212 protein-coding genes, 18 tRNA genes and 3 pseudogenes (2 of these 233 only partly in view) are annotated in these 228,525 nt (G+C 69.3%); 133 read left to right on the top strand and 100 right to left on the bottom strand.

All coding sequences use genetic code 11. The features are described from left to right. Together GobsT_RS31930 and GobsT_RS31925 are read right to left on the bottom strand one after the other, a co-directional pair. On the bottom strand, positions 1-26 hold the beginning of the coding sequence (locus GobsT_RS31930) for a hypothetical protein (RefSeq protein ID WP_010036922.1). 1,435 nt of this gene lie to the left of the window's left edge; 26 of the gene's 1,461 nt are visible here — the first part of the coding sequence; the start codon lies at positions 24-26; its stop codon lies off the left edge, out of view. Positions 27-346: 320 nt separating this feature from the next. After that, positions 347-2,335: a redoxin family protein gene (locus GobsT_RS31925; RefSeq protein ID WP_010036924.1), complete on the bottom strand. Its 1,989-nt coding sequence runs from the start codon at positions 2,333-2,335 to the stop codon at positions 347-349. Between the two features lie 713 nt (positions 2,336-3,048). On the opposite strand from GobsT_RS31925, the gene GobsT_RS31920 reads away from it, so the two are divergent. The 6 genes from GobsT_RS31920 to GobsT_RS31895 all read left to right on the top strand — a co-directional run bounded on the left by GobsT_RS31920 (position 3,049) and on the right by GobsT_RS31895 (position 9,309). After that, positions 3,049-4,113, top strand: a complete 1,065-nt coding sequence (locus GobsT_RS31920; RefSeq protein WP_010036927.1) for a vWA domain-containing protein — start codon at positions 3,049-3,051, stop codon at positions 4,111-4,113. A 79-nt stretch (positions 4,114-4,192) separates the two neighbouring features. After that, the gene (locus tag GobsT_RS31915; RefSeq protein ID WP_010036928.1) at positions 4,193-5,296 is read left to right on the top strand and encodes a VWA domain-containing protein; all 1,104 of its coding nucleotides are present in this window, start codon (positions 4,193-4,195) and stop codon (positions 5,294-5,296) included. Positions 5,297-5,361: 65 nt separating this feature from the next. After that, on the top strand, positions 5,362-6,237 hold the full coding sequence (locus GobsT_RS31910) for a hypothetical protein (protein ID WP_010036929.1): 876 nt from the start codon (positions 5,362-5,364) through the stop codon (positions 6,235-6,237). A gap of 32 nt (positions 6,238-6,269) precedes the next feature. Continuing rightward, complete coding sequence (locus GobsT_RS31905) at positions 6,270-7,289, top strand: BatD family protein (RefSeq protein ID WP_010036930.1); 1,020 nt, start codon at positions 6,270-6,272, stop codon at positions 7,287-7,289. Then, positions 7,286-8,092, top strand: a complete 807-nt coding sequence (locus GobsT_RS31900) for an SH3 domain-containing protein (RefSeq protein ID WP_010036932.1) — start codon at positions 7,286-7,288, stop codon at positions 8,090-8,092. The genes GobsT_RS31905 and GobsT_RS31900 overlap by 4 nt, the downstream gene beginning before the upstream one ends. Before the next feature lie 263 nt (positions 8,093-8,355). Continuing rightward, the gene (locus GobsT_RS31895) at positions 8,356-9,309 is read left to right on the top strand and encodes a leucine-rich repeat domain-containing protein (protein WP_232068437.1); all 954 of its coding nucleotides are present in this window, start codon (positions 8,356-8,358) and stop codon (positions 9,307-9,309) included. Between the two features lie 154 nt (positions 9,310-9,463). On the opposite strand, the gene GobsT_RS31890 is transcribed toward GobsT_RS31895, so the two are convergent. From GobsT_RS31890 to GobsT_RS31880, 3 genes are all read right to left on the bottom strand, one after another. After that, positions 9,464-9,718, bottom strand: coding sequence for an anti-sigma factor family protein (locus tag GobsT_RS31890; protein WP_010036934.1), 255 nt, complete (start codon positions 9,716-9,718; stop codon positions 9,464-9,466). Further along, complete coding sequence (locus tag GobsT_RS31885) at positions 9,718-10,278, bottom strand: RNA polymerase sigma factor (protein WP_010036936.1); 561 nt, start codon at positions 10,276-10,278, stop codon at positions 9,718-9,720. The genes GobsT_RS31890 and GobsT_RS31885 overlap by 1 nt, the downstream gene beginning before the upstream one ends. 89 nt (positions 10,279-10,367) lie before the next feature. Then, positions 10,368-10,646, bottom strand: coding sequence for a hypothetical protein (locus GobsT_RS31880; RefSeq protein WP_109570734.1), 279 nt, complete (start codon positions 10,644-10,646; stop codon positions 10,368-10,370). 195 nt (positions 10,647-10,841) lie between these two features. Here GobsT_RS31880 and GobsT_RS31875 point away from each other — a divergent pair, with 195 nt between their 5' ends. Further along, positions 10,842-11,474, top strand: coding sequence for an HAD family hydrolase (locus GobsT_RS31875; protein WP_109570735.1), 633 nt, complete (start codon positions 10,842-10,844; stop codon positions 11,472-11,474). Between the two features lie 93 nt (positions 11,475-11,567). On the opposite strand, the gene GobsT_RS31870 is transcribed toward GobsT_RS31875, so the two are convergent. Continuing rightward, positions 11,568-11,891 carry a hypothetical protein gene (locus tag GobsT_RS31870; protein WP_010053474.1) on the bottom strand — a complete coding sequence of 108 codons (324 nt, stop codon included), beginning with the start codon at positions 11,889-11,891 and terminating at the stop codon, positions 11,568-11,570. 144 nt (positions 11,892-12,035) lie between these two features. Then, positions 12,036-12,632, bottom strand: coding sequence for a sigma-70 family RNA polymerase sigma factor (locus GobsT_RS31865; RefSeq protein WP_010053471.1), 597 nt, complete (start codon positions 12,630-12,632; stop codon positions 12,036-12,038). A 283-nt stretch (positions 12,633-12,915) separates the two neighbouring features. On the opposite strand from GobsT_RS31865, the gene GobsT_RS31860 reads away from it, so the two are divergent. From GobsT_RS31860 to GobsT_RS40120, 3 genes and pseudogenes are all read left to right on the top strand, one after another. Beyond that, positions 12,916-14,625: an SMP-30/gluconolactonase/LRE family protein gene (locus GobsT_RS31860; protein WP_010049492.1), complete on the top strand. Its 1,710-nt coding sequence runs from the start codon at positions 12,916-12,918 to the stop codon at positions 14,623-14,625. A 555-nt stretch (positions 14,626-15,180) separates the two neighbouring features. Next, complete coding sequence (locus GobsT_RS31855) at positions 15,181-16,137, top strand: DUF1559 domain-containing protein (protein ID WP_081471967.1); 957 nt, start codon at positions 15,181-15,183, stop codon at positions 16,135-16,137. Between the two features lie 586 nt (positions 16,138-16,723). Continuing rightward, positions 16,724-16,983, top strand: a pseudogene (locus GobsT_RS40120) (hypothetical protein); the annotation flags it as partial. A gap of 75 nt (positions 16,984-17,058) precedes the next feature. Here GobsT_RS40120 and GobsT_RS41290 read toward each other — a convergent pair. Continuing rightward, positions 17,059-17,556 carry a DUF2752 domain-containing protein gene (locus GobsT_RS41290; RefSeq protein ID WP_081471966.1) on the bottom strand — a complete coding sequence of 166 codons (498 nt, stop codon included), beginning with the start codon at positions 17,554-17,556 and terminating at the stop codon, positions 17,059-17,061. Next, positions 17,543-17,938 (bottom strand): hypothetical protein, encoded by a 396-nt coding sequence (locus GobsT_RS31845; protein ID WP_029601273.1) that lies wholly within the window; start codon positions 17,936-17,938, stop codon positions 17,543-17,545. Before GobsT_RS31845 ends, GobsT_RS41290 begins: the two co-directional genes overlap by 14 nt. A gap of 238 nt (positions 17,939-18,176) precedes the next feature. On the opposite strand from GobsT_RS31845, the gene alaS reads away from it, so the two are divergent. Then, positions 18,177-20,888: an alanine--tRNA ligase gene (gene alaS, locus GobsT_RS31840; RefSeq protein WP_109570736.1), complete on the top strand. Its 2,712-nt coding sequence runs from the start codon at positions 18,177-18,179 to the stop codon at positions 20,886-20,888. A 102-nt stretch (positions 20,889-20,990) separates the two neighbouring features. Here alaS and GobsT_RS31835 read toward each other — a convergent pair whose 3' ends face one another. The 7 genes from GobsT_RS31835 to GobsT_RS31805 form a co-directional block, all read right to left on the bottom strand. Next, positions 20,991-22,076, bottom strand: coding sequence for a peptidase associated/transthyretin-like domain-containing protein (locus GobsT_RS31835; protein WP_010039561.1), 1,086 nt, complete (start codon positions 22,074-22,076; stop codon positions 20,991-20,993). A 197-nt stretch (positions 22,077-22,273) separates the two neighbouring features. Next, positions 22,274-22,663 carry a hypothetical protein gene (locus GobsT_RS31830; protein WP_148087945.1) on the bottom strand — a complete coding sequence of 130 codons (390 nt, stop codon included), beginning with the start codon at positions 22,661-22,663 and terminating at the stop codon, positions 22,274-22,276. A 231-nt stretch (positions 22,664-22,894) separates the two neighbouring features. Further along, positions 22,895-24,361, bottom strand: a complete 1,467-nt coding sequence (locus tag GobsT_RS31825) for a glutamate synthase subunit beta (RefSeq protein WP_010039566.1) — start codon at positions 24,359-24,361, stop codon at positions 22,895-22,897. A 185-nt stretch (positions 24,362-24,546) separates the two neighbouring features. After that, a complete protein-coding gene (gltB, locus tag GobsT_RS31820) occupies positions 24,547-29,130 on the bottom strand; it encodes a glutamate synthase large subunit (protein ID WP_010039568.1) in 4,584 nt (1,527 codons plus the stop codon). 313 nt (positions 29,131-29,443) lie between these two features. Beyond that, the gene (gene ppc / locus GobsT_RS31815) at positions 29,444-32,206 is read right to left on the bottom strand and encodes a phosphoenolpyruvate carboxylase (RefSeq protein WP_010039570.1); all 2,763 of its coding nucleotides are present in this window, start codon (positions 32,204-32,206) and stop codon (positions 29,444-29,446) included. A gap of 98 nt (positions 32,207-32,304) precedes the next feature. Continuing rightward, positions 32,305-33,624 carry an ATP-dependent 6-phosphofructokinase gene (locus GobsT_RS31810; RefSeq protein WP_010039572.1) on the bottom strand — a complete coding sequence of 440 codons (1,320 nt, stop codon included), beginning with the start codon at positions 33,622-33,624 and terminating at the stop codon, positions 32,305-32,307. A 368-nt stretch (positions 33,625-33,992) separates the two neighbouring features. Beyond that, positions 33,993-34,688 (bottom strand): SGNH/GDSL hydrolase family protein, encoded by a 696-nt coding sequence (locus GobsT_RS31805; RefSeq protein WP_010039574.1) that lies wholly within the window; start codon positions 34,686-34,688, stop codon positions 33,993-33,995. Between the two features lie 132 nt (positions 34,689-34,820). Here GobsT_RS31805 and GobsT_RS31800 point away from each other — a divergent pair, with 132 nt between their 5' ends. Next, on the top strand, positions 34,821-35,948 hold the full coding sequence (locus GobsT_RS31800) for a serine/threonine-protein kinase (protein ID WP_010039576.1): 1,128 nt from the start codon (positions 34,821-34,823) through the stop codon (positions 35,946-35,948). Between the two features lie 31 nt (positions 35,949-35,979). Here the strand turns inward: GobsT_RS31800 and GobsT_RS31795 are convergent, their stop codons facing one another. From GobsT_RS31795 to GobsT_RS31780, 4 genes are all read right to left on the bottom strand, one after another. Further along, positions 35,980-36,483, bottom strand: coding sequence for a cupin domain-containing protein (locus GobsT_RS31795; RefSeq protein WP_010039579.1), 504 nt, complete (start codon positions 36,481-36,483; stop codon positions 35,980-35,982). A 288-nt stretch (positions 36,484-36,771) separates the two neighbouring features. Next, positions 36,772-38,277, bottom strand: coding sequence for a hypothetical protein (locus tag GobsT_RS31790; RefSeq protein ID WP_010039581.1), 1,506 nt, complete (start codon positions 38,275-38,277; stop codon positions 36,772-36,774). Between the two features lie 204 nt (positions 38,278-38,481). Further along, positions 38,482-39,339 carry a hypothetical protein gene (locus GobsT_RS40655; protein WP_010039583.1) on the bottom strand — a complete coding sequence of 286 codons (858 nt, stop codon included), beginning with the start codon at positions 39,337-39,339 and terminating at the stop codon, positions 38,482-38,484. A 17-nt stretch (positions 39,340-39,356) separates the two neighbouring features. Continuing rightward, positions 39,357-40,283: a nucleoside hydrolase gene (locus tag GobsT_RS31780; RefSeq protein ID WP_010039586.1), complete on the bottom strand. Its 927-nt coding sequence runs from the start codon at positions 40,281-40,283 to the stop codon at positions 39,357-39,359. Between the two features lie 283 nt (positions 40,284-40,566). On the opposite strand from GobsT_RS31780, the gene GobsT_RS31775 reads away from it, so the two are divergent. Next, complete coding sequence (locus GobsT_RS31775; RefSeq protein ID WP_010039597.1) at positions 40,567-41,442, top strand: DUF72 domain-containing protein; 876 nt, start codon at positions 40,567-40,569, stop codon at positions 41,440-41,442. Between the two features lie 249 nt (positions 41,443-41,691). Here the strand turns inward: GobsT_RS31775 and GobsT_RS31770 are convergent, their stop codons facing one another. After that, positions 41,692-42,276: a hypothetical protein gene (locus GobsT_RS31770; protein WP_010039599.1), complete on the bottom strand. Its 585-nt coding sequence runs from the start codon at positions 42,274-42,276 to the stop codon at positions 41,692-41,694. A 236-nt stretch (positions 42,277-42,512) separates the two neighbouring features. On the opposite strand from GobsT_RS31770, the gene rsmH reads away from it, so the two are divergent. After that, on the top strand, positions 42,513-43,538 hold the full coding sequence (gene rsmH / locus GobsT_RS31765; RefSeq protein ID WP_010039601.1) for a 16S rRNA (cytosine(1402)-N(4))-methyltransferase RsmH: 1,026 nt from the start codon (positions 42,513-42,515) through the stop codon (positions 43,536-43,538). Between the two features lie 132 nt (positions 43,539-43,670). Further along, positions 43,671-45,140: a WD40 repeat domain-containing protein gene (locus tag GobsT_RS31760; RefSeq protein ID WP_010039603.1), complete on the top strand. Its 1,470-nt coding sequence runs from the start codon at positions 43,671-43,673 to the stop codon at positions 45,138-45,140. Positions 45,141-45,228: 88 nt separating this feature from the next. Here the strand turns inward: GobsT_RS31760 and GobsT_RS31755 are convergent, their stop codons facing one another. From GobsT_RS31755 to GobsT_RS31740, 4 genes are all read right to left on the bottom strand, one after another. After that, positions 45,229-46,875: a hypothetical protein gene (locus tag GobsT_RS31755; RefSeq protein WP_010039605.1), complete on the bottom strand. Its 1,647-nt coding sequence runs from the start codon at positions 46,873-46,875 to the stop codon at positions 45,229-45,231. A gap of 66 nt (positions 46,876-46,941) precedes the next feature. After that, entirely contained in the window at positions 46,942-47,298 is a 357-nt protein-coding gene (locus tag GobsT_RS31750) for an amino acid kinase family protein (protein ID WP_148087944.1), read from the bottom strand. Positions 47,299-47,342: 44 nt separating this feature from the next. Beyond that, positions 47,343-47,609, bottom strand: coding sequence for an amino acid kinase family protein (locus GobsT_RS31745; RefSeq protein WP_109570738.1), 267 nt, complete (start codon positions 47,607-47,609; stop codon positions 47,343-47,345). Further along, positions 47,606-48,700, bottom strand: a complete 1,095-nt coding sequence (locus tag GobsT_RS31740; protein WP_029600872.1) for a hydantoinase/oxoprolinase family protein — start codon at positions 48,698-48,700, stop codon at positions 47,606-47,608. Before GobsT_RS31740 ends, GobsT_RS31745 begins: the two co-directional genes overlap by 4 nt. 113 nt (positions 48,701-48,813) lie before the next feature. On the opposite strand from GobsT_RS31740, the gene GobsT_RS31735 reads away from it, so the two are divergent. Both GobsT_RS31735 and GobsT_RS31730 read left to right on the top strand, forming a co-directional pair. Continuing rightward, complete coding sequence (locus GobsT_RS31735; protein ID WP_010039613.1) at positions 48,814-51,654, top strand: hsp70 family protein; 2,841 nt, start codon at positions 48,814-48,816, stop codon at positions 51,652-51,654. 144 nt (positions 51,655-51,798) lie between these two features. Continuing rightward, entirely contained in the window at positions 51,799-53,436 is a 1,638-nt protein-coding gene (locus GobsT_RS31730) for a sensor histidine kinase (protein WP_010050390.1), read from the top strand. Between the two features lie 41 nt (positions 53,437-53,477). Here GobsT_RS31730 and ribD read toward each other — a convergent pair whose 3' ends face one another. Next, positions 53,478-54,566 carry a bifunctional diaminohydroxyphosphoribosylaminopyrimidine deaminase/5-amino-6-(5-phosphoribosylamino)uracil reductase RibD gene (gene ribD / locus GobsT_RS31725; RefSeq protein ID WP_197905158.1) on the bottom strand — a complete coding sequence of 363 codons (1,089 nt, stop codon included), beginning with the start codon at positions 54,564-54,566 and terminating at the stop codon, positions 53,478-53,480. A 148-nt stretch (positions 54,567-54,714) separates the two neighbouring features. On the opposite strand from ribD, the gene GobsT_RS31720 reads away from it, so the two are divergent. From GobsT_RS31720 to GobsT_RS31620, 21 genes are all read left to right on the top strand, one after another. Further along, the gene (locus tag GobsT_RS31720; RefSeq protein ID WP_148087943.1) at positions 54,715-54,897 is read left to right on the top strand and encodes a hypothetical protein; all 183 of its coding nucleotides are present in this window, start codon (positions 54,715-54,717) and stop codon (positions 54,895-54,897) included. Between the two features lie 100 nt (positions 54,898-54,997). Further along, a tRNA-Glu gene (locus tag GobsT_RS31715) sits at positions 54,998-55,070 on the top strand. 113 nt (positions 55,071-55,183) lie between these two features. Next, positions 55,184-55,256, top strand: a tRNA-Asp gene (locus GobsT_RS31710). A 19-nt stretch (positions 55,257-55,275) separates the two neighbouring features. Then, positions 55,276-55,349 (top strand) — tRNA-Lys (locus GobsT_RS31705). 23 nt (positions 55,350-55,372) lie between these two features. Next, a tRNA-Gly gene (locus GobsT_RS31700) sits at positions 55,373-55,443 on the top strand. Between the two features lie 56 nt (positions 55,444-55,499). Then, positions 55,500-55,570 (top strand) — tRNA-Thr (locus tag GobsT_RS31695). Between the two features lie 95 nt (positions 55,571-55,665). Then, positions 55,666-55,739 (top strand) — tRNA-Leu (locus tag GobsT_RS31690). A gap of 20 nt (positions 55,740-55,759) precedes the next feature. After that, positions 55,760-55,844: transfer RNA gene (locus GobsT_RS31685), tRNA-Tyr, on the top strand. A 34-nt stretch (positions 55,845-55,878) separates the two neighbouring features. Beyond that, positions 55,879-55,951: transfer RNA gene (locus tag GobsT_RS31680), tRNA-Asp, on the top strand. A gap of 37 nt (positions 55,952-55,988) precedes the next feature. Beyond that, a tRNA-Glu gene (locus GobsT_RS31675) sits at positions 55,989-56,061 on the top strand. A 53-nt stretch (positions 56,062-56,114) separates the two neighbouring features. Further along, a tRNA-Leu gene (locus GobsT_RS31670) sits at positions 56,115-56,189 on the top strand. Positions 56,190-56,385: 196 nt separating this feature from the next. Then, a tRNA-Leu gene (locus GobsT_RS31665) sits at positions 56,386-56,467 on the top strand. A gap of 59 nt (positions 56,468-56,526) precedes the next feature. Continuing rightward, positions 56,527-56,608 (top strand) — tRNA-Leu (locus GobsT_RS31660). Between the two features lie 189 nt (positions 56,609-56,797). Continuing rightward, positions 56,798-56,869, top strand: a tRNA-Ala gene (locus tag GobsT_RS31655). 129 nt (positions 56,870-56,998) lie between these two features. Beyond that, positions 56,999-57,087, top strand: a tRNA-Ser gene (locus tag GobsT_RS31650). A 93-nt stretch (positions 57,088-57,180) separates the two neighbouring features. Then, a tRNA-Val gene (locus tag GobsT_RS31645) sits at positions 57,181-57,254 on the top strand. Positions 57,255-57,339: 85 nt separating this feature from the next. Continuing rightward, positions 57,340-57,413: transfer RNA gene (locus GobsT_RS31640), tRNA-His, on the top strand. Between the two features lie 321 nt (positions 57,414-57,734). Continuing rightward, complete coding sequence (locus GobsT_RS31635) at positions 57,735-58,118, top strand: ArsR/SmtB family transcription factor (RefSeq protein ID WP_010049434.1); 384 nt, start codon at positions 57,735-57,737, stop codon at positions 58,116-58,118. A gap of 47 nt (positions 58,119-58,165) precedes the next feature. After that, on the top strand, positions 58,166-59,587 hold the full coding sequence (locus tag GobsT_RS31630; protein WP_010049435.1) for an MATE family efflux transporter: 1,422 nt from the start codon (positions 58,166-58,168) through the stop codon (positions 59,585-59,587). 168 nt (positions 59,588-59,755) lie between these two features. Next, on the top strand, positions 59,756-60,610 hold the full coding sequence (locus GobsT_RS31625) for a WD40 repeat domain-containing protein (RefSeq protein ID WP_010049436.1): 855 nt from the start codon (positions 59,756-59,758) through the stop codon (positions 60,608-60,610). 68 nt (positions 60,611-60,678) lie between these two features. Then, on the top strand, positions 60,679-61,596 hold the full coding sequence (locus tag GobsT_RS31620) for a WD40 repeat domain-containing protein (protein WP_010049437.1): 918 nt from the start codon (positions 60,679-60,681) through the stop codon (positions 61,594-61,596). Positions 61,597-61,668: 72 nt separating this feature from the next. Here the strand turns inward: GobsT_RS31620 and GobsT_RS31615 are convergent, their stop codons facing one another. Beyond that, positions 61,669-62,610 (bottom strand): hypothetical protein, encoded by a 942-nt coding sequence (locus GobsT_RS31615; RefSeq protein ID WP_010049438.1) that lies wholly within the window; start codon positions 62,608-62,610, stop codon positions 61,669-61,671. Between the two features lie 206 nt (positions 62,611-62,816). Here GobsT_RS31615 and GobsT_RS31610 point away from each other — a divergent pair, with 206 nt between their 5' ends. After that, on the top strand, positions 62,817-63,161 hold the full coding sequence (locus GobsT_RS31610) for a histidine triad nucleotide-binding protein (protein ID WP_010049440.1): 345 nt from the start codon (positions 62,817-62,819) through the stop codon (positions 63,159-63,161). 2 nt (positions 63,162-63,163) lie between these two features. Then, complete coding sequence (locus GobsT_RS31605; RefSeq protein WP_010049442.1) at positions 63,164-63,871, top strand: YggS family pyridoxal phosphate-dependent enzyme; 708 nt, start codon at positions 63,164-63,166, stop codon at positions 63,869-63,871. A gap of 196 nt (positions 63,872-64,067) precedes the next feature. Here GobsT_RS31605 and GobsT_RS31600 read toward each other — a convergent pair whose 3' ends face one another. Then, the gene (locus tag GobsT_RS31600; RefSeq protein WP_029601128.1) at positions 64,068-67,115 is read right to left on the bottom strand and encodes a PVC-type heme-binding CxxCH protein; all 3,048 of its coding nucleotides are present in this window, start codon (positions 67,113-67,115) and stop codon (positions 64,068-64,070) included. Between the two features lie 139 nt (positions 67,116-67,254). Further along, positions 67,255-67,410 (bottom strand): hypothetical protein, encoded by a 156-nt coding sequence (locus tag GobsT_RS38390; protein ID WP_162097387.1) that lies wholly within the window; start codon positions 67,408-67,410, stop codon positions 67,255-67,257. A gap of 72 nt (positions 67,411-67,482) precedes the next feature. On the opposite strand from GobsT_RS38390, the gene GobsT_RS31595 reads away from it, so the two are divergent. After that, positions 67,483-69,723, top strand: a complete 2,241-nt coding sequence (locus GobsT_RS31595) for a tetratricopeptide repeat protein (RefSeq protein WP_010045341.1) — start codon at positions 67,483-67,485, stop codon at positions 69,721-69,723. A gap of 59 nt (positions 69,724-69,782) precedes the next feature. Beyond that, positions 69,783-69,854: transfer RNA gene (locus tag GobsT_RS31590), tRNA-Ile, on the top strand. Between the two features lie 129 nt (positions 69,855-69,983). On the opposite strand, the gene GobsT_RS31585 is transcribed toward GobsT_RS31590, so the two are convergent. The 3 genes from GobsT_RS31585 to GobsT_RS31575 form a co-directional block, all read right to left on the bottom strand. Beyond that, positions 69,984-71,255, bottom strand: a complete 1,272-nt coding sequence (locus GobsT_RS31585; RefSeq protein WP_010045343.1) for a tyrosine-type recombinase/integrase — start codon at positions 71,253-71,255, stop codon at positions 69,984-69,986. Next, positions 71,255-72,109, bottom strand: coding sequence for a hypothetical protein (locus GobsT_RS31580; RefSeq protein WP_148087942.1), 855 nt, complete (start codon positions 72,107-72,109; stop codon positions 71,255-71,257). The genes GobsT_RS31585 and GobsT_RS31580 overlap by 1 nt, the downstream gene beginning before the upstream one ends. A 362-nt stretch (positions 72,110-72,471) precedes the next feature. After that, positions 72,472-72,774, bottom strand: a complete 303-nt coding sequence (locus GobsT_RS31575) for a hypothetical protein (RefSeq protein WP_109570739.1) — start codon at positions 72,772-72,774, stop codon at positions 72,472-72,474. Positions 72,775-72,905: 131 nt separating this feature from the next. On the opposite strand from GobsT_RS31575, the gene GobsT_RS31570 reads away from it, so the two are divergent. The 23 genes from GobsT_RS31570 (at position 72,906) to GobsT_RS31465 (ending at position 88,223) form a co-directional block, all read left to right on the top strand. Beyond that, entirely contained in the window at positions 72,906-73,163 is a 258-nt protein-coding gene (locus GobsT_RS31570; RefSeq protein ID WP_148087941.1) for a MerR family transcriptional regulator, read from the top strand. A gap of 3 nt (positions 73,164-73,166) precedes the next feature. Beyond that, positions 73,167-73,496 carry a hypothetical protein gene (locus tag GobsT_RS31565; protein WP_010045355.1) on the top strand — a complete coding sequence of 110 codons (330 nt, stop codon included), beginning with the start codon at positions 73,167-73,169 and terminating at the stop codon, positions 73,494-73,496. 215 nt (positions 73,497-73,711) lie between these two features. Continuing rightward, positions 73,712-73,939: a hypothetical protein gene (locus tag GobsT_RS31560; RefSeq protein WP_010045356.1), complete on the top strand. Its 228-nt coding sequence runs from the start codon at positions 73,712-73,714 to the stop codon at positions 73,937-73,939. Continuing rightward, complete coding sequence (locus GobsT_RS31555; RefSeq protein WP_010045358.1) at positions 73,936-74,181, top strand: hypothetical protein; 246 nt, start codon at positions 73,936-73,938, stop codon at positions 74,179-74,181. The genes GobsT_RS31560 and GobsT_RS31555 overlap by 4 nt, the downstream gene beginning before the upstream one ends. A gap of 213 nt (positions 74,182-74,394) precedes the next feature. After that, on the top strand, positions 74,395-74,775 hold the full coding sequence (locus GobsT_RS31550) for a hypothetical protein (protein ID WP_010045360.1): 381 nt from the start codon (positions 74,395-74,397) through the stop codon (positions 74,773-74,775). 35 nt (positions 74,776-74,810) lie between these two features. Further along, on the top strand, positions 74,811-75,101 hold the full coding sequence (locus GobsT_RS31545) for a hypothetical protein (RefSeq protein WP_010045362.1): 291 nt from the start codon (positions 74,811-74,813) through the stop codon (positions 75,099-75,101). A gap of 35 nt (positions 75,102-75,136) precedes the next feature. Continuing rightward, a tRNA-Met gene (locus GobsT_RS31540) sits at positions 75,137-75,208 on the top strand. A 40-nt stretch (positions 75,209-75,248) separates the two neighbouring features. After that, positions 75,249-76,781 carry an AAA family ATPase gene (locus GobsT_RS31535; RefSeq protein WP_010045364.1) on the top strand — a complete coding sequence of 511 codons (1,533 nt, stop codon included), beginning with the start codon at positions 75,249-75,251 and terminating at the stop codon, positions 76,779-76,781. Beyond that, positions 76,778-77,047: a hypothetical protein gene (locus tag GobsT_RS31530; protein ID WP_148087940.1), complete on the top strand. Its 270-nt coding sequence runs from the start codon at positions 76,778-76,780 to the stop codon at positions 77,045-77,047. The genes GobsT_RS31535 and GobsT_RS31530 overlap by 4 nt, the downstream gene beginning before the upstream one ends. Then, positions 77,044-77,745, top strand: coding sequence for a lambda-exonuclease family protein (locus GobsT_RS31525; protein WP_010045370.1), 702 nt, complete (start codon positions 77,044-77,046; stop codon positions 77,743-77,745). The genes GobsT_RS31530 and GobsT_RS31525 overlap by 4 nt, the downstream gene beginning before the upstream one ends. Then, the gene (locus GobsT_RS31520) at positions 77,742-78,128 is read left to right on the top strand and encodes a hypothetical protein (RefSeq protein WP_010045372.1); all 387 of its coding nucleotides are present in this window, start codon (positions 77,742-77,744) and stop codon (positions 78,126-78,128) included. The genes GobsT_RS31525 and GobsT_RS31520 overlap by 4 nt, the downstream gene beginning before the upstream one ends. A gap of 46 nt (positions 78,129-78,174) precedes the next feature. Next, on the top strand, positions 78,175-80,637 hold the full coding sequence (locus GobsT_RS31515) for a DUF3987 domain-containing protein (RefSeq protein ID WP_162542114.1): 2,463 nt from the start codon (positions 78,175-78,177) through the stop codon (positions 80,635-80,637). A 64-nt stretch (positions 80,638-80,701) separates the two neighbouring features. Further along, entirely contained in the window at positions 80,702-81,289 is a 588-nt protein-coding gene (locus tag GobsT_RS31510) for a putative metallopeptidase (RefSeq protein WP_109570741.1), read from the top strand. A gap of 193 nt (positions 81,290-81,482) precedes the next feature. Further along, the gene (locus GobsT_RS31505) at positions 81,483-81,686 is read left to right on the top strand and encodes a hypothetical protein (protein WP_010053301.1); all 204 of its coding nucleotides are present in this window, start codon (positions 81,483-81,485) and stop codon (positions 81,684-81,686) included. Further along, positions 81,683-81,934, top strand: coding sequence for a hypothetical protein (locus GobsT_RS31500; protein WP_010053305.1), 252 nt, complete (start codon positions 81,683-81,685; stop codon positions 81,932-81,934). Before GobsT_RS31505 ends, GobsT_RS31500 begins: the two co-directional genes overlap by 4 nt. 28 nt (positions 81,935-81,962) lie before the next feature. After that, on the top strand, positions 81,963-84,170 hold the full coding sequence (locus GobsT_RS31495) for a ParB/RepB/Spo0J family partition protein (protein WP_109570742.1): 2,208 nt from the start codon (positions 81,963-81,965) through the stop codon (positions 84,168-84,170). Continuing rightward, on the top strand, positions 84,167-84,328 hold the full coding sequence (locus GobsT_RS38385; RefSeq protein WP_010049354.1) for a hypothetical protein: 162 nt from the start codon (positions 84,167-84,169) through the stop codon (positions 84,326-84,328). The genes GobsT_RS31495 and GobsT_RS38385 overlap by 4 nt, the downstream gene beginning before the upstream one ends. Further along, entirely contained in the window at positions 84,325-84,570 is a 246-nt protein-coding gene (locus GobsT_RS31490) for a hypothetical protein (protein WP_010049355.1), read from the top strand. Before GobsT_RS38385 ends, GobsT_RS31490 begins: the two co-directional genes overlap by 4 nt. Next, complete coding sequence (locus tag GobsT_RS31485; protein ID WP_010049357.1) at positions 84,567-85,418, top strand: DNA adenine methylase; 852 nt, start codon at positions 84,567-84,569, stop codon at positions 85,416-85,418. Before GobsT_RS31490 ends, GobsT_RS31485 begins: the two co-directional genes overlap by 4 nt. Beyond that, positions 85,415-86,014 carry a J domain-containing protein gene (locus GobsT_RS40110; protein WP_010049358.1) on the top strand — a complete coding sequence of 200 codons (600 nt, stop codon included), beginning with the start codon at positions 85,415-85,417 and terminating at the stop codon, positions 86,012-86,014. Before GobsT_RS31485 ends, GobsT_RS40110 begins: the two co-directional genes overlap by 4 nt. Continuing rightward, positions 86,011-86,658, top strand: coding sequence for a TIGR02996 domain-containing protein (locus tag GobsT_RS31475; RefSeq protein WP_010049360.1), 648 nt, complete (start codon positions 86,011-86,013; stop codon positions 86,656-86,658). Before GobsT_RS40110 ends, GobsT_RS31475 begins: the two co-directional genes overlap by 4 nt. Before the next feature lie 298 nt (positions 86,659-86,956). Continuing rightward, positions 86,957-87,568, top strand: a complete 612-nt coding sequence (locus GobsT_RS39110; protein ID WP_010049362.1) for a coiled-coil domain-containing protein — start codon at positions 86,957-86,959, stop codon at positions 87,566-87,568. After that, complete coding sequence (locus tag GobsT_RS31465) at positions 87,480-88,223, top strand: terminase large subunit domain-containing protein (protein ID WP_232068502.1); 744 nt, start codon at positions 87,480-87,482, stop codon at positions 88,221-88,223. The genes GobsT_RS39110 and GobsT_RS31465 overlap by 89 nt, the downstream gene beginning before the upstream one ends. A gap of 32 nt (positions 88,224-88,255) precedes the next feature. On the opposite strand, the gene GobsT_RS38380 is transcribed toward GobsT_RS31465, so the two are convergent. The 23 genes from GobsT_RS38380 to GobsT_RS39090 all read right to left on the bottom strand — a co-directional run bounded on the left by GobsT_RS38380 (position 88,256) and on the right by GobsT_RS39090 (position 103,209). Then, on the bottom strand, positions 88,256-88,396 hold the full coding sequence (locus tag GobsT_RS38380; RefSeq protein WP_010049364.1) for a hypothetical protein: 141 nt from the start codon (positions 88,394-88,396) through the stop codon (positions 88,256-88,258). Positions 88,397-88,568: 172 nt separating this feature from the next. Further along, positions 88,569-88,700, bottom strand: a complete 132-nt coding sequence (locus GobsT_RS40650; RefSeq protein WP_010049365.1) for a hypothetical protein — start codon at positions 88,698-88,700, stop codon at positions 88,569-88,571. A gap of 562 nt (positions 88,701-89,262) precedes the next feature. Next, on the bottom strand, positions 89,263-89,634 hold the full coding sequence (locus GobsT_RS31460; protein ID WP_010049366.1) for a DUF4274 domain-containing protein: 372 nt from the start codon (positions 89,632-89,634) through the stop codon (positions 89,263-89,265). Next, positions 89,612-90,199, bottom strand: coding sequence for a hypothetical protein (locus tag GobsT_RS31455; protein WP_109570743.1), 588 nt, complete (start codon positions 90,197-90,199; stop codon positions 89,612-89,614). The genes GobsT_RS31460 and GobsT_RS31455 overlap by 23 nt, the downstream gene beginning before the upstream one ends. A 69-nt stretch (positions 90,200-90,268) precedes the next feature. After that, entirely contained in the window at positions 90,269-90,775 is a 507-nt protein-coding gene (locus GobsT_RS31450; RefSeq protein ID WP_010053216.1) for a hypothetical protein, read from the bottom strand. 70 nt (positions 90,776-90,845) lie between these two features. Continuing rightward, entirely contained in the window at positions 90,846-91,052 is a 207-nt protein-coding gene (locus GobsT_RS39105) for a hypothetical protein (RefSeq protein WP_162542116.1), read from the bottom strand. A 151-nt stretch (positions 91,053-91,203) separates the two neighbouring features. After that, the gene (locus GobsT_RS31445) at positions 91,204-91,506 is read right to left on the bottom strand and encodes a hypothetical protein (RefSeq protein WP_010036162.1); all 303 of its coding nucleotides are present in this window, start codon (positions 91,504-91,506) and stop codon (positions 91,204-91,206) included. Between the two features lie 173 nt (positions 91,507-91,679). Continuing rightward, complete coding sequence (locus GobsT_RS31440) at positions 91,680-91,979, bottom strand: hypothetical protein (RefSeq protein ID WP_010049206.1); 300 nt, start codon at positions 91,977-91,979, stop codon at positions 91,680-91,682. Between the two features lie 74 nt (positions 91,980-92,053). After that, the gene (locus tag GobsT_RS31435; protein WP_010049208.1) at positions 92,054-92,590 is read right to left on the bottom strand and encodes a hypothetical protein; all 537 of its coding nucleotides are present in this window, start codon (positions 92,588-92,590) and stop codon (positions 92,054-92,056) included. A 573-nt stretch (positions 92,591-93,163) separates the two neighbouring features. Further along, a complete protein-coding gene (locus tag GobsT_RS31425; RefSeq protein ID WP_029601261.1) occupies positions 93,164-93,631 on the bottom strand; it encodes a hypothetical protein in 468 nt (155 codons plus the stop codon). 71 nt (positions 93,632-93,702) lie between these two features. Beyond that, positions 93,703-94,344 (bottom strand): hypothetical protein, encoded by a 642-nt coding sequence (locus GobsT_RS31420; protein WP_232068435.1) that lies wholly within the window; start codon positions 94,342-94,344, stop codon positions 93,703-93,705. A gap of 404 nt (positions 94,345-94,748) precedes the next feature. Then, positions 94,749-95,291: a hypothetical protein gene (locus tag GobsT_RS31415; protein WP_010049215.1), complete on the bottom strand. Its 543-nt coding sequence runs from the start codon at positions 95,289-95,291 to the stop codon at positions 94,749-94,751. Positions 95,292-95,409: 118 nt separating this feature from the next. Then, complete coding sequence (locus tag GobsT_RS31410; RefSeq protein WP_010049216.1) at positions 95,410-95,907, bottom strand: Imm1 family immunity protein; 498 nt, start codon at positions 95,905-95,907, stop codon at positions 95,410-95,412. A gap of 294 nt (positions 95,908-96,201) precedes the next feature. Then, on the bottom strand, positions 96,202-96,465 hold the full coding sequence (locus tag GobsT_RS39100) for a hypothetical protein (protein ID WP_162542117.1): 264 nt from the start codon (positions 96,463-96,465) through the stop codon (positions 96,202-96,204). Between the two features lie 304 nt (positions 96,466-96,769). Continuing rightward, positions 96,770-97,222: a hypothetical protein gene (locus tag GobsT_RS31405; RefSeq protein ID WP_010049221.1), complete on the bottom strand. Its 453-nt coding sequence runs from the start codon at positions 97,220-97,222 to the stop codon at positions 96,770-96,772. A gap of 135 nt (positions 97,223-97,357) precedes the next feature. Beyond that, entirely contained in the window at positions 97,358-97,654 is a 297-nt protein-coding gene (locus GobsT_RS39095) for a hypothetical protein (RefSeq protein ID WP_157507174.1), read from the bottom strand. A 21-nt stretch (positions 97,655-97,675) separates the two neighbouring features. Further along, positions 97,676-98,239: a hypothetical protein gene (locus tag GobsT_RS31400; RefSeq protein WP_010049224.1), complete on the bottom strand. Its 564-nt coding sequence runs from the start codon at positions 98,237-98,239 to the stop codon at positions 97,676-97,678. A 69-nt stretch (positions 98,240-98,308) separates the two neighbouring features. Beyond that, on the bottom strand, positions 98,309-98,815 hold the full coding sequence (locus tag GobsT_RS31395; protein WP_010053216.1) for a hypothetical protein: 507 nt from the start codon (positions 98,813-98,815) through the stop codon (positions 98,309-98,311). 70 nt (positions 98,816-98,885) lie between these two features. Beyond that, positions 98,886-99,341, bottom strand: coding sequence for a hypothetical protein (locus GobsT_RS40105; protein ID WP_232068434.1), 456 nt, complete (start codon positions 99,339-99,341; stop codon positions 98,886-98,888). A gap of 819 nt (positions 99,342-100,160) precedes the next feature. Further along, entirely contained in the window at positions 100,161-100,601 is a 441-nt protein-coding gene (locus GobsT_RS38360) for a hypothetical protein (RefSeq protein WP_010036124.1), read from the bottom strand. 622 nt (positions 100,602-101,223) lie between these two features. Beyond that, entirely contained in the window at positions 101,224-101,634 is a 411-nt protein-coding gene (locus GobsT_RS31370) for a hypothetical protein (RefSeq protein ID WP_010038094.1), read from the bottom strand. Positions 101,635-101,773: 139 nt separating this feature from the next. Continuing rightward, positions 101,774-102,280: a hypothetical protein gene (locus GobsT_RS31365; RefSeq protein ID WP_010047112.1), complete on the bottom strand. Its 507-nt coding sequence runs from the start codon at positions 102,278-102,280 to the stop codon at positions 101,774-101,776. Positions 102,281-103,014: 734 nt separating this feature from the next. Continuing rightward, entirely contained in the window at positions 103,015-103,209 is a 195-nt protein-coding gene (locus tag GobsT_RS39090; RefSeq protein WP_197905096.1) for a hypothetical protein, read from the bottom strand. A 546-nt stretch (positions 103,210-103,755) separates the two neighbouring features. Here GobsT_RS39090 and GobsT_RS31350 point away from each other — a divergent pair. After that, on the top strand, positions 103,756-104,160 hold the full coding sequence (locus GobsT_RS31350) for a hypothetical protein (RefSeq protein WP_010047114.1): 405 nt from the start codon (positions 103,756-103,758) through the stop codon (positions 104,158-104,160). A gap of 97 nt (positions 104,161-104,257) precedes the next feature. Beyond that, positions 104,258-104,989: a hypothetical protein gene (locus tag GobsT_RS31345; protein WP_010047117.1), complete on the top strand. Its 732-nt coding sequence runs from the start codon at positions 104,258-104,260 to the stop codon at positions 104,987-104,989. Between the two features lie 116 nt (positions 104,990-105,105). Here the strand turns inward: GobsT_RS31345 and GobsT_RS31340 are convergent, their stop codons facing one another. The 8 genes from GobsT_RS31340 to GobsT_RS31285 all read right to left on the bottom strand — a co-directional run bounded on the left by GobsT_RS31340 (position 105,106) and on the right by GobsT_RS31285 (position 111,255). Further along, on the bottom strand, positions 105,106-105,594 hold the full coding sequence (locus GobsT_RS31340) for a hypothetical protein (protein WP_010047119.1): 489 nt from the start codon (positions 105,592-105,594) through the stop codon (positions 105,106-105,108). Between the two features lie 284 nt (positions 105,595-105,878). Next, positions 105,879-106,352, bottom strand: coding sequence for a hypothetical protein (locus GobsT_RS31330; protein ID WP_157506947.1), 474 nt, complete (start codon positions 106,350-106,352; stop codon positions 105,879-105,881). A 259-nt stretch (positions 106,353-106,611) separates the two neighbouring features. Next, positions 106,612-106,917 (bottom strand): hypothetical protein, encoded by a 306-nt coding sequence (locus GobsT_RS31325; RefSeq protein ID WP_010047123.1) that lies wholly within the window; start codon positions 106,915-106,917, stop codon positions 106,612-106,614. Between the two features lie 169 nt (positions 106,918-107,086). Next, on the bottom strand, positions 107,087-107,572 hold the full coding sequence (locus tag GobsT_RS31320; protein ID WP_010047124.1) for a DUF6985 domain-containing protein: 486 nt from the start codon (positions 107,570-107,572) through the stop codon (positions 107,087-107,089). Between the two features lie 872 nt (positions 107,573-108,444). After that, a complete protein-coding gene (locus tag GobsT_RS38350) occupies positions 108,445-108,582 on the bottom strand; it encodes a hypothetical protein (RefSeq protein WP_162542118.1) in 138 nt (45 codons plus the stop codon). A 526-nt stretch (positions 108,583-109,108) separates the two neighbouring features. Next, complete coding sequence (locus GobsT_RS31305; RefSeq protein ID WP_010047126.1) at positions 109,109-109,579, bottom strand: hypothetical protein; 471 nt, start codon at positions 109,577-109,579, stop codon at positions 109,109-109,111. 115 nt (positions 109,580-109,694) lie between these two features. Beyond that, positions 109,695-110,045: a hypothetical protein gene (locus GobsT_RS31300; protein WP_010047127.1), complete on the bottom strand. Its 351-nt coding sequence runs from the start codon at positions 110,043-110,045 to the stop codon at positions 109,695-109,697. Between the two features lie 877 nt (positions 110,046-110,922). Continuing rightward, complete coding sequence (locus GobsT_RS31285; protein ID WP_010042858.1) at positions 110,923-111,255, bottom strand: cyclic-phosphate processing receiver domain-containing protein; 333 nt, start codon at positions 111,253-111,255, stop codon at positions 110,923-110,925. Positions 111,256-112,117: 862 nt separating this feature from the next. Between GobsT_RS31285 and GobsT_RS31275 the strand changes: the two genes are divergently transcribed. From GobsT_RS31275 to GobsT_RS31265, 3 genes are read left to right on the top strand one after another with little or no spacing between them, the layout of a single operon-like run. Continuing rightward, positions 112,118-112,636 carry a hypothetical protein gene (locus tag GobsT_RS31275; protein WP_010042860.1) on the top strand — a complete coding sequence of 173 codons (519 nt, stop codon included), beginning with the start codon at positions 112,118-112,120 and terminating at the stop codon, positions 112,634-112,636. 48 nt (positions 112,637-112,684) lie between these two features. Beyond that, a complete protein-coding gene (locus GobsT_RS39085) occupies positions 112,685-118,174 on the top strand; it encodes a phage portal protein family protein (protein WP_109570747.1) in 5,490 nt (1,829 codons plus the stop codon). After that, positions 118,167-119,057, top strand: a complete 891-nt coding sequence (locus tag GobsT_RS31265; RefSeq protein WP_010042864.1) for a phage head morphogenesis protein — start codon at positions 118,167-118,169, stop codon at positions 119,055-119,057. Before GobsT_RS39085 ends, GobsT_RS31265 begins: the two co-directional genes overlap by 8 nt. Before the next feature lie 5 nt (positions 119,058-119,062). Here the strand turns inward: GobsT_RS31265 and GobsT_RS31260 are convergent, their stop codons facing one another. Then, positions 119,063-120,238 carry a CHAT domain-containing protein gene (locus GobsT_RS31260; RefSeq protein WP_071529300.1) on the bottom strand — a complete coding sequence of 392 codons (1,176 nt, stop codon included), beginning with the start codon at positions 120,236-120,238 and terminating at the stop codon, positions 119,063-119,065. A gap of 183 nt (positions 120,239-120,421) precedes the next feature. Between GobsT_RS31260 and GobsT_RS31255 the strand changes: the two genes are divergently transcribed. Both GobsT_RS31255 and GobsT_RS31250 read left to right on the top strand, forming a co-directional pair. After that, a complete protein-coding gene (locus GobsT_RS31255) occupies positions 120,422-121,462 on the top strand; it encodes a hypothetical protein (RefSeq protein WP_010042868.1) in 1,041 nt (346 codons plus the stop codon). Beyond that, on the top strand, positions 121,455-122,507 hold the full coding sequence (locus GobsT_RS31250) for a hypothetical protein (protein WP_010042870.1): 1,053 nt from the start codon (positions 121,455-121,457) through the stop codon (positions 122,505-122,507). Before GobsT_RS31255 ends, GobsT_RS31250 begins: the two co-directional genes overlap by 8 nt. A gap of 97 nt (positions 122,508-122,604) precedes the next feature. Here the strand turns inward: GobsT_RS31250 and GobsT_RS31245 are convergent, their stop codons facing one another. Next, positions 122,605-123,039, bottom strand: coding sequence for a TIGR03067 domain-containing protein (locus GobsT_RS31245; protein ID WP_010042873.1), 435 nt, complete (start codon positions 123,037-123,039; stop codon positions 122,605-122,607). Positions 123,040-123,208: 169 nt separating this feature from the next. On the opposite strand from GobsT_RS31245, the gene GobsT_RS31240 reads away from it, so the two are divergent. The 13 genes from GobsT_RS31240 to GobsT_RS31180 all read left to right on the top strand — a co-directional run bounded on the left by GobsT_RS31240 (position 123,209) and on the right by GobsT_RS31180 (position 133,250). Then, entirely contained in the window at positions 123,209-124,936 is a 1,728-nt protein-coding gene (locus GobsT_RS31240; protein WP_010042875.1) for a hypothetical protein, read from the top strand. A gap of 70 nt (positions 124,937-125,006) precedes the next feature. Continuing rightward, entirely contained in the window at positions 125,007-125,759 is a 753-nt protein-coding gene (locus tag GobsT_RS31235) for a hypothetical protein (RefSeq protein WP_010042877.1), read from the top strand. Positions 125,760-125,799: 40 nt separating this feature from the next. Continuing rightward, positions 125,800-126,768, top strand: a complete 969-nt coding sequence (locus GobsT_RS31230; protein ID WP_010042879.1) for a Mu-like prophage major head subunit gpT family protein — start codon at positions 125,800-125,802, stop codon at positions 126,766-126,768. Between the two features lie 29 nt (positions 126,769-126,797). Beyond that, positions 126,798-127,274 carry a hypothetical protein gene (locus GobsT_RS38345; RefSeq protein ID WP_010042881.1) on the top strand — a complete coding sequence of 159 codons (477 nt, stop codon included), beginning with the start codon at positions 126,798-126,800 and terminating at the stop codon, positions 127,272-127,274. Between the two features lie 2 nt (positions 127,275-127,276). Next, on the top strand, positions 127,277-127,885 hold the full coding sequence (locus tag GobsT_RS31220; protein ID WP_010042884.1) for a phage virion morphogenesis family protein: 609 nt from the start codon (positions 127,277-127,279) through the stop codon (positions 127,883-127,885). A gap of 8 nt (positions 127,886-127,893) precedes the next feature. Next, positions 127,894-128,178 carry a spike base protein, RCAP_Rcc01079 family gene (locus GobsT_RS31215; RefSeq protein ID WP_010042887.1) on the top strand — a complete coding sequence of 95 codons (285 nt, stop codon included), beginning with the start codon at positions 127,894-127,896 and terminating at the stop codon, positions 128,176-128,178. Positions 128,179-128,190: 12 nt separating this feature from the next. After that, entirely contained in the window at positions 128,191-128,988 is a 798-nt protein-coding gene (locus GobsT_RS31210; protein WP_109570748.1) for a hypothetical protein, read from the top strand. Between the two features lie 2 nt (positions 128,989-128,990). Continuing rightward, entirely contained in the window at positions 128,991-129,335 is a 345-nt protein-coding gene (locus GobsT_RS31205; protein WP_148087937.1) for a hypothetical protein, read from the top strand. Between the two features lie 37 nt (positions 129,336-129,372). Then, complete coding sequence (locus GobsT_RS31200) at positions 129,373-129,852, top strand: hypothetical protein (RefSeq protein WP_010042894.1); 480 nt, start codon at positions 129,373-129,375, stop codon at positions 129,850-129,852. 99 nt (positions 129,853-129,951) lie between these two features. Next, positions 129,952-130,827 (top strand): phage tail tube protein, encoded by an 876-nt coding sequence (locus GobsT_RS31195; RefSeq protein WP_010042896.1) that lies wholly within the window; start codon positions 129,952-129,954, stop codon positions 130,825-130,827. Between the two features lie 2 nt (positions 130,828-130,829). After that, positions 130,830-131,165, top strand: a complete 336-nt coding sequence (locus GobsT_RS31190; protein WP_010042898.1) for a hypothetical protein — start codon at positions 130,830-130,832, stop codon at positions 131,163-131,165. A 14-nt stretch (positions 131,166-131,179) separates the two neighbouring features. Beyond that, a complete protein-coding gene (locus GobsT_RS31185) occupies positions 131,180-131,572 on the top strand; it encodes a hypothetical protein (protein ID WP_010042900.1) in 393 nt (130 codons plus the stop codon). A 1-nt stretch (position 131,573) separates the two neighbouring features. Then, the gene (locus GobsT_RS31180; RefSeq protein WP_109570749.1) at positions 131,574-133,250 is read left to right on the top strand and encodes a hypothetical protein; all 1,677 of its coding nucleotides are present in this window, start codon (positions 131,574-131,576) and stop codon (positions 133,248-133,250) included. On the opposite strand, the gene GobsT_RS31175 is transcribed toward GobsT_RS31180, so the two are convergent. Continuing rightward, entirely contained in the window at positions 133,247-133,849 is a 603-nt protein-coding gene (locus tag GobsT_RS31175) for a hypothetical protein (protein ID WP_148087936.1), read from the bottom strand. The two genes, GobsT_RS31180 and GobsT_RS31175, sit on opposite strands and share 4 nt — an antisense overlap. Before the next feature lie 200 nt (positions 133,850-134,049). Between GobsT_RS31175 and GobsT_RS31170 the strand changes: the two genes are divergently transcribed. The 5 genes from GobsT_RS31170 to GobsT_RS31150 are packed head-to-tail and all read left to right on the top strand — an operon-like array spanning position 134,050 to position 142,090. Next, a complete protein-coding gene (locus tag GobsT_RS31170) occupies positions 134,050-134,766 on the top strand; it encodes a hypothetical protein (protein ID WP_010038984.1) in 717 nt (238 codons plus the stop codon). A gap of 9 nt (positions 134,767-134,775) precedes the next feature. Beyond that, the gene (locus tag GobsT_RS31165) at positions 134,776-136,083 is read left to right on the top strand and encodes a hypothetical protein (RefSeq protein ID WP_010038987.1); all 1,308 of its coding nucleotides are present in this window, start codon (positions 134,776-134,778) and stop codon (positions 136,081-136,083) included. A 1-nt stretch (position 136,084) separates the two neighbouring features. Further along, complete coding sequence (locus tag GobsT_RS31160; protein WP_010038989.1) at positions 136,085-137,872, top strand: hypothetical protein; 1,788 nt, start codon at positions 136,085-136,087, stop codon at positions 137,870-137,872. Continuing rightward, positions 137,872-139,563, top strand: coding sequence for a hypothetical protein (locus tag GobsT_RS38340; protein ID WP_162542120.1), 1,692 nt, complete (start codon positions 137,872-137,874; stop codon positions 139,561-139,563). Before GobsT_RS31160 ends, GobsT_RS38340 begins: the two co-directional genes overlap by 1 nt. Positions 139,564-139,591: 28 nt before the next feature. Beyond that, positions 139,592-142,090, top strand: a complete 2,499-nt coding sequence (locus GobsT_RS31150) for a glycosyltransferase (protein WP_010038993.1) — start codon at positions 139,592-139,594, stop codon at positions 142,088-142,090. Between the two features lie 88 nt (positions 142,091-142,178). Here GobsT_RS31150 and GobsT_RS31145 read toward each other — a convergent pair whose 3' ends face one another. The 5 genes from GobsT_RS31145 to GobsT_RS31125 form a co-directional block, all read right to left on the bottom strand. Then, positions 142,179-142,511, bottom strand: coding sequence for a hypothetical protein (locus GobsT_RS31145; RefSeq protein ID WP_010038997.1), 333 nt, complete (start codon positions 142,509-142,511; stop codon positions 142,179-142,181). Between the two features lie 124 nt (positions 142,512-142,635). Further along, positions 142,636-143,508, bottom strand: a complete 873-nt coding sequence (locus GobsT_RS31140; RefSeq protein ID WP_010038999.1) for a hypothetical protein — start codon at positions 143,506-143,508, stop codon at positions 142,636-142,638. 122 nt (positions 143,509-143,630) lie between these two features. Further along, entirely contained in the window at positions 143,631-143,867 is a 237-nt protein-coding gene (locus GobsT_RS31135) for a hypothetical protein (RefSeq protein ID WP_010039000.1), read from the bottom strand. Positions 143,868-143,971: 104 nt separating this feature from the next. Then, on the bottom strand, positions 143,972-144,220 hold the full coding sequence (locus GobsT_RS31130; RefSeq protein WP_010033600.1) for a hypothetical protein: 249 nt from the start codon (positions 144,218-144,220) through the stop codon (positions 143,972-143,974). Positions 144,221-144,326: 106 nt separating this feature from the next. After that, positions 144,327-144,533, bottom strand: a complete 207-nt coding sequence (locus tag GobsT_RS31125) for a hypothetical protein (protein ID WP_109570750.1) — start codon at positions 144,531-144,533, stop codon at positions 144,327-144,329. A 199-nt stretch (positions 144,534-144,732) separates the two neighbouring features. Between GobsT_RS31125 and GobsT_RS31120 the strand changes: the two genes are divergently transcribed. The 8 genes from GobsT_RS31120 (at position 144,733) to GobsT_RS31095 (ending at position 148,238) form a co-directional block, all read left to right on the top strand. After that, entirely contained in the window at positions 144,733-145,005 is a 273-nt protein-coding gene (locus GobsT_RS31120; RefSeq protein WP_010039001.1) for a hypothetical protein, read from the top strand. Positions 145,006-145,234: 229 nt separating this feature from the next. Next, on the top strand, positions 145,235-145,735 hold the full coding sequence (locus GobsT_RS31115) for an AP2/ERF family transcription factor (protein WP_010033603.1): 501 nt from the start codon (positions 145,235-145,237) through the stop codon (positions 145,733-145,735). Positions 145,736-145,758: 23 nt separating this feature from the next. Continuing rightward, a complete protein-coding gene (locus GobsT_RS38335; RefSeq protein ID WP_010033604.1) occupies positions 145,759-145,905 on the top strand; it encodes a hypothetical protein in 147 nt (48 codons plus the stop codon). Continuing rightward, positions 145,878-147,044, top strand: a complete 1,167-nt coding sequence (locus GobsT_RS31110) for a S8 family peptidase (protein ID WP_010039009.1) — start codon at positions 145,878-145,880, stop codon at positions 147,042-147,044. Before GobsT_RS38335 ends, GobsT_RS31110 begins: the two co-directional genes overlap by 28 nt. A 14-nt stretch (positions 147,045-147,058) precedes the next feature. Then, positions 147,059-147,328: a hypothetical protein gene (locus GobsT_RS31105; RefSeq protein ID WP_010039011.1), complete on the top strand. Its 270-nt coding sequence runs from the start codon at positions 147,059-147,061 to the stop codon at positions 147,326-147,328. A 6-nt stretch (positions 147,329-147,334) separates the two neighbouring features. After that, complete coding sequence (locus GobsT_RS38330) at positions 147,335-147,481, top strand: hypothetical protein (protein WP_010039012.1); 147 nt, start codon at positions 147,335-147,337, stop codon at positions 147,479-147,481. Beyond that, entirely contained in the window at positions 147,469-147,936 is a 468-nt protein-coding gene (locus tag GobsT_RS31100; RefSeq protein WP_010039013.1) for a hypothetical protein, read from the top strand. Before GobsT_RS38330 ends, GobsT_RS31100 begins: the two co-directional genes overlap by 13 nt. A gap of 65 nt (positions 147,937-148,001) precedes the next feature. Next, positions 148,002-148,238 (top strand): hypothetical protein, encoded by a 237-nt coding sequence (locus GobsT_RS31095; RefSeq protein ID WP_010039016.1) that lies wholly within the window; start codon positions 148,002-148,004, stop codon positions 148,236-148,238. Positions 148,239-148,320: 82 nt separating this feature from the next. On the opposite strand, the gene GobsT_RS31090 is transcribed toward GobsT_RS31095, so the two are convergent. Continuing rightward, positions 148,321-148,728, bottom strand: a complete 408-nt coding sequence (locus tag GobsT_RS31090; RefSeq protein ID WP_148087935.1) for a hypothetical protein — start codon at positions 148,726-148,728, stop codon at positions 148,321-148,323. 143 nt (positions 148,729-148,871) lie between these two features. Between GobsT_RS31090 and GobsT_RS31085 the strand changes: the two genes are divergently transcribed. The 6 genes from GobsT_RS31085 (at position 148,872) to GobsT_RS31060 (ending at position 160,502) form a co-directional block, all read left to right on the top strand. Continuing rightward, positions 148,872-150,095, top strand: coding sequence for a DNA polymerase Y family protein (locus GobsT_RS31085; protein ID WP_010039018.1), 1,224 nt, complete (start codon positions 148,872-148,874; stop codon positions 150,093-150,095). A gap of 12 nt (positions 150,096-150,107) precedes the next feature. Beyond that, the gene (locus GobsT_RS31080; RefSeq protein WP_010039020.1) at positions 150,108-150,575 is read left to right on the top strand and encodes a hypothetical protein; all 468 of its coding nucleotides are present in this window, start codon (positions 150,108-150,110) and stop codon (positions 150,573-150,575) included. 77 nt (positions 150,576-150,652) lie between these two features. Next, the gene (locus tag GobsT_RS31075) at positions 150,653-150,916 is read left to right on the top strand and encodes a hypothetical protein (RefSeq protein WP_010039022.1); all 264 of its coding nucleotides are present in this window, start codon (positions 150,653-150,655) and stop codon (positions 150,914-150,916) included. A gap of 651 nt (positions 150,917-151,567) precedes the next feature. Beyond that, positions 151,568-152,170, top strand: coding sequence for an RNA polymerase sigma factor (locus GobsT_RS31070; protein ID WP_029600852.1), 603 nt, complete (start codon positions 151,568-151,570; stop codon positions 152,168-152,170). A 17-nt stretch (positions 152,171-152,187) separates the two neighbouring features. Next, positions 152,188-155,634 carry a WD40 repeat domain-containing serine/threonine protein kinase gene (locus tag GobsT_RS31065; RefSeq protein WP_010039024.1) on the top strand — a complete coding sequence of 1,149 codons (3,447 nt, stop codon included), beginning with the start codon at positions 152,188-152,190 and terminating at the stop codon, positions 155,632-155,634. A gap of 377 nt (positions 155,635-156,011) precedes the next feature. Continuing rightward, on the top strand, positions 156,012-160,502 hold the full coding sequence (locus GobsT_RS31060) for a DUF4214 domain-containing protein (RefSeq protein WP_010039026.1): 4,491 nt from the start codon (positions 156,012-156,014) through the stop codon (positions 160,500-160,502). Positions 160,503-160,533: 31 nt separating this feature from the next. Here the strand turns inward: GobsT_RS31060 and GobsT_RS31055 are convergent, their stop codons facing one another. The 3 genes from GobsT_RS31055 to GobsT_RS31045 all read right to left on the bottom strand — a co-directional run bounded on the left by GobsT_RS31055 (position 160,534) and on the right by GobsT_RS31045 (position 162,594). After that, positions 160,534-160,713, bottom strand: a complete 180-nt coding sequence (locus GobsT_RS31055) for a hypothetical protein (RefSeq protein WP_010039028.1) — start codon at positions 160,711-160,713, stop codon at positions 160,534-160,536. A 191-nt stretch (positions 160,714-160,904) separates the two neighbouring features. After that, entirely contained in the window at positions 160,905-161,603 is a 699-nt protein-coding gene (locus GobsT_RS31050) for a hypothetical protein (RefSeq protein WP_010039030.1), read from the bottom strand. A gap of 133 nt (positions 161,604-161,736) precedes the next feature. Next, positions 161,737-162,594 (bottom strand): DUF429 domain-containing protein, encoded by an 858-nt coding sequence (locus tag GobsT_RS31045; protein ID WP_010039036.1) that lies wholly within the window; start codon positions 162,592-162,594, stop codon positions 161,737-161,739. Positions 162,595-162,684: 90 nt separating this feature from the next. Between GobsT_RS31045 and GobsT_RS31040 the strand changes: the two genes are divergently transcribed. Continuing rightward, entirely contained in the window at positions 162,685-163,689 is a 1,005-nt protein-coding gene (locus tag GobsT_RS31040; protein ID WP_029600854.1) for a TIGR02996 domain-containing protein, read from the top strand. Between the two features lie 179 nt (positions 163,690-163,868). Next, a complete protein-coding gene (locus GobsT_RS31035) occupies positions 163,869-164,522 on the top strand; it encodes a hypothetical protein (protein WP_010039044.1) in 654 nt (217 codons plus the stop codon). A 6-nt stretch (positions 164,523-164,528) separates the two neighbouring features. On the opposite strand, the gene GobsT_RS31030 is transcribed toward GobsT_RS31035, so the two are convergent. Together GobsT_RS31030 and GobsT_RS31025 are read right to left on the bottom strand one after the other, a co-directional pair. Beyond that, the gene (locus tag GobsT_RS31030) at positions 164,529-164,885 is read right to left on the bottom strand and encodes a hypothetical protein (RefSeq protein WP_010039046.1); all 357 of its coding nucleotides are present in this window, start codon (positions 164,883-164,885) and stop codon (positions 164,529-164,531) included. 6 nt (positions 164,886-164,891) lie between these two features. Further along, positions 164,892-165,299, bottom strand: coding sequence for a hypothetical protein (locus GobsT_RS31025; RefSeq protein ID WP_010039048.1), 408 nt, complete (start codon positions 165,297-165,299; stop codon positions 164,892-164,894). A gap of 134 nt (positions 165,300-165,433) precedes the next feature. Here GobsT_RS31025 and ppdK point away from each other — a divergent pair, with 134 nt between their 5' ends. After that, positions 165,434-168,103 (top strand): pyruvate, phosphate dikinase, encoded by a 2,670-nt coding sequence (gene ppdK, locus GobsT_RS31020; RefSeq protein ID WP_010039053.1) that lies wholly within the window; start codon positions 165,434-165,436, stop codon positions 168,101-168,103. Between the two features lie 203 nt (positions 168,104-168,306). On the opposite strand, the gene GobsT_RS40100 is transcribed toward ppdK, so the two are convergent. Together GobsT_RS40100 and GobsT_RS40095 are read right to left on the bottom strand one after the other, a co-directional pair. Then, complete coding sequence (locus GobsT_RS40100) at positions 168,307-168,717, bottom strand: group II intron maturase-specific domain-containing protein (RefSeq protein WP_232068433.1); 411 nt, start codon at positions 168,715-168,717, stop codon at positions 168,307-168,309. 94 nt (positions 168,718-168,811) lie between these two features. Then, positions 168,812-169,231: pseudogene (locus GobsT_RS40095) on the bottom strand (reverse transcriptase domain-containing protein); the annotation flags it as partial. 99 nt (positions 169,232-169,330) lie between these two features. On the opposite strand from GobsT_RS40095, the gene GobsT_RS40090 reads away from it, so the two are divergent. After that, complete coding sequence (locus GobsT_RS40090) at positions 169,331-170,104, top strand: hypothetical protein (protein WP_232068432.1); 774 nt, start codon at positions 169,331-169,333, stop codon at positions 170,102-170,104. A 191-nt stretch (positions 170,105-170,295) separates the two neighbouring features. Here the strand turns inward: GobsT_RS40090 and GobsT_RS31005 are convergent, their stop codons facing one another. Further along, positions 170,296-170,493 (bottom strand): carbon storage regulator, encoded by a 198-nt coding sequence (locus tag GobsT_RS31005; RefSeq protein WP_010052357.1) that lies wholly within the window; start codon positions 170,491-170,493, stop codon positions 170,296-170,298. 519 nt (positions 170,494-171,012) lie between these two features. On the opposite strand from GobsT_RS31005, the gene GobsT_RS31000 reads away from it, so the two are divergent. The 6 genes and pseudogenes from GobsT_RS31000 to GobsT_RS30980 all read left to right on the top strand — a co-directional run bounded on the left by GobsT_RS31000 (position 171,013) and on the right by GobsT_RS30980 (position 176,351). Next, positions 171,013-171,564: an RNA polymerase sigma factor gene (locus GobsT_RS31000; RefSeq protein ID WP_010050207.1), complete on the top strand. Its 552-nt coding sequence runs from the start codon at positions 171,013-171,015 to the stop codon at positions 171,562-171,564. Beyond that, positions 171,561-172,508, top strand: coding sequence for an anti-sigma factor (locus GobsT_RS30995; protein ID WP_010050208.1), 948 nt, complete (start codon positions 171,561-171,563; stop codon positions 172,506-172,508). The genes GobsT_RS31000 and GobsT_RS30995 overlap by 4 nt, the downstream gene beginning before the upstream one ends. 49 nt (positions 172,509-172,557) lie before the next feature. Further along, complete coding sequence (locus GobsT_RS38325) at positions 172,558-172,728, top strand: hypothetical protein (protein ID WP_010050210.1); 171 nt, start codon at positions 172,558-172,560, stop codon at positions 172,726-172,728. 234 nt (positions 172,729-172,962) lie between these two features. Further along, entirely contained in the window at positions 172,963-173,574 is a 612-nt protein-coding gene (locus GobsT_RS40085; protein ID WP_232068431.1) for a hypothetical protein, read from the top strand. 909 nt (positions 173,575-174,483) lie between these two features. After that, positions 174,484-174,573: pseudogene (locus tag GobsT_RS41285) on the top strand (endonuclease III); the annotation flags it as partial. Between the two features lie 122 nt (positions 174,574-174,695). Further along, positions 174,696-176,351: a M28 family peptidase gene (locus GobsT_RS30980; protein ID WP_010050215.1), complete on the top strand. Its 1,656-nt coding sequence runs from the start codon at positions 174,696-174,698 to the stop codon at positions 176,349-176,351. A gap of 351 nt (positions 176,352-176,702) precedes the next feature. Here GobsT_RS30980 and GobsT_RS30975 read toward each other — a convergent pair whose 3' ends face one another. Then, positions 176,703-178,337, bottom strand: coding sequence for an RNA polymerase sigma factor (locus GobsT_RS30975; protein WP_010052273.1), 1,635 nt, complete (start codon positions 178,335-178,337; stop codon positions 176,703-176,705). A 182-nt stretch (positions 178,338-178,519) separates the two neighbouring features. Here GobsT_RS30975 and GobsT_RS30970 point away from each other — a divergent pair, with 182 nt between their 5' ends. From GobsT_RS30970 to GobsT_RS30930, 9 genes are all read left to right on the top strand, one after another. Beyond that, positions 178,520-179,620 carry a Nif3-like dinuclear metal center hexameric protein gene (locus GobsT_RS30970; RefSeq protein ID WP_010052271.1) on the top strand — a complete coding sequence of 367 codons (1,101 nt, stop codon included), beginning with the start codon at positions 178,520-178,522 and terminating at the stop codon, positions 179,618-179,620. Between the two features lie 207 nt (positions 179,621-179,827). Beyond that, positions 179,828-180,055, top strand: coding sequence for a hypothetical protein (locus GobsT_RS30965; RefSeq protein ID WP_148087934.1), 228 nt, complete (start codon positions 179,828-179,830; stop codon positions 180,053-180,055). 63 nt (positions 180,056-180,118) lie between these two features. Then, positions 180,119-182,419 (top strand): AAA domain-containing protein, encoded by a 2,301-nt coding sequence (locus tag GobsT_RS40080; protein WP_010051440.1) that lies wholly within the window; start codon positions 180,119-180,121, stop codon positions 182,417-182,419. A gap of 663 nt (positions 182,420-183,082) precedes the next feature. Then, a complete protein-coding gene (locus GobsT_RS30950) occupies positions 183,083-183,868 on the top strand; it encodes a GNAT family N-acetyltransferase (RefSeq protein ID WP_010049385.1) in 786 nt (261 codons plus the stop codon). A gap of 12 nt (positions 183,869-183,880) precedes the next feature. Next, complete coding sequence (locus GobsT_RS30945) at positions 183,881-184,705, top strand: TIGR02996 domain-containing protein (RefSeq protein WP_010049386.1); 825 nt, start codon at positions 183,881-183,883, stop codon at positions 184,703-184,705. A 79-nt stretch (positions 184,706-184,784) separates the two neighbouring features. After that, positions 184,785-186,212, top strand: coding sequence for a sigma-54-dependent transcriptional regulator (locus GobsT_RS30940; protein ID WP_010049387.1), 1,428 nt, complete (start codon positions 184,785-184,787; stop codon positions 186,210-186,212). Between the two features lie 198 nt (positions 186,213-186,410). Beyond that, entirely contained in the window at positions 186,411-188,450 is a 2,040-nt protein-coding gene (locus GobsT_RS30935; protein ID WP_010049388.1) for a prolyl oligopeptidase family serine peptidase, read from the top strand. A 156-nt stretch (positions 188,451-188,606) separates the two neighbouring features. Beyond that, complete coding sequence (locus GobsT_RS38320) at positions 188,607-188,747, top strand: hypothetical protein (RefSeq protein ID WP_010049389.1); 141 nt, start codon at positions 188,607-188,609, stop codon at positions 188,745-188,747. 38 nt (positions 188,748-188,785) lie between these two features. Then, positions 188,786-189,700: a D-alanyl-D-alanine carboxypeptidase family protein gene (locus GobsT_RS30930; RefSeq protein ID WP_109570752.1), complete on the top strand. Its 915-nt coding sequence runs from the start codon at positions 188,786-188,788 to the stop codon at positions 189,698-189,700. A gap of 115 nt (positions 189,701-189,815) precedes the next feature. On the opposite strand, the gene GobsT_RS30925 is transcribed toward GobsT_RS30930, so the two are convergent. Then, complete coding sequence (locus GobsT_RS30925) at positions 189,816-191,189, bottom strand: DUF1501 domain-containing protein (RefSeq protein WP_109570753.1); 1,374 nt, start codon at positions 191,187-191,189, stop codon at positions 189,816-189,818. Positions 191,190-191,313: 124 nt separating this feature from the next. Between GobsT_RS30925 and GobsT_RS30920 the strand changes: the two genes are divergently transcribed. Then, positions 191,314-192,420, top strand: a complete 1,107-nt coding sequence (locus GobsT_RS30920; RefSeq protein ID WP_109570754.1) for a hypothetical protein — start codon at positions 191,314-191,316, stop codon at positions 192,418-192,420. A 51-nt stretch (positions 192,421-192,471) separates the two neighbouring features. Here GobsT_RS30920 and GobsT_RS30915 read toward each other — a convergent pair whose 3' ends face one another. From GobsT_RS30915 to GobsT_RS30905, 3 genes are all read right to left on the bottom strand, one after another. Beyond that, complete coding sequence (locus GobsT_RS30915) at positions 192,472-192,759, bottom strand: GlsB/YeaQ/YmgE family stress response membrane protein (protein ID WP_010041971.1); 288 nt, start codon at positions 192,757-192,759, stop codon at positions 192,472-192,474. A gap of 86 nt (positions 192,760-192,845) precedes the next feature. Further along, the gene (locus GobsT_RS30910; protein WP_081471699.1) at positions 192,846-194,630 is read right to left on the bottom strand and encodes an ArnT family glycosyltransferase; all 1,785 of its coding nucleotides are present in this window, start codon (positions 194,628-194,630) and stop codon (positions 192,846-192,848) included. 121 nt (positions 194,631-194,751) lie between these two features. Then, positions 194,752-196,230, bottom strand: coding sequence for a serine/threonine protein kinase (locus GobsT_RS30905; protein ID WP_010041975.1), 1,479 nt, complete (start codon positions 196,228-196,230; stop codon positions 194,752-194,754). A 198-nt stretch (positions 196,231-196,428) separates the two neighbouring features. Between GobsT_RS30905 and GobsT_RS30900 the strand changes: the two genes are divergently transcribed. From GobsT_RS30900 to GobsT_RS30890, 3 genes are read left to right on the top strand one after another with little or no spacing between them, the layout of a single operon-like run. After that, positions 196,429-197,958, top strand: coding sequence for a thioredoxin domain-containing protein (locus GobsT_RS30900; RefSeq protein ID WP_010041977.1), 1,530 nt, complete (start codon positions 196,429-196,431; stop codon positions 197,956-197,958). Between the two features lie 60 nt (positions 197,959-198,018). Then, entirely contained in the window at positions 198,019-198,510 is a 492-nt protein-coding gene (locus tag GobsT_RS30895) for a hypothetical protein (protein WP_010041979.1), read from the top strand. Between the two features lie 60 nt (positions 198,511-198,570). Then, positions 198,571-199,524: a hypothetical protein gene (locus GobsT_RS30890; protein ID WP_010041982.1), complete on the top strand. Its 954-nt coding sequence runs from the start codon at positions 198,571-198,573 to the stop codon at positions 199,522-199,524. A gap of 29 nt (positions 199,525-199,553) precedes the next feature. Here the strand turns inward: GobsT_RS30890 and GobsT_RS30885 are convergent, their stop codons facing one another. The 3 genes from GobsT_RS30885 to GobsT_RS30875 form a co-directional block, all read right to left on the bottom strand. Next, on the bottom strand, positions 199,554-200,549 hold the full coding sequence (locus GobsT_RS30885; RefSeq protein ID WP_010033997.1) for an IS701 family transposase: 996 nt from the start codon (positions 200,547-200,549) through the stop codon (positions 199,554-199,556). A gap of 92 nt (positions 200,550-200,641) precedes the next feature. Further along, positions 200,642-201,973, bottom strand: a complete 1,332-nt coding sequence (locus tag GobsT_RS30880; protein WP_010041983.1) for an IS701 family transposase — start codon at positions 201,971-201,973, stop codon at positions 200,642-200,644. Between the two features lie 200 nt (positions 201,974-202,173). Next, on the bottom strand, positions 202,174-202,743 hold the full coding sequence (locus GobsT_RS30875) for a 3-isopropylmalate dehydratase small subunit (RefSeq protein WP_010041984.1): 570 nt from the start codon (positions 202,741-202,743) through the stop codon (positions 202,174-202,176). Positions 202,744-203,065: 322 nt separating this feature from the next. Between GobsT_RS30875 and GobsT_RS30870 the strand changes: the two genes are divergently transcribed. Beyond that, positions 203,066-205,078 (top strand): sigma 54-interacting transcriptional regulator, encoded by a 2,013-nt coding sequence (locus tag GobsT_RS30870; RefSeq protein ID WP_010041985.1) that lies wholly within the window; start codon positions 203,066-203,068, stop codon positions 205,076-205,078. A 26-nt stretch (positions 205,079-205,104) separates the two neighbouring features. Here the strand turns inward: GobsT_RS30870 and GobsT_RS30865 are convergent, their stop codons facing one another. The 3 genes from GobsT_RS30865 to GobsT_RS30855 form a co-directional block, all read right to left on the bottom strand. Next, a complete protein-coding gene (locus GobsT_RS30865; protein WP_010041986.1) occupies positions 205,105-205,611 on the bottom strand; it encodes an HD domain-containing protein in 507 nt (168 codons plus the stop codon). Positions 205,612-205,980: 369 nt separating this feature from the next. Further along, positions 205,981-206,364 (bottom strand): hypothetical protein, encoded by a 384-nt coding sequence (locus GobsT_RS30860; RefSeq protein WP_148087933.1) that lies wholly within the window; start codon positions 206,362-206,364, stop codon positions 205,981-205,983. A 205-nt stretch (positions 206,365-206,569) separates the two neighbouring features. After that, positions 206,570-207,577, bottom strand: a complete 1,008-nt coding sequence (locus tag GobsT_RS30855) for a glycosyltransferase family 4 protein (RefSeq protein WP_010041989.1) — start codon at positions 207,575-207,577, stop codon at positions 206,570-206,572. Positions 207,578-207,647: 70 nt separating this feature from the next. Between GobsT_RS30855 and GobsT_RS30850 the strand changes: the two genes are divergently transcribed. After that, the gene (locus GobsT_RS30850; RefSeq protein WP_174263819.1) at positions 207,648-207,866 is read left to right on the top strand and encodes a hypothetical protein; all 219 of its coding nucleotides are present in this window, start codon (positions 207,648-207,650) and stop codon (positions 207,864-207,866) included. Between the two features lie 238 nt (positions 207,867-208,104). Continuing rightward, positions 208,105-209,655, top strand: coding sequence for an MASE1 domain-containing protein (locus GobsT_RS30845; protein WP_010041993.1), 1,551 nt, complete (start codon positions 208,105-208,107; stop codon positions 209,653-209,655). Here the strand turns inward: GobsT_RS30845 and GobsT_RS30840 are convergent, their stop codons facing one another. Next, on the bottom strand, positions 209,656-210,384 hold the full coding sequence (locus tag GobsT_RS30840; protein WP_010041995.1) for a hypothetical protein: 729 nt from the start codon (positions 210,382-210,384) through the stop codon (positions 209,656-209,658). A gap of 321 nt (positions 210,385-210,705) precedes the next feature. Here GobsT_RS30840 and GobsT_RS30835 point away from each other — a divergent pair, with 321 nt between their 5' ends. Continuing rightward, positions 210,706-213,069: a sigma-70 family RNA polymerase sigma factor gene (locus GobsT_RS30835; RefSeq protein ID WP_010041997.1), complete on the top strand. Its 2,364-nt coding sequence runs from the start codon at positions 210,706-210,708 to the stop codon at positions 213,067-213,069. A 42-nt stretch (positions 213,070-213,111) separates the two neighbouring features. Here GobsT_RS30835 and GobsT_RS30830 read toward each other — a convergent pair whose 3' ends face one another. The 4 genes from GobsT_RS30830 to GobsT_RS30815 all read right to left on the bottom strand — a co-directional run bounded on the left by GobsT_RS30830 (position 213,112) and on the right by GobsT_RS30815 (position 219,316). Continuing rightward, positions 213,112-214,104: a DUF1559 domain-containing protein gene (locus GobsT_RS30830; RefSeq protein WP_010041998.1), complete on the bottom strand. Its 993-nt coding sequence runs from the start codon at positions 214,102-214,104 to the stop codon at positions 213,112-213,114. Between the two features lie 84 nt (positions 214,105-214,188). After that, complete coding sequence (locus GobsT_RS30825) at positions 214,189-215,067, bottom strand: ABC transporter permease (RefSeq protein WP_010042000.1); 879 nt, start codon at positions 215,065-215,067, stop codon at positions 214,189-214,191. Positions 215,068-215,108: 41 nt separating this feature from the next. Then, entirely contained in the window at positions 215,109-218,693 is a 3,585-nt protein-coding gene (locus GobsT_RS30820) for a serine/threonine-protein kinase (protein ID WP_109570756.1), read from the bottom strand. Next, positions 218,690-219,316 carry an RNA polymerase sigma factor gene (locus GobsT_RS30815; protein WP_010050860.1) on the bottom strand — a complete coding sequence of 209 codons (627 nt, stop codon included), beginning with the start codon at positions 219,314-219,316 and terminating at the stop codon, positions 218,690-218,692. Before GobsT_RS30815 ends, GobsT_RS30820 begins: the two co-directional genes overlap by 4 nt. A gap of 178 nt (positions 219,317-219,494) precedes the next feature. Between GobsT_RS30815 and GobsT_RS30810 the strand changes: the two genes are divergently transcribed. After that, on the top strand, positions 219,495-220,610 hold the full coding sequence (locus GobsT_RS30810; protein ID WP_010050862.1) for a calcium-binding protein: 1,116 nt from the start codon (positions 219,495-219,497) through the stop codon (positions 220,608-220,610). 358 nt (positions 220,611-220,968) lie between these two features. On the opposite strand, the gene GobsT_RS30805 is transcribed toward GobsT_RS30810, so the two are convergent. The 3 genes from GobsT_RS30805 to GobsT_RS30795 form a co-directional block, all read right to left on the bottom strand. Further along, positions 220,969-222,420 carry a hypothetical protein gene (locus GobsT_RS30805; RefSeq protein WP_033200315.1) on the bottom strand — a complete coding sequence of 484 codons (1,452 nt, stop codon included), beginning with the start codon at positions 222,418-222,420 and terminating at the stop codon, positions 220,969-220,971. A gap of 131 nt (positions 222,421-222,551) precedes the next feature. Next, the gene (locus GobsT_RS30800; RefSeq protein ID WP_010044468.1) at positions 222,552-224,492 is read right to left on the bottom strand and encodes a S9 family peptidase; all 1,941 of its coding nucleotides are present in this window, start codon (positions 224,490-224,492) and stop codon (positions 222,552-222,554) included. Between the two features lie 258 nt (positions 224,493-224,750). Next, positions 224,751-225,689, bottom strand: a complete 939-nt coding sequence (locus tag GobsT_RS30795; protein WP_010044469.1) for a DUF4261 domain-containing protein — start codon at positions 225,687-225,689, stop codon at positions 224,751-224,753. A 110-nt stretch (positions 225,690-225,799) separates the two neighbouring features. On the opposite strand from GobsT_RS30795, the gene GobsT_RS30790 reads away from it, so the two are divergent. After that, on the top strand, positions 225,800-227,209 hold the full coding sequence (locus GobsT_RS30790) for a Gfo/Idh/MocA family protein (protein WP_010044470.1): 1,410 nt from the start codon (positions 225,800-225,802) through the stop codon (positions 227,207-227,209). A 471-nt stretch (positions 227,210-227,680) separates the two neighbouring features. Here GobsT_RS30790 and GobsT_RS30785 read toward each other — a convergent pair whose 3' ends face one another. Beyond that, a protein-coding gene (locus tag GobsT_RS30785) for a protein-disulfide reductase DsbD family protein (RefSeq protein WP_010044471.1) crosses the window boundary here: on the bottom strand, positions 227,681-228,525 show its end. Its footprint extends 1,300 nt past the window's final position; only the last 845 of its 2,145 coding nucleotides appear in the window; its start codon lies beyond the right edge, outside the window; the stop codon is at positions 227,681-227,683.

The raw sequence follows: 228,525 nt of genomic DNA, 5'->3' as shown, positions 1-228,525 counted from the left end.
GCCGGCGGCTGGGTCGGTTCGGCCATGACTGTGTGTGGACTCTGGACAGAATGGCGGTTGGAGCCGTTGTAGCGTCCAGAGGTACTACGGTACAGCCACCCCGCCGGTTCGATCGGCTGATGGCAGCAGCGGGGAATCAGGAATCAGGGTGGCACGAGAATTGTGCGGGCCGGCTCCTGATTCTTCATACCGACGGATTGGGGGTTCTGGTCTTCAGTGTGGCCCGCTCGCTCCGCGAGCGGTGCTTCGGGCATCAAATTAGCGACATTCGATGCACTCTGCACACGGTTGCAACCGCTCGCGGAGCGAGCGGACCACGGAACACCAGAACCGGCCTCACTTCCGATCACGGCGCGGTGCGCTGGACGTACCCGATGACGACCGCCTTCACGGCTTCGGGCAGGGCGTTGAACTCCTTTTCGTCGAGCTTGCCGTCGTCGTTGGTGTCGAACCGCTTGAAGCGCTCCTTGAACTGGTCGGGGATCACGATCCCGTCCTTCGGAAACTTGAAGTCGGCCGCGGCGCCGGGGCGCAGGTTGAGTAACCCGCCCGCCGGGGCGCCCGGGGCGACCACGAACTCGACGTACCCCAGGTGCATCTCGTCGGCGGTCTGCGGCCCCCACCGCACGGGCCTGGTGGCGTCCGGGTTGGCGGGGTTCTTGTCGCTGTTGTCGTACCACGCCGTGTACGTCAGCACGCTCCCTTTGGGCACCGGCACCGGCTCGGCGAACCGGTACTGCAACTGCCAGTTGAAGTCGTAGTGCGGCACGTCGAGCAGGGTGGTCGTCTTGCCGCCGGCCCTCAGCTCGTACCGGGCCGCCTTGCCGCGCAGGTGGGCGTGCGGGAACAGCGCCAGGACGTGGGCGTCGAACGGCACGTACGGGATGCTAGCGTTCACGCGGTGGTTCTCGGCCCCGGCCGGGATCGTGAACGCCGGGTTCGCGATGCCCGTCACCCGCACCTCGTACCGCGGGGCCGTGTTCGCGAACACCAGCCCGATGCGGGTGCGGTCGGTGGTGGCCGTGCCGTTCGGGGTGTAGTGCAGCTGGAACACCAGGTTCGCGCCCTTCGGGAGCTTCTTCGCGTACCCCTCCGGGTACACCAGCGCGGTGCTGCCGGGCACATAGGCCGCGAAGAACCCCTGCGCCTCGCCGCCGATCCGCTGGCCCTTCGGCAGCGCGAACACGAGGACGTGGTGGACGACCTCGCGCGCCCCCGGCTGCACCTCCAGGGCCTGCACCCACTTGTCCTCGTCGAACTCCGTTGGAACGCTCACCACCTGGTACGGCATCGTCCCTTCGGCCTTGATCGCGACCGGCTTGGGCAGTTGGAACACCGCGTCCGGTTTGCCGAGCCCCCACCCGCTCTCGTCCTTCCGCGGGAGCGGGGCGTCGGCCGGGTCTCCCTTCTTCAGGTCGCCCGCGAGCCACGCGAGCAGGTCGCGCTTGTCGCCCTCGGTCAGCGTGCGGTCGTTGGCGAACGGCGAGTGCTCGCCCTTTTTTGGCGGGGCCGCGAACCACGGCGGCATCGTCCCCTTGTCCACCACCTTGCGGATCATCCCCTTGTTCGCGACGACCGCGTCGTAGGTGTCGAGCACGAACGGGCCGACGCCGCCCTTGCGGTGGCACTCGGCGCAGTTCGCCTGCACGATGCGCTCGACCCGGGCGTGGTACGTGAGCGCCACCGCGGGCGCCTTGGCGCGGTCGGGGGCCAGCTCGCACCCCGGCGCGGTGGTGGCCTGAACGACGGGCCGCTTGTCGGCGAGGAGGTCGTTCAGCGCGGTGGCGAGGTAGTTCGCGCGGGGCGCGTCGAGGGCGTACCCGAGCCCGTACTGGTCGCTGACCGCGCCGCGGTACTGGACCGTTCGCGCCGCGTCGAGAACGAACACTTCGGTGGTGCTGGTCGCGCCGAGCGCGGCGGTCAGCGTCCCGTCGGTGTCGTGGGCGTAGCGCCCGGCGAAGGTCGTGGCGTCCGGCTTGTCGCCCCTCGTCGGGTTCACGAACAGGAAGCTCACGCCCTTCGGTGCGAACTCCTTTTCGAGCCGCTGAAGGACCGGCGTGTACTTCTTGCACAGGGGGCAAGTGGTGTTGGTGAACGCCACCACGAGCAGCTTGCTTTGCTTGAAGTCCGACAGCTTGCCCGCCTTGCCCGCGAGGTCGGTGAAGGGCACGTCCGGGATCAACCGGCTCACCCCGGCTTCGCCCGGGAGGCGGAGCTTCGGCGCCTCTTTCGGGTCGGCGTCCGCACCCTTTTGGGCACGCGGCGCGGGCAGGGCGTCATCGGCCGCGACCGTGCAGGCGGTGGCGAGCGTGAGGACCAAGGCGGTCAGTCGCATGGGTCGAGTTCCGTGTGACGCAAGGGCGCGGGCCGTGTGCCCGGCGACCGGTTCAGATCAACAACCCGCCCCTCGGTACGGAGTTACCCGGAATCTGAACTTCGGGTTTCGGACTTCACGTCGGCTCCGTACCCGACTCGTTCGCACGTCGGGCATTTCCCATCCAACGTCAGGTGTGCCGGTTGCTTTGGACACAAATATCACGATAGCAATGCTTTGTGTCGAATCACATTGAGCGTTTCCGGGCTGACGCCGTTGTCTCGGAGGCACGTTTTAACGCCTTAAACGTGCGACTCGTGTGGTAGCGACGCACCAGCGAACAGCCAGCCGGAAGGTAGCAGATGTCCAGTCGGCGTCCACCCGCGCGGCGCTGTAAGCCCCGTTACAGTCGTGTGAGTTCGGACCGCGAAAGGAGTCATACCGAATCCGGTCGTTTCAAGTTCGCGCGGCTTTGTACATGAACGCGCAATGTCTGTGCCACAGAAACAGGCACAACCGCCGGACCGTGAATCAGGATTTTGACGCGGAGTTCCCTTTTCCAATAGCAACACACAACGTCCCCGCTTACCAGCACAGTTGCCGCCGTCAAGCCTGCGGCCCTGCAGTATGTGGCGTCGAAATCGAAAGCTTGGTATCGCGCTCCGCGTGCGGCGCACGCCCGATGTTGGCGGGCGCGCCTTGCTTCGCGCGCGGGGTTCGTGCATCTTGAGGGGATGGCCGGCGAGTTGTCGTTCGAGAACCCCGACTTCCTGTGGCTGGCGCCGCTCGCGCTGTTCGTCGCGTGGTGGTGGGGCCGGCGGTCGCGCCCCGCGCTGCGGTTCAGCGACGTGAGCCGGTTCGGCGCGCGCCCCGGGCGGCGCGCCACCGCCGCGCGCCGGGGCGGCCCCGCGCTGCGCGGGCTGGCGTGCCTGCTGCTGGTCGTCGCGTGCGCCGGGCCGCGCCGGCCGGACCTGGTCACGCAGTTGCCCGCGAAAGGGATCGCGCTGGTGGTGGCGCTGGACGTGAGCGGCAGCATGGGGGCCGAGGACGTGGTCTGGACCCCCGGCGCCCCGTCGGTCTCGCGGCTTGAAGCGGCCCGGCGCGCCCTCAAACTGTTCCTCGCCGGCGGCGCGGCTCCGGACGGCACCGCGTTCGACCCGCGCCCCGGCGACGCGGTCGGGCTGGTCGCGTTCGCCGCGGTGCCCGAAACGGTGTGCCCCGCCACGCTCAACCACTCGGTGCTGTTCAAGGTGGCGGACGCGCTCCAGCCGAAGGGCGGCGCGGACGCCGGGACCAACATCGGCGACTCGCTCGCCGAAGCGGTCATCCGCCTCGACGCCGCCGACCAGAAGTCGCGGGTGCTGATCCTCCTGAGCGACGGCGAGCACAACATCCTCAAGGAGGACGTGCGCGACGCGCAGCGCCCGGGCATCGACCGCACGCTGAAGCCCCGGGAGGCGGCGCAGCTCGCCGCGAACCTCGGGGTCCGGGTGTACACCATCGACGCCGGCGGCGACCCGCCCCTCGGCGCCCCGCCCGACGCCGTCGCGCAGCGGTTCGCCGGCCGCAAGGCGCTCAAGGACGTGGCCGAGATGACCGGCGGCAAGTCGTTCCAGGCGACCAGCGGGGCCGAACTGCTGTCCGCGTACCGCGAGATCAGCCTGCTGGAGAAGACCGACGACCGGGCGCCGATCTACCGCCGGTACTTCGACTACTACGCGTGGTGCGCCGGGGCCGCGCTCGTCTTACTGCTGTCGGCGCACGCGCTCGACCGAACCGCCTGGCGCACCATGACGTGAGCGGCGGTTGAAACGCTCGCCACGAAGGCGCACGGGTCCTTCGTTCCCACTGTTTGTGGTCCCAAGCGGTTACCGCTTTATGCTCCTCTTCACGGCGTCTTCCGGCCTGGGCGGGCTGCTGACCGACGGGCGCGAGTTCCTCGCGGCCGTGCGGCTGGGGCGCCCCGCCGCGCTGTGGCTGCTGGCGCTGCTCCCGCTGCTCGCCCTGCTGAACCGCTACGCCGCCCGGCGGCGGCGGGCGGCCCTCGCGGGCGTCGGGCGCCCGGCGGCGCTCACCGGTCAGCTCACGCACCCGCGGCCGCGGCGGCGCTGGGCCGGGCTGACCTACCCGCTCGCGTGGCTGCTCCTGGTGGTCGGCCTCGCGGGGCCGCGGTGGGGCGAGAGCGACGAGCCCGGCGTCGCGGTCGGGCGCGACACGGTGATCGTGATCGACCTGAGCCGCTCGATGCTCGCCGAGGACATGGCCGACCCCGGGGCCAAGTCGCGCTGGGAGGCCGCGCGGTCCGGCGCGCTCGACCTGCTCGCCGCGATGGAGCGGCGCGGGGGGCACCGGGTCGGGGTCGTGCTGTTCGCGGCGCGGCCGAAGCTGGTGTGCCCGCTCACCACCGATTACAAGCACGCGCGGGCGGTTCTGCGGGCCGTGAACGGCAGGTTCCCGCCGCCCGAGTGCCGGCCCGGCCCCGAGGCCGACGCCACCTCCGGAACACGGTTCGGCGCGGCGCTGGTCGCGGCCGTCGCGGCGCACGACCCGCGGTTCGTCGGGGCGCAGGACATCGTCCTCATCTCCGACGGCGACGACCCCGAAGAGTCCGACCGCGAGTGGGTGCGCGGGGCGAACGCGGCCCGCACGGCCAACGTCCCGGTCCACACGGTCGGCGTGGGGAACCCGGGCCAGCCCACCGTGCCCGACCTCGGGCCGGACGCGGTCGAGCCGTTCAGCACCAAGCTCGAAGAGGGCGAGGACAAGCCGCTGAAGCTGATCGCGGGGGAGACGCAGGGGGAGTACGTGGCGGCCCGCACCGGCCCGCCGCGGCTCGGTGAGTTCTTCCTGAACTGCATCGAGGGGCACAAGCTGCGAACGGTGGTCGGCGACGACCAGGTGCCGCAGCCGAAGGAGCGGTACCCGTGGCTCCTGGCCCCGGCGCTGGCCCTGTTTTTTGTCGGCTGGCTCCGCGGGCGCTGACGCGGCGAAATGTGATGGCGGCGGATACAATGTCGAACGTGGCCCGCAACGAACGGGGAACGGCAATGCGTCTCACCCGTAGCCTCTTTTGTCTGTTGTCGGTCGTCGTTTGCCTGCTCGCCGCGGCGGCCCCGCCGCACGAGGACGCGCCCGACGACCTGATCCGACAAGCGAACGCGCTGTTCCGCGAGGGCGATAAGGCCGGCGCCGACCAGTTCTACGCCCGGGCGGAGGAGCGCACCGGCGACCCGGGGCTGGTCGCGTTCAACCGCGGGGTGGTGCTGTTCGACCGGCAGAAGTACCGCGACGCCGAACAGCTCTACGCGTGCGTCCTGGACGACGCCGCGTGCCCGCCGGACCGCGCCGCGCGGGCGTGGTACAACCGCGGCACCTGCCTGCTGCACCGGGGCGGCTCGTGGGAGGTGTTCCGGGCCGCGGTCGCGTGCTTCGAGCACACGCTCGACAGCCCCGCGACCGACGAGCGGCTCCGCGCCGACGCCCGCCACAACATCGAACTGGCGAAGCTGTTGTGCGCGAAGGAGCGGGCGAAAGAGGAGAACAAGAAGAAGTCGCCCAACACGGACGTGCCGCCGGAAGAGACGCACCAGCCGCGCCAGCGCCCGGACCAGCAGCCGGGCGGCGGCGACCCCGACCCCAACGGCGGCGAGCAGCCGACCGACTCGGGCGTGTCGAAAGGCCCCGGGGGGGCTCAGGCGCAGCAGCAACAGGGCACGACCATCAAGCCGACCGAAACCGACCAGACCACCGCCGGCAACAACGCGGCGCTCGAGGTGCTCAAGGACGACGCACAGGTGCAGCAGTTGAGCGAGAGGGACGCGCGGGCGACCCTCGCCGAGATCGAGAAGCGCAACCGCCGGGAGCAGCAGTCGCTGCTCCGCACCCTGTACGGCCCCGAGCGCACCGCCGTTCGGGACTGGTGAAGGCCGCGACGGGCGACGAGCGACGGGGGCACATGCTTTTTCTTGACCGTAACACGTTACGCGGCGCCCTGCTGCTGGCCGCGCTCGGACCGCTGCTCGCCGCTCACCGGCCGTTATGGGCTGGACAGCCGGCCTTTTTCGAGCCGAAAGAGCACTACTACAAGGCGAAGGGGAGCAGCATCAGCGTGCGGTGGGTGGTCGAGCCGCGGGAGGTGCTGGTGGGCCGCGACCTGACCGCCACGCTCGTCGTCACGGGCGCGACGAACCCCACCGAAATCGTGAAGCCCGACCTGCGGAAGCTCCCCGGGTTCGACGTGTTCAAGGTGACGGACGTGCCCGACCCGACCCGCTCCCCGACCGACAAGGAAGTCCGGTTCGTGTACAAGCTGGCCCCGCGCGGCACCGACGTGAAAGAGGTCCCGCCGCTCAAGTTCAGTTACTTCAACCCGGGCGCGCCGCCGGGCAAGCAGCAGTTCCCGTCCACCCGCACCGACCGCGACGAGGACACACCCGCCATAACGGTTCGTGAGGCGCCGAAGGTGGAGCGCCGGGTGGTGCCGCTCGAGGCGCCGGAGCGCCTGTTCCAGCTCGAAACCGGTGCGGACCCGCTCGGCCGCGGGCCGTTCGTGCCCGGCGTGTGGGCGTGGGGCGCGGCTGTTCTGGCGGGGCCGCTCGCGGCCGTCGGGTGGTTCCTCGTGTGGCGCCGGTTCAACCCGACCGCGGCGCGGCTCGCGCGGGCGCGGCGGTCCCGGGCCGCGCGCCGGGCCGTCGAGCAGATCCGAAAGGCGAACCGCGCCCCCGACCCGCCCGCGGCGATCGCGGGCGCGGTGCTGGGCTACCTGCGGGCGCGGTTCCTGCTACCGGAGAGCACGGTCACGCCGTCCGAAACTGTGTCCGCCCTGCGGCAACTCGACGTGCCCGCGGACGTGGCCGAACGGGTCGCCGAGGTGCTCCGCGCGTGCGACCGCGCGCGGTTCGCGCCGACCGGTGCGGAAACGGCCCTCGCGACCGAGGCCGAAGCGCTGCTCACGCGGCTGGAGGCGCTCGCGTGAAGCGGCTAGCCCCTGTCGCACTCTTGGCCGTTCTCCTGACGGTCGCCGCCGCGGGCGCGACCGCGCCCGAGGACACGCTCGCGGCGGCGGAGCGGGCGTTCGCGGAGGGCGTGGAGTCGCGGGCCGACGCCGAGACCGCCCGCCCCGCGTTCGCCCGGGCCGCGGCGGCCTACGACGACCTCTGGGCGCGGGGGCACCGCAACCCGGAACTGGCGCTGAACCGGAGCCGCGCGCACCGGCTCGCCGGGAGCCTGCCCCGGGCCGTCGCCGCCCTTCACGACGGGCTCGCGGTCGCCCGGTTCAGCCGGCCGCTCCAGGTGGAACTCGAAGACGCCCGCGCGGGCGTACTGTACCCGCTCGAAGGCGAGCTGGCGGCGCAGGGGAAGCCCGTGCCGGTCCGCACCGTGAGCACGCGGCTGTCGGCCCTCGACACGTGGCTGTTGAGCGGGCTGATGTGGCTGGTGGCGTGCGGCAGCGCGGCGCGGTTCGTCGCCACCCGTCGCGCGGCGTGGCTCGCGTGGGCGACGGTCGGGCTGTGCGGCCTGGGCGCGCTAGCGGCGCTGTGGGTGCAGGACGCGCGGGCACGCGGAGGGGCCGAGTCGCTCCCGCTCTTGGTGGTGGCGGAAGACGTTCACTTGCGAAAGGGGAACGCGGCCGAGTACCCGCCCCGCATCGAGCCGGCGCTGCCGCGGGGGGCGGAGGTGCGCGAGCTGTCGCGCCGCGGCGGGTGGGTGCAGGTGCAACTGCCCGGGGGCACGGCCGGCTGGCTCCCGGAACCCGCGGTCCTGCCGTGCGGGCGGTGAGGAGAGCATTTCAACTGACGGTTCAGATCACGTCGCGTCGGCGGCCCCCTTCCGGGGAGAGCCGGCGCGCCACCTCAACGCGGCCCGCTCGGGCCGACGCACGCCTGCGCGGTCGTGAGCCATCCCCCTGCTTTTGATGGCACACTCTCAGTGGCGAGGGCCGCGCCCGGAACCGCTCGGGCGCGAGAGCCCGAGTTCGGCGTGCTATGTTCCAGACGCTGGCCCCCAATTGCCCCCCCCGCCTGGAGCAACGGATGTTCAGAATGTTGGCTCTCGCCTCGGCCGTTTCGGTCCTTTTCGCGTGGGCGCCGGCCCGCGCGGACGACGCCGAGGACAAAGCGGCCGCGTTCGCCGAGAAGCTCGGCTGCAGTGTGACGCGCGACACGACCAAACCGGGTCGACCGGTCACAGCAGTGGGCATGGTCGGCAACAAGATGACGGACGCAGGCATGAAAGAGCTGGCAGCGCTCAGGAACCTGACCTCGCTCAAGCTGATCGGCCCGGTGGTAACGGACGCGGGGCTGAAAGCTCTGGCCCCGCTCAAAAAGCTCACCACCCTCCAACTGACCGCTGCCAAAGTGACGGACGCGGGCGTGAAGGAGCTGGCCTCGCTCGCGAGCCTCACCACACTCGACTTGGCGAGCACGAACGTAACGGACGCGGGTGTGAAGGAGTTGGCCCCGCTCACCCGCCTCACCGCACTCGATCTGAGCGGCACGAAAGTGACGGACGCCGGGCTCAAGGAGCTGGCGCCGCTCAAGAACCTTGTCACGCTCTCTCTGGGCAGCACGGCGGTAACGGGTGCGAGCTTGAAGGAGCTGGCCCCGCTCACGAACCTCAAGACGCTCCACCTGTACGACACGAAGATGACGGACGCCGGGCTGAAGGAGCTGGCCCCACTCACGAGCCTCACAACGCTCACGCTGGCCGCCACGAAGGTGACAGATGCGGGCCTGAAGGGGCTGACCCCGCTCAAGAACCTCAGCGACCTCAACCTGGGCGGAACGAAGGTGACGAGCGCGGGCCTCAAGGAACTGGCTGCGCTCAAGAACCTGACCGTGCTCGACCTGGACGTAACGGCCGTCACGGACGCGGGCCTCAAGGAGCTGACCCCGCTCACGAACCTCAAGGTGCTTCGGCTGGTCGGCGCGAAGGTGACGACCAAGGGCGTGAAGGAATTTAAGGACGCCGTCCTGAAGTGCATCGTCTTCAAGTGACGACGCGGGCACGGGCGCCGAAACCGTCGCAACCGGGGGGCGGGCGCGGCGCCACGCCGAGCGGCTCCATCGCCCGTGCGGGTCCAGTAGACAGGGCGGTACGAACGCCCCGCGTATCGCCCGCCAGAACGATCGCTCCGCGTTCGCTACTTCGCTACTTCGCTTCTTCGCTGAGGTGCTCGGCGAGTGCGGCCCGGAGCCGCGCTTCGAGCGCCGGCGGCAGCGGGCCGCACTTCGGCAGCGCCCGCACCACCCGCACCGTGCGCGAGTACGTGGACACGTACACCTCGCACTTCGGGCACCCCTTCACGTGGACGGTCACCGTCTCGTGGCGCTCGTGCGCCACCACCAGGACGCCGTCGGCGCCCACGTAGTCGGCCAGCAGCGCCTTCAACTCGTCACACGTCATCACGCGTTCTCCTCGAAGTGCGGAGCGAGCAGGTCGCGCATCCGCATTCGCGCGCGGTGCAGGCGGCTCTTCACGGCGGCCACGCTCAGGTCCAGCATGCTCGCGATGTCCGCGTTGGGCAGCCCCTCAACGTCGGCCAGCAGGTACACGTCGCGGAACGGCTCCGGCAGTTCGGCGATCGCCCGCTCGATGACCGCCGCCTGCTCGGCCGCGAGCACCGGTTCGTCGGGCGCGACGTTCCACCGCTTCACCTCGCCCTCCGGCGCGGCGGCCTCGAGCACGTCGTCGGCCACTTCGCTGCCCTCGTGCTTCTGCCGGTTCGCCCGCCGGGCGCGGTGGGCCAGGGCGGCGTTGACCGTCACCCGGTGCAGCCACGTGGCGATCTGCGACTCGCCCCGGAACGTGTCCAGTTTGCGCACCACCTGGAGCAGCACGTCCTGGGTCACGTCCTCGGCGTCGGCGTCGTTGCCGAGCATCCGGCGCGCGATGTTGTAGATCCGCGGCGCGTACTCGCGAAAAACGAGTTCGGGGGTCAGCTTCTCGGGCAGCGGTGCAACCATTCGGCGGCTCGGGGGCGAGGGTCCGGTCCCGTTCACTTTAACACAGCGAACGGGGTGTGTCCGTAGCAACCCGTGTGCCCGCGCGCCGCTCAGGCGCTCTGCGCCGCGGGCCGGGCGGCCGGCATTGCGCCGCGGGAGGCGTGCCGCTTTATCAGGGCCGCGGCACTCGCGACCGCCCACCAGCCCAGCGCGGCGGCCGCGCTACCGGCCATGGCGCCGGCGGCCCCGCACGCCTCCAGGTGTGCCGCCCCGGCCGCGGCGCAGAGCCCCACCGCGCCCACCGCCCCGCCGGCCGCGCCGACGATCCCGGCGGGCGTCAGCCCCCGCTCGAACAGCGGTTCCGCACCGCCCGCCCCCCGCTCGTTCATGGCACCCCCTCCACCAACCCGAGCGCCCGACACAGACGGATCGAGATGGCACCAAAGTGACATCTCTAGTTCTACACCCCTTTCTTCACGAAATCTACACGATGCGCAACATCACCCGAAATTCTGACAGCGCGCGGCGCGTTGGCCGACCGCTACGATAAGGGAACGCCGACGCACACCGCACCCGAGGGACTGATGCCATTCCGCGCCGCGCTCTTCGACTTCGACGGCACACTCGCCGACAGCTTCGCCGCGATCACGTCCAGCACCAACCACGTCCGGCGGAGCTACGGGCTGCCGCCGATGACCGAGGCGGAGGTGCGCGGGTACGTCGGGTTCGGCCTTGATAAACTCATGTCGGACCTCGTTCCGGGCGCCCCGGTGGGCGAGGCGGTGGCCCGGTACCGCGAGCACCACGCGGGCGTGATGGTCTCCGAAACCCGGCTCCTGCCGAACGTCGGGGACACGGTCCGGGCGCTCGCCGGGCGCGGGCTGAAACTCGCCGTGTGCAGCAACAAGCGGGTCGAGTTCACGCGCGAACTGGTTCGCGCGCTCGGCCTCGACGAGTATTTCGCCTACGTGCTCGGCCCGGACGACGTCGGGGACCGGGCGAAGCCCGACCCGGCCATGCTGTTAGAGGGGCTGAAGCGGCTCGAGGTTTCACCCGCGGAAGCGGTGTACGTCGGGGACATGGTTGTGGACGTGCGCACGGCCCGGGCCGCCGGGGTCGAAGTGTGGCTCGTTCCGACCGGGACGACGGACCCCGGGGAGGAACCGGACCGCCGGCTCACCTCGTTCGAAGAACTGCTCGCACTGCTCGCCGGGTGAAGCTCGCCGGTCCGTAAAAACGGCGCAGGGGCCGCGGGGGCTGACATCAGCTCCCGCGGCCCCTGCGCCGTTTTGCGCCGTTACGCCCAGTCGTTACCAGCGCCACGGGGACCCGTAGCCGCGGTAGCCGTAGCTCCCGTAGTACGGACGGCCGTAGTAGGAGTTGTACCCGTAGTTCGGGTAGACGGAGCCGCTGCCGAAACTGAAGCCCCCGCGCGGCCCGCCGACGCTCAGCCCGAACCCGCTGCTCGGGTAGCTGTAGCCGCGGTAATAGCTCGGGTACGCGTACCCGCCGCGGTATCCGCTGTAGTGGTTGTGGTGATGGCCGCCGTAATAGGCCGGGGGCCGGGCGTCGGCGGCGCCCGCGGACACCGCCAGCGCACCGGCGGCAACGAACGACAGTATGGCGAACTTCATTGCAGGTCTCCTCGGTGTGGTTTGAGGAGCCGGTCGCGGAGTTGGGCGGCAGCGCGTCGGGCGTCGGCTCCGGTTGTCGAACGCTCTCGGCCGCCGGACTTGCGCCCGGCGGCCGAGAAGAGATACCGATTCGACCGAATTTGCTTACGCGATGCCGAAGTGGTGCTGGAGCTTCTTGATCGCCTTGTACTTCTCGTCGCTGACCCGCTCGACGGTCGTCGCCAGCTCCGTGGCGATCTCCGGAACCGGCCAGCCGTCGGCGGTCAGCTCCAGGATGCGGCGCTGCCGCGGGCTGAGCTGCTCGGCCGCCTTGGCGACGGCGTCGCGGTCGTCGCGGGTGGTGTTGGTGACGGGCCGCCGGTCCGGCAGCTCGTGCGACAGCGCCGCGAACTTGCGGGCGCGCTGGGTGCGCTTCTTCACCGCGTCGATGGCGCGGAGGAACTCCCGGCGCTCGCTCGTCTCGCTGTCCACCAGCACGGCGCCCCACTTGTCCGCTTCGACCCGCTCCAAGAGGCGGACGAAAACGGCCTGGGTGCAGTCCTGCCAGCGGTCGGCGGGCAGGCGGGCGTTCCGCCAGCACGTCTGGCAGTACTTGCTGATGTCGGTGACGGCTTTCGCGCTCGGCTCCGCGCCGCGGGCCACGGAGGCGCCCGCCCGCGCGGGCGAGGTGGCCAGCGCGGTGCCGAGCACCATCGCCACCATCACGCCGCGCGACGGCTTCGAGGGCAGGTAACGGGTCATGCGGTCACGTCCCTAAGACCAAGTTGCGAACTTCGTCCATTATACTGACGCGGCGGGACGCCTTTCTCGCCCGAACCGTACAAAAAACGGGAAGTCAATTAAAGCCCGTTTCGGTAGGGTGGGACAAAGCTTCGCGGTCTCACCGGCCCTCCGCGGTTGGCCCCCGGTCGTGCGCCCGTGTGGTGACCGCAGTGCCCGCGCGGGCGCACGACCGGGGGCCAACCGCATTCCGCCACGCCGAACGGCGCAAAGCCTTGCCCCGCCATCTGATGCGAGCCCATCTATGCGTCGACTGCTGCCCCTGTTGGTTTTCATTCCGGCCGTTTCGCTCGCGCAGGACGCGAAACCGCCCGAGGTGCCGAAGGGCACCTCATTCAGCTTCGCGTTCGCGAAGAGCACGGTTTTCCCCGGCACCACCCGCAACGTAACCGTGTGGGTGCCGGCCCAGTACGACGGCAAAACGCCCGCGTGCGTGTACGTGAACCAGGACGGGCTGCCGGGGTACGTCGGCCCGACGTTCGAGAAGCTCATCGCGGCGAAGGAGATGCCGGTCACGATCGCGATCGGCGTGACCCCGGGCGAGGTCAGGGCGGGCGACCCGAAGGCGGCGCTCACCCGGTACAACCGGAGCTACGAGTACGACGGCCTGGGCGACGCCTACGCCCGGATGCTGCTCGACGAACTGCTCCCGGAGGTGGAAAAGCGGACCACGAAGGACGGGAAGCCGATCGTGCTCTCCAAGCGGGGCACCGACCGGGCGATCGGCGGCGCGTCGAGCGGCGCGATCTGCGCGTTCACGGCGGCGTGGGAGCGCCCGGACGAGTTCTCGCGGGTGTTCAGCACCATTGGCACCTACGTCGGGCTGCGCGGCGGCGATATCTACCCGACGCTGGTCCGCAAGTTCGAGCCGAAGCCGCTGCGGGTGTACCTCCAGGACGGCACCAAGGACCTGAACATCTACGGCGGCGACTGGTGGATGGCGAACCAGACGATGGAGCGGGCGCTGGTGTTCGCGGGCTACGAAGCGAAGCACTCGTGGAACGACGGCGGGCACAACGGCGGGCTGGCCGCGGGCGTGTTCCCCGAGGCGATGCAGTTCCTGTGGAAGGACTGGCCCGAACGGCCGAAGGCCGGCAAGGGCTCGCAGCCGCTGCAAGAGCTTCTGATCCCCGGCGAGGGCTGGAGGCTGGTGGGCGAGGGGTACAAGTTCACCGAGGGGCCGGCGACGAGCCCGACGGGAGAGGTGTTCTTTAACGACGTCGGCTCGTCGAAGACGTACAAGGTCGTGGACGGCAAGCCGGTGGAGTGGCTCGCGGACAGCAAGCGCGGCGACGGCCAGCGGTTCGGCCCGGACGGCCGGCTCTACGCGAACGCCGCGGGCGAGTCCAAGCTCCTGGCGTGGGACGGCGCGGGCAAGCCGAGCGTTTTCGCCGAGGGCTTCAAGGGCAACGACCTCGTGGTGCTGCACAACGGGGCGGTCTACGACACCGACCCGTTCGAGACGCCCAACAACAGCAAGGTGTACTACGTCTCGCCGAAGGGCGAAAAGAAGGTCGTCGATACGGGCCTGAAGTTCGCGAACGGGATCACCGTGTCGCCGGACCAGACGCTCCTGTACGTCGCGGACAGCCGCACGCGCTGGGTGTACAGCTACGTGATCCAGCCGGACGGCACGCTGGCGAACAAGCAGAAGTATTACCACCTCTACGTCCGCGACGCCGACGACGATTCGGGCGCGGACGGGCTGCGGTGCGACCGCGACGGGCGGTTGTGGGTCGCGACGCGGGCCGGGTTGCAGGTGTGCGATCAGGCGGGCCGGGTCAACTGCATCATCCCGACGCCGAACGGGAAGCTGTCGAACCTGACGTTCGGCGGCGCGAACATGGACGTGGTGTACGCGACCTGCGGGGACAAGGTGTACAGCCGCAAGGTGAAGGTGAAGGGCGCGAACGCGTTCGAGCCGCCGTTCAAGCCGGCGCCGCCGCGGCTGTAACCTCGATGCGAGCGGACGATGAACGCCCTCCGCTCGCCTTCCCGAGGGCGAGCCGAACGCGAACGGTTCGGCGCCTCTCGGAAAGAAACGCACCACATCTCCAACAGCCATTCCGAAACCGCGCCGGGTATCAGACGGGTGTGCCGGTCACGGCACCGCGGCCGGTGCCGTGCGCGCCCCCAATCTTCCCACTGTAAACGTCACGCTTGCCGTCGGTATGTTGAGGAGCGTCCGTTCGCATCGACGTTGAGAGTGCGCCGAGCGAATTCTTGACTCGGCTCAATTGCAACTCAATGGGAATCGGTGTACTCCGCCGCTGGAGAACCCTGGGAGAATTTTGACCCCAGATATGACCCGGCGGCCATTAAGTTGATGTCGCCGCGCGGAAGGATGATTCAGCTTTGACAGGAACCGGTATACCTCTCTCGCCATTACGATCACGCCCAAAATGATACGGATGATGTGGGCGCCGCCCCCGGAGTCCAACGTCTCCCCGTTTCAGCCTTCCGGGTTTCACCCGGCGTTTTTTTCGTTGTTTTGAGGTTTATCTACGTGATGCCTACAGTGCTTGTCGCTACTCGCCGGCGGGTGGGTTTTACCCTCATTGAGTTGCTGGTGGTGATCGCGATCATTGCGATCCTGATTGGGCTTTTGCTGCCCGCCGTTCAGAAGGTCCGCGAGGCGGCCTCGCGGATGAAGTGCCAGAACAACCTCAAGCAGATCGGGCTCGCGGCACACAACTACGAGAGCACGTTCGGCCGGCTGCCCCCGGGGGCCGTCGCCCCTGGCCCCGATAACGATGTGGGGATCAGCGCGCTCGCGAGCATTTTGTCGTACCTGGAGCAAGCGAACAGCTACGCGCTCATCACCAACGACGTGCTCACCGGTAAGACCCGTTGGTGGGCGGATTCCACGAACAACGTGGCCGCTCAACAAAAGGTGAAGGTGTACTACTGCCCCTCGGACTCGCTCGACTCTTACAACGGCGCGGTGATCATCCGCATCGGGTACGTCAACAACTCCGACGGCACCGTGGGCACCAACGGCGCGCTGTTCGGCGCCCCGAACACCTGCGGGATGACGAACTACATCGCCAGCGGCGGGCACTCGGGCAAAACGGGCAACGCGACTTATGACCCGTACTGCGGCCCGTACTACCAAGGCTCGACGACCAAGCTGACCGACATCTCGGACGGCACCTCCAACACGATCGGCTTCGGTGAAACCCTCGGCGGGAACGGGGGCATCAGCGGCGCCCGCGACTACAGCTACTCGTACATGAGCCCCGGATTCCTCGGCACCAAGCAGGACCTCATCCGGCCGTCGTGGACCACGTTCGGGAGCAAGCACACCGGGAACGTGCAGTTCGTCTTCTGCGACGGCTCCGTTCGCGGGATCAGGTCGATGGCGTCGGCGACGGACCCCGGCGTCGGCTCGGACCGCTGGTGGACGTTCCAGCGGTTGGGCGGCATGGCCGACGGCGGCGTCGTGAACTCGTCGCTGGTGGAGTGAGGTCATAACCACCCCGGCGGGCGCTTCATTAAGAAAGCGCCCGCCGGGGCGTTTTCGTGCGGCGTGTCTCGTGGCCGAACCGGCCCTCACATGACGCCCATTATCGCAACAGCTTCGCCCGCCCCGCCGCCTGACGATCGAGACTGTCGATCCCATCAGATCATGTGATCGGCTGCAGTCAGTCGCGGCTACACCGTGGAATCATGAGACGCAAAATGTCAATTCGCGTGCGCCATCTGTTAGGGGCCGCAACGATCGCTCTGATCGCACTAAGCGGGTGCGGCAAAGAGTCGCCGGCCACCCCCGCGACGCCTCAAGCCGCACCGACTCCCGCACCGGCCAAAGGCGGATCAACCGGTCCCGGCGGCAAACAGATTATGATCTTAAAGGAATAGCGATTGGTCGATCGCGTGAGGTGATGAACTGAGCAAATCGAAGACAGCTAACCCCTCCGCGCAATTATGTGTAGGGGGGAGACTTAACGCTCAATCCGTAATCATTCACAGGGATAGCCGGTTGTAGTGACCTGGGAGCGCATCGCGGGCAACTCGAAGGCCGGTGTGCCGGGAGTTGCGGCGGTTGGGCGGAGCCGAGTAACCGGGCGTCGCGCCACGCCGTGCGCTGGTGCAAGACCCGTTGTGGCACCCACTCGGAACGCGGTTCCCGGTTAGTAAGCGTGCGCTCACCGCCATCGCCTCGTGCCAACAGCAGACAGCAACGTCCTCACCTTACGGCGCCATTCAAGCGGCCCGCAACGGCACGCCCATGCACCCACTTCTCCCGGCGCCGATCGCCAATCCGTGCACGGATACGAGCAATCGCATTAACCGCGTAACAGCCAGTTAGGTCAGCCGTCGCCATGACGAGGGCAACCCGCGGTGCCTTCGGAGACCGTCGCCGATGTGTGGCGGCTCCGATGTGTTACGGCCGCGGAAGCTCTTCCGTGGCACCGAGTTGGTGCGGCGCGAGGCGACTAAACGGTTCGGCCGGAACGTTACGCAGGACACCAAACAAGAGAATTGCGGTGAGGGCAAACCACATCGTGACACGCTGGATGCGGCGGGCACCGAACTGAAGAACGGGTAGCAGCGGGAATATTAGAAACACGATTGCGTTGTAAGCAATCGCTTGCCCGATGTGACCGTTAAGCAGGGCGTGAGCGGCCCGCGTCGTGCCGCACCCGGGGCAGTGCAAACCGGTGGCGGAATGAAGGGTACACTTGGGGTACCACGCGTTGCCAGTGGGGGGCACCGTGGAGAGCACGTAGCCGACGGCACCGAGAAGGATCAGAACCAGAACCCCGAGCGCCAGACGGACCGATCGGGTCAAACGGACCCCGGAGGCCGTAAGCCCCCGGGGTCCCGCGCCAACAGTTATGCCCGAAGCGGTTCGCTCGGACGAAGGCTCACTTGAGGGCATTGTTCGTCACGCCACTGACATACAGGATGACGTTGAGGATGATCCCAGCCACGCCCGCCACGAGCACGATAATCGAGTTCCGCTTGGAGTCCGGGTTCTTGCAGGTCACCAGACCGATGATGCCCAAGATCACGCCCAAGGGCCAGCAGCAGCAAAAGCTGAAGAGCGCGAACAGAACGACGGAGACCGTCCCGTTCATCAATCCGTCGATGCCCGTCAACTTCTTGGGGCGGTTCGGCCGGTAGTCGTCGTCATCGTCCTCATCGTCGTCGCGCGAGCGGCCGCGCCCCCGTGGCGGTTCGTCGTCGTCGTCGCGCGAGCGGCCACGCCCCCGTGGCGGCTCACGCTCGTCGTCCTCGTCGTCGTAACGGTCGCGGGCCATTCGACCTTCTCCGATTCAAGATTTGGAAATAGCGAAGTGCTAGGGGTCTAGCTGTGCACAGGTTAGCCAACTCCGGGCGGGGTAGCAAATCCGTTTCCGGCGGATCGTCCGAGATTCCGCGCCCCGGTGCCGTTCGCACCAACCACTTGAACTTTCCGGCAGAGTCCGTGTCTTTCTCCGTACTGCACCCCCCGGCGCCGCGCCGCCGACCGGGTGCGCCATCACACGCGAGAACCGCATGCTTTCTTCCAGCGAAATTCGTCAGCAGTTCGTCGACTTCTTCTGCAAGAAGCACGGGCACACGAACATCGCGTCGTCGCCGGTGGTGCCGCTCAACGACCCGACGCTGCTGTTCGCCAACGCGGGCATGAACCAGTTCAAGCCGTACTTCCTCGGCACCGAGAAGCCGCCGGTGGTGCGGGTCGCGAACACCCAGAAGTGCATCCGCGCGGGCGGCAAGCACAACGACCTCGACGACGTGGGCCGGGACACGTACCACCACACGTTCTTCGAGATGCTCGGGAACTGGAGCTTCGGGGACTACTTCAAGAAGGACGCGATCGCGTGGGCGTGGGAGCTGCTCACCGAGGTGTGGAAGCTCGACCCGACGCGCCTGCACGTCACCGTCTTCGAAGGCGACCCGGCGAACGGCATCCCGCGCGACGACGAGGCGGCGGGGTTCTGGAAGGCGGTCGGCGTGCCCGAGGAGCGCATCCACCTCGGCAACAAGAAGGACAACTTCTGGGAGATGGGGAACACCGGGCCGTGCGGGCCGTGTACCGAGATCCACATTGACCGCACGCCCGACAAGAGCGGCGGCCCGCTGGTGAACGGCGGCACGGACAAGGTCATCGAGATCTGGAACCTGGTGTTCATCCAGTTCAACCGGAACGAGGACCAGAGCCTCACGCCGCTGCCCGCCCAGCACGTCGACACGGGCATGGGGTTCGAGCGCATCTGCTCGGTGGTGCAGGGGAAGAGCAGCAACTACGACACGGACGTGTTCACCCCGCTGTTCGAGGCGATCCAGAAGGTCACGCTGTGCGACCGGCCCTACGGCGGCGACCTGAACGACCTGAAGGACACGGCGTACCGGGTGATCGCGGACCACATCCGCACGCTCACGTTCGCGCTCACCGACGGCGCGACCATCGGGAACGTGGGGCGCGACTACGTGCTCAAGCGCATCCTGCGGCGCGCGGAGCGGTACGGGTACCAGGTGCTCGGCACGAACGAGCCGTTCCTCTACCGGCTCGTTGACACGGTGGTGGAGCACTTCGGCGCGGCGTTCCCGGAGCTGAAGAAGAACCCGCACAAGGTCAAGGACCAGATCCGCGACGAAGAGGCGGCGTTCCTGCGCACCCTGCGGCGCGGGATCACGCTGTTCAACCGCATCGCCGCGCAGATGAAGGACGAGGGGCGCACGCAGGTGAGCGGCAAGGAGGCGTTCAAGCTCCACGACACCTACGGCGTCATCATCGACATCACGCTCCAGATGGCCCAGGAGCAGGGCCTGACGGTCGATGTGCCGGGCTTTGAAGAGGAGATGAAAATCGCCCAGGACGGCGCGAGGGCCGGCGGGAAGAAGTTCGCCGTCACGGCCGTGAAGGGCGACCTGCCCCCGACCGACGACGCCCCCAAGTACGACGCCGCGGTCGTCGACGCGACCGTGCTCGGCTGGGTCGTTGACAACGAGGTGGTCCGGACCGGCGCGCTGAAGGCCGGCGATTCGGCGGCGCTGCTGCTGGACCGCACGAACTTCTACGCCGAGCAGGGCGGGCAGGTGGGCGACACCGGCACCATCGACCGGCCCGGCACCGCCGGCGCCGAGTTCGAGGTGGAAGACACGCAGCGGCTCGGCGAAACGGTGCTGCACGTCGGCGCGCTGCTCGCGGGCGAGTTGAAGGTCGGCGACCGGGTCACCCTTCAGCAAACCACGACGCGCCGCATTGACGTGATGCGGAACCACACCGCCACGCACCTGCTGAACCTCGCGCTGCGCGAGGTGCTGGGGCACCACGTCGAGCAGAAGGGCTCGCTCGTGGACGAGGAGAAGACCCGGTTCGACTTCTCGCACGACAAGCCGGTGACGGCCGAGGAGCTGCGCGAGATCGAGCGCCGGGTGAACCGGCAGGTCGTGCTGGATCAGGTGGTCACGGCGCAAACGATGCCGCTGGCGCAGGCCAAAGGGCTGCCGGGCGTGCGCGCGGTGTTCGGCGAGAAGTACCCGGACCCTGTGCGCGTCGTCATGATCGGCGCCGAGGCGCCCGAGAAGGTGACCCAGGACATGTCGGTGGAGTTCTGCGGCGGGACGCATTTGCCGCGCACCGGCACCATCGGGTACTTCAAGATCGTCTCCCAGGAAGGCGTGGCGAAGGGCATCCGGCGCATCACCGCCGTCACCGGGAAGCCGGCTTACGAGGACGTGCAGACGCGCAGCGCGATCGTGGACGAACTCGCGGGCACGTTCCAGTGCCGCCCGGACGAACTGCCCACGCGCGTCGGGGCGCTCCAGGAGCAACTGAAGGCGGCCCAGGCGCAGCTCAAGAAAGCAGTCGCCGCGGCCCTCACGGGGGTGGTCGACGAGTTGATCGCGTCGGCGCCGGACGTGGGCGGGTCGAAGGTGGTCGTGGCGAAGCTGCCCGACGGTGCGAGCAACGAAACGGTCCGCACGCAGATCGACCGCGTGAAGCAGAAGTGCGGATCGGCGTTCGTGGTGTTCGGGTGGTCGGAAGGCCCGGAGAGCGCGTTCCTGATCGCCGCGCTCACGCCGGACCTCGTGAAGAAGGGGCTGAAGGCCGGGGACGTGGTGAAGCAGGTCGCCCCGGTGATCGGCGGCGGCGGCGGCGGGAAGCCGGAGCAGGCGCAGGCCGGCGGGAAGGAGCCCGCGAAGCTGCCCGAAGCGCTCCAAAAGGCCGATCGCCTCGGGCGCGACCTGCTCGCGAAGTGATGCCGCTTCGCCCGCCCGAATTCTGGTATCTGATTGAGCTTAACGCGCTCGGCACAGACGCATCCCGTCTGTGCCGAACTCTCAACACCAGGCCGGTGGCTCTCACTTCTTGCTCTCGGGGATCTCGACGTACACCTCGACGGCTTCCCAACTCCCGCGCCCCGGTGTCACCATTCCGGCCTTCGCGCCGCCCGGGTGCAGGGACAGAACGGCGCCCTCCGTCGTCTCCTTCGGAACGATCCCGAACGCCAGCCCGCTCGGCTTGTTCAGGCGCATCTTCAGCGGCTGACCGTCGGCCCGCTTCGCGGTGAGCCGGTACTGACCGACCGGGATGTTGTTGATGGCGAAACCCGTGCTGAACACGGCCTTCCGGACCACGAACGTCTTCCCGACGCTGCCGTCCAGCAGGCGCCCTTCGGGGGTCAGGGTGACCTCGATTTCCGTTCCCGTTGTGAGGTTGTTCGGCAGCCCCAGCGCCTCGCCGGGTTCGTTGAGGTGGTGCCCGATGTATAGCGAGCCGCCGTAGAAGTTGCTCCGCAGCCGCGGGTTCTCGCTCAGCCCGTCTTTGTCCGCCGCGCCGTAAGTCCAGAGCACGAAGTTCTCGACCGACCCGTCGGCCGAGGCGAACGAGGTGAGTTTCCCGTCAGCCGGATGAAGAGACAACGCGGCCCGGCCGTCGGCGTAGTCCACCGTGTACCCCGCGGCGTAGAAGTGGGCGGCCCCGAGCGGCACCTGGACCTCGTAGTAGCCCTTCTCGTCCGACTCCGCGTGAGCGCCCGAATACCGGCCGCCGACGACGGTCGACCGGACGCCGATGTAAGCCCCCTGGAGCGGCTTCCCAGCGGCGTCCTTGACGTACCCGCGGAGGTGCCCGGGCTTCTTGTCCAGTGCCGGGAACGTCGGGACCGGCGGCGCCTCTTTCGGGATCAGGTTGACGTAGTTCGGCTCCTTGCCGACCGCCACTTTGACAACCGGCGGCGGGCCGGACGGTTTGGGAGCAGCGACTTCCGGCGCCCCTGTCGTTTCGGGCGCGCGGTCCGGCTTGGCGACCGGTGGGGCCTCCGTCGGCGCGTTCGTTGATGAACTCGCGGCCGGCGCTGTCGCCGCTCCCCCTTGCGGACCGCACCCGCAACACGCGATCCCAATCAGACCCGCCAGCACCACCGGGCTCCCGTTCCGCAAGACCATATCCGTCCTCCGCCACTTCCGTTCTGCCGCTCGTCTCTGCGGGACCGGCTACGGAAGGGAACAACACAGGGCTCCTACCTGTTCGTCGGAGAGCGGTAGAACTCTTACCCCAGCGGCCGTTTTTCGGTGCCGAGAAGCCCGGGAATCATGATTCTGTACTCCCGCAATTTCGTCAGCGATCTGCAGCCCTGACCGACTCAACTCAAACGCTCTTTCAGTTCTGGTGAATCACTCCCTCCCTCGATCAGACGCCGGAGGTAGTCCATCGCCGGGGGCACCTGATCGCCATCCCAGTCGCCGTACTCCCCCTGCCCACCGGCGCCCCACACGATGATGTATTCCAGGTCGGGATCGATTTGAACCCCAGCCCCTCCTCGGTGCAGGTCGAATACGGCGTACACATGCTCAGGTTGCAAGGACCACCGCAGAAAGCGGACGCCGGCCGCAACCGCCGCGAACTCGCTGAATGCGGCGCGGAAGAACCTTTGCCCGAACGCCGGGGTCCGAGTGAGAGCGTCGTTCTGTGGCTCGACGACCCAGGTGCCCGCCACGCACCTACTGCGGGGATCGTGTTCGGGAATGTCCAACGGGCTTCTCGCTTTCACAACCGCGCAATGGACCGGAACCGGGCCGCCCGGGTGATGACAGATTTTCGGCCCTAACGCCACGCATGTTATTGTATTAGACCAATCGAAAATCAGTCTGCCGGGCGATCGCGGCGATCCCAGAAGTGAGTTCGCAGGCGCCAAACGCATCGCACCCGGGCCTTGAAGATCAAGACCCGGGTGCGAAGGTACTCGGTTACGGCCACGGCCGGCTCAGCGGATGAGGCTCAGCGGCAGGTCACGGCCGCGGAGCCGGCTCGGCTGGCCGGTCAGGAACTCGTCCACGTGCCGGGCGGCCTCGCGGCCCTCGGCGATCGCCCACACCACCAGCGACTGCCCGCGGCGGCAGTCGCCCGCCGTGAACACCCCGCGGACCGATGTCGCGTACTTCGCGTCGCTGCGGATCGCGCCGCCCTCCGTCATCGCCAGCCCCAGCCGCTCCGGCAGGCTCCGCTCTGGCCCCGCGAAGCCGATCGCCAGCAGTACGAGGTCGCACGGGAACACCAGCTCCGAGCCGTGCAGCTCCTCGAACTGGCGCTCGCCGTCTTTGTCGAAGTAGTGGTGGACGCGGACCGCGTGCAGCTCCGTGACGCGCCCCTGGTCGTCGCCGGCGAACCGCTGGGTCTTGATCTGCCAGTCGCGCTTGCCGCCCTCCTCGTGCGCGGGGGTGATGCGCAGGATCTTGGGCCACAGCGGCCACGGCGTGTCCGGGTTCACGTTCTCCGGCGGGCACGGGTTGTAGTCCAGTTGCAGCACCGACTTGGCGCCCTGCCGGTGGCAGGTGCCCAGGCAGTCCGCCGCGGTGTCGCCGCCGCCGATGATGATGATGTTCTTGCCGGCGGCGCTGATGCTGTCGGCCGGGAGCTGGTCGCCCAGCCCGCGGCGGTTCTGGGCCGTCAGGAACGTCATCGCCTGCACGACGCCCTGGAGGTTGCGGCCCGGGATGTCGAGTTCGCGCGGCCGCGTGGCGCCCACGGTCAGCACCAGCGCGTCGTGCTTCGCCCGCAGCTCCTGCGGGTCCACGTTCTTGCCGATGTCGGCGTTCGTGACGAACTCGACGCCCTCCTCGCGCATCTGGTGGATGCGCCGGGCGACGTAGTCCTTCGACATCTTGAAGTCGGGGATGCCGTAGATCAGCAGCCCGCCCAGCCGGTCGTCGCGCTCGTACACCGTGACCGCGTGCCCGGCCCGGCGCAACTGCTGCGCGGCCGCCAGGCCCGCCGGCCCGCTCCCGACGACGCCCACGGACTTGCCCGTCGAGTGGCCCGGCGGCTCGGGGACGATCCAGCCCTGCTCCCAGCCGTGGTCGACGATCGCCTGCTCGATCGTCTTGATCGTGACGGCCGCGCCGTTGAGCGCCAGCACGCACGACGCCTCGCACGGGGCCGGGCACGTCTTGCCGGTGAACTCCGGGAAGTTGTTCGTGTCGTGCAGCGCGGTCAGCGCCTCCTGCCACCGGTTCCGGTGGACCAGGTCGTTCCAGTCCGGGATGCGGTTGCCCAGCGGGCACCCGGTGTGACAGAACGGGATGCCGCAGTCCATGCACCGCGTCGCCTGCGCGCGCGTGCTCGCGACCGGCATCGGCTGGTACAGCTCGTCGTAGTCGCGGACGCGCAGGTGGATCGGCCGGGGGGTCGGCTTCTGCAACTCGACGTTCAAGAACCCACGCGGGTCTGCCATTGTGCTCACGATCGGCGCTCGACGCCGCCGCTCCTCCGTTGAGGCGCCGGGGTTTTCGCCCCGGGCTATTTCCCGCGACCCCGTCGGGGTCGAAAACCTGTTCCCCCGACCCCAACGGGGTCGCGGACAATAGCCCGGGGCGAACGCCCCGGGCACGGGGTTGTTGAAGTCGCTCGCGCCGACCGTCAGCCGTTGACCAGCTCCCACTGGCGCTGCACGGCTTTGTTCTGCTCGAGCACGCGGCGGTAGTCCTTCGGGTACACCTTCACGAACTTGGGCAGCGCCGAACCGAAGTCGTTCACGATCTCATTGCCGACCGCGGAGCCGGTGTACAGCACGTGCCGGTTGATGAGGTTGCTGAGCGTCCCGACGTCCTTGTACTCCTCGACCGGCAGCAGGTCGACCATTTCGAGGTTGCAGTTGTCGCGGAACGTCCCGTGCGGGTCGTACACGTAGGCGAACCCGCCGCTCATGCCGGCCGCGAAGTTGCGCCCGGTCGGGCCGAGCACCACCACCACGCCGCCGGTCATGTACTCGCACCCGTGGTCGCCGATGCCCTCGACCACGGCCTTCGCGCCGCTGTTGCGGACCGCGAACCGCTCGCCCGCCCGGCCCCGGAAGTACGCCTCGCCGCCGGTCGCGCCGTACAGGGCCACGTTCCCGATCACCACGTTCTCTTCGGGCACGTACCCGGCCTCGGGCTGCGGCGCCACGATCAGCTTGCCGCCCGACAGCCCCTTGCCCACGTAGTCGTTGGCCTCGCCGCGCAGGCGGAGCGTGATGCCCCGGGTGAGGAACGCGCCGAAGCTCTGGCCGGCGGTGCCGGTGAACCGCAGGTCGATGGTGTCCTCGCGGAGCCCCGCCTCGCCGTACCGGGCGGTCACGAAGTAGCTGAGCAGCGTGCCCGTGGTGCGGTTCCGGTTCGTGATCGGCATCGCGAGCTGGAGCCGCCGCGGGTGCTCGACCGCCTCCTTCGCGGCCCGCACCACCTCCCAGTCGAGCTGCTCGGCGAGGATGTCGGGCTGGCGCTCGACGTTGCGCACCACCGACCCGAACGGCACGTTGGGCCGGGCCAGGAGGGCGGACAGGTCGAGGTGCTTCGCCTTCCAGTGCCACGACAGGTCGATCGGGGCGAGCAGGTCCGGCCGCCCGACGATCTCGTCGAGCGTGCGGAACCCCATCTCGCTCAGCAGCTCGCGCACCTCTTCGGCCACGAAGAACAGGTAGTTGACCACGTGCTCCGGGGTGCCGGTGAACTGCGCCCGCAGCACCGGGTCCTGGGTCGCGATCCCGACCGGGCACGTGTTCAGGTGGCACTTCCGCATCATCACGCAGCCCATCGCGATGAGCGGCGCGGTCGCGAACCCGTACTCCTCGGCCCCCAGGCACGCGGCGATCACCACGTCGCGGCCGGTCTTCATCTGGCCGTCCGTCTGGAGCCGCACCCGCCCGCGGAGCCCGTTGCGGACGAGCACCTGCTGCGCCTCCGCCAGCCCCAGCTCCCACGGCACGCCCGCGTGCCGGATGCTCGACAGCGGGCTCGCGCCCGTGCCGCCGGAGTCGCCGCTCACGAGGATGCGGTCGGCGTACCCCTTCGCCACGCCCGCCGCCACCGTGCCCACCCCCGCGGCCGCGACCAGCTTCACCGAGATCTCGGCGTGCGGGTTCGCGTTCTTCAGGTCGAAGATGAGCTGGGCCAGGTCCTCGATGCTGTAGATGTCGTGGTGCGGCGGGGGGCTGATGAGGCCCACGCCCGGGGTGCTGTACCGGGTCTTGGCGATCGCGCTGTCGACCTTGTGGCCCGGGAGCTGGCCGCCCTCGCCGGGCTTGGCCCCCTGCGCCATCTTGATCTGGATCTCGACCGCGTTGGCGAGGTAGTTGGCGGTCACGCCGAACCGCCCGCTGGCGACCTGCTTCACCGCGCTGCCGCGGCGGTCGCCGTTGGTGTCCGGCTTGAAGCGGGCGGGGTCCTCGCCGCCCTCGCCGGTGTTCGAGCGGCCGCCGACGCGGTTGAGCGCGATCGCCAGCGTCTCGTGCGCCTCTTTGCTGATGCTCCCGAAGCTCATCGCCCCGGTGAAGAACCGCTTCACGATCTCCTTGGCCGGCTCCACCAGCTCCAGCGGGATCGGCTTGTGCGTCTTCTTGACGCCGAGCAGCCCGCGGAGCGTGCACAGCCGCCGGCTCTCGTCGTTGGCCGCCTGCGCGAACTCCCGGTACGCCTCGCGGCTCTCCTTGCGGACCGCGTGCTGGAGCGTCTGCACCGTCTCGGGGTTCCACATGCGGTGCTCGCCGCGGCGGCGCCACATGATCTCCCCGCCCACGTCCAGTTCGGGGGGGGAGACCTCGTGCCCCTTCCCCGCCTCGGCCGGCTGGGCGTCCGGGAACCCGACCGCGTGCCGCGTCAGCGACTCGCGGGCGATCTCGTTGAGGCCGATGCCGGCGATCCGGCTCGGGGTGTCGGCGAAGTGCCGCTCGATCAGGTCGCGGTTCAGCCCGATCGCCTCGAAGATCTGCGCGCCGCGGTAGCTCAGCAGCGTGCTGATGCCCATCTTGCTGAACACCTTCAGCAGGCCGGCGTTGATGGCCTTGGCGTAGTTCTTGAACGCCTTCGTGAGCTCGAGCGGCCCGCCGTGCGCGTCGACCAGCATCCCCTCGGCCGCCAGGTCGCGGTACGTTTCGAGCGCCAGGTACGGGTTCACCGCGGCGGCGCCGTACCCGATCAGGAGCGCGAGGTGGTGCACCTCGCGGGCCTCGCCCGTCTCGGCCACGAGCCCGCACTTCACGCGGAGGCCGGCGCGGATCAGGTGGTGGTTCACCGCGGCCGTCGCGAGCAGCGACGGGACCGGCACCTTGTGCGCGTCCACCCCGCGGTCGGAGAGGATCAGGATCGTGGCGCCCGCCCGCACCGCGGCCTCGGCCTCGGCGCAGAGCGCGTCGACGGCGCGGGCCAGCCCGGGCTCGCCCGCGGCCCGGTCGAACAGGGTCGTGAGGGTGCGGACCGTCAGCCCCGGCCGGTCGAGGGCGCGGACCTTCGCCAGCTCCTCGTCGTTGAGGGTCGGCCCCTTCAGCCGCAGCAGCCGCGCGTGCTCGGGCGTCTCGGCGAGGATGTTCTGCTCGCACCCGATCAGCGACTCGGTGTTCATCACCACCTTTTCGCGGATCGGGTCGATCGGCGGGTTGGTGACCTGGGCGAAGTGCTGCTTGAAGTAGTTGAACAGGAGCTGCGCGCGGTCGCTGAGCACCGCGAGCGGCGTGTCGGTGCCCATGCTGGACACCGGCTCCTGGCCGTCCTGCGCCATCGGCAGCAGCACCCGGGCCACGTCCTCCTGGGTGTACCCGAAGGCGTGCTGGCGGTTCCGCACGGTGGCGAGGTCGGGCTCGACCGGGGCCGCAGCCGGCAGGTCGTCGAGCTGCACCTGGTTGGCGGCGACCCACTCGGCGTAGGGCCTCTCGCGGGCCACCTCGAGCTTGATCTCGTCGTCCAGGATGACCGACCCGCAGGAGGTGTCCACGATGAACATCTTCCCGGGCTGCATCCGGCCCGCGGTCCTCACCGCGCCCGTCGGGGTCGGCAGCGCGCCGATCTCGCTGGCCACGATCACGCGCTCGTCGGTGATGACGTACCGGCCCGGGCGCAGCCCGTTGCGGTCGAGCATCGCCCCGATGACGGTGCCGTCGGTGAACGACAGGCTCGCCGGGCCGTCCCACGGCTCGGTGAGGCACCGGTGGTAGCGGAAGAACCCGCGCACGGCCGGGTCGAGCTGCTTCTGCTCCTCGTACGCCTCCGGCACGAGCATCATCATCACGTGCGGCAGGCTGCGGCCGCTGTGCAGGAGCAGCTCGACGGCGCGGTCGAGCACGGCGGAGTCGCTGAGCCCGTCGAGGTCGAGCGGGAGCACCTTCCGGAGGTCGTCGCCGAGCGCGCCGCCCTCCATCAGCGCCTGCCGCGCCTTGAGCCAGTGGACGTTCCCGTTCAGCGTGTTGATCTCGCCGTTGTGCGCGAGCACGTTGAACGGGTGCGCGAGCGCCCACTGCGGCGACGTGTTCGTGCTGTACCGGCTGTGGACCAGCGCGAGGGCCGACTCCGCCCCGGGGTCGGCCAGGTCCGGGAAGTACGCCTCGAGCTGGTCCGGCTTGAGCATCCCCTTGTAGACGATCGTGCGGGCGCTGCAGCTCGTGATCGCGAACCCGGCGCCGGCGGGGTGCGTGGCGGCCCAGTGCTCGGCGCGGCGGCGGATCACGTAGAGCTTCCGCTCGAAGGCGTCCGCGGGCGTGCCGGCGCCGCGGCCCACGAGCAACTGCTCCATCACCGGTTCCGTGGTACGCGCCAGCCAGCCGATGGCCGCCGACACCACCGGCACCGGGCGCCAGCCCAGGACCGTCTGCCCCTCTTCCGCCGCGACCTTTTCGAGCGCGCGGCGGCACGCGGCGGCGCTCGCCGCGTCGGTGGGGAGGAAGCAGAACGCCACGCCGTAGCTACCGACCGGGGGCAGCGCGACGTTCAGTTTGGCCGCCGCGGCCCGGAAGAACGGGTCCGGCAGTTGGAGCAGGATGCCGGCGCCGTCGCCGGTGTCCTGGTCGCACCCGCACGCGCCGCGGTGCTGGAGGTTGCGGAGCAACTGGAGCGCGTCGCTCACGGTGGCGTGCGTTTTGCGCCCGCGCAGGTCGGCGACGAACCCGACGCCGCACGCGTCACGCTCGAACGACGGGTGGTACAGCCCCTCGGGGACGAGGGGCGAGGGGACGAACGCTAAAGTCTCTGGCTGCATATGCGTTTAGTACGGGGTTGAGCCGCTTCCGGCCAACTCGGGAGAGGCAATGTGGCAGAAACCGCGTGAATGTAGTGCCAATTAAATCGCTCGAAGTCAAATATCTCGATAGCGAGACATCTTGGCAAGGCGCGTTCTTGCTGGAGCGAGGGGCGCCGGCCCGCTTGTGCCCCGCAGCCGGTGCCGCCCGATCGAACCCTAATGCCGCCTCGCACCTCGGCAGAAGCGGGCGACCACGCCCCCGCGGTCAACCGCGGAGCCCGTCTGCCGCGCAACAAGCGGGCGAGACGCCCGCGGCCCCAGGGGAAGGCGCTCACCCCGTGTTCTTCAGCCCGGACGCGACCCCGTTGATGCTCTCCAGCACCGCCGTCACCAGCTCCTCGCGCGGGCCGCTCTGGTTCCGCAGCCGGTCGAGCAGCACCAACTGGATGAAGCTCAGCGGGTCCACGTACGGGTTCCGCCGCTCGATCGACGTCCCCAGCACGGGGGACCGTTCGAGCAGCGCCGACTGGCCCGTGATCCGGCACACCGCGTCCACCGCCGCCCGGTACTCCCCCTCGATCCGCCCGTAGATGCGGGCCGCCAGGGCCTGGTCCGTCACGAGGTCGGCGTACAACCGGGCGATGACCATGTCGGCCTTGGCGAGGATCATCTGCGAGTTGTCGATCAGGGTGCGCCAGAACGGCCAGCGGGCGTACATGTCAGAGAGCATCGCGAGGCCGTCCGGGTTCGCGCGCAGGAACTCCGCGACCGCGCTCCCGAGCCCGAACCACCCGGGCAGCGTGTGCCGGCTCTGCATCCAACTGAACACCCACGGGATCGCCCGCAGCTCTTCAATGCTCCGCGCGCCGCTCCGCCGGGCCGGGCGCGACCCGATCTTCAGCTCCGCGATCTCGCCGATGCAGGTCGCCTGCTCGAAGTACGTGAGGAACCCCGGGTCCTCGTACACCAGCCCCCGGTAGTGCTTCCGGGCCGAGTCCGCCAGCGCGTCGAGGGCCGCGAGCCACTTCGGGTCGGCCCCCTCCGCCGCGTCCGGGAAGCTGGTCCGCAGGACCGCGTCCAGCACCTGCTCCAGGTGCCGCTCGGCGACGGCCGGGTGCCCGTACCGGTCGGCGATCATCTCGCCCTGTTCGGTGATCCGGATGCGGCCGTCCACGGTGCCCTTGGGCTGGGCCAGGATCGCGTAGTTCGCCGGCCCGCCGCCGCGCCCGACCGCGCCCCCGCGGCCGTGGAAGAACTGGATCGTGACGCCCGCCCCGCGGCCCAGCTCGGTCAGCTCGGCCTGGGCGCGGTACAGCGCCCACGCGGACTGCAGGAACCCGCTCTCCTTGTTGCTGTCCGAGTACCCGATCATCACCTCCTGCCGGTTCCCGCGCAGCTCGACCTGCCGCCGGTACACGGGCAGCTCGAGCAGCCGGGTGACGATCCGGCGGGCCGAGCGGAGCGGCTCCAGGGCCTCGAACAGCGGCACCACGTCGATGCGGCTCACGCCCTCCGCGGGCCGGAACAGCCGCGCCTCGCGCGCGAAGAGGAGCACCTCGAGCAGGTGGACCGGCTCGGTCGTCGAGCTGATGATGTACGTCCCGAGCGCCTCCGGGCACCGCTGCTCCAGGACCGCCGCCATCGTGCGGAACGTGCGGACCACCTCCGTCGTGTCCGGGGTGAACGGCAGGTGCGCGGGGACCAGCGGGCGCGAGGACTCCAGCTCCTTCGCGAGCACCGCGAACCGCTCGTCCGCCGACAGGGCCGCGTAGTTCGGGCACACCCCGGCCGCGGCCAGCACCTCCGCGGTCGCGGCCTCGTGCCTGGCGCTGTGCTGACGGATGTCGAGCGTCAGGAGGTGCAGCCCGAACACCTCCACGAGCCGAATGAAGTCCCGCACGGCCCCGTCGGCGCTCGCGGTCGCACCCGCCCGGCGCAGGTCGTCGGCGATCAGGGTGAGGTCGGCGAGCAACTCGCCGCGGCCGACGTACACCCCGGCGGGCGGGGCCTGCGCGTCCGCGCCCCAGTCGTCCGCGTGCGTGCGCACGAACGCGAGGGTGCGCCGCAGCTTCTCGGCGATCATCAGGCACTTCGCGCGGTACGGCTCGCCCGGCTTCCCCTGCGCCACCCCGGGCAGGAGCTTCGCGTCCGCCGCGAGCGACGCCGCGAGCGACGGGCCGGCCGCGACGAACGGTGCCGAGTGGCTCAGCTTCCCGCCCAGCGCCTCGATCCGCTGGAGGTAGTGGGCGAGGACCGTTTCCTGCTGGAGCCGGACGGCCTCGGCGGTGACGGCGTGGGTGACGTTGGGGTGGCCGTCGCGGTCGCCGCCGATCCACGACCCGAACTGCAAGAACGCCGGCACGCGGCGCCCGTGGTTCGGGTACACCTTCTCGAGCGCCGATTCGAGCTTGCGGTACACCTTCGGGACGACGTCCAGCAGCCGCGCCTCGACCACCCCGAGCACCTGGCGCACCTCGTCGAGCACGGAGGGGCGGGCCGACCGCACCGCGTCCGTCAGCCACAGCGCCTCGACCTCCTCCGCGATCGCGTCGGTCAGCGCGTCGCGCTCGGACGGCGTCGGCTGGCCGTACTCGAGCTTGTCGAGCAGTTGGGCCACCGCGGCGAGCTTCTCCAGCACCGAGCGGCGGCGGGCCTCGCTCGGGTGCGCGGTGAACACGGGCACGACCAGCGCCCGGGCGAGGTGGTCCGCCACCTCCTCAACCGGCACGCCGCGCCGGGCGATGCTCTGGAGGGCGGACTCGGCGTTCTCGGCGCGGGCCGGGTCCGGCCGGGCGGCCCGGTGCCGCAGCGCCCGCACGCGCGCCTGCTGCTCGGCCAGGTTGATGAGGTCGAAAAACACGCTGAACGCCCGGATCAGCCCGCGGAGCGCGGGCACGTCGAGCGTGCCGAGGCGGTCGCGGAGCCGCCGCGCGGCGTCCGGCGAGGGGCTGGCGCGCAGCTCCTTGGCCGCCGCCCGCACCTCCTCCTCGAGGTCGAACGCGGCGTCCCCTCCCAGGCGCCGGATCGCTTGGCCGAGCAGGTTGCCGAGGAGCCGGATGTCGGCGCCGAGCGCCTTCTGTGCCGCCACTTGCATGAACGCCCCAAGGGTCAAGGCAAACGTGAAAAGGAAAAAGGCAAAAGCGGAAGGCAAACAAGAAGAACGCGCTCGGCTTTTCCGTTTTGCCGTTCAGCTCATCCGAACACGGGCGGCTGGCCGGTGGACTCCAGCACGCTCAGCCACAGGTCGCCGTTGGGGTCCACGGTGTGACGGGCGCGGACCGCCAGCGGGATCGGCAGCAGCACGAACCGCCCGTGCCAGCGGCTCACCACCACCTCGGTGCGCCCGGCCATCGCGGCGTGGACCGCGTTGTGCGCCAGCCGCAGGCAGTACACCGCGTCGAACGGGTTCGCCTTCACGCTCCGCACGAAGTAGCTCGGGTCGAAGTACTTCAGGTTCAGCTCGAGGTTCGCGGCGGCGAAGTCCTCGGTGATTCTCTGCTTGAGGAACACGCCGATGTCGTTGAACCGCGGGTTCCCGGACGCGTCCCGCTCGTCGCTCCCGGGCGTCAGGTCCTGCCCCGCCCCTTCCGCGACCACGATCACCGCGTGCCCGGACCGCTGGACCCGCTTCCGCAGCACCGACAGGAACCCGCGCTCGCCGTCGAGCGCGAACGGGACCTCGGGGATGAGCACGAAGTTGGCGTCGTTGCGCGCGAGCGACGAGTAGCACGCGATGAACCCGGAGTGCCGGCCCATCAGCTTCACCAGGCCGATGCCGTTGGGCGACGCCTTCGCCTCGGCGTGGGCCGTCTGGATCACCTCCGCGCCGGTCGAGAACGCGGTCTGGAACCCGAAGCTCTGGTCGATGAACATGATGTCGTTGTCGATCGTCTTCGGGATGCCGACGACCGCGATCTTGGTCCCGCGCGCCTCCACCTCGCGCGCGATGGCCTGCGCCCCGCGGAGCGTCCCGTCGCCGCCGATCACGAACAGGACGTTGATCCCCATCCGCTCCAGGCAGTCGACGATCTCGGCCGGGTCCTGCTCGCCGCGCGAGGTGCCCAGGATGGTGCCGCCCTGCTCGTTGATCTGGCTGACGAACTGGGGGGTGAGTTCGAGGACGGGCCGCTTGTACTTCGGGATGAACCCCTGGTACCCGTTGCAGAACCCGTGGATGCGCTGCACCCCGTACAGGAAGTGCAGTTCCATCACCAGCGCGCGGATGACGTCGTTGAAGCCGGGGCACAGCCCGCCGCAGGTGACGACGCCGGCGCGCGTCTTGGACGGGTCGAAGAAGATCTTGCGCCGCGGCCCGGCCGGCTCGAACCCCGGGATCTGGTCGACGGGCACGCCGCGCCCGGCGAGCGCCGACGCGGTGTCGTCGAAGAGCACGCGGTCGGCTTCGTCGACGTTGTAATAACTTCTCTTGCGCTGCTCCAACAGCGGGAGCATGGGCGAATCGATCCGGCACGGCCCGAGCGACTTGACGACGAGGTCTTCGCGGCTGACCAAAAGACGCCCCCGTGTGTTTACCTGTTCGGCGTCTGTGCGCTGGAAGAGTTTTCAACGCACCCGCACCGCGGGTTTTAAACGGTTGAGTCAGAAAAAGCGTTCGAATCGCGTTGCCACGCTGCAACTCTGAAGCCAAATCGCGATTGCCTTGCGAACAGGCAGTTGGAATCGAAATCGGTCGTGCCGATCGGCGATTTCGCGACCTTGCGGCACAGCCTGTTCAATAACACCTGGTCGAACAGGCTGTGCCTCAGATGCGCTCACTCCAGGTTCGCGCTCGGGCGAACCACCGAATCCGCACTTTGCCCTCGAATCCAGCAGCAACGCTCTTGTTTCGCGCAAGGGCCGAATCGCTTCTGGTTGTGGGCTCACTTGTCAATCGTCGCGCGGATGGTGTCGGCGACGAGCTTGTTCCCCGCGTCGTTCAGGTGAACGGTGTCGGTGGTCAGGACGCCCCTGTCCTTATCGGCGGAGTTGTTCTTGGCGATGTGGTCCACGAACGCCTTGCGCAGGTCGCACAGTTGCGACCCGGTTTCCTTCGCCACCTTGCGGCTCACGTCGGCGTACTCGTCGAGCTGGGCGTCGAGCTTGTTCGCGCCCGCCTTTTTCTCGCCGATGACCGTGGGCGTGCAAAGGACCACCCGCGCCCCGCCGTCCTTGATCTTACCAATGATCTCCTTCAGCCCCGCCTCGAACTTGTCCTTCGGGGTGCCCCTTGCGGGGTCCTTCTCGCCGTGCCACACGTCGTTGATCCCGATGTAGATCACCACCAGTGTCGGCTTCTTCGCGAGCACGTCCCTTTCGAGCCGCCGCTGGAGGTCGGGCACCTTGTTCCCGCTGATGCCGGCCCCGATCACCTCGATCCCCAGGTCCTTGTGCGCTTCGTGGAGCGCCCCCTTGATGACCGTGACGTACCCCTTGGGGCCGACCCCGGCCTGTGTGATCGAATCGCCGAGGAACACGATCTTCTCGCCCTTTTTGAGCGGGGGCGGGGCGTCCGCGGCGGCGGCAAACGGGGCAGCGCAGAACAGGCCGGCGAGCACGACCGGATGAGCAAATCGCATCGCGTGCGTCCTTTCTGGAAGGGAGAGCGGGAGGGTGATTCTATGAGCCGGCCCGCGCGGAGACACGCGCGCAAGCCGCGATACAATGGCCGTTCCGCCATGACGGCCATCGCCTCGACTCTCCGGAGCGACATGGAGTCCACGCGCTTACATGACAGCTTACCTCACCCCAGCACGCTCCCGCTCGCCGGGGGCGGCGGCACGACGGACGAGTTGACCGCCCACTACCGCGCGATCCTCTCCGGAACCGACCCGGGCTGGGCCGCCGGGTGCCGCGACCTGAACCTCGTCGGCCGCGGCGGGCAGGGCGTGGTGTTCTTCGCGCGCCGCGAGGGCTCCGACGGGTTCGCCCTGCCCGTCGCGCTGAAGGTGTTCTCGCCGGAACAGTTCCGCACCGCGGAGGCGTACACCGAGGACATGGCCCGGATCGCGGCGGTGGCCGCGCGGGTCGCCGCGGTGCAGCACGAGAACCTGGTCGCGGTGCACCACTTCAGCGAGCACCGCGGCGTCCGCGTCATGCGGATGGAGTGGGTGGACGGCATCGACCTGCGCCTGGTGCTCACGCCGGCCACCCTGGAGCGGACCCGCGCGCGGCTCGGCCCGGAGCACCTGCGGTTCGTCGAGGACGTGGTGCTGACGGACGGCCCCGCCCAACCGCGGATCAAGCCGGGGGTGGCGACCCACATCCTCCGCGACTGCCTCGCGGCGCTGGCCGCGCTCCACCGCGAGGGGATCACGCACGGCGACCTCAAGCCGGCCAACGTGATGCTCAAGCGGACCGGCTCCGCGAAGGTGGTGGACGTCGGGTCCGCGGCGGACCTGCGGTCGGCGGAGGGGCGCCGCGCGTGGTCCCCGCTGTACGCCGCCCCGGAGGTGCTCGACGGCGCGCCGGTCACCCCGCAGTCCGACCTCGCGAGCCTGGGGTACGTGCTCATCGAGATGATGGCCGGGCGGTCCCCGTTCGAGGGCTTCGTCGGGGTGTCGGGGCTGATCGAGTCGAAGCGCACGCTCGAGCACCGACTGGCGGACGTGCTGCCGCACGAGGTCGTCGGGAGCGACCTGCTCGTCAGCCTGTGCCGGCGCCTGGTCGCCGCCGACCCCGAGAAACGGTTCCCGGACGCGGAGGCCGCCGACCTGGGGCGCCGCGGCGCGGCCGCGTTCCACCGGCAGCTCGTGAAAGGGGACCTCGCGAGCGAGTACGGCAACGACCTGCGCGTGTGGCTCGACGCGCTGGCGGGTGACGGCAGCTCACACGGGTAGAAGGCAACGACCGCCTCGCGCCCGATCGCGTTCAGCCGCGCGGGGTCAGTTCGGCGATCGGCCCGGCGAACGCGGGCCACTTGGCGGTCAGCTCGGCGCGGGTCGCGCCCGTGTAATCGGCGTAATCGAACCCCGGCGCGACGGTGCAGCCGAGCAGCGCGAAGCCGCTGTCGCCGGCGAGGCGGGTGCCCTGCCACACCCCGCCGGGTACCACGAGCTGCGGCACCTCGCCGGCCGCAACGTTCGACCCGAGCACGACCTCGCGGCCGGTGCCGTCGGGCCACAATTGCAGCATCCGCACCGGCGCGCCGAGGTAAAAGTGGAACACCTCGTCGCCCGGAAGGACGTGCAGCTCGGACACGTGACCCGGCTTGAGCAGGTAGTAAATTGCGGTCGATACGCTGCGGTCTGCCTTGTGCGACGGCAGCGCCGCGGCGGGGAGGGTCGCGGCGGAGCGGTACGTCTCGCGGAAGAACCCGCCCTCGACCGGGTGCGGCTGCAACTGCAGCAGGCGGATCACGTCGTCTGCGGTCATCGGTCGTGTCCTCTAAAAGAGGAAGAGTGGTGGGCCGAAGGCGGAAGAGGATTGGCCGCAAAGAAGCACAAAAGGCACAAAAGAAAACCGAGGAATCAGAAGAGGATTGGCCGCAAAAAAGCACAAAGGGCACAAAAGAAAACCGAAGAGAAAGAGAAGTGTCTTGAACTCACTATTTTTTATTCGTCTGTGGTTTCCTTTTGTGCCCTTTGTGCTTTTTTGCGGCCAATCCTCTTCTGATTCCTGTGCTTTTTGCGGCCAATCTTCTTCTGCTTTTGTGTCCCGTCCTCACGGGGTCAGGCTGGCGCGTTTCCAGGCGACTTCCAGCGCCTGCGGACCGTCGATGTTGTACTGACGCCGCAGCGCCTGCGGGGTGCCGTACCGCTGCGCGTCGTTGAGGAAGATCTTGAAGTGGCGCTCGCCCTTCAGCTTGATGAGGTAGTCCGTGACGCTCACGCTCTGGCAGTAGAACCCGGTGATCTTGTCGGCCGGGAAGTCCTTCAACTCGAACAGCGCCGCCAGGGTGCGGAGTTCGCCGTCCCGGGCGCAGCGGTCGAGCGTGCGCGTGTACCGGTCGATTTCCGCAGGTGCGCCGGCGAGGATTGCCATGCCCTCCAGCGCCCACTTCGGCGGCGGGCGGTCGGCGAACAGGTCCGCCAGAACCACGTGCGTCAGCTCGCGCGGGAGGGCGTTGGTCGCCAGCACGGGGTCGTCGGCGCGGAGATCGATGCGGCGCGCGGTGGGGCGGCCGTTCGTGAGGCTCACGCTCGCGTGCCCGGTGAGCGCGGCGGGTTTACCGGTGGCTGCCGCGTAAGCGTCGGCGGTGGCGTGGATCACGACATCGCACTTCGGGTTCCAGCTCCCGCCCGGCGGGCCGCTCCAGCGCTCGAAGGTCGCTTTCCGGTTCGCCTCCGCGGCCTTCGCCACGGCCTCCCCCAGCGCGCGGTCGCCGCCGTGGTGGACCCGGAAGCTGGCCGTTTCGAGCACGTCGGCCGATGCCGCAACGAGGACGACCGCGGCGGCGCTGCCGGCCTTCGCCTGCGCCGCCTTCAGCACCTGCTGGGCCACCTTGTAAAGCTCGGCGCCCGGCGGGATCAGTTGAATCGCTTCGGACACCTCTTGCACGGCAGCCGCCGCGGTGGCAGGGGGGCAGTCGGGCGCGTTCACGCGGTCCGCCGCGAGCTTCACCCGACAGTACGCCCATGCGAGTTTCTGCTCGGCCGAGAGCCGGGCCGCGCCGAGCGCGGCGAACAGGCGGTCGGCGTCGGCGTAGTTCCGGCTCTTGAACGCGTCGGCCGCGGCCGCGCCGGCGCCGGCCGTCGGGGCGGGCGGGCTCCCGGCTGGAGGCACCGGCGCGGCCGGTTCTTCTGTTACGGACGGGGGAACCAGCGACGGCCCGAGGTTCGGTGCCGGAACCGCCGCGATCGGGGCCACACCGACGGATGCGGGGGCCGGCCTAAGTTTGCCATTGAGTATCGCCAGCCGGCGCTGGAGTTGTTCCGTCCGCTTTTGGTCGGGAACGGGGTTCTTTTCCGACTGGGCCAGTTCGGCCTGATACGCTTCCCGAAGGAGCGAAAGGAACGCGGTGCTGCCGTCGGCGTTGGAGATTTCCTTTTCGAGTTCCACGACCGCTTCGGTGGGCCGGTGCGCGCCCAGGTGCTCGCGGGCGTTCACCATCGCGGCCTGAACCGCGAGTTGCTTTTCGGTCGGGTGCGGCGGGAGATCGGCAGCCGGTGCGCAGGGCGCAAGAACGAGAACGCCCGCGAGGGCGGTAACGAGCACGCAACGGAGCATGAGCTGGCGTCCTTGCCAGGAAGCGGCGGGCGGGGCGATCTGCACCCGCCGCGGGGGTGGCACTCTATACGCAGCCCGGCGAAACGGGACAAGCCGAGGTTGAAGTCGTCGAAGCGGCGGAGAACGGCCAAAAAGAGGGCGACAACTGCTCAACTCTTCCTGAGTCTTCTCTGCGTCCTCTCGTGCTCTCTGCGGTGAAACCTCTTATTTCTTGACCGGCGCGGCGAGGAGCTTGTCGAGCGGCACCTTGACCTCCTTCGAGGCGGCCGCTTTCATGATCGCCGCGTTTGCCTTTTCGAGGAGTTGCTGTTCGAGATCGGGCTTGATCGCCTTCACGAGGTCGATCACGAACTCGCCGGCCTTCTGGGCGTCGGCGCCGTCGAGGCCGGCGGTGTGGTCGATCACCACCTTGTCGTAGAACAGGTTCGCCTCCGTCGCCTTGATCGTGATCGTCACCTCGGGTAGGAACGACCCGGGCACCGCCTTCGTTTTCGTGAGGACCTCGGCCTTCATCTTCAGCCCGGCTTTACAGTGCCCGCGGGTCTCGCCGGAGTACAGTTGCAGCCCCCGCTTCCAGAACTGGTGCTCGACGCGGAAGTCGATGTCCATCACGGTGTCGAGGCCGAGGCGGGCGGCGTCCGGGCTGAGCTTCACGAGTTCCGGGATCGAGACCCCGAGCGTCTCGTTCGGGTTCCGCGCGGTGACCGTGATCCGGCGCCACAGCCCGTCGTTGATCTGCACCCGGGGGGCCTCGGGACCGAACTTCTTGGCGTTGCGCAACATGACGCGGCCCTCGACGAACTCCTTCTGCTTGCCCCACCCCTTGTCCGACTTCACCAGCGGGGTCGGCAGGTGCGCGAGCGCCAGCGTGCGCAGCGTTTTTTCGAGCGACTCGAGTTCCGCCCGGGTGGGCTGCGGAACGTCTTTCGGCGCCTTGAGTTTGATCGGCAGTGGTGCCGCGGGCGCTGGGGCCGGCAGCGGGAGCGGCGTCGGCTCGGGCGGCTGAGCGGTCGCCACCGCGACCAGCAGCGTGCCGAGAAGGGCGGTCAGGGTGAATCGCATCAGTGGAATCCTCCCGCTCAGTGCGCGGCCTTCAGTATGCGCTCGATGTACGCTCTCACGTCGGCAACCGCAACACCGGTCGCGACGCGGGCGTTCGGCGGGCCGGTCGGGTTCGCCCGGGTGTCGATCACGGTCATGCCGCGGGTCAACTCGCCCTTCGTTTCGACATCTACGAAGTGCGGCTCGCTGCTGACGCACCCGGCAACAGCCACCGCCACCACCCCGAGCACGTCCTTCAGGTGGAACCCCTCGATCCCGTACAGGTTGGAACTGGCGCGGATGCCGAACGGTACAATTTGGCGCAAAAACTGGCACGCCCGCGAGTCCGGGTTCGGGAGGTCGAGTAAGTCACGCGGGGAGAAGATCAGCTTGCGCGTGGCGTCGAGCGGAATCAGCAGCGGGTTCAGTTCGCCGGCGAACACCCGTTTGGCGGCGTCGGGGTCGAGGTGGATGTGGAACTCGGCCGCGGGGCCGGCGTTCCCGGGCTCGCGCCAGCAGCCCCCGATGATGACCGTCTGGTCGAGCACCGCGGGCAGCACCGGATCGCGGTCGAGGGCCGTTGCGAGCGTGGTGAGCGGCCCGAGGTTGATGACGGTGATCTGCCGCGGGTGCTCGTGGGCGAGTTCGCAAAGCACCTTGTCCGCGGGGTGCAGCGTGTGCCGCGTGGCGGACGGGAACGTGACCCCGCCGAACCCGCCCGGGCCGTGGAGCGCGGTGCCGTCGGCGTCGTACCGGACGGGCAGCGCCGACCCGAGCTTCGGCCACTTCGGGGGATCGAAGACATCAATGAGGGTGTGGACGTTGGCGGTGGCCTGTTCCGCGGACACGTTCCCGGCGGTGGGGAGGAGCCCCACCACTTCAAGGCTCGGGTCGTTGAGTGCGAGCGCAACGGCGAACGTGGTGTCGATGCCGGGGTCTGCGACGATGACGACCTTGCGTGGCATGTCGTGCGGTCCCGAGGTGATTTGGAGAGGGCGAGCCGCGGGCGAATCCGCCCCGAATTGTACCCACGGGCGCGCCGGAGGGGAATCGGGTACCGCGAAGTGGAACCGATTGGCCGGTGCCGGGAGCGTGGGGACCAAAACCGACCGGCACCGTTTCACCAGATGAAGGAACGACTCGTCCGCACGTGGAGCTTGGAACGGCCGAATTCCCCTTCCGACCGAGTTGAGCGCGGCAGAACGCCGCCGGGTAGAATGCGGTGTAACGCCCGTTACGAGCGCTCACATGAACGTCCGGATCGGCACCGCGGGGTACGCGTACCCCGCGTGGGTCGGTGGGTTTTACCCGCCCGGCACCGCCCAGCACGACATGCTCCCCTTCTACGCCACGCGGTTCGCGTGCGTCGAAATCAACTCGTCCTTCTACCGCCCGCCGACGCGCGAACAGGTCGCCAAAATGGCCCGCCGCTCGCCGCCCGGGTTCGGCTTCACGCTCAAGGTGCCCAAGACCGTCAGCCACGAGCGCTCCGACGACGACGTGCCGGCGTTCAAGACCGCGGCGGACCACCTCGCGGGCGCCGGGAAGTTGCTCGGGCTGATTTTTCAACTCCCCGAGAGCTTCCGCAACACCGCCGACAACCGGAACTGGCTCGCGCGGACCGGGGGGCAACTGCGCCCGCACCGCGTGGCCGTGGAGTTCCGGCACCGGTCGTGGGCCGCGCCCAACCTGTCCGAGTGGATGGAGCACATCGGCATGGATCTGGTGAGCGTGGGCGTGCCGGACGTGCCGACGCTGTTCCCGCGCGGGCTACGGGTCGCGAACCGGCGCGTGTACGCACGGCTCCATTCGCAGACCGCCGAGAACTGGTACCAGGACGGGAAGTTGCGGTACGCTTACGACTACACCGAGGGGCAACTGCGCGAGTGGGCCGACGGGCTGAGGCGGATGGCGGAGGCGGACCGCGCCGACGAGGCACTGGTTTTCTTCAACAACTGCGTGGGAACGCGGCCCCCGAGTCTGGAACCCACGGCAGACGAGTACCAGCGGGCCGGAATGCCGGACGCCATCGCGAACGCCAAACGCCTGGATAAGGTTCTCCGTGACACGCCGGGCATTTCGGTGATCGCCCCCGCGCCGACGCCCAGCCTCTTCGACGAGTGAGCGGCCGGTTGCGCCCTTCCACGGAGCACTTGTTATTACGGCGGCGCGAAAGATAAACAGAGCTGAATCACTGGGAATCACAGGTAATGAGTGCCGGACTGCTGGCATTAATGCGTATCTTGCGCGCCGCCGTAATATGGAACATGCGGACACGTCCGCTCGGCCGTGATGCCCTTCTGGTAACGGCGAATTGGTGAGCGGCACAAACAACGCGTGCCGCCGGTTCTACTGCTGCGGTGCCGTCCGAGCCTATTTTCGGAGAGCGTGCGGTGCGAGTTCTGGGAACATCTGGGTCGGTGCGGGGCGGCCAAACCCCTTCTTCCACTCCGCTGGGCACACCCCGCCGTCGGTGACCCGTGGCGCGTACCGCACCACGTTGGGACGGATGTTTCCGATTCGAAGCACCAACTCGCCCGGTTCGAGAGCGGATTGCCAGCCGTATTCGTTCAGCAGTTCCTCTAATGCCTTGTCCGTTGGCACGGCCGCAAACTCACGAACGACGCCCGGCGCCCACGCCGGTGGTTGCCCGTTCGGCAACCGCGACAGCACCCCGACCGCGCACACGCGACCGGCCGCAGTGGGCGCGGCGTACCGCTTGACTACCAGGCACCGCTCTTCCGTCGTGAACACGCCTCCGAACGCGACGACTTCCCAGGCGAGAACCGAAACCGGGCCGCGGTCGGCCGCGTTCGGTAGTGCCGTGTTGAGGTCCGCCATGCGCCAGGCCGCCGGCGCGTCTTTTTCGCGTGCCGTGGGGGGATCACCAGCCGCGACTGCGGACAGCAGCCCGGAGACGACGAGGGTTAACAGATAACGGGGCGAAACGGACCGCATGCAAGCACCTCCTGCGCGCTCTGGTGGCCGAACTCGTGTGTTGCGTGACACCTCGTGTAATCGCGAGGAACCTCGCGGCGTGAGCTGTGTCAACCGCCAGATCAGGAAAGCTAACAAGTTTTCGCACCGGACACAAGAACACATGGCGGACCGTAAGCCGCGTGAAAGGGGCAAAGAGGGCTGTAGGGGCGCGGCCGCATTCCAGTAACGGGGACCGGTCCCGTACAATACCCGGCATGTCAGACGAGCAACCTGAGCCGCCGAAGAAAAAGAAAAAACGTCCGTTCTGGCGGAAGCGCGTCCGGCGCTCCACCGCCGAGGGGGCGCACATCCCGGTCCTGCTCGCCGAAGTGCTGGCCGCGCTCGACCCGCGCCCGGGGCAGACGGTCGTCGACTGCACGCTCGGGTTCGCGGGGCACTCGCTCGAACTGCTCCGCCGGGTCGCGCCCGACGGCCTGCTGATCGCCACCGACCTCGACGTGGGGAACATCGAACCCGCGCGACCCAAACTCGAAGAGGCCGGCGGGCTGTTTGGCCTCCACCACACGAACTTCGCGGGGCTCCCCACGGTGCTCGCGATCGAAGGGGTGACCGCGGTGGACGCGGTGCTCGCGGACCTCGGCATGTCGAGCATGCAGGTGGACGACCGCGACCGCGGGTTCTCCTTCATGCGGGACGGGCCGCTCGATATGCGCATGGACCGCACCCGCGGGCGCACCGCGGCGCAGCTCCTCGCCACGCTTTCGCGCGACGAACTCGCGGCCTGCTTCTCCGAACTCGGCGACGAGCCCCAGGCCGGGGCCATTGCCGATGCGGTCGTGCGCGAGCGGCAAACGGCGCCCGTCGAGCGCACGAAGCAGTTGCGCGCCCTTATTGAAGCGGCCGCCCCGGTGCGGATCGACCGCGCCCCCGGGGCGCCGCCCGAGCGCAAGCAGTTGCTCGCACCGGTGACGCGGGTGTTCCAGGCGCTCCGCATCCTCACCAACCGCGAGCTGGCCAGCCTCCAGCAGCTCCTGCGCGTGCTGCCAACGGTTCTGAAACCCGGCGGGGTGGCCGCGATCATTTCGTTCCACAGCGGCGAGGACCGGCTCGTGAAGGCCGCGTTCCGCGACGGGCTGCGCGCCGGCGTTTACAGCTCCGTCAGCCCCGACGCGATCCGGTCCACCTTCGAGGAGCGTCGCGCGAACCCGCGGGCGCGGTCCGCGAAGCTCCGCGTCGCCCGCCGCGCGGAAGCCCCTCCCGATGCCGAACCGGCGGGCTGACACACTTTTTGCACTTTCGCTGTCCGTGGTCCGGGGCGCGGAGCGTTTGTTTCGCGCAAGGGCACAACTGGCGCCGCGGTATCCGCCCGTTCGGGTATCATGGCGCCGGGCGCGACAGCGGGAGGACACGCCGTGTCGATCTTTGATAAGCGCTTGATCGACCCCGACGAGGGGGCGCTGGCGGGCGCGCTCGGCCGGGCGATGCGGGCCGCGAACCGCGACAACCGGTATCAGGATAACCGGATGTCGCGGGACGCGGCGTTCTGGGGACGGTTTTCGCAGGACGTACTCCGGAGCGGCGGCGCGGCCGGGCGGCGGCGGTCGTGCAAGGGCGGGCGGGCGGTGCCGGAGGTGATCGCCGGCTGGTGGACCGACCCGGCCGGGCGCAAGCACGTGCGCGTAATCGGCCGAACGCGGTCGCGGTACTCGCGCGCCCGGAGCGAGACACAGCTCCGCGTCCTCCCGCCGTGGTGGCACGTGTACCCCGAGGCGGTGCTCGGCGTGCGGGGCGCGCGCGGCGACGGCGAGCGGTACGTCGCGGCGTGCCGGTGCGGGGCGATCGGCACGCCGGAGTCGCTCGGGTGGATGGGGGACACCTGCGGCCCGTGCTTCGACCAGCTCTCGGACGGCGGGCGGCCGGCCGGCGGGTTCGGCCAGTTCGCCGGGTGGAGCGTGAACCTGACGCGGTTCGGGTTCACGACCGACGGGCGCGGGCTGCTCGGTCAGGGGCTGTCCGGCGCGTTCCGCACCGTGTCCCGCGCCGACGGGAGCGAGGTGACCGGGCGCAAGCGGCTGAGCAACCACATCTCGGCCATCGCGGCGGGGGCGGGCGGCGCCGTGGTCGCGCTGCACGACGGCGGCATCTACCGGTGGGACGACGGGACGGCGGACCTGGAGCACGTGCTGCGGTCGCGCCAGGTGTGGGGCCGGGTCGCGCTGGCCTCGAACGCGACCCGGTTGACACTGGTCGCCTACCAACAGGCGCTGACCGTCGACCTCACCGCCGACCGGCCGCAGTACGAGCGGAGCCCGGCGGTCGAGGGCGTCAGCTCGCTGAGGTACACGCCGGACGGAAAGCGGCTCATCGGCCTCACGTTCACCGGCGAGCTGCGGGAACTGGACGTGGCCCGCGGCAAAGCGATCCCGATCCGGGCGGGGGCGTTCGGCGACCAACCGGGCGGGTACGCGCCGTCCACCGAGTTCGCCCTGACGGCCGACGGCTCGGCCGCGCTGGTGCGGCGCCAGTCGTACAACCCGCACCGCGTGCTGGTGCGGCACGTGCCGCTCGCCGGCGGTCCGGTGGTGGAACTGAAGGTGCCGGACTGGCACCAGCCGACGGCGCTGGCGTACAGCCCCGACGGGGCGCACGCCGTGACCGCGGAGACCGAGAGCGGGTGGGTGGGGTTCTGGGACGTGTCGAGCGGGAAGTCGCTCGGGTTCGTGCGCGCGGTGCTCGAGGACCACGCGTGGCGCGGGGGGCAGGCGGAGTTCGCCCCGGACGGCTCGGCGGTCGCGGTGTCGTACAGCACCGGGCACCCGGGCCACGGCTCGACGGTTGCGGTTTGGCCGTGGCCGGACGTGCTCCGCGCCGCCGGGGCGTGAGCCGCTCTCGTTTTTCGCGCGGCCCCGCGAGCGGACACCGGCACGAGGGCCTTCGCGGCTGAACCCGTGGAGGGTGCGACGCCCGCCGTTAGTCCATCCGCACCTTCGCGCCGAAGTCCTTCTTGTGGTCGCTGACGAAGTAGGTCGCGCAGGCGGCGTCGATGAGGTCCGGGCTGAAGTTGACCCGCTCCATGTTGTACTTCGCGATGCTCATCATCTGGTCCAGGATGTCGCGCGGCTGGCACATCCGGAACGGCCGGCTCGTCGGCTTGTACCACTTCTGAACCAGGTAATCGACGCCGCGCGGGTCGAACTCCACGCGCCGCCCCTTGCACACCAGCTCCCAGATGCGTCGGTACTGCGCCTCGTCCGGGTCGCGGATCTCGATCTTGAACTTGATGCGCCGCAGGAACGCCTCGTCGGCGAGCTGGTGCGGATCCAGGTTCGTGCTGAAGATCAGGAGCTGGTCGAACGGCACCTCGATCTTGGTCCCGTTGACCGTGTTGAGGTAGTCGTACTTCTTCTCCAGCGGCACGATCCAGCGGTTCAGCAGGTCCATCGCCCGCACCTGCTGGCGCCCGAAGTCGTCGATCATGAAGATGCCGCCGTTGGCCTTCATCTGGAGCGGCGCCTCGTAGTACTTGCCCACCTCGTTGTACTTCAGGTCCAGCATCGGCATCGTGAGCTCGCCGCCCACCACGATCGTCGGCCGCTTCACCCGGATGAACCGCTGGTCGAACAGGGTGCCCCGCTTCAGGATGGTTTCGGTCACGTCCTGCTGGTCGGCGTCCTGGACGGGGGTGTGCTGGATCGGGTCGAACAGCTTGATGACCTGGCCGTTCGCCTCCACCGCGTGGGGGATGTAGATCGCGTCGCCCATGAGCCGGGTGATGCGCTCGGCCACGCTGGTCTTCCCGTTGCCGGGGTACCCGAAGAAGAAGATGCTCTGCGCCGAGTTGATCGCGGGGCCGATCTCGTTGAACGCCTCGTCGGTGATGATGAGGTCCTCGAACGCCCGGCGGATGCTGCGGCGCGTCACGACGAGCCGCTTGATGGTCTGGGCCATCACGGACTCGACGTAGTCGGCGAACGGCACCGGGGCGGGGCCGGTGTAGGTGGTCTTGTCGAGGGCGTCGCGGAGCGCGTCCTCGCCCTTGGGCGGCTTGATCGCGTACACGAAGCTGGCGTCGCCGCTGTTGCCGCGCTGGGCCACGATGTCGATCAGCGACTGCTTGCGCATCGCCTGGAACACCGGGTTGATGATGGCAAACGGGACGGCCATCGCGGTGGCCAGCTCGCCCCCGGTGACGTGCCCGCGCGTGTAAATGGTGCGCAGCGCCATCTCGAACAGGTACGGCAGTTCGAGCCCCAGGTCTTCCCACTTGGCCGGGACGCGCGGGGCGTACGCGTTATCGGTCGCCGGGAGCGCCTCCTCGTCGGTGGGCGGCGCGTCCCCGAGCAGCGTCACGTCCTCCGTGAGGGTGCCGGTGCGCTCGGCGTCGGCGAGCAGGGCCTCGTAGTGCAGCTTGTGGAGCTTCAGGTGCGCGACGGCCTCCTGGTCGCCCTTCTCCTCGGCCGCGGCGAGGCAGTCGAGCACCGCGGGCGCCACCGCGTACTTGACCCCGTCGATGTACATGTGGTGCAGGTACTCCCCCGGCCGGACGTAGCAGTCCGGGGTGTGTCCCGGGGTGGAGATCATCTGCTGGTAGAACTCGTTGGCGATGATGAACCGCATGGCGCTCGGAGTTCCTGCGTGGGCGAGTGAGTGTCGTTCGCGCCAAGCATAGAACACGCCACCAGTTCAGGCGTGGGCGTCGAGCTTTGCACGGAAGTTAACGGCTCCCACCGGGCAGCGCAAAAGCGCCGCGACGCGGGGAAAGTGCGCGTCCACCCAGCCGTTCGCGGCAGCGTCTTCCCAGGAACTTCCGGTCGGGACATCGACCGACTTGAGCAGCACCAGCCGCTCGGCGCCGAACACCAGCGCGGCCCGAGCGGCAATCGAGTCGGTGGTGACGTCCCAGGTGTGCGGCAGCGCGCCGGGGCGGGACTCGTCCTCGCGGGCAAAGGTGTAGCAGTCGAGGACGCGGGGACCTACCCCCCCCGGCCCCCCCTCCCTGAAGGGAAGGGGGGAGAAAAGCACCTCGGAACCGGATCGCATATCCGACGCGCAGGACGCGATTCGTGAATTCTCCCCCCTTCCCTTCAGGGGGGGGGGGCGGGGGGGGTAGGTCTGCCTACGATCCGCTCCAGGAACGCCGCGGTCACACTCAGCGCCCGCAGCGCGACCCAGTGCGCGGCCTCTTCTCCCAGCGCGTGCGTGCGGTCGAGGGCGCGCACCGCGTCCGCGACTTCACCGCCCCCGGGTACGAATAGCACTTCCGCTGGTTGGAGCGATTCCACGAACGCGCAGAGCGCCGGCCCGAGCGCGGGGTGATCGTAGAGGCTCCCGCCGACCTTCACGACGATCATGCCGGACGCTCCGCGGCCAGCACCGCGACCGCATACGCCGGTGCGCAAGCGGACACCTCGGGACCGAGTTGGTCGTTCAGCGAAATGTCCGCGGACGTCGCCGCCCGTGCGAGGAACTCGCCGGAGCCCGAGACGATTTCGCAAATCTTTGGGCCTTCGGTGAGCAGGTCGTCGCCGCCGTTCTCGAGGAGATCATAAGAGGGCTCTCCCGTCTTTTCGAAACGCTTGAGTATGAGGCGGCGTAAGAACGACGTGCTGCCGTCCGCTTGCATATATTTCAGCCGATCCCGAACAACGCCGACGGCATGGCGGATCTTTGCGAGTTGTTCGTCACGCACCCCTTCGGCCAGCGTGCGGGTGTGGTCCTCTGGCACTTCGGTCGCGTCCGCACAGTACATTCGGGCGAGCCGGGCGTGGGCGTGCTTTCGGGTTGCCGGGCGCCCATCGGCGGTGTCGCAGTCATTCGGGTTCTCGGGAATCAGGTTGAGGGTCAGGTACACGTCGAGCGTGGTGGCGAACAATTCGGCAGCGGTCAGCCACGGTTTGATCGCGCACACCGGTGTGCGCCGGGTGCCGGTGTAAATCAGTTCGTGGTTAAACAGCCGGTCGTAATCGGTCAGCCCGCGCGGCACCGGTTTGCCGTCGAGGATCGGAATAATGTCGGTGGTGGTGGAACCGACATCGACGAGAATCGCGCGCCCCTCGGGTACGTACTGGCCCGCCAAGGTCGCCAGCGCGTGCCAGTTCGCCGCGGCCACCTTCATGTGGTGTGCTTTCGCCTCCTCGCTGTTAAGAAACGCCCCGTCGGTGCTCCAGACGCGGATCGGCCGGGCCGCGCTCGCGAACCGGACGGCTTTAATGATCGCGTGGACGCCGTCCCGCTTCGTCTCGAAGCAGTCGCACAACTCGCCGGTCATCGTGACGGCGAGTTCGTCGGCGTCGGGAAATTTGGCGACCAGGTCCGCGAGAGCGGCCGGCAACTTGTCCGGTTGCTTCCACAGCGGGAACGGCACCGAAACCGCGCGCTTGTCGTGCGTCGCCGCCTTCAGGTTTGCGCCGCCGATGTCCAGCCCTAAGATTGTTGTTGCCATGCGGTCACGATACCGCCGAAGGCCGTCCAGTCGCAAGTTGTGCGTCCCCACGGACCCGACTTCCGCCCCGCCTTCGACCTTACGACTTGCGACTTTACGACTTGCGACTGACTATGGGACGCTACCTCGTCGGAATCGATCTCGGCACCACGAACATCGCGGTGGCCTACGTGGACACCGCGAGCCGGGCCGCCGGCGGGCCGCGGCTCAACACGTTCCACGTGCCGCAGGTGGTCGCGGCCGGTCAGGTGCAGAGCCGCGAACTGCTGCCGTCGTTCCTGTACATCCCGGGGCCGCACGACCTCGCCCCCGGTGCGATCGACCTCCCCTGGAAGAAGGGGCCGCCCGATACGGCGGGCCTGTTCGCCCGCAACCACGGGGCGAAGGTCCCCGGAAGGCAGATCTCCAGCGCGAAGTCGTGGCTGTGTCACCCGGGGGTCGATCGTACCGCGCCGCTGCTGCCGTGGGCGGGGCCGCCGGACGTGCCCCGGCTCTCCCCGCTGGAAGTGAGCGCGAAGTACCTCAAGCACATCGTCGAGGCGTGGAACGCGGCCCCCAACCGCAAGCCCGAAGACAAGCTCGAAGAGCAAACGGTCGTGGTGACCGTGCCCGCGTCGTTCGACGACGTGGCCCGGAACCTCACCGCGGAGGCGGCCAAACAGGCCGGGTTGAAGCACGTCACGCTGCTGGAGGAGCCGCAAGCGGCGTTCTACGCGTGGCTCGGCACCCACTCGCCCCAGGAAGCCGGGATGCTGAAGCCCGGGATGCGGTGTCTTGTCGTGGACGTGGGCGGCGGTACGTCGGACTTCAGTCTGATCCGCGCCGGCGAGGAGCAGGGGGAACTCACGTTCATCCGCGACGCGGTGGGCGATCACCTGCTGCTCGGCGGCGACAACATGGACCTCGCGCTGGCGAAGGCGGTGGAGGCGAAGCTCCCCGGCGGGCGCCTCGACGCCGCACAGTTCGGGGCGCTCGTTCAGGCGTGCCGGACTGCGAAGGAAGCGCTGCTCGCCGATCCCCCGCCCCCCAGCTACCCGGTCACGGTCGTAGGTAAGGGGCGCAGCGTCGTCGGCGGAACGGTGTCGATCAACATCACCGCCCAGGACGTGGCCGCCGCCCTGTTCGACGGGTTCTTCCCGAACGCGCCGTTCGACGCCGACCCCGCGAAGGGGCCGCGCACCGGCTTGCAGGAGATGGGGCTCCCCTATGTGAGCGATCCGGCCGTTTCGCGTCACCTGGCGGCGTTCCTGCGCCAGCAGTTGCAGGACGGGGCCGGCGCGCGTGTGGACGCGATCCTGTTCAACGGGGGCGTGTTCCAGCCCGAGGTGCTGCGCCAGCGGGTGGTCGAGGTGATGCGCCCGTGGTTCGAGCGGACTGAGAACAAAACAGGAGGTGGTTCCCTCACTAAATGGGACCCGCTCGTGCTCACCAGCCCGTCGCTGGACCTGGCGGTGGCGTGGGGCGCGGCGTACTTCGCGTGGCTCAAGCACTCGGGCGGGCGCCGCATCGGGGGCGGCATCCCGCGGTCGTACTACGTCGCGGTGGAGGCGGACGGCGGAGCCGCGCCGGGCGTCCCGGTGTTGTGTGTGGTGCCGCGGCGCATGCAGGAAGGCGAGGAGGTGAAGATGCCCGAGCCGGTGCTGGAACTGGCGCTCGGCGAGCCGGTGCTGTTCCCCCTCTTCACCTCCACCGTGCGCGGCGACGACAAGCCGGGGCAGGTGCTGCGCCTCGCCGAAGAGTCGCTGATGCGGCTCCCCCCGCTGCACACCATCCTGCGCGGCGGGAAGCGGGCGGGCGCCAAGCGGGTGCCGGTCACGCTCGCGGCCAAGTGTACCGAAATCGGGACGCTGGAGCTGTACTGCGAAACGAAGGAAGGGAACCGGTGGCGGCTGGAGTTCAACGTCCGCGACGTGCTCCGCGAGCCCACCAAGGAGGACACCGAAGCCGACGCCGCCGGTGCGGTGATCGACGTGTTCCCCGAAGAGAAGGTGCAGGCCGCCGGCGGGCTGGTTTCCGCCACGTTCGGCGACCCAGCGCCGGCCGACGCGCCGTCCACGTCCGATCTGCCCAAGCTGATTGAGGCGGCCCTCGAATCGCCGCGCGGCGACTGGCCCACCGGGCTGTGCCGGCGGCTGTGGGAGTTCCTCGAACCGGCTGCCGGGGGCCGGTCGAAGTCCCCGGGGCACCTGTCGCGGTGGTACAACCTCACCGGGTTCGCACTACGCCCCGGGTTCGGCGACCCGGTGGACCGCTACCGCGTTGAGGCGCTCTGGAAGCTCATCACCGCCGCGGCAAGCGGCCAGGCCGCCGGGGGCGCGAAGAAGGCCACCGTGCCCGAGGGCGGGGCCGATTACTGGATCATGTGGCGGCGGGTGAGCGGCGGGCTGAACGCCGCGCTCCAGCAGGCCCTGTTCTCGCGGCTCAAACCGACCCTGTTGCCCGTAAAGGGTAAGGCCTTCTCGCGCCCGCCGGCTAACGAGTACGCCGAAATGTGGCGCGCCGCCGCCAGCCTCGAACGGCTCGACGCCAAGACCCGCGAGACGCTCGGCGCCGCGGTGCTGCGCGACTGCAAGAAGGCGCCCGTGCCGACGTACGCGTTCTGGGCGCTGACCCGCCTGGGCGCGCGGGTCCAGTTCTACGGCCCGTTGAATTCGGTGGTCCACCCTGAGATAGTTGAGCAGTGGATCGACGAACTGCTGCCGTTCGCGCCGGGCAACGAGAGCGAGAAAAACGCCTGGCTGTTCTGCCTGTCCCAGCTCGCCCGGCGGAGCGGGCTGCGCGCCGTCGACGTAAGCGAATCGACGCGCCAGCGCGTGCTGGAGGCGCTGCGGGCGCACCCGTGCCCGGCGGCGTGGCCGCGGATGGTGGACGAGGTCGTCGCGGCCGAGGGCGAGGAGGCGTCGCGGCTGTTCGGCGAGAGCCTCCCGATCGGGCTGCGGCTGTCGCGAGGGTGATGCGGAGGTGCCACCCGCCCGCTGAGGCCGGCGGTTCGAGAAATTACCGTCGAACCGCCGGCGTCAGCGGGCGGGTGGCGGGCGCAAGCTGCTCGACTTGGACCGCTGCTGTATGCGGTCGCGTCCCGATCTGCGGAACATCCCATGCTCACGCTGACCATCAAGAACAACCTGGAGACGCAGCAGCTCACGCACCAGAGCGGGCCGCTGGAGCTGGGGCGCGGGCCGATGCGGTCCGGCGTCAGCCGGGTGGTGGTGCGCGACGCGTTCGTGTCCCGGGACCACATCCGACTGGAGGAGCAGCCCGGGCGCAAGGTGAAGGTGGCGAACCTCAGCACCAAGGCGCCGGTCACGGTAGACAACCACGCGGTGCTGAACCCGGGGGCCGACTGCGACTACCTGCTGCCGGTGCGGCTGGCGATCGGCGAGACGGTCATCGACGTGGACTCGGGCGACTCGGAGCCGGTGTCGGTGAACGTGCTGAAGACCATCGCGGCGCCGGTGCGGGCCGTCGGCGCCGCCGGGTCCGGCACCCAGCCGGCGCTGATCGACCGCAGCGAGGGTGCCAAGCCCGAGGAGATCGTCGGGTGGCTCGAAACGGTGGTGAACGTCCAGAAGGCGGGCGAGCCCGACGCCTTCTACAAGCAGGCCGCGGCGGCGCTGGTCGAGCACATCGGGCTGGACACCGGCATCGTCCTGACCCGCGACGGGGACGCGTGGCGGGTGGTGGCGCAGGTGGTGCGCGACGAGAAGCAGCCCGGGCGGGCGTTCAGTCACGCGCTGGTGAACCAGGCGCTGACCGAGAAGCGCACGTTCTACGTGGGCGCGGCGGCGGCCGGCGGGGGCGAGAGCCTGGTCGGGGTGCAGGGCGTGGTGGTGTCCCCGTTCTTCGACGCCAAGGACCGCGTGGTCGGGGTGGTGTACGGGAGCCGGATGCAGCGCGCCCGGGGCCGCGAGATCGGGCCGCTGGAGGCCCAGGTGGTGCAACTGCTCGCGACCGCGGTCGGGGCCGGCCTGCAGCGCCTGGAGAAGGACGACGAGACCAACCGGCTGCGGGTGGCCAAGGAGGCCGCCGAGGAGGCCGACCGCACCAAGAGCGGGTTCCTGGCGACGGTGAGCCACGAGCTGCGCACCCCGCTCACCACGATCATCGGCTACTCGGAAATGCTGCTCGAACAGGCCGCGGTGGACAACCTGCCGCAGTACACGGCCGACCTCCAGCAGGTCCACAGCGCGGGGCAGCACCTGCTGGCGCTCATCAACGACATCCTGGACTTCTCGAAGATCGAGGCGGGCAAGCTCGAGATCGCCAACGACCCGTACGCGCCCGCGAGCCTGATCCACGACCTGATGGTGTCGGTGGAGCCGCTGGCGAAGAAAAACAACAACCGGATCGAGCTGGACTGCCCGCCGGACCTGGGCCGCGCGATGGGCGACCCGACGCGCATCCGCCAGTGCGTGCTGAACCTGGTGGGCAACGCGTGCAAGTTCACGCGGGACGGGCTGGTGAAGGTGACCGCCCGGCGGGCGCCGGTGTCCGGGGTGGACTCGGTCCAGGTGGCGGTGTCCGACACCGGTATCGGGATGACGCCGGAGCAGGTGGGGCGGCTGTTCCAGGCGTTCACCCAGGTCGATTCGACGGCCGGGCGCAAGTTCGGCGGGACCGGGCTGGGGCTGGCGATTAGTCAGCGGCTGTGCGCCGCGATGGGCGGGCAGATCACCGTCCGCAGCGAGCCGGGAAAGGGCAGCACGTTCACCATGACCATCAAGGCCGTGCAGTGAGTGGGGCGGCAGCAGCGCCGCCCGGGCGCAACGTCCGCACGTTACACAACGACCCGACCCGGCGCGAACCCGTGGACGTACACGTCCGCGCCGGACGGCTCGAACGTCACCCCTTCGAGCGTCAGCGCCTCCGCCATCCGCGCGGCGCCCGTACCGCCGACGGGCGTCAGCGCCGCACTTCCGCCGACCACCTTTGGCGCGATAAACACGTGAAACTCGTCGATCGCGTCCGCATCACGAGCCGCCCCCAATAGCCCCGCGCCGCCCTCCAGCAGCACGTTTGTGAAGCGCCGCCGGCCCAGATCCGCGAGAACGGCGTCGAGGGTCAGCTCACCGAAGCCGACGACCTCCGCGCCGTCGGCGGCCCACCCGCCGAGCTTTCCGGGGTTGGCGGTGTACACGAGGACGGGCGCCTCGCGCGCGGTGGCGCGTAACTGACACGCCGCCGGTAGCTCTCCGGACGCGGTCAGCACCACCCGCGCGGGCACGCGCACGCCCGCGGGCCGGGCCGTTAGGAGCGGGTCGTCCGCGACGACCGTTCCGCGCCCCACGAGGATCGCGTCGAGCCGCCCGCGCAACTCGTGGACGCGCCGGCGCGACTCGGCACCGCTGATCCATTTGGAGTCGCCGGTCCGGGCCGCGAGCTTGCCGTCGAGCGTCATGGCCCATTTTGCGTGGACCCACGGGCGCCCGGTGCTCAGCAACTTCAGGTACGGCGCGTTGAGCGCCCGCGCGTCCGCTTCGCACAACCCGACTTGAACGTCCACCCCGGCGGCGCGGAGGAGCGCCAACCCGCCCCCGGCGACGCGCGGGAAGGGGTCGGCCATCGCCGCGACCACGCGCGCCACACCGGCCCGCAGCACCGCATCGGTACAGGGCGGCGTTTTCCCGTGGTGGCAGCACGGCTCAAGGGTGACGAGGAGTGTTCCGCCGCGGGCACGTGCCCCAGCGGCCTGAAGGGCGAACACCTCCGCGTGCGGGCCGCCGAACTTCTGGTGCCAGCCCTCGCCGACCGGCTTCCCGGTCGGGTCGAGCACCACCGCCCCGACCATCGGGTTCGGCTCGACGGCCCCGCGGCCCCGGGCGGCCAGCGCCAGGGCGTGCCGCATCCAGCGTTCCAACTCGCTCACCGTTCGGTTCCCAACACGGGGACAAAATAAAATCGGTTTCGTGCGAACCCGCTTATAGGTTCCGCGTCTATCTAGCGTACACCGCGAGTGAGGGGCAACAATCCCCGCGGTCAACAACAACGGATCACAGCTTACACACGATACAACCATGACCCTCTGGCACGCGAGCACCGAACTTCAAGCGACGAGTGATGCCGTCGCCGCGAAGGCGACGTATCTCGCGGCCGGTTGGGAAGCGGGTTATGCGTTAGGTCTGGGTCTTGATACGGCCGCGCGTCTTGAAGTCGAAGTCGAAGCGGCTCTGAGCGGTCTGAGCGATACGAGCGGATGAACCCCTGGCGAGCCATGTGAGTGGCGACCGCGCCGGCCGGGGGTACAAGCGACCCCCGGCCGGTTTCGTTTTGTGGCCGGGGGGCGGACGACACGGGAACGCCCCGTTCGACTTCCGGTGAGGTCGGCGGTCTTTCAAGCCGCTTAGGTCGGGTTCGACTCCCGCACGGGGTACTGGGAATTACAGGTGGTGAACGCGTCTGGGAACGCACTCGGTCTCCAAAACCGACGGCTCCGTCCTGTGGGGTTCGATTCCTCCGCCACCTGCTGGTCGAAGTGACGTGTACGGTCCAGAAGCTCCGTTGGTAGAGCAGCCGCCTGTCGAGCGGAAGGGTGCGGGTTCGACTCCCGTGTGGACCGCTGCCCGCGAGGGCGAGCCGGAAGTGTGTCCGACGTTGGCTAGGGGCCTGCCTCTTAAGCAGGTGTACGTGGGTTCGATTCCCACCGCTTCCACTGGTTTGTGATGTGATTGATACGCGCCCATGATGTAGCGGTAGCCTATCGCCTTGCCATGGCGGATGTGCGGGTTCGACTCCCGCTGGGCGCTCTCCCGAATTCGGAACGAGGGGTTCGGAACATGAAGTTGAAGACGTGATATGTACGGCCCTTGTGATGTAGTGGCAGCTTGCCGTTTTGGTATGACGGACGCGCGGGTTCGATTCCCGCCGAGGGCTTGGCTGAGCGGGTGTATCAGCGGAGTGAGTTGATCGGTGTTGTGTTCGAGTTCTTGATTCCGAACTCCGTGTTCCGAATGTCGCAATGATCGTGTGGCACGGTACGCCAACCGGGAGTGCGGCCAAGCTCAAACCTTGGTGCGTGTGGGTTCGAATCCCTCCCGTGCTACTCCGACGACCGACGGTTACGCCTCCGGACGCGCGGTGGGCCGCCAGGCTGCCTGTAAAGCAGCCGTCCTCACGGACAATGTGGGTTCGATTCCCACCCGGGGCACTTGTTAGGAGTTGGGTACAGACCGGGAACTAACGGCTCGTTCGTCTAACGGTTCAAGATGTCAGGTTGTCAACCTGGAGACACGGGTTCAACTCCCGTACGAGTCGCCTGATGAGACGGTTGTGATGTGAGCGTGTGATATACGGCCCGTTCGTCTAGCGGTTCAGGACGACAGGTTCTCAACCTGTAAACGGGGGTTCGATTCCCCCACGGGTCACTGCCGGCGCGAGAGCGGCCGGCGCGGCGGTCGAGCCGCCGCAGGTTTGATGAGGTGATGTAGACCAACTGGCAGGAGTCGCCACGCTCAGAACGTGGACAGTGTGGGTTCGAATCCCACCGTCACCACTGGACCGAAACGATTGCGGGCGGGCCGGAGCTCGGCCGGGTCTCATAAGCCTGGCTGCTCAGTTCGACTCTGAGGCCCGCAACTGGACGAGCTGATGTTTCGCGGGCGGGCAGGCGCTCGGCTGGGTTTCATATGCCCGGTTGCTGGGTTAGAGTCCCAGGCTCCGCGACTCCGCGCCGCAGCGGCGCGAACGTTGGCCCGGTGGTGGAACTGGTAGTCACCCCGGTCTCAGAAGCCGGTGCCGTAAGGCGTGAGGGTTCGACTCCCTCCTGGGCCACTGTTGGTGGCGGTGCGTCGTGAACGGACGGTTCGTTCACGACACCGCTCGCGACGAATGACCTCGTGCTGTAACTGGTAGCCAGAGTCGGTTGAGAGCCGGCTGCCGCGAGGCGTGTGGGTTCGACTCCCACCGAGGTCACTCAGCGGGTTCCAGGTTTCAAGTTGGGGCGCGAATCGGCGCCGCTCTCAACTCGGAACCCGAACTCGAAGCTCGTCAAACGGGATCGCTCGCGGGCGAGGGCTGTGCCTTGCAAGCACGGCCACGGGGTTCGACTCCCCGCGGTTCCACTGGAGTTCGGGGCGCACCGGGCCGGACTCCTGTTGCTGTGGGCTCGTGGTCTAGGCGGGATGACGCCGGTATGGCATGCCGGCAGCCCGGGTTCGACTCCCGGCGGGTCCACTCGATCGGTGCGCGTGCGGCGGGCGCGGGGTGCGGGCTTACCAAAGGTCCGGCCGACTGGGGTTAGTTCCGCACCCCGCACTCGCCGCACGCGCGCCGATCACCGCCCGCTCACTTGAGCGGGCCGACGGACGGGAGCCGGATACGGCTTGGCCGGGCCGCTCTGCTAAAGCGGTTGCCCTTAAACGGGTATGTGGGTTCGAATCCCACCCCCTCCGCCTGAAGGTCGCGCGGAACGTATCGCGCGGGGTTCGGAACGTAAGATGCGAACGCTCCGAACCCTGCACGCTACGTTCCGCGCTCGAACGGTCGATCCCGTGGCCCAGTGGTTCAAGGCGCCTCCCTGACACGGAGGAGGTCGGTGGTTCGATTCCACCCGGGATCACTCAACTGACAATCGCGAATCGGAACGCCGCGCGCGCGGCTTTGAACCGGAGCGGTCGGTCGGAGGATTCTTCAGTTCTTGCGATGCGGCATGTGGTGTAGCGGTAGCACGTGGCCCTGTGACGGCCCAGGTGAGGGGTTCGACTCCCCCCGCGCCGCCTGTGAGCACGAATGAAGCAGTGATGGGCAAATTTTGCCCACCACAGAGCGAATGTTTACCTCCAAGATCATTCGCCAGTGTGGCACGACACAGAAAGGCACCGCGTTCGTACCTCGGGACATGCGGGTGCGACTCCTGCCGGCCCTCATTCTTGTACCACATTACCGATCCGTCCGAACGACGCAAATGCACCGCCCCCAAGCGGCTCAATTCATTCCTATTTCCGTTTGGACGGTGGCATGACGCCATTTCGATCTATACTATTTCAACTCCACAAATTGCCCGCCCTCGCCGCAGGTTGCGGTGTCCACTGGTGCCGAAATGACCGAGTTTGCCGAAGCTCGCAAGGTGGCCGCGCTGCTCGCCGCCGTGGCCGAGCCGACCCGTCTGCGTGTCCTGTGGCAGTTGGCCAAAGGCCCCGAACACGTCGGGAACCTTGCAGAACTAGTGAAGATTAAGATGGTCAACATGTCGCACCATCTCGGGGTGATGCGGCAGGCGGGCGTGCTGGAAGACGAGAAGGACGGGCGCCGGGTGATTTACCGGCTGCGGCCGGACATCTTCACCCCGGGAACCACGCCCGACGTGCTCGGGGTGCTGATGCTCGGGAGCTTCCGGGTGGTGCTTCGGGCCAAGCCCGAGGCGCCGCCGGTGTCGCCGACCGCTGCCGTCGCCAAGACCCGCCGGAAGACCGCCAAGAAGTAAGGGTTGGGGCGACCGGCGGTCGGCGCCGCGGTCACTAAGATGTGGGCATGGACACATCGGCTCCGCAGGACGCGCTATCTCGCCCGCTCGGGCGGCAGGTGCTCGTCCTCGCTCTGCCCGCGCTTGCACAGCAATACCTGCACCTCGTCGTGCAGCTCTCCGACCAGTTTCTCGCGGGACGATTTCAGGTATCCGATCCGGCGGCCCGGGTCGGGTACCTGTCTGCGTTGAACACGGCCGGATACCTGTACTGGTTCGTGTCGAGCTACACGGTTCTGGTCAGCGTCGGGAGCACCGCCCTTGTGGCCCGTTTCGTTGGGGCGCGGGACTTCGCACTCGCCAACCGGGCCGCCGGCCAGTCCATCGTTTTGGCCGTTGTGTTCGGCGTTGTGGGCGCGGTCGCGGCACTGGTGGGGCTGCCGGACCTGATCCGCGCCCTGAAGCTCGAGGGCGACGCGGCGCGGGTGTGCGTCGAGTTCCTGACGCCCCTGGCGGCCCTTCTCGCGTTCCAAATCACCGAGTCCGCGTGCGCCGCGTGCCTCGCGGGCGCCGGGGACACGCGCACCGGGCTGAAGGTGCTCGGGCTCGTGGCCGTGCTGAACGTGCCGTTGGCGTGGGGGCTGTGCTTCGGGTTCGGGCCGTTCCGGGGCTTCGGGTTCATCGGGATCGCACTGGGCACGGGGCTCAGTCACGTAATCGGGTGCATCACACTACTCGTCATTCTCTCGCGCGGCCGGTCGGGGCTGAAGCTGCACCTCGCCAACTTGGTTCCCGATACCGGCCTGATCCGGCGTTTGCTGTGGGTCAGCGTTCCGGCCGCGATCGACAGCCTGTCGGCCGCGTTCTGCCAGTTGTGGTTCCTCAGCATCGTGAACCGGCTCGGCGACACCGCAGCGTCCGCGCACGGGATCGCGCTGCGCTGGGAAGCCCTCGGGTTCCTCTCCGGGGCGGCGTTCGGCACCGCTGCGATGACACTGGTGGGGCAGAACCTGGGCGCCCGCACCCCGGACCGCGCCGCCCGGAGCGTGTGGGTGGCGTTCGCGATCGGCGGGGGGCTCATGTGCTGCATGGGCGTGCTGTTCGTGCTCCTGGCGGAACCGATGTTCAAGGTGTTCTGTCCGGGCGCCGACCTGCAACCCATCGTCGACACCGGCGCACCGGCGCTGCGGCTGATCGCGTGCGCGATGCCGGCTCTGGCGAGTCAGATCATTTTTACCGCCGCGCTGCGCGGGGCCGGCGACGCGCGCGTGCCGGTGCTGTTCAGTTGGCTCGGGTTCTTGGGCGTGCGGATTCCGCTGGCGTACCTGATGACCGCCCCGCAGGTGGATCTCGGCCCGCTCGGGACGGTCCGAGGTGCGGACATGGGCCTGCTGGGCGCGTGGGTCGCGATGTGCGCCGACCTGTGGCTGCGGGGGACCTTTTTCGCACTGCGGTTCGCAAGCGGAAAGTGGAAGAAGATCGAGGTGTGAGCGGCCCGGCGTGGTGCGATCGTTCTGATCGCACGGCTTCGGCTTCGTGTGGTGTTTCCGTTCGCGGTCGCGTTCCGAGGCGCCCGCGCGGCGCGGAGAAAACGCGCCAGCGACCGTGCGGCCCCGTTACCCTGAACAACCTCGCTCTTTCGCGCCCCGCGTGCTGCGATGCTCCAGCTCCCGCCGTCCGGTCAGCCTCACTACACGGTCGCGTTTTCGCCGGACGGTCGCTGGCTGGCGGCGGGTGGCCTCGGCTCTGCGGTTGACTTCTGGGACCTGCACGCGCCGTCGCTCCCATCGCGGCGGGTCGGTCCGTTTTCGGCGACGGTGATCCGGGTGCAGTTCACCCCGGCCGGTCGGCTCGTGCTGGCGACCACCGAACGAGCATTCGTTTTCGAGTTCGCGAGCGCGGGCGCCCCCCTGTCCCTCCAAGGCGACCTCCCGCGATCGAGCCGTGCGGTCTGTTCGCCCGACGGCAGTAGTCTGGCAACGGTCGGGGCGGTGGTGACCACTTGGGGCCTGCGCGGCGCGGTTCCGGTCGTGCGGCGGCGGCACAACATTTTCACAGCGAGTGACGCAGCATTTACGGGCGATTCGCGGCTTCTGGTGGCGAGCGAGGAGGGCATTACGGTGCTACCGGAATCGGGCGGCACGGGGCACCAGATTCCGGTCTCTGGGTGCCCGCACCGAATCGCGTGCTCGGCCGACGGCGACCTCGCGGCCGTTCTCGCGCTCGGCAACCTCTCGGTGTGGCACCTCCCAACTCGCGCCGCCGTGGTCGATCGGTACGCGCGCACGCACGGCGGGTGGCTGTCGGTGGCGTTCGCACCGCACGGCCGGCGCGTGGTGACCGGCGGGATCGATGGCACGGTGGCCGTGTGGGACGCGGCCGGCTCCGGTCCGCCGCTGCGCACGTTTCAGTGGGACCTCGGCCCGGTGTACGCTGTGGCGTTTGATCAGAACGGGCAGTGCGCCGCGGCGGCCGGTCGTGCCGGCGCGCTCGTTTGGGACGTGGACGACTGACCCCGATTCGCGCCGCCCCTCTGGCGCGGGGGCGCGGCGCGAGTTAAGGTTCCCGGTGGGGGAAGGGTATGCTCGTCCTGAAAACGGCTTCTGCGGAGGTGCTCGACCTGGCGTTCAGCCCGGACAGTCGCGCCGTCGCCGCCGCCGTGGACGGGGCGCACGTGTTCCTCTGGAACCTCGACTCACCCAACATTGCCCCGGTGCGTCTGGACCTGGGGGGGAAGTACCGGGCCGGGGGCCTACGGTTCTCCGCCACCGGGCGCCGGTTGGAGTGGCAACTCGCTACCGGGTACCGAGTCTACGACCGTGACGAGCGCGACGCGACCAACGAGTACCCATCGTTCCTGACCACGGCCACGGTCTGGAAGGTCGGCCCCGCCGGCGACCGGATCGTTTCGAGCCACGGGATGCCGGACCACTTTCTCGCCGGGTGGCAGTTCAAAGACGGCGACTGGGTTCGCCAGTGGGTGCTGTCCACGCGCGAGTTGTCCGTCGAGAGCGTGACCATCTCGCCGTCGGGAGACCGGTTCGCGATGCTGACCCGTCCGGCGGCCCCGGGGCGCTGGTGGGACCAGCCGATGCGCCTGGAGGTGCGCGACCTGTCCTCGTCGGCGGGCCTGAGCGACGGCACGTACCCGTACAGCTACGCGGGGAAGCTGTGGTTCCGCCCGACCGGTGCGGCGGTGGTCGGCATTCACGGAATGACGCTGCTCTCCTGGTCACTGCCCGCCGGCGGTGCCCCGCGGCTGACGCGCAACGACAACCGCAAGCACTTCACCGCCCTCGCGTACCACCCGAACGGGCGGCGCCTGTTCGTCACGAGCAACGACGAAACGGTTAACGAGTTCGATGCCGACACCCTTGACCGCACCAATCGGTACACCTGGCAACTCGACCGACTGAGTGCGATCGCGGTCAGCCCGGACGGCAGTCTCGCTGCGGCCGGTTCTGCCACCGGCGACGTGGTGGTGTGGGACCTGGAGTAGTGCGGAACGCGGAATTGAAAGTCGCAAGCCCCAGAATGGGGCGGTCATACGCGTTCAATTCCGCGTGCCGAATTACTTCTTCCGCCACACCTGATCGGCGGTGAGGCCGAGGCGGGCCATCGTGGGCTGAATCGCGGCGTAGAACCGCTTGGCGTCCACGGGGTAGCCGGCGGTCGGGGCGAGGCCCGGCACGCGCGCCGCCCAGAAGCGGTTGAACTGCCGCATACACATCTCCCGCAGGTACTTACACAGCATTGATGCGAGCGCGACCGCCACGCTGTCGCCGTCGGCACGCGGGCGGAAGACGACCGTTACGGGGCGTGACAAGTTCTCGACCCGGTAGCGGCTCTCCGCTGCGCCCTCGCGCTCCGTGACGACCCATCCGGTCGGGAGTGACGCCTGCACGATGGCCGAATAGAAGTTCCGCCCGCCCTGCTTGTCGCACAGGATGAGGAGCGGTTCGCCGTCGTCCGGGAGGGCGGCCGTCACCGACTCGATCAGGTCGATCAGCCCGCAACTCAGCACCGTGGCCTTCGAGCCGGACCCGTCCACGATCTGATTGAACCGGGGCGTCGGTACGATGCGGTAGTCCCCAGTCCAGCTTTCGTTCAGCGCCGCGCGCAGCGGTTCGGACGCGGCCCATTCGGTTTCCGCGTCGATGTGGAACGGCAGGAGGTCGTCGCCGTCGAACCAGAACTCCGCGCGCAGGTGCTCGCCCCAGAGCGGCAATTCGTCCCCGTGCCAGAGGTAGTCGTGAACGCGGGCCGGTTCGGCGCCCGAAATGGCCCACACACCGCGCTCGAGCGCTTCGAGCCCGCCGCGGGTGTACACCTTCTTGGAATCGTCGATCAGAACCCGCCCGTCGGGCTTTTCGTGCGCCCGCCGCACCACCGACTTGAGGGTGTCCCAGCCGGCCGGGTCGCTCTCGGGCAGGCGCAGCGCGATGGCGGCCTGCACCAGCGGACCGAGGTTCGGCCCGTATCCGGCCTCATCGATTCCGACCACCCAGGGCATCAGAAGAACCTTTCCACCCCTCCGAACGGTGAGGGGCTCCAAAACCATCGATCTGTTCCGCAACCAGTGGCAGAGGTGCCCTCGCGTCCCGATTCCCTCATCAAGGGCTGTGGGCTCGGTCCCCTCCCTCTTTTTAGGAGAGGGGGTTGGGGGGAGGGGTTCTTCGCGCGTATGGTAACCGCATCCGCACCCGCAGGGGACCTCGAATGCTCGCCGACAACCTCTTCCTCAAGATCATCGACAAACGCATCCCCGCGAAAATCGCCCACGAGGACGATTTGTGCCTCGCGTTTCACGACATCATGCCACAGGCGCCGGTTCACGTTCTGATCATCCCCAAGAAGGTGATCCGCACGCACGCGGACATCGCGCCCGAAGACCAGGCCCTCATCGGGCACCTGCATTTGGTCGCGGCCAAACTGGCGAATGAACTCGGGCTGGTGCAGGGGTATCGGCTCGTGATCAACTGCGACGAACACGGCGGGCAAACGGTGCCGCACCTGCACATGCACCTGCTCGGCGGGCGCGACATGACCTGGCCCCCGGGTTGAACATGAACACATCCGACCTGCAAACGGTACTGTCCGAGCGGTTCGCGGCGGTCAAGGGGCGCATCGCCGAGGCGTGCCGGCGCGCCGGGCGCACGCCCGACGGCGTTACACTTGTAGCGGTCACCAAGACGGTGTCACCGGCGGTGGCCGCGCTGGTGCCGCCGTTAGGGGTACGCGCCCTCGGCGAGAGCCGCCCGCAAGAGCTGTGGCGCAAAGCGGAGGCGGTCGCCGGCGCGGACTGGCACCTGATCGGGCACCTGCAGCGGAACAAGATCGACCGCACGGTTCCGCTGGTGTCGTTGGTTCACTCGGTCGACAGCGCGCGCGTGCTGGATGCACTGAACGCGTTCGGCCAGAAGCGCGGGGCGCCGGTCGCGGTGCTGCTCGAAGTGAATTGCAGCGGCGAAGAGAGCAAAGGGGGCTTCTCCCCGGCCGAGGTGCCCGCGCTCGGCGACACGCTCGCGGGCCTCGGCGGCGTGGACGTGCGCGGGCTAATGACCATGGCCGCCTACTCGGACGACCCCGCATCGGCGCGGCCGACGTTCGCACGGCTGCGGGAGCTGCGCGACCAGCTCCGCGCCCGCACCGGGCTGGCGCTGAACGAGCTGTCGATGGGGATGAGCAACGATTTCGAGATCGGCGTGGAGGAGGGCGCGACACTAGTTCGCGTCGGCACCACACTGTTCGAAGGTCTGGGCGAAGATAGATAGTAACCGCAAGAAATATGACAGCAGAGGATTGGCCGCAAAAAAGCACAAAGGGCACAAAAGGAAGCCGAAGACGAAAACAGCAGAAGTGTGTTGAACTCACTCATCTGCTTTGGTCTCTGGTTCCCTTTTGTGCCCTTTGTGCTTTTTTGCGGCCAATCCTCTGCTGCTTTTTGTGGCCAGCCCTCGATCTGCCTGCTTACTTCTCCTTCTTTGGCGGCTCCTTCGCCTTCTGTTCCAACAAGTACGCGAGCAGGTTATAGAACTCGCTCTCCGGGATCACGTCGGCGAAGTTGGCCGGCATCGCGGAGAGCTGCGTCTCGCGGTTCTCCGCGATGTCTTTCAGCGGGATGCGCTTTTCCTTGCCCTCCGGGTCCGCGACGACCAGCACCTCGCCGTCCGCGCGGAGCACCAGGGCCGTGATGGTGCGGTCGTCGGTCGTGGTGATTGACCGCGCCCGGAACGCCTGGTCCACGTTGCGGTTCGGGTCGAGCACGTCTTCGAGCAGGCGCTCGGCCCCGCGGACGCCGATGCCGTCCAGTTGCGGCGCGATCTTCCCTCCGGCGTCGCCGATCTTGTGGCACGCGGCACAGTGCTTGGTGAACAGCTTCGCGCCGTCCTTCGGGTCCCCCTTTGATCGCGCGAATCCGGTCGCACGGTCCTTCAACACGGCCGCGATCCGCTGGTCCGCGGGCGGGATGTTCTTGGTGAGGTCGGCGACCTGTTTGTCCCACCCGGGCAGATTCGACGACTTGAGCCGCTCCAGAATCGCCTTCTCCTGAAGGAGCCGCTGCGGGGCCTTGCCGTCCTTGACGGTCGCGAAGAGCACGCCCGTGCCCTCCTTCGTCCCGGCGAGGCTCAGGCCGATCTGCACCGCGACGCGGTACGGCACGTCCTTGAGTGCGTCACGGGCCACAGACTGCGCGTCCTTCGAGTTCGACGCCGCCAGCGCGAGCAGGCACCCGACCCGGACCGGTTCTGGCGTGGTGCCGTCGGCCAGTTGTTTGCGGATCGCTTCGACCGCGTCCGCCGGAACGTATTTCAGCAGCGTCTCGGCCGCTCCGACGCGCACCTCGTCAGGCGCTTTCGTGGAGAGCATGGTTGTGAGGGCGGCGACGGCGTCCGGCGTGAGCTTGAGCGTACCGGTGCCGACGGCGGGCAGTGCGTTTAGCACCCGCAGCCCCCACGCAACGCTCTTGGTGTCCGCGAGTGCTTTCTGTGCGTTCCGGAACAGATCGATGGTGGCCGCAGCGTTGAGCTTGGCGCCGCGAGCCTGCACCCCGCGGAACCCGGCCAGTATCGCGTCCGCGTTCGCTTGTTCTGCGAGCGCCGCGAAGAGTACCGTTTCGAACGCCTCCCCGCCGTGCCGGGTGATGTGCTCGGCCGCGGCCGGTAACCGCTCCGCCGGGAGCTTTTTCTCACACAGTTGCACGGTCAGGTACTTCGCGGCCTCGAACTGAGGGATCGCGAGGGCGACGTCGGCGTAGGTCGCGTCGTACCCGTCCGGCCACGCCTTCGGGTTGTCGCGCAGACAGTTCCGGAGTGCGATCCGCGCCGCCTGGCGCAGGAGCGTGTCGTCCGCGGGGCACTTCGCGAGCACCTCGACCAGCGGCTTGATGTGCTCGGCCTTCGCCCCCCAACCCATCCACTCCGCGGCGGCCCGGAGTGTGTGCGCGTCGGCCCTTTCCAACCGGGGCTGCTGACGCCGTGATTGCTCGCCGTTAGGGTGCTCACGGCCCCACTCGTCGTGCGCCCGCCGCGCCCGCAGGGCGTGCGAGGCCAGGAGCGACGAGTCGCGCCTGGGTTCTGCCTTTTCTGCCGCCTGCCCGTGCCGCCACGCGCGCGCCGCGTCCACCCATAGCCGGTGAACCTGATACACGTCCGAGCCGTCTGCGACGGACTTTGCGTTCACGTCGCGGGCGATGAGCTGGTTCGTTGCCGCCAGCCGCACCGCGAGGTTCGGGTGCCCGAGCAGCTTGTCGATCGCTTCGGGCTTCTCCGTCGTGAGGTCCGTGTACGCGAACTTCGGCGCCGGCGCTTTGCCGTCGGTACCTTTCCACACGATGCGCCAGATGCGCCCGCGGTCCTTGTCGCGCCGGGGGTCCTTCAGGTCCACCTCGTAGTGCCCGATGATCTTGTTGTAAAAGTCCGCGACGTACAGCGCGCCGTCCGGCCCGAGCTTGATGTCCACGGGGCGGAACCACCGGTCCGTGCTCGTCAGGAAGTCGGGCCGCTCTTGCGCCACCGGGGTCGAGCCCTTCCACACGATCTTGTCGGCGCTGATGCAGTTGCTCACCACGTCGCCGAGCAGCATCACGTCCTTGTATTCCTTCGGGAAGTGGTCAGCGTCGTACCACACGAGCCCGCACAGGCCGGTGCTCTTGTGCGGGTGCGCGGTGACGTGCGGGGTGAAGCCCAGCCCGTCGTGCGGCTTGCCGAAGCTCTCGTAGTACGCCCCGGGGACGAGTTGCGTGATGGGCTTCGAGTGGCAGTCCGCGGTGTAGAGGTTGAACCACGGGTCGACCGCCATCCCGAACGGGTTCACCTGCCCGCGGGTCCAGGTTTCGAGCCGCGAGCCGTCCGGGCGGAACCGGAACGTGTTTCCGGACTGCATCTGGATCTCGTGCCCGTCCTTGCCCCTCACCTTGCTGTCGTTGTTGAACCCGTGGCACGCGTACACCCAGCCGTCCGGCATGAGGGTGTACGAGTTGTACATGCCGTGCGTGTCGCGGAACCCGAACCCGCTGAACAGCACCTCGGACTTGTCGGCTTTGCCGTCGCCGTCGGTGTCGGTGTACTTGCGGATCTCGCCGACGCTCGACACGAGGCAACTGTTGCAGTCCGGCAGCGGCAGAATGCCGATCGGAATGTTCAGGTCACTGGCGAAGGTTTGCACCTTGCGGGCCTTGCCGGTTTCCGGGTCGAAGTCGGACAGGATGAACAGCTTGTCGGTGGCTTTCGCGTTCGCGGGCGGGAACGGGTAATGGTAGGACGATGTCACCCACATCCGGCCCTTGGCGTCGAAGGCCAGTTGCATGGGCTTCTGGATGTCGGGCTCGCTCGCGACGAGCTGGACGTCGAACCCCGGCGGCACGGTGAACTGCTTCCGCTCGTCGGCCGGCGAGAGCGGGTCGGTCGGAGCCATCAGGTGGGGCGGCAGGTTCGGCGGCTTAGGCTGCGCGACCGAGCGAGCGGGACAGGTGAGTCCCCCGAGTGCGACGAGCGCTAAGGAGAGGGCGGTCCGCATGCGCGGGCCTCCGGCGGGATGGAAGGCGGGCAAAAAAGCGAGTGCTGATTAAACCATGCCGAAGTGCGAGGGGCAACGCAGAAGCGCCGTAACCTCTCCCGCCGGTCACCGCACGTGGCGCAAACCGGTTGTGGCCGCATCACTTCGGCGCCGGGGGCGTGGACGCCCGGAACTGCTCGGCTGGCTGGCGTCCGAACGCGCGAGCTGCGAGGAGGCGCCGGCCCGCTACGCCCGCGCCGCCACCGCCGCACAGCACGCCGCACTCGTTCGGGGGCACGGGGCGAGTTGGGTTCACGTTGGCACACTCGGTCGGTGTCGGTATGATCCGGGGGATTGTACCGCCCCTCGTTCCCGGCAGGAATTCGTGATGGTCGCGGGCCTTCTGATCGGTGCGGTGCTGTGCCCGTCGGCCGACCCGGCGCCGGGCGCGATGGCCGAGGGCCGCCGCGACGCCCTCGCGCGCTACGGGGCCGCCGTGTGGAACTTGCGGCGCGAGCGGCTGCTCACCGCCGCCCGGCAGCTCGAGTCGGCGGCCAAGCAGGACCCCGGAGCGACCGCACCGCTCCGCGAGTTGGCCCGCCTCTACGCGCAGCTCGGGCGCGACCCCGACGCCATTCGGGCCGCCCGCACGGTCGTCGCCAGCGACCCGGCCGATGCCGACACCGCGGCGCTGCTCGCGCGACTGCTGTTCGACGCGGGCGAGCCGGCCGACGCGCTCGCCGCCGCGAAACTCGCGCTGGCCAGCTCGGCCCTGCCCGAGCGCCCGGATCGGGCCGTCCGCGTGTACAAAGAGATGGCCGCGCTGGGGGAGCGGGCGAAGCAATTCGACCTCGCCGAGCGCGCCCTCCGGGCGGCGCTGGCGCTCGTCGCTGACGGGCGCGCCGAGGTGGTCCGCGGCGGCGCCTTCACCCCGCGGGACGCCGACACCGAAGCGGCCGAGTGCTTCGAGCGGCTCGGGCACCTGTGCGTGAAGGCGGGGAAATTCGACCCCGCCGCCCGCGCGTTCGAGTCCGCCGCCGCGCTGTACGCCGACCCGCGCCGCGCCGGCGACGCGTTCGGCGCCGCCCGGCTCGGCTGGAACCTGTCGGGGGCGCTCCAGAAGGCCGGCCGGCCCGAGCCGGCGCTCAAGCACCTCGAAGAGTTCCTCAAGCTCAAACCGCAGGTGCCCGGACCGTACCAGCGGGCCGCGGAGTTGTTCCGCGCGGCGAACCGGCCCGACGACATCATACCAGCACTGCGCCAGCACCTCGCGCGGGACAAGGAGAACCGGGCGCTGGCGGCCGTGCTGGCCGCGGAACTGGCCGCCGACTTCCCCACCCGGCGCGAGGGGGACGAGCTGTTCCAGTCCCTCACGACGTACAGCGCCCGGCTCAACCCCGAGGTCGACCCCAAGGTCGTCGCGGTGCAGGTGAAGTCGCACCTCGACACCGGGCGGGCGCGCGACATCATCGCGGACCTGGACCGCACGTTCGTGCTGCTCGAGGACAAGGACCGGAAGAAGGAAAAGGGGCCGGCCCCGACCGACGCCGAGAAGCGGTTCGCCGCCGACAAGGCGCGGGCGGTGGCGGACGCTCTGAAGGAACAGCCGGAAGGGGTGAAGGCGCTGGTCACGGCGGCGGCGGACGACTTCAAGGCCGGCACCAAGCGGGCGTACGGCACGCACCATTTCATCGGAACGCTGGCGGCCCGGCACAACCATCTCGACCTCGCAGAGCTCCAGTTCGGTCAGGCCGCCCGCGAGGCCCCGAAGGAGGCCCAGCTCGACGCGCTGTCGGGGCTGATCGACGTGCTGTGGCGCCGCCGCCGGCCGGACAAGGTGGAGCGCGTGTGCCGCGGCGCGATGGACGCGCAGGTGCTGGAAGTGTTCTTCAACTTCCACCTGGCACTGGCGCTGGCCGAACAGGGGAAGGAAGAGGAAGCGGTCAAGGTGGCGGACCGGTGCATCCTGCAAGCGGGCGACACGGACCGGCTCACGGTGCGGCTCCGCAAGCACCGGGTGCTGGGCGCGCTGGGCCGGTGGGACGAGGCGATTAAGTACGGGGCGGCGCTGCTGGACGAGTTCGACGCCCCGGCGGACCGGCAGCGCATCCGGTACGCGCAGTCCGGGGCTTATTGGGCGGCCAAGAAGCCGCGCGAGGCGGAGGCGGTGCTGCGGGCGCTGCTGGACGACGACGCGGACGACGCGAGCGCGTGCAACGACCTGGGGTATCACCTGGCGGACCAGGGCCGCAACCTGGACGAGGCGGAGCGGCTGGTGCGGCGCGCGCTGATGCTGGACCGGATCGAACGGCGCCGGGCGGGTAGCGCCGAGCCCGAGAGCGCGGCGTACCGGGACAGCCTGGGATGGGTACTGTTCCGCCGGGGGAAGCTCGCGGAGGCGCGGGCAGAGCTGGAGGGGGCACTGGCGCTGTCGGAGGGCGCGACAGACCCGGTGGCATGGGACCACCTGGGCGACGTGCTGTTTCGCTCTGGGGACAAGGCGGGCGCGCGGGAGAAGTGGACCCGGGCACGGGAGCTGTACGAGGCGGACCTGCGGCTGTCGTCGCGGGGCCGGCGGGACGGGCGACTGGACGAGGTGAAGCGCAAACTGGCGCGCGTTCCGGAGTGAGCGGGTTCGGTGAGAACTGCCGTTCCCGCGCGGCCGCGAGTCATTAGAATGCTGTGACCGGGTCTGAAGCTCAACGGTCGAGCAGGGTGCTCATAACACCTTGGAAGTGGGTTCGACTCCCACCGGACCCACTCTTGAAAACCAAGCGATTCGCACCGAAATCAAGCGGATTACCATAGTTCCGCACCTTCAGCTTGCATGTCCGATTGTTCACTGAGACGCACCGGGAATCACGAACGGACGGCAAGCTTGCCGGCAAGCTACGAGCCCGCCGGCTTGCCCCGGCGCAGCTTCGCCACGTCCGCGGCCAGCTCGTCCGATTCCGGGCGGTGGTAGTGCTTCGCGGTGAGGTCCGGCGTCGAGTGCCGCATCAGCTTTTGCGCGCGGGGCAGACTGACGCCAGCGCGGTCCAGATCCGTCGCGAACTGGCCCCGGAGCGAGTGGAAGTCGTACACCCGGCCGTCCGGGGCGGTCGGCGGAATGCCCGCGGCCACCAGGTCGGCGCGGATGAGCCGCGCGCCGAGCAGCCACCACGCCTGGGACTCCGCGCCGCGGTTCGGCCAGACGGTCCCCTTTCCCACCGCGGCCAGGATCGGGCGGAGCGCCTCGACGACGTCCGGGCCGAGCGGCAGCACGTCGGTGGCTCGCTTCTTCGTCTTCGCGGGCCGATGAACGGTAACCGTGGCGCCGACCAAATCGAAGTGCTCGGGCTTGAGGCGGGCCAGCTCCGAGGCGCGGAGCCCCGTCGAGCAGGCCGTGAGGTAGAGCGCGTGCCGCTCCGGTCCGGTGAGCCCGTACACCTCCGCCGTGCTCGCCCGGGCGGCCGCGAGGAGCTTGTCCAGGTCGTCGGGCAAGAGCGATCGGCGGACGTGGACACGGTCGTCCGGCCCGGGGCCGCTCTTTTCGAGTCCGGACAGGTGGTCCACCGGCTCGCACTTCTCGACGACGCAGCACCAGCGCGTGAAGGACTTGGCCGCGCCGATGTAGTTCGCGGCGGTGCCGACCGAGATGCCGTCGCCCGATCGGCCGCCGCTCTCCCGCTGCGCCTCGATCCACTCCAGGACCGCCGACGGCGTCAGGTCGGCCGGCTTGGCCGCGCTCACCCCGTCGCACACGGCCTGGGCGTGCCGCCGCTGCCGGCGGGCGCCCTCGTCCGACGCGCCCCCGTGCTTCACGTGGCGGTGCCAGCGGTCCAGGAGTTCGGTGAGCGAGAGTCGGGGCCGGACGGCTTCCGGGGGCAACAGGCCCGCGTCGACGCGGGCGCTGGTGCGGACGAGCTGGGCGAGGAGCGCTTCTGAAGCCGCCTTGTCGGCGTATCCCGGAACGGTCACCTCTTTGCCCTTGGTGTGGTCGAAGTAGGTGACGTACCAGTTGGCCGATTCGAGGCGGCACCGGCCGCCCGGCAGCACGACGCCCACCTGCCACTGCTTCGACTTGCCGCGCCAGCGCACGCACGGCACGCCCTTGACCGTGACCCGCTCGGCCCCGGCGGGGATGGGCTTCGTGTACTGCTTCCTGTGAACGCGCCCCATCAGTTGCTCGCGGCGAGTGTGGCCGGCTCTTCGCGGTCGCTCATGCGGCCCGCGAGTTGCCAGTCGCCCAGCACGCGGACGCGGATCTGTTTGGTGCCCTCCGGCCCCTTGATTTTGACGACCGCCACCTTGTGCCGCCCCGAGTCGTCGACGGTGACCAGTTCGCACCGCACCGCGAGGGGCGCCGCGGGCCGTCCGGTGCGGCCCGAGTACCGCACCCGCTCTTGCTTCCCTTCGGCCAGGTGACTCGTGCCGGTGTCGTCGGTGATCACCAGCCCGCCCGTCTCGAAGTCGTCCTTCTCGCCCGGCACCCAGATCAGCTTACCGAACATGTCCTGCGCTCCCGTTCGCGGCGGCACGACATCCGCACCGCCGACGTGGGAAGCATGGGTGATGGTGGCCGCCTGTTCAAGTGGGCTATGTGTTCCGTTTTCGTTCGGAACACCCTCGTCGTCGGTAATGGTGCCCTGTTTCGGCTCGGGCCGGGGACCCATGACCCAACCGCCGTCCCCGTGCTGGTGAATGATGCCAAGCTCCTGAAGATCGCTTAGCGCGTGCTGAATACTGCTCCGGGGGGCGTCTTTCCGCTGCGTCTTGTCCGGCTCTGCGCGAGCGTACTCGGCGAGCAGCCAGGTCCGAATGGGCTTCGGCATGATCGGGTCCGGCCGGCGGTTCGGGTCGTTCCAGATCGCCACGAACGCGCGGTACACGTCCTGCACTTTATCCGATGTTCGCCGGACTTTTCGCGGCAAGCTCGGGTCGGCCCCAATGTCGTCGTTACGCCCCTTGAAAGTGATGGAGAACGGGCCGCACGTGTAGGTCTCGTCGATCTCGTCGCAACCTGACAGAGCCATTGATCGCGCAAGGTGGGGAACGAACCAGGTGCACAGGTCAAGCGGCTTGGCGTTCGGTCCGAACATCGGGCGTGTCCTTTGAGCGGGGTGTTCCGAAAGCATTTGGAACACATACGGCGGTTGGCAGAGCGCGAATCGTTGGTTAGAGTTCAGTTCGCGTGTGAACGGGTGTCGAGTCGGCCAAAGGAGTGGGACCGTGGCTGTTTCGGACAACAACGGGGACATCACAGAAGAACAGTTCCGGGCATTCGTAACCCGGTACGCGAGGCAGGTCTCACCGGATTGCCGGTTCATCCTCTTTGAGGCGTGGAGCGGCGAGTTGGGCGAGGAAGAGTCGTGCGACTACCGCACGGCGATCAAGATCAAGAGCCCTCCTCCTCTTCCATCTGAAGCTCCGCCTCAGCCCGGTTCATCCAGCCCTCAAGGTGAGTGACCACAAACCAGCCGAGCGCTCGCTTCTTCCTCCCCTGCCGACGACGGCGCTTATTGATCTTGTGAGCAATTTCGGTGAGCCGCTCCATAAACTCGAGCGGCACCTTCAGGTGCGCGGTGTACTTCGGGTCTTCGGCATCGCCACCGTCAGCTAAGGGGCTGTTCTCGTCTTCCGGTTTCGGTGGCTGAAGCGATTTCGCCACAGGCGGCTCCCTGAGCAACAGTTCAGGCACGACACGTCCCCGTTAACAAATCTAATTGGTCACTCATCCACACTTCAACTTTCTTCGCCCAGAATGGCTTGACATTACCGGGGTGAAAAGTTAACTTTTCTACTAGTGGCAAAGGAGAAGGGGTAACAAGCATGCCAACTAATGTGGCTTCCTGGCTCCCGGCGCCCGAGGCGGCGAGGCTGTTTGACATCAACTACAAGCAGCTTTGTGCCCTCGTTCACGAAGGGGTTTTCACCCGCGGCAAGTTCGGCGCGGCCAAGAAGCGGCCCCCGATCTACCTGCGAGTTGCCGAACTCGAAGCGTGGAAGCGAGGCGGCGTTCCCGCAGTCGCGCCGATCAAGGCCGCCTACGAGGCGGAGCAAATCGCACACAGCGGCGGGGGAGCGTGACCCATGTCCTCGCCCGATTTCAATGCCGTCATTGAGCGACTGGACCGGATCGAGGCCGCACTCACGCGGCTCTCGCCCGCTCCCCGCGCTACCGCCGCGCCGACCGCCAAACGCCTGACCTCGGGCCAAGCGTGCGAGACCCTGGGCGTCTGCCGCAACACGCTCCGGAAGTACGCGGCGATGGGCCTGTGTTCGGTGATCCGGCCGAGCGGCCAGCGGGGGCCGAACAAGCGGATCTACTTCCTGCCGGACGAGATCGCGGCGCTGGCCCTGGGTGAGGATGTCGCCCGCGAACACATGGCCCGGAAGAAACGCAAACCACGAAACCCCTGAGAGCACCCGTCCGGGGTCGAGTCCGCCGCGTTGGGCGACCGGCCGTGACTCCCCCGGCGGGCCAGACACACCGGGCCGGGGTGCGCGAACGGACGCGCCCCGAGCTGGGAGCGAGGTGCCAACTGCGGGTGCTCCACGGCGTCGGTCGCCGCACCCTCCACCCGCAGGCGGCGGCCCCGGCCCGGTTCGTTCACGAACCACTAAGGAGAGCGGCGATGGCACTCGGGCGAGTGAGAGCGGACCGCGGCGCCCCTGGGCGCCCCAGTCGCACCCCGGGCGCGGTCGTCCGGCTGACGCGGATGGAGACCGGGCAGGGGATCGGGTGGCTGACGCTCGACGAGGCCCGGCTGCTCCTGGGCGAACTCCAGGTGGCGGTGCGCGGGATCGAGACGGAGCAGACGGCGCAGCGCGAGGCCGAGCGGGTCCAGGAGGCGCGGTCGTGAACACGCTGCTGGTGGCCGTGCTGGTGCTGGCGATCGCCGGCGGCGCGCTGATCGACGTGCGGCTCGCGCTGTGGGTCTGGGCCGCGTGGTCCGACCACCGCGCCGAGCGCCGGGCGAGCGACCTGGTGCCGCACCTGGAGCGGGCGCACCGGCAGCTCCGCGACCAGAACGCGCGGCTGAAGGAACTGGAGACCCAGGCCGCCCAGGTGCAGCAGCACCTGTGGGGAACGAACCAGAACTGAGACACGCGCCCGCCGGGCGCTGGAGCTCCCGCCACGGACGGCGGGCGTCGGGAGGGTGATGCCGCCACCTGATTCGCGGCACCTCGAAGCGCCGGGTCGGCGCTGCCTGCTCGTGGTTGGTGCGCCCCGCCCGCACGGAGCGTTGCGGGGCGCAGAACGGGAGCTTTCTTCAACCTTCGCGGCACGGACCGGCCGCTCACCGGAGCACGCCTCGTGCAACTGTACACCGACTCGTCCGACACGCACCCCCTGGCCGAGGGCGACCTCGTGGACGTGGGGCGCGCGATCCTCTCGCAGTGCACCCCGGAGCAGCGGGCGGAGATCCTCGCGCCCGCCGGCCCGCCGCCCCACCGCCCGGCCGACGAGCGCCGCCGGTACCGGGCCGAGGAGCTGCAGGCGGCCCGCGAGGGGCGGGGCCTGTCGCGGCTGCGGGTGTGGGAGCCGGACGACGAGGCCCGGTACGACGGCCCGTACGTGCCGCTCCTGCGCGGCGGCGGCTACGTGTTCGATCCGACCGAAGGGGACTTGGTCTCCGAGACCGAACCCCTCCCGTTCGTCCCGGCCCCGGACGACGCGCAGCTCGCGTCCGCCTGACCCCGTTCCCCTTCAACCGCCAGACGGAGAGCCTCATGGTGATGCCGAACGCCGACGCACCCCAACCGGAGAGCAGCCCGCACCCTCAGAACCGCTCGACCGCCGAGCCGGCGTTCCTGGCGCTGGTCGCCACCAGCGCGAACGTGATGCACGCCCGGACGGCCGCGCTCGAGGCGTGCCGGTGCCCGCAGTGCCTGCTGCTGGCGAAGCAGGCCCGGGTGAGCGCGTTCCTGCTGAGCGAGACGCTCCGGGCCGCGGTCACCGGCGACACCACCGGCCTCGACCTGGTGCTCGCCAAGGTGAAGCAGATCGAAGCGCGGACGTGACCGGTTCGGCCGGGCGGGGCGTATCCGCTCGGTTCCGCGGGGTGGAGCAGTGGCAGCTCGGCGGGCTCATAACCCGCAGGTCGCAGGTTCGATCCCTGCCCCCGCGACTGTGTGTGTCCGTTCGTGTCCACGTCCCGAGGCCCTGTCATGGGTATCCTCTCGTCCGTCACCACGACCGCGCCGAACCTGCCGCCCCGGTTCGTCATGTACGCCCCCGAGAAGGCGGGCAAAACCAGCTTCGGCGCGCAGTGGGAGAACCCGCTGTTCCTGATGACCGCCGGTGAGACCGGGCTGCTCACCCTCATCGAATCGGGCCAGGTGGGGCCGACCGCGCACCTCCCGTCGTCCGAGGAGAACCCGACCGGGTTCCTGAAGTGGGACGACCTGACCGACGCCGTGCGGGCCGTCATCAACGAGCCGCACGACTACCGCACGCTGCTGGTCGACACGGGTAACGGGGCCGAGAACCTGCTCGCCCAGCACGTGTGCGACACGGACACCGAGTTCCTCGGCAACTGGGGCGAGTTCAACTCGTTCGGCCGCGGGGAGCGGCGGTGCGCCCCGGTCTGGGCCGGCTTCCTGAACCTGCTCGACCAGGTGCGGGTGCGGCGCCGGATGGCGGTGGTGCTGCTGTACCACTCGAAGGCCAAGCAGTTCAACAACCCGACCGGCAAGGACTACGAGCAGTGGAAGCCGGAGGGGTACGAGCGGCTCTGGGGGCTGACCCACAAGTGGGCCGACGTGATCGGGTTCTACGGGCTGCGGGTGCAGGTGAACAAGGACGATAAGGCGTACAAGGAGGAGCGGTACCTGCGGGTCCAGCCGTCCGCGGCGATCGTGGCCGGGAACCGGTACGGGCTGCCCGACGAGGTCACCAGCGCGCCGAACGCGGTGGCGCTGTACCGGGCGTTCGACGCCGAGTACCGCAAGGCCAAGGCCCGGGGCGTGACCGCCCGGAAGTGGTCGAAGGAGGAGTTCTCGGCGCTGCTGACCCGCAAGGGCAAGACGTGGCGCAACGCGCTGAGCTGGATCGACAAGTCGTTCGGCACCACCCACCTCGAGGCGAAGCCGGACTTCGCCAGCGTGTCCGCGGAGCACGTCGCGCTGTACGCCGCGTGGCTCGGGAACCAGCCCGACGCCCCGCCCCCGCCGCCGCCGGCGAGCCCGCCCCCGCCGCCCCCTCCCGGGCCGGTGCCGGCGCCCGCACCCCTGCCGGCCGCGACCGACGACGTGGAGGGTGAGGATCGCTCGGACCCTACCACGGGGGCGACGAGGACGCCTACTACGACGGCGGCCACCCCGAACGCCCCGCTGAACTCGACGACGGCAGTGGCCAAACCCACGACCCTAACGACTGACCCTGCCCCGAAACCCGCCCCGGCGTTCGGCCGCCGGTTCACCGCGCCGCCCGCTCCGGGGGCCGATGTCGCGGAGCTGCTCGCGCTCATGCACCAGCTCGACCTGTCGTGGCCGGAGGTCCGCGACCGGGCCGAGGGCAAGGGGGAGGAGATCGCGGCGGCGTGCGGGATCTACGGCACCCCCGGCCTGGTGCTGCCCGAGCTGGCGCTGTCGCTCCGCAATCGGCTCCGCACCGAGCTCGAGGTGCGGGTCGCGGAGAAGAAGTCTCGGGCGGCGAAGCGGGCGGCGAACAAGGCCGCCAGAGAGGCGGTGGCGTCGTGAGCTGTCCGACCTGCGCGCACACGATGCAGACCGTGGTCGAGGCGGTGTTCTGGTGCCCGCGCTGCGGCTCCCTGCGGCTCGGGCCGGTGGGCGCGGCGGGCACCGTCGACCTGGGAGCCCCCGCGCTCGTCACCCGCTGCCGGTCGCTCGTGGCCCGGGTGTGCGAGGACGTGGGCCGGTTCTCCGGGGCCGCCCAGTTGGTCGACACGCTGCACCGGTGCGGCGTCATCGAGTCGATCAACGCGCCCGAGGAGCGCCCGCAATGAAGCGGCTCAACCTCAGCCAGGGCTCCGCCGAGTGGCTCGCGTGGCGCCGGGAGGGGCTGGGCGGCAGCGACATCGCCGCGATCCTGGGCATCTCGCCGTACGAGGACGCGACCCGCGAGGCGGTGTTCAACGCGAAGGTCCACGGGATCGAGCGGCCGCAGAACGGGGCCATGTACCGGGGCACGGTGCTCGAGCCGCACGCCCGGGCCGCGTACATGGACCGCTGCCGGTGCAACGCCCCGCCGGTGTGCGTCGAGCGCCCCGACCTGCCGTGGGCGCGGGTCAGCCTCGACGGGCTGTGCGGGAACGGGGCCCGGATCCCGAGCCAGCTGGAGGAGTGGATCCTCGAGCTGAAGTGCCCGGGCTGGGAGACGCACGACCTGGCGCTGAACGGGATCGTCCCGGAGCACTTCGAGGTGCAGTGCCAGTGGCAGATGTTCGTGTGCGGCCTCGCCCGGTGCGACTTCGCGAGCTTCAACCCCGGGAAGCGGTTCACTCCGGGCAACGCTCTCCGGTGGAATAAGTGGTCGAACAAACCGGTGAATGATCGCCCCCCGCGCCCGGCGGAGTGGCTGGCGGTGGTGCCGGTCCCGCCCGACCCGGACCGCCAGCAGTGGATCCTGGAAGCGGCGGCGAAGTTCTGGTTCGAGGTGGTCGCGGCGCGCGCCGCATTCGATCGGGAGGCACGACGCGCATGAGCAACGAAACCACCACCACCACCGCGCCGGAGCAGTGGGCGGTCGTCGAGCTGAAGGGGCACGTGCGGCTCGCGGGCCGCCTGTCCGAGGTGGAGATGTTCGGCACCAAGATGGGCCGGCTCGACATCCCGGCGGCGGACGGGTTCACGACCAAGCTGTTCCACGGGTCGAGCGTGTACGCGATCTCGTTCGTGGACGAGGCCGCGGCCCGGGCCGTGGCGGCCGCCAACGAGCACGAGCCGGTGCGCCCGTGGGAGCTGCCGAAACAGCTGCCCGCGGCGAGCGCCAACGTGGTCGGCGCGAGCGGCGGGTCGATGCACCACCTCGACCTGGACGACGACGAGGGCGACGACGACCTGGGCGCCGACCGCCCGCTCTTCTGACCGCGTCCCGCGTTTTGCCCACCCGACTTCCGTGCCGAGGCCCGCCGTGTCGCACGCCGAGAACCCGCTCCTCGCCGCCGCCCTCGACTACGCCGGCCGCGGCTGGCGGGTGGTGCCGCTGCACGGCTGCGTCGCCGACGAGCGCCGCACCGACGGGCAGGTCGGGTGCTCGTGCGGGAACCCGGAGTGCGGCAGCCAGGGGAAGCACCCGCGGCTGAAGGCGTGGCAGAAGGAGGCGTCCGTGGACCCCGCCCAGGTGGGCACGTGGTGGGCGGCGTGGCCCGAGGCGAACGTCGGGGTGGCGCTCGGCCCGGAGTCCGGGGTCGTCGCCATCGACGTGGACACGAAGGCCGGCGAGCAGCTGGTCAAGGAGCTCGCCGGCGACGCGGTCGAGCGGACCGCGCTGTTCCGGACGGGCAAGGGGCACCGGCTCCTGTACGCGGTCCCGGCGGACCTGCCGGCGCCGCCCGCGACCCGGGCGGTGAAGCTCGGCGGGTCCGAGGCGGTGCGGTTCCAGTCCACCGGCAGCCAGTGCGTGATGCCGCCCAGCTTGCACCCGAGCGGGAACTTCTACGAGTGGGTCGAGGGGCGGGACCCGGCCGCGTGCCCCGTCGCCCCGATGCCCGACTGGCTGGTCGCCGAGATGTGCCGGCCGAACAGCCCGGAGTGGACCGACCAGGGCGCCCGCGAGGCGTTCCTCGAAGGGAAGGACTTCAACCGGGACGCGGACTGGTACCGCGACATCCTCGAGCCGGCCGGGTTCACGCCGGCCGGGCAGGCGAACGGGGTGATGCGGTTCACCCGCCCGGGCAAGCGGTCCGGGATCTCGGTGACCGTCGGGCACTACCGCGCCCGCGACGGCTCGCCCGCGCTGTACGTGTTCTCGGGCTCGATCCCGGGGCTCGACGCGGGGCGGTGCTACGACAAGTTCGGGGCGTACACGAAGCTGCACCACGGCGGCGACTTCACGAAGGCCAGCGCCGCGATCGCGCAGCAGGGGTTCGGGCGGCCGAAGCGCGAGGCCCCGGCAGCCCCGACCGGGACCGTCAAGCCGGCGGCCCCGGCGGAGTGGGAGCACTTCGTCCCGCTGGAGTCGCCGATCGACGAGGCCCCGGCGTTCCCGCTGCACGCGTTCCCGCCGGCGGTGGCCGAGCACGTGCGCGCGGTGGCCGAGTCCGTCTACTGCCCGATCGACTACCCGGCGCTCGCCACCCTGGCGGCCGCGTCGGCCGCGATCGGGGCCTCGTACGTCGCGAAGGTGAAGGCCGATTTCTTCCAGGGGGCGGGCCTGTTCTGCGCGCTGGTGGGGGACCCGAGCGCGAAGAAGAGCCCGCCCATCAAGCACGTGATCCGCCCGATGCAGAAGGAGCAGGCGGACCGGGTGGAGAAGATCCGGGACGAGTACGGGGACGAGCTGCCCGAGATGTACAAGGAGGGCGAGGGGGAGCTGTTCGTCTCGGACGTGACCGTCGAGAAGCTCGGCGAGATGCTCCAGCGCCAGCCCCGCGGGCTGCTCCTGTACAAGCCCGAACTCGTGGGCTGGCTCCTCGCCCAGAACCAGTACAAGGCGAAGGGGGTCGGGTCGGACCGGTCGTTCTTCCTGGAGGTGTACGACTCGGAGCCGATCACGGTGCACCGCAAGGGCGGGGCCGCGATCCACGTGTCCCGCCCGTCGCTCACGATGGTCGGGGCCACCCAGCCGGACGTGGTGCGCGAGTTCTTCGACCGCCGGGACGGGCTGGCCGAGCGCATCCTGTGGGCGTACCCGGCCGCGCTGCCGCCCCGGGGCGAGCGGTTCTACGAGGTGCCGTTCGCCCTGTCGAGTCAGTGGGGGCAGGTGCTGAAGAACCTGTGGTGCATGACGATGGAGCCGGCCGGCCTCGGCAAGAAGCGGCCCCGGGCGCACGTGCTGCCGCTGTCCGACGCGGGCCGCGAGGCGTGGCGGGCGTACACCGACCGGCTGGCCGCCACCATGTCGGACCCGGACTTCCCGCCGTGGATGCGGTCCGCGTACGGCAAGTTCGAGGGCTCGGCGGCCCGGCTCGCGCTGGTGCTCCAGCTGCTCGCCCTCGCCGGCTCGGACGACAGCGACCCGCCGGCGTGCATCGAGGCGCAGTGGGTGACGGCCGCGGCCGAGATGGTGTTCTACTTCGGGGCGCACGCCCGCCGGGTGCACCGCTCGTGCGGGAGTGACCCGCGGCTCGACGGGGCCAAGCGGATCCTGCTCTGGCTCCGCGACCGCCGGCAGCCCACGTTCAAGCGGGCCGAGCTGTTCGACAGCCTGCGGCGCAACCCGATGTTCCGCAAGCCCGAGGACCTGAACGCCCCGCTCCAGCTGCTGGACGCGCACAACGCGATCCGGGTGGTGCCGCCCCCGGCCGAGCGGACCGCGGGCCGGCCCCCGACGCCGGTGTACGAGGTCAGCCCGCAGGTGTTCACCTCGCCCGACGTTTCTCGGATTGTTCGGATTGATCGGGCCGGTCCGGAGCTGGAGAACGAGGCCGAATGAGTTCCGGACCCCGCCGAACTATCCGAACAATCCGAGAAACGCCCGCCCCCACGGACCCGGACCCATGCCGACGACCTACACGATCGCCGACGACGAGGTGTGCGCGCTGCTGGCCGAGGTGATGGGCTCGTGGCACCCGGACCTGCGGGACGCGGGGGTGAAGGTGGCGTGCCTGTTCGCGGCCAACGACAAGGGGCCGGCGCTCAAGCACGGCGGGTACCCGGTGCTCGCGTGCATCAAGATCGTGTCCCTCAAGGACCGGGTGACCAAGGCCCACGACGCCGAGCTCCTGATCGACGCGGGCGCCTGGAACGACCTCCGGTACGGGCAGCGGGTGGCGACGCTGGACCACGAGCTGAGCCACATCCGGCTGAAGAACTTCTGGCGGCGCCCGGTGCTGGACCGGGACAACCAGCCGACCGGGCAGACCGAGGTGGGGTGGGAGTCGGACGACCTCGGGCGGCCGGCGCTGAAGTCGGTGCCCGGGGACTGGTCGGCGGGGGACGGGTTCGCGGCGGTGGTGGCCCGGCACGGGCGGGACGCGATCGAGTTCCGCAACCTGGCGACCTGCACCCGCGAGGCCGAGGCGGCGCTCGCGGCGGGTCAGGCCGCGCTGCTCGAACGGGCCACGCGGCCCGGAGGGTCCCTCTGATGGTCGCCCCGCGCAACACCCCGATCGACGGCACCCCGTGCCCGCAGTGCAAGCGCACCCGCGACGAGCACGGCTCGTGCTGGAAGTGCTTCACCCGGCCGTGCGTGCTGTGCGGGCTGGACACCGGGAGCTGCCTGATCTCCTCGTGCATCGCGTGCCAGCGGTTCCTGCCGGACGCCCCGGAGCCCGCGCCGTGTCCGACTCCGACTCCCTGTTCGGGCTCTGGGTCCTGTGGTACCGGGCCGGCCCCCACGAGCGGTGGCGGGTCCACGGCACCGGCTGGTCCCGACCCGCTGCCCTGGTGCTGATGGACCGCGGCGGGGACTGGTTCCTGCTCGAGGAGGGCCGGGACCCGAACCGCCGCCGGCGACGCAAACGGAAGAAAGGGCCGCGATGACGACGTTCAAGGTGCACGAGCAGCACGAGGACCGCGACGACGCGATGGTGCTGGAGGCGGAAACGCCCCGGCACGCCGCCGACGAGTACGCCCGCCGGTTCATCCAGCGCGAGCTCGAGCGGTGGGGGCCGCAAGTCATCTGCCCCGACTACGTGATCCTGGTGCGCCGGCCCGGGGGCCGGCCGGCGCGCTTCGTCGCGTACCCCACGCCGGGCGGCGACGTGGCGGTCCGCACCATCCCCGATTGAACCTCCGAACGGAACGCAGGAGCCGGTCATGGCCAAGAAGACGAACCCCGTTCCCGCGCCGGCCCCCGAGGTGCGGGCGCCCGCACCCGAGCGCGCCCCGGTCGGGCCGCCGGCGACGTCCGGGCCGGAGATCGTCGAGGACGTGCCGCTCGCGGCCGTCGCGCCGTGCCCGTTCAACGTGCGGCGGCACTTCGACCCGGCGGACCTCGCGTCCCTGGCGGACTCGATCCGGGCGCTCGGGCTGAAGGAGCCGCTGCTGGTGCGGCCCGTGGGCCGGGCCGGCGGGCCGGCCCCGGAGTGGAACGGGTACTCCTGGATCTACCTCGGCGAGCCCGCCTACGAGCTGGCCGACGGCGAGCGGCGGTTCCGGGCGCTGGCGCTCATTCATCAGGCGGGCGGGGATATCGGGAAGGCCCCCCGGCCGAACGAGGTCCCGGTGATCGTGCGACCCATGACCGACGAGGCCGTGCGGGCGGTGATGCTGGTGTCCCGCGAGCAGTCGCGGGACCTGCGGACGAGCGAGCTGGTCGCCGGGTACACGGCCCTGGCGGAGGGGCGCACGGTCGAGCAGCTGGCGGAGTTCCTCGGCCGCAAGAACGAGATCGCCCACGTGCGGGGCGTGCTGAAGCTCGCCCGGCTGCCGGGGTGGGCGCTGGCCGCCATCGATGCCGGGAAGCTGAAGCCGGCGTCCGCGGTGCTCGTGGCCGGGCTGCACAGCGAGCCGAGCCGCAAGCGGGCCGCCGCGTGTGCCATCCTGGGCTTCCACCACGCCGACGAGGAAGTGGACGCATTCATCGCCGACCACTTCGACCGCGGCGAGGATCCGACCGAGTTGGAGGACTGGGATTACGACGGGCCGCTGACCTACCGGGAGCTCAAGGACCTGCTCGCGTCCGAGTTCCAGCGGGAGCTGAAGTCGGCCCCGTTCCCGCGCCAGGCCCTCGACCTGCTGGAGGGCGTCGGCAGCTGCGACGCGTGCCCGAAGCGGGCGGGCAACGACCCGGACGCGGTGGAAGCCAAGGTGCGGGCCGACATGTGCCTGGACCCGGAGTGCTACCGGGCCAAGGAAGAGGTGTGGAACACGCGGGTGGTCGAGGCGGCGAAGGCGAGCGGCAAGACGATCCTCTCGAAGAAGGACGCCGAGAAGCTGTTCAACCGGTACGGCGACGACTCCCTCGCCTACCGGTCCGGGTACGTCGACCTGGCCGCGACCTGCTACCAGGACAAGGAGAAGCGCACGTACGGGGCGCTCCTCAAGGGGCACGTGGCCGACGACCAGGTGGCGATCGCGGTCGGGCCGAAGACCGGGAAGCCGTTCGAGCTGGTCAAGGAGGACCTCGCCGACACGGTGCTGAAGGCGAAATACAAGATCGGGGTGCGGTCCAGCTTATCCGGGTCCAACGACAAGTGGCTGAAGGAGCAGCGGGAGCGGAAGAAGAAGGCCGAACTCGGCCGGGCCGCGGCCGCGGTCGCGAACGGGCTCGTCGCGGCCCGGGTCAAGGAAAAGCTCCCGCCGGGCTTCCCGGTGTTCCAGGGCGGGGTCCCGCTCCTCCAGCACGTGGCCGCGACGGTCGCGAGCTTCGGCGGGTCCGACGTGTGCCGGGCGGTGGCCAAGCGCCGGGGCCTCCCGCTCAAAGACCCGCACGCGCACCGCGAGGCGGTCTCCGCACTCGCGTTCACGCTCGCCGAGCCCCGGGACCTGATCGCCCTGATCGCCGAACTGGCCGCCACTTACCGCACCTTGAGCTGGGCGAGCGAGTACGCCCGGGACAACGTCAGCAAAGAGGAGCGGGCGTTCTTCGCCGCGTTCGGGATCGACCGCAAGACGCTCACCCAGGACGCCGCGGCCGAGAAGAAGGCCGCGAAGGCCTCCAAGAAGAAGGACAAGAAGAAGTCGGCCGGGGGCGGGGTGCCGGCGCCCGCACCGGTCGCACTCGTCACCTGGGACGGCGTCCCGAACTTCCCGGAGCAGGCCGCCGCCCACCTCGCGACCAAGGGCGTGAACACCGTCGCGGACCTCGACGCGGTCGTGGAGCGGCTGAAGCGCGGGGACGGGGGCGCGGCCCGGCCGAACGGGGCCGCCAACCGGTACACCGCGCTCAAGGAGCTCGGGGTGCCGCCCGACGTGGTCTACCAGGCCGGCGACGCGCTGGTGGACTGGGAGAGCGCGAGGAGCGCTCCCGCGGCCGCCGCGGCCCCGAAGCCGAAGGGCAAGCGGAAGGCGGGTGCCGCATGACCCTGATCCTGCGCATCGTCGAGCCGGCCACGCCGGTCGACCTCGGGGCGGCGGGCGTGTGCCGGGTGGGGCTGGCCGAGCTGGTGGGCGCCTGGGGCCGCGGGCCGGTCCGGCACGTGGTGTACCTGGGCGACTGGAACGTGGGGGCCGCGGCATGAGCCTGAACGACCTGATCGCGGCGCTGGGCCTGGTCCTGCCGACGATCAATTGCAACCAGCCCCGGGCCGCGGTGCTGCGGGACGTCCGGGCCGGGCTCGACGCCGCGCTCCCCAACTGGCGCGCGGTCGCGGCCGCCGACGGCCGGATGCAGCACTTCCGGGCCACGGTGCAAGCCCCACACGGCGGCCCGGTGCACGTCGGCCTGATCCTGTGGTCGCGGACGGAAACGGGGGACGCATGAGCAAGGTCACCGCACTCGCACCATGGTTCGGCAGCAACCGCACTCTCGCCGAAAACGTGGGGGCGGCCCTGGCCGGGTGCCGCTGGGTCGGCGTGCCGTTCGCCGGCGGAATGAGCGAATTACTGCACATCCAGGCGTCGTCGGTCGTGGTGGGCGACCTGCACACGCACGTCCTGAACCTGGCCCTGACGGCCGGGAACCCGCGCACCAACCCGCAGCTCCGGGAGCGGCTGGACGCGCTCCCGTACCACCCGGACGTGCTCGCCGCCGCCCAGGCCCGGTGCCGCGATCGTGAGGACGCCCAGGACGGCGCCTGGTTCGGGGACGAGCTCCGCACCGGGATCCCGGACCTGGACTGGGCCGTCGACTACTTTGTCTGCGCCTGGATGGCCCGCAACGGGTGCGCGGGCACGAAGGGGGAGTTCGACGTCGGCCAATCGGTCCGGTGGGACGCCGGCGGCGGGGACTCGGTCGTCCGGTTCCGCAACGCGACCGCCGGCCTCGAATCATGGCTCGGCGTCATGCGGTGTTGCTGCTTCGTGCGGCTGGACGTGTTCAAGTTCCTGCTCGAGGTGAAGGACGCGGCCGGGCACGCGCTGTACCTGGACCCGCCGTTCCCGGACGCCGGCGACGGCTACAAGTTTAGTTTCACCGAGCAGGATCAGCGGCGGCTGGCGAAGAAGCTCGCCGGCTTCAAGACGTGTCGAATCGTGGTGCGGTACTATGACCACCCGCTGATCCGCGAGCTGTACCCGGAACCGCTGTGGACCTGGCACCGGTTCCGCGGCCGCAAGCAGACCAACGCGGCGGCGAATGAGGAAGTGCTCCTGGTGAGGAACGCGGCATGAGCGACCCGACCCGTTACCCGCTGTGCTGGCCCGCCGGGCGGCCGCGCACCTCGTTCCCGCAGCCGTCGCGGTTCAAGGTGGAGAGCTTCGCCCGGGTCCGGGATGAGCTCCTGGGCGAGCTCAAACTGCTCGGCGCCAAGGACGTGATCCTGTCCGCGAACCTGCGGCTCCGTCAGGACGGGCTCCCGCTCGCGAACCAGGCCCAACCGGCCGACGCCGGCGTCGCGGTCTACTTCCGGTACCACGGGCAGCCGGTGGCGTTCGCGTGCGACCGGTGGCGCAAGGTCGAGGACAACCTGCAAGCGATCCGGCACACGATCGAGGCCCTCCGCGGCATCGCCCGCTGGGGCACCGGGGACATGGTCCAGGCCGCGTTCACCGGGTTCGCAGCCCTGTCGCCCGCGAAGACCGAACGACGCTGGTGGGACGTGTTCGAGGTTTCGTTCCACACCCGCACCGAGGTCGTCACCTCGGACTACCGCAAGCTGGTGCTGAAATACCACCCGGACCGCAACCCCGGCGATGCCGAAGCCGCCGCGAAGTACGCGGAGATCGACCGCGCGTACGAGGAATTCAAGCGGGAGCGTGGGCTGTGAGCGAACGAGCCGGGTTCCTCAACGCGATCCGCTCGGCCCCGGCTGACGACACGGCCCGGCTCGTGTACGCCGACTGGCTCGACGAACTTCAGGACCCGACCGACTTCGACCGGGCAACATCCGCATTCATTCGGATGAGCTGCGTGCGGCCGGGTGCGAAGGTGATGCCCCGCAAGGTGTACCCGTGGCTGCTCTCGAAGGGCGAGGACGGGCACGTGGTCGAGAACTGGAAGCGGCTCGTGCCCACGCTGATGAGCGTCGACGCCGCGCAAGGCCTCCCCGGGACCGAAGCGATCGGCACCCGGAACGGGCGGGTCGTCCGGTGCGCGGTGCGGCTGCCGTCGACGGCTCCCCTCCCGCGCCGCGCGGCGAACCAGCGCTCTTACGCGGTCGTGCTCGAGTTCAGTCGGGGGTTCGTGTCGAACCTCGTGGTGAGTTCGATTCACGCGGCCCGCCTGGCGTACCCGCTGGTGGTCGCGGATCAGCCGCTCATCGAGTTCCACCTCGCGGGCCTCTACCCCGGCTTGCAATTAGGGCACGACGTGATCGGGCGCGAGCTGCTCGCCCTCGTGGAGCGCCACCAGGGCGCGGACGCCGGCGCCCGTTTCGCGAAGCGGCAGTGGGTCGATTGGCACCTGCCCTAATCTGACCGCACCACATCTCGTTCACCCGCAGAGCCGGGCACCCACGCGGTGCGCCGGCTCGCGTTCGTTTCGGCCTCCCCGCACCTCTCGTTTCGCACACGATGCGTGCGCCCAGAGGCCCTATAAGGGGTCTTAAGAGAGTAATTCTTTACCCCCTCAAAATATCCCTTATAGGGGCCTCCCCGCCCCCGGCTCGCACTTCGCGCGCGAATCGAAACCCCGCCCTCCCGCCGCTTTCATCCGGGCAACCCGGGGCGGCATCATCAGTAGCGGAAACAAGAGGATTCTGGAGCCTCCGGTGGCGGGCACGGGCGAGGACAAACTGAGCGCCCGGCAGGAGCTCGCCATCGTGGCCCTGCTCGGGTCGTCCACGGTCAAAGGGGCCGCCGAGCAGGCCAAGGTGTCCGAGGCCAGCCTGTTCAAGTGGCTCAAGGACCCGGCGTTCAAACAGAGATTATCGTATGTTCGCAAGATAGTTACGGATCAGGCGTTCACCGCGGTGGGCACGGACCTGCAGGAGATCGGGCGGAACGCGGTGGCGACGATCAAGCGGAACCTGGGGCCGCCCGCGCCGCCGGCGGTGCAGGTGCGGGCCGCGACGGTGGCCCTGGACAAGCTCGCCAACTGGCAGATGGTGGCGGACCTGCAGGAGCAGATCGAGGGCCTCAAGGCGCAACTGGCGGGGCAGGCGCATGGCGAGCATCGCGAGCCTCCGGGCGCAGGTGGCGAAGCTGCGGGCGCAAGCAACGGCGCGGATGCGGTGCGGGTCGCGGGAGACGCTGGAGCGGCTGCGGGCGGACCCGACGCTCCCGTTCACGGCGATGGGGTGGCGGCCGGACCCGTGGCAGGCCCGGTTCCTGACGAGCCCGGGGAAGCGGGAGTCGCTCCTCTGTTCCCGCCAGGCGGGTAAGAGCACCGCGACCGCGGCCCGCGTCGTGCGCGAGGCCCTGCTGTGGCCCAAGGCCGACTGCCTGGTGTTCTGCCCCACGATGCGGCAGTCGATGGAAATGCTCCGCAAGGTGCGCGACTTCTACCGCGCGCTGGGGAGCCCGGTGGCCGAGCTCGCGGACACGAAGACGAGCCTCGAGCTGGCGAACGGGTCGCGGGTCATCAGCCTGCCCGACTCGCAGGAAGGCGTGGTCGGGTTCAGCGCCCCGCGGCTGGTCGTGATCGACGAGGGGAGCCGGGTTTCGGACGAGCTGTACAAGAGCGTCCGCCCGATGCTCGCGGTGTCGAAGGGCCAGCTGCTCACGTTGAGCACGCCGTTCGGCAACCAGGGCTGGTTCTTCGACATCTGGGACGACAGCGCCGAGGGCCTCAAGCGGCGTGCCAAGCTGCACGAGCCGTGGCAGCGGACCGCGGTGCCGGCGAGCCAGATCCCGCGCATCACGCCCGAGTTCCTGGAGGACGAGCGGGCCGAGCTGGGCGAGCGGTGGTTCCAGCAGGAGTACTTCCTGCGGTTCCTCGACTCGATCGACGCGGTGTTCAGTCAGGCGGTGATCCACGGGGCCCGGTCCGAAGGGATCGAGCCCCTGTTCGACCTTGGGGGCGTGAGCGCAGCCTGAAGCCGCCAGCACGTGCTGGCGGACCGCAGCGGCTAGCTGCATAACTTCACGACCTCGAAGGCGAACCAGCCCCAGCGGAGCAGCAGTTCGCCCCACCGGTGCGCCACCTCGGCGCGTTCCTTCCACCCGGCCCAAGTACCCTTGGGCTTGCGGTCACTCGATTTCGGTTCCATAGTTAGTGTGCTCCGGGGCTTGCGCGGAGGGAGTTTCCAAGGCCACCGCCGCGCGGGTTAGGGACCACGCCGGGGAGTTCTTCCCCGGCGTGCTTCGTGTACGGCACGCTTCCAAATGCGCGACGCGAATCACTCGTGTCGCAGATCCGTTCCGGCACATCTGTCTGCGGAATCAGCTCCAGAACCGAGCGACCTCGAGCAGGAACCAACTCCAGCGAAGGAGCAGGTTACCCCAGCGGTACGCCAGTTCGATCCGCTCCTTCCTCTCCGCCCTGGTCAGGGCGCCATTCACTTTGATGACCATCGGTCAACACCTCCGGAGGTGCCGCGGCGGGAGTTTACAAGGCCACCGCCACGGCAGTTAGGGAACCAAGCCAGGGGACGCCCCCGACTTCAACAGGTGTGTACACCGCGTTCCAAACGCGCGCCGTCCGGAGTGGCGAAAAGGACTAATAATCGTGCGTCACACGAAAACCGTGTGACGCACACGTGGGAAGTGTGAGCTGACATGTTGCGCTGGAATTTGCTTAATTTCCTGGTCGTTCAGTAATGTGAAACGCATCCGGGGTTGGGCGATCGTGGTGCCAAAACACCGAGAATGTGAAAAACAGAATTGAGATTAAAGTGTTAACCGCGCGGTTAACGCGCGTTAACCGCGCGGTTAACGCGCGACGAACGGTTGCGCCTCATCAGTGAACCTAAGTGCTCGCCGGTTGCGCCGTCATTCCGAGAACCGGAAACGGTGGCCTGAGGAACCGGAACGAAGAAACGCAAGGCGGTGCCGATTTCAGAGATCAGGCAGCGATGGACAGCCGAACGAACAGCTCACCTGCACCGCCACCATCGGATGAGCGGCGCGTCCCGAATCAGCCGGCGGTGTCAGGTGCAGCGCCGGGTTCGGCCTCTGGGCCACACGCCAAGAGCAATACTTCCGGCACTCCCGCCTTACGGAACTGGTGGAGTTGCACGCGGGTCATCTCGGCGGCCGGGTCGTAGCGGGACGCGCCCCGCAGATAGAACCCGACCAGCAGACGCTCGCGGACCACCGCCTGGAGCCGGACGGCGTGGGCGTTGCCGGGAGCCGCGTCGCCCTCCAGCCACGGCCCGCCGAGCCGCCAGTAGATCAGCAGGGCGGTAGCGAATTCGGTCCGCGGCCACTCGGCGATGGCCCACACCGGGGCGAGACCGTCGTCCCAGTTGTACGTGGCCACCCACTCATGCAGTCGGGCCGCGTCCATCCGCGTCTACCTCCGGTAGCCGAACAATTAGCTCACCTGCACCGCCATGACCGGATGAGCGGTGCGTCACAATACAGCGGGCGGTGTCAGGTGCAGCGCCGGGTTCGGCGTGCCTCTGCTCCGGAGGCAGCCCGCCCTGATGCCGGATGAACGCCAGTCCCGTGGGATCGTAGTACCCCGGCGCGTGGACGCTCACGCTGTCGAACGTGAAGCCCTGGTCGCCGTCCTCGTCCGACACGCAACTCCGCCACAGGCCCATGCGCAGATCGGGGAAGTAGTACGAGTGCCGCCCTGGCCGGTACACTTCTGGCGCCAACCCGAGCCGCTCGGCGATCTCGGCGATGACCTCGTCGGCCCCGGCCTCGAACAGGTCGATGCCCTCGAACGATCCCCAGTGCTTGGGCGATTCGACGAACGCCACCACCGGTGGATCACCGCGGAAATCCACCCGGATGTCGCGATCCTGGTCGAGCAGGGGTTGTACTTCCGCGCGGGTCATGCCCAGCCGCACCATGCCGGCGAGCGACCGGATGCCGATGTGCGGGACCACCTCATCCGCTGCCATCAGCGCCCTCTGTTGCCGAACAAAGAGCTCACCTGCACCGCCATCATCGAATGAGCGATGCGTCACAAGTCAGCCGGCGGTGTCAGGTGCAGCGCCGGGTTCGGCCCGCGGCCGCCACTGCTTGAGCTGTCGCTCATGCTCCTCAGCCTTAACTCGGCAGAGGGTAAACGCCTCGTCCAGCGACTCCACGCACAGACCCGCATACTCGTCCCGCAACAGTGACCGGAGTGCATCACGACAACCGTCCCCAACCACGATGGCGAGCGGCCACTGGAGCTTGGTCACCCCATCGCGCCCGATCTGAGTGACCCACGCCATGTTGTCTCCCCAGCGGTACACGAGCTCACGGAAGTCGAGGACGGTACACCGTGACCACCACGCCTCCCGGGCGGCTGCGGACGCGGCGAGGATGTACTTGGCGTCCGGCGTGCCCTCGGACCCATCGCGATAGGAGCCGAAGTAGCGAACGACGAGGAACTCGGGAGGTTGGAACTGCGGGCCATCGACGACCGCCACTTCGTGCCGCAAAGCGGAGAGGTCCGAATAGGTCACCGTTCTCAGCCGGACGTTCCCCATCCGCGCCCTCTTCCTGCCGAACGAACAGCTCACCTGCACCGCGAGGTCCCGGGCCGCGATGCGTTCCGAATCAGCGGGCGGTGTCAGGTGCAGCGCCGGGTTCGGCCTCGGGCCACTTCGCGCCGATGAACGCTTGACCGCCCAACTCGACCCGTGTAACCGACAGCGGGTAACGCTGCCCACAAGGCATGCAAAGCGACACCAGCACCTCCGCTCGAGTGATCTCGACGTCGCCGTTTGCACACACCTGCTCTTCGTGCCGTTCGATGGTCACCACCGAATCGCACCTGCGGATTGCTGCGCCGCACAGCGAGCAGTGATCGTAAAGAGGCAGGCTCGCTTCGCTGCTACCCATCCGCTGCGCCCTCTGGTTGCCGAACAAATAGCTCACCTGCACCGCCATCATCGGATGAGCGGCGGGGTCCGAATCACATGGCGGTGTCAGGTGCAGCGCCGGGTTCGGCTTCTTGCGGCGCCTCTGCCAGACCGCGCATCTGGTATCGACGAGGCCCCTCGACGGTGACCGCGGCCCCGCCTTCGCAGATGACATGCGTGCCGTAGGCCGACTCGACAACCGTCAGCGACGGCACCGCGTCCAACCCGACAGCGGTAACGACGCACTCCTCGCCGGGTCGAAGGGCGACGCTGAAGTCGCTTGGGACGACCTCCACTAACCGGTCGGCCCCGCTGTCAGCGTCGTTGCACACACACAGGCGAACGACGAGGCTCATCCGATGCGTCCCTCTGGTGCCGAACATAAAGCTCACCTGCACCGCTATCATCGGATGAGCGGTGCGTCACAAACCTGATGGCGGTGTCAGGTGCAGCGCCGGGTTCGGCTGCCTTGCTCTGGGACCACGACCGCCGCGACCGGCCGGCGGAGCCGCAGCAGGAGCACAGGCACTCAGTTCATCCGGCAAGTGACGCAGGCCACGACACCGCCGTCCGGCAGTCGGATGTGGCCCTCGGCCCCCGGCCGGATCAGGATGTACCCCGAGCTGCCCATGTTGCGATCCCACTCGGCGGCCGGGCTGTCGTACTCCCACAGCTCATCGCCCGGGCGCATCTCGGCCACCAGCTCCCGCCACTGCGCGCTGAGGCCCCCGAACGGCACGGGTGCGGGGCGGCCTGACACCCGGCGGGCCGTATGCGCCGCCTCGGCCTCAGCCACCGTCACGCGCCGGACCAGCCAAGAGGCGTCCACTCGCGAGGCCCTCTGGTTGCCGAACAATGAAGCTCACCTGCACCGCCATCACACGATGAGCGGTGCGTCACAACTCAGCGGGCGGTGTCAGGTGCAGCGCCGGGTTCGGCCTCTTGGGGTACGAGTTGCGCCTCGTACTGCCGGCGGTCGAAGGTGAACGGACCCAAACCGTAGTGCCAGTGCGGGCGGTGGAACTGCCCGAACTCGGACCACTCGACCACCTCCGCGCGTACCGTGACCCGCACCTGCACGAACCAGCACTGCACGATCCCGCAGGTGCAACCCAGGACCGTTGCCTTGGACCGACGCGGGTCGCCCAGTTCCAGCGCGAACCCCGGGTCGCGGGGACGGCCGAGCAACTCCAGACTCGGCAGGAGCAGCCAAGACGCGGGCAGGTAGTGGTAGTCGCCCGGCTCGAACCGGAACTCGTCCGGGTTCTCGAACTCGGGCAGCCGCTCCAAGTACTCGGCCCGTGCCCACGGCTCCTCGGCTGTCCGAACCAACTCAAGCAGCGATTGCCCGTTGATCGCCAGGTGCGCTTGCCGGTAGCTTCGGCGCTCGGGCGGGCATTCGGCGAGCGGCGGGTAGAGCGCGACCTCGAACCTATCCACGGAGCGCCCTTCTGGTGCCGAACGAACAGCTCACCTGCACCGCCATCATACGATGAGCAGTGGGTCACAATGCCGATGGCGGTGTCAGGTGCAGCGCCGGGTTCGGCTCGCTGACCACCGCGGTTCCGGGCCTCACGCCGAGCACTGCGGCGCCGCGGAGCCCGCCCACCGACGCGGCCGAGCGGAGCCACCACCGACCCGACGCGCCGTGTCGCGGCACACCGGAGCCCACGCCCAACCGCACCTCGCGGCGATGAGCCGCGCCCACCACCCACGGGCGCCACGCGGAGCACCACCGACACGAAACGCCGTGTCCCACGACACCGCCGGCCACGCTCACCGCAAGCTCGCGGCGATGAGCCGCGCCCGCGACCACCGGCATAATGCGGAGCCCGACACGCGGAGTTCACCCATGCGGACCACACGCCCAGCACCGCCGCCCGCGCGATCATGCACGCGATGGTGGCCGAACAATGAGCTCACCGGCCGCGGCGTGTGAGCATGAACACTGGAATCAGCTTCGGTCGCCGCGGTCCGGTGCAGCGCGGGGTTCGGCTCCGTTGCTCTGGCCGATTACCAGATATGGTGTGCCCCCTCCGAGCGGCTCACGAACCGGATGCCGTAGACCGAGCGTTCCGGGTCATCGAGCGGGACCGCGCTAGACGCCGGGCTGTTGTCAGCGGTCATACACACCACGTCGTAGGACGGAGACACCTGCCACCGAAGAATCGTCACGCGAAAGGAAGGGGACGCACGGAGGTCACGGACCCGGTGTTCGTCGAGTCCGAGCGCCTCGAACACTTCCCGGCGTGGACGGGTGGCGCCCGCGGGCACCACCCCCAGCGGTGGTATGTCGAGTGGAGACCACGTTGCCACCGTTGCGGCCGCGATGTCGTACGGGGCCAGTCGTCGGACGCGGTCATCCGTATGGAGCCCTTCCGGGTCGGCCTCGGGCGTACGATCGGCGCGGGTCAGGTACATGAGAGTGCCGACCGAGCACAAGCCAGCGAACGCGAGCAACCTCACACGCCAGCGATTCATCCGTACGCCTCTGGTGGCCGAACAAAGAGCTCACCTGCACCGCCATCATCGAATGAGCGATGCGTCACAAGTCAGCCGGCGGTGTCAGGTGCAGCGCCGGGTTCGGCCCGCGGCCGCCACTGCTTGAGCTGTCGCTCATGCTCCTCAGCCTTAACTCGGCAGAGGGTAAACGCCTCGTCCAGCGACTCCACGCACAGACCCGCATACTCGTCCCGCAACAGTGACCGGAGTGCATCACGACAACCGTCCCCAACCACGATGGCGAGCGGCCACTGGAGCTTGGTCACCCCATCGCGCCCGATCTGAGTGACCCACGCCATGTTGTCTCCCCAGCGGTACACGAGCTCACGGAAGTCGAGGACGGTACACCGTGACCACCACGCCTCCCGGGCGGCTGCGGACGCGGCGAGGATGTACTTGGCGTCCGGCGTGCCCTCGGACCCATCGCGATAGGAGCCGAAGTAGCGAACGACGAGGAACTCGGGAGGTTGGAACTGCGGGCCATCGACGACCGCCACTTCGTGCCGCAAAGCGGAGAGGTCCGAATAGGTCACCGTTCTCAGCCGGACGTTCCCCATCCGCGCCCTCTTCCTGCCGAACAACAAGCTCACCTGCACCGCCATCACCGGATGAGCGGAGCGTCGCAGTAGAGCGGGCGGTGTCAGGTGCAGCGCCGGGTTCGGCTCGCTCCCCTCCGCGGTTCCGGGCAACACGCCGAGCGCCGCGCATCTGCGGAGCCCGTGCCACCGGTGCGACCGGGCGGAGCACCACCGACTCCGCGCGCCGTGTCCCGGCACACCGAGGGCCACCCACCACCGCCACACGCGGCGATGAGCCGCGCCCGCAACCGATCGGTCTCAGCGGAGCACCACCGACCCGCACCACCGTGCACCCATCCGCACCCGGCCACGACCACCGCAAGCTCGCGGCGGCGAGCCGCGCCCGCCACCGCCGGCACCACGCGGAGCACCACACGCGCGGTTCACCCACGCGGGCCATACGCCCACCGCCGCCGCACGCGCGATCGAGCGGCTCGGGGTGGCCGAACATAAAGCTCACCGGCCCGGCCGCGACACCAGTAGCGCACACGGCCGACCGGGGAGCGCCGGGAAACGAACTACGTGGCCGGGTCCGGTGCAGCGCTGGGTTCGGCCAGGCTTCGCGCCCCGCGGTCGGCGAAGTACGGGCCAAAGCCCTCCCAGAACACCGCGACCTTCGATGACGAGTCGCTGCACAGGACCGAGGTATCGAACGGCACCCAACTGCGGCGGAAGCAATCTAGCCACACGGACCAGGGGGCCACGTACACCTGCGTCGGCTGGAAGACCAGGAACACCGGCGCGGAGGACGCCCACCCCAACCGGCTGCACAGCCCCGCGTCGAGTAACTCCCCGTGCTTGAAGTCAGAGCCCCGACTGCGGGGGCCTCGCTTGAACAGCTCCCCCATCCACCCGCGTGCGAGCCGGGGATGGAACGGCCGCCCAACCCCGGCGAACAGCGCCGACCATAGGATTCCTGCGGCTTCACCCGCAAGCGGGCGGATCAACTGCGTGAAGTATGCCCACTTCACGGCGGGGACGCGGTGCGTGAACTGCACGTCCGCAAAGCGATCGGTAAGCCATTCGCGCGTCGGGTACTCGGTGGCTTGCGGTTCCGCCATTCCGTGCGCCCTTCTGTTGCCGAATATTGAAGCTCACCTGCACCGCCCCCTCCCAAGGAGCAACGCAACACAGACTACATGGCGGTGTCAGGTGCAGCGCCGGGTTCGGCGTCTGCGCTTAGGGGATGCCGTGCCGCCGCTCGGCGTCCCGGATGAACCGCCCATCGACCCACCGGATGCGCGGGGATCGCTCGCCGGAGCGGACGAACTCGCGGACCACCTCAACGGCGTCCTCGACCGGCACGAACAGGCCGGCGAAGATGGGCCGCTGGCCCTCATGCGAGTCGCCGACGCCCACCCACTCCCGCAGGTCGGGGTCCGAGCACGAGTAGTGCGACTCGTGCTCGCGGTAGTACGGCGAGTCCACCCAGCTCACCGGGTAGTGCAGCCAGAAGTGGAACCCGTACCGGTCCTTCTTGGTGAGCACCAACTCCGCGGTACACCCCACGTCCGAATCCCGCCCTTCGGCATAGTAGTACAGGGACTTGAACCCGGGGCCGTCCTCGGCATCATTCCAGTAGTCCTCGCCTCGCTCACGCATCAGCCGGACGATCGCGTCCGCGCCCGGGGGAATCGGACCATCTACTTCCGCATGGTCGAAGTACACCTCGGGCATGCCGCTACCACCTCCGATACCTTCCGCGGCCGAACATACAGCTCACCTGCACCGCCATCATCGGATGAGCGATGCCGTCCAAACTACATGGCGGTGTCAGGTGCAGCGCCGGGTTCGGCTCGCTGCCGTCCGCGGTTCGCTTCTGCGCCGTTGCGCACGCGGCTCTGCGGAGCCCGCGCCGGCGCCGCGCATCGGCCGTGCCCGAGCCCGCGACACGCGCGGTGCCGTGCGGCCCACCGCGGCATCACAACCGGGGCCGCGGCGACACCCGCCACCTCGTGCGACACAACCGTCTTACGCACCGCGGACCACACGCCCACCGCCGCCGCACGCGCGTTCATGCTCGCGATGGTAGCCGAACGTAAAGCTCACCTGCACCGCCATCGCCGGATAAGCGGTGCGTCCCGGATCAGCGGGCGGTGTCAGGTGCAGCGCCGGGTTCGGCTCAATGCCCTCGGCGGTTCCGGGCGCGCTCAGTGCCGCGCATCTGCGGATGCCCGCGGCACCGGTGCGGCCGAGCGGAGCACCACCGACCCGCACCACCGTATCCCGACCCATCGGAGGCCGCCCACCACCGCACCTCGCGGCGATGAGCCGCGCCCGCCACCCACCGGCACCACGCGGAGCACCACCGACACGCCCGATCGTGTCCCCACCCGCACCCCGGCCACGCCCAACCGCACCTCGCGGCGCTGAGCCGCGCCCGTCACACTCGGGCACCACGCGGAGCACCACAGCACCGCCGGACGCGCCGCGGACCACACGCTCACCACCACCGCCGCCGCCCGCGCTCATGCACGCGATGGTGGCCGAACAAATAGCTCACCTGCACCGCCCCTCCCAAGGAGCGATGCGTTCCAAGTCAGCGGGCGGTGTCAGGTGCAGCGCCGGGTTCGGCCTGCTTGGCAACCACAGCGAGCAATGCGCCGACCGACGACCGCGCCGCAATTCTGCTCTCCAATACCGCATATGTCATGCAGACCACCTCGATCGTCCGCTGTGGGAACGCGCAGAGCAGGTGGTAAAGATCGTACCCGTTCTGCCGCGGGGAATCGAGGAGTCGGAAGAACCTAGGCCCAATCAGCCCCAGCGTGCGGTACGGATGCTTGTCAGCTGCTGGGCTTGTGAGCGACACTACGTCCGAGTCCTCGCAGCAGAACAGTAGGACCGCGAAGTGCTCCTCCGACTCGCGAAGGGCGTACGCCAGGTAATGGCACCAGACCGGACCGCTGCCCTCTTCGTAAAGAAACGCTGGGTTGGCCCGATGTGGGTGCATCGGGGGCGGGTCGGTCCACTCGACTAACCGCTCCGCCATCCCTGCGCCCTCTGCGGCCGAACGTAAAGCTCACCTGCACCGCCATCGCCGGATAAGCGGTGCGTCCCGGATCAGCGGGCGGTGTCAGGTGCAGCGCCGGGTTCGGCTCAATGCCCTCGGCGGTTCCGGGCGCGCTCAGTGCCGCGCATCTGCGGATGCCCGCGGCACCGGTGCGGCCGAGCGGAGCACCACCGACCCGCACCACCGTATCCCGACCCATCGGAGGCCGCCCACCACCGCACCTCGCGGCGATGAGCCGCGCCCGCCACCCACCGGCACCACGCGGAGCACCACCGACACGCCCGATCGTGTCCCCACCCGCACCCCGGCCACGCCCAACCGCACCTCGCGGCGCTGAGCCGCGCCCGTCACACTCGGGCACCACGCGGAGCACCACAGCACCGCCGGACGCGCCGCGGACCACACGCTCACCACCACCGCCGCCGCCCGCGCTCATGCACGCGATGGTGGCCGAACAATTAGCTCACCTGCACCGCCATGACCGGATGAGCGGTGCGTCACAATACAGCGGGCGGTGTCAGGTGCAGCGCCGGGTTCGGCGTGCCTCTGCTCCGGAGGCAGCCCGCCCTGATGCCGGATGAACGCCAGTCCCGTGGGATCGTAGTACCCCGGCGCGTGGACGCTCACGCTGTCGAACGTGAAGCCCTGGTCGCCGTCCTCGTCCGACACGCAACTCCGCCACAGGCCCATGCGCAGATCGGGGAAGTAGTACGAGTGCCGCCCTGGCCGGTACACTTCTGGCGCCAACCCGAGCCGCTCGGCGATCTCGGCGATGACCTCGTCGGCCCCGGCCTCGAACAGGTCGATGCCCTCGAACGATCCCCAGTGCTTGGGCGATTCGACGAACGCCACCACCGGTGGATCACCGCGGAAATCCACCCGGATGTCGCGATCCTGGTCGAGCAGGGGTTGTACTTCCGCGCGGGTCATGCCCAGCCGCACCATGCCGGCGAGCGACCGGATGCCGATGTGCGGGACCACCTCATCCGCTGCCATCAGCGCCCTCTGTTGCCGAACAAAGAGCTCACCTGCACCGCCATCATCGAATGAGCGATGCGTCACAAGTCAGCCGGCGGTGTCAGGTGCAGCGCCGGGTTCGGCCCGCGGCCGCCATTGCTTGAGCTGTCGCTCATGCTCCTCAGCCTTAACTCGGCAGAGGGTAAACGCCTCGTCCAGCGACTCCACGCACAGACCCGCATACTCGTCCCGCAACAGTGACCGGAGTGCATCACGACAACCGTCCCCAACCACGATGGCGAGCGGCCACTGGAGCTTGGTCACCCCATCGCGCCCGATCTGAGTGACCCACGCCATGTTGTCTCCCCAGCGGTACACGAGCTCACGGAAGTCGAGGACGGTACACCGTGACCACCACGCCTCCCGGGCGGCTGCGGACGCGGCGAGGATGTACTTGGCGTCCGGCGTGCCCTCGGACCCATCGCGATAGGAGCCGAAGTAGCGAACGACGAGGAACTCGGGAGGTTGGAACTGCGGGCCATCGACGACCGCCACTTCGTGCCGCAAAGCGGAGAGGTCCGAATAGGTCACCGTTCTCAGCCGGACGTTCCCCATCCGCGCCCTCTTCCTGCCGAACGAACAGCTCACCTGCACCGCGAGGTCCCGGGCCGCGATGCGTTCCGAATCAGCGGGCGGTGTCAGGTGCAGCGCCGGGTTCGGCCTCGGGCCACTTCGCGCCGATGAACGCTTGACCGCCCAACTCGACCCGTGTAACCGACAGCGGGTAACGCTGCCCACAAGGCATGCAAAGCGACACCAGCACCTCCGCTCGAGTGATCTCGACGTCGCCGTTTGCACACACCTGCTCTTCGTGCCGTTCGATGGTCACCACCGAATCGCACCTGCGGATTGCTGCGCCGCACAGCGAGCAGTGATCGTAAAGAGGCAGGCTCGCTTCGCTGCTACCCATCCGCTGCGCCCTCTGGTTGCCGAACATAAAGCTCACCTGCACCGCCATCACCGGATGAGCGGTGCGTCCCAGAACAGATGGCGGTGTCAGGTGCAGCGCCGGGTTCGGCTTCTGCGCTGGGATGTGCGGTTCCGCGGAGCCCGCGCCCGCGTCGCGGTTCCGCGGAGCCACCACCGACCCGCACCACCGTGCCGCGGCACACCGGGGGCCACCCACCACCGCACCTCGCGGCGGTGAGCCGCGCCAGACACCCACGGGCCACACGCGGAGCACCACCGACCCGCACCACCGTGTCCCACGGCACCACCAGCCACGCCCACCCGCACCTCGCGGCGGCGAGCCGCGCCCGTCCCGATCGGCACCACGCGGAGCACGGCACGCGGGGTTCACCCATGCGGACCACACGCCCACCACCGCCGCCCGCGCGATCGAGCGCCCTCGGGTGGCCGAACGAACAGCTCACCTGCACCGCCATCATACCGTCAGCGATGCGTCCCAGACTAGCGGGCGGTGTCAGGTGCAGCGCCGGGTTCGGCTCGCTTACCACCGCGGTTCGGGGCGACACGCCGAGCGCCGCGCCTCCGCGGAGCCCGTGCCACCGATGCGGGCGGGCGGAGCACCACCGACCCCGCGCGCCGTGTCGCGGCACGCCGGAGACCACCCACCACCGCAACTCGCGGCGGTGAGCCGCGCCCGCCACCCACGGGCCACACGCGGAGCACCACCGAGCCGACCCGTCGTGTCCCCACCCGCATCCGGCCACGCCCAACCGCACCTCGCGGCGACGAGCCGCGCCCGCCCCGATTGGCACCACGCGAAGCCCGACACGCGGGGTTCACCCACGCGGACCACACGCTCACCGCCGCCGCACGCGCGATCAAGCGACCTCTGGGTGCCGAACAAATAGCTCACCGGCCGCGCACGCCGCGACACGGTCTACCGAGTGCGTAGTTTACAGCGGTCCGGTGCAGCGCCGGGTTCGGCGGGCCTTTACTCGGCAGGCGGCTCCCGCCCGGCCGCGACCTCGTCGATAGTGGCGTTGACCCGCCACGCTGCGTCCAAGTCGCAAGCTCGGAGCTGCGGCGGCACATGCCCCCGGCCGCGGATCCGGGCGACGAGCGCGTCGGGCAACCGCAGCCCGTGCCGCTCGACGTAGTGCGCCAGCGTGTGCGGCCAGAGCCACTCCCCATCCCACCGCCAGGTCGCATTGTCGGTCAGCGACTCGCCGCACAGCGAACATGGGCAGTAGCTCGGCTGCGTGGACCAGCACACCGGCGTCTGCCGCAGGTACTCCAGCAGTTCCGCTCGGTCCGCCACCTGCCAGGACGCATCGAGGAGACGACCGAGGGACGGGAACACATCGTCCTGCGTGGACTCCCAGCAGAAGAAGCCGAACCATCGGTGGGGCCAGTCCCGCCACAGGTCTGCCACCGCCTAAGCCCTCTCTTGCCGAACATAAAGCTCACCTGCACCGCCATCACACGATGAGCGATGCGCCCCGGATCAGCGGGCGGTGTCAGGTGCAGCGCCGGGTTCGGCTCGCTCACGTCCGCGCCGCGCATCCGCGGGAGCCCGCCCACCGGTGCGTGCGAGCGGAGCCACCACCGACCCCACGCGCCGTGTCGCGGCACGCCGGAGGCCACCCACCACCGACACCCGCGGCGATGAGCCGCGCCGACCACCGGCGGGCGCCCCGTGGAGCACCACCGACACGCACCACCGTGTCCCCACGCATCACCGGCCACGCCCAACCGCACCTCGCGGCGGCGAGCCGCGCCACACACCCACGGGCACCACGCGGAGCACCACACGCGGGCGTCACCTTCGCGGACCACACGCACACCGCCGCACGCGCCCTCATGCACGCGATGGTTGCCGAACATACAGCTCACCTGCACCGCCATCACCGGATGAGCGGTGCGTTCCGAATCAGATGGCGGTGTCAGGTGCAGCGCCGGGTTCGGCTCGCCTTGCTCGGGACTGAATCGGCCGCGCCCCGTCAGCAGAGCCGCCAAATGAGGCAAGCGACACCGCCGGTCAACGTTACGCCGGGTTAGGACTCTGCTTGGCTCCACTCAGCCAGCGCCGCCCCGGCACGCCGCAACTCCGCCCGCACGACGCTCAGCGTGGCGTCCGTTTGCCAGCAGCAGGCGTCGTCGGAGGTCGAGCCCATGTACACGCCGAGCAGCACCCGGCCGTCGTCCCCGGCCTCGGCCCGTAGGGTAAAGTCCTCCCCGCTCGCCGTCCACTGCCGCTCGCGGCCGGCGGCGACACCCGCCGCCGATATGAGGAAGTCGCCGAGCTGTCCCATCCCAGGGAAGGCGGGCTCGGCGTCGGGATCAACGGACACGGCGGCCTCGAACGCCGTTCCGCGGAGCCACGCCACCAGTACGCCCGGCAGGTCTGGGTCGGGCGACAGCGACAGCGACATACCCGCCGCCTCAGCGATAGTGACGACCGCCACGAGCACCTCCGGGTGCCTTTGGTGCCGAACAATAAGCTCACCTGACCGGCTGGCGACACCCGTCACCGACAGAGACGTGCAGGAAGCACTACAAAACAAAGCGCGCGGCCGGGTCAGGTGCAGCGCCTGGTTCGGCCTGTCAGCGCCGCGGTTGCTTGGTCCTGTCCCGAGCGCCGTCGCGCTGACGCTTATACACCACCACCTGCCGCCCTTCCCCGGGGCTCAAGTCACCCGCCTTGCCTTTATCACCGACAGAGTAGCAAAGCGTAAGCACGTCTCCTTCGACCTTGAATGCGTACTGCACCTTCTGCTTCGTGTCGGATGTCTCCAAGTCCCACGGGTTGCGGTCTTCGACCGTCAGCCGCAGGAATCCGTCCTCGACCTTAAACGTACCGGACGCGACGTTCCGCTTTCCCTCAAGTCGGATGAATTTATCCCCATCGAGCAGGGCCAGCGACCGCCCGGCGAGCGGATACGCTTCCGCACCTTGCGGGGTCATCAGGAGGTCCGGCACCCAGATTCCCTCCAGCCGCTTCAGGGTGAGCTGCCGATCGATCTTCTCAATCGCTTCGGCTGTCTGGGCGTTCGCCTCAGAACTGATGAGCAGGAGCAGCGCCAAGACGGCCAAGATGGATCGTGCGTTCACGGTTTCGGCCTCCGAAGATACAGGAGAACAACGGGTGACATGGGAAGAACACTGGATGCGACTCGGCGTTTGTGGCCGAACAATGAGCTCACCTGCACCGCCATCATACAGTGAGCATCGCAACGGTGGCCGATGGCGGTGTCAGGTGCAGCGCCGGGTTCGGCTCGATGCCCTCGGCGGTTCCGGGCGCGCTCAGTGCCGCGCATCTGCGGATGCCCGGGCCACCGGTGCGACCGGGCGGAGCGCTACCGACCCGATGCGCCGTGTCGCGGCCCATCGGAGGCCGGCACCAACCGCACCTCGCGGCGATGAGCCGCGCCGGCCACCCACGGGCACCACGCGGAACACCACCGATCCGACCCGCCGTGTCCCCACCCACACCGGGCCACGCCCACCGCACCTCGCGGCGGCGAGCCGCGCCAGACCCGACCGGCACCACGCGGAGCCCGACCCGCGGGGTTCACCCACGCGGGCCACACGCACACCGCCGCACGGGCGCTCCAGCACGCTCGGGTGGCCGAACAGAAAGCTCACCTGCACCGCCAGGATGGAGTGAGCGACACAACGGCGGCTGATGGCGGTGTCAGGTGCAGCGCCGGGTTCGGCTCGCTCGCCTCCGCGGTTCCGGGCGACACGCCGAGCTTGGCGCATCCGCGGAACCCGCGGCACCGGTGCGGCCGAGCGGAGCCCCACCGACTCGAATCGCCGTGTCGCGGCCCACCGGTGGCCACCCATCACCGCACCTCGCGGCGACGAGCCGCGCCCGCCCTGACGCGCGCCACGCGGAGCACCACCGACCCGAACCGCCGTGTCCCCACCCGCACCCCGGCCACGCCCAACCACACCTCGCGGCGACGAGCCGCGCCCGCCCCGACCGGCACCACGCGGAGCCACCACCGACGCGTGGGCGTCACCTTCGCGGACCACACGCCCACCACCGCACGCGCGATCCAGAACGCGAAGGTGGCCGAACCAGTGTTTAGTGTGCGAGGCTTCGCACAATAACACGGGACTATTTCACCCGGTGCACCGCGCGCCGGGGACCGAACTCCTGACCGGGCTTGTCGTTACCGTGTGAAGGGCATCTTCACAATATGCGCAATAACACGGTAACGGCCCGTGCGAAACTTCGACTCGCCCTTCACGGCTCGCACAATAACACGGTAACGGCTCGCGCGAACGGGAAGAGCACTTCGATACTTCGCCCGGTAACAATTGCCCCGCTTGTGCGAGCCGACGCGTTCTTCCGCGCCGTCCGAGCCGACACGCTCAGAAGTGTACCCACGTCGTCGCCTGCGCTCAAGACCCTCATTTCTTTTCGGTCGAGTGCCCGCGCGCCCGTTCGTCCGTCTCGTTCCGCCGGCATCTCAGCCGTCGCGCCGCTCGCAATTTCATCCGGGCAACCCCTTCTCGCACACTGGGCTCGTCAGGTGCGGGCGCCCGCACCTCCGCTCCGTCCGCCGAGGGCCTCGACCGTGCCGAACCTGAAAGCGATCCTCCTGGCCGTGCTGAAACGTGCCGCGTGCCTGTTCGTGCGCTCGCGCCTCGACGGCGCGGTGCCGTCCCCGAGCACCTTCACGCCCCCGCCCGTCATCACGCCGACCGTGGGCCGGGTGGTGTGGTTCTTCCCGGCGGGCCGGTTGCCGAGCGATCAGCCGCTGCCGGCGCTCGTCGCCCACGTGTGGAGCGACACGGTGGTGAACCTCGCGGTCTTCGACGCGAGCGGCAACCCGGTCCCGAACCCGCCCACGTCGGTGCCGCTGCTCTCCGCGGGCAGCGTGCCTCCGGGCGGCGGGGCGTACTGCACCTGGATGCCGTACCAGCAGGGCCAGGCCGCCAAGACCGAGGCACTCGCGAAGCAGCTGGCGGCGCGGTCGTGAACCCGAATCCGCCCACGTCCGACCCGGACCGGCGGGCGGACCCGTGGGGCCGCGACGACGGCCGGCACGATTACGACGTGATCCCGAGGGGCGGGCTGTGGGAGTGAACCCCGAGAAGCTGTTCAGCGGCCTCGACCTGGGCAAGGCCGCGGACTTCAGCGTCCTGGCCACGGTCGGGCGCCGCAAGCTCGACAAGCCCGTCGCGAAGCGGCGGTTCTCGTACTCCGTCCGGTGGCTGCAGAGCTGGGACCTGGGCACGCGGTACACCGCGACCCGGCCCGGCGAGCGGTCCGTGATCGGCGACGTGAAGGCGCTGTACGAGCAGCCGGCGCTGACGTGGACGACGCTCGCGGCGGACTACACCGGCGTCGGCATGGCGGTGATCGAGCAGGTCATGGCGGCCCGGGTGAAGGCCCGGTTGCACCCCGTGTGCATCACCGCCGGGCACTCGATCAGCACTCCCGACGAGACCAAGGACCGCTCCTGGCACGTTCCCAAGAAGGAGCTGGTCTCCACGCTGGTCGTGCTGCTGGAGAACGAGCTGCTCAAGTGGCAGGCCCCAAACACCCGGGGGGCGCTGCCCCTGATCGGGCGGTTCGAGAAGGAGCTGCAAGCGTTCCGCGAGCACGTCACCAAGTCGAAGAACGTGACCTTCGGGGCCGAGCAGAGCCAGCACGACGACATCGTGATGGCCGTTGCGCTGTGCTGCTGGCTGGCGGAGCACAGCGGGGGCGGGGACGCGGCCGGAATCGGCGTGCCCGACGAGCGAGACGCGAGCGCGATCGGCGGGGCGCCCGCCGGTGTGTTCGCCAGCGGGAACGGGTTGTGAGGGCAAGGGGAGAAGGTTCAGACGGCGGTGCCAGGTGCAGCGCCGGGTTCTGCCCTCGGGCTGTGCGTGTGCAACCCGTAATATCGACACACTCCTAGCTCAGCGTCTAAGCGCTACTAACGCCTCGGCACATCAACGAATACCAGCGTGCGTCCTCCGTAGGGCAACTCGACACGCAACCGCTTGCTCGATGGCGGAATATCATCAAGGGGAATAAAGAGGTCTCCACTTTTGTTGGGATCGATCCGGTTGCCGGAGAACGTCCCGTACCACTGGCGATTGAGCGGCGGTCGCAGCGGATGGTCACGAGCGCCGGCTGCGTAAAAGACGTTTCGGTATTCGTCGGTAATCCGAGCCGGTTCAGGATGCTCATCCCACGACGGCAAGTAATGGACCTTGCCCGCGTGTCTGTTCGCGACCTTGATCGCCAGCACGAGCCCGGAATCTGTCTTCGCGATCTCCTTCACGCTGATCACAAGCCCCTCGTCCTCGAACGACTCGCCGGCTTTAATTTCGCGCGCGGAGTCTTTCTGCTCGTGATTCTTGCCCTTGTTGCAACCTGCGGCGAGTAATCCAACCGCTATAATGTACAAAAGGCGATTCATGCGCTACGCCCCTTGGGGTATCTGGTAGCCGAACGAACATACAGCTCACCTGCCCGGCCGGGATTGCTACCAAGGCTAACCAAAACGTGGGGAGCAGCGGTAAACAGACTACATGGCGGTGTCAGGTGCAGCGCCGGGTTCGGCTTCCGCGCCCACCGTGGCGCATCCGCGGAGCCCGCGCCACCATCGCGCATCCGCAGAGCCACCGCGACACGTCGGTATGAGTGCGGCCCCCGTATCTTACCGCACGGCCGCGGGGCGATCAGACACCTCACCGGTTGGCCTTACGGCGCTCCCGTTGTCTTAAAGGTCTGGACCGTCAACCCATTGACACGCCATTTTCCGTCGGTCTGTTTGTTCAGTGTGGTGCTGAACTGTGCGATTGCCTTCCGTGAGCCTCTCTGACCGATCAGAATTTTACCGGTAACCCGTGCTTCGTCCCCCGCAGGCGACAGTTGACTGCGGCGGGCGACGGGATATGCTCCCGCGTCCGCAAGTCCGGCCTTCCAGGTTGCTGGCCAAATAACCTGCTTAAGCCCAGAGAATTCGTCCTCGGGGTAAAACAACTTCGATGATTGCTTGAGTCGCTGGCGAAACTCGCCGGTTGCCGACGCAAGTGCCTCCTTGAAGTTCTCGGCAAGTGCGGCATCAAGGAAGTGAGTTGCCACCTCTCGTACCCACAGCTCTTCGAGTTCCCGGTTCTCGCGAACGTTCGGAACCGCCACCAGTACGACGACCGCACAAGCTACGACATACACCCTGGCGCCCTCCGTGGCCGAACAAATAGCTCACCTGCACCGCCCGCCCCGATGAGCGGTGCGTCCCAAACCCGATGGCGGTGTCAGGTGCAGCGCCGGGTTCGGCGTGCCTTGACAAACCGGACGGGCTGAACTGCCCGAGACAGGCCCAATTACCACCGCGCACACCGCGACGCGGGCTACGAACCACGCACTTCTGCAGCGGTCCAGTGCCGTGATGATCTACCTACGATCCGCGGATTCGCGGCGCGTATGCTCATCACTTCTGCCACGGCTTCGGCGCGCGGCCGTCGGCCTCGCCGGATGGCAACCGGCTCCCGCCTGCCGATGTATCCGGAACGCGATCACCGTTGGCGTCATCAGGCTTGCTCAACCGCTCTCCCTGAAGCCAAGCCAGCCCCCACCCGGACAGGGACAGGCTCACAAAGCACAGGAAGATGAAGATGCTCCAGGGCATCGGGTCATCGGGGTCTGGGGCGACGAACTTCGTATTGATCGTGTAGGCAATCAGGGCGATGCCTGCGAACAGCGGCACGATTCCGAACGATCGCTGGTAGATGCTCATTCAAACCTCAAGGAACCGTGCCACGCCGCAGGCGACAACTCCTCGCGCGGCGCGCCGGGTGCCCTTCTGTGGCCGAACGACTAAGCTCAGCAGCCCCGCCTCAGGGAGCCGAGCGTTAGAAACAACCTATGAGGCGGGGTCTGCTGCAGCGCCTGGTTCGGCCTCGGCGCTACAAGTCCCAGCCACCGAACTCAACGGGGCGGAAGTCGTGGTACAAGACCCCGAGACCGTGCTCCCGATCCCACTCGCAGTTGAAGCTCAGCTCGAACTCGACCGCCGACTGGGTGCGGGCGAACCACTTGATGTACACCTCCGGCCCGTCGATGAGCGGCCACACCTGGGACGGCTCGGTCAGTTTCGGCGGGCCGGACCCGGGGATCGGCCCGTCCGGCCCGTAGGCACAGTAGGTGCCGTCCACGTCCTCTTGGTAGTAGTCGAACAGCGCCCGCTCGAACCCCGGCCGGATGTCCTCGGTGTGGCCGAGGAGCGCGCGGACGGTCTCGACCTGCCGAGCCTCCATCACCCCGTCGTGGCAGGTGAGGTGGATGTCCAACTCGGCACCCCAGCACGGCACGAACGCAGTGCCGGACCACCCCAGGTCGTCCTGCGAGAGGTTGGGGAGCAGCTTCCGGGCCTCGTCCACCACCGCACCCATCCGCGATGCCCTCTGCGGCCGAACAGAAAGCTCACCTGCACCGCCATCACACGATGAGCGGTGCGTCCCAGATCAGCGGGCGGTGTCAGGTGCAGCGCCGGGTTCGGCTCGATGCCCTCGGCGGTTCCGGGCGATACGCCGAGCGCCGCGCATCCGCGGAGGCCGCGCCACCAGTGCGGGCGGGCGGAGCACCACCGACTCCGCACGCCGTGTCGCCACACATCGGGGGCCGCCCACCACCGCACCTCGCGGCGATGAGCCGCGCCGACCACCCACGGGCACTACGCGGAGCACCACCGACCCCCAATCACCGTGTCCGCACCCGCGCCCGGCCACGACCAACCGCACCTCGCGGCGATGAGCCGCGACACACACCCACGGGCGCCACGCGGAGCGCCACACGCGGGGTTCACCCGCGCGGATCACACGCCCAGCACCACACGCGCCCTCACGCGCGCGATGGTTGCCGAACATAAAGCTCACCTGCACCGCCATCACACGATGAGCGATGCGTCCCGGATCAGATGGCGGTGTCAGGTGCAGCGCCGGGTTCGGCTTCTGCGCGGGCCGTTGCGGTTCCGCGGAGCCCGCGCTCGTACCGCGCATCCGCGGAGCCACCACCGCCCCTGCGCGCCGTGCCGCGGCACACCGGTGGCCGCCCACCACCGCCACCCGCGGCGATGAGCCGCGCCCACCACCGGCGGGCACCACGCGGAGCACCACCGACCCGCACCACCGTGTCGCCGCACATCACGGACCATGCCCAACCGCACCTCGCGGCGGCGAGCCGCGCCAGACCCGATCGGCACCACGCGGAGCACGACGCGCGAGGTACACCCACGCGGACCACACGCACACCACCGCACGCGCGATCAAGCGCCCTTCTGGGTGCCGAACAAATAGCTCACCTGCACCGCCACCACCGGATGAGCAGTGCGTCCCGAATCAGCCGGCGGTGTCAGGTGCAGCGCCGGGTTCGGCTCGCGGACCACCGCGGTTCCGGGTCGCACGCCGAGCACCGCGGCTCCGCGGAGCACGTGCCACCGATGCGGGCGGGCGGAGCACCACCGACCCCGCGCGCCGTGTCCCGGCCCACCGGTGGCCACCCACCACCGCACCTCGCGGCGACGAGCCGCGCCAGCCCCGATCGGCACCACGCGGAGCGCCACCGACTCGCACCACCGTGTCCCGACGCACTGCCCGCCACGCCCAACCGCACCTCGCGGCGATGAGCCGCGCCGGCCCCGAACGGCACCACGCGGAGCACCACCGCCCCGAACTACCGTGTCCCACGATACCGCCGGCCACGCCCACCGCAAGCTCGCGGCGGCGAGCCGCGCCAGACCCGATCGGCACCACGCGGAGCCCGACGCGCGAGGTTCACCCACGCGGACCACACCGTCAGCGCCGCCGCACGCGCGCTCCTGCACGCGATGGTTGCCGAACATAAAGCTCACCTGCACCGCCATCATCGGATGAGCGGAGCGTCGCAGTCTAGCGGGCGGTGTCAGGTGCAGCGCCGGGTTCGGCGTGCCTTTACTCGTGGTACGGCGACCGGAACGGCTCGGGGAACAGGCCGAGTTGCCGGGCGTCCGCAACCGCGCCCGGGCACGCCACCGGCACCCCGACGTACATGTAGTAGTCGTACCCGACGTGGACGAATGCCCCCGCGCCCTCCAGCCGGCACCAGAACTCCGCCCGCAGCAACCGCCGGACGACACCGCCCGCCTCGGCCAGCCCGAGCGACGACCCGTCCGCGAACGGCAGCGGCACGCGGGCGTGGTTCTCCAGCCCGGCCACGGACAGCGCCTCGACGCCTGCCTCCCGTAAGAACGCGATGGCGGCAGCGACGTAGGCATCCTCGACCCGCCGATACTCGGCTTCGGTGAGGACCACCCCGCCGAACGCTTGGCCGATGTCGCTGACGGCGATCCACTCGTCCCGCGTGTACGCCCCGCGGCTATCGCGGTGGGCCGGGTCGTACTTCGTCACCCGGAACTCGAACACTGCGAGCGCCTCTCTTGCCGAACAACAAGCTCACCGGCCGCGGTGTGAGCGACACGGTCGTGAAATCACCGCTTATACAGCGGTCCGGTGCAGCGCCGGGTTCGGCTGTGATGTCTCAGCCGTCCGTGACGCCCGGCAACAGTTCAAAGCCGTTCCGCCACCGGCCGTCGGGGAAAACCTCGATCACGATCCGCATCCCAGGGAACGGAGCTCCGCCGCGCTCATAGCACCGCACGAGGTCGCAAGTGGCCGCGTGGAGATCCTTACCTGGCGTGTCCGACCACTCGTCCGGAAAATCGGGGCAGATGATCGTGTAGACCAACTCCCGCCCGGCCTCACCGTCACGGCTCCGGATCTCGCAGCGAATGAGTTTGAAGTGCTCCGGCGTGTATTTTACCAACTCGTGGGCAACTCGCGTCAGCGCCGCTGTCCAGCGAGGGTCGGCCAGCGAATCCAGTGGGTTCATGCGACTCCCCCCATCCGCGTGCCTCCGGGCCGAACATACAGCTCACCTGCACCGCCCGTCCCGATGAGCGATGCCTCCCGAATCAGCCGGCGGTGTCAGGTGCAGCGCCGGGTTCGGCTTCTGCGCCCACCGTCGCGGTTCCGCGGAGCCCGCGCCCGCGCCGCGCATCCGCGGAGCCACCACCGACCCGCACCACCGTGCCGCGGCACACCGGTGGCCGCCCACCACCGACACCCGCGGCGGTGAGCCGCGCCCGCCAACCACGGGCACCACGCGGAGCACCACCGATCCGATGCACCGCCGACCACGCCCAACCGGACCTCGCGGCGATGAGCCGCGCCACACACCGGCGGGCACCACGCGGAGCCCGACACCGGAGTTCACCCACGCGGACCACACGCCCACCACCGCCGCACGCGCGATCCAGCGCCCTCGGGTTGCCGAATGTGGAGCTCACCTGCTCGCGCGCCCTGGAGGGGGCGATCCCCGAGTTCTGCATGCGCGAGTCTGGTGCAGCGGAGGGTTCGGCCCCGCGCCCCACCACGCCGAACATGGGCTGCCCGTGAAGGTGAGCTCCACATTCGGCCCCGCTCATGCAGCCCGGCAGATGAGCTACACCGATCCGCTCGCGCCTCGGGGGTGGGCGCGGGTCGGGCCAGCCACTTGGGATGGGGGGCTGGCTACCCTATCGACATCGCGCCCACCCCCGTGGGTCTCGGCGCGGGGCCGAACGATCAAGCTCACCTGCACCGCCCCCTCCCAGGGAGCGGTGCGTCGGAAACCACCTGGCGGTGTCAGGTGCAGCGCCGGGTTCGGCTGCCTTGCGCCGGGACCACGGATGCCGCGACACATCGGCGGAGCTGCCGCACGACACGAACTACACCGCCGGGTCCGGTGCCCCGCCCGGTTCGGCGTGCCTTTGCTCGGCAAGGCGCTCGATGCTGCGGACGCCGAGAAGCATCTTTTGCCGGGCCGAGGCGTTGGCCGTGTGGACGGTGATGGTCGGCGGAACGAACCCGCGGACGGCCACCGCCTCCTCGAGCCACAGGATGACCGCGTACCCGGTGCCCCGAGCGTCGTCCCCGAGGTCGTGGTCGAGGCTCAGCTCCGTGACCCGGCCGGTCTCCAGCAGCCGGATGGCCTCGTCCGGCCAGCGGACGGTCACCCAGCCGGGCGGGGTGGGACGCTCGTCGTCCAGATACACCTTCACGACGCGCAAGCCCTCTGGTGCCGAACATAAAGCTCACCTGCACCGCCATCATACAGTCAGCAATGCGTCACAAACTAGCGGGCGGTGTCAGGTGCAGCGCCGGGTTCGGCTTCTGCGCGGGCAGTTGCGATTCCGCGGAGCCCGCGCTCGTACCGCGCATCCGCGGAGCCACCACCGCCGACCCGCGCTACCGTGTCCCGGCCCACCGGAGGCCGGCACCAACCGCACCTCGCGGCGACGAGCCGCGCCCGCAACCACCGGCACCACGCGGAGCCCGACATACGGGCTTTACCACCGCGGACCACACGCCCACGCGCCGCACGCGCGCTCCTGCACGCGATGGTTGCCGAACCAGTGTTTAGTGTGCGAGGCTTCGCGCAATAACACGGGATGATTTCACCCAGCGCACCGCGCGCCGGGGACCGAACTCCTGACCGGCCTTATCGTTACCGTGTGAAGGGCGTCTTCACAATATGCGCAATAACACGGTAATGGGCCGTGCGAAACTTCGACTCGCCCCTTCACGGCTCGCACAATAACACGGTAACGGCCCGTGCGAACGGGAAGAGCACTTCGATGCTGCGCCCGGTAACAATTGCCCCACTCGTGCGAGCCGACGCGTTCTTCCGCGCCGCCCGAGCCGGCACGCCCAGAAGTGTACCGGCGTCGTCGCCTGCGCTCAAGACCCTCATTTCTTTTCGGTCGAGTGCCCGCGCGCCCGTTCGTCCGTATTGTTCCGCTGGCACCTCACCCGTCGAACCGCGCGCAATTTCATCCGGGCAACCCGCTCCCGCACACTGAAGGCACTTCCTTCCAGCGTTTCCGGGCGCGGCGCCCGCGCGCACCTCATTCGGAGCGGGTCATGGCGGTGTCGATCAGGCGGGAGAAGGGCGGGCTGGTGCACTACGCGGTGAGCCTGGACGCGAAGCTGTCGAGCGACGGCAGCGGGGTCCAGGTCGTCACCGGCACCGGGCAGGTGACCGAGTGGAGCCCGGACGCGGGCAAGGCCGGGCGGTTCCCGGACGCGCTCGGGCAGCACGCCGCCCGGCACGACAACGGCCGGGCCAACGCGGGCACCGTCACGTTCACGGACGAGCGCGGCCGGGTGCTGGCCGCGGTGGACGGCGCGGCCGCCCCGGAGCCGGACGAGACCGAGCTGCAGGAGCTCCGCGCCGAGCGGGACGAGTTCCGACGGCAGGCGCGCGTGCTGAGCGAGGAGGTCGAGCGGCTCCGCGCCGAGGCGGCACAGCAGAAGACGTATGCCGACACGGCCGCCCAGGTGGACGAGGGGCGGCGCAAGGAGATCGCGGACCTGACCAGGAAGGTGGCCGAACTGGAGAAGCAACTGGCGGCCAAGCCCGCCGAGAAGCCGGGCAAGTAGCCGCACCCGGCCGAGCCGCACCCCTCTCATCCGCCGCGAGGCCCTCCCGTGCCGTCCGTCCTGTCCCGCCTCGCGAGCCTGTTCCCCGCGTACCGCCGCACCTACGCCCCGGCCGTGGCCACGCCCGAGGAGCGGGCCGCCCGCATCATCTCCGCGGCCAAGGCCCAGATCGAGCAGTCCCGCCGGCGGCCGCGCCCGTCGTCGGACGAGAAGGTGCCGGTCAACTACAGCGGCGGGATCGCCGGCAAGGTGTGGTTCCACCCGTACCTGGACTCGGGCACCCGGGACACGCCCGAGATCCGCGCCGCCATGCGGCTCATGCGCCGCAGCCCGTGGGTCGCGACGGCCTGGGAGCCGGCGATCCTGACGGTCGCGGCCGAGGACTGGCAGGTGCAGGCGTCGGAGCCGGGGAACCCGGAGAGCGAGGAGCAGGCGGACGCGTTCAAGGCGATGATCGAGGACTACCTGGCGGGCGGCATCATCTCGGTCGTGCGGGCCGTCTGCGCCCCGCTCGGGAGCGAGGGGCACTCGCTCGCCGAGCCCGTCTGGAACCCCGGCCGGCAGGGGAAGCTCGCGAAGCACATCGTCTGCACCAAGCTGTCGGCCAAGGACACCGACGACACGTGCGGCGACGTGCGGCTGGGCGGGGACCCCTTCGGCAACGTCAAGTGGGTGCAGGCCCGGCGCGCGCCGGAGCAGCCCGCGTACCCCATTGAGGACTTCGTGTTCAGCCGGTACATGACGGTGTTCGACGAGCCGCTCGGGCTCGCCGCGTACCGCCCGGCGTACGGCGCGTGGTGGATGCTGGACACGGTGGACAAGCTCCGCGTGATCCACCACGAGAAGCGCATGGCCGGCATGCTCATGGGCACGTACCAGAGCGACGACGACAAGCCGGCCCTGGAGGACGCGCTGCGGAAGGCCAAGAGCGCCACCTGGATCGCCGTGCCCGAGGGGGTGCGGATCGAGGCGATCAACCTGTCGGCCGCCTCGGAGCCGGACTACAAGAGCTTCGCCGAGAGCAAGCGGGACGAGGTGGTCAGCGGGATCACGTTCGCCACGCTCCAGAGCCTGGTGAGCGCCGCCCCCGAGCTGCGCGGGGACTCGAAGGTCCAGAAGTCGATCGCCGACCTGGTGCCGTGGCTCCTGATGGCGCTGGTGACGGACGCGGTCAACAAGCAGCTGGCCCCCAAGTTCGTCGACTTCAACTACCCGTACCCGGCCGGCGGGGCGTACCCCAAGCTCACGTTCGGGGCCGCCAGCAACCAGGAGCTGCTCGAGCTGCTCCAGGTGGTGCAGGGGGCGCAGGCGATCGGGTTCACCGGCCCGAACGCGCTGTCCAAGAAGCACTACGCGAAGGCGTTCAGCCTCCAGCTCGCGGACCCGAACGACCCCGACGACGCCCTCCAGCTGCCCGGCCCAAGCGCCGACCCGATGGGCGGCATGGGCATGGGCGGCATGGGGATGGGTGGCGAATTCCCGCCCGATCCATCAATGGGCGACCCCGCGCTGCTCCCGCCCGGCGACCCGTCCGCCGGCGGTGGCGCGGCGGTGCCGTTCGCGGAACAGCGGGTGCACGTGTTCGGGTGGGACGACTGGAAGCAGACCAACACGCCCGCCGGCCCGCGCATGGTGAGCGCCAGCGGGAAGCGGTCGCTCACACTCGAGTCGTTCCAGCGGCTCAGCTCCCGGACCCGCGCGGGCGGCGCCCTGCCCAAGGCCCGCGCCGCCGGCCCGGCGGCCCCGGTGCGGGCGCCCGCACCGCCCCCGGCGCCCGCCGCGCCGAAGCCCCCGGCCGCGCCGAAACCGCCGAACCCCCCGACCGCACCGGCCGCGCCCGCTGCTCCCGCCCCTGCTGCCCCCGCGCCGAAGACCGCGCGGGGCACGCTCGCCGCCCGGCGGGCCGCGGCCGCGGCGGGGCGGGGCGCGAAGGCCGCCGCCCGGCGGGCCGGGGACGCGGCCGCGCTCGGGCTGGCCGGCGGCTCGTCCACGGTCCAGGGCGCGGGGTGGGCCGCCGAGAAGCTGGGGCAGGCGATCCGCCGGGTGCCGCTGCTCGACTCCGTCGGCGCGCCCCTCGAGCGGTTCGGCAAGGCCCTCAAGGACGAGGCCCGCTCGATCGCCATCCAGGCCATGATCCGCGGGCAGAAGGGCGCGGCCACCCGGAAGGCGGTCAAGCGGGTGCTCAAGGCCGCGGCCCCGGACTTCTACCGCAACTACAAGATCCACGGGCTGGGCAAGGCGCTGGTGATGGAGGCCGGCACCCTGGCCCTGTCGTTCACCCTCGGCACCGCGGCCGTCGGCGGGGCGCTGGCCCTGGCCGGGCTGGCCGGGGCGCCGGGCGTCGCGGGGCTGGCCATCGGCACCGCCGCGGGCAAGGGCCTGACCGCGACCGCGCTGCTCGGGGCCGGGGCGAAAACGTACCTGTCCGGGGCCGTGTCCGGGCTCATCCGCAAGGCCGTCCAGGCGCCGTTCTACGGCCGCTGGAACAACCTCCGCGGGACGCGCGGGGCCGGCACCGCGGTGCGCAAAGCGGACGCGGCGATGGAGGCCCGCCGCGCCCAGGAGCTCGGCACCAACAGCGGCGGGCTCCTGAGCCGTGCGAAGCGCGCGCTCCTGCTCAAGACCCGCGGGCCGAAGGCGGTGGCCCGCGCGGAGGCCCGGGCCAAGTTGAAGGCCGCCCGGGCGGGGATGGTGGCGGGGCCGAGCGCGGCCGTGGGCGCCGCCCGCAACGCGAACAACCGGGCCGGCGGGCGGGACTTCTACCGCGGCCCGGGGCAGGCGTCGCAGCGGAAGTTCTTCGCCGAGGCCGCGGGCGACGACCCGCTCGGGTTCGTGGTCGCGTTCCGCGAGCAGGCGGAGCGCGCCCTCGGGCACCCGATCGACCTGACCGACGAGCAGCTCGCGGCGCTGCTGGCGGACCTGCTCGAGTACCTGGACGAGGCGACCGCCGCGGCGCTCGACGAGGACGCGCCCGCGCAGGCCGAATCGTTCGCCGACCGGGCGGAAGGCCTCGGGCTGGCGTGGGACGTGTTCGGGTGGCAGCCGGCGCGGACCCGGTCCGGGGGCGTGAAGGCCGTCGGTACCGCGGAGCATCAGGGGCAGGTTCTTTATGGGGACAGGGCCCGGGCCGCGCTCGAGCGCCAGGCCGGCGTGGGCCGCCGGGCCACGGCCCCGCGGACCCTGACGTTCGAGACCGTCGGCCCGCGCGGCGGGGTGAAGCGCACGGTCGAGCGGGGCGTGAGCCCGGAGCGGGCGCGCGAGGTGGTCGCGCAGCAGGCCCGCCGGGACGCCCAGGACGGCCCGCCCGACCCCCGCACGCCGCGGCTCGTGAAGATCAACCGGACCCGGATCCGCAAGGCCGTCACCGCGCAGGCCGCCGAACTCGCCCCGGCCGCCGCCCGGGCGGGGAGCGACCCCGCCGCGGCCGCGAAGGTGGCCGACGCCGGGAAGCAGGCGGTGACGCACGCCGCGGCCGAGTTGAAGAAGCTCGGGCCGCTCCCGGAGGTGGTGCGGCCGGTCATCCGCTCCACGTGGCTCGACGCCGCCCGGGGCATGCCCAAGGGCCAGCGCAAAGAAGTGGGCAACCTCCTGGAGGACACGCTCGGCCGGGACGTGGACGCGGCCGGCGACCTCGCGCTCAAGCTCGGCGGGTATTTGGCCAAGCTGCCCGCCGGCGGGGCGAAGCTGGTGGTCGGGGCGCTGGGGCGGTTCGCCGGCGGGCTGGTGCGGGCGGCGGTCAAGGCCCCCCGGACCGTCCGGCGGCTGGCCGGCGAGGTGGTGGGCGACGTCGTTCGCGCCGGCGCCCACGACCGGCAGACCGCCTCGAACCTGATCTCCGGGGCCGCCGGGGCGGTGACCGCGGCGGGCCGGGCCGCGCTGGCCGTGCCCCGCACCCTGGCCGGGCACGCGGCCGACGCCGCCGTGTCCACCGCCGTCGGCACGGGCCAGGGGCTGCTGGCGCTCGCCCGCGAAACCCTGCGCCTCACCCCGAAGGCGGTCCGGGCCGGCTGGGGCGCGGCCAAATGGCTGGCGAACTCGCGCCTCGGGCGGGCGGCCCGGCCGTTCCTGTGGTGGGGCGCGGCGCTGGTGGGCGGGGCCGCCGTGATGGCCGCGCCGGTGCTGGCCGCCGGGGCCGGGCTGATCCCGCCGCTGGCCGGGTTCCTCGCCGCCCCCGCGGCGGTCGCGGGCACCGTGTACCTGGGCCGCAAGATCGGGCGCAAGGCCGCCGACGCCGGGATGCGGGCCACCGGGAACGACGAGGTGGTGCCCCACTCCGAGCGGGTGCACGCGTTCGCGTGGCACGAGTGGACCCGGCAGGGCGACCGGATGGTGTCGCCGAGCGGGAAGCGGTCCCTGACCCTGGACGCGTTCCAGAAGCTCAGCGCGCGCCGCGGCGGCACCCCGGCTCCGGGGGCCGTCGCGGCGGGGGCACCGGGCCGGTCGCCGTTCGCGCCGCCGGCGAGCCCGCAGCCCGGGCGGGTGTACCAGGTCGCGCCCGGCCGGGTGGCGGTGGACCCGGGCCGGTTCCAGTTCAAGCTGAACACCAACGCCCGGGGCGTCGGCGCCGAGCTCGCGCACGTGACCACGTTCGACCCGGAGCTGGCGGGCGTGCTGGCGGTCTGGAAGGACCCGGCCGACGGGAAGACGTACGTGGTGAACGGGCACCACCGGCTCGACCTCGCGAACCGCACCGGCGCCCGCGACGTGAGCGTCCGGTACGTGACCGCCCGGACCGCCGCGGAGGCCCGGGCCAAGGGGGCGCTGATCAACATCGCCGAGGGCCGGGGCACCGCGGTGGACGCGGCCAAGTTCCTGCGCGACACGGGGCGCTCGGCCGCGGACCTCGCGGCCGCCGGGATCTCGCTCAAGGGGCAGGTGGCGCGCGACGCCGCCGACCTGGTGAAGCTCGCCCCGGATCTGTTCCGCCAGGTGGCCCACGGGTCCCTCGACCCGGACCGGGCGGCCGCGGTGGCCCGGCACCTGGACGACCACCTGGACCAGCAGCGGCTCCTGTCGGCGCTGGTCAAGCAGGAGGAGCGGACCGGGCGGGCGGCCGGCCCGCGGGTGGTCGAGGCGATGGCCCAGGAGATGCGCGACGCCCCGAAGGTGAGCCGCACGCAGGAGTCGCTGTTCGGCCCGATCGAGCAGGACGAGAGCGTCTACTTCCACCGGGCCGAGCTCAAGGCGTACGTGCGGGCCGAGCTGGCGAAGGAGGCCAAGGACTTCCGCCTCGGGGCCAGCGTGCGCCGCGCCCAGGCCCTCGAGTCGGTGGCCGGCAACCGGCTCGCCACCGAGCAGAACCGCACGATCGCCGACAAGGCGGACGCGGCCCTCGACGACTTCGACCGCGGCGCCCGGCTCAAGGGGCCGCTCTCCGACCTCCTGAACGAGTACGCGGTGCACTATGCCGACGCCACCAACGCCGGGCGCTCCCAGCTCCGGGCCAAGACCCTCGCCGCAGTGCGAAACGTGCTATCCGGCAACGACCCCGGAGCAGCTCCGGTCGTGGCGAAGCGAGGTCCGGGGCTTTTTGACTGAGCCCGCGCCGCTCGCGCGGTTCGCGGAGGGGGACGCGTTCGCCCCGGCCGGACCGGACGGCGCCCGCGCCGCGCAGCTCCTGGCCCGCGCCCGGGCCGACGGGGCCGAGGTGTTCGCCACGGCCAGCGAGTCGGCGGTGCGGCGGCTGCTCACCTCCGGGGACCCGCTCGGGGCGCCGGTGCTGTTCGACGACGCCGAGCTGGGGCAGATCGCCGAGGCCCTGGCGCGGTGCGTGGCCAGCGCCGACCTGATGGGCCGCGCGCGGATCCGCCGGCGGGCCGAGATGGCCGAGCGGGTGGCGTTCGCGGACGCCGGCACCGACGACCCGTTCCACGACTTCACCGACGCGGTCCCGGTGCTGGAGCCCACGACCGCGCTCGAGTACTTCCGCCGCCTCGTGCCGACGCTGGGCGGGGGGACGGCGCGGTACGGCGCCAAGCTCGACCGGCACGCGTTCACGCTCGCGGTGGCCAGCGATCAGACGGTGCTGGAGAAGGTCAAGGCGGCGATCCTGAAGCAGCTGCAAACGGGCGCCAGCGCGGTGCCGGACGTCGAGCAGGTCCTCGACGACGCCGGCGTGTCGGTGGCGAACCCGCAGTACGCGGACATGGTGGTGCGGACCAACGTGCTCGACGCGTACAACCAGGGCGCCCAGGACGAGATCGCGGACCCGGACATGCGGGAGCGGTTCCCGGCCTGGGAGTACTTGGGGGTCCTCGACGACCGGACCGGCGACGACCACCGCCCCAAGATCGGCAAGTACTTCCCGTCGAGTGTCCCGTTCGCCGAGGTGCGCGGCTCGCGGGTGTGGAACTGCCGGTGCAGCTTCGCCCCGGTTAGCAAGCACCTGATGGGCGTGGTCCGCGTGGAAAGGAGCTGGTAAGCGACTTATCCAAATTTAAGTACCAGCCTCACAAGCTCTTCGCTCATGCGGTAAATAGGTACATTTTTCGGGGTCACGTCGGTCAGGTAGCCTTGGTTTTCCAAGATGTCAATCTGGCCGCGGAGGTTGGAATGATCCTCTTCGTAGTAGACAAATCGAGGCTTATCTGAGCCGCCGAGGGCGTGGCGGCGGCTCATGACGAAAAACTCTCGCACGAACTTGCCTTCTTTGCTCTCCAGGTCTTTCTTCATCTCTGCAAAAAGCGCGGGCATCTGCTCTTTGATTTTGAGGAAGCTTGGGCTTTGGGCACCTGCGCGTTTACGAATCGCCTCGAAGCCCTCTGCCGTAACATGCAAAAGCTCGCGATCGGATCGTTCAAGCCAGCGGCATTGCAAGAGGAGACGGATCGAGTCGCGGATCAGCGCGGCTTGTTGGGTGTCGAAACCGCTATCAAACGGCGTCCCAGCTGCCATGGCCACAACGCCACCATCGTACTCGCTCAATTGGACTGGGCCATTGCCGTCTATCGCATGCTGAAGAATCTCCCAGGCCAAAGGCGGTAGCAGCGGATTAACCGGAACTCGGTTGACGAAAGCAATCGTGTGAGGAGTTGCGTCAGGGCGGCATAGGAGAACAGGCGTATCCTCCTCGGGAATTCCTTCTAGCATCAGTTCCGTTTTGCCCTGCTCGAAAGCTTGCCCGACGGAAAGGCCAAATGCCAGAGAGCCATAAAAGCGTGAAGCGAATGCTATCGCTGCATTGTCCCCAATTTCGGCGTTCATTCCAATGGTGCATTCGACTTCTCGACTTAGGGCGTGTGCTTGCGCGTCGGAGTGGCAGGCGTTGAGGACGACCAGTTGTACACTGCTACCCGCGCTTCTGAAAAGACTCACAAGTGCTGCGGCAGTTACAGGCTTAGTCGTCCCATCATCGCTCTTGAGGGCAAGTTCAGCAGTACGGCTACCGTGCCCGCTGAAATGGACTATGTGAGGGCGTACTTCGTTAAAAGCCTGAATCAAGTCGCTGGGCCGCACCCCCCAGCGTGAGACAAGGTCGAAGTTACTGCTGAAGTCAGCAGATCGGATTTTGCCCTGAATTGCTCTAATTTCTTCGTCCAGCTGCAACTGTGTCAGGTCCGACGGATTTGCTGCTAGGAAGAGTATTTTGACTTTTTCTGACATAGCCTCTGCTTTGCAGTGGTGGTTCGCGCGGTGGTGCGGTCGCGCAATGGGTTAGGCACCGTGAGTACACGCGGCAGTCAAAAGCAAAGGATTAGACCAGCGCAGTATAAGGTGCGCCAAGGTGCGATGTCTGCCGCAAACTAGCTCGGTATCCGGGCAACCCGGCCCGTTAACTTGGGTGCCATGAGCCGCACCGCATACCCGCTGCTCCGCGCCGCGCACCTGCTCGTCCACTGCTTCGCGGTGGAGTGGCAGCAGATCGACGGCGGCAAGTGGCGCTCGGCCGGCGGCCGGGTGCTGTCGAACGACGCCTACCAGCGGCACCAACAGCGGGTCGGCAACCGCGCCGCGAAGGGGGCCGCGAAAAAGGCCCCGGCGCCACAGGGCGCGGCGCCGAAGCCTTCCGCCTCCGAGCCCGCGCCCGCCGGCTGGCCCACGGGAACGGCCGCCTGGGCGGCGCCGGCCGCGGGCGGCGCGGCCGCCGGCCCCCGGGCCATCGCCGCCCCCGCGAAGAGGAAGAAGAAAACGCGGTCCGGGGACCCGTCCGCCGCGGCGAACCGGGCCGCGTACGACCGGGTCCGGGCGGGCGGCCAGAGGCTCGGGCCGTACGCCGCGGACGTCGACTACACCCGCCCCATCAGGCCGCCCGTGAAGGCCCCGCCGTTGCCCGGCAGCCAGAAGCTGCCGGACCCGACGCCCGCGGAGAGCGCGTACATCACCGCCCAGCACGGCCGGGACCGGCAGCGGTTCGGCGCGAAGGTGGCCGACTTCCTGAAGAAGGCCACGGCCGGGGCGGTCGGGATCCTCGCCGGGCTGAACGGGATGGCGTGGGGCGCGATCGCCGGCACCGCCCTGGGCGGCCCGCTCGGGCTCGCGCTCGGCACCGCCCTCGGGGGCGGGCTCGGCGGGAAGCTCGGGGCCTGGGGCGGCAAGAAGATCCTCAAGGCGGCCAAGCGACCCACCAAACGGGGGAAACCGGCCGGGTTCGCCGAAGCCCCGCCGGCGGACCTCGACCCGGTGCCGCTCATCAAGGCCCGGATCCGCGCCCTGCTCGCGCGCCAGGGCAAGCCGTCGGACATCCCGATCGACGACGAGACCATCCTGGCCGCCCTCGCACTGGCCGCCCAGGACGACGACACGCGGGAGCGGGCCGCGGCCCTCGCCCGGATGGCCGAACCGGTCCGGGACCTGGTGGGCGCTTCGCGGAGGGTGTGCCGTGCCTGACCTGACCGACCTGCTCGCGCTCCGGGCCTGCGCCGCGGGCGTGTGGGACGCGTTCGCCGGGTTCGACGACTGGCAGCAGAAGGGCGACCGCATGGTCTCGCCCAGTGGGAAGCGCACGCTCACGCTGGCGGTGTTCCAGAAGCTGAAGGGCCGCAAGAAAGGCGAGAAGCGGCCCGCGGCGACGGGGCCGAAGGCGCCCGCGGCCGGGAAGGGCGGTCCCAAACCTGGCGAGCAGGAGCGCATCCTGACGATGAAGGCCAAGGTCGCGCGCGACTCGCACGACGCCGCGGTCCGGGCGAAGCTCCCGGCCGCCGAGCTCGAGCCGCTCCGCAAGCGCGCCGAGGCCGCCGAGGCGGAACTGAAGGCCGGGCCGAAGCCGTCGCCCACGCTCCCGGTCGCGAGCCTGCCCGCGGTCCCGAAGGAGGTACCGGCGCCCGCACCCCCGCCCAAACCGAAACCCGCCCCGCCGGCGAAACCGAAGTCGCCGACGGCGGCGCCGGAGTTCGACCCGAAGAAGAAGGTCGCGGACCCGCACGCGGTGGTGCGCCAACCGCCTCGCACCGGACCGGCGCCCAAGGGGCCGGCCGCCAACCGCGCCGGCGCCGCGGCCGCGAAGGTGAAAGCGGCCGCGACCGCGACGGGGGCGCCCGCGGTCCCGCCCCGGGCCGACGGCAGCCCGAATCTGCCCGCGCTGAAGAAGAGCGTGGACGCCGGGATCACCACCGGCCGCGCGCTGGGGTGGAACTACGAGACCACCGCGGCCCGGGCGGCCCTGAAAGCCGCGGAAAAGCAGATCGACGATTACGCGCGGAAGTTCCCGCGGAAGCTGGCCCCGCTGGCGCGCGAGGTGACGGGCGAGGCCCCGGACTCGACCCAGGACGCGGTGAAGAAGCTCAAGGCCTGGGTGGGCGAGACGCTCGACCTGCTCGACCCGGGCGCGCGGCAGAAGGGCCGCACGGCCCACATGAGCGAACGGGCCGTGGTCGCGGAACTGCGCGGGCGCTTGGCAGGCGTGCGGGCGCTGTGCCGGGCGCTGGCGGGCTGATCTCACGGTCGGCGCCGCGGTTAGTCGCATCGCGACGACAGCTGTCGAGGTGCGGTCGCCCTTGAGGTCGAGACCGCCGTTTGACTCGGTACGACCCTCACTTGGGTTTGACCCGCTCGTAAGTGTACATCACCTCGCCCTCGGCTTCCGTTTTGAACTCCGTCGGTCGGTCCCCGCCGGCACGGAACACGGCCTTCATCTGATCGCCGTTCAACTCATAAATGCCCTTATCGGTGCGGCCCCGGGCGTTCGTCACGTCGATCCATTTCGGCTTCTTCGTTGGGTCGAGCGCGATCGTTGTCTTCAGCGGCGGCAGCCCCGAGTTGGGGTCCGAAATGGAGGACTTCCCGTCCGCGGTGTACACGACAACCGACTTCGATTTGACCGCCTTTCCGCCGCTCTCGGCTTTGACGACCTTCCACTCACCTTCCAGCAATTTGAGTTCGTCCTTCACGGCCTTCGGCTGCTCTTCGCCCAAGGAAACGCAGGTGGTGAAGAGCGCCGCGAGCACGCAGAAACAAAGCCGGTTCATCAGAGCCCTCACGTGGTGGGTGGTGCTTCGGGTCCGAGGACGCAATGGCGATTTAGTTAGAGCAAACGAAGGAGTGATGAGAGCCGACGCGTTGCCGCACCGATTGGTGCGGCCCAACTCTTTTTTGGTCTTCTTTCATCCGGGCAACCCTCCCGCGCACAGTGGGGGCATGCCCGGCGCCGCCACCCAGCCCCGCACCGCGACCCAGCCCCGCTACTACATGCTCCGCGACGTGAACCTGTTCGCGTCGGGGGTGTACCGCGGCCGGCGCTGGTTCCCGCACTGGGTGCGGAACATGGCCGAGGCCGGGCGCAAGCTCGGCCCGGGCGGCGCGAAGCTGCACACCCCGCCGGCGGCCCCCGGGCACGAGGACGACGAGGGGTGGCGCGAGTTCGTGCCGACCGACGAGCCCGCGGCCGGGTGGGTCGACCCGAACAGCCTGCGGGCCGTCCCCGACCCGCAGCACGCGGGGCACGTGATCCTCAAGGGGAACGTGGTCAACGTGCCCGAGGCGATGGCCCGGAAGATCGAGAGCGGCGAGTACCGGTACGGCTCGGCCGAGATCTACGACTCGTTCCTCGACGACTTCGGGAACACGCACGGCAAGGTGCTGCGCAAGTTCAGCTACCTCGGCGGCGAGGTGCCCCAGGTGAAGCGCCTGGGGCCGCTGCCGAAGCCCGAGCCGATGCCCGCGCCGCTGCGGTTCGGCGAGCGCGCCGGGGTGCGGATCCGGGAGCACACCGTCCGGGGCCGCCGCGGCGCCCTGATCACCTTCGCGGAGACGAGCAGAATGGACCGCCAGTCGATGATCGCCGCGATCCAGGCGGCCATGCCCGGGATCAGCCAGTCCACCCTCGACGCGATGACCGACGAGGCCCTCGCGGACCTGGTCAAGAACCTCCCCACCGGGGCCGCGACGCCGACCCCGGCGCCGAACCCCGCCCCCGCGCCGGCCACCGGAATGTTCGCCGAGCCGTCGCGCGAGGAGATGATCGCCGCCCTGGTGGACGAGGGGGAGGACGCGGCCGAGCTCGAGGGGATGAGCGACGAGGAGCTCGGCGCCCTGTACGAGGAAGTGATCGGCGAGGGGACCGAGACCGAGGGCACCGAGGGCGAGGGCGAGGAACCGGTCGAGACGATGGCGGACCCGGCGGCCGTGACCCGCGAGGAGATGATCGCGGACCTGGTGGCGCAGGGCCAGGACGCGGCCGCGCTCGACGCCATGCCCGACGACCAGCTCCGCGCCCTGTACGCCCAGCTCACCGCCGACCCGGCCGCACCGCCCGCGGCCCCCGCGCCGGCCCCGGCGGCCGTCCCGATGAGCGAGCCGCGGCGCAAACCCAGGCCCAAACCCGCCACCCGCAGGGGCGTCACCGTGAACAGCGAACTCGCGATCAAGGCGAAGCGGCTGAACGCCGCGTTGGACAACGAGCTGAGCCGGCTCCGCGTCAGCAACGAGCGGCGGAAGCGCGACGACGCGACGAAGTTCTGCGACCAGCTCGTCTCCGAGGGCCGGGCCACCCCGGCCCAGGTGACGGCCGCGTACCTGCCGCTCCTGCTCGGGCTCGACGACACCCGGGCCGTCCACCGGTTCACCGAGAACGGCCGGACCCGCAACCTCACCGCCTACGAGGCCCGCAAGGCCCAGCTCGCGCAGATGCCGGTGACGGTCCGGTTCGGCGAGCGGTTCGCCGCCGGCCCGGCCGAGGCCAAGGACCGGGCGGCCGCAGAGGTGCGCAAGGTCGAGCGGTTCGCCGAGGCGCAGGGCGAGGCCCTGCGCAAGCACGGCACCGACCCGAAGAAGCTGGTGGCGACCGCCAAGAGCATGGCCGAGCGGGACCCGGCGTTCACCGCCGCCAAGCTGATCGGCGCCGACGCCGCCGCGATGGTCCACTGACCCCGCCGGGTGCGGGCGCCCGCACCCGCACCGACCCGACCCCGACCCCGCCGACCCCGAGGGACGACCGATGCCCAACACGATCAAGCGCGGCAACGTGGGGACCACCCCGTTCGGCGACTACATCACCAAGCGCGGGGCGGTCAGCACCGCCCAGGTGTTCTTCCCGAACGCGATGATCGGGCTCACCGCCGCCGGCTGGGCGGACAAGATGGACGACGCCGCCGTCAAGACGTTCGACGGGGTGCTCGCGTCGGCCAGTACCGAGGTGCTCGCCGGCGGGGCCAACGGGGACGTGCTGCTCGACGTGAACCAGCCCCGGTTCATCACCGTGGCGATCGCCGCGGCCGCCCCGGGCGACGTGGGCCGCCGGGTGTACGCGGTGGACGACCAGACGGTCGCGTTCGCCCCCGGCGCGTTCGGCAACTTCGTCGGCCGCGTCGCGGCGGTGCTCAGCGCCACCGCGGTGGTGGTCGAGGCCCACTACTTCCAGGCCGGCGGGGGCGGCAACAGCGCCCTCCTGGTGCTCGCGGGCGACGGCGCGGTGCCGGTCAAGGCCGGGACCGTGCTCCTCACCAAGGGCACCGCCGCCGCCCTCACGCTCGCGGCCCCGGCCGCCGGCGCCGACGACGGCAAGGTGCTCGAGCTGGTGTCCACCACCGCCGCCGCCCACGTCGTCACCTGCGCCGGCGTCGGGTTCAACGCCAAGGGCGCGACCGGGACCGCCACGTTCGGCGCCGCCCGCGGCAACAGCTTCCGCGTCGTCGCGTACCAGGGGAACTGGTACGCGGACGGCGGTCCGAACGGCGTCACCATCGCCTGAGGACCGACGACCCCCCGACCCCCTTCGAGGCCCGCGACCCGTGCCGAACATCAACGACAAGGTGACGATCTTCACCGCCAGCATGCGGTCGGAGTTCCTGCAGGCGTACGAGGCCCTGCGCGCGGGCATCAAGATCACCCCGTGGACGTCGTTCGTCCAGCGGGTGGCCTCGACCGCCCGCATCGAGCAGTACCCGTGGATGAGCCCGCCCCCGCGGCTCAAGCGGTGGCTCGGGAGGCGCAACTACACCCGCCCCGACTGGAGCAAGTACAAGGTCGAGAACCTCGAGTACAGCGCGGAGGAGGCGGTCCTGCTGCGCGACATCGAGGACGACCAGACCGGCGGGTACGGCACCCGCATGCAGATGATGGCGGCCGACGTGGCCGACTTCCCGGGCCGCGAGAGCCTCAAGCTGCTGCGGGACAACGGGCCGTGCTTCGACGGGTCCAACTTCTTCGCTACCAGCCACAACATCGGGTCCGGGAACAACGCCCTGACCAAGGACTGCGCGGCCAACGACGGGTCCACGAACACCGTGGTGGCGCTGCTCAAGACGCCCGGCCTGAAGCCGATCATCTGGCAGGACCGCAAGGACAAGGGGCTCGAGGACAACGGCAACTCGCCGCAGTCCAAGGAGGAGAAGCAGGTCAAGTTCTGGTACGACTTCGAGGGCGCCGCGGCGTTCGGGTTCTGGTGGAGCGCGGTCAAGATGACCGTCACCGACCTGCCCACGGTGAACGAGGTGGAGGAGATCATCAAGGCGGTCGAGCTCGCGTTCCGCGGGTTCAAGCTGGACAAGGCGGACCCGGCCGACGACGAGTGGTGGCCGAACGAGCAGCTCACGTTCAGCGCGGACACCATCACGTACATCGTGAACCCGTCGCTGGAGAACCTGTTCCGCGCGGTGTTCACCTCGGAGACGATCCAGGCCGGCACCGCGGGCGGCACCAAGACCAACGTCTACCGCGGGCACGGGGACCTGCTGGTCAGCAACTACCTCGGCGCCTGAGCCGCCCGACCCGTTCCCGAGGAGCCGCCGTGCCCACCTTCGTCAGCGACGAGCAGCTCCGCGCCCAGGTCACCGCGGCCAACGCCATGCGGGACGCGGCGCTCCCGGACCACTGGGACGCGCTGCTGCCGCGGGCCAACCAGAACGGGTACAACGACGTCCGCCGGATCATGCTCGGCCGCGGCATGTCCGCCGCCGAGTTCGCGCAGTTCGGGGCCGACGCGACCACCGACGGGTTCGACTGGAACCTGCGGTTCGCGATCGCCCACGCCTTCCTCGCGGCTTGCCGCTCGGACCCGGAGGCGGTCGCCGTGTTCCGCCAGGAGCTCGCGGACCTCGCCGCCGAACTCAAGGACGCCGACGTGCTCCTGGGTGACGACGTGTGGGCGCCCGCACCCGGGTCCGCGCGGATCTCGTGCGGCGACTCCGACACGTCGGGCGACCGGTTCCGGCTGGACGACCCGGAGGAGGGGCGGTTCTCCTTCGGGGACGGCACGAGGCTGTAGCGATGGCCGGGCTGGTGCTGAGCTTCGCGGACCTGGCCCGGGCGGCGCGGCAGCCCGCCGCGGGGCCGCTCGCGCTCCCGGCGGCGGCACCGCTCGACGCGCCGACCGGCCGCGAGCTGGTGCAGATCCTGGTGAGCGACGTGAAGCGGCGGTTCAGCACCGGCACGGCCCCCGACGGCACGCCCTGGCGGCCGCTCCGGTACGGGCGGGCGTTCCGGGGCGGCGGCACCGCCCAGCCGCTCCGCGACACCGGGGCGCTGATGGCCAGCTTCACCGGGCGGTTCACCGGCGACGAGGTCGTCGTGGGCACCAACCACCCCGGGGCCGCGCTGCACAACTTCGGCGGGACCGTGGTGCCGCGGCGGGGCAAGTTCCTGGCGATCGCCCTGACCGCGGCGGCGAAGCGCGCGGGCTCCCCGCGGAACCTGCGCGGCACGGCCCGCGAGCCGCTGTTCGCCCGCCGGGTGAACGGCCGGCTGGTCGGGCACTTCCTGCTCGTGCGGAAGGCCGTGGTGCCGCGGCGCGAGTTCCTGGGCGTGAGCGAGCCGGGGGCGACCGCGGCGGCCGCGGCCCTGGCCGAGAGCGCCGCCCGCAGGTGGCTGCAAACGTGAGGTAGCACATGCCCGCCGACCGGCACAAGGACACCGGGCTCGACGCCCCGGGGGACATCGGCATCGCGGTGGTCCCGAGCGACACCACGGACCTGCCCAACGGCCCGTGCCGCGCTTTCGACGTGGGCACCGCGGGCGACGTGCGGGTGATCTTCGCGTCCGACGCGAGCAACGGCGGCACCGGCACGCCCGTGACGCTCAAGAACCGGGCGGCCGGGATGCCGTACCCGTACCGGGTGCGGCGCGTCCTGGCGACCGGCACCACGGGCGGCGACATCACCGCGATCTACTGAGCGGGGGCGGCGGTGAATCTGAGCCTGGGGTTATCGCTGACATCGACCCGACGGCGCAGCGGGCTGGTCAACCCGCTCGCGTTCCTGGGCGCGGCCTGCTACGCGCTGTTGGTCGCGTGGATGCGCGCCAACGGGCTGCTGTGGCAGGACCTGGCCCGCACGATCCCGGCCGTCTCGCACCTGGACCCGGTGCGGGTGGCGGTGTGGCCCTTCGGCCCGCTCGGTGAGGTGGTGTTTACGGCCCCTTCTGACGCCGCGCGCCCGCTGCTGTACTTCGAGGGCGGGTTGTTGTGGTCGCTGAGCTTCGACGGGGTGGACGATTGCCTTGTCGCCAACGCGAATCTTCCCACCCCATCCGGTCAGGCGGTTACCGTTGGGGCGCGTAGCAATCGATCAATCAAATCAGGCGGTACATCGATACTCTACGGCTCAAATGCGGTCGGAGGTGATTTGCGCGGGCACCACGTCCGTAGCCCACCGGGCTCGACCGGTAGCGGGTCGCACATTTACGGCGCGGGTGGATCGCAGTTAGCTACAGCCTATCTCACCGGAGACACAACGGGCGCCAATACGATCGTAGTGGAATACGACAACGCGTTGTCGCAGACTAGAATTTCATTCAACGGCGGGACGCCTGTTGTTGGTAACTGGGTCGGCGCTCCCTTCCCGACTTCCAATCAATTGAATATTGGTGCGGAAGCGGGTTTAAATAATTACCTGGGTAGGACTTCCGGGTTCTCTCTTCTGTCCGGTTCGCTCCTGAGTGCCGGAACCAAATCGGCCCTCGAAGCCTATCTCGGAGGGCTGTAGCGGTGCCAGCCGTTTACGTTATCGCAATCGTCCCCGCTGGCACCCGCGACCTCGCGGAAGCAGCCGTATCGCCCTACCTGACCTCGCCACCGGCCGCAGGTGCCTATTCGTTCGCGGCCCCCCTCGTGCCATTCCCCGGCCCGGCAAGCGCGGCCCCCACCGCCTACGGCTGCTGCGCCCCGTGCGGCCCGGAGACTGTGGCGGCGCTCGGCGGGCTCACGGCCGCGATCCCGGGCAGCGCGGCGCATACGGTCGATCCCGCCGTATACGACCGCGAGGTTCATGTGATCGCGTGGCTCGCGGCCCGTGGGTATCAGCCGCAGGTTCTGGAGCCGGTGCCGGTGTGACGGCCGCTCTCATCGCCTCGCCCCACCGGAAGGACCGATGCCCATCACCGATTACCACGTGCTGATCCGCGACGCCGTCAGAGCGGCGCTCCAGGCCGCCACCGACGCGCTCGCCACCGAACTCGCCGCGCCGCCGCTCCCGTGGCACGCGGTGGACGAGCTCGACGACGCCGCGCGACTGACGCGCCCGTGCGGGGTGGTGTGCTGCGTCGGCCCGGAGCAGGAGCGGCCGGAGTTCGGCACCAACCGCCAGGACGGCCGCGGCTACCCGGTCGCAGTGATGCTGCTGGGCTCGGGCAAGAGCCACGGGGAGAAGCGGACCGGGCCGACGGACCTCACGGGGTTCAGGAGATTGGTGACGACGTCGCTCAACCGCCAGCGGCTCGCCGGCGTCGCCCAGGTCGCGGTGTGCGAGGTGGGCGACAGCGGGCCGATCGTGGACGAGAAGGCGCCGCTGTTCCAGGTACTCGCCACGGCGCTGGTGGTGAACTGCGTGGGCCGGTTCCCGCGCGCGTGAGGTGCGGGCGCCCGCACCGGCCACTTTCATCCGGGCAACCCGCCCCCGCACACTAAGGCCTCACCGGGCCGCGTGTTCCGCTGGGGGTGAGGTGCTGTCATGGCGGAGCAGATCGGGACGTTCGACCGCATGTGGCTGTCGGCCGACGACGCCACGTACACCGCTATCGAGTTTCTCGAAGGCACGACCCTCGGGCTGAACCAAACCCTCACCGACACCAACGGCATCCGCGGCACGCGCCAGCACAGCGCGGGCCGCGTGCGCGAGACCCAGCGGCAGGTGTCCGGCACGATCCAAATGGCGCCCGTCGCCTCGGAGCTGGACCTGCTGCTGCCGTGGATCCTCGGCGGCAACGAGAACGCGGACGCCTTCCCGCTCGCGGAGGCCGTGCCGGCGCGGTTCGTCAAGACCTACCGGGACGGCACCAAGCACCTGTACAACGGGCTCAAGGTCAACCGCGCGGTGTTCAGCGCCGCGGAGGGCGGGCCGCTCGGGCTGGCGCTCGACGTGGTCGGCATCGACGAGGCGGTCGACACCGACCCCACCGAGGCCGACGCGATCGACGACGACGCCGGCCCGTACGTCATGTCCGACTGCGTGCTGACGGTGGGCGGCCAGGCGCACCAGTTCCGCTCCATCTCGATCGAGATCAACAACGCGCTGCAGGTGCGGTTCAACAACTCGGTCACGCCGAGCTCGATCAGCGCCACCGACCTGATGGTCGGGGTGAACCTGAGCCTGCCCTACGGGGACACCGCCGCCCTGTACGGCAGCGCCATTAGCGGCGTGGCGGTGGTGGCGATGTTCACGAACGGGAACCGCAGCATCGCCTTCAACCTCGCCGGCGTCTCGGCCCCGAAGCAGCCGCTGCCGCTCGGGCAGCGGGGGCCGCGCGACCTCACCTGGGCGGGCACGGCCCGCCGCACCACCGGCGGGGCGCCGCCGATCGCCGTCACCAACGACTCCACGGGCTGACCATGCACGACACCGACCCGCTGCTCATTACGGACGGCTACACCGCCGTCCGCACCGTCCCCGCCGTCCCGGGCCTGCACCCGGAACTCACCATCAGCTACCGGCCGGCGCTCGCGAAGGAGCGCCACGTCTTCCGCCAGAAGATGGCCTCCCCGGACGCGGCGGTCCACGAGGCGGCCGAGGCGGACCTGATCCGGCGGCAGCTCGTCTCGATCAACGGGCGCGAGTACCGCGACCCGGACAAGGTCGCCCGGCTGGTGCCCGCGGTGCGGGCGTGGGCGGCGAACCTGATCCTCGGGTACGAGCCGGCGGACGAGGCCAAAGACGCAAAAAACTGATCTTCGCGCTGCGAGTGCTCCTCCTTCACCCGGAGATCGCGGCGCGTTCGTGTGACGACTGCGCGCGGCACCTGTACCACGACCGCGGCCCGGGCCAGTTCGGGCACCGTGTCGAACGGGGCGGCCGGCCCGTGGCGCGGCCGCGGGGCGTCAAGCCCCCGTGCCAGTGGTGCCCGAAGGTGGCGCCCGGCGACGAGCCGGTGCCTGCGAGCGCCCAGGACCTGAGCGAGAAGAACCGCGCCGCGTACCTGCACTTCCTGGAGTGCGACGCGGTCGGGGCGTTCCCGCCGGACCCGATCGTGCGCCGCAACGCCGCCATCATCCGCGGCGCGCGAGCGGCCGCCGAGCGGGCCGAGCGGGCGCGGCACGGGCTCCTGACCCTCGGCTCACTTCTGAAGGGGCTGTGACGTGCTCCCCACCCTGAAGCAGCTCGAACTGCGGCTCCTGCTCACGGCGGACCCGACCGTCGCGCACCGCGCGATGGAGCTCCTCGCCGCCGACGCCAAGAAGGTGGACGAGGCCGCCAAGCAGGCGAAGCGGGCAATGAGCGACATCGGGCCGCGCCAGCCCGGCATCCTCGCGCAGGTCGGCAGCGGCGCCGCGGCCGTCGGCCAGGGCGCGCGTGCCCTCGGGGCCGGGGTGATGGGCGTCGCGGGCGCTGCGGCCGGCTGGCTCGCGACGGGGGCGGCCGTGGCGGCCACCGTCGCCAACATGACCCACGCGTTCGGGCAGCTCGACAACGAGTTGCTCACGAGCCGGGAGCGGGTACTGGGATTCGCGAAGGCGATCCCGGTGGTGGGGGAGGCGCTGGCGGCGTTCCTCTCCAACGCCAAGAACGCGGTCGACCGCCTGGTGGACCCGGACACCGCCCGCCGGCTCGACCGCGACGCAATCGCGCTGCCGGTCGAGCTCGCGCAGCGCGAGGTCGACTTCGGGTACCGGCGCCGCTTCCAGGGCCTGTACGGCGAAAGCCGGGACGCCCGGAACCGTCTCGATGCTATCCGGAAATACCCGCACCTCGACTTTCGCGACCGGATCGCGATGCGGCATCCCGATTCCTTGACGGCCGCCGCGGCGAGCATCGCCATCGGCGGGGTGCAGGAGAACCAGGACCCGCGGATGCGGGCCGCGGACGAGGCGGTCCAGATGGCCCGGCGTGGCGTTGCAGAGGCCTCGGCCGGGGCCACATCGGCATACAGCGACGTCGGATTTGCGCGCCGTGAGGTGGATTCGACGTGGAGGCGGTGGAACTCCGCCCGCGAGCGCACGCTCGCCGAGGAGAAGGAGGCGAAGGACCTGCGGGCGGACGTATACGTGTCCCGGATGCCGTGGTTGCTGAGGACCCCCGCGACCCCGATCTTCGAGCGGATCGCGGGCTACGTGGGGCCCCGCGTGGCCCGGTTCTCGGACACCGGGCCACGCGGGGCCACGGGTACGGACTCCAGCTACCTCGACGCGATGAACCAGGAGCAGCGCGCCGAGCGGCAGGCCCGGCAGGCGCTGCAGATCCTGGAGGAGAAGATCACTGCCAGCAAGGAGAAGCAGCTCACCCTGCTCCAGAAGGAGGCGGAGCTGCGGAAGGCCGTTACAAACTCGATGAAGACGCAGCTCGCCATCTTGGACGAGGAGTACGCCAAGGCCAAGGGCGGCGCCCAGGCGTACGGCGCGCTGAGCAAGTCCGAGCAGTTCGACTTCCTCGACGCGGCGAAGCGGTTCCAGTCCGGCGGGCGCGAGAACGTCACCGCCGACGAGCTGTCGCGGCTCTCGGCGAACCCGATCACGTCCGGGTTGGTGCAGGACAAGCTGACGCGTGACGTGAAGGACGACCCTCAGCTGAAGGAACTCTTCCAGCTCGCGGGCCTGCGCGACCTGGACACGCTGAGCGGCCTCCAGCAGGAGCTCAAGGCCAAGGTGGACGTCCGGGTGCAGATCGACGAGCAGCAGTTCGCGGCGGTCATGGCGGAGAAGCTCAAGCAGATGAACCTGAAGGAGCTGATCGGTGAGGCGCTGATCAAGCAGCTCCAAATCGACCTCCGCCGCCCGCAACTCGACTCCGAGCGCGGGCGTATTGAGCGGGCAAACTAAGGTTCCGTACGGGCTTGTTGTGGCACAAAAAGCATCGCCTCTTGGCCTGCAAAACGCAGAAGCCGGTCCTTCGCGCCGGGGGAGAGTTCCTCGACGCGCCTCGGATGGGTCACAAAAAAATCGACTGCCTCAACATGGAGCAGCGAATCGGCCGCGCCCCAGTCAATCATGAACTGGATAAGCTGGAACTTATTTGGCCGCTCTGGCGCATTTCGGTCACATACGGCGCGGACAACACGCACAAAATCCTGGCTATTCGCGGCACGCGACATCACACGCGCCGTGTGCCAGCGCGCCAGACGATTCGCGGCAAACCAGTGAACATCGTCATCACTCCCATCTTTTTTATTAGCCTCGACAGCTGCCATCTTGGCATGCGCGAGTTCACGATCCTTAAGGTCGAGCAACCGTAATAGCTCAGCCTCTTTATCACCGTCTGCTGTGGCAGCGATTATTTCTCGCTTCGCAGCGCTAAAGGCGGACTCAAAATCATCAACCACAGCCGCCGGAGTGGCTGGTGCTGACGAAGCCTCATCAGTCGCTGGGCGGCCACAACAAGTTAGCAATGGGACGGAGACTACAAACACGAGCCAGCGCATGCGACACCCTAGTGCGGGCGCACGCACCGGCGGCGGCGGCCCGCGCGCCGTCCCGCCCCTCACTCACACACCGGGGTATTGGACCCGATCGGCGGGATCGCGCCAATAGCTTCCCGGGACCGGACTTAGCGCGCCGCCCCCTTTCATCCGGGCAACCCCCTCCCGCACACTGAACCCGGGGCCAACCGGGGGTTCGCGCCGTGATCGTCCGCTACGGGAGCTACCAGCACGACGACGGCGAGTGCGCGGTCGCGGTCGACCAGCAGGCGCTGGAGAACGACGCCGGCCAGTACTACGCCCGCCGGGTCACCTGGACCATCTCCGGGCAGCTCCAGGCGGACACCGCCGCCGCGCTCGCGGTGAAGATGGTGCAGCTCGAGCGCGCGTACGCGGTCTGGTACCGCGACCTGGTGCTGGCGGACGGGCCGACGGTGGTGTGGCAGCTCCCGAACGCGGGCAGTACGACCGGGGTGAAGATCGTCAAGCCGCCGAGCTACCCGAGCGGCGCGGGCGCCCAGCTCACCACGTTCGTCGATTACTCCATCGTCGCCACCGCCGACTACCCGGCCGGCGGCGGCGAGAACCTGCTCCGGTCGTTCACGGAAACGCTCGCGTTCAGCGGCGGCGGCCCGCGGCGCACGGTGGTCGAGTGCGCGAACGCGCCCCCGCAGGAGCAGGTGCTGGCGCTGTACACGGCGTTCCGCGCCACCCAGATCGGGCAGGCGGTGGGGCTGACCGGGTACCCGACGCCCCCGGCCCCGCTGTGGCCCGGCAAGCTCGAGGTGGACGGCGAGCCGACGCTCGGCTCGCCCCGGCTCCGCAACGGGGTGTACGTCGACTGGCCCGTGAGCTGGGCGTACCGGTTCGTGTCCGCGACCCCGCTGGCGGGCGTCCCGAACCGCTGGCCCGCGGGGTGAGGAGCAGCAATGGCCGCGCGCAACTGGGCCGGGGCGGCGCCCCGGGTGGCGAAGGTGGTGACGTTCGCGTTCGGCGGCACGTGGGAGGCCGACGACCTCGTGCGCGCGAGCTTCGCGAACGGCAAGCGCGCCGATTTCGCCGTCGGCTCCGTCACCACCGCCACCGCGGTGGCCAACGTCGCCACCGCCTGGAACAACCTCGACAGCGGGAACTACCCCGAGTTCGCCGAAATTACGGCCAGCGCGAACGGCACCACGCTCACCCTGACCCACGACACCGCCGGCAAGGACTTCGAGGTCACGCTCGCCCCGCTCGAGGCCGGCGGCACCGCGGCCGACGCCCAGACGATCCAGGGCGGCACCGCGGCCACCACCGGCGCCGTCGCGACCGCCGCGAGCGGCCCCAATTTCTGGAGCGTCGCGGCCAACTGGGAGGAGAACGCGGTCCCGGCGACCGGCGACGACGTGACCATCGCCAAGGGGCCGTCGATCCTGTACGGCCTCGACCAGGGCGCGGTCACGCTCGCGTCCCTCAAGATCCTGCCGGGCTACCCGAGCTCGTCCTCCATCGGGCTTCCGGACCACACGAACGCGAGCAGCCCGGAGACCGGCTACCCCGAGTACCGGGCGCGGCGGCTGCGGATCGGCGCGACCGTTGCGGACGTCGAGAGCGCGAGCCGCCGGGTCCGCCTCGACCTGTCACCGGCATCGACCACGGTCACGGTGCGCGACACCGGGCAGCCGGAGCAGGCGAGCGGGGACGCCCTCGACCTGAAGCTCGCGGCCACGGCCGCGGTGTACGTGTTCAAGGGGTACGTCGGGGTGAACCGGCTGCCCGGCGACGCCGGCACCGTCGCGGACCTGAACGTGAGCTACCGCACCAGCGTGTCCTCGGACGCCGTCGTCCGGTGCGGCCCGAACCTGACCCTCACCAACCTCGACCAGTCCGGCGGCACCGTCGAGGTCCTCAACGGCGCCGCCACGGTCGTGAAGACCGACGGCACGCTCACGCTACAAGGGCCGGTGAGCGGGTCCCTGAAGAACCGCGGCGGGGTGCTGTACCTCGACGGGACCGGCACCGTCGCGCTGCTGGAGAACGGCGGCGAGGCGTACCGGCGCGGGCTCGCCGCCCTGACCATCACGACCCTGCGGCTGTTCGCCGGGAGCCGCGGCGGCGCGGGGGACGCGCCGGTGGCGTACACGAACCCCGTCGAGTGGTACGAGTGCCGGCCGCCCGCGGGGCCGGACGACCGCGGCGCCGACGTGGCGTGGTGGGGGTTCGGGCGGCACAAGAAGTACACGGCGGCGGGGATGTGACATGGGCGTGCGGCTGGGGCAGGCGTGGTGGCCGGGCGCCGTCGGGTGCGTGTCGTGCACGTACACCGTGAGCCACGACGTCGGCCCCGGGATCGCCGCCCTGGAGATCCCCGAGCAGGACCTGCGCACCGTCCGCAGCTTCGGCACCCTGGTCATCACGGACGGCGTCGGCACCGTGAAGCTGGACCGGTGCCGGGTCACCGACGTCAGCTTCGGCGCCTCGCCCGCCGGCGGCCGCACCGTCGTCCTCCACATCGCCGACCGCCGCTGGATGTGGCGGTACGGCGCGATCTCGGGGAACTGGAACCAGCTCGCGAGCAAGGAGGACCTCACGAACCTGCCGCCGGGCGAGTACATCGCCGCCGGCGGGCCGTACGCCCCGGGCACGTACCGGCCCGCGCACCTGCTGATGGCCGACTGCCTCGCGGCCATGAACGAGCTCACCGCGCCGCTCATCGACCCGCCGCCGGCGGTGCCGGTGCCGGTCGAGTGGGACGACGAGGTGCCGGCGTCCGCGCTGGCCGCGCTGGCCGCCGAGGTCGGGTACCGGGTCGTGTACCAGCCGGTCGCCAACCGCGTGCTGCTGGCCCCCGCCGGCGCCGGGAAGCCGCTGCCCGACAACCTCCCCTTCGTCAGCAACAGCACGACGCTGGACCTGCCCGAGCGGCCCAACACGATCGTCCTCGCCGGCGGCCCCACCGTCTACCACGACTGGCTCGCGCTCGAGCCGGTGGGGCTGGAGAAGTCGGGCGAGGTCCGGCACATCGACGACCTGAGCTACCGCCCGCCGCGGGGGTGGAGCCAGTGCAACGCCCAGACCATGTTCGAGGCGTCGGCCACGAACCAGCTGACCGCCGAGGAGGCCCGCGAGTTGGCCCGGCGGCACGTGTGGCGGACGTTCCGGGTGAAGATGGCCGACGTCGTCAACTCGGCGGTCGACGGCCCCAACGTGGGCGGGTACGGGCGGGTCCGCGACCGCGACCAGCTCGTCCTCGGGCCGGTCATCTACTACCGGCAGAAGGACCTGCTGGGGCAGCCGATGACCGAGCCCGCGGAGGCGTGCGGGAAGGTGTACATCGCCCCGGCGGACGGGGTGACACGGAGCGAGTTGCCGCGGGCCTTTGACCACACCGACCGCTCCCAGGTGCTGCCGTGGCGCCCCACCATCGACGGCGCCCGCGGGCTGGTGACGTTCGGCCGCCAGATGTACGAATACGCGGGGGGCCGGAAGCTCGCGCCGGACCTGTTCCTGTTCACCGGGTTCACGATCCGCTCGGTCGTCGGGCGCGTCCCGGAGCGGTGGATGTACGGCGGCACGCTCGCCGGCCTGGTCGAACTCGGGTGCCCGCCGGAGGTGCTGCGGCATCCCGAGCTGGTGCGCATCGTCCGCACCAACCGGCAGATCAAGGACATGTCCCCGAAGGGCACCGGGGACAACCTGGACGATCTGATCCCGGCCGCCACCTACTACCTGAACGCGGCGAACGCGCGGTACGCGCCGGCCGGCGCCGCGGACCGCACGTACGCCGGGATCGTGCCCCTCGACCCGGACGGGGCGATCCAGCAGGTCACGTGGTCGGTGGGCGGTGGGCAGCCGGCCACTACGCGCGTGAGCCGCAACAGCGAGCACGCCCAGTACCTCCCCGCGTTCCCGGAGCGGCGCCGGCAGGAGGACCTGCGGCGGTTCCTGGGCAAGTCCCTGTACGACCGCCGCGCCCGGCAGGCCCCGCCCCCGGCCCGGCGGCTCCGGGACCCCGGCCCGCTCCCGCCCCCGTTCGGACTCGCGTGATGTTCCACCCGCTCCCGTTCGACGGCCCGGACCGCGGGCTGAACTGGCTCGCGGTGGCCCTCGCCGCCGGCGCGGACGCGCCCGCGCACGCGCTGGTGCGGCCCGTCGGGGGCGGCAAGACCGGGCCGTACGCGGTCGCGCAGCCGGACGCCGACGGCGGGTACGTGTGGGTGCTGTCGGGCGAGGCGACGCCCGCCGGGGCGGTCGGCGCGGCCGCGCCCGACGGCCCGGTGTGGGCGCTGTACGACGCCGCCGACGGCACCCCCGCGGCGGGCGAGACCTGGGGTGCGGGCGCCGGCACCTGGAAGCTGCGGAAGGGGCAGCCGGGGTGGCGCGTGGTCGGCGAGGCCGACGCGGACCTCGGGATCGTGCCCGTGGTGCGGGCGGTCGGCGAGACCACGACCACAACGACCGCCGCGCCCACCACGACCGCCGGCCCGTGCGCCGGCGCGTGCCAGTGGACCTACTCCGCCGCCGCAAAGGCCTGGACCCGCACCGCCTCCACCTGCGCCGCCGGCTGCGCCTGCCTGGCCCCGACGTGGTGCCCCGCCGCCGACGCCTGCGCCACCACCGCGTGCGGCCGCCTCGCCGAAGACGCCAAGGCGCCGAACTGCACCGGCGCGACCACGACGGGCGGCCCGTGCCCGGCCCCGGCGGACTGCGCCGACGGGTGCGACTGGTTCTGTCACCCGGTCCGCGGGTGGGTGCAGACGCGCAACGGGTGCGCCGGCTACTGCGGCTGTCAGCCGCCGGCCGGGGCGTGCTCGTCCTGTGCGCCGGCACACACCCCGTGCGTGGTGCCGCCGTCGTTCTGCAACGGTGGGTGCCGCTGGGTGTGGGTGTCGGGGGTGGCGGGCGAGAGCGACCGCTGGGAGAAGATCGGCGACACTTGCGCCGGCTCGCGCGTGCCCAACTGCTCCTGCGACGCGCCGGCCGCCCCCGGGAACTCTTGTGGTCACGAGGCCGCCACCCGCTGCTACGTCCACGGCGCCGCCGACCCGTGCGCGGCGGTGACCACCGCGTCCCCGGCCGGGTGCGGCGACTGCATCTGGGGCTCGGACAGCGGCACCGCTTGGGACAAGGTGGTGCGGCCGTGCGAGAACGCGGGCGGGTGCTCGTGCCAGGTGCCGCCCGGCGCCCCGTCCGGCACCTGCGCCCAGGCGGCCGGGGCGTGCGTGCCGCTGCCCGTCACCACCACGGCCGCGCCGACCACCACCGCCGGGCCGCCCACCACGACGACCACCACCACCACCGCGCAACCGTTCTCCTGCTGGCAGTGCCGGTATCAGGGATTCGTTCGGTTCGTCTGCACGAACGAACCGGGCCACCCGTGCGAGAATTACGAGACCCCGACCCTGCGGTCGCAGTTCCCGTCCGAGGTCGCGTGCACCAACGGTTGCGGCCCCGGCGGCGGCACGACCGCGGCGCCGACCACGACCACCAGCACCACCACACCCGCGCCGACCACCACCAGCGGCGGCCCGGCGGTGGACTACTACTGCTGCCAGTGCCCCGGGGGCGTGGCGCGGTGCTCCTTCGATCCGATTAACCAGTGCGCGGGCTGCACGGTCACGGGGCCGATGTCCCTGGCGTCGTGCAACGGCACCTGCGCGGGCGCGGGCACGACCACCACACCGCCGCCACCGCCGCCGCCCGTAACCACCGGGCTCAGCACCAGCAGCCCGTTTTGACCGGCCCCAGCTTCACGAGACGAGCGACATGAGCAGCCCGCTGACGATCGGCATGGCGACCCGGGGCGAGCCGGACCACGTGTGGTTCGTGCTCTCGGCTTTGCACGCGAACCACCCGAAGGTCGAGTACCTGGTGGTGGACAACACCCCAGCGCGGGACCCGCGGGTGGAGGCGATCACCCGGGCCGTGGGCGGCCGGTACCTGCACCGCCCGGACCTCACCGGTACGTCCAAGCCCCGGGACGCCGTGTTCCGGTTCGCTCGCACCCCGTGGGCCCTGTGCATCGACAGCCACGTGATTCTGGAAACGGGCGCGGTGCAGGCGGCCCTCGACTTCGCCTCACGTTATCCGGACTCGCGGGACATCGTGTCCGGGCCGCTGGTGTACGACGACGGCCGGGGGCTGAGCACACACTGGAAGCCGAACCCGGGCGGCGGGCTGTGGGGCACCTGGGACACGGACCCGCGCGGCGCGGCCCCCGCCGGCGAGCCGTTCGAGATCCCCATGATGGGCCTCGGGCTGTGGCTCATGCGCACCGCGGCGTGGCCCGGGTTCCACCCGCTGTTCAACGGGTTCGGGGGCGAGGAGGGGTACGTTCACGAGGTGGTGCGGCGCCGCGGGGGCCGGGCGCTGTGCGTGCCCGGGCTGCGGTGGCGGCACAAGTTCCGGGACGTGTCCGGCTGGCACAACAACCCGCCGCCCCCGTACCCGCTCCGCACCGAGGACCACGTGTGGAACCTGCTGGTCGGTCACCGCGAACTCGGCATTGAGGCGGACCAGCAGATCCGCGAGCACTTCGGGAAGAACCTGGGGGCGGACACCTGGGACAGACTCGTCAAGACCGCGGCGCACGTTCAGCCCCTTGACGGCCCCCGTCCGGGTCCAACGCGGCAGCGGATACTGGCCCTGTGGTACAGCGATAACAGCGCCCCGGACCCCCTCCTCATGCGCTCGCTTCAGTCCGTGATTGACGCCCGGGAGCAGACCATCCGGCACGACGTGACCGTCAGCGCGTGCGCCTGGGAGATCGGCGGGAACCTGGGCATTCTCCCGAGCGTGAACACCCCCGGGATCATGCTCCGGAGCTTCATCGGGGCGCGGAAGCGGGGCTATAACACGATCCTGGCCCAGATCCGGCAGGCGGTGGCCCATGCCACCGCTTCGGGCGAGGAGTACGACGCGGTCGCGTTCTGCGAGCACGACGTGCTGTACCCCCCGGGGTACTTCGACCGGCTCGGGGACGCCCTCGCCGCGCACCCGTCGGCCCCGGTGGTGTCGCACCGCGATTACATCGGCCTCAGCGGCACCGGCTGGCAGCGGGTGCGTGAGCGACACGAGCCCCTGCACCAGCTCTGCCTCCGCTGGGACACGATCCAGAGCAACCTCGCGCGAGCCGAACGTGAGGCGGCGAGCGGCGCGGCGGTGGTGCTTGAGCCGGACCATGAGGCCGATCGGTCCGCCTGGGCGCGGCTGGAGCCCGCCGACCCCGCGGGCATGAGTGGCACTCCGAGTGTTCACGTCAATCACAATGCCGGCCGGTTCACGGCGCACGGGGACGTGTGCTACGAGCCGCGCGGCGCGTCCCTGTGGCACCCGCACTGGGGCGAGGCGCGGCACTGGTGGCCCGGCCCGATGGTCACCGTGTCGAACGTGGACGTGACGCAGTTCAAACCGCAGAAGCCGGCCGGGTGCTCGGCGTGCGAGGCGAACGCGCACCCGACGCCCGCCGCGTGGGCCGAGGCGTCGGCCGCGAAGCCGTCCGACTTCCACGAGCACGTCGGCACGCTGCGCGCGCTGGCGGCCGGCTGCACGAGCGCCGCGGAACTCTCGCTGTGGATGAAGCCGGCGGACGCGGCGATCGTTGCCGGCCTCCCGGCCGACGGCACGTTCGTGAGCGTGTGCCCACGCGCGAAGCCGCAGTGGGAGCGCATGAAGGGCTGGCTGGGGGCGCGGTTCGAGGGCCGCACGGCCGACCCGGCGACCGCGGACCTGCCCCCGGTGGACCTGCTGTTCATCGACACCGAGCACACCGCCGACGCGCTCATGCCCCTGCTGGAGCGGCACCACGAGCGGGTGGCGAAGTACATCGCGGTCCACTGCACCGAGACGTTTGGGGAGAGCGGCGACCGGCCCGACGCCCCGGGCGTGCTGCACGCGCTGCGGGCGTTCTGTCACCGCCACCCGGGCTGGGTGGTGACGCGCCGCGACCGGAACAACCACGGGCTGATGGTTCTGTCGCGGTGCCCGGAGGACGTGAAACAGAAGCCGGCGCTGTGGCGCCAGGCGATGAACTACACGGCGGCGATGGCGCGGCACGTGGCGGGCGGGCGCCGAACGGTGCCGCTGGACGTACTGGAGGCGCGGCAGGCGGAGTGCGCCCTGTGCGAGGAGCGGGCGCTGGACGCGTGCGCCGCGTGCGGGTGCCCGCTGGAGGCGAAGCTCCCGCTCGCAACCGAGTCGTGCGGGCTGGTCAAGAAGGGGCAGGAGCCGAAGTGGGGGACGTGGTCCGCGGGCGCGGCCGCGTAAACGCAAAAAGCCCCCGACGGGATCTCTCCCGCCGGGGGCTCAGCGTATGGAATCGCCCCGGGCTCCCGGGGCGGTCAAGCGGAACTCGTTACCGGGCGGCGAGCCGCCGCACCCGCGGCGCCGCGCCCCGCTCGCGCAGGGCGTGGGACGGGTGCGTGACCCGCGCCGGCCGGTCCTCCGGCGCGAGCCGCCGGTCCTCGCGGGCGGCGTCGAGCGCGGCCCTCCGGGGCACGTCGCCCAGGAGCCCGCGGTCCCCGGCCAGCGCCGCGCACAGCAGGCGCACCGCGAACGCCGCGTGGAGCCCCACGAACACCAGGTGCACGCCCGCCGGCCCGGCCCGCCCGGTGAGCCCGGCGTGGGCCGAGCTGCACGTGCCGCCGGCGAACACCAACCCCAACAGCAGCTGAAGCGCCTTCCTCACGAACGGCCCTCCGTTGACAGGAACCCGGCTCTGCGTTGCACGGGCTGGCCACCGTTCCCCGGCCCGCGCCGGGGAGCCGCATTACGGCCCCGCGGCCCCGGGAAACCGGGGCCGCGGCGGGCGCTCAGTCGCGCCCGCAGTAGCCGTGGAGCTTGCACCCCGCGGCCCGCAAGATGGCGCTGGCCTCGAGGCGGGTCTTGGCCGTCCGGACCCGGGCCCACACCTTGGCCGCACGGCGGTACGCCTCGCTGCCGCTCTGCCGGCTCGGGGTGATCTCCATCCACTCGTTCACGTCGTCGAGATCGCGGATCGTCACGCCCGTCTCGTCCGCGCCGGCGGACCACGCGCCGGGGACCCCCGCCGTCAGCGGCACCGCCGGGGCGTCGACGCCCCGGATCTGTTCGTCGCGGACCACGATCCCGTACACCCGCGCCGCCTCCGGGTCGCCCGCGGTGTACGCCGCGAGCCGGGCGAGCAGCTCGGCCCGGAGCGCCTCGAAGTCGGTGTGCAGGCTGATCCCGTCGAGCCAGTGGCAGACGCCCTGGCAGAACCCGCCGCACCGGTCCTCGGGCGTGCCCGGGCGCGCGGCCCCGGCGCCCCAGCCGTTGAACCGGAGCACGCGGCAGGTCTTGCCGCGCTTCCCGGCGTGGGCCATGTCCGTGACCGTCGCGGTCCCGCTGCCCGGCCACGTCCGCGTGTGGACGCGGGGCGGGGTCACGTGCTGTCGCAGCAAGCTGGCGGCCCGTTCGCCGCACGTGTCCGGTTGCGGGTTGTCGTCCAGGTAGTCGGCGAGCACCTCCTCGCCCCGCTGCTCCGCAATCACCGCCCGCGCCAGCGCGACCGCCTCCGGGTCGTCGCTGACCCAGCTCGGGCCGCGGCCGCCCGCGAGCGGGTACACGCTCGCCGCGAGGCCGCCGTCCCGCCACGGGCCGACGCGGACGTGCACGCCGTTCACGTCCGCCGTCTGCTCCCGGGGCGTTGCTTCCGTTGTCACCATCTGAAAACCTCCGTTCGTTCACCCCCCTCTGCATTCGCTCCGGGCTTGGGACCGGCGCCGCGGCGCGTGCCGCGGCGGCTGCATTACGGCCCGCGGCCCCCGGGTTCGGGGGCCGCGTCGGGCTAGTTGCGCGTCGTGTCGAGCGTGGATTGCCAGTCGTCCCACGGGTCGAGCGGCCGCGTCGCGTAGTTCCACCGCAGCGCGGTCCGCTGCAGCGCCTCCACGTCTGCCACCGTCTCGCACCCCCGGAGCCGCTCGGAGAGGGCCTCGTGGTCCTCCTCCTCGCACAGGAGCCCGCGGTCCAGGTTCCCCTGGACCCGCCGCACCAGCGCGCAAAACGCCTCGTCGTCGGCTTGCATGAGCAGCCTCCCTTGACTCCCCGTTGCTGGACTTGTCACCAGCGCCCCACCGTGGGGCGGTCGGGTTAAGGGCCGCGGCCCCGGTTTCTCGGGGCCGCGATCGGTCACGTCGTCCGGGCTGGCCCGTCGAGGAACCGGTCCCACAGCGGCTTCAGGGCCGCCGCCACCACCCCGACCAGGCACCGCCCGTAAGCGAACCCGAGGGCCAGGTGGAGCAGCAGGTGCCCGACCCGCGCGCCGACCGGGGCCGCCTCGACCGCGGCCGCCGGGGCCACCGCCTTGAGCGAGGTGATCAGGAACCACACCAGGGCCGCCCCCAGCGCCCACCCCGCCACGTTCTTCACCGCTTGCATTCCGAACCCCTCCCGCGCTCTGCATTCACCCGGGCTTGCGACCGGCCGCGGTTCCAGCCGCGGGCTGCATTAAGAGGGCGGGGGCCTCGGAGGCCCCCGCCGCGGGTCACCAGTTCCGGCCCTTGTTGCCCCAGGCCCGGTAGCCCTCGGCCAGGATCAGGCAGATGAGCTTGCGCTCGTTCTCCGTCTCCCCCCGGATCGTCGGCACGTAGCCGCCGTCCATCGCCGCCTTCAGCTCGTCCCAGGTGTCGAACGCGGTCACCGCGTTCACCAGCCGGTCCTTGATCTCGCCCGGCAGTTCGGCCTTGCACATCGCCAGACCCTCCCCGGGAACGCACGCGGGCGGCCCGAATGGCCGCCCGTCGCACGCCCCAACGGGACGCATGCTAGCGAATCACTAGTGACTGGCGAAGGGAAATCGCTGGGGAATTTCTAGGCCGACACTAGTGACGCCCGGGCGGGGGCCGCGTAGAGTGGGCGGGGCACTGCGGTGGCGCGGACGAGGTGCGGACATGGCGAAGCGGACGCGGCCCCGGCAGAACGTGGCCGGGGCCAAGCAGTTCAACTACGAGATCGACGGGGCGCTCGCGGACCGGTTCCGGCAGTTCTGCCGGGACCGCGGGGAGACGATCGTGGGCCACCTGGAGATGGCGCTGCGGCGGCACATGGACAACCCGCCCCCGGTGCCGGTGCTGCCCCCGCTCCCGCCGGTGCCGGCGCCCGCACCTGCCGCGAGCGGTGCGAAGACGCGCGGGCGGCCGCCCAAGCCGAAGGGCGGCTCATGAGGTCGGAGGCGCACGCTGGGTTCGAGGAATTCAGAGCTGGTGAGGTGACCGACTTCCCATCTGCGGGCGCGCGGCCGCGCCCCACTTCCATCCGGGCAACCCGCCCGGGCACCATGACCCCGTAAACGCGACGGGCGGCGGGAGCCGCTAACTCCCACCGCCCCTGGTGTCGCGCCCCGTGACGAGCCGACCGGCCGTTGTCATTCTCCCACGCACACGGGGAAGGTCAATGGCCGTCGGAGCCGCACCGTCCGCACCACCGCCCGGCCCGCCCGCACAGGACGACCGGGTGATCCGCACCTGGCGTGCCGACCCCGACCGGTACGTGCGCCGGGTCAAGGGCGGGCGGTACCAGGCCCGGCCGTACGACCCGGAGACGCGCACCCGCGTGAACCTGGGGACGTTCGGGACCCCGGGGCAGGCCCGGGGCGCGGTCCAGAAGTACTGGTGGGGCGAGCTGGCGGCGAAGCCCAAGTTCGTGCGCGCGAGCCGCAACCAGTACAGCTTCGGCCGCGGGGACCCGGTCCGGTACTTCGTGCTGATCCCGACCGCCGCGCCCGGCGCGGGCGGGGACCGGAAGCGGAGCTACCAGCGGGTGGGCGACTGGTTCGCCACCGAGGCCCAGGCGGTGGCCGCCCGGGACGCGTTCCTGGAGGCCACGTACGGGCGGCTGGTGGCCAAGGCCATGCTGTCCCGCGCGGACACCTCCCGGCGCGCCGGGAAGTACTAGCACCCGTTCCCCCGGAGGCCGTCATGCTCGCGCTCGTCCTGTTCGCCGCCCTGTCCGCCGTCCCCGAGCTCCCGCACACCGCCCCGGCGACGCCGCCGGCGGACGTGTCGCGGGACCCGATCCCGACCCGCCCGGAGCACCCATGCGACACTACGCCGCCGCGGTCCTGACCGCGGCCCTGTTCTGCGCCGCCGGCCTCGCGTTCCCGCGGGCCGAGCGGCCGCTGCCCGCGCCCCCGCCGGCCGCCGCGGCCGAGCCGGACCGCGAGTACAAGCTGCCGCCCAACGAGCTCGCGCCGAGCGCGGTGCAGGCGCTGGCCGACGCCGGCGACGTGGCCGACTGGGGGCACGCCGCGATCGGGGTGCCCGACGCGTGGAAGGTGACCAAGGGGAAGGGCGCGAGGGTGGCCGTGCTCGACACCGGGTGCGACTCCGGGCACCGCGACCTGAAGGCCCAGATCGTCGCCGCCCGGGACTTCACGGGGAGCCGCTCCGGCAGCTCCGACGTGAACGGGCACGGGTCGCACTGCGCCGGCATCGTGCTGGCCGCCGAGAACGCGGTCGGCATGGTGGGCGTCGCGCCCGAGGCCCAGCTGCTCGTCGGCAAGGTGCTCGGCGACTCCGGCTCGGGGCTCTCCTCGGGCATCGCGGCCGGGATCGACTGGGCGGTGGAGCAGGGCGCCGACGTGATCTCCATGAGCCTCGGCAGCCCGTCCGAGGACGCGCGCATCCGGGCCGCGATCGCCGCGGCCCGCGCTAAGGGCGTGCTGGTGATCGCCGCGGCCGGTAACGAGGGGCCGCGCGAGGGGACCGTCGGGTACCCGGGCGGCTCCCCGGGCGTGATCTGCGTCGCCGCGATCGACTCGGCCCTCGCCACCGCGTCGTTCAGCTCCCGGGGCCGCCAGGTGGTCATCGCCGCCCCGGGCGTCAACATCCGCTCGTGCTACCCGGGCGACCGGTTCGCGACGATGAGCGGCACCTCGATGGCCACGCCGTACGTCGCCGGGTGTGCGGCGCTGTACGTCGCGCGGTGCAAGGCGCTCGGGGTGAAGCCCACCCCGGACGACTTCGCCAAGCGGATCGGCGAGACGGCGAAGGACCTGCCGCCGTCCGGGCGCGACACCGCGACCGGGTTCGGGCTGATCCAGCCGGCCAAACTGCTGCCCGCGGGCGACGCCCCGGTGCCCGACCCGAAGGACCCGGTGGTGCCGGTGCCGATCGGGGACAAGGTGGAGCTGGTCCTGCCCGGGCTCACGCTTGACGGCCGGCCGGTGAAGCGGATCGTCCTCGAACTGGCCCCGCGGCCGTGAGCGGAGGGGCGCCGATGTCGGGCCACACGGTCGCCGAGATCCGGGCGATGTCGCAGCGGCTGCGGGACCTGGCGACCCGCGCCGCCTACCACCGGTGCCGGGCCGCCGCGCACACCGCGAACGCGGCGCTGGCGGACCGCGAGGCGGACCTGGTGCAGGAGCAGCTCACCCAGGCGGTGCGCGACAGCCAGCACGAGGTCGAAGTGGTGCTGGTCGGCGAGACGGGCGCGGCGCCGCCGCTGGACCCGAGTTCCACGCCGCCCGTTCCCACCAAGAAGGAGTGAACCGCCGTGGTCACGCTCCTGCTCACCGTCGCCGTGCTGATCCCCGCGGCGTGGCACCTGTGCGCCGCCTCGGCGCTGTTCACCGCCCGCCACACCGGCGTGGCGGGTGTTTTCTGTCCCGTTCTGCAAGGGAGCTTGAGATGCGCAACCTGATTCGCTTCGCCGCGGTCGCCGTGGTCGCGGGGCTGTTCGCCGGCGACGTGCTCGCCGGCCCGATCCTCGACCGCCTGCGCGAGCGCCGCGCGGCCCGCCAGGGCGTGTGCGGCGCGTGCCCGTCCGCCGAGCCGGCGCGGCTGTCCGCGGCGGTCCCGCCGTGCGGCGCCTGCCCCGACGGCTCGTGCCCCGACGGCTCGTGTCCCGGTGGGGTGTGTCCGGTGCCGCCGGCGCCGGGCCTGGACGTGAGCGCGTCCCCGCACCCCACGGCCGCGCTCCCCGCCGGGGCGCTGGTGTCCGTGTCGGGGCGGGTGCTGTTGCCCAACGGCGACGGCACCTACCGGCACGCCGACCCCGGGGCGCCGACCGTCTTGCCCGGCTACTCGCTCGCCCCGGGCTGCCCGAACGGGCGGTGCCCGCTCCCGCAGCAGCGGCTCGTGATCCCGGTCAAGTAGCGTTCGCCCCGGAGGTGCGGGCGCCCGCACCCCGTCCCCCTTCGCCCGCTCTTGAGGAGCCCGACATGATCCAGGTCCACTTCCACGTTCACGCCCCCGCGCCGCTCCCGCCCGACGCGTTCCAGCCCGCCGCAGCCCCGATGCCCGGCGACGCGCCGGTCGGCGCCGAGGCGATCGGCGACGGCACCCTGCTGCGGCTGATCGGCGAGTACGGCCCGAAGCTGCTCGCCCTGCTGATCCAGCTCGGCCTCATCAAGCTGCCGACGACGACCCCGGCCGGGGGCGTCGGCGCGACCCCGTGACCGCACGGCGCCCGAGTAGCGATTTGTGAGCAAGAGGTGTGCGCATCCGGGTTGCCACCCGGTGCGCAACTTGCGCTCGCGGTCAGTCGAACAGGCTCGGCGTTTGATCGCGTCGCCACCCGCCGAGCCGATAGCCCTTCTTGTCTTGTGGGTTTACCAGATCCCCGCTCTTCGTTAGCTCTGCGAGAGCCTTTGCAACGGTTCCCGGCCCGTGCTGACGGCCCGCTTCTTTGAGCAGGCGGTTGATATCCTTCCGGGTCTTCGGCCCCGGGGTCGCCCGCATCACGTCCATAATGTCCGCGCGGCACATGTCTCGCGCCTCTGCGGGCCGCCGCTTTTCAATGTCGGCCGTCGGCATCATCGACCGGGCGTCCCACATTTGCACGAGGACCGCGGCCCGTCCTCTCGCGTCGACGACCCGGAAAGTCGGGACCGCGTCCATCGACGCACACACGTCAAGTAGCTCACGGACCAGCCGGGCTGCCCGCACTCGTGGTGACTCGTCCGCCACAGCCACACCCGGAACGCACCGGAACACGTACCCCAATTGACCAATAGTGTACGCGTGGCCATATTCAAGCACAGGCACTGGGCGCGACAACCCGGCCCGCCGCATTAACCCAAAGAATCGCTATGCCCGGATTTATCGCTCATCTCGACGCGGACTGTTTCTACGTTTCGGCCGAGCGGGTGCGGCATCCGGAACTGGAAGGCAAGCCCGTCGGAGTGCTGGGCAATAACGGCGCGTGTGTGATCGCGAAGAGCTACGAGATGAAGCGCGACGGGGTGAAGACGGGCACGCCGATCTGGGAAGCCAAGAAGCTCTGCTCCGACGGCGTGTACATGAAGCGGGACTTCTACTGGTACGAGGTGCTCTCCCGCAAGATGCTCGGCATCGTGGGATCGTTCGCCCCGAGCGTCGAGTACTACTCGATCGACGAGTTCTTTTTTGAGTGCCGCGAACTCTCGCACCGCACGAGCCTGGCGGAGACGGCGACGAAGATCCGCGACCACATCCTGGCGGTGGCGGGACTGCCCGTGACGATCGGGGTGGCGCGCACGCGGACGCTGGCCAAGCTGTTCAGCGACACCGGCAAGCCGTTCGGCGCGGTGGCCGTCTTGAACCGGGAGCACGAGCGGGAGCTGCTCTCGCGAATGCCGGTGACCGAGATCTCGGGCATCGCGGGGCGCCGCGCCGTGCGACTCGCGCCCTACGGCATCCGCACCTGCCTGGACCTGGCGGACGCGGACGGCCGGCTCGTGAACAAGCTGCTCACGAAAACGGGCTACGAGATCTGGCTCGAACTGAACGGCACCCAGGTGCTCCCGATCCGCCCCGAGCGGGCACCGCACCAAGTCCTCACCCGCGGCGGGAGCCTGATGGGCGACGTGAGCGACCCCGCGCAGCTGTGGGCCTGGACGGTGCGCAACCTGGAGCGGCTGATCGAGGAGCTCCGATACCACAACGTGCGCACCGACGCGCTGGCGATCTCCTTGGCGTGGAAGGGCGGCGGCGAGACGGGCGGGGGGTGCCGGTTGCCCACGGCGTCGGACCGGTTCGACGAGCTCCTCGACGCCGCCCGCACCGCGCTGCGCCGGGCCTACGTGCCACACGCGACGGCCACGCACATGCACGTGATCGCGCCGGAACTGCGTCGCGGGAGGGGCATCCAGCTGACGCTGTTCGACGAACCGAAGCCGAAACTCGACGCGGTAGCCTCTGCGAAGGAGGCCATCAACGCGCGGTACGGGCGGTTCAAAGTGCGGAGCGGGGCGACCCTGTTCCTACCGAAGGTGTATCGCGACCCGGCCACCGATTTCGACATCTGTGACGTGCGGGGCAAGGTCTGCTTTTGAGAGGGCGCTGTCGTGTGTGTCGCCATCGCGCTCGCGCTCAGCGAGCTGCCGACCACGCTCGTTGAAGGGCACGGGCTTACGGACCGCGTCCACAAGAGGGGCGGTGAGCCCGAGGTGCGGTTCTATTATCGGGCGACACCGACCTTGCTGCCGGTGTGGTGGAACGGGCGGCTCCAGGTCGTGCGCTGGGGAAACAAGGACCGACGCGAGCGCATGCTGCCCCCGACCGGGTGGACCTGGAAAGAAACGGTGGAAGAAGGGAAATGGGCCGCGCTCGAACCCGAGCCGGTGCTGGTACCGACCTCGTTCGGGATGATGAACGGCGTCTGGTACAAGGTCAAGGTAGGGCTCCGGGGGCTGCTCGTGCGCGACCAGGCCGGGGCGCCGGTGGTGTACCTGATCACCGAGCCGGCCACGCGCTACTACGGGGTGATGTGCAGCGCGGAGTGGATGCCGGTTCTGGAGGGGCAGGTGATCTGACACGCCCAACCCGCAACGGTGATTCGCGCGTCACATACTGGCGCGTTACCTTCTCCCCCTTCACCAGGAGCAACACTGTGGAATCGATCGCCCGCGTCGTCGCCGAATTTACTCTGTGGACCGAGGGGCACCCGCATCTGCTCGATCTGACGACGCGCGAAGTGCTCGTGCGGCTGCGGGGGTGGCTCGACGAGCGGTATCCCGGATGGCGCGAAGCCGCGCTTGCGGCGATGGGCGACGAGCGGCACGGGGTAGAGGTCGAGGTGCTGTTCGCGGAGCGGACGATGAAAGGGGCGATACTTCAACGGGCCAGCGTGACCGGAAGTAGTCCGGCAAGCTAGGCGGCAAGCGAGATGGCATAAAATCGCCGATCGCCTATAAATACAGTACAATCGGCGATTGGTGTATTGTCCTCATAACACCTTGGAAGTGGGTTCGACTCCCACCGGACCCACTGGCCGTAAGTCCTTTAGCTGCTGCATTTTCCGCTTGCTCCGGAGGATTCCGGACGCGGCTCCTCTTCGCGTTCTGTGTAATCATTCCACAGAACATGAAGAGGAACCGCACCAGTGTCCCCACGTTGCAATCTCACCCCGTCGTATTTGCTTCACAAGCAATCTGGCCCCGGTCGCCTCGTGTGGACCGATCACACCGGTACCCGGCAGCTTATGAAGTGCCCGTGTGATAATATGTGTGCAATAATGTTATCATGATCGCGACTGGGGCGTTCGACGAGGCGTTCGATCCGGTTACGGCGCGGTCCCTGGTGCGTCTGGAGACGCGGACAGGTGTTGCACATGCCCTGCCCGTTCTCACAGTGCGGCTTCCGGAATGCGAGGGCGTCCAAACGCCCGCCGAAGTGTCGGGAAATTGAGCAGCCGAGGTGGAAATCCTACAGCGCAATTGGCCGGTCCGGAGTTTTCCAATTTGCGGGCGCGGGCTCGCCCTCGGAAAATCAGCGCAAGGTTTTCGCGACCCGGGGGCTATTGAGGATGGACCAGCAGTTCGCTAGCGGCACCGATTTGAGTCTGCTGCGGCGGTTGCAACAGGCCCCTACTGACCAGGTGGCGTGGGGGAACTTCGTTCAGCGGTACGGGCGGCGGATCTACGTGTGGTGCCGGCAGTGGCAGCTCCAAGAAGCGGACGCCGAAGACGTGACCCAGAGCGTCCTGCTGATCCTCGCGAGCAAGCTGCGCGAGTTCGAGTACGACCCCGCCGGCAGCTTTCGGGCGTGGCTCAAGACCGTCGCGCATCACGCCTGGGCCAAGTACGTCACGAGCCAGCAGCGGCCGGGCGGCGGCACCGGGGACAGCGACACGCTGGGGGTGCTCCACTCCGTGGAGGCACGCGACGATTTAGCGGCCAAGCTGGAAGAGGAATTCGACTACGAGTTGTTGGAATTGGCGATGCTGCGGGTGGCCCAGCGCGTTGAGACGCGGACGTGGCGGGCGTTCCAGCTGCTCGCTCTTCAGGACGTTTCTGGGGCCGAGGTGGCGGCCACTCTCGGAATGCCCGTCGGCATGGTCTACGTGGCCAAGAGCCGTGTGCAAAAGATGCTCCACGAAGAGATTCGTCAACTCGAGGGGCGCGACTGACGCCGCGCGGCCGAACGATGCGCACGTGCCCCCCCGTCGACGAGCTCCGGCAGTTCCTGGACGAGCGCCTCGGCGAGCGCACGGCGGCCGTCGCCGACCACGTCGAGTCGTGTCCGGCGTGCCAGAAGGCCCTCGGCGAACTGGTCGGCACCGGGCCGGACGTGGGCCGCCTGTTCCGTGCCCCGTGCCACACCAGCGGGGACGAGCCGCGGCCGGGGTTCCTCCGCCGGCTCAGCGACATGTTGGCCCCGGGCAGCACGCTGACGCGGGTCGCGCTCCGGGGGCCACTGTGGCCCTTGGGCGGGCACGACCCGCCCCCGGCCGTGCCCGGGTACGAGATCCTGGAGCGGATCGGCCGCGGCGGGGTCGGGGTCGTGTTCAAGGCCCTGGACCCGCGGCTCAAGCGCACGGTCGCGCTCAAGCTGCTCCTCACCGGCGCAGACGCTTCCCCCGACGAGCGCGCCCGCTTCCGCACCGAGGCCGAGGCCGTGGCGGCCCTGCAGCACCCCAACATCGTCCAGGTTTATGAGATCGGCGAGCGGGACGGCTGCCAGTTCCTCGCCCTCGAATACGTCGAAGGGGGCAGTCTTGAGGAGCGGCTCGGCGGCGCCCCCCAACCGCCCGTCGTGGCGGCGGCACTGGTCGAGAGCCTGGCCCGGGCCGTCCACCACGCCCACCAGCACGGGATCGTTCACCGCGACCTCAAACCGGCGAACATCCTCCTCCACGCGGACGGGGGGCCAGCAGCCCCACTCGCCGAGGTGACGCCCAAGATCACCGATTTCGGCCTTGCCAAGCGGCTCGGCGAGGCGAGCCGCACCCAGACCGGTGCGGCCCTTGGAACGCCCAGTTATATGGCCCCCGAGCAGGCCCGGGGAAAGAGCCAGGAGGTCGGGGCCGCCGCGGACGTGTACGCGCTGGGCGCGATCCTGTACCAGTTGCTGACCGGGCGCCCGCCGTTCCGCGGCGTCGCGTCCGTGGAAACCGTCATGCAGGTGCTGCACGAGGAGCCGGTGCCGCCCCGCCGGCTGCAGCCTCAGATGCCCCGGGATCTGGAGACCGTCTGCCTGAAGTGTTTGGAGAAGGAGCCGCGCAAGCGGTACGTCAGCGCGCTCGAACTGGCCGAGGACTTGGAGCTGTTTCGGGCCAACCGGGCGATCAAGGCGCGGCGCGTCGGGCCGCTCGAGCGCTGCGGGCGGTGGTGCCGCCGGAACCCCGCGCCGGCGGGGCTGCTGACCGCCCTGTTCCTCGTGTTCACGACCGGCACGGTCGGGGTCACCTGGAGCTACATTGGGGCGGAGGCCGCGCGGGAGCGCGAGGCGCGGGCCCACCGACTCGAGGCCGAACAGCGGGAGCGGGCGGAACTGCACCTGTACTCCAGCCGCATCGCCCTCGCCGAGCGCGAATGGGAGGCGAACAACGTCGCGCGGGCCGAGCACCTGCTCGACCAGTGCGCGCCCCGGCCCGACCAGCCGGACCGCCGCGGCTGGGAGTGGTACTACCTCAAGCGCCTGTGCCACTCCGAGGTGGTGACCCTTCGGGCGCACCGTCAACCCGTGTGCGGGTTGGCGTTCAGTCGCGACGGCCGGTTCCTCGCCTCTTCGGCCGGCGAGCGCGGCTACCTCGGCAGAAAGCCGGACCGGAATCCGGGCGAGTTGGCCGTTTGGGACGGCAACACCTTCCGGAAAATCGTCGACATCGCCGGGCACGACGGGCGCGCCGACGGGGTCACATTCGACCCCACCGGCACACGCCTCGTCACCCTCAGTCCGGACGGCAAGGTCCGATCGTGGGACGTCCCGTCGGGGCGCCTGCACAGGTCCGCTGAGTACCGGAACTCCCCCTATTGGATTGGCACGGTGGCGGCGCTCTCGCCGAACGGGCGAGTAGCCGCCGTGCCGAATCTAACCAAAATTGATCTGCTGGACGTGGAGACGTTCGCCCCGGTGGGCGCCCTGGCGACCCCGTTCGACTCGGCAGCCGGCGCGTGCGACTGGAGCCCCGACGGCTCCCTCCTCGCCGCCGCGGGCGAGACCAAACCGAAGGGTAAGCCCCTCGGCGAGTCGCACATCGGGGTGTGGGAGGTCGGCACCGGGGTTCGGCGCTACCTGATCCCCTCAGACACCAAGATCGCGGCGTTCTCACCCGACGGCCGGTTCCTCGCGACCGCTCTCGGCGGCACCGTCCGGGTCGTCGACGCGCCGACCGGGCGGGAGGTGTGCGTCATGCGGGGCCACGCGGGACTGGTGTACGGCCTCTGCTGGGCGCCGGACGGCCGGTTCGTGGCCAGTTGCAGCGCCGACCGAACGGCACGCGTGTGGAGCGTCCCGGACGGGGGCGAGCACCGCATCTTCCGCGGCCACGCCGGTCTGGTCGCACGGGTTGCGTACCACCCCAGCGGGCGGAGGCTGGTCACCGCCGACGAGGACGGGCTGATCAAGGTGTGGGACGTGTCTCGCGACCAGCGGGCGCTCGAACTGCCGCCCGCCGAGCCGGACGTCTGGCACGACGACCGATCGGTCGCTTTTTCCACTGACGGAAACCAGGTGGCGGTCGCGAGCACGTTCGGGTTCGTGGGCTACGATCTGGCGGCCGCCCGGCCCATCTTCCGCCACCAGCTACAGGCATACGAGCGACCCGAATGGCCGCTCGGCTACATCGCGCTGAGCTCCGACGGGCGCCTGGATGCGAGACCGGACCGGAAGAAGCCAACAAACGTGCGGGTGACGGACGTGCGAACCGGCACAGCGGTCTGCGTTCTGCCGGGACGGGCCGATGTGCGGTGCGTGGCGTTCAGCCCGGACGGTCGCCGGCTCGCCGTCGCGCACGGGGAACTCGACGCCGCCGAAACGCGCGTCGTGGCCGTGTGGCGCCTCCCCGAGCCGGGCGGCGAGCCCGAGCGGGCCGAACTGCTTTGCGAGCGCCCGGTTCAGGCGCTGGCGTTCAGCGCCGACGGCTCTACGCTGGTCGCGGGCGAGCGCGGGACGCACACGGCGGGCGACCCGCGGGGTAAGTGGGCGGACGGTCACGTGAGTGTGTGGGACGTCGGCACCGGCCGCCAGTTGCGCCGGTGGGCCGCCCACCCCGGCCCGGTCCAGAGCGTGGCGACCGACCCGAAGGGGCGGTGGGTGGCAACGGCAGGGCGGGGGGCGGATGAAGCGGTCCGCGTCTGGGACGCTCACACGGGGGCGCTGCTCCGGGACCTGCGCGGCCCGACGCGACTCACCCACGTGACGTTCAGCCCGGACGGCACGCGCCTCGCCGCAGTGGGGTGCGAGGGCCGCGTGCAGCTGTGGGATCCGGCCTCGGGCTTGGAGGTACTGACCCTTTACGGCAACCCGCTGAACGAAGGGCGGAACTACGAAACCCGTGTGGCGTTCAGCCCGGACGGCACCCGCCTGGCCGTCAACTCTTGGACCGGGGCGGTCCGCGTCTGGGACGCGCGCCCGGTTGCCGGCAACTGATCGCGGGGCCGACCCGCGCCGGGCTCTTCAGCCGGGTCGCATCCGCCGCCCCGAACGGCTCCCACTCGTCGTATGTGGACAAGCGCGCACGGCACATCTGGGGAGCGGCGCCCGCACACCTTCTGGAGCCGCCGACACCGGCCCCGCGGCCGCGGGGCTCGGCTCGGGAGCGGCATTTTTCACAACCGGGTGCAAGGTTCCAACGCGCTCCCGTCTATTGCCCTCGTCCCGTGTGTCATGCACCGCACATCGGTGCGAGTCGTGGCGGGTCTGCCGCGACACTCCAACTCACCCCACGCGCCCCGTTCGTAGTCCGTTGCCGTGCGGCGGGCGCGGGGCGGCGTGCCCGGACCGACACCCCTGCAGGAGCACCGACCATGCCCCGCGCCCTCTCGTTCCGCCTCGGGCACATCGAACGCCTTGAGGACCGGCTCACCCCCGCCACCCTCGCAGAACTCACGGCCGTGGCGCCCGACGCCCGGGGCTTCGTGAGCGGGGTTTACGAGCTCTTGCTGGACCGCCCGGCCGACGCGGGCGGCCGGGCCAACTGGGAAGCGCGCCTCGCGTCCGGCTCGTCCCGGAACGACGTGTCCGCCTCGATCCTGAGTTCCGACGAGTACGTCACCCGCAACCCCGACTGGGTCGGCAGCCTGTACGCGGACGTGTTCGATCGCGCGGGCGAGGTCGCCGGCCTGGGCGGGCACGCCGCGGCCCTCGCTGCCGGGGCGTCCCGCGCGACGGTCGCCGGCTCGTTCCTCGGCAGCGAGGAGTTTCAGTTGCACGTGTTTGTGGCCGCGCCCCGGACGGCCGACGCCCCGGCGCTGCCGGCCTTGCTCGGGTCCGACGCCGACGCCCCGTCCTTCATCGCGGGCCTGTACGCCGGGCTGCTGAACCGTGACGTCGACGCCGGCGGCCTGAGCAACTGGCAGGCCCGGCTGGCGGCCGGTACGACCCGGGCCGAGGTGGCGGCCGCGCTGCTCGCCTCCCCCGAATACGTCGGCCGCAGCGGCGACTGGGTCGGCGCCTTGTACGCCGACACCCTGGGGCGCCCCGCCGACGCGACCGGGCTGGCCAATTACCACGCCGCGCTGGCCGGCGGCACGCCCCGCACACAAGTGGCACTGGCGATCCTGGGGAGCGGCGAATTCCAGGGGCTGACCACGCGGGCCGCGGACGCGCAACTCGGCGGCCGAACCGACCCCGGCGCCCCGCTCGTTGTCGGCGCCGTCTCGACGGGCAACCGCTCGGTGCTGGTGTCCTTCAGCGAGGCCATGGGCGGCAGCGCGCTGGACCCGCGGCACTACTCGATCTCCCTCGACACGGGCGGGCCTGAGGCCGCCCGCTTGAGGGTGCTGTCGGCGGCCTTCGCGGGCGACCGGACCGCGGTCGAGCTGACCACCGACCCGCAGAGCGAGGTCGGGTACTCGGTTTCGGTCGTGAACGTAAAGGACACGTCCGGCACCCCGCTCTCGTTCGCGGTGCTGGCCGGCAACGTCCGGGTCGATCCCACCCGGGCGACGTTCCGCGGCACCCCGCCCTCGGGCCCCGACCTTTCGGACACCGACGGGGACGGCCTGACCGACCAGGAGGAGGTGCGCGGCTACACGATCGCCTACCGGTTGGCCAACGGTGCGGCCGTGACGCGGGCCGTCACCAGCGACCCGCTGCGGGCGGACACTGACGGCGACGGGCTGACCGACGGCGTCGACAAGGTGCTCGGGCTGGACCCGCGGGACGCGGACACCGACGACGACCTGCTGGGCGACTACCAGGAGTACAACGAAATTTTCAGCGACCCCGCCAAGCAAGACACCGACGGCGACGGGCTGGACGACGGGCTGGAGTACAACTTCTTCCGCACCTCGCCCGTGCTGGCGGATACCGACGGCGACCAGCTCCCCGACGGCGACGAGGTGCTGCTCGCCAACCGCAACGCCCGGGTCGCCGACCTCCCCGCCCCCGCGATCGAAATCGGCGGCGTGAACCTTCAGCTCGATGTCCGGTTTGTGGACACCAGCACCTCGCAGCGGCGCGAGTTAGAAAACCGTACCGTCAGCTCGACCCTCACCCAGAGCGAGCGGAAGGAGTTCAGCAACGCCCACGAGACGACCCTTGAGGCCGCGCAGAAACTGACGGTCTCCGTAGGTTTAGAAACCTCATTCGAATCGAATCCCTTTTCGATTGCGAAAGGGAAGTGGACCACCTCGACGAAATCCGAAACCAGTACTTCGGGGAGTTGGACCTCATCGTGGTCCGAGGTCACGGCCAAAGAGACTCAGCGGCAGTACGAAGAATCACTCGGCACCGAGGCCGAGACGACCAACGGCTCGACCGTCGAGCGTCAGGTCCAGGGGGCACGCCTCCAGACCACTGTGTACTTGAAGAACACTGGAACACTGGCGTACCGGGTCCAGAACCTCCAGGTGACCGCGTTCATACAGGACCCGGCCGACCCGACCCGCCTCACGCCCTTGGCCACCCTGCTGCCGGACGCCGAGCCCGCCGACGGGTACACCCTCGGCCCGCTCGTGGCCCAGCGCGGGCCGCTGGTGTTCTCCAGCGACGCGGTGTTCCCGAACCTCGTCGAGAGCCTGATGGCCAACCCGCGCGGGCTGGTCTTCCGCCTGTCGAACTACGACATCGTGGACGAGTTCGGCCGCAACTTCGCCTTCACCTCGCGGGACGTGATCGACCGCACGGGGTCGGTGGTCATCGACTTCGGCGGCTACGACAGCGACGGCGACGGTCAGGGCGACCTGACCGAGTACCACCGCGTCTCCACCAGCGCCGGCCGGGTGATCGACACCAACGGCGACGGCGCCGTGGACGGGTCCGACCACCGGGTGACGTTCGACGCCAACGGCAAGCAGGTGGGCATCACCCTGCGCGAGGCGCTGGCGGCGATCGGCCTGGCGCGGTACGACGAGGCCGCGACCCCCACCGGCTCGCTGACCGAGGTCGAGCGCGACAACAGCTACTCCACCATCATTGACGAGGACGGGCGCGAGCGGATCTTCCGCGTCCGGGGGACGGCGGAGGAGGCGGGGCTGCAAAAGTACTGGCAGATCATCACGCCGACCGGGATCGACCGGACCGTCGGCCTGGACGACTTCGTGCTGCGGACCGACTCCGACGCCCGCCTCGCCTTCGTGCAGGACCTCGACGGCGACCGGCTGCCCGCGTCGCTGGAGTACATCTTCGGCACCTCCGACAGCCCGGAGGACCTGAACGGCGACGGGGTCCCCGACGGCCGCGACACCGACGGGGACGGCCTCGACGACCGGTTCGAGACCCTGATCGGCTGGACCGTCGAGATCGACGGCCGCGGCTCGTACCGGGTTCTCTCGTCGGGCACGCTGGCCGACTCCGACGGAGACGGGCTGGGCGACGCCGACGAGGCGCCCGGCACCCTGACCGATTCCGACGGTGACGGGCTCATCGATTCGGCCCGCCGCGCCGGCCCGGCGGATTACGTCACCGACCCCTTCCACCCCGACACCGACCGCGACGGGATACCCGACTCCGATGAGGTGACCGGCTACAACGTGACGTTACGCAGCGGGCAGGTGATTCACGTCGTCACCGGTCCGTCCGACCCCGACACCGACGGCGACACCGCGCCCGACGGGGTCGAGAAGCGCCTGGGCGGCGACCCCACCAACCCGGCCGACCGGAACCTGTTCGCCGACGACGACCGGGACGGGCTGGTCAATGTTCTGGAAACCGCCGGGTGGGACATCACCGTCTACAACACCAGCACGACGGGGCTCCAGCAGGGGGCCTTCACCATCGTTCACGTGACCTCCGACCCCGGCAAGGCAGACACGGACGGCGACGGGATCCCTGACGGTGAGGAGTACGGGGCGCCCGACCCGGCGGCCCAGAACCGGCGGGTCGGCACCAACCCGAGGAGGGCCGACACCGACGGCGACGGGCTGACCGATTTCCAGGAGCTGCGCGGCATCCAGATCCGGAGCTTGGGGGTCATCACGCTCAACCCGTACGACGCCGACACCGACAACGACAAGCTGAGCGACGCCAAGGAGGCGGCGCTCGTGGACGTGGAGGCGGACCGGTGGGTCGTGAACGTGGCCGGGAAGCCGGCGTATCAGGTGTGGAGCGACCCGCGCTTCGCCGACGCCGACTTCGACGGCCTGATCGACGGCGACGAGTTCGCCAGGCGGTCGGACCCGGGCAAGAGCGACACCGACGGCGACGGCCGCGACGACGCCCGGGAGTTCGCCGTGGGCACCGACCCGCTGAGGAAGGATGTGCGGGTTACGGTCGCGTTTACGGAGCTGTTCATCGAGCACGACGCCGATGTCAACGGCGCCCCCCAAGCGAACGAGTACCAGTACGACAGTCCGGGGGAATTTCAGTTCGGGCTGGGCGTCCGCCGGCCGGACGCCGACGGCCTCCTCGGTCTGGGGGATTTCGATCCGGTCGTTGATCACCTGCTGCTGAACCAGTACCGCCCGGATGATGACGGCTTATTTGACGGGGGCTACGACATTTCCGGCGGCACGCGGCTGCTGCTCGAATCTTACATCCCGCGGGGCCTACTGGCTGTTTCGTTCGGGTTGAGCGAGGAGCAGCGGTTCACGATCGAGGCCGTGGTGCGCGAGGTCGACGCGTTCGTCACCGATGGGGTGACGACATTCCGCAACCAGTTCGTGAACCTCGGCGGCGTGGGCGGGTTAAAAATTAGTGTCGACGGTGCCGAGCAGAAAGGCATCTTCGAAGGTTCGAAATTGACACAGGGTGTCACCGCTCTAAGGCTGTCGTGGAAGGACGGTGACACGATCGGGAACCGCAACGACGACAATGAAATCCAGGGCGAGATTTTGGGGTTCCTGATCGTGGACTGACCAGCGCGCCAGCCGTCAGCAGGTCGAGTGATCAGTAGCGGTGGTGGTGGTGCTTCGCCGTGAGGTCCGGCGTCGAGTGTCGCATCAGCTTCTGGGCGCGGGCCGAGCGGACGCCCATGCGGTCCGAATCCGTTCGCTTCGCGTGCCGTTCGTAATGGAAGTCGTACACCTGCCCTTCGGCGTCCGTGGTCTCGTTGCGGGGCGAACGCATGGCCGCCGTTGCGATCGGTCCTACGCATGCTTCGGGGTACGGCGCCACACGGAGCAGTGTGCATCCGCTGTAACGCAAAGGGCTTCGAGTCAAAAGTCGTCAGGCCAGAAATTCGTAACGTCACAAGATATTGTTGCCGTTGGATTCGTGGCCTTGCGACTTTCGACGATCGGACTTTTGACCTGAAGCCCTTACCATTTCTGCCAGGTCGGCGCCGGGGCCGACGTGTTGAGTTGCTTGCGCAGCAACTCGCCGCGGTCGGACTGCTTCACCAGCGGCTGCACTTTTTCCAGATCCGCGGGGTCGAAGCCGGCGCCTTTCATCAGCTCGCGGGCGCTCTTCGTGGTCTCCTCGGGATCGACTCCCGGGGCGGTTCGCGGGTACCGCTTTTCGTGGTACGCGAGGTTCGCCTGCTGGCTCGCGTCGTAGGGCGTGCCCCCGGGAACTATCGACCCCGCGCCGTGGCCGGTGTCCCGCAGCGGTGCCACCTCACGGGCCACGCTCCTCGCGTTCCGCGCTTCCGCCACCATCTGGCCGAGTTCCGAGCACAGCACCGCCGCGAGTTCCTCGTCGGTCTTGCACTTGTTCACCAGTCCCTCGCTGATGAACAGCTCGTTCGGGCCGCGGTGGAACAGCGTGGGCTCCTTCACGCCGATCGTGAAGATCATGGGCTCGATGCCGGTGAACGTGTTCTGCACGACGATGCGCCGGCTCAGTACCTCGACCCGGCTGGCGGTTTGGAGCGACGCGGCCGGCACGTCCTTCGGGTTGAAGTTCGAATTGCCGTCGTCCGGCCCGAACAGGCGGCGCGCGGACCACGACCCGTCGGACAGGCACCCGGTCGAGGCCAGCAGCGCGAGGCCCGCGACCAGTGCGGCGATGCGGTTCATGCCGGTGCTCCGTGTACACAGGGAGCCCGCCGATAGCCGGTACGCCGGGGCGTGTCGAGAGCGCCTTTCCGGCGCGCCGCGCGGCGCTGCGCCGAGCCGCGGCTTCGCGAGCCGGACCGCTCCGGCACGTGCGTCAGACGTACATCCAGCCCTCGCGGGTGAGTCGCGGGTGTACCGCGAGGGCCTTGTGGTCCGCCTCGCGAACACCCCGAAGCGCCCCGACCGCCGCGATCACCGCGTCCAGCGCGTCCCCGCCCGGGTTCCGCATGATGACCCGTCGGAAGTGGTCACCGATCCGCACCCGCCGGGCCAACCCTTCCAGAATCGCGTGCCGGGTGGCGACGCACCGGCGCGGCAGCGGCCCGCCTTTCGGGTGCTTGTAGTTCTGGTGCGGCAGCCCGTCCCTCTTCAGCACCGACGACGGGCAGCACTCCACCACGACCCGCTTCGCCTTCGGCACCTTGCGGTACTGGAACGGCAGCACCGCCGTTCCCGGCGTCGCGGCGAGCGGCCGGACCACGTCGCGCATGCCGAAGAAGGTCTGGTAGATCATCCGGTAGTGGAATGCGTCGAATGGGGCCTTCGCGGCCACGTCCGACTGGCGGCGGCAGTGCAAGGCGGTGCGGTGCAGCGCCGCGGACATGGCCTGCGTGCGCCGGATGCACTCCAACCCACAATCGTAGGCGTCCTCGTATTCCGCCAAGAACGCGAAGTGGTCCGCCCACGGCGCGTTTTCGGGGAACAGTTCGACCGGCAGCCCGAACGGGCAGTCGAAGCCCCACAGAGCGCCTTCGCTCGCGTTCACGATTTCGACCAGCGCCGCGAGGCACACGCCGCGCTCGGCGGTGCCGCACAGCCGGTCGAGCCGGTCCAGCGACACGAGCCGGGGTGCCACGGTCCGCGGCACCGTGAGGCGCGCGACCCAGATGCACCGCCCGGCCCGCTTCGCGCCGGAGAAGTCCACCCCGCACGCCGATTCGAAATCGGGCACCCTCAACTGGCTTCCTCCGTTGCATCCCGAGCGGGCGTGTGATTAAGTGTCGCACACGAGACCGTGTTCGGCGAGGCACGTTACGGACTCATGCCACAGCCCCCATTCGATGTCGTGTGGACGGCGGAATACGTTCGCGCGCTGGCACCCCGCGCCGCGCCGTCGGCCCGCAAGGTGCTGGCGCAGGGCGGGCTCCAGGCGGTCGAGCCGACCGCCGACGGGCGCGGGTGGTGGGGGGAATGTCGCGCCCCGGTCGGCGGTTACCAGGTGACGGTCCGGCGCGGCTGGGACCGGCTCAACTGTCGGTGCGACTGCCCGAGCCCCACGGCCCCCTGCGCGCACGCACTCGCGCTGCTCCTGCACCTCGTCGAGCACCCGGAGCTGCGCGCGACGGCCGGCGCGCCCGAGCCGCCCCCGGGCGACTTCGAGGCGCTTCTGCGGGCCGTGTTCGCCAGCCCCGACGACGACACCCCGCGGCTCGTGTTCGCGGATTACCTTGATGAGAACGGTCAGCCGGACCGGGCGACGCTGATCCGGCTCCAGTGCGAGCAGGCGCGGCTCCGGGCCAACAGCAACCGCTACAAGGAACTCGCCCGGCTCATCGGCCGTCTCGCGCCCGACATTCGGAAGCGGACGGGCGTGTTCCCTTACGCGGAACGCTACACCGGGATGCGGTACGCGTTCCGCCGCGGGTTCCTGCACCTGATCGGGCGCTTCAAACCGTTCGACCTGGACACGGCGCCGGCCCGGTTCGTCAACCTCTTTCGCGACGGCTGGGTGGAGTCCGTTCGTACCACCGTTGCCGACGGCAGCGGCCTCGCGGCGGGTTGGGGGGCGCTACTGGCGCGCGTGGCGGAACTGGACACGTCCGCGCGCCCGCACGGGAACGCCATGCCCGCGCTGATCGCGGCGACCGCCGCGGCGCGGGCGAGCGGCCGGCTGGTGCGGTTCACGGTCCACAAGCAGGACCAGGGCCTGTTCAACTGGCTGGCGCTGCTCCGGGACTACGAGCGGAAGCCGGACCCGCCCGCCGGGCTACGGGCCGACCGCGGCGAAGACGGAGCGGGCACGCCGCCGCCCGAAGCAGATCGGTAAAATCCTTGCCCCGGACGGGGCGCATCTCACGGCCCGGGGGCGCGCCACTCACCCGGCGGCGCCGGCTCGCTACGCAAGCACCGCACGCCGGCAGCGACGGTTGCGGTGGCCGGTCCGCTTGGGTAGGGTAACCGCGAACCGTCTTCGTGTTTTGCTGTTCAACGTTCGGAGCGCCCGAGATGGATCTGCTGACCGCGGTGTACGAGTTCGTCAAGCAGTACGGCGCCACGCTGGCGCTGGTGGCGACGTGGGCGGGCGTCGGGCTCGCGTGGTGGCGCCGCCGGTCGCAGTTCCGCCGCAAGGAGTTTCTGACCCAGGTGAACTTCTCCCTGAACCTGTTCGGCGGCACGCTGATGATGCGCACGCTGGTGGAGCGGATGGCCGCGGACGTGTGGCCCAACGCGCACGGGCTGGGCCTCCTGGACCGCGCGGCCCGGCGCACCACCGACCCGGACCCGTTCATCCGGCTGACCGACAAGGAGGACCGCGATTACGCGTACCGGGCGATCAAGAACGCGCTGTCGCAGTTGTGCCCGGCCACGTTCGTGGCCGCCGCGCTGGGGGCGGAGGTGCGCACCGGGACGTTCCTGTTCGCGCTCACGTGCGAGCGGTATGAGGAGGGAATGCGGACGATCAAGCTGCGGGTGATCCTGATCGAGCAGAACACGCTCCGCGAGTGGTGCGCCCCGGGCGGCAAAGGGGACCAACTGCCGATGCCCGAGTTCTACCGCACCCGGTTCAAGACGCTCCAGGCGATGTACAAGATGGACGCGGCGGCGCAGGCCGGCGGGCCGGACGAGTTGGGCCGGGTGGAGTTGGGTGTTCAGGCGTGACGCGGGCTACTTCTTGAGCTGAAGTGCGGCGGTGACGAGTAGGCTGATGAGCCCGAACCCGAACCTGAGGGCCGCGAGCCACAACTGCCAGCCGCGGTCCGCGTTCTTTTCCAAAGTCCGGGCGCGCTCTTCCCAGCTTTCCTTCTGACCACGGGCGCGCTCCTCAAGGGCCGCGTTCTTGACTGCTAATTCGACCACCTTGTTGCGCAACTCGTCTTCAACCTTCGCCCGGTCGCTCACCTGACCTTCGATCGTCTTCAGCGCGAGGTCCGTGACCTTCTGGTAGGTGTCGAGGGCCGCTTCCAGATCGCGAACGCGAGCGGTCAGGTCGTCGATCCGTTGGGTGGGCGACTTCCCGGGCATGACTGACTATTCTTCTCCGACCGTTGCGAGTGCGGTCAGGTCGCGGCGGATGCGGGCCAATTCTTCCTTGAGAACACCGGACAGGGCACGGCTGAAGTGCCACAGCGGTTGTCGAAGCGCGCGACGCATGGAATCGTCGTCCTTCAACTCGCCGGCATCGAACGAACAGGCAACCACGCCGATATCCTTGTTCCCAGACACGTTCGGGGTCGTGAGGTCGAACCCCGGTCGCAGGTCACCGCCGCTTTCGGGCACGAACCACCACCTCAGTTCGATCTCGAACTTTTCGGCGACCTCGCGGAGTTCCGATTCGAGGAATTCGGTTGCACGGCGCACCTTCTCACGGAGGTCCGCCGAGATTGGTAACTCCACGCCCGTGGTCTCGTCGCGCGTCTGAATCGTTGTGCGGAGCATGCGCCCTCCTCCTCGCGATGAGTCTCAGGCATTCTAACACCCCGTCCGCTTGGCCGCGCCCCGGATGTGTCCGTAAACCTAATGGCGAACCACGCTGCCGTAGGCGCGGCCGACTCCTCATCCCACGGAAGATCATGAGCGCGAAGTACGTTTACTCGTTCGGCGGCAAAACGGCCGACGGCGACGGCAAGATGAAGGAACTGCTCGGCGGCAAGGGCGCGAACCTGGCCGAGATGTGCAAGATCGGCATCCCGGTGCCCCCCGGGTTCACCATCACCACCGAGGTCTGCGCCGCGTACTACGAGCAGGGGAAGAAGATCCCCGACGCCGCCGTCCCGCAGATCGACGAGGCGCTCAAGAAGGTCGAGGCGGAGTTCGGCAAGAAGTTCGGCGACCCGGCCGACCCGCTGCTCGTCAGCGTCCGCTCCGGCGCGGCGCTCTCGATGCCCGGGATGATGAACACCATCCTCAACCTCGGCCTCACCGACGCCAGCGTCGAGGGGCTCGCCAAGAAGACCGGCAACGACCGGTTCGCCTACGACAGCTACCGCCGGCTCATCGACATGTTCGGCTCCACCGCGATGGGGCTCGAGCACGAGCACTTCGAGCACGAGCTGCACTCCATGAAGGAGGCCAAGGGCGTCAAGCTCGACACCGAGCTGTCGGCCGACGACCTCAAGGAGCTGGTGAAGCGGTACAAGGCCGTCTACAAGAAGGACGTGGGCGAGGACTTCCCGCAGGACCCGAAGAAGCAGTTGATGCTCGCCATCAACGCGGTGTTCAACTCGTGGAACGGGCACAAGGCCATCGAGTACCGCCGCATCGAGCGCATCACCGGGCTGAAGGGCACCGCCGTCAACGTGCAGGCGATGGTGTTCGGCAACATGGGTGAGGGCTCGGGCACCGGGGTCGCGTTCACCCGCGACCCGAACACCGGCGAGGACGTGTTCTACGGCGACTACCTCATCAACGCCCAGGGCGAGGACGTGGTGGCCGGCATCCGCACCCCCGAGCCGATCTCGAAGCTCGGCGAGGACATGCCGAAGGTGTACGAGCAGCTCGTCGGCATCCGCGCGGCGCTCGAGAAGCACTACAAGGAGATGCAGGACATCGAGTTCACGGTGCAGGACGGCGTCCTGTACATGCTCCAGACGCGGACCGGCAAGCGGACCGGCACCGCGGCCGTCCGCATCGCCGTGGAGATGGTGAAGGAGGGGCTCATCGACGAGACCACCGCCGTCAAGCGCGTGGCCCCGGACTCGCTGAACCACCTGCTCCAGCCGCAGCTCGACCCGAAGGCCAAGAACAAGCCGGTCGCCCAGGGCATCGCCGCCAGCCCCGGCGCCGCCAGCGGCATGGTGCTGCTGTCCGCCGAGGCGGTCGTGGCCCACGCCGAGAAGCACCCGAACGACCCGATCCTCCTGGTCCGCAAGGAGACCTCGCCCGAGGACGTGGCGGGCATGCACCTCGCGAAGGGCATCCTGACCAGCACCGGCGGCAAGGCCAGCCACGCGGCGGTCGTCGCCCGCGGGTGGGGCAAGCCGTGCGTGGTGGGCTGCGAGGCCGTGAAGATCGACGAGGCCGCCCAGACGGTCACCATCGCGGGCACCGTGGTGAAGGCCGGCGAGTTCGTCACCATCAACGGCACCACCGGCGACGTGATGATCGGCAAGGTGCCGACCGTGCCGCCGTCGATGACCGGCGACTTCGCCACCCTGATGGCGATGGCCGACAAGGTGCGGAAGCTCAAGATCCGCACCAACGCCGACTCCCCCGCGGACGCCGCCAAGGCCCGCGAGTTCGGCGCCGAGGGCATCGGCCTCTGCCGCACCGAGCACATGTTCTTCGGCAAGGACCGCATCGCCGCGGTGCGCGAGATGATCCTCGCCCCGGACGTGGAGGGCCGCACCAAGGCGCTCGCCAAGATCGAGCCGTTCCAGAAGGCCGACTTCGTCGGGCTGTTCGAGGTGATGGACGGGCTGCCGGTCACCATCCGGCTGCTCGACCCGCCGCTGCACGAGTTCCTCCCGCAGAAGGACAACGTGGCCGGCGCCGAAGAGGTGGCCCGGCAGACCGGCACGACCGTCGAGAAGATCTTCGAGCGGGTGGACGAGCTGCACGAGATGAACCCGATGATGGGGTTCCGCGGGTGCCGGCTGCCGCTCGTGTTCCCCGAGATCGGGGACATGCAGGTGCGGGCCATCATCGAGGCCGCCATCGAGGTGAAGAAGAAGGGCAAGAGCGTGCTGCCCGAGATCATGATCCCGCTCGTGGGCGTGGTCGAGGAGCTGGCGATCCTCAAGAAGCGCGCGATCGCGGTGGCCGAGGAGTGCATGAAGGCCGCCGGGGTGAAGGTGGAGTACCAGGTCGGCACCATGATCGAGCTGCCGCGGGCGTGCATCGCGGCGGACAAGATCGCCGAGGAGGCCGAGTTCTTCTCCTTCGGGACCAACGACCTGACCCAGATGACGTTCGGCTTCAGCCGCGACGACATCAAGGGGTTCATGCCGACCTACCTGCGGGACAAGGTCCTGCCGATCGACCCGTTCCAGACGATCGACTTCAACGGCGTCGGCGAGCTGATGAAGATCGGCATCCAGAAGGGCCGGACGAGCCGGACCGAGAAGCACGGCCAGCACCTGAAGGTCGGGATCTGCGGCGAGCACGGCGGCGACCCGGACAGCGTGGTGTTCTGCCACGCGATCGGGATGGACTACGTGAGCTGCTCGCCGTTCCGGGTGCCGATCGCCCGCCTCGCGGCGGCGCAGGCCGCCCTCGGTGAGGCCGGCAAGCGCGACAAGTAACTCGCGCGACCCGAGCGTGAGTCCGGGTGTGGGGATGTAAATCGGGTAGGAGGGGGGATTGCTCCCCCCGTCCTCCCACACCACCGGACATACTTCGCGTATCCGGCGGTTTCTACTTCTGGTTTAGCTTCTCGAACCTCTGTCGCAGGCACACCAGCCCGAGTTTCTCGAACCACTCCTCGGTCATGGCGCGGTGGGCGGCCTCACTGCCCGCCGGACGCCACCAACCTTTGCCCTATGAACTCGTCTGACGCGTCCCGTTCGGGAACACGGGCCCGACGAAGGAAATCGGCGATCGCACCCGACCGCTTACACTCCTTCAACCGCACGCAGCGCAGCTTCCGCCGAATCCAGCCATCCACATCCGGTAACAGGCTCCGCATCGCCGCATGGCGGAAGTACGTCACCCACCCGGTGAGGAAGCTGTTCAACTCGCCGACCACCCGGAGTAAGCCGATTCCGCGGTTCCTTCGGGTGATCTGCCGAATACGATCTTTGGCCCGCTCCAGACTCTTGGGCGCCATCCCCAACCGCCCGTCCCCCAGGAGTCGATCGCCCAGGAACGTGCGCTCCTGGACCGGCGCCACCGCGCTCTTCTCCCGGTTGACACGCAATCGCAGCTTGCCTTTTGACACGCAATCGCAGCTTGCCTTCCAGGAATCGGATCAGCGACGCCATCACCCGTTCGCCCGCCCCGGGCGACTGCACATCCACGTTGCAGTCGTCCGCGTACCGACAGAACCGATGACCGCGTCGTTCTAATTCCCGGTCCCAATCATCCAACAACAGGTTCGCCAGCAACGGCGAAAGTGGTCCGCCTTGCGGAGTCCCCTCATGTCGCGCGATACAGACACCGTCTTGCATCAGCCCCGCTTCGAGGAAGCGGCGCACGACCCGCAACAGGTGCTTGTCGGCCACACGTCGGGCCCGCCGCGCCATCAGGATGTCGTGGTTCACCCGGTCGGAGAACCGTTCCAGGTTCACCACGATGGTTCGTCCCTCCTCCACGTACCGCTTCGCCGCGGCCAAGGCGTCGTGCGCCCCGCGCTTCGGACGGAAGCCGTAGCTGGAGTTCGAGAAGGTCGGGTCCAATAACGGTGTGAGCACTTGCAGGATCGCTTGCTGCACGAGTCGATCCACGACCGTCGGTATCCCCAACTGTCGCTGGGCGCCTCCGGACTTGGGGAGAGGGGGCGAACACCCTCACGCTATCGTGAATGAGGACTAATGGCCGAAACAGAGCCGGGCTCAGTGGGGGAAGTGGACCCGCAAGCCCTCCTTTGCCAGATATTCGGGGTGGAATACGTACCTCCATCGCCACCACCGAAGAGCATTGAGGTGGAAGTAGATTGGCTATCTGCCACAGAGCTCGATGCTCTGCTCATATTCCTTCAGCCCCGTGTCACTCGTCGCAAACCTCTCCTATTCGGCGTTGCGGGTTGCCGTCGCATTTGGCACCTGATCAGCGACATAAGGTTACAGCAACTCGTCGAGGTGGCTGAACGGTTCGCTGATGGAGAAGCCTCGAAGAGAGACTTGCGGCGTGTGGCGAAGGCTGTCAGCGGTCCACGCGATGGCGAGTGGAACGGAGCGTGTTATTCGGCTGTGACTGCTCTGGCGGATTTTGCCTACCCAATGGGGCCGGCGAACATCGTCACGAAGTACGCACCCCTTGCCCTGTGCAAGCAAGATGAGTCTGTTCGCTCGGATGAGAGCAGAGCCATCATAAAGGGTGAAAAGGCCGCTCTTGCCGTGCTGGTCCGTGATATCTTCGGTAACCCCTTTCGCCCCGTGATCGTCAACCCGTCGTGGCTCACATCGAATGTCGTCGCGCTCGCCACCGGCATCTACGCCGACCGTGCTTTTGATCGCATGCCGATCCTGGCCGACGCCCTTCAAGACGCCGGGTGCGATAACGCCGACATCCTGACTCACTGCCGCAGCGAGGCGCCGCATGTTCGTGGGTGCTGGGTGATCGATTTGCTGCTGGGAAGGGAGTAGCTTCGATGACCGCCTGAAGCAAAGAAGCCGTTCGGCTGAAGAAGTTACCCGCTCAAAACGACAACCCCACCGACAGGCCGATGGCCCGGCGGTGGGGTGTCTACCCGAATAAGGACAATCCATGCCCGCGCGGTGTACCGTCCTGGTACGCGTCCGAGTGGGCAGAACAGTAAGCGAGTACGGAGCGCGTGTCAACCGCAGGCGAGTTCCACGAGGGACTCGACTTCTTCGGCGGCGATGCGGGCCGCGACCTCGGCCCGATCGATTTTGATGTTGGAGGGGGCCTTGATCCCGAGTTTCACGCGGCCGTCGCCACAGGCCGTCACCGTGATGCGGATGTTGCCGTCGATGATGATTTCTTGGCCGGTCTTACGGGTGAGCACGAGCATGGTGGCCTCGTCCTTGAGGGAGTGGCAAGTTGTTGTGAGCAGAAGCAACCTGCGGACCAAAATCGCTAAAGTTCCGCGAACACAAAACCGACAAGTCCGGGTTGCTTGCGGTTCACTGTAGAACACGATCTCTTCCCTGCGGGACTCTCCCTTTTTTCCCCTCAAGTTCCGATGTCAGTTGTCCGACATGGCATTCGGCTTCCCACGGGTTGATAAGTTGGGTACCTTGTGCCCGGTTCCGGCGACCTCACGGCTGGCGGCCCCTCCGCGCGCTGTCGAAACCACAGCCGCCACTCACAGCCCTTCGGATGATGCGGGGAACGCATCGATCGGGTGCGCCTATTCGCCCATCTCTGACACACTGTCACCGCTCACGCCCGTCGCGCCTGTGCCAGGCTCGCACAGGCTTTTGCGAGAGGAATCGGCGTGCCCCTTCCGCAGGGGCACCAGCGGCGTGCCGCACGTCGGACGGTGAAAAAGTTTGGACGATCGGCCGGCTCGACGCACGAGTGAGGTGAGATGAATGACGCCACCCCGACCGACGGCGAACTGGTGCGTCGAACCGCAGCGGGCGATTGCGACGCCTTCGCCCGGTTGTACGACCGGTACGCGCGGCTGGTCCGGACGGTCGCGGGTGACGCCGGTCCGAGCCTCGCCGAGGACATCACTCACGACGTGTTCCTCCGGGCGTACCGGTCCATCGCGACGCTCCGGGATGCCGAGCGGTTCGCCCCGTGGCTCGTCGGGATCGCCCGCCGCGTGGTTCAGGAAACCCGGCGGCGGAACCGCACGCGGGAACCGCTCCCGGATGACCTCGCCGACGGGCGGGCGGCCGAGCACGACATCGACGGCGCGGACGAGGCGGCCTACATGCTCGCGCTGGTGGCCCGGTTGCCCGAGGAGGAGCGGCGGGCGATCCAGTTCTTCTTCCTGAACGGCCGCGACGGGAACGAAACGGCCCGCCTTCTGGGCCGGTCCCGGTCGGGCACATACGCCCTAATCACGCGTGCTGTCGGAACACTCGCCCGGTGGATGGGGGCCGATCGACCGGCCGGGGAGGTGCCGCAATGAAGTGCCCAACCGACGACGCCCTCGTCGAACTCGCCCTGACCGGCGATGCCTCCGCGGTTCAGCAGCACGTGGCCGGGTGCCCGGCGTGCGCGGCCCGGTTCTCCGACATCAATGGCGTCATGCACGGGATGGAAGCGGCCCACGCCGCGGCCGATCGCGGCCACGCGGCCGGGCGTGCGCGGCTGCTCGCGGCCCTGGCCGCGGAGCCCGCACCGACACGTAACACACTCCTTTGGAGGGTTCTCATGGATCGACGCACCTGGATCACGTCCGGGGCCATTTCGGCCGCGGTGATTGTCGTCGTCGTTCTCGGCTGGGGCGGGACCCCGGCCGTCGCTTTGGCCGATGGCCTCAAGCCGTTCAAGGAGGCGAAGTCCTTCTCGTGCGATTACGTCCTGCTCCATGACGGGAAGCCGGCCGCCGTCGCAAAGACGATGACCGTCAAGCTGACGTGGGCCGCGCCCGGATCGTTGCGCAACGAGATCTTTGCCGGCGGCAAGTCGCAGGCCGTTGCCATTCTCCCGCACGGGAAAGAAGGGGTCGCCATCGACCACCGTGATAAGACGTGCGACTCGTTGGGCGGAAAGCCCGGTGCGCAGGAGGCCACGCTACTCAAACTCGTTCACGGGCTGGCGACGTACTCGGGTGGGGACAAGAAGGCGGCCGGGACGGATGAAATCGACGGTGTGAAAGCCGCGCGGTTCGAGCTGGAAATTCCGAACGCCGGGGCGAAGGACGCGCCCTGGCGGTACCGGATCTGGGTCCACCCGGAGACGAAACGGCCGGTGCGGCTCGAGTTCGCGCTCCAAGCTGGGAAGGACCCGACGGCAAAGGGCGTCGCGGGGGTTCGGCTCGAGAAGTTCGAGTGGGACGTGAAGACGGACGGGCTGTTCGATACGAAGCCGCCGGCCGGGTACAAATCCGCCGTGGAGGAGAAGAAATAAGATCGATGAACGTATACCTTACAGTAGGACCCATTACTGAGAGGTCGCTATGGCCGGATTTAACGCAACGGTGCTTGCCTTGATTGCTGGGATCGTCATCGGCACGGTGCTGCGACCGGGGCTGTTGGAGGTCGCAATCGTCGGGGCTCTGGTTTACGCGGTCGCACGGGTCGGCCGACCGAAGCGGCGCCAGACCGGCGCAGAGCGGCACCTCGCGTAAGAAACGGTGGCGGAACGGATTGCTGGTCGCGGCTTCGTGTGGGCGAATACAGATTTTGACAGGATCGACAGGATTCACCGGATGAAGACCGATTGGTTGAAATCCTGTTGATCCTGTCGATCCTGTCAAAATTGTCTTGTCTCAGCCATCGCGTGTTGGTGCGACCCTCTCTCGCCTGCTTGTCTTAGTTCTGGCTCTCGGTCATGCTGACAAGGACCGACCGGAGCCAACGCCGTGACCGAGCAAGAATGGCTGAACTGTACGAACCCGAAGCCCATGCTGGAGTACCTGCGGGATAAGACAAGCGACCGGAAGTTAAGGCTATTCGCCGTCTTCTGCGAGCGGGAGTATCTACGGTTTCGTCCGGACATGAGCGAGGGGATCGGCTCTCAGTACGCTGCCACGACCGAGCGGTACGTTGACGGGGAGGCCACGTTCGAGGAATGGGAGGGGGTCCGCCAGTTCGTTCACGGGGCGTTCCACCATACCGACCCGTACTACCACGCTAGGTACGGCGTCGATAGCGCCGTCTGCTGCTGCTACACCGACGACAGCGTGAGGGAAGTCCAAATAGCAGCCGAGCACGCCGTCCTCGCGGCCGTCGTGCGGGACATCTTCGGCAATCCCTTCCGCCCCGTGGCCGCCGATCCGGCTTGGCTCACCTCCAATATCACTGCCCTCGTCACCGGCATCTACGCCGACCGCGCCTTCGACCGCATGCCCATCTTGGCCGACGCCCTCCAAGACGCGGGGTGCGACAACGCCGACATCCTGACCCACTGCCGCAGCGAGGCACAGCATGTGCGTGGGTGCTGGGTGGTCGATCTGCTGCTGGGGAAGGAGTAGCTCCGATGGCCGCCCCCGAAGCGTGCCGAAGCGAACAAGAAGCCCTTCGACATTGAGGAAGCGGTGCCACTTCTCCGGGAGGCCGTCGCACCGTACCCGAAGGCGGCTCTTTTCGAGCTTGCCGCGGCGGGGCACGATTCCGTTTTCGAGATCCTGATTGCGTGCATCGTGAGCATCCGCACGCAGGGGGCAACAGTTACGACACACCCTCAAGCTGCACCGAACTAACCACCCTGAATAATGTTAAAATTTAAAGATTGTGACGATTAAAAGGCTTGCGTCAGGAAAACGATAGAGAAGCGGGAGCACTTTTTCGAAGCCACTCAAGACGATTTGCCGATGACCATGTTGACGAGATGAGCTAACTGAGGTAGAGGCATGTGTACTATTTCGGACAACCCCCCAGAGGTAGCAGTGCTGGGCTGGGCGGCTAAGTACTTGAGGGAGGAAGAGCGTGCCGGGAGGAGCTACGAAGCTCGCCCCGGCACGCAAACGCAATGGATGATGTACGTCAACGGGGAACCGGTCGGGGATGAACGCAGGGATCGCCTGATGCACTTTCTGACACGGCTCGACCTACCTTCTACGCTCAGGGCACTAGGTCAGGAAACGACGAAAGCAGAACCTCAGTACTGGGTTAATGACTTGGACGAAGCCGTCATGTATCGACTGCTGCAAGAGCGGGGAGAGAGACCGGCGACGTAGCGAGGTAATCCGCCCCGGACTAACCACCCGGGGCTTTTCGTTCGTGCCGTCACTAAATACGGGCATGCTCAACGACACGCTGTACTCCCGTCTCTCGAACGACGCCACTCTTACCGCACTGGTCGGCAGCAATATTTACCCCGCAGCCACGTTTTCCAACGACGTAGCCACCCTGCCTTTTCTGATTTTCGACTCGGCGGCTGTAAGCACATCTGCACCGGCGATCGGCCCAAGTGCTCGACGTGCCCGCTGCTGTCCATGTGTCAGCAGGTGGGCGTCACGAGGCACGGGTGAGCCGTGAAAGCTCTCCCCAGTTTTTAAGCACTTCCTAATTGTTTCCGCGCGCGGGCTCTCACACAATACGTTCACTCTCTCATCACGCTCGCTCTCGCACCGTCCCGCTCGGAGTCCGTCTCATGCCCCGCGTTCTGAAGCCCGCCGCGCTCGGCGTGCTGTGCGCCCTTTTAATGCCCCCCACCCCGGCGACGCCGGCCGACACCGCGCCCAAGGCGCGCGCCAGCTCGGACGACCTGGACCGGCTGGTCATCGAAGAGGTGAAGGCCCGCACCGAGATCATGAAGAACCTGCGGTACCTGTCCGACGAGATCGGCGGGCGCCTCACCGGGTCCCCGAGCCTCGAAAAGGCGAACAAGTGGACCGCCGAGAAGATGAAGGAGTACGGCCTGGAGAACGTGCGCCTCGAGCCGTGGGAGATCCCCTACGGGTGGCAGCGCGGCAAGGCCGAGATGAAGATCGTCGAGCCCGACACCGGGCGCAGCCTGCTGGTCGCGTCCGCCGGCTGGTCGCCCGGCACCAAGGGCAAGGTGACCGGCGACGTGGTGATCCTCAACGTCCGCACCAAGAAGGACCTTGAGGCGTACAAGGGCAAGCTCAAGAACGCCGTGATCCTGCGCCAGCCCCCGAGCCGCGTGGCCCCGATCTCGGACCTCACCTACCTCGGCACCCGGCCCGAAAAGAAGGACGAGCCGAAGAAGGACGAGCCGAAGAAGGACGCCCCGCCGAAAGAGGAGTCCAAGAAGGCCGACCCCAAAAAGGACGACGCGGGCGACTCCGGCGTCTCGTTCAAGCTCCAACCGCCGGCCAAGGACGGGAAGAAGGAGCAGCCGAAAGAGCAGCCGAAGAAGGACGGCGGCGGGTTCGGCGGCGGGTTCCAGCAGTTCCAGAACGAGCTGAACGAGTTCCTCAAGGCCGAGGGCGCGGCGTGCCTCGTGTCCGACTCCGGCAAGCCGCACGGGCTGCTCGTCACGACCGGGGGCTGGGGCCGCGGCGACCGGGCCGCCGCCGAGGGCGGCATCGCCCGCGTGTACATGGCCCACGAGCACTACGACCTGCTGTGGCGGCTCGCGTCCCGCGAGAAGGCGACCACCCGCGTGGAGGTGGAGATCGAGAACAAGTTCATCCCCGGCCCGGTGGTCGTGTACAACACGATCGGCGAGGTGCGCGGGAGCGAGAAGCCGGACGAGATCGTGGTGGTCGGCGCGCACCTGGACTCGTGGGACCTGGGCAGCGGCACCACGGACAACGGCACCGGGAGCTGCGTGGTGCTGGAAACGGCCCGCACCGTCGCGAAGCTGGCGCGGGCCGGGAGCCCGCCGAAGCGCACCATCCGGTTCTGCCTGTTCAGCGGCGAAGAGCAGGGGCTGTACGGCTCGAAGAAGTACGTGGAGAAGTACAAGGACGACCTGCCCAAGCACTCGCTGGCGATCGTCCACGACACCGGCACCGGGAAGGTGACCGGGTTCGGGCTCCAGGGCCGCACCTACATGAAGGACATGCTGGACAAGGAACTGGCCGTGCTCAAGGGGCTGGACGGCTGGAAGGGGCTGACCACCGGCGGGATCGGCGGCGGCACCGACCACTGGCCGTTCCACCAGGCGGGCGTCCCCGGCTTCGCCTGCAACCAGGACGTGGACGAGTACCGGCTCACCCACCACACCCAGAGCGACACCTTCGATAAGGCGAAGGAGCCGAACCTGATCCAGGGGGCGCAGGTGATGGCGGTGACGGCGCTGCGGGTGGCGAACCTGCCGGAACTGCTGCCGCGGAAGTGACCGCACATCCGGTTGAAGAGTACATGTATTCTGTAGCCGGCCTCTGTAAGGCCGGTGGTATACGAATGATGTCGCTCCGGCCTCACAGAGGCCGGCTACAGAACACGGACCAACCGCGTTCGGACGTGACGTAACGGCCGCGGTCGGCGGGGCGAGAGGCACAGACCTCCCGCCCCGCCGACCGCGGCCATTTGGTTTGTCGGAGGCCAGGGCTTTCGGACCAGGGGCTTTCGCCCCTGGCTACGGACCCGGCGCCCCTTCAGGGCTGAAATGCAGAGGTTGTCTTTGAGCCCTGAAGGGGCGCCGGGTCCGTAGCCAGGGGCGAAAGCCCCTGGAAAGAGGGCGGGTGCCTTACTGCGAATCCGGGATCGGTGCAAGGGGCGGCACGTCCTGTCCTCGGGTGACCGGCGGAGCAGCAAACGGGTCGCTGCCTGTGGACGGTGGGGGCGGGAGCGCGGGTTGTGCCTTGGGAGGCATCGTGGCACGCGGGGCCGCCGGCGTGGCCGGGCGGGTGTTTGGCGCCGGCGCGGCTGGAACCGTGTTCCCGAAGGGGGAGCTGGGGACCGCCAGTGTCGGGGGGGTGGGGAGCATCTGACCGCCGTAGGTCGGGAAGTAAGACGTGGCCCCGCCGGCCGAGTGTTGTGCGTAACCGGTCGGCAGCACGATCACCAGCGTGTCCGGCTTGAACATCGTCAGCTCGCGCGGGTTCGGCAGCGAGCCGTTCGAGGAGATGAGAGCAACGACATCGGTCTTCAGCATCTCCTTCCACGCCTTCGGGGAGAGCCGGTTCCCCTTGATATCGAACACCGCAATGTCCGCTGGGTCGTAAGCGGTCGCCTGGACTGAGGATGTCATTTGGTAGCCCAGAATGGTCTGATCGCCGACCACCTGTTTCACCAGTTCCGCGCCGCCGACGCGGTTGCGCCTGACCAGCTTCCCGTCCTCAATGCGCACGACCGCCTGCGAAGGGAACGTCCCGTAGGGCACGTCGTCGTCTTCGATGCCCTTCGCCACGATCTTCTTCGCCTCCGGGAGCTTTTTCGTCGGTTGGGCAACGAACGGGGCGTCTTCAGCCACGAGCGGCTGCTCGGGCGCGGCCGGTGCGGTCTTCACGGCCGGCGCGCCGAGCTGCTGGGCCAGCGCGCCCCCCACCCCGATCAGCCCGCAGGCGAACAACCCGGCGGCGAACGTCTGCTTCAAGCGTGTCACGAGCATGGCCTTCAAGGCTCCTTCGGTGAGGGACGAAACTTCCGGCGGCGCGCCGGGCGGGACCGTGCCCCGCGCCAGCGCGAACCGCGCGGCCAACTGAACCGTTGTGTGCGTCAGGTTGTGGGGGACGACCGTGGCCGCCGCGTCGCGGGTCAGGACCGCGCCCGCTGCGGCGACCGACGCCGTGACCCCGCGCCGGGTCAGCCGCCCGGCGAGGAGCTTCCGCGCGTGGGCCAGCCGGCTCGACAGCGTGCCCTCGGGGACGCCGAGCGCCCGCGCCGCGGCCGACCGCGGCAGCCCTTCGAGGTCGCAGAGGACGACCGCGGCCCGGTACTTGTCCGGGAGCCGGGCCAACTCCTCGTCGATCACCCGGCGCAGCTCGGCGTTGTCGTCGGGCGGCTCCGGGCAGGCCGGTTCGGCGGCGGTGGGCACGACACGGTCCTCGGCACGGCGCCGGGCGGCGCGGGCGTCCAGGGCGGTGCGGAACGCGACGCCGTACAGCCAGTTCGCGAGCAACTCCGGGCGGCTCAGGTGTCCTGCGCGCTTCGCCAGAACGAGGAAGGCCGCCTGGAACGCGTCCTCGGCGTCGTGGGCGCGCCCGGTGACGCGGCGGCACACCGCGAGCACCATCGCCCCGTGCCGCCGCACGAGTTCCGCGAACGCGTCCTCGTCGCGTGCGTTCACGAACCGCGCGAGCAGGTCGCGGTCTGGCACGTCCGGCGTGCCGAGAACGACCCGGAGCAACTGCCGGGTGAGTGGTCGGGCTTCGGTGGGCATCGGTGTTCCCGCTGAACGCGTCACAACTGGTACTGGGGTGAAACCGCCCCGCGCGTCGGAGAAATTGAAAATTTATTCACGGCGGGGCGCGACGGGTGAGGAGAGGAGCACGAGCGGCGTTACTCCCTATTCTTCTCTCTGCGCCCTCAATCGCACTGTTTGCGGTGAACACGAGGTTACCTATGCCCACCGTCGCCGAGTTCGCCGCGTACCTGGAGCGGTTCGCCCCCTGTGCGACCGCCGCGGATTGGGACAACGTCGGGCTGCTGCTCGGCGACCCGAAGGGAGAGGTGGGCCGGGTGCTCACGTGCCTGACTCTCACGCCCGACGTTGCCGCCGAGGCCGTGCGCGAGGGCGTACATCTGATCGTCTCGCACCACCCCGTGCTGTTCCGCGGCGCGAAGAAGCTGACCGCGAACACCCCCGACGGCGAGGCCCTCTTGCCGCTTCTGCGTGCAAACATCGCAGTCTACTCGCCGCACACGGCGTTCGACAACTGTTCCGGCGGGATCAACGACGGGCTGTGTCAGAAACTCGGCGTGACGAACGCGGTTCCGCTGCGGCCGCGCGAAGCGAAGCGGCAGTGCAAACTCGTCGTGTTCGTACCCGACGCCGACCTTGCGAAGGTGTCCGACGCGCTGTTCGGGGCTGGGGCGGGGGTGATCGGGCAGTACCGCGAGTGCAGCTTCCGGCTCTCCGGCACCGGCACGTTCTTCGGCACCGACGCCACCAACCCGGCGGTCGGCCAAAAGGGCCGGCGCGAAGAGGTGCCCGAATGGCGGTTGGAGGTCGTGGTCCCCGAACCGCTCGTCTCGGGGGCGATCGCCGCGATGCGGAAGGCGCACAGCTACGAGGAGCCCGCATTCGACGTGTACCCGCTCAAACCGACCGCCAGTGGCGGCGAGGGGCGGATCGGCGAACTGGAGAATCCGACCACCCTGGGCGAACTGGCCCGGCGCGCGAAGGAGATGCTTCGCGCGAACGCCGTTCAGGTCGTGGGTGATATGGAGCGCCCTGTGCGCACGGTGGCCCTGGCGTGCGGTGCCGCGGGCGAGTTCCTGTCCGATGCCATCAGACGAAAGGCGGACGTGTTCCTCACCGGCGAAGTGCGGTTCCACGACGCGGTCGCGGCCGGTGGCGCGAACGTCGGCTTGATTCTCCCCGGGCACTACGCCACAGAGCGCCCGGCGGTTGAGGATCTGGCCGCGAAGCTGGGGGGCGATTTTCCGGGTGTTACGGTGTGGCCGAGCCGGGCCGAACGCGACCCACTCGCGGCGCTCTGATGCACGTGCCCGGCGGTAGTGCCGCGTTCTTGACGAGCCGCGACCGCCAGGGAGCGGGGTACGTGGCACCGCTCCCTGGCGGTCGCGGCTCGTCAACAAACGTGATACCCATTGCGGGTTCATGTATGAGCATTTAGACCGTTGACTCACGCCCGCCCCAACGCTATGAGCCCCCCAAGTGACGCAGGAAGCGTTGGGGGGAGCGGAATGAGTGGGCGACGCATGCTGATCGCGGTGGCGCTGGCGTGCGGGCTGTGCGTGTGGGGGTACGCGCGGTCCGGGGACCAGCCGGTAACGGCGCACGGGTTCGAACCGATTTCTTCGGAAGAAGCCGAATACGACGAGGAGACCCGCGACGACGCGGCCAACCGGTACCGCACGAACCAGCCTCGGCACTGGCGGTACATGGCGGTCGGGAACAGCTACTCGCACTGAACCCGCCGCCCGCGGCTGGTATCATGGACGCGAACACCAACCTTCGCGCCCGTGACCCAGCACATGGCCCTGATCCACATCGACCCGGTTCCGCCGCGGTGCCCGCCCGGGGTCGTTCTCGCGTTCGTCTGCGGCGGTGGGAAGATCGACTCGAAGCACGTCGGGAAGATCGCGTTCGTGGGCCGGGGGGCCACGGTCGAGGTGCCCGACGGCAAAGCCGCCGCGATCGTGAACGCGCTGGACGGCGCGACACTTCAAGCCAAGCCGGTGCGGGTGCGGTTCGCGGGCAAAGCGGACTTCACCGACGCGAACCACCTTTCCAACCTGTCGCACCTGCTGGACCTGGAAGCCAAGGCCGAACAGGAAGAGGCCCGACGCCGCGCGCAGGCCGAAGAGGGCTCGCCCGTCGGCGACGGCTCGACGCTGACAAAACTCGTCCTGCGCGACTCGGAATTCGGGCTCGGCGGCCGGTTGCTGCTCACCTTCGGCCGCAAAACGCTCAACGAACCGCTCCCGCCGTCCCGCCTCGGCCCCGGGGCGCCGGTGCTCCTCAGCCAGACGAACGTGAACCGCCGGGTGCCGTCGTACCGCGGCGTGATCTACGACCGCGACACGGCCACGATCGGCGTGGCGATCGACCCGCCGGACGACGACCTGCCGGACGAGGCGGTCTGGCGGCTCGACCTGTCGCCCGACGAGGTGTCACGTTTACGCCAGCAGGACGCGCTGCGCCGCGCCGCGAGCGCCACCGGCGACCGGCTCGCCCAACTGCGCGAGGTGCTGCTGGGGGAACGACCTACCCCCCCGGCCCCCCTCCCTAAAGGGAAGGGGGAGGAAGGCGGCCCCCTCCCTGAAGGGAGTGAAGACAACCCACCCCCCAGCCCCCTCCCTGAAGGGATGGGGAGTGAAGACGAACCGCCAACCACGTCCGATACGCCATCCGTTTCTGGAGCGAGTTCTCCCCCCTCCCTTCAGGGAGGGGCTGGGGGTAGGTCGCCTTCCACCCTCAACGAGCCGCAGCGCGACGCGGTCGCGTTCGCACTGGCGGCGCCGGACTTCGCCATCATCCACGGGCCGCCCGGCACCGGAAAAACCACGACCGTTGTCGAGTTCATCCGCAAACTGGTCGCCCGCGGCGATAAGGTTCTGGCGTGCGCGCCCAGCAACCACGCGGTCGATAACCTCCTCGAAAAGTTGCTCGGTGTGGGCGAACTCCCGGTGCGGCTCGGCCACCCGGCGCGGGTGATGCCGGAGCTTCGCGCCCGGGCCATCGACATTCTCGCCGAGAAGCACCCGGACGCACGCCAGGCGCGCAAGGTGGCCCGCGAGGCGTTCGCGCTGTTCCGGCAGGCGGACAAGTGGACCCGCGAAAAGCCGCAACCCGGCGAAAAGGCCGCGCTCCGGAAAGAAGCCCGCGAGATGCTCACCGAGGTGCGGCGGCTCGAAGCCAGCGCCACGGAGCGCGTGCTCGACGAGGCGAGGGTCGTGTGCGCCACGCTCACCGGGCTCGACAGCCAGTTGCTCGGTCAGCGCCGGTTCGACGTGGTGGTGATCGACGAGGCGTGTCAATCAACCGAACCTGCGGCGTGGGTCCCGCTGTTGCGCGCGAACAAGGTCGTACTCGCCGGGGACCACTGCCAGCTCCCGCCGACCGTCCTTTCGCCCGAGGCCGCGGAGCGCGGGCTCTCGGTCAGCCTGATGGAGCGGCTGGTGCGACAGTTCGGGCCGGGCGCGTCGCGGCTGCTCACGGTCCAGCACCGGATGCACGCGGCCGTGATGGGGTTCTCCAATGGCGAGTTCTATGACAGCCAACTGGTTGCGCACGAGAGCGTCGCCGCGCACCTGCTCTGCCATCTGCCGGGTGTCGCGCGTGACCCGCTCACCGAAACGCCGGTGCAGTTCATCGACACGGCCGGCGCGAGTTACGACGAGGAACTGGAAGAAGACACCGGGAGCCGCTTCAACGCGCAAGAGGCCACACTTGCGGTGAAGAAGGTCCGTGCGTTACTCGCGCTGGGGATAGCGCCTTCGCAGATCGGACTGATTACGCCGTACCGGGCGCAAGTGCGGCTGCTGCGCGAGAAGCTCGCCGACGTTCCGGGGCTGGAGATCGACAGCGTGGACGGCTTCCAGGGGCGCGAGAAAGAGGCGATCGTTGTTTCGCTGGTGCGCTCCAACAACGAGGGCGAGATCGGGTTCCTGTCCGACACCCGGCGCACGAACGTGGCGTTCACCCGCGCCCGGCGCAAGCTGCTGGTGATCGGCGACAGCGCGACACTGGCGAGCGACCCGTTTTATCAGCGGATGCTCACGTACTTCGAGCAGATCGGCGCGTTGAACAGCGTCTGGGAGGAAACCGAGTGATACCGGCTCCGACGCACGAGCCATCTGCAACTATCGAGGCGAGGGTGTTCGGTGCGCGGTGCGTTGACCCACCCCCCGGCCCCCTCCCTGAAGGGAGGGGGAGAGGATGCCGCGCCCCCCGTATTCGATTCGCGAGCCGCGGCCAGCGTGTCTTCTCCCCTCTCCCCTCAGGGAGAGGGCCGGGGGGGGCTCGGGGAGCATGGGGTGTAACGGGTGTTACAGCGCCGCTAACGGGGCGCCGACGGGACAGTAGCGGGACTGGAGCTACCCCGCCCGCTACCCACTCGCTACCTGTTCGCTACCCACTCGCGGGCGGGTTGATGCCGACGAATCGCCCGCACAATCCGCACATGCGGACCGCGCGGCCGGGCCAAAGAAGCCGCGGAAGTACCTGGGTTTTCGATCGTAGGGTTGAGTTTCTGATTCAGGGTCCGACTGGTGTGTCTGTTTTTCGTGGCACAGACATTCCTGTCTGTGCGGCCTTCTCGCGCTGTACAGACAGGAATGTCTGTGCCACAAAGGCAAAAACCAAAACGGACACCAACAGCCGGTTCGTGTATGAGAGGGTTACGCGCAGCCTGGGGCGTGAAGCCTTGGCGCCCTGGCGACAAGTGAGGGGTCGAGATCCCAAGCAACAACTCGCGGGAAGCGACAGGAGCCGGAATGACGCCCGACCTCAAAGAGACCGCGCACGCCGCGCTGTGCCTGACCGAAGCGCCGTACCTGAAGCATTACAAGCGTGGGCGGTTTCGTGTGTGGGAAGGCGTCGCGTTCGTCGCGAGCGAACTCCCGGGGCCGGGCTTCAACTTCGCCGCGGTGCTGCGCCCTTCCGCGCCGTCCCTGAACGAACTGCTCCCGGTGGCGCGGGATTTCTTCGCCGACAGCGCTGCCGGATGGGGCGTGCTGGTGGAAGGCAACGCGGGGCACCCGATGGAGGCCGAACTCCGCGCCCGCGGGTGGGCGGTCGATGAAGACGAACCGGCCTACGTGCTGCCGGCGCTCGATTCGATCGGCACTCACCCCGTACCACCGGACCTGACGATTCGCAGAGCGGAAGGGCAGGTGGGCGCGGACGTGTACAAGGCCCTCACCGCGGCGGCGTTCCAGGCTCCCCCGGAGTTCGCCGACCTGATGGTGCCGTCCGTGAACTTCATGTTCGATCCCGACATCGCGATCTTCATCGGTTCTGCGGGTGGTATCGACGTGGCCGCTGCCGCGTACTCTCGGGCCGGTTCGACGGCGGTGCTCTGGGGCGTCGCGACACTCGAACCCTATCGCGGTCGCGGTTACGGTGCGGCGGTGTCGCGGGCGGCGCTCGCACACGCCGCCTCGCAGGGATGCGATAACGCGGCCCTGCGATCCGGCCCGAAGAGCCGGCAGCTGTACGAGCGCATCGGCTTCAAGTACGTGTGCCAGCACCGCACCTACGCGGCCCCGGCAGGCGTGTAACGGGAGTTCGCCATGCATCCCGATGCCGACGCGCTCCTGGACGCGATCTTTGACGCCCCGGACGACGACACGCCGCGCCTCGTTTACGCCGACTGGCTCCAGGAGCACGGCCAGGAGGCGTATGCGCAGTTCATTCGGTTGCAGTGCGCCGCGGCCCGTCACCCGCTTTGGAGCGACGAGGCGAACCGGTTGTGGGAGGAGATCGGCCGGGTGTGGACGCGCTTGGACGAAGAATGGTGGCCAGCGACCCGGGACGATTGGGACCTGCGCAATGGCGCCCGACTCGATGCGACGCATTTTCACCGTGGGTTCCTCGGGAATCGCCTGGGCCTTACCTGCGATCAACTCGCACGCTACGGCATTTCTTGTTGGCCGTGGCTGCCGCTACCCGAAACAACGCTCTCGTCCGATCCAGAAGATGAGTACGACGATGACGAAAACGATAGTGAGGAGCCGCTGCATTCTGATCATGACGAAGGCGAAGAACCGGACATCCTCCGGTTGTTCCGCTTGCGTCGTCTGAGGGTGGTAGGGGGAGACCGGCCCCGCAGGCTCGGCTGTTGGCAGCTCATCGCTTCGCCGCGGCTGACGAACCTCGAAGTGCTCGATCTCAGCGCCCTTGGCCTGTCGAGTCGGTACGCCGAACAGTTGCTTGCCCCTGATCGCTTCCCCCGCCTCCGAGAGGTTCGGCTGAACGTGTTCGATTCGAACGGACCGCGCATCGGCTCCGCCGGGTGCTTGACGGCAGACATCGACACGTCCGCCATCTATCTCGCTCGATTGCGGCGCCGGTTCGATGCGCGATTCGAAAAGGTTGTTTGGTGCACGGACCCATAAATCGCGGTTGTCGTGGGCCGTGTCATCCGTCGTGTATGATGGAACCATTCACGGCGCGACACGGGCACTCGCGGGACACATGTCACACTCCATTCTCATCATCGACGACGAAGAGCCGATCGCGTGGGCGCTGCGGCGGGCGTTCGAGCGCGACAAGCACCGGGTGGCGGTTGCGGCGACCGCCGAGGACGGTCTCGTCAAGGCCCGGCTGCACCCGCCGGACGTGGTGTTCCTGGATGTCAAACTGCCCGGAATGGACGGACTCACTGCGCTCGGCGAACTCAAGAAGACGGCGCCCAACGCCGCGGTCGTCGTGATCACCGCGCACGGGAACCTGAACACCGCCGTTAAGGCGGTTGAGGGGGGCGCGTTCGACTACCTGGCGAAGCCGTTCGAACTGGCGCAAGCGGTGGACGCGACGAAACGCGCGCTCAGCAACCGGAGCGAGGACACCGGCGCGCGCGAATCGCTGGCCGAAGAGGACCACAGCCCCGATGCGATCATCGGGCGCAGCCCGTCGATGCAGACGGTGTTCAAGCGGATCGCGAAGGTGGCGCCGTCGAACGCGTGCGTGCTCATCACCGGCGAGAGCGGCACCGGTAAGGAACTGGTCGCGCGCGCGATCCACGCGAACAGCCCGCGGCGGCACAAGCCGCTCGTCCCCGCCCACGTCGCGGCGTTCAACCCGAACCTTGTGGAGAGCGAGCTGTTCGGGCACGTTAAGGGGGCGTTCACCGGCGCCGAGCGCGCCCGCGACGGGCTCCTCAAGCTCGCCGACGGCGGTACGGTGTTCCTCGACGAACTGGCGGACATCCCGCTCCCGGTGCAGGCGAAGTTGCTCCGGGTGCTGGAGCGCCAGGAGGTGCAGGCGGTCGGCGGGAGCGACTCCCAGACCGTGGACGTGCGGATCGTGTCCGCGACCCACGCCGACCTCTCGTCCGCGGTGCGCGAAGGGAAGTTCCGGCACGACCTGTTCTTCCGCCTGAACGTGTACCCGATCCACCTGCCGCCGCTCCGCGACCGTGTGGACGACATCCCGTTCCTCGCCGAACACTTCTTGCGGAAGTTCGGGGTGCTGAACCCGGCCGGCGCGGTCCCCGCCGAAACGATCGCGTTCCTGAAGTCGCGCCCGTGGCCCGGGAACGTGCGCGAGCTGCGCAACGCGCTCGAGCACGCCGCGATTGAGTCCCGGGGCGGTCCGCTCCGGCCCGAACACTTCCCCGAGCCGAGTACGGCGGCGGGGCCGGTCTCGCTCACCGAGCGGCTCCGCTCGCTCGCCACCGAGTGGGTCCGGGAGCAGGTCCAGCAACTCGAAGGCGAAGAGCCCGCGGACCTGCACCTCAAGCTGATCGAGGCGATCGAGCCCGCGGTACTCGACGAGACGCTGCGCCAGGTGGACGGCAACCGACTGGTGGCGGCGCGGTGGCTGGGACTGGCGCGCGCGACCGTGCGGAAGCTGATTCGGAAGTACCACCCCGAGACCGTCGACCCGGACGGTGACGAATAGCCGGCGAAGAGGATGGCCGCAAAGAAGCACAAAAGAGAGGCAGGGCGGAGGAGTGGTTGGGCTTATTCCTGTGCTTTCGTTCTCTGCTTCCTTTTGTGCTTTTTGTGCTTTTTGTGCTTTTTTGCGGCCATCCTCTTTGTCTTGATTCCCTCCCCGCGCACGGTTCCAATTCATCCCCACAATCCGCGAGGAGAGCCAATGCGTCGCGTGCTCGCTTTATGTTTGTTCGTTGTGGCGGTCGGCAACCTATCGGCCGCGCCCGAGCGCACCCACGACATCACCCCCGCCGATTACGCCGGCGTGAACACCATCACCGAAATCGCGCTCTCGCCCGACGGCAAGCAGGTCGCGTACACGCTGGCGACGTGGGACAAAAAGGGCGACCGCCGGTCCACCGAGTTGTGGGTCGTTGACACCGACGGCAAGGGAAAGCCGAAGCAACTCACCACCGACCGCGCCAACGACCGGCACCCGAAGTGGTCCGCCGACGGGAAGGCCGTCTACGCCCTCGCGAACCGCAAGGGCAAGGCTCAGGTGTGGAAGGTTCCGCTCGACGGCGCGCCCGAAGCGGTCACCAGCGCGAAGGGTGGCGTGATCGGCTACGACTACGCCCCGAAGGCCGATGCAGTTTTCTACACGGTCGATGACACGGTCACGGACAAGGGCGATTTCCTCGAGCTGCGCGAGAAGTTCGCCAAGATCGAGTACGGGCACAACAAACGCACCGTGAGTAAGTTGCTCCGCATCGATCCGAAAGAGGAACCGCGCGAGGTCCTCGCGAACGGCCGGTACATTCGCGAGTTCGCCGTCACCACGGACGGCAAGCGGGTTGCGATGGTTAGCGCGCTCGACGACACCGTCATCCGCTCGGAAGGCGAATCGCGGGTGGACGTGTGGGAGGACGGAAAGGTGACCACCCCACCGACGGACGTGTATCGGGCCAAGGCCGCGAGCCCCTATGCATGGCTCGAAGGGCTGGCGTGGAATCCCGCGGGCACCCGGTTCGCGTTCTGCGCGATCCACGACGCGTACCCGGCCGAGATCATCATTGGTGAGTGGGGCGAGGGAAAGTGGACGACCGGTCGGATGAATCGCACGAAGCTGGTCGGTCCGGAGCGGTCGGAAGGGTGGGTTCACGTCCACGGATACGGAAGCCCGCTCCAGTGGACCGGTAACGACGCGCTTTCGTACCTGCAGGAGCGGGCAGGGCAGGTCAACGTGCGCACTTACGTGTTGAAAGACGGGGCGACGCACGTTCCGCCACCGGATTACCAAGAGTCGACGGTCGAGTACGCGGTGCATTTCGCCACCGCGCCGCTCCGGGCCGTCATCGCCGGTAGCCAGAACGGGCTCCCGGTGCTCAAGGTGCAGGCCAAAGCGACCGGCGAACTCGAAACGCTCGTGGACCCGAACCCGCACACCGCGAACTGGAAGTTCCCGAGCGTCAAACACATCGCGTGGAAGGCGCCCGACGGTACCGAAGTCGGCGGGCCGCTGGAACTGCCCTACGGCTGGAAGAAGGGCGACAAGCCTTTGCCGCTCGTCGTTGCGATCCACGGCGGGCCGACGACCTCCAGCCCGAACGACCTGCGGTTCGACCCGCACAACGGCCGGCTCTACTTCGCCGCCGCGGGGTACGCCGTGCTGTGCCCGAACTACCGCGGGTCTACCGGGTACGGCGACAAGTTCGTCACCGACCTGATCGGCAACGAGAACGACGTGGACGTGAAGGACATCATCGCCGGCATTGAGCACCTCATCAAAGAGGGGGTCGCGGACCCCGAGCGGGTCGCGGTGATGGGCTGGAGCAACGGCGGGTACCTCACGAACTGCCTCATCACCCTGAAAGACCCGCCGGTGAAGATCAAGGCCGCGTCGAGCGGCGCGGGCATCCTCGACACCGTGGCCGAGTGGGGGTTCAACGACGAGCCGGCGTACCCGGTGGTGTTCAAGAAGGGGACGCCGTGGGAGCAACCCGGGATCTACAAGAAGACCTCGCCGATCTACGGCCTGGGGAACGTCACCACGCCGACGCTGATCCACGTCGGCGGGAACGACGATCGGTGCCCGCCGGGTCACAGCCGGATGCTGTATCGAGCGCTGAAGGAGTACAAGAACGTGCCGACGCAACTGTGCGTGTACCCGAACCAGCCGCACGGGCTGGGCGCACTTTCGTTCCGCACCGCGAAGATGGAATGGGATCTGGCCTGGTTCGATAAGTACCTGAATAAGAAATAGCCCAAGCAGGCAGAGTGTGTATTTGACAGGATTAACAGGACTGAAGCAAAAGAGTTGGCGTATTGTCTTTCAAATCCTGTGTATCCTGTTGATCCTGCCAAAAATGTCTGCGCGGTTTGAGGGGCTGTCGCGAGCGTCGGTGCCGGCGTAACCCTCGTGGACGTAACGTTCGGGAACGGCGTGTTCGTTGGTGCCGCGTGGAAGGGCCGGCTGTTCGCTTCAATCGACGGCGTTAACTGGAAAGAGACACGTAAGGCCGAACGGCTTGCGGTCGTGTTCGGTACCGTCGGCGGGTGAGCCTTCGCCGCCCCGCCGCTCGCGCGTAGAACATCGCTATGAACACACTCATTCGTTCGATCGCGCTTGCGGCTCTGGCCGCGACGGCCGGGCTCACACACGCGCAGCCGCCCGAAGAGAAGCCCCTGCCGCCCAAGGTGCCTGCCGAGAAGGTGGGCGGGCCGCCGGTGGTCAGTGCCAAAGGGTGGGCGGTGGCCGACGGCAAAACCGGAAAGGTGCTGTGGGGCGGGAACGAGAAGGACCCGCTCCCGATTGCCAGCACCACCAAAATCATGACCGCTTACATCGTGCTGAAGCTCGCGGCCGAGGACGCGAAGGTGCTCGACGAAGTCCTCACGTTCTCCGAGGCCGCGGACAAGGTCGTGGGCAGTTCGTCCGACCTGAAGGCCGGCGACAAGGTCGCCGTTCGCGAGCTGCTTTACGGGCTGCTGCTGCCCTCAGGTAACGACGCGGCGCACGCGTTCGCCGAGCACTTCGGCCCGCGGTTCAAGTCGGTGGGCAAGGAACAAGACCCGGTCGCGAGCTTCGTCGCGCAGATGAACGCCACCGCGAAAGCGCTCAAGATGGGCGAGACGAACTACCTGGACCCGCACGGGCTGACCCGCAACGTCGCCAGCCCGCGCGACTTGGTCACGCTCGCGTTCCACGCGATGAAAGACCCGGCGTTCGCGAAGTACGTCCAGACGCGGCGCCATAAGTGTACGGTCACGGACAAGGACGGCAACGCGCGCGAGGTGACCTGGAACAACACGAACAAGCTGCTCGACATTGAGGGCTACGAAGGCATCAAGACCGGCACCACGACCGCGGCCGGTGCGTGCCTGGTGTCCTGCGGCACCCTCAACGGGGACCGGCTGATCGTGGTGGCACTGGGCAGCACGTCGAGCGACAACCGGTACACGGACTCGCGAAACCTATACCGCTGGGCCTGGGCCGAACGCGCGAAGAAGTAAAGGCGGGTTTCACCGCAGAGGGCACGAGAGGGCGCAGAGAAAGAACATTACTCCTATCTCTTGGCTTTCTCTGCGCCCTCTCGTGCCCTCTGCGGTGAAACCCGCCTTTTGGCTTTTACGCCAGTTCGCGGATCGCCTGTGCGTCGGCGTCGATCGGGAAGTGCGGGCGGCCGTTCGCGTCGTACTCGCGGACCGCGTTCGGGTCCAAGCCGAGGTTCTTGTACAGCGTCGCGAAGATCTCCTGGTGCGTCACCGGCCGCGACGACGCCCGCTCCGCAAGGCGGTTGGACGAGCCGATCACCTGCCCCGTCTTCATCCCGCCGCCGGCGAGCAGTGCGCAGCTCAGTTGCGGCCAGTGGTCGCGGCTCGCCATGTTGTTGATCTTCGGCGTGCGCCCGAACTCGCCCCACACGATCACCGACACGTCCTTGTCCAACCCGCGGTCGTGCAGGTCCTCGACCAGCGCCGTGATGGCGGTGTCGAGCAGCGGGAAGTCCTTGCGGGCCTGCACGAAGTTCTTCCCGTCCGGCCCGTGCCAGTCCCACCGCGTGAAGTTCATCGTCACCACCCGCGCCCCGGCCTCCACGAGCCGCCGGGCGACGCAGAAGTTCCGCACCATCCGCGGCGCGCCGTCGCGCTCGAACGCCGGGTCGTCGACCCCGTACCGCTCCAGCACCTTCGGGTCTTCCTTCGACAGGTCGATCGCGTCCTTCAACCGGGACGAGGTGAGGATGTCGAGCGCCTGACGGTTGAAGGCGTCCATCCCGTCCATCGCGCCCTTGGTGTCCAGCTTCCGGTCGATGTCGTCGAACCCCTTCAGCAGGCCGACGCGGTCGTTGAGCCGCTCCAGCGTCACGCCTTTGAGGGTCAGGTTGTCCGACTTCATCCCGGTGTCGCGCCCGCCGACCATCTGGAACGGGGCGTGCTGGATGCCCAGGAACCCGCCGTCGCCGGGGTACCCCCAGCGCTTCTCGCCGCACGGGTACGCCAGCGACACGTGCGCGGGCACCGCCGGGTCGGCCTGCCCCTGCGACTTCGACACCCACGACCCGAACGACGGCCAGTGGCCCAGGTTCGCCGGGGTCCGCGGGCGCCCGGTCATGCACTGATAGGCGTCGTGGTCACCTGAGCTACCGACCAGCGAGCGGATGATGGTAAACTTATCCATCATCTTCGCGATCTTGGGGAACAGCTCGCAGATTTGGATGCCGGTGACGTTCGTCTGGATCGGCTTGAACTCGCCGCGCACCTCGGCGGGCGCGTCCGGCTTCAGATCCCACATATCGAGGTGGGGCGGGCCGCCGGGGAGGAAGACGTTGATGACCGCCTTGTGTGATGTTTTGACGCCGCTCTTGGCTTCTGCCGCGAGTAGGTGCGGGAGTGCGAGGCAGCCGCCGAACAACGTCCCGCCGACCGTGAGGAAATCGCGCCGGGTGGCGCCGTCACAGAACCCGCCGCGCGCGTGCGGCTTGCCAAAAATGGAAAGCATGGAAGGGCCTTAGCGGGGCAGGGTGGTGGGAGTCGTCCTGGCAGGAAGCTACACTACTTTTCGCCGAAATCGTGTCCGTTGTCCAGCAGAATTGGCACGCATTTTGGCAAGTGAGGCGCCCGCGATGAAGTGCGGCTACAACACCTCCGATCCGATCGAAGCGGACCTTCCCGTCGAGGCACCGATGGAAGCCATCCGGCTCCGGCCCAGAATGTTTCTCGGCGGTACCGGTTCACGTGGGCTTCACCAGCTACTGTTTGAGCTGGTGAACGACGCCCTGGGGCCGCTCTCGGGCGATCCGGCAGGCGTGGTGCGGGTTGCGCTCGATGCGGACGGATTTGTTGAAATCAGCGATGATTGCTCGCCGCCACTGAACGTGGAGGCGGTGTTCAGCCGCATGTCGGGTCTTCACGCCGCTGACAGCCGGTCGGTCGCGTGCGCTCTGTCCGAAGAACTCACGGCCCGTGCCCGGCGTTCCGGAGCGGTCCCGCAATGCACTTTCCGGCGCGGGCAACTCCACGCCGAAACACAATTCGGCGGTCCGCCAGATGACTGCGGCCTCACCGTGCGGTTCCGGCCCGATCCTGCGATCTTCGGAGCGGCGCGGTTTGATCCCGACATCATCCGAAACCGTCTCCAGCAGTGCGCGTTCTTGAACAGCGGCGTGCGCATCGCATTTGCCGACGAATCGAGCGGCACGGAGGACGTGTTCGAGTATCCGGACGGCATTGCGGATTATGTGAAGTGGTTAAACACGAACCGCACGCCAGTTCATGCGGAAGTGATCGCCTTCGACGGCGAAGCGGGCGGCGTCCGCTACGAGGTCGGGTTGCAATGGTGCGCAGACGCGGACGCGCTACCGGTGTCGTTCGCTAACGGTTATTGCACGCGACTGGGTGGAACCCACACGACGGGCGTCCGTGCGGCGGTCAAGGACGTGGTGCGCACGCTGTTGTGTGAGATCGCTCCGGGCGAAAAAGTCGAGCGCGATGACGCGCTGGGCGGCCTAACGGCGGTTGTGTCCGTGTGCCTCGCCGACCCTTTATTCACAGGCGAAACTCGCGACCAAATAGTGAATCTTGAGGTGGAACGGATAATACGTGCTGAGGTCGGGCTGGCTCTGGGTGATTTCTTTGAGATGAATTGTGAGGTTGCGGACGCCATCGTGCGCCGGGTACTGGCCACCCGAAACGCGCGTGAAGCTCTCCATGCGGCTCGCAAACAGAAATGACGACGGGGCACGGGTCCGAGAACCCGCGCCCCGCGTGCAGCGTTCGGCTTCTTAAACCGTCGTGCGACCACTCCGGTCGGCGGTCAGCGCGATGTAGCCCCACAGCACGATCACGCCGCCGATGACGGACATGAGCCAGCCCGGCCACATGCGGTCGACGTTCGGGTCGTTCGCCCACGTCGGCCAGAAGGCCGTGGAGATCAGACCGCCGACCGCGGCCCCGATCACGCCCAGCGCGACCGTCAGGATGAGCCCCATCGACTGGCGCCCGGGCACCAGTGCCCGCGCGATCAGACCCACGACCAAACCCGTCACGATCCAGCTCAGCAACGACAACATGACTCGCTCTCCAGGTGGTTTTCGCAACCGGCTCAGTGCGGCCGGAACACCCGGAGATAAAGCAAGGGCCGTGCCAGTTTCGCCGCTCAGCGGCCCGCGGTTGCGGTCACGTCGTTGGTTACTACGATCACATCGCAGTTGCGATAAAAGTCGTAGTGCTTTGCGACCACTTGGGTTTGGACGGTCATCTTCGGTTCGACCCGCTCGGTCCACGTTTTCTCGGGGATGAACAGGTATCCGGGAGTTGGGAGCGAAAAGAACTCGGCGACCTTCTCCGCGTTCATCGTCTCGACCACCTCGCGCCGCGCGTAAAACACAACGCTCGGCTGGAACCAGTCGCAGTGGGCGAGTCGCACGTCACGCGACGGGTCGTCGACGCCGCTCGCCCGCACCAGTTCTTTGGGCGCCTTGTACGGGTCGATCACAAGCGCCGGGAACGCAGCCGTCAGCCCCGTGAACACGACCGCTCCGATGCCGGCCGCGCGCACGAACCGATCACGGTTCCCCGCCCGGAGGGCGAACGCCATCACGACGGCCGTTGCCAGCGGCACCAGCCCGATGACGGCCCACGGCCCCAACCCCGGGAACATCCGTGCGGTTGGCGGGAGCACCGGCACCGTGTTGCCCGCGATGAGCATCCCGACGCCAACGGCAATCGCCGTAAACGCCAGCCCCGCGACCCCTGCCGGCATGAGCCACTTCGGGAGTTGTAACTCGCCGTCGCGCCACCGGATCAGGAACCGCGCGGTCAGGATCGCGAGCGCCGGGTACAGCGGCAGGATGTAGTTCGGCAGCTTCGTGGCCGCAACGGAGAAGAACACCAAGTACGACCCGAACCAGCAAACAAGGAAGCGGAAGGGGCGAGGAGAAAACCCATCACCCAGCTCGCTACCTGAAGGGCGGGGGAGTTCGAACGAAGCGCCTTGCGAACTCAATTCTGCGGTGCCTTCTCTCCCGTGCCCTTCAGGGAGGGGGCTGGGGAGTAGGTTATTCGCCCCCCGTATTCCGTACCACACGGCCGCGAGCAGGAACGCGCTCCACGGCACGAACAGCACCATCAGAGCCGCCGCGTGGTAGTAGATCGGCCCACGGTGGTTCTGCATCGGAGAAACGAACCGGTTCAGGTTCTCGTTTCCAAGGAACGAACGCAGCCACTGGCCGCGGGTTTCGGCCGTCACCAGCCCGTACCACGGACCGATGACCAGGAGAAACACCAGCAGCGCCCGGAAGATCTTGCGGTCCAGTAACCGGCTCAGTTCGCGGTTCCAGGCGAAGTAGAGCAAGAGGACCAGTCCCGGGAGCGCGACGCCGACCGGTCCCTTGGTCAGCACGGCCAGACCGCAAGCCGCGGCGGTCGGCACCCACCACCGGCGCGACCCGTTCTCGTGTCGCGCCCAAAACAGGTAAAAGGTCAGCACGGTGAACAGCAGCAGCACCGCGTCCGGGGTTGCCGCGTGCGCGAGGACACACACCTCCAGGGCCGACACCAGCACGATTCCTGCGAGCAACCCGGTGGCGCGGTCGAACATGCGTCGGGCCAGTTCATAGACCAGCAGCGCCGTCGCCCACGACGCCAAAACGGAGGGGAGCCGCGCGGACCACTCGTTGACTCCGAAGGCGGCGTAGCTGGCCCGCTGGAGCCAGTACAGCATCACCGGCTTCGCGGTGCGCAATTTGAAGTTGAAGGTGGGGATGACCCAGGTGTCGTTCTCGCGCATCTCGCGCGCGGCCTCGGCGTTCACACCCTCATCGACATCCCACAGGCTGGGCGCACCGAGATTCGGAAGCGTGAGCAGCGCGGCCGCGGCCACCAGAACAACATAATCGCGAACCCGCTCCCGCATGTCTGCTCCCTCCAGGGCCGGGAGCATAGCCCAAACGTCCGACCGGCGGAAGCGGAACTCGGTCCGCGGCGCGAGCGGGCGCAACTGGCGCAGGTGTGGGAACGTGTGACGAGCGGCGCCGGGCTTTTCGCACCGGCGGGAACGGTCGTTACTTCGTGGGCGGATCGCCGGGCGTCAGTTCGTCGAGCGTGCGGAGGAGCTGCTTCATCGTGACGCCGGGATCGACCAGCACAGCCCCGTGCTGGTGGGTTCGGGCCTCACGCCGCCACCCGGTCTGGTCCTCACCCAGAATCAGTACCACGGCGACCTCCATGCTCGCGTTGTCGGCCGCGCGAAGCACGTCGTTGAACGCGGTCACGCCTTCGCGGCCCACCGTGCGGGCGTCGATGATGAGGGCGTGGTACGCCTGCTGCTGGTACCGCCGCAGCGCCTGGTTGGGGTCGATCGTGAGGATCACCCGGTAGCCGGCGGCCTTGAACTTGTCGCGGAACGCGTCCTGGAGCTTCTGGTTCTGTTCCACCACGAACAGCGTCTTCGGCCCGCTCGGCCCGCGCGCCACGGCCCCGCCCGCCAGTTCCGCCCGGCACGCCTGGATCGCCTCGACCAGTTGCGTCGGGTTCTGGAACCGCTCGGCCGGCTCGAACGCGACCATTTTGGCCAGCAGGCGCAGGAGCGGGGGCGTCAGTCCCAGAGCCGGCCCCTGTGAGCGGAGCGTGTCCTCGACGTCCGTGTACCGCCGGGCCTGCATCCGCGCCTGTCGGTCCTTGGTCACCGGCATCAGCGTCGCCCCGGTCAGGCACTCGTACAGCACCGTACCGAGGAAGTAGATGTCGCTCCGCACGTCCCCGGCTTTTTGGTTCGTGGCCTTCTCCAGGCCGGCGTAGTCGACCGTGCGGTCCACCGCCACGTCGTCGTCGCGGTCGTCCTGCCGCTGGAGGTGGACCGAGGAGTTCTCGGTGATCTCCGCGAGCCCGAAGTCCACCAGCTTCGCCTGCCCGGTGGACACCGCGATCAGGATGTTGGTCGGTTTGATGTCCCGGTGCGTGAGCCCGCGGGCGTTGGAGTACGCCAGCCCCTGCGCGCACTCTTCCAGGATGCGCAGCGACTCGTCCGGGGTGAGCTTCTTCCGCGCCTGGAGCAGGTCCCGCAGGTTCCCGCCCTCGACGAACTCCATCACGATGAAGTACTGGCCGGTCTTGGAGTCCTGGTTCACGGCCAGCACCGACACGATGTTCGCGTGCCGGATGGTCATCCCGAGCTGGCCCTCACGGCGGAACAGGTCCACCTTCTGCTTGTCCTGGGTCCACTTGTTACGGAGCACCTTCACCGCGACCACCTGCCCGGTGCGCGGGTCGTCCCCGCGGTACACCCGGCCGAAGCTCCCGGACGCGATCTTGTACAGCAGCCGGTACCCGCCCAGGACGTACCCGTCGGTGTCGCCCTTGAGCAGCTTGTTGCCCTGCCACGGGGTGAGCTGCCGCTTGCGTTCGAGCAGCCGGACCATGTCCGCGGCGGGGGCGGACTTATCGCCCAACTCGTCGAGGGCGTCCCGCACTTGGTCGAGGGTGATCAGGCCGAGGCGAACGGCCAACTGGCCGATTCCGGACGCGTCGAGGTTGACGGACATGGCGCCAGTTGGGACCGGAGGAGGGACATAGTTCAAGGGCACCCGCACACTCGGGTGCAGTTACCTTACCACCCGCGCGGGGGCCACGCAATCCGGCTGCCTTCCCCAACTTCCGGTTGGCGTTGCAACGCCCCGCCGGGCCGCTATAAGCGGTCCGCGTGTGGCCCGTCCGTCTCGCACCGCGGTTTGAGGCGACCCGTGACCGCTGTCCTGCTAACCCTCGCACTGAGCCCGGCGGCCCCGCCCGAAGCCCTCGGCCTCCAGCCCGGCGCCGAACTCACCTTCGTCGGCAAGGTCGAAGAGGCCGTCGAGCGGCCCGGCACGCGGTTCCTGCGGACCCAGGCGCTCGAAGTCCGCGTACTTGTGCTCGAGAAGCAGGACGCCTGGACCGATGCGGCGATACTCACACTGCTCCGCCGGGGCGACGATGCCGTGACCGGGGCGGTGGGCGCGGTCACCGGTGGGACCGTCGAGAAGGCCGCCCCCCCGGCGGTGCGGCTCGACCTGGTGCGGGTCCACGCGGACGGCACCGTCCACCACCTCCAGCCCACCGGCGCGCCCCCGTTCACGCTGGACGCGAAGACCCCGGCCCGGGCGCCCCCGGCGATCCGCCTCGACGCGTTCACGCCGTTCGAGTTCGGAATGTTCCCGCCGCGCCCGCCGCGCACCGACCCCGAGAAGGCCTGGACCCGCGCCGCGGCCGATCCGTCCCGCCCCGCCGAGGTGTGGCAGCTTCAAGGCACCAAGTTTGTTACCGGCGAGCGGTGCGCGGTGCTGGTGGCCAACCAGCAGCACCCGAACTGGGACAAACCGGTGGGCGGGCGCACCGCCTGGCACCGGGCCGACGAGGTGTGCGTGGCGCCCGACGGCGCCGCCCGCCAGGTCCACCGCGTCATCCGGCACCGCGACGGCACCGACACCGCCCTCGCCGCGTGGGTGGAGGTGAAGTACGAGTTGAAGGAACAGGCCCCGGTGGCCGGGCGCACGCGCGACCGCTACCGGCGCGACATCGAGACCGCGCTCGCCGCGGGCGCCGAACTGGCCCCGTTCCTCGCGGACCCGGTCCGGCACGGGCCGCGGTTCTTCGAGGCTAAGGGCGCGAAGCTCGACGCGTACCTGGACGCGGCCGACGAATCGAGCCCGTACCGGGAGGCCGTGCTGGCCGTGCGCCGGCAGGTGACGGCCGCCGCCCGGGGCGAATCGGTGTCCGCCGCAGGGCCGCTCGCGGTTCCGGTGAAGCGGAGCCCGTGGCCCGAACCCAACCGGCCGGCTCCGGACTTTACGGCGGGCCGCTTTCGATTGTCTGAGGGGCGCGGACAGCCGGCCCTCCTGGTGTTCTTCAAGCCGGGGAGCGAAACGACGGACCTCGCGCTGGCGATCGCGGACGCGCTGCACCGCAAGCACGGGCCGCGGGCCGCAATCGTGCCGCTCGCGGTGTGGGGTGACCCGGCCGACGGCCCCAAGGAACGGGCGCGGTTGAAGCTCACGGTCCCGGTGTACGACGGCGAGCAGGCGGACACGTCTTACGGAGTTGACTCGGTGCCGCGGTTCGCGCTCGTCGACGCACACGGAGTGGTGCGGTGGACGTTCTGTGGTGTGGGTGACGAAACCGGCGCGGAGGCACTGGCGCAGCTCGAGCGCCTACTCAAGCCAGCTTCGCCAGTCGGTGCGACCGGCACAACCGGCGGGGCCGCCCCCGGGGCGGCCGGTTCCGTCCCGCGACCGTGATTGTTTTCGGTAGCGCGACGGCGCTACGATGCGTTGGTCGAGAAGCGAGCGACACCCGCAATGACCGAATACGACATTCAGGGGCCGACGCGGGTGTGCGCGGTTACGGGCCGCGAACTGAAGCCCGGCGAAAAGTACTTCGCCGCCCTCACCGAGAGTGCGGGGAAGTTGGTCCGCACCGACTACGCCGCCGACGCCTGGCCGGGGCCGCCCGCCGGCGCGGTCGCGTACTGGTGCGGCAAGGTGCCGGCCGCCGGGGTGAAGCCCCGTAAGCCGGTGGTGAACGACGACCTGCTGCTCGACTGCTTCGACCGGCTGAAAGACTCGGCCGACGCCGACGGGCTGAACTTCCGCTACGTCGCGACCCTGCTGCTCATGCGGCGCAAGCGGTTCAAGTTCGAGGACGCCAGCCGCGACGCCAGCGGGCGCGACGTAATGATCGTGCGGGACGCGCGCGGCGGCGCGGTCCACCACGTGGTCGATCCGCGGCTGAACGACGAACAGATCGCCGCCGTGCAGACCGAAGTATTCCGTGTCCTGGGTTGGGAGTAGCGCGGGCGCTCCGACCGGCAGCGAACGACGAACGGCCAACAGCTTCCACAGGTACGTTACATGAACCGCCTGCATCTGATCCTGGCCGCTGCTGTGCTGTGCCCGAGCGTCGGGTGCGAGTGGATGAAGCAGAACGGGATCGGTAAGCCGGACAACTTTCCGGGCAAGTACGGCCGCGACCGTGAACTGCCCCCGGTCGCGCCCGAAAAGTTGGTCGCCTACCTGAACGATCGGGCTGCCGGGCTCCAGTCGATCACCCACGCCGAGGTGCGGGTGCTGGCGACCGACCGTAGCACGCTGATGCCCACGCCGCCGGTCTCGCTCACCGGGGAGTTGTTCGCGGCTCAGCCGCGGAATTTCGAACTCGACACTCGCAGCGGTGGGCTCGTCAACGTTAAGATGTTTATGGGCTCGAACGATCAGGAGTTCTGGGTGTTCGCCAGGGTCCACACGGGCGACCCGATGTACATGTACGCGTCGCACGCGGACTTCGAGGCCGGAAGAGCTAAACTCCCCGGAGGTGTCCCGTTCGAACCCGAATGGGTGATGCAGGCGTTAGGAATGGCGACCTTTTCCCCGAACAACCGGTACGAGGTTAAGCCCGATCCGAAGGTCGGCACCTACACGCTGTCGTGGCCCGCGACGACCCCGAACGGGATGTTGGTGGTCAAGGAGGTCGTGTTTAACGCTGACCCCGCCGACGGGAAAAAGTCGCAGGTCAAGCGGCACGCCGTGCGCGACGCCAAGGGAGGAAAGGAACTTTGCTACGCGGAGATCAAAGAGGCGCGGACAGAGCGGGGCGCAGACGGGCGTGTGCTCCAGTACCCGACATTGATGGTGCTGCGTTGGGAGGAGCCGCAGAAGTTTGAGCTGAAGCTCGAGATAACGAACGCTCCACAGATCAATCAGCCGTTGACAGCAGAGGAAGCTAAGCGCCATTTCCGCCGCCGGGCCATTGCCGGCGTAACACCCATCGACCTCGCTCACGCTCGGTTCGATCTACCTGCGAAGTAGCCCGAGTTGCATTCGGTTCTGTATAGGACTTACGTAGTTGACTTTTGGGTAAGTAGGTATGTAGGTGCGGCGAGGTAGGTTCGCACCGCTTCGCGCACGATGGCCGTCTTGGCCGCGAACCAACTGACGCCGGACTTGAGCCGGTGCCACTCGAGCCGCAGGAACGCGCGGATCGCGAGCCCGATGTGGACCGCTTGGGCCCGGCTCATGCGCACCTGGCACCGGTCCACGTGGCAATGCTGCTTGAGGCCCCGGTGATACTCCTCGATGCCCCACGCGTGCCCGGCCAGAACCGCACGAGTGGCCTCGTCCATGTCGAGGTCGTTGGTGATCCAATGCTCCGTGCCCCCATCACCGGTGGCGATCCGGAACGCCTTCACCAATCCGAACCCCTCCAGGTGCACCACCGTACCGGCGGCCCCGATCGGGCACCCCTCGATGGCCCGATTGCCCGTGCGATCCGGGTTCACCCGCCGGTTGCTCCGCACCCGGGTCAGGAAGTGCCACCCCAGGGCCCGCACCGCCTTCAGGTTGTCCTTGCCCGAGTACCAGGTGTCGAACAGTACCACCCGGGGCGACAGGTCCCGTCCCTTGGCGACCGCCAGCATGGCTCGGAAGTGGTCGTTCTTGGTCTCGGCTCGGGCCGGGTCGGCGAGCCGGTAATCACACGGTACCAGGGCGGCCCCGTCGGTCCACAGCAGGGTCACCAGCCCGATCCCGCTCACCACCCGGCGGTGCCGCCCGGACCAGCACCGGCGCACCAGCCCCATGTGCCGGGCGAACGGCTTGTCCAGCACCGAGTCGTCGAGCACCACGGCACCGCCCGGGCGGACCGACGACCGGGCTTCGTCCCACAACGCCGCTGGGTCCGGTTCCAGCCGGTGCAGCAGTCGGGTGAACGCATCATGCGCGGGCGCCGTCGGATGGTCCGGTTGGGCTCGCGCGGCTTCCGCGGCCGACGCCACCTTGGGGGTGGCGATCAGGAATTGGATGTAGTCCTCGGCGCTCGCACGTGGTGCGTTCATGGCCCGATCATAGACCAACAACACACCATGCGCAAATCCTGCGCCAGCGCAACTGCGTAAGTCCTACTGTAGTTTCCGCGAATCGGCCGCGCTCACGCGGCCAGATCCAAGCACCGGTGGGCGAGGTCGCGGATTTTCGCGTGGTCGTGGTGCTCGCCCACAACGGCCTGAATCTCCTGGGCCAACAGCTCGTGTTGCCAGGCCCGGCGCTTGTCCGCGTGGCTCGGGCGCCGGTTCGGGTCGTCCCACGGGGATGCGGATCGGTGCCCCACCAGGGCCTCGGCGTTCTGGTTCCAGGCCCACACCTCGGTCAGGGTGTGGGCCCACGCGCACAGGTGGAAGCACCCCACGTTCGACGGCACCCCGCGCACCTGCTGCTGACCCGCCCCGGCGACTTGTTTGAGATCCCGAAAACAGGTCTCCAGGGTGAACCGGTCGGCCACCCGCTCCAGGATGTCGGCCACGGTCGCGGTGGTGTCGGTGCCGAAGAACGCGACCCATCCGTGGGGCTCGTCCACCAACACCACCCGGATCGCCCCACCGGCCGGGCGCCACGTGGCCACGAACGTCTTGTACCGCTTCTCGACCGACTTCCCGTACACGGTGAACATGCCGGTGCTCCACCCGCCGGGGTGGGCGGCCCGCTTGGCCAGCGACACCCGCTCGGTCCCGTACACCCGCGGCCGCCCGGGCCGCCCGGGTACTCGCGCCGGTGGCACCGAGCACAGGGCCGCATCCCGGCGCAGTCGGCTCACCACCGTCACCCCGAGCTTCCGCAGCGGCTTGAGCACCGGCCCCTGGGCGTACGCCCCGTCGGCCACCACCCACACCGCCTTCCCCCACAACGCCAGCCACCCGTGCGCCCACCGCACCAAGCCCACGGCCATGGTCAGCTTGGTTGCGAACGGGGGCCGGTCCGCCGCCCGAACCGCCCCCAGGTTCGCCTTCCGGATGTACCGCCGGGCCAACAGGGGTAACGCCACGACCCCGCCCAGCGGGTGCGCCACCAGCAACCCGAGGACCACCCACACGTGCCCGTACACGAACCCGCTCCCGGCCGGCCCGGGGGTCGGGTTGTGGTGCACCCCGGCCCCTTGCACCTGGGAACCGTACCGCGCCGTCGGGGTGTCATCCAACGCGAGCACGACCCGCGGCCCGGTCACCAACGGCCGGAGCACCTCGACCAACAACCGGGTGGCGATGGCCTCGGCCCGGCGCCCGACGGCGGCCGCGGTGGGGTAGCAGCGGCGGTACTGGGACGACAACCCGGCGGCTCGGATCCAGCAACTCAGGGCCTGTCGCCCGCGGGCCAACAGCACCCCCAGGAACAACAGCGCCAACCGCCGGCCCGAGCGCCGATCCAAGGCACCGGCCAGAATCGAAAACCACTGGCACCGCGGGGCCGGAGTGTGCGAAGATGGCATCGCCGCGTCCGTTCGGGTTGGGAGGTCGTGTGGTAACGCCATCCTCCCGGACGGGCCGGCATTCGTCTACTCCGAACGTACCACCATCACCGCCCGGCCTACAAATTCGCGGAAAGTACAGTTCGGTTGAAAGCCGAGGAGCTATCGGCGCCTGGTTTTCAACCGAACAGAGAACACCAAAATCCTGAACACCAACTCTGCTACTTCGCCAACATCCCCACCTTCTTGGCATAAGGGAACAGCCCGCCGGCTTCGAGGATCGGGGCCACTTCGCCCAGCGGGAGCAACTCGAACGTCTCGCCGCTCGTCTCGTTCGTGAGCGTGCCGGTGGCGATGTCAATGACCAGCTTGTCGCCGGTGCAGACGCGGTCGATCAGACGCGCTTTCGCTTCCAGCGGTACCAGGTAACCGCCGTTCACGCTGTTGCGGTAAAAGATGCGGGCGTAGAACTCGGCAACAACGGCCACCACGCCGGCCGCGGCCAGCGCGATCGGGGCGTGCTCGCGGCTCGACCCGCAGCCGAAGTTCTTTCCGCCGATCACGATTTTGTACGGGGCGACGAACTCGTCCCCGCCCGGCGTGTGGAACGGGACGTTGCCCTTCGGGAGCCCCGCCGCGGCCTCCGGCACGCCGCACAGGGCGTACTTGCCGAACATCTTGTACTCGGCAGGAATCGAGGGGTTGAACGTCAGGTACTGCGCGGGGATAATCTGGTCGGTGTCGATGTTGTCGCCCAGAACGTACGCGACGCCTTCGATGCGGGTCTGCATGTCTGCCTCGGGTTTGGCAAGTGCAACGCGGACGCGTAGAATCGCGTACACAGGAACGGCGGGCGTTCCCGGTCACCCACGGCCGCGCCCGCACTGTCCGGTTCTCGTCGCCCGGTTCGTTACACGGGGTGTCTAGTGCCGCGCGTCTTTGCTCGCCCCCATTAGCTTAGGCCCGCGTGCGGCGTTCGGGAACCCGACGCGCCGCCCGCCGCGCCGCAAAACGCGTGCTAAAGTTTTCCGGATCGAACGGTCGTCCGGTGGCCGCCCGGCCGTACTCGCCCCTCCTAGGTGTGACCGAACCGGCCTGTTGGAGCGTTACGCGATGCGCGCGCGACTGACGTTGGAGGGCGGCGAGTGCATGCCGCCGACACTCGACCTCTCACCGACCGGCCAGCCGGTCACCCTGGGGCGGAGTCGGGACAACACGGTCATCCTGCGGGACGAGATGGCCAGCCGGACCCACGCCAAGGTGTACTTCGAGGACGGCCGCTGGCACGTCCGCGACTTCGGGCTCAACGGCACCCGCGTGGACGGGCTGCGGGTGAGCGGGGCCACCGAGCTGACCGACGGGCAGCGGATCAAGATCGGCGAGGTGGTGCTGCGGTTCGTGCTGGAGCCGAAAGCCCTGCCGCGCTCGGGGGCGACCCCGCTGCCGGCCGCGCCGGTGACGATGCCGAACAAGGCCTTGAACGACAGCCGACAGGTCGCCAACCCCCAGAACGCGACCAAGCTCCACGAGTACCCGCAGGAGCGGCCCGTCCCCACGGAGCCGGCGGCCGACCAGACCGCCAAACAGCTCCGGGTGGACGAACTCACCGCGCTGTGCAAGTTCATGACCGGGGCGGTCGAGGCCAAGAGCCCGCACGACCTGGTCGGCCTCGCGCTCCGCGCGATCCTCAACCAGACCGCGGCGAAGATCGCCGGCTACCTGAGCCTCGACCAGGACGACCCGAGCCCCAAGATCGTGCTGCCCGAGTCGGCCCCGATCGACACCGCGCTCAGCAAGCGGCTCACGCTCCAGGCGCAGAAGGTAGGCAAGCCCATCTGGCTGTTCCCGGACCTCAGCGACGCCCACCCGCCCACGGACTCGCTGTCCGCGTTCACCGACGCGATCTGTATCCCGCTGAAGGCGTCCGGCGAGCCGTTCGCGACGCTCCACGTGTACCGCAGCGGGCGGGCGTTCGTGGAGCGCGACGTGCGGTTCATTGAGGCGGTCGCGGGGTTCCTGGCGCACGGGCTGGAGATCAGCCGCACCCGGCGCACGCTGGAGGCCGAGAACTCGCGCCTGCGGACCCACACCCCCGCGGCCGACGACATCATCGGCGGGAGCAACGCCGTCATCCACCTGCGCCAGCAGATCCTGCGGGCGGCGCCGCAGCAGTTCACGGTGCTGGTCCAGGGCGAGAGCGGGTCCGGCAAGGAGCTGGTGGCGCTGGCGCTGCACCGCAACAGCCGCCGGGCCGACGGCCCGCTGGTGGTGGTCAACTGCGCGGCCATCGCGCCGACGCTCCTGGAGGCGGAGCTGTTCGGGTACAAGAAGGGCGCGTTCAGCGGCGCGGACCGCGACCACCCCGGGCTGTTCCAGCAGGCCGACGAGGGCACCCTGTTCCTCGACGAGGTCGGCGAGCTGTCGCTCGAGTGCCAGGCGAAGCTGCTCCGGGTGATCGAGGGCAAGGCGTTCCGGCCGGTGGGCGGCACCGGGGACATCAAGGCGGACGTGCGCGTGGTCGCCGCGACGCACCGCGACCTCGAAAAGGAAGTGAAGGCGGGGCGGTTCCGCCAGGACCTCATGTTCCGGCTCAAGGTGATCCCGATCCGCGTGCCCTCGCTCCGCGAGCACCCCGAGGACATCCCGGAGCTGGCGTCGTTCTTCCTGGCGAAGGTGTCGAGCGAGTGCCGGCGGCGGTTCAAGCTCACCCCGGCGGCCATGCGGAAGCTGCAAGCGTACCAGTGGCCCGGGAACGTGCGCCAGTTGCGCGCCGCCATCGAGAGCGCGGCGGTGATGAGCGAGGGCGACACGATCGACGCCGACGCGCTCCCGCTGAGCGGCGCCACGGAGATGGTCCCGCCGCCCGGCGCGAGCGGCGCGGGCGTGATCCCGGAGCTGCCGCCGAGCCTCGACATGAACGACATCGAGACGTGGGCCATTTGCCGGGCGATGAAGCAGACCAACGGCAACGTGAGCCACGCCGCGAAGCTGCTCGGCATCAGCCGGGACACGCTGCACACGAAGCTGAAGCGGCTGAAAGAAGAGAAGGGGATCGACCGGTACGCGCTGACCAACACCCCGGCCCCGCTGGGCACGCCCGAGCCGGTCGCCGCGGGCGAGGCGTGAGCGGTCCGTCGCGGCGCGGCCCCGGGCTATTCGATTCCCCAGGTCGCGAGCACCTCTGTCGGTTCGTGCCCCTCGACCGCTCGGATGTGCGCCCACCCGAGCAGGTTGCGGACGGCCTTCGTGCCGAGTCGCCGCGGGTCCGGAGTGACGCCGACCCGCCCCAGGTCCAACCGGTCCGCGTCCCAGCACGCCAGCAACGTCCGGTCTCCAGTCACTCCACCGTCCGTGTGGAACCGGCACGCCTCGAACAGCAGCTCGAACCTGTCGTCGCCGAGGTGAACCAGTTCCCCCCGTAACGACCGCGCGAGTTCGCCGCCTCGTAATCCGTGCCCGTCGTCCCGGTTCTCGTTCACCCGGCGCGAGTCGTGAAACAGGGCAAAGAGGGTTACGATCTCTCGGTCCGCGCCGTTTGCTTCCGCGATCCGGAGCCCGTTCTCCAGAACTCGCGCCCAGTGAACGACACCGTGAGTGCCGCGCGCAGGCAAGACGTAACCGTCGAGGACGGCGGCGGTGATCGCGGCCCAGTCGTGCATGAGGAATACTCTTCTGCAACTGAACAAGCTGTTCTGAACCGGCTCGGACATGAACCCGCCGTATCGCCGTTCCAGCGGAGTAAAAGCGAAGACCGGTCTCATCCTGATCGGGCGGGTTCGTAGCTCCCCATCGCCCACGCGCCGATTCCGCACACGACACCGAAGAGTACGGCCGCCGGGACGGCCTTGCCCAGCGCGGCACCAAGGCCCCAGTGGAGGAACGCAAGCGCCACCAGTGTTCGTAACAGACCACGCACGAGAGCTGGTCGCAAGTATGTCATGGCTATGGTTGTCTCGGGCGTCGAATGTTGAGCACTGCTAGCGCGCTTCTGCCGAACGAACCTATTGGAGCGGTGAATCCCAGAAAGCCTACGTGCTTGATGCCGCACCGGGTCCGGCGGGCTTGGGATCGTCCAGAATGAAGTAGTCGTCGTCTGTTGTACCGTCGAGCAAGGTAATGAGCCGGTAGTGGCCGATCGACCGCCGGCCTTGGAAGTACACGGCGGACGGGTCGGGAACGTACAGCCCCAGCCGTGTCTCGACGAATGGATAGTTCAGGATGCCGTGCTCGAATACCAGCGCGCACCGCTCGAACACCATTTGGATGTCTGACGGCGACAGCCCGTTTAAGTCACCCTCCTCGGCGGACGACTGGATCCACTGTCGGCACGATGTCTCGGCTTGCCGCCGCAGATCGTGCGTTTCTGCAAGCCTGAGCATCGCTGCAACCGCATCGCTAGGTGTTGCTTCCACGCCTGGATGCCCTCCTGTGGCCGCCCCAAAAGCTCGTTGCCCAACCGAGACACCGGTTGTGACAACGACGAGTCGGTGAGCAAAGAAAATTACACTGCAACGGCGCTCTGCATAACCATTCTGGCGTACTGCGTCATGCGCCACGGATTGGTGACCCGATGGCCATCTCCGCCGGGCAACCTGCGGCGCATTTTCGCAAACCGCATCACCTTACCGGCGCTAAGTTCGACACGAACTGCGCCGTGCAGTTCGCCCAGGTGTAGCGGGCCCCTTCCTCCGCACACGCCCGCGGGCTCCCTTCGGCCAGCGCCTTCGATACCGCGACGCTCAGGTCGTCGTTGAGCGCGCCGAGTTCCGGGCGCGTGACGATGTCCACCGGGCCGGTCACCGGGTACGCCGCGACCGGTAACCCGCTCGCCAGCGCCTCAATCAGCACGATCCCGAACGTGTCGGTCCGGCTCGGGAACACGAACAGGTCCGCCGCGGCGTACACCTCGCCGAGTGGTTCGCCCTTGCGGTAGCCCAGGAATGTCGCGTCGGGGTGCTCGCGTTCCAGTTCGGCCCGCGCCGGTCCGTCGCCGACCACCAGCTTCGTGCCGGCAGTTTTGAGCTTCAGGAAGTCGCCGATGCCCTTCTCGTGTGAGACCCGCCCCACGTATAGCAGCACCGGGCGCGGGTATTCCAGGTCCGGTTTCGGGCGCGGGCGGAACAGCCCCAAATCGACACCCCGCGACCACCGCCGGATCGGCGCACGGAACCCGCGGGCAATGAGTTCCGCCTCCAGGCTCGGCGTCGCGACCATCATGCACGCCGACGGACCGTGAAACCACTTCAGGAACTGGTACGTGAGTCCCTCGGGCACCCGCGCCAGCTTCTTCAGGTACTCGGGGAACCGCGTGTGATATGAGGTCGTGAACCGCCAGCGCATTCGCGTGCAGAACCGGCGAACCAGGAGGCCGATCGGTCCCTCTGTGGAAATATGGACGTGGTCCGGTCTAAACTGGTAGACCCGCTCGTAGATGCGTCCGGGGCGCGGCAGCACGAGCGGGATTTCGGGGTAAAACGGCACCCGGAGTGCGGGGTAAGGGGTGGGCTCGATCACCTCGACGGCGTGCCCCTGCTCGCGCAGGAGCCGGGACGTGGTGTCGAGCGTGCGGACTACTCCACTCACCTGTGGGTGCCATGCGTCAGTGGCGATCAGGATGCGTGCCATGAGGGCAGTTTCAAGCCCCGGCCCCTGGGTTTCAAGTTCGCCGTGACGATTTCCGACGGAGGTTGGTGCCGTGCCTGATCCCGATAAGCGGATGCTTCGCGATCTCAAGCGGAAGTTGAAGAAGCGCGGCAACAAGCACCGCCGCGCCGAACTGAAACGCGACCTCGCCGAGAACCCCGAAGAGGCGGCCCATGCGGAAGAGGACCTCGGCCGCTACCGCTCGGACACGCTCAACCGGCTCGACAACGACAGCACCCGCCGCAAGAAGGACGGGCCGACACCCGAGTAGCGTGGGGCTACGAATCACGCGGCCCCGGCTTGTTTCGAAAAGGGAGACTCGACGATAGTGCCTCGCAGATGCGCGCCTTGTGAGGCGCATTCGGCGCACGCGTTAGGGATCGCGTTCGGGCTGTAATCGCACCGCATCACTCACTTTACTTTCATCAAGCCGCTTGCGGCCCGCTCTCCGGCGCAGTAGCCTTCGTCTAAACACCGCCCATTCTCCCACTCCCGGCGCCCGCCGAGCCATGAACGCACCCGCGGCGCCCGTACCCCACACCTCGCTCGTTCGACCGGCCGATGTCGCACGCGGCCTCGGTTTCGGGGCGGTCTATTTCGCCGCCGCCATGCTCGGCTTGGAGTTCCGCACCGAGCCCGAGCGGATGGCCCTGTTCTGGCCCCCGAACGGGTTGCTTCTTGGCACCCTTTTGATCGCCGGACCGCGGGTCCGGTGGACCGCTCTGGTCGCCGGAACTGCCGCGTCCCTGATCGCCAATTTCGTGGGCGGCAACTCGCCGGTGGTGGGCCTCGGGTTCACGCTGGTGAACGTCGGCGAGCCCTGGTTCGCCGCGTGGCTGCTCCGGCACGCCCGGAGCGGCCCGTTCGAGCTGGCGAGCGGGGACGACGTGTTTCGGCTGTTCTTCACCTTGCTCGCGACCGGGCTCGTGAGTGCGGTGCCGGGCGCGGCGGTTATCGTGTTCGGTCTCGGCGTGCCGGACTTCGGCGACGCGCTGGTGGCGTTCTGGCTGTCCGACGTGATCGGTGTGGTGATCGTGACGCCTCTCGTGCTCGCGTGGGCGCGGTTCGATCGGGTCACCTTACCGCCGCCCTTGATCTGGTGCGCGGTCGAGCTGGTCGCGCTGTATGGCGGGCTCGCGGCGCTGGCGGTGGCCGTGTTCACCGAGCCCGCGGGCGGGCGGTACGTCCTGTCGTTCGCGTTCCCGCTGTTCGTGTTTTTCCCGTGGGCGGCGCTGCGGTTCCGGGTCCGCGGGGCGTCCGCCGCGGTGCTGGTGATCGCGCTGCTCGCGATCTGGAACACCGGACGCGGGCGCGGCCCGTTCGTCGACCCGGGCGCCGCCCGCGCGGCGCAACTGTTCATGGCACAGCTTTTCGTCGGCGTTCTCGCACTGTGCTCCCTGGTGCTGGCCGCGACCCAGGTCTCACGCGACCGGAGCGATGCGCGTTTGCGCGACAGCGAGGAGCGGTACCGACAGGTCACCGAGACGATTCAGGAAGTGTTCTGGGCCATGACGCCCGACTGCGCCCGCGTGCTGTACGTCAGCCCGCAGTACGAGATGGTGTGGGGACGCACCTGCGCGAGCCTGTACGCCGAACCCGGCACGCTCGTCGCCGCGGTTCACCCCGAGGACCGCGCGGCGGTTGCGGGCGGTCTCGCGTGGTACGACGGGGAGTTCCGGATCGTCCGGCCGGACGGGGCCGTGCGGTGGGTTCACACCCGCTCGTTCCCCGTGCGGGACGAGTACGGGGTGCCGTGGCGGGTGGTCGGCATTTCCCGGGACGTGACCGACGTGAAGGACGCGGAACAGGCGCGGACTGTGCTGATCGAACAACTTCAGAAGGCGCTGGCCGAGATCAAAACGCTGCGCGGGATGATCCCGATGTGCGCCTGGTGCCGGAAGGTGCGCGACGACACCGGGTTCTGGGACTCGGTCGAAGGGTACATCAGCGAACACACGCACGCGTCCGTCACGCACGGCATCTGCCCCAAGTGCCTGGACGACATGGTCCAGCGGTTCCCCGACTTGGCCGCCGCGGGCGACGAAGGGTCAGCCGGGTAGTCACTTCACGACTCGTTTCAGCACGAAGTGAACGGTGGTCGGGGCCGACTTCGCGTCGGCCGCGGCCGGGGTGGTCGTGCTGACCAGCTCGAACCCGTCCTTCGCGAGCCGGTTCAGCTCCTTCTCGGCGTCCCCCTCTTTCCCGACGGTCATGGCGACGATCCGGAACTCGGTGCGCGGCGCGGGCACCTTGCGGAAGTAGTACACCGTCACGTCGCCGGCCTCGTCCGTGTTCTTGGGGCGCTCGTCCCCGTCCCGGCCGACCGCCACGATGAGCCGGTCGCCGATCACCTCGACCACGCCCAGCGCTTTCGTCTTCTTGCCGCGCAGGCTGACGGTTTCGATGTCGATGGTCCTTTTGTCCGCGTCGAACGTGTACTCCATCGTTGTGGGGCCGGCGCTGGCGCCCAGCATCGCGAGCGTGGTCGGCGGCAAGGTGCCGGCGCGGCCCTCGAGCGAGATTTCGTTCTTGGTGAAGGTCGCGGGGCCGGCCAGCAGCGAGGACGCCGTGAGCCCGGCGGCGCGGACCACGACCGCACCCCCGCCCGGCGGCGCGACGGCCCCGAACCCGCCCCCGGCGGCGCCGGCCCGGTCCGCCGGGCTGGAGACGGACAGCAGCGTGTACTTGCCTTCGAGTGAGGGGGCCGGCTTCTCGGCCGGCACGGGGGCGGCCCCGGCCGATGCGGTGAACACAACGAGGGCGGTTGTAAGCGAACAGAGCGCGCGCATGGGGCATCCTGACTGATGCGGGAACGGTGCGGAGAGGTGCAGAGTGAGAATATCTGTGCGGCCCCGCGCGGCAAAACGAATAACCGCTGAGGAGCGGGACCCATCCGCTTAAAGAGTAACCGTGCGGCGGGGCGTCGGTTGCACCCGCCGGTGTTAGCCGGCGGGTGGCGCTCACAATCACCGATACTCTTTAATCGGATGCGGCATGAGGTCGTCGGCCAGCTCGGGAGAAAAAGTTCGCCCCGGTGAGCCGCGCGGCAAAAAACTTGGCCGCTCGCGCCCGCGACCACACACTATTACGCGAACACCGGGGAGGAACGGATGCCGGGACACGTTCTCAAACTACTCCACGCCGCCGCTCCCGGAACGCCGGACGCCGAACTGCTCGCGCGGTTCGTGGCCGCGCGCGACGAGGCCGCGTTCGCCGAACTCGTCCGCCGCCACGGGCCGCTGGTGTACCGCGTTTGCCGGCGGCTCGCGCGGCGGTCCGCGGACGATGCGTTCCAGGCCACGTTCTTGGTGCTCGCGTGCCGCGCCGCGGGCGTGCGGAAGGCGGCGAGCGTGGGCAGTTGGTTGGTCGGCACCGCCGGCCGGGTGGCGCGGCAGATGGCGCGGCGGGACGGCCGCGGCGTGGCGCTCGCGCCCGACACCGCCGGTCCCATCGAGCGACCGCCCGATTCGTCCGAACGTGTCGAACTGGCCGCCGCTCTCGACGACGAACTGTCGCGGCTGCCCGAGCACCTCCGCGGTCCCGTGGTGCTGTGCCTCGTGGGCGGGCGAACGCAGGAGCAGGCGGCGGCCGAACTGGGCAGCAGCGTGCGGACGCTGCGCCGCCGGTTGGAGCGGGCCAAGGCGGCGCTGCGTGCGCGCCTGGAGCGGCGCGGGGTCGTGCCGGCTGTCGCCGGGGGGCTGGTGGCCGGTGTCGGAGTGGTGTATGCCGTTCCGCCCGGGCTGGGGCGCCTTGCGACGGGCGGTGCGCTTGAGTTCCTGACCGGTGCGGCACCGGTCGGCCCGGCCGCGATCGCGGCGAAAGGAGTCATGGGCAGTATGACGAGATTAAAAGTATCGGCGGTCGCTGCACTTGCGGTTACCACGGTCGCCCTCGGCTTGGGTGGCCGGGCCGCACAGCCGACGCCGGCGACTCCGCCGGAACGGCCGCTCGCGCTATCGGTCCCCACCGCGCCTCCGCCACAGCCGAAAGCCCCTGTCACGGCTGATGCTGAGGTCCCGTTAGCCATGAGCCGCGGGGTGTTTGTTCACAATAGTGCGAATTTTACAGTGTATGCGTCGACTGATGTCATCGCTCGTGCGGTAGCCGCCGAAGCCGAGTACCAGCGGGCGCAACTCGGCGCGCTGTGGATCGGGGCCGCGCCACCGACGTGGAACGAGCCGTGCGCTATCCTGGTCCGCCGCTCCGCGGATCGGGGGACCGGGGCGACGGTGTTCAACTTCCAAGTGGACGCAGGGGGCAAGCCGTCGTGCCGGCCGCAGGTCGAGTTGACCGGGCCGTTCGAGGATGTCCTTTCGACCGCCGTTCCGCGGGAGGTCGCGCGCGTCGTACTCGCGTACCACTTCGGCCGGCCGCTGCCACCTTGGGCGGACGAGGGCATCGCCCTGGTTTTCAAGGGCGCCGAGGAACAAGTCTTCCACGATCGACGGTGCCGGGAGTTGCTCAACGCGGGCCGCGGGTTCCGTCTCCGGCGGTTGTTCACGATGGGCGATGACCTGCACGACGCTGACACGCTGCGCGTTCAGGGGCATTCGGTCGTGCGGTTCCTGCTGGCGCGCACACCAGTAGCGGAACCGGCTCGCGTACCGGGTACAACGGACGCCGGACCGGCCCCCGGGCTGGGAATCCTCACAAAAGGCACTCCGCCAAATACCCACCGTGCCTTGTTGGACTTCATACGCGCCGGGTTCGACAGAAACACGGCCGAGTCGTGGGACCGAGCGGCGAAGCAGGTCTACGGGTTCGACTCGGTAGCCGCGCTCGAAGACGCTTGGCTCGAGTCAATGCGGAAGCCGCCGGTCCGGTCGGTGAAGGGGGCGAAGAGTAGCTCTGACCTCATCCCGCCGACGCGGCTGCCGGATGGCGACGGGGCACCCGTGCCCACGAAGCCGAAGGGCCCGGCGTTGAAGCCCGGAGGCGGGCCCGTGTTCAGTTCGGCGCGGAAAATCATCTTGCCCGTTCAAGTCGCGCCCGAGCGGCAGGCCGCGCTCCGTGGCGTAACGTTGCTCGTGTGTCGGGGCGAAGGGGCGTCGTGGTATCCCGCCGGAACGGTTCCACCTGATGAGACCCAGTTCACGTTCAATGTACCGGAAGACGGGCTGTACTGGTTCTACCTCGCCGAGAACCCGAAAGACCGCTCCGAAGCCCCCAAAGGCACACTGAAACCCGCTTTCAAGGTCGTTGTGGACACCACCCCGCCCGTGGTCCGCATCACCGAGCCCACGCGCGTCGGAAACGAAATTCGTGTGGCCTGGGCCGTTACCGAGGCGAATCCGGGTGCGCTCAAAGTCCGGTGGCAAGCCGCCGAACCCGCGTCTCCCTGGCAAGACGTGGCGGTGCCATCGACGGAATCGACCGTGACCTTCGACCCCGGGGTCAAAAAGAAGGTGCGGGTTCAGGTGCTTGCCACGGACGCGGTCGGAAACGAGAGCCGGGTGGAGGCGGTCGTCGAGTGAACCTCACTCCCGCCGGGGCTCGGCCGTTTGGCGCGGGGGGCGTCACTCGGACGGAATCACCTCGTTACCGTTTCGCGTGCTCAGCCCGATCAGCACCTGCGATGTGGTGGAGTCCCGCAGGAAGCTCACGCTCCCGTCGGCGCGGGCGGTCATCACCCCGCCGGTGTGGAAGCTCCCGTAGGCGCCGAGCCGGCGCCACCACAGGGCCTTCAGCGCGACGCCGTCCACCGGCGGGGGCGGCTCGGGCGGGAACCCCGGTAGTGGCGGCGGCGGTGGGGTCCACACCGTCCCGTGCCGGTAGCCGATCACGACCTCCGCGCTCAGCAACCCGCCGGCCGCGTTCGGCCCCGGGAGCGCCCCCCACATGGCGTAACTCGCGCTCGGCTGAATGTCCGGACCCGGCGCCGGGGTGATGACGCCCGCCGGCGCGTTCAGGTACGAGTCGAGCGCCGGGTCGCCGATCACCCGCTCGCCGAAGAAGAGGGTGTTGGAGGTGCCGTCGGAGACGTCCAGCATCCGGACGCCGGTCTGGTTCGCGCGCGGCTCGGAGAGCGCCCCCGTCGTGTGGAACATGCCGTCGACGGTGGCCCGCGCCGGCGGGAACGCCACCGTCCCGCCGTTGCCGCCATAGGTGGTGACCGCGAACGAACTGCCGCCGTGCGTGAGGGTTTGAGCCGGGCACACGTAAATGGCGATGACGGTCCCGGCCCGCGGGGCGGTGCCGGAGTAGTTGTTCGCGGGGGCGGCGAAGTCCCACTGCTGGTACAGCGGCGTCTGCTCGATGTAGGGCAGCAATTCCACGAATAACGAAGACGGCCGCAGGCCCGTCTGTGCGCCCGGTGGGAACCGCTCGTTGACATCGTGGTAGTTGTGAGCGGCCAGCGCGATCTGCTTGAGGTGGCTGGTACACCTCGTCCGCGCCGCCGCGGCCCGGACCTTCTGGACGGCGGGCAGCAGGAGCCCGATGAGAACCGCGATGATCGCGATCACCACCAGCAGTTCGATCAGTGTGAACGCGCGACGGAGCGGGGACATGTTGGGACTCGCGAGCCGATCTGCGAGGGGGCGCGTGGTCATCATCGCCGCTCGCCGCGCCGCGGTCCACCGGATTTCCCGCGATCACACGCCGGCGTTCTCTTCGAGCCGCCCCAGGCGCCACGCCCGGCGCTCGCTCCACCGCCAGAACGCTTGCGCCAGCACCACCAGCACCGCCGTCGTGCCGACCAGCACCAGCGCCAGCTCCGCCTTCGACCAGTCCGCCAGCGGGCCGCGGAGCCGCTCCGGCACGTCGCCCATGAGCGCCCGGCGCATTCCCTCGAGCCAGTACGTGGTGGGCAGGCTCATGCTGACCCACCGCACCCACGCCATGTTCCCGGTGAACACCGAGAGCGGGAACACGACCCCGCTGAGCAGGTACACCAGCCCCGCGATGCCCTCGCTGAGGAACATGCCGTTGCGCGCGAGGTTCAGGCACGCGGCGGCGAGGATCATCCCGCACGCCCAGAGCATCGCCGCGCCCGCTGCCAGGTACACGAGCAGCCAGGGGACATCGACGGTGACCGCGGTCCGCACCTGCGCGAACAGGGCTAGCCCGACCGTCAGGTTCAGCACCCCGCCGATGGTGCCCTCGAGCGCGCGGGACGCGCCGCGGCCGAGGAAGTACGTCTGGAACCGGGCCGGGCTGATGTAGACGTACTTCAGCATCCGGTACTGCTCGCGGTCCCGCACCACCGCGGAGCTGAGCCCGAACATGACGGTGCCGACCAGCCCGTAGCACGCGTTGGACACGTACATGTACGGCAGGAACTCGACCGGGACGCGGCGCCCGACGCCCCCGGTGGCCTGGCTGGCGGCGTAGAACATGCCGACCAGCATGAGCGACCCGCACACCGGCTTGACGAGCATGTACAGGGCGAACAGCCACGGGCTGGCCCAGTTGGTTTCGAGCTGCCAGCCGAGCCACGCGGCCAGCCGGAGGGTGCGGAGGTGTGCGAGCATACAGGCATGATACGCGGCGGCGCCGGGAGGGCACGGCGCCGTCAGCGGTCCGTGGCGGCAGGCGCGTTCCAGATCTTCGCGTAGCCGTTGAGCGCGCCCGTGATGACGCGGGTCCCGTCGGGGGCGAACGCGATCGACAGCACCGGCGCCGGGTGTCGGAGCGGCGGCCCGAGCGGGTAGCCCGTTCGGACGTCCCAGAAGCGGGCGGTGCAGTCGGCGCTGGCGGTGGCCAGCACCCCGTGCGCCCGGCCGGCGCCGAACGCCAGCGCGTTCACCCGCCCCGCGTGCTGCGGGGCGCGCCCGCCCCACTCCTCGCCGGAAAGCGGCCACAACCGCACGCTCCCGTCCTGGCCGCCGGTGGCCACACAGTCGCCGCCCGGTGCGATGGCGGCTGCGGTCACCGGGCCGGGGTGCGGGAGCCCCGGCCCGACCTCCGTCTCGCTGGCCAGATCCCAGAGGCGCGCCGGCCGGCCCCGGCGGTAGCCGATCAGCACCGCCCCGCCGCCCGGGTGCGGGGCGAGGCACGAGACCTCGGCGGCCGGCCAGCCGCCGCGGCGGCCGGCCCCGCCCTTCTCGTCCAGCTCCCACCACACGAGTTCCCCCGCGGCGTCCCTGCCCGGCCCGGGCTCGGTCACCGTCACAAAGGAGCGGGTGCCCACGAACGCGACCTGGCCCACCCGCGCCGCGGGAACGCTCTGGCGACCCGGCGGCGCGCGGCTCAGGTCGTACACGGACACCGCGCCCGACCCCTGCACCGCGGTCACCAGCCACCGCCCGTCCGGGCTGACCGACACCCCGAGCGGGGCCAGCGCCTCGCCGTCTCCCGCGGGCCGGATGCTGAGCCGGGGCGGTTCGCCCGGCCAGAGCTCGGCTTTCCGCGCGGTCGCCGTCCGGTCGCCCGACCAGAACTCGACTTTCCGCGCGGTCGCCGCCCAGTCGCCGCCGTGCAGCGCCTCGAACCCCGCGGCCCGGATCGCCTGTTCGGCCCTGGGGCCGATCCGGATCACGATGCCGGGGCCGAGCGGCGTCGGCTCGACCGCCCGGTCCCGGAGCTCGAGCTGGGCGGGCAGCCGCCACAAAACGGACGAGCCGTCCGCCCCGCCCACCAGCAGATGGTCCGACTTGTCGGGGGGGAACTGCAGGGCGAGCACGGGGGAGGGGAGGCGCAGCTCCGCCAGCAGTGCCCCGGACGTCGCGTCCCAGCAGCGGACGGTCCCGCCCCGGTCCGCGGTCGCGCACCGCCGCCGGTCGGTGCTGAACGCCAGGGCGGTGACCCGGTCGGGGTGCCCGTTGACCCACAGCGGGCGCTCGCGGTCGTGGATCGTCCACAGGCTCACCGCGCTCGCCCCGCCGGCCAGGAACGTCTGCCGGTCCGGGCCGACGCGGATGTTGAGCACCTCGCCGCCCAGGTCGAACTGGTGGAACGTCACTGCCGGGTTGGGGCGGCCGCCCCAACCCGGCTCGAAGAGGGAGCCGCGGTTCGGCGCCGGGAGGCCCAGGAGAATCACCCCCTCCTGCTCGCCGGCGGTCAGCAGCATGTTGCCGTTGTCCGGGAACTCGACCCCGGTCACGGCCCCGGGCGCCGGACCGGGCTCGAGGGCCGGCGGCTCGTGGGGGCTCTGGCGCCGCTTCGTGCCGGTGTAAAAGTGGCGGGACGCGGCCTCGCCGTCGGGGCGGGTGAGCAGCCGCCGGCGGTCCAGGTCCCAGACCCGGTAGGTGCCGTCCGCCGACCCGATGCCCACCAGCCGGCCGGACACCGCGCGGTGCGCCAGCGTCGCGCCGGCGGACCGGATCGGGCTGTCCGGCTCGAACGCGAGGTCGTGGCGAACGGCCGCTCCGGTCTGGAGGTTCCACTCGCTCACGTGGCCGGACTCGTACACCGCCCGGAGCCGCCCGCCTGGCTCCGGGAACGCGGCCACCACCCCGGGGCGGGCCGGGTCCGGCGGCGCCAGCTCCCGCAGCGAGCCGGTGCCGTGTGCTTTGTGGTCCAGGTCCCAGACCCGCAGGGCGCCGCCCCGGCGGCTGCCCGTCACGAGCGCCCGGCCGTCGTCCGCGAACACGGCGACCGTGACCGGGCGGGCGGGGTCCGGCCGGTCGAACCCGTACTCCTCGCGCGACCGGAACTCGCCCCACGCGGCGCGGTTCAGCCGCGCCACCCGCTCCAGCTCCTGGAACTCGCCCCGCGCGGCGCGGTTCAGCCGCGCCACCCGCTCTGGCTCCTGGTTCCCGATCCGCTGCGCCGCGTTCAAAACCTCGTCGAGCCCGGACAGGCCGCGGTCCACGCTCCCCGCCTCGCACAGCGCGAGCGCCTGCTCGAGCGCGGACTTCGTGGCCCCGAGTTCGGCTTTGAGCCGCGCCTCGATCGCCTCCTGCCTGTTCCCCTCGGCGGTGGACTGTGCGACCAGTGCGACGCGCAGCGCAAGCCCGATCAAAACGAAGGCCGCCCCGACCGTGGCGGCGACCAGCAGCAGCGCCGCGAACGGGACCGGGTGGCGGCGGATCAGGCGAACGCCGCGCTCCCAGGCCCGGGCCGGCCGCGCGCTGATGGTGCCGCCGCAAAGGTACGCCCGCAGGTCGGCCGCCACGGCGTCGGCCGTCGGGTACCGGCCGCTTGGGGCCTTTTCCAGGCACTTGAGGCAGATGGTCTCCAGGTCCCGGGGCACCCCGCGGGCCAGCGCGCGGGGCGGCCGGGGCCGGTCGCGCACGACCCGCTGCAAGGTGTCCACCACCGTGTCCCCCAAAAACGGCGGGCGGCCGGTGAGCAACTCGTAGAGGATGGCGCCGAGGCCGTGGACGTCGGTGTACGTGCCGATGTCGCGGTGCCGCCCGGCCGCCTGTTCGGGCGCCATGTAGCTCGGCGTCCCGAGCAACTCGCCGGTGGCTGTCATTTCGGACCGCCCGACCCGGGCGATGCCGAAATCGGCCACCTTGGGGGCCGGGTCCCCGGGCTCGCCGCCCAGCAGGATGTTGCTCGGCTTCAGGTCCCGGTGGATGACGCCCTTGGCGTGCGCCGCGGCCACGGCGTCGGCCACCCGCGCGACCAACTCCGCGGCCCGGGCCGGCGGGAACGTCCGGCCCCGGGCCAGGTGCTCGGCGAGGCTCCCGCCGTCCGCGAACTCCATGGCGAAGTACGGGCGCCCGGCGTGCTCGCCGAACTCGTACACCTGGACGATGTGGGGGTGCTGGAGCCGCGCCACCGCCTCGGCCTCGGTCAGGAAGCGCGACCGCGCGGCCGCGTCGTTCAGCCCCGCGTCCGTGAGCACCTTCAGTGCGACCGTGCGGTTCAGGCGGCGGTGCCGCGCCCGGTACACGACCCCCATGCCGCCGCGGCCGAGCTCCCCGGCCACCTCGTACCCCGGCACGTCGGGCGCCGCGGCCGGGGCCGGTGGCGGGGGCGGGACCAGGGGGGCAACGGTGGCGGCGGCCAGGACCCGCGCGAGGAACGCTTCGGGGGGAGGCTCGGCCGCGCCCGCCGGGGCGAGCTGCGGGAACGCGGTCAGTCGCTCCAGTGCCTGCTGGCAGGCCGGGCAGCCGTTCACGTGCTCCTCAACGGCCGGGTGGGCCGCGGCGCTCAGGGTCCCGTCGATCAGGCCTCGTAACTGGTCCGGGGGCGGGCACGCGCTCATGCACCGTCCCCCTCGTCCCCCGCGGCGGGGCCGCCGTCGAGCGCCCGCACTTCCTCTTGCAGCAGCTTCTGCACCCGCCCCTTCGCGACGTAAACCGTTGCCACCTTCATGCCCAACCGCTCCGCCGCCTCGGCCCCGCCCACGCCCTCAAGGGCGGTGAGGGCGAACGCGTCCCAGGTGCGCGCGTCGACCCGCGCCCGCACCCGGGCGGCGGCCGCGTCCAGCAGCTCGCGGTCGAACTCGGCTTCGAGCCGCCCGACCAGGTCGTCCCGCGCGGTGGCCGACTCCAAGGCGTGCCGCGCGGACGTGTCGCCGGCGGCCGGGACCGCCCGCCGGCGCGCCTCGAGCCAGTCGGCCCAGGCGGCGCGGGCCACGGTCTTGAGCCACCCGCGGAAGCTGCGCGCGGGGTCGTAGCGGAACGTGCGCATCTGGCGCGACACCCGGAGCAGCACGTCCTGGGCCACGTCCTCGGCGTCCGCCGCTTGCAGGTTCCAGTGGCGGCACCAGGCGAGGACTTGCGGGCCGTACCGGTGGAGGAACTCGGTCCACGCCACCGCGTCGGCCGGCGCCCCGCCGAGGCGTGCGAGGAGGGTAACGCTGGTGCGCGCGGCGGCCGGGTCCATGAGCGGGGAGCCTCCGACGGGTGGCGTCAATTTTCGGCACGCGGGGCGGCCGGGTCAACACCCCGGGGCGCTGGCGGCGCGTCAACTTCAAAATATTCGTCGCGCGCAGTGTTAGATTCGGCCGCTCGCCGCCGAACGGATTCCAGTTCTGTTCTTAACACGCTCTCCGAGATGTGCCATGACCAGTTGGCTCAAGAACTTCCTCGCGCCCACCAGCCCCGCCCCGTGCCGCGCCCGGCTCGGCGTCGAAACCCTTTCTTCCCGGCTCACCCCGGCCGGGGTGTCGCTCTCCGGTACGACCCTGCTGATCGAGGGGACCGCCGGGGACGACCGGGTGGACGTCGTGCCGAACTACCTCGGCGGGATCGACGTCACGGTCACCCTCGCCGGCGACGGGCCGGTGCTGTACCGGTACGACATCGGTGAGACGACGGCGATCCGCTTCGGCGGCTACGACGGGAACGACTACATCAGCAACCTCTCGTGGAACAAATTGACCGCCTACGGCGGGCGCGGGGACGACACCCTGCGCGGCGGGTACGTGGCCGACGAACTGATCGGCGGTGAGGGCAACGACTTCATCCGCGGTTACACCGGCAACGATTTCGTGAACGGGGACGGCGGCAACGACACCATCTACACCGACGAGGGCGACGACACGGTGTACGGCGGCGACGGCAACGACATCGTGTACGCCGGCGCTGGCAACGACAAGGTGTACGGCGGCGCCGGCCGGGACAGCGTCTACGCGGGGGCCGGCAACGACATCGTGTACGGGGACTACGACCCGGCCGCGCACTACGTGTATGTGGACGACGAAGAAGGCTACCGTTACAAGCCCACGATCGTGCTGACCTCGAACGCCGAAGACACCCTGTACGGCGAGGACGGCGAGGACCGGCTCCAGGGCGGGGACGGGAACGACAAGCTGTACGGCGGCAACGGGAACGACACGCTCGGCGCGACCTGGATGGCGGTCGAGTGGGGGCCGGAGTATCAGTACGACGGGTCCTACGTGGGGCGCCCGGTGACGATCAAGTCGGACGAGGGCGAGTCCGGGGACGATTACCTCTCCGGCGGTGCCGGCAACGACACCCTGCGCGGCGGCGACGGCAGCGACACACTGAGCGGCGGCGACGGCAGCGACTGGCTGTACGCCGGCTGGGTCTGGGGCTCCCTGGACGGCGACAAGGACTATCTGTACGGGGACGCCGGGTACGACCACTTCCTGGAAGTCGAAGCCCGCGACAAGACCGACTGGAACTTCGAGCACATTTCCGCGCTGCCCGGCTGATACGCCGAAAACGGCCGGCGGGGCGGTTGCGCCGCACCGGAGCGAACGTGCCTTCCGGAACGGCGCAACCGCCCCGCCGGCACCAGTGGTTTCAGTCGGTGTGACGTGCCCACTCACCGGCCGTTGAGTGTGGTCCGCTCACTCCGTGAGCGGCCGCTACGGGTATCGGATACGCGTGGCGTCAACGATGGGGCCGCAAGCCCGCGGCTCGCATCTGATGCGCGGAGCGACCGTTTACGGAGTGAGCGGACCACACTCAACGGCCCGAACTGCGCGGCACGGGTTGGTCACCGGTCGACACCGTTTGTAACGCTCGGGCCGGACGCTCAGCGCGTCCGGTCGGGGCGGTCGCGGGCGCCTACGGCCCCTTCGGGGCGCCCTTGCCAGCGAGGTATGCGGCGACGTTCTGCCCGAGCCGCACGGTGCCCGGCGTCTTCACGATGTAGCTGGTCCGCTCGGTCGGGCCGTGGCAGTACCGCGTGAACCCGCAGTCGATGACCACGCGCCGGCCCGGCACCTTCGACACCGCGAGGAGCGTCTTCCCGTCGCTGGCGGCGAGCGCCGCTTCGAGCCCGTCCGCCGGCCCCACGTGGCTCACGGTGATCCCCTCGAACAGGAAGTTCACGCCCGTGAGCAGCGGGTGCGGCTCCACCTCGAACTGACCGCCGAACCGCCGCACTTCCGCCGGGGTTAACCCGCGCCCCCGGACTGCGGCGATCTTGTCGGCGTGGTAGTTGCCGCTCACCCGCGCCCCGAACAGCCGGCGGGCTAGTTCGTCCGCCTCCGCGGTGAACGGCTCGTCGTCCGCGAGCAGGCACAGCCCTTTGCCGGCCCTCACGAAGGCCTCGATCGCCGCGTAGCCCCGCTCGTCGAGCGCGTGCCGCGGAGAGAATGCCACATCGAGTGTCGCGCGGACGATGAACTGGTACTCGGCCGGCGTGAGCCCGGACGGGGCGGCCCCGGCGGGCAACAGCCCCATCGCCTCGACGAGGAGTTCCGGCGTCACCCCGGCCGGCAGTTCCAACCGGCCGGAGGAGACGACCCACAACTGATCGGCCTCTTTCAGCCAGCGCGGGTCGAACCGCCCGAACGCGCGGCGCACGACGAACCCCTTGTCCTCCAGTGCCTTCCAGAGCGGGTTGGTCGGGCCGAAGAACACGTTCCCGGCGTTCTGGAACGCGCACCAGAACAGGATCTTGGTGCCCTTGAACTCGCCGTCCCGCGCGAGTCCGTACTCCGGGCCGACCGGGTTGCCGAACCGGTCCAGTGGGGCGCGCTGGGGCGGGGCCGGCACCGGCGGTTGCGGTAGTGATGGCACCGCTGGCTGCGGTTGGGGTGAGATCTGGGATTGAGGGACGGCTTGCGGTTGCGGGGCGTGCGGCTGTGGGACCGGCCCCTGGGTGAAGGCCGGCGGCTGCGCCTCCGCGGCCCTGATCGGGGCGTTCGGCGCGGGGCGAGCGACTGAAGGGGGCTCGGGCGCGACCTGCGCGGCCGCCGGTTGCGATTCCGCCCGCGGAGCGGAACGGGCCTGTTCGCCCGCGCGGCCTCCCGGCTTCCGCAGTGCGACGAAGAGCACCAGCGCCACGCCGGCGCACAGCAGTACGGCCGCAACCGTCGCGGCGAGGGCGGTGCGAGCGCCGCGCGGGGGCACGTCTACCTCGCGCCGCTCAGGATCGGGAGCGGTTTCCGGTTCCGCACCGGGCACGGTTGCGGCGGCGCCGCAGTTGGGGCACACGACGGCGGTGCCCGCCTTGCGGGCCGCGATCGACAGCCGCCCGGTACAACCGGGGCAGCGGAACCGGATCGGCACGGTGCCCTCCCGCCAAGTGGCGGTGAGACAAGTGGATGTGAGCGGGACCGCCGGGAGGAAGCCCCGGCGGTCCCGCTCAGTATACCCGGTTCGCGTCCGCCCGGGTGCCGAATCGGCGGACGGGCCGGCGGCTACTTGATCTCGCCCGAGTGCCCCTTGATCTCGCCGACCGGCTCGGCGCGGCCGCCGAGGTGCTTGGCGAGGAACTGCTCGGTGACCGCGAAGAAGTGCAGCCGGTTCTCCGGCCGGGCGAACCCGTGGCCCTCGTCGGGGTACAGCACGTACTCCACCGGTTTGCCGTTCTTCCGCATGGCCTCGACGATCTGGTCGCTCTCCGCGACCTTCACCCGCGGGTCGTTCTTGCCCTGGCCGATCAGGAGCGGCTTGGTGATGTCGTTTACCTTGAACAGCGGCGACCGCTCCTTGAGGAACGCCTCCTCCTTTTCGAGGTCGCCGACCCGCTTGGCGAACAGCGCCTTGGCCGGCGCCCAGTACGGCGGGACGGTCTTCAGCAGCGTGACGATGCTGCTCGGCCCGACGATGTCCACGCCGCACGTGAACGCGTCCGGGGTGAACGTGAGCCCGACCAGCGTCGCGTACCCGCCGTAGCTGCCGCCCATGATCGCGACCCGGGCCGGGTCCGCGACGCCCTGCTTGACGGCCCACTCCTTGGCGTCGATCAGGTCCTGGTGCATCTTCCCGGCCCACTCCCGGTTGCCGGCGTTCAGGAACTTCTTGCCGTACCCGGTGCTGCCGCGGAAGTTCACCTGGAGCACCGCGTACCCGCGGTTCGCGAGGAACTGCGTCAGCGAGCTGAAGCCCCAGTTGTCGCGCGCCCACGGGCCGCCGTGGACCAGGAGCACGGTGGGCAGGTTCTTCGCGTCCACCCCGACCGGCTTGGTCAGGTACCCGTGAACGGTGAGCCCGTCCTTGGCCCGGTAGCTGATCGGCTCCATCTGCGCGAGCTTCAGCTTCTCCAGCTTCGAGTTGTTGACGAACAGGAACTCGGCCTTCTTGGCCGCGCGGTCGTAGAGGTAGAACGCGGTGGGGCCGTCGTCGGTGGCATAGGCCACCACCCAAAGGTTCTGGTCGCGGGTCTGGCTGGTGACGCTGAAGTCGCCGCGGCGCACCTTGGCGAGGGCCGCGAAGTCGGCCTTGATGCCGTCGTCGAGGATCTTCCACTCGGTGCGGGCGCGGGTGAACGACACGGCCAGCGGGACGCGCCGCTTGTCGTCGACCATCGCGCCGCTCACGTCCGCGGTCGGGTCCTCGGCCACCACCTCTTCCTTGCCCGTGGCAAGGTCCAGCTTCGTGAGGCGCATGGTGTCGGTCTGGTCGTTGCCGATCACGTACAGGGTGTTCGCGTCCGCGCCGAACGCGGCGGGCTGCCCCTGCTCCTCGTTGGTCCACTGCTTGACGACCTTCCAGTCGGCCCCGGGCTTCTCGCGGACCATCAGGTCGTACCCGCCGGTTTTCGTGTTCACCGCCGTGGCCGCGCGGACGACGAAGTCCTTGTCCGTGGTCCACCCGATTATCAGCCCGGGGTTCTCGGTGTCGAGCTTCTCCGCGCCGGTCGAAATGGTGATCCGGTGCATGTCGAACGCGGCTTTGTTCCGCTTGTTCAGGCCGACGAGCACCGTGTCCGGGTGGTGCTCGTCGAGGTCCACGCCCTCCACGCGGACGCCGTCGAACGGCGTGAGGTCGCGGGTTTTGCCGGTCGCCAGTTCGCTGGCGTAGAGGTGGAAGTTCTCGTCCCCGCCCTTGTCCTGAAGGTACAGGAGGTGCTTGCCGTCGTGCGCCCAATAGTACTGGCGGATGCCGCGCTTCTCGTCGCCGGTGACGGCCCGGTCGTCGGGCTTGCCGGGCTGTGGCGGGTGGCTCCGGACCCAGACCTGGAGGACGTTCTTGGCGTCGGGCGCGAGGTACGCGAGGTGCTTGCCGTCCGGGCTGATTTGCGGCGCGGTCCGGTCCGGGTTGCCGAACAGCACGTCGCGCGGGATCAGCGGCGGGGCCTCGGCCGACGCGACCGCCGGTAGGGCGGCCAGGGCCGCGGCGAGAGCGAAACGGAGCATGTGGGCACCTTGAGAATGGAAAGCGAACACGAGTCCGGTGCTATTCGACGCACCGGGCCGGTGCTTTTACCCGTTTCGGTTCTGGTTTTCAGTCTGGTCCGCTTGCTCCGCGAGCGGTGGCTACGTCGTGCAGTGGGCATTGGGTGTGGTTAACGTGATGCGCGAAGCACCGCTCGCGGAGCGAGCGGACCACACTGAAAGCAAACCCCACGTTCCACATGCCATTTGTCGGCAGGAGCGTTGCGGCCCGCGCTGAAGTTACGCGTGGGCCGAGACATCGAGCCCCGCGGCCCGCTCGGCGACCAGCATTTCGCCCTCGCTGTCCAGGTACCACTCGTCCGGGGTACGGGCGCGGAGGCGCAGGAACAGGTCGTCGCCGACCTGCATCGTGTGCCCCGGGGCGAACCGCTGGCCGGACGTGCGGAGGTAGCGGAGCGCGTTGCCGAACAGCTCGAACGTGAACTGCGCGGACGTGTGATCGGCCGCGTGGAGCGCCAGGTCCGGCAGCCCGAACCGGTGTGCGCCGTAGGTGCGCATCCACACCCCGGGCTGCCCCTCGATTTCCAGCTTCACGAACCCGCAGTACAGCAGCACGAGCGGCAGCCCGCGGAGGGCGCCGAGCATGTCGCCGTTGTCCTCCTCGTGCGCCGTGAGCACGGGCGCCGGGATCGCCGTCCGCGCGGTCTCGTTCAGCGTGAACACCGCCCCGAACGTGGCGAGCACGCCCGCCACCGCGGCGAGCGCGACGTACTGCTCCAGCGGGTCCTGGTCGTACCCGTTGTAGTAGAGCATCACATGCGTCTGGTGCCGGTACGCGACCTCCTTGAACTCCGGGGCGAAGTGCGCGGGCTGCACGCACGCCCGCACCGCCTCCGGGGGCATCGGGCCGGCGAACGCCACCAGCTTGATGACGTGCGGCCCCCAGGCGACGAGGCCCATGATCGCCGGTTCCAGGTCGTGCGGCTTGTCGCGCTTCTTGTCGTCCGGCGGGACGTGGAACAGCTCGACGGTCGCCTGGTCGAGGTCCGGGTGGTAGTCGCGGACGGCGGCCCGGACCGCGTCGGCCTTGAGGTCCAGGGGGATGTCGAACAGGCACTGGAGCCCGAGCGGGTCCCGGAGCCGCGGGTTCGCGACCGGCGGGCCGCCGAGCTTCGGCACGCCCTTTCCGAAAAAGCGGTCCAGCAGGTCGTCGGCCATCGCGCGGCTCGCTCACTTTCTGATTGCGTGCGGTGTTCCCGGCAGTAGTATCATACGCGGTCCCCACTAATCGCTTCCCTCCCACACGCATTCCTCTAAGGAACGCCGCCATGTTGAACCGCGGAAACCTCTCCCGCCGGGGGTTCATGAACCGCTCGGTCACGGCCCTGACGCTCGCCGGGCTGCCGGCGTGGCACGCCAAGGACTGGTTCGGCACCCAGGCCCGCGCCGACGAGCCCAAGACCGGCGCCAACGGCAAAATTAACATCGGGGTGATCGGGGTCGGCCCGAACCCGCGCCGCTCGAACGCGCTGTACGGCGAGGCCAAGAAGTACAAGGACAAGGTGAACTTCACGATGGTGTGCGACGTGGACGGCCGCCACGTCGACCACGCGGTGGCCCAGTACAAGAAGGACGGCTTCGGCGTTAAGGGCACGAAGGACTTCCGGGAACTGGTGACCAGCAAGGACGTGGACGCGGTGATCGTCGCGACCCCCGACCACTGGCACGCGATCATCGCGGTCGCGGCGATGAAGGCCGGGAAGGACGTGTACTGCGAGAAGCCGCTCACGCTGACGATCGAAGAGGCGCTCGCGATGAAGGCCGCGACCGCCGAGACCAAGAGGGTCCTCCAGACCGGCAGCCAGCAGCGGTCCGAGTTCGGCGGCCGGTTCCGGCTCGCGACCGAACTGGTCCGCGCCGGCCGCATCGGCAAGGTGGAAAGCATCGAGTGCCGGATCGGCGAGAACCCCCAGAGCGGGCCGATCAAGGAGGTGGAGGCGCCGAAGGAACTGGACTGGGACATGTGGCTCGGGCCGACCCCGAAAGTGCCGTACCGGCAGGACGGCGGCAAGACGAACTGCCACTACGAGTTCCGCTGGTGGTACGACTACAGCGGCGGGAAGATGACCGACTGGGGCGCGCACCACATCGACATCGCGCAGTGGATGCTGGACATGGACGGCAGCGGCCCGGTCCGCACGGAGGTGCTCGAGGCCGCCAAGGCCTACGATAAGGGCGACGGGTACAACTGCCATAAGACGTTTAAGGTGCTGCACACCTACGCGAACGGCGTGAAGGTGGAGGTGAGCCACGGCGCCGGCTCGACCGTGAAGGGGCTGGTGGACACGAACGGCAACCCGCGCAAGGGCGACCTGATGGGGTTCGAGAACGGCGTGCTGGTGAAGGGCGACAAGGGCACGCTGTTCGTGGGTCGCGGGCTGTTGCTGGCCAGCGATAAAGCGGTGTTCGCGCCGTTCAAGGACGGGGACAAGCCGAAGCTGTACTCGTCGGTCCCGCGGGACCAGATGGGCAACTTCCTCGACTGCGTGAAGACGCGCGAGACGCCGATCTGCGGCGTGGAGGTGGGGGCCGGGTCGGTGATCGTGTGCCACCTGGGCACGATCGCTTTGCGGACCGGTCTGAAACTGGACTGGGACGCGAAGACGAACACGTTCAAGCAGTCGGAGGCGAACAAGCACATCGCTCGCGAGCGCCGCGGCGGCTGGAAGATCAGCTAACGTGCCGACGATTGCCGGATCGGCACTCGCGCGGGCCTCTGGCCCAATGGCACTTAGGCCCAATACCGTTCGTCGAAGCCTCGCTCCAGGGGGGGGCGATGGCGATCGTGTAACGAGTTACGTCACGAAAACGGGCCTCGCCGCCCCCTTCGACGAACGGTATTGCACTTAGGCCAAGGGGCTAAAGTCATCAGGTCAGCAAGTCGTAAAGTCACAAGCCATCATTATCACTGGGCTTGTGACTTTACGACTTTCGACGATCGGACTTTTGACCCGCAGGCCTCAACGCCATTGGGCCGGAAGCCCGCCTTCGTTAACCACAGGATTCGCGGCGCGACGTGGAGTGCGCGTCAGTTCATCGCTTTCTTGCCAGCTACCGGCGGAGCCGCGATGCGATACGACGCACGAAGCTAAGGCGGGCAAGATGCCCGCGCTCCACAGAGAGCAATCGGTGGGCTCCTGACTGAGTGGTCACCGCTTCGCCTTCTCGCGTGACTCCTTCAGGAACGCGGCAAACTTCCCGGCGTCGTTGATCTTCCCTTCGTCGTACACCCCGAACACCTTCACCTTGCCGTCCTGTTGCGGGGCGAGCACGGCGTACAGCGGGAGCTGGTTCGTCTTGAACACTGCGAGCTGAAAGTCGCCGTTTGCGCGACCCTCGGCGGTGCGGGCACGTCCGCCCGGGTCCGCCGCGTAGAACGGCTCCGGGACCTCGTCGGTGAACAGCTTCACCTTCTCGAACTTGCGGAACTCGTCGCGCACCGCGGCTTGCGGAAACACGTTCTGCTCGTTGAGTCGGCAGTTCGAACACGTCTTCCCGGTGAAGTCCACGAACACTGGCTGCCCGCTCTTCTTCGAGGCGTCGAGGGCCTCCTGCAGGTCCGTGCCCCACGCCTCTTCCGCACCCGCCTCGGCCGGCTTGTCTTCGGGCAGCAGGAACGCCTCCACCCACGCGTACACCGCGCCCGACGGCCGCTGCGGCTTGCCGTCGAACTTGAGGAGCGCCGGGGCGAGGTACGCCGACAGCCCGAGGAACAGCAGCGCGAAGATGAGCCGCGGGACGCTGATGTTCGGCTGCTCTTCGTCGTGCGGCAGGCGGTAGGCATTCAAGAGGTACAGCCCGCACGCGAAGCTGATCGCCACCCACCCGCCGAGCACGAGGTCGAACGTGAAGTACTCCGTGCTCGGCAGCAGCCGCAGTTCGGCGGTGCGCAGGAACTTCAGCGCCGCGGCCAGTTCAAGGAACCCCATCACCACCTTCACGCTGTCCAACCACCCGCCCGACCGCGGCAGCGCCTTTAACAACCCGGGCACCA

It is taken from the genome of Gemmata obscuriglobus (genome assembly GCF_008065095.1).
Lineage (GTDB): Bacteria > Planctomycetota > Planctomycetia > Gemmatales > Gemmataceae > Gemmata > Gemmata obscuriglobus.
The sequence above is the reverse complement of the archived record's forward strand: the minus strand, read 5'-3'. Positions and strand labels throughout refer to the sequence as shown.

Coding starts and splice junctions, on each gene's coding strand:
- GobsT_RS40650 (WP_010049365.1), bottom strand. CDS start 88,700: ATGGTCATCAAAGTGAATGGCGCCCTGACCAGGGCGGAGAGGAAGGAG.
- GobsT_RS30950 (WP_010049385.1), top strand. CDS start 183,083: ATGACGCCCGACCTCAAAGAGACCGCGCACGCCGCGCTGTGCCTGACC.
- GobsT_RS31735 (WP_010039613.1), top strand. CDS start 48,814: ATGGGACGCTACCTCGTCGGAATCGATCTCGGCACCACGAACATCGCG.
- rsmH (WP_010039601.1), top strand. CDS start 42,513: ATGTCAGACGAGCAACCTGAGCCGCCGAAGAAAAAGAAAAAACGTCCG.
- GobsT_RS31065 (WP_010039024.1), top strand. CDS start 152,188: ATGCGCACGTGCCCCCCCGTCGACGAGCTCCGGCAGTTCCTGGACGAG.
- GobsT_RS31795 (WP_010039579.1), bottom strand. CDS start 36,483: ATGACCGCAGACGACGTGATCCGCCTGCTGCAGTTGCAGCCGCACCCG.
- GobsT_RS30885 (WP_010033997.1), bottom strand. CDS start 200,549: ATGAACGCACCACGTGCGAGCGCCGAGGACTACATCCAATTCCTGATC.
- GobsT_RS31395 (WP_010053216.1), bottom strand. CDS start 98,815: ATGGGGAACGTCCGGCTGAGAACGGTGACCTATTCGGACCTCTCCGCT.
- GobsT_RS31150 (WP_010038993.1), top strand. CDS start 139,592: ATGAGCAGCCCGCTGACGATCGGCATGGCGACCCGGGGCGAGCCGGAC.
- GobsT_RS31175 (WP_148087936.1), bottom strand. CDS start 133,849: ATGCGCTGGCTCGTGTTTGTAGTCTCCGTCCCATTGCTAACTTGTTGT.
- GobsT_RS31465 (WP_232068502.1), top strand. CDS start 87,480: ATGGGGTGGCGGCCGGACCCGTGGCAGGCCCGGTTCCTGACGAGCCCG.
- GobsT_RS30940 (WP_010049387.1), top strand. CDS start 184,785: ATGTCACACTCCATTCTCATCATCGACGACGAAGAGCCGATCGCGTGG.
- GobsT_RS31560 (WP_010045356.1), top strand. CDS start 73,712: ATGGCACTCGGGCGAGTGAGAGCGGACCGCGGCGCCCCTGGGCGCCCC.
- GobsT_RS31450 (WP_010053216.1), bottom strand. CDS start 90,775: ATGGGGAACGTCCGGCTGAGAACGGTGACCTATTCGGACCTCTCCGCT.
- GobsT_RS31920 (WP_010036927.1), top strand. CDS start 3,049: ATGGCCGGCGAGTTGTCGTTCGAGAACCCCGACTTCCTGTGGCTGGCG.
- gltB (WP_010039568.1), bottom strand. CDS start 29,130: ATGCAGCCAGAGACTTTAGCGTTCGTCCCCTCGCCCCTCGTCCCCGAG.
- GobsT_RS31260 (WP_071529300.1), bottom strand. CDS start 120,238: ATGTCAGAAAAAGTCAAAATACTCTTCCTAGCAGCAAATCCGTCGGAC.
- GobsT_RS31040 (WP_029600854.1), top strand. CDS start 162,685: ATGCCACAGCCCCCATTCGATGTCGTGTGGACGGCGGAATACGTTCGC.
- GobsT_RS31215 (WP_010042887.1), top strand. CDS start 127,894: ATGCCCGCCGACCGGCACAAGGACACCGGGCTCGACGCCCCGGGGGAC.
- GobsT_RS31200 (WP_010042894.1), top strand. CDS start 129,373: ATGCCCATCACCGATTACCACGTGCTGATCCGCGACGCCGTCAGAGCG.
- GobsT_RS31870 (WP_010053474.1), bottom strand. CDS start 11,891: ATGAAGTTCGCCATACTGTCGTTCGTTGCCGCCGGTGCGCTGGCGGTG.
- GobsT_RS31055 (WP_010039028.1), bottom strand. CDS start 160,713: ATGCGTTCGCCCCGCAACGAGACCACGGACGCCGAAGGGCAGGTGTAC.
- GobsT_RS31070 (WP_029600852.1), top strand. CDS start 151,568: ATGGACCAGCAGTTCGCTAGCGGCACCGATTTGAGTCTGCTGCGGCGG.
- GobsT_RS31525 (WP_010045370.1), top strand. CDS start 77,044: ATGAAGCGGCTCAACCTCAGCCAGGGCTCCGCCGAGTGGCTCGCGTGG.
- GobsT_RS31455 (WP_109570743.1), bottom strand. CDS start 90,199: ATGGCAGCGGATGAGGTGGTCCCGCACATCGGCATCCGGTCGCTCGCC.
- GobsT_RS31510 (WP_109570741.1), top strand. CDS start 80,702: ATGCCGACGACCTACACGATCGCCGACGACGAGGTGTGCGCGCTGCTG.
- GobsT_RS30920 (WP_109570754.1), top strand. CDS start 191,314: ATGAAGTGCGGCTACAACACCTCCGATCCGATCGAAGCGGACCTTCCC.
- GobsT_RS31800 (WP_010039576.1), top strand. CDS start 34,821: ATGGAGTCCACGCGCTTACATGACAGCTTACCTCACCCCAGCACGCTC.
- GobsT_RS30790 (WP_010044470.1), top strand. CDS start 225,800: ATGTTGAACCGCGGAAACCTCTCCCGCCGGGGGTTCATGAACCGCTCG.
- GobsT_RS31595 (WP_010045341.1), top strand. CDS start 67,483: ATGGTCGCGGGCCTTCTGATCGGTGCGGTGCTGTGCCCGTCGGCCGAC.
- GobsT_RS31060 (WP_010039026.1), top strand. CDS start 156,012: ATGCCCCGCGCCCTCTCGTTCCGCCTCGGGCACATCGAACGCCTTGAG.
- GobsT_RS30890 (WP_010041982.1), top strand. CDS start 198,571: ATGAACCGCCTGCATCTGATCCTGGCCGCTGCTGTGCTGTGCCCGAGC.
- GobsT_RS40110 (WP_010049358.1), top strand. CDS start 85,415: ATGAGCGACCCGACCCGTTACCCGCTGTGCTGGCCCGCCGGGCGGCCG.
- GobsT_RS30795 (WP_010044469.1), bottom strand. CDS start 225,689: ATGGCCGACGACCTGCTGGACCGCTTTTTCGGAAAGGGCGTGCCGAAG.
- GobsT_RS38340 (WP_162542120.1), top strand. CDS start 137,872: ATGTTCCACCCGCTCCCGTTCGACGGCCCGGACCGCGGGCTGAACTGG.
- GobsT_RS31600 (WP_029601128.1), bottom strand. CDS start 67,115: ATGCGGACCGCCCTCTCCTTAGCGCTCGTCGCACTCGGGGGACTCACC.
- GobsT_RS31495 (WP_109570742.1), top strand. CDS start 81,963: ATGGCCAAGAAGACGAACCCCGTTCCCGCGCCGGCCCCCGAGGTGCGG.
- GobsT_RS31425 (WP_029601261.1), bottom strand. CDS start 93,631: ATGAATCGCTGGCGTGTGAGGTTGCTCGCGTTCGCTGGCTTGTGCTCG.
- GobsT_RS31000 (WP_010050207.1), top strand. CDS start 171,013: ATGAATGACGCCACCCCGACCGACGGCGAACTGGTGCGTCGAACCGCA.
- GobsT_RS31325 (WP_010047123.1), bottom strand. CDS start 106,917: ATGAGCATCTACCAGCGATCGTTCGGAATCGTGCCGCTGTTCGCAGGC.
- GobsT_RS31405 (WP_010049221.1), bottom strand. CDS start 97,222: ATGGCGGAGCGGTTAGTCGAGTGGACCGACCCGCCCCCGATGCACCCA.
- GobsT_RS31165 (WP_010038987.1), top strand. CDS start 134,776: ATGGCCGCGCGCAACTGGGCCGGGGCGGCGCCCCGGGTGGCGAAGGTG.
- GobsT_RS31860 (WP_010049492.1), top strand. CDS start 12,916: ATGCGTCGACTGCTGCCCCTGTTGGTTTTCATTCCGGCCGTTTCGCTC.
- GobsT_RS31585 (WP_010045343.1), bottom strand. CDS start 71,255: ATGGGGCGCGTTCACAGGAAGCAGTACACGAAGCCCATCCCCGCCGGG.
- GobsT_RS31235 (WP_010042877.1), top strand. CDS start 125,007: ATGCCCAACACGATCAAGCGCGGCAACGTGGGGACCACCCCGTTCGGC.
- GobsT_RS31750 (WP_148087944.1), bottom strand. CDS start 47,298: ATGCGATCCGGTTCCGAGGTGCTTTTCTCCCCCCTTCCCTTCAGGGAG.
- GobsT_RS38385 (WP_010049354.1), top strand. CDS start 84,167: ATGACCCTGATCCTGCGCATCGTCGAGCCGGCCACGCCGGTCGACCTC.
- GobsT_RS30965 (WP_148087934.1), top strand. CDS start 179,828: ATGAGTGGGCGACGCATGCTGATCGCGGTGGCGCTGGCGTGCGGGCTG.
- GobsT_RS30925 (WP_109570753.1), bottom strand. CDS start 191,189: ATGCTTTCCATTTTTGGCAAGCCGCACGCGCGCGGCGGGTTCTGTGAC.
- GobsT_RS31720 (WP_148087943.1), top strand. CDS start 54,715: ATGACCCTCTGGCACGCGAGCACCGAACTTCAAGCGACGAGTGATGCC.
- GobsT_RS31570 (WP_148087941.1), top strand. CDS start 72,906: ATGCCAACTAATGTGGCTTCCTGGCTCCCGGCGCCCGAGGCGGCGAGG.
- GobsT_RS31005 (WP_010052357.1), bottom strand. CDS start 170,493: ATGCTCGTGCTCACCCGTAAGACCGGCCAAGAAATCATCATCGACGGC.
- GobsT_RS31100 (WP_010039013.1), top strand. CDS start 147,469: ATGCGCAACCTGATTCGCTTCGCCGCGGTCGCCGTGGTCGCGGGGCTG.
- GobsT_RS31580 (WP_148087942.1), bottom strand. CDS start 72,109: ATGGCTCTGTCAGGTTGCGACGAGATCGACGAGACCTACACGTGCGGC.
- ppdK (WP_010039053.1), top strand. CDS start 165,434: ATGAGCGCGAAGTACGTTTACTCGTTCGGCGGCAAAACGGCCGACGGC.
- GobsT_RS30915 (WP_010041971.1), bottom strand. CDS start 192,759: ATGTTGTCGTTGCTGAGCTGGATCGTGACGGGTTTGGTCGTGGGTCTG.
- GobsT_RS30835 (WP_010041997.1), top strand. CDS start 210,706: ATGCCGGGACACGTTCTCAAACTACTCCACGCCGCCGCTCCCGGAACG.
- GobsT_RS31615 (WP_010049438.1), bottom strand. CDS start 62,610: ATGCCCTGGGTGGTCGGAATCGATGAGGCCGGATACGGGCCGAACCTC.
- GobsT_RS38380 (WP_010049364.1), bottom strand. CDS start 88,396: ATGGAACCGAAATCGAGTGACCGCAAGCCCAAGGGTACTTGGGCCGGG.
- GobsT_RS31050 (WP_010039030.1), bottom strand. CDS start 161,603: ATGAACCGCATCGCCGCACTGGTCGCGGGCCTCGCGCTGCTGGCCTCG.
- GobsT_RS31825 (WP_010039566.1), bottom strand. CDS start 24,361: ATGGCAGACCCGCGTGGGTTCTTGAACGTCGAGTTGCAGAAGCCGACC.
- GobsT_RS30845 (WP_010041993.1), top strand. CDS start 208,105: ATGAACGCACCCGCGGCGCCCGTACCCCACACCTCGCTCGTTCGACCG.
- GobsT_RS31500 (WP_010053305.1), top strand. CDS start 81,683: ATGACGACGTTCAAGGTGCACGAGCAGCACGAGGACCGCGACGACGCG.
- GobsT_RS31740 (WP_029600872.1), bottom strand. CDS start 48,700: ATGGCAACAACAATCTTAGGGCTGGACATCGGCGGCGCAAACCTGAAG.
- GobsT_RS31340 (WP_010047119.1), bottom strand. CDS start 105,594: ATGAATCGCCTTTTGTACATTATAGCGGTTGGATTACTCGCCGCAGGT.
- GobsT_RS31035 (WP_010039044.1), top strand. CDS start 163,869: ATGGATCTGCTGACCGCGGTGTACGAGTTCGTCAAGCAGTACGGCGCC.
- GobsT_RS31485 (WP_010049357.1), top strand. CDS start 84,567: ATGAGCAAGGTCACCGCACTCGCACCATGGTTCGGCAGCAACCGCACT.
- GobsT_RS31415 (WP_010049215.1), bottom strand. CDS start 95,291: ATGGCGGAACCGCAAGCCACCGAGTACCCGACGCGCGAATGGCTTACC.
- GobsT_RS30970 (WP_010052271.1), top strand. CDS start 178,520: ATGCCCACCGTCGCCGAGTTCGCCGCGTACCTGGAGCGGTTCGCCCCC.
- GobsT_RS40090 (WP_232068432.1), top strand. CDS start 169,331: ATGGCCGAAACAGAGCCGGGCTCAGTGGGGGAAGTGGACCCGCAAGCC.
- GobsT_RS31460 (WP_010049366.1), bottom strand. CDS start 89,634: ATGGACGCGGCCCGACTGCATGAGTGGGTGGCCACGTACAACTGGGAC.
- GobsT_RS31130 (WP_010033600.1), bottom strand. CDS start 144,220: ATGCAAGCGGTGAAGAACGTGGCGGGGTGGGCGCTGGGGGCGGCCCTG.
- ppc (WP_010039570.1), bottom strand. CDS start 32,206: ATGCAAGTGGCGGCACAGAAGGCGCTCGGCGCCGACATCCGGCTCCTC.
- GobsT_RS31635 (WP_010049434.1), top strand. CDS start 57,735: ATGACCGAGTTTGCCGAAGCTCGCAAGGTGGCCGCGCTGCTCGCCGCC.
- GobsT_RS30935 (WP_010049388.1), top strand. CDS start 186,411: ATGCGTCGCGTGCTCGCTTTATGTTTGTTCGTTGTGGCGGTCGGCAAC.
- GobsT_RS31915 (WP_010036928.1), top strand. CDS start 4,193: ATGCTCCTCTTCACGGCGTCTTCCGGCCTGGGCGGGCTGCTGACCGAC.
- GobsT_RS31630 (WP_010049435.1), top strand. CDS start 58,166: ATGGACACATCGGCTCCGCAGGACGCGCTATCTCGCCCGCTCGGGCGG.
- GobsT_RS31885 (WP_010036936.1), bottom strand. CDS start 10,278: ATGGTTGCACCGCTGCCCGAGAAGCTGACCCCCGAACTCGTTTTTCGC.
- GobsT_RS31300 (WP_010047127.1), bottom strand. CDS start 110,045: ATGAACCCACTGGATTCGCTGGCCGACCCTCGCTGGACAGCGGCGCTG.
- GobsT_RS30975 (WP_010052273.1), bottom strand. CDS start 178,337: ATGCCCACCGAAGCCCGACCACTCACCCGGCAGTTGCTCCGGGTCGTT.
- GobsT_RS31730 (WP_010050390.1), top strand. CDS start 51,799: ATGCTCACGCTGACCATCAAGAACAACCTGGAGACGCAGCAGCTCACG.
- GobsT_RS31620 (WP_010049437.1), top strand. CDS start 60,679: ATGCTCGTCCTGAAAACGGCTTCTGCGGAGGTGCTCGACCTGGCGTTC.
- GobsT_RS30830 (WP_010041998.1), bottom strand. CDS start 214,104: ATGTCCCCGCTCCGTCGCGCGTTCACACTGATCGAACTGCTGGTGGTG.
- GobsT_RS31925 (WP_010036924.1), bottom strand. CDS start 2,335: ATGCGACTGACCGCCTTGGTCCTCACGCTCGCCACCGCCTGCACGGTC.
- GobsT_RS31160 (WP_010038989.1), top strand. CDS start 136,085: ATGGGCGTGCGGCTGGGGCAGGCGTGGTGGCCGGGCGCCGTCGGGTGC.
- GobsT_RS31905 (WP_010036930.1), top strand. CDS start 6,270: ATGCTTTTTCTTGACCGTAACACGTTACGCGGCGCCCTGCTGCTGGCC.
- GobsT_RS30820 (WP_109570756.1), bottom strand. CDS start 218,693: ATGAGCGCGTGCCCGCCCCCGGACCAGTTACGAGGCCTGATCGACGGG.
- GobsT_RS30910 (WP_081471699.1), bottom strand. CDS start 194,630: ATGCTCCCGGCCCTGGAGGGAGCAGACATGCGGGAGCGGGTTCGCGAT.
- GobsT_RS31835 (WP_010039561.1), bottom strand. CDS start 22,076: ATGGTCTTGCGGAACGGGAGCCCGGTGGTGCTGGCGGGTCTGATTGGG.
- GobsT_RS31605 (WP_010049442.1), top strand. CDS start 63,164: ATGAACACATCCGACCTGCAAACGGTACTGTCCGAGCGGTTCGCGGCG.
- GobsT_RS31745 (WP_109570738.1), bottom strand. CDS start 47,609: ATGATCGTCGTGAAGGTCGGCGGGAGCCTCTACGATCACCCCGCGCTC.
- GobsT_RS31625 (WP_010049436.1), top strand. CDS start 59,756: ATGCTCCAGCTCCCGCCGTCCGGTCAGCCTCACTACACGGTCGCGTTT.
- GobsT_RS31855 (WP_081471967.1), top strand. CDS start 15,181: ATGCCTACAGTGCTTGTCGCTACTCGCCGGCGGGTGGGTTTTACCCTC.
- GobsT_RS30865 (WP_010041986.1), bottom strand. CDS start 205,611: ATGCACGACTGGGCCGCGATCACCGCCGCCGTCCTCGACGGTTACGTC.
- GobsT_RS31085 (WP_010039018.1), top strand. CDS start 148,872: ATGCCCGGATTTATCGCTCATCTCGACGCGGACTGTTTCTACGTTTCG.
- GobsT_RS31245 (WP_010042873.1), bottom strand. CDS start 123,039: ATGAACCGGCTTTGTTTCTGCGTGCTCGCGGCGCTCTTCACCACCTGC.
- GobsT_RS30800 (WP_010044468.1), bottom strand. CDS start 224,492: ATGCTCCGTTTCGCTCTCGCCGCGGCCCTGGCCGCCCTACCGGCGGTC.
- GobsT_RS31120 (WP_010039001.1), top strand. CDS start 144,733: ATGGCGAAGCGGACGCGGCCCCGGCAGAACGTGGCCGGGGCCAAGCAG.
- GobsT_RS31400 (WP_010049224.1), bottom strand. CDS start 98,239: ATGGCAGCGGATGAGGTGGTCCCGCACATCGGCATCCGGTCGCTCGCC.
- GobsT_RS31320 (WP_010047124.1), bottom strand. CDS start 107,572: ATGGGTGCGGTGGTGGACGAGGCCCGGAAGCTGCTCCCCAACCTCTCG.
- GobsT_RS31220 (WP_010042884.1), top strand. CDS start 127,277: ATGGCCGGGCTGGTGCTGAGCTTCGCGGACCTGGCCCGGGCGGCGCGG.
- GobsT_RS31535 (WP_010045364.1), top strand. CDS start 75,249: ATGGGTATCCTCTCGTCCGTCACCACGACCGCGCCGAACCTGCCGCCC.
- GobsT_RS30905 (WP_010041975.1), bottom strand. CDS start 196,230: ATGTCCGTCAACCTCGACGCGTCCGGAATCGGCCAGTTGGCCGTTCGC.
- GobsT_RS30840 (WP_010041995.1), bottom strand. CDS start 210,384: ATGCGCGCGCTCTGTTCGCTTACAACCGCCCTCGTTGTGTTCACCGCA.
- GobsT_RS31780 (WP_010039586.1), bottom strand. CDS start 40,283: ATGCCACGCAAGGTCGTCATCGTCGCAGACCCCGGCATCGACACCACG.
- GobsT_RS31865 (WP_010053471.1), bottom strand. CDS start 12,632: ATGACCCGTTACCTGCCCTCGAAGCCGTCGCGCGGCGTGATGGTGGCG.
- GobsT_RS31255 (WP_010042868.1), top strand. CDS start 120,422: ATGAGCCGCACCGCATACCCGCTGCTCCGCGCCGCGCACCTGCTCGTC.
- GobsT_RS31240 (WP_010042875.1), top strand. CDS start 123,209: ATGCCCGGCGCCGCCACCCAGCCCCGCACCGCGACCCAGCCCCGCTAC.
- GobsT_RS30815 (WP_010050860.1), bottom strand. CDS start 219,316: ATGGACCCGGCCGCCGCGCGCACCAGCGTTACCCTCCTCGCACGCCTC.
- GobsT_RS31115 (WP_010033603.1), top strand. CDS start 145,235: ATGGCCGTCGGAGCCGCACCGTCCGCACCACCGCCCGGCCCGCCCGCA.
- GobsT_RS31190 (WP_010042898.1), top strand. CDS start 130,830: ATGCACGACACCGACCCGCTGCTCATTACGGACGGCTACACCGCCGTC.
- GobsT_RS30995 (WP_010050208.1), top strand. CDS start 171,561: ATGAAGTGCCCAACCGACGACGCCCTCGTCGAACTCGCCCTGACCGGC.
- alaS (WP_109570736.1), top strand. CDS start 18,177: ATGCTTTCTTCCAGCGAAATTCGTCAGCAGTTCGTCGACTTCTTCTGC.
- GobsT_RS30945 (WP_010049386.1), top strand. CDS start 183,881: ATGCATCCCGATGCCGACGCGCTCCTGGACGCGATCTTTGACGCCCCG.
- GobsT_RS40080 (WP_010051440.1), top strand. CDS start 180,119: ATGGCCCTGATCCACATCGACCCGGTTCCGCCGCGGTGCCCGCCCGGG.
- GobsT_RS38335 (WP_010033604.1), top strand. CDS start 145,759: ATGCTCGCGCTCGTCCTGTTCGCCGCCCTGTCCGCCGTCCCCGAGCTC.
- GobsT_RS31875 (WP_109570735.1), top strand. CDS start 10,842: ATGCCATTCCGCGCCGCGCTCTTCGACTTCGACGGCACACTCGCCGAC.
- GobsT_RS31110 (WP_010039009.1), top strand. CDS start 145,878: ATGCGACACTACGCCGCCGCGGTCCTGACCGCGGCCCTGTTCTGCGCC.
- GobsT_RS31790 (WP_010039581.1), bottom strand. CDS start 38,277: ATGCTCCGTTGCGTGCTCGTTACCGCCCTCGCGGGCGTTCTCGTTCTT.
- GobsT_RS39100 (WP_162542117.1), bottom strand. CDS start 96,465: ATGGGTCGGGATACGGTGGTGCGGGTCGGTGGTGCTCCGCTCGGCCGC.
- GobsT_RS31410 (WP_010049216.1), bottom strand. CDS start 95,907: ATGCCCGAGGTGTACTTCGACCATGCGGAAGTAGATGGTCCGATTCCC.
- GobsT_RS31105 (WP_010039011.1), top strand. CDS start 147,059: ATGTCGGGCCACACGGTCGCCGAGATCCGGGCGATGTCGCAGCGGCTG.
- GobsT_RS31445 (WP_010036162.1), bottom strand. CDS start 91,506: ATGAGCCTCGTCGTTCGCCTGTGTGTGTGCAACGACGCTGACAGCGGG.
- GobsT_RS30930 (WP_109570752.1), top strand. CDS start 188,786: ATGAACACACTCATTCGTTCGATCGCGCTTGCGGCTCTGGCCGCGACG.
- GobsT_RS31890 (WP_010036934.1), bottom strand. CDS start 9,718: ATGACGTGTGACGAGTTGAAGGCGCTGCTGGCCGACTACGTGGGCGCC.
- GobsT_RS31545 (WP_010045362.1), top strand. CDS start 74,811: ATGGTGATGCCGAACGCCGACGCACCCCAACCGGAGAGCAGCCCGCAC.
- GobsT_RS30825 (WP_010042000.1), bottom strand. CDS start 215,067: ATGCTCGCACACCTCCGCACCCTCCGGCTGGCCGCGTGGCTCGGCTGG.
- GobsT_RS31095 (WP_010039016.1), top strand. CDS start 148,002: ATGATCCAGGTCCACTTCCACGTTCACGCCCCCGCGCCGCTCCCGCCC.
- GobsT_RS31910 (WP_010036929.1), top strand. CDS start 5,362: ATGCGTCTCACCCGTAGCCTCTTTTGTCTGTTGTCGGTCGTCGTTTGC.
- GobsT_RS30895 (WP_010041979.1), top strand. CDS start 198,019: ATGACCGAATACGACATTCAGGGGCCGACGCGGGTGTGCGCGGTTACG.
- GobsT_RS31895 (WP_232068437.1), top strand. CDS start 8,356: ATGTTGGCTCTCGCCTCGGCCGTTTCGGTCCTTTTCGCGTGGGCGCCG.
- GobsT_RS40655 (WP_010039583.1), bottom strand. CDS start 39,339: ATGCGATTCACCCTGACCGCCCTTCTCGGCACGCTGCTGGTCGCGGTG.
- GobsT_RS31880 (WP_109570734.1), bottom strand. CDS start 10,646: ATGAACGAGCGGGGGGCGGGCGGTGCGGAACCGCTGTTCGAGCGGGGG.
- GobsT_RS31565 (WP_010045355.1), top strand. CDS start 73,167: ATGTCCTCGCCCGATTTCAATGCCGTCATTGAGCGACTGGACCGGATC.
- GobsT_RS31845 (WP_029601273.1), bottom strand. CDS start 17,938: ATGGCCCGCGACCGTTACGACGACGAGGACGACGAGCGTGAGCCGCCA.
- GobsT_RS31805 (WP_010039574.1), bottom strand. CDS start 34,688: ATGCGATTTGCTCATCCGGTCGTGCTCGCCGGCCTGTTCTGCGCTGCC.
- GobsT_RS30980 (WP_010050215.1), top strand. CDS start 174,696: ATGCCCCGCGTTCTGAAGCCCGCCGCGCTCGGCGTGCTGTGCGCCCTT.
- GobsT_RS31195 (WP_010042896.1), top strand. CDS start 129,952: ATGGCGGAGCAGATCGGGACGTTCGACCGCATGTGGCTGTCGGCCGAC.
- GobsT_RS31520 (WP_010045372.1), top strand. CDS start 77,742: ATGAGCAACGAAACCACCACCACCACCGCGCCGGAGCAGTGGGCGGTC.
- GobsT_RS31125 (WP_109570750.1), bottom strand. CDS start 144,533: ATGTGCAAGGCCGAACTGCCGGGCGAGATCAAGGACCGGCTGGTGAAC.
- GobsT_RS31135 (WP_010039000.1), bottom strand. CDS start 143,867: ATGCAAGCCGACGACGAGGCGTTTTGCGCGCTGGTGCGGCGGGTCCAG.
- GobsT_RS31490 (WP_010049355.1), top strand. CDS start 84,325: ATGAGCCTGAACGACCTGATCGCGGCGCTGGGCCTGGTCCTGCCGACG.
- GobsT_RS41290 (WP_081471966.1), bottom strand. CDS start 17,556: ATGCCCTCAAGTGAGCCTTCGTCCGAGCGAACCGCTTCGGGCATAACT.
- GobsT_RS30875 (WP_010041984.1), bottom strand. CDS start 202,743: ATGCAGACCCGCATCGAAGGCGTCGCGTACGTTCTGGGCGACAACATC.
- GobsT_RS31770 (WP_010039599.1), bottom strand. CDS start 42,276: ATGCGGTCCGTTTCGCCCCGTTATCTGTTAACCCTCGTCGTCTCCGGG.
- GobsT_RS30810 (WP_010050862.1), top strand. CDS start 219,495: ATGACCAGTTGGCTCAAGAACTTCCTCGCGCCCACCAGCCCCGCCCCG.
- GobsT_RS31775 (WP_010039597.1), top strand. CDS start 40,567: ATGAACGTCCGGATCGGCACCGCGGGGTACGCGTACCCCGCGTGGGTC.
- GobsT_RS30870 (WP_010041985.1), top strand. CDS start 203,066: ATGCGCGCGCGACTGACGTTGGAGGGCGGCGAGTGCATGCCGCCGACA.
- GobsT_RS31030 (WP_010039046.1), bottom strand. CDS start 164,885: ATGCCCGGGAAGTCGCCCACCCAACGGATCGACGACCTGACCGCTCGC.
- GobsT_RS38325 (WP_010050210.1), top strand. CDS start 172,558: ATGGCCGGATTTAACGCAACGGTGCTTGCCTTGATTGCTGGGATCGTC.
- GobsT_RS31025 (WP_010039048.1), bottom strand. CDS start 165,299: ATGCTCCGCACAACGATTCAGACGCGCGACGAGACCACGGGCGTGGAG.
- GobsT_RS31755 (WP_010039605.1), bottom strand. CDS start 46,875: ATGCGGTTCATCATCGCCAACGAGTTCTACCAGCAGATGATCTCCACC.
- GobsT_RS31140 (WP_010038999.1), bottom strand. CDS start 143,508: ATGGTGACAACGGAAGCAACGCCCCGGGAGCAGACGGCGGACGTGAAC.
- GobsT_RS30855 (WP_010041989.1), bottom strand. CDS start 207,577: ATGGCACGCATCCTGATCGCCACTGACGCATGGCACCCACAGGTGAGT.
- GobsT_RS30880 (WP_010041983.1), bottom strand. CDS start 201,973: ATGCCATCTTCGCACACTCCGGCCCCGCGGTGCCAGTGGTTTTCGATT.
- GobsT_RS31275 (WP_010042860.1), top strand. CDS start 112,118: ATGGCGGTGTCGATCAGGCGGGAGAAGGGCGGGCTGGTGCACTACGCG.
- GobsT_RS31610 (WP_010049440.1), top strand. CDS start 62,817: ATGCTCGCCGACAACCTCTTCCTCAAGATCATCGACAAACGCATCCCC.